The following is a 165,173-nucleotide window of genomic DNA, read 5'->3' as shown; positions in this document are numbered from 1 at the left end:
GCGGAAAAAGCATCGCCTGGTGTTGCAGGTTAGCTTTAAAAATTACAGATAGTGTTTTTCCTTTAGGCATATTATTAAAAACGAAAAACACCCCTGATCGGTTTGACCAACCATAAAAAAGAAGAGGGTGCCTTTTGAGACACCCTCCTCTCCTAACCAAACGAATAAAATCATTTCTATTGTAACGGATCGAAAGTACCGCCCCAGTTATTATTTTGTTGCAGCAGCGGATTCCTGTCTAATACAACTTTAGGAATACCGTAAATGTAGTTCTGATCTTTAATAGCGATGTTAACAGCATCCGTTGTAATAACGGTAGCCGAAAACCGGTTCCACACTGTGCTAATATCCGATAGCGGGCTTACATCCTGCTGACCGGATTTCAACAGCACTGCAATGCCATGGCGTTGAGGCAAGGCGCGTAGGTAGTCAAACATTTTCCAGCGGCGTAAATCGCTCATACGCTTACCTTCAAAACAAAACTCCACAAAACGTTCTCTTTGCAATACACTACGGACATCCGACTGTGTGGCGGCAGTAATACCATAATTCCCGAGGGTTCCTGGCAAAACACCCGCACGGGCTCTGATCTGTTTTAATCCATCCAACGCCACAGCAGTATTACCTACTTCATTGGCGCATTCAGCGTAGTTCATTAATACTTCTGCATAGCGGATTTCAATCCAGTCAACAGCCGCATTATACACTGTTCCTTTATCAATGGTTTTATCAATTGCTTTTATGCGGTAGAAACTGGAATTAGACCATAGTGGATCTTGTGTTACGGAGTTGTGTACGCCTTCCAGTCCTGTTGGACCGCTATAATTGGTGATGCTGGTAAAATAGGTCCACAGATAAGTTTTATCATCACGCATTCCCTTTAAGTATTGGTTAGGGGCGCCATTGTAATAGATATTAGCGTAGAAGCGGTCGTCTCTGTTGAAGAACAGTGTATCATAGCTTCTTGATTGCGATTCCCAGGAAGAACCATCCTTCATAGGGAAGGCATTTACCAGTTCCAAGGAAGGGCGATCGGATCCAACGTCATCTTTAGACCAGTTCAATGGAATCAGTCCTCCTTGGAAATAGGTAGCCTGTGGATAGTTGAAACGGCGCACCATTACCACTTCTTTGTTCAACTCATCATCCCATATTTTGCTATAAGGGCTATACAATCCTTTGCCATGAGCATCTAAAAAATCTTTGGCCGCTTTGTTGGCATCGAAAGCCTTTTGCCAGGAGGCAATGCCGCCTAAACCATTAAATAAAGGGCTGGCATAAAACAATAGTACCCTTCCTTTAAATGCCATAGCAGCCCCTTTGTCTATTCTGCCCATGTCATTATCTGTAAAAGCCTCCGGGAGTAAGGCAATCGCATCATCCAGGTCTTTTAAAATCTGTGTAACGCATTCTGATGTTTTGTTACGGGGCTTCTGCAGCGTTGTTAGATCTGAAGTAGGCGCTTGTGCTTCCAGGATGAGTGGTACGCCACCGTAAGTGCTCACGAGGCTATGATAAGCCCATGCTCTCCAAAACAGTGCCTGTCCTTTGATCTTATTTTTATCGTCCTGGCCGAAAGTAGCCTTATCAATATTGCCCAACAAAATATTGATGGTGCGTATATTGTTATAGGTATCAAAACTATTTTTGGAATCGAATGTGGCAGTACCTCTCAGCAAATCGCTGGTTTGCTTTTGGTAAGGTACCCCTTCATCGGTTTCATTGCCGCCACCATAGGTATTACCGGGCATCAGTTTCGAATAAATCTGATTTAAATAGGCGGTCGACATATTCACATCCGTCCATACCTCATTTGGACCAACAGCAGAAAGGTTCGTTTTATCAAGCACCTTATTGCACCCCATCATGAAGAAAGGAACTAACAAGGCGAATTTGGCTATATTTAACTTAGTCTTCATTTTTCTAATTTTTAATGTAAACACCTATTGCTACAACCGGATGTCAATACCCACTGTAAAAGTTTTCGTAGTAGGATAACTCATGAATCCCGCTATTTCCGGATCATACAGCTTGAACTTGGTAATATTAAACAGGTTGGATCCAGCCACAAATAATCTCACATCATTCATGGAGAGTCTTTTTAACACTGCATCAGGCAATTTGTAGTTGATATTGAGATATTTCATGCGTAAAAATCCGCCGTTATATACGTTAAAGTTGGAAGTCCATGTATAGCCCGCTGAGTGAGGATCTCCCGATGGATAGATCTTTGGCGTAGAGCCGTTCGGGTTATCTGGGGTCCAAGAATCAGCATGATATGCAGGCACTTTTCCGCCGCCGCCAAAATTTCTACCCCATGGATCATTGTAAGAAATCTTATATCCAGTGAGGCCAGAGAACAATGCCTCCACAGCAAAACCTTTATACGACATGGATATATTCAGTCCGTAAGCAATAGGCGCATTGTCTGCACCGAAATATTTGCCCAATACTACCTTGTCATAGCTGTCTACTTTATTATCAGGCTTCCCGTTCGGGCCACTTACATCTGCAAACAACATATCGCCCAGCGCCGGTGCTACGCCATTGATGGTATAACCCGCCGGTAATTTATCCAGGTCCTTTTGGGTACGAATGATACCTAAAGCCTGGTAACCGGTTCCATAGGAAAGCGTTTTCCCGTTTGGATTGGCATAATCCTGGGTATTAGCTGCTACGTCTTTCAGGATCACTTTATTGGTAGCATAGGTGAATACACCCTTTACATTGTAGCTAAAGTTTTTGCCGATGTTATTACTATAACCCAGCTCTAATTCAATACCATTGGAATTCACTTTACCATAGTTCTCAGGTGGTAAAGTAGCGCCAAACTCGTAAGGAACCGCCAACACCCTAGAGCCTAAGATATCATAGGAGCGACGTTTCCAGTAATCAAAACTGAATCGGATATTTTTAAATACCGTTGCATCTACGCCGACACCAGTGGTATTTGATTTTTCCCAAGTCAGATTACTATTAGGAAGACCACCATATCTTAAACCCGGTACGGACCCACCATTCGCTCCAAGGAAATAGGAGCTCCCTGAGATAATATATTGCTCCATCCATCTCCATCTACTGTTGGGGTCATCTTTATCCAGCACATCATTACCAGTGCTTGCATAAGAGCCTCTCAGTTTTAAGAAATCAACCGCTTGGCCAATTTTTGATTCACTGAAAAACGCTTCCTTTGAAATTACCCAACCGCCAGATACCGATGGAAACCAACCCCAGCGCTTATTTGGAGCGAAGTTGGTAGATCCATCTCTACGAGCGGAAGCCGTGAAAAGATACTTGGCGTCGTAGTCATAATTGATCCTTCCAATGTAAGACAACCGTCCACTCTCACTCTCATAACCACCTGTTGACCAATCCGCATTATTGGCACTGGTATAAAGAAACTGATCCTTTGCCATCAGCGGAAAATTATACCTGGTTAAACCAAAGTTGTTGAAATAACCCTCAAATTGCTCATAAACAAACAAGCCACCTATTGTATGTTTGCCAAATGTGCGGTCGTAATTAATCTGTGTATTCAGTTGGTAATTATTAGTCCTTTCATACGAATTCCCTAAATATGGCGTACCCGGATCTCCACTTAACACCTGACCAATCAGTGTATCGGTGTAAATCAGGCCATTAGGACCTGTCTTCTTGAAATTATACAGCGTTTGTTTTTTTGCAAAGGTTTTCACAAAGCTGTTATCAAAGTTTTTGCTGTAAGTAGCTTTAATGCTCAATCCCTTTACAGATGGTATTTTGTACTCGGCAGTAATTAAGGCATCTACTTGTTGATTGTTATTATGCCAATAACCACCATTTCTCATCATCTCTATAGGGTTTCCTAACCAACCAGGGTTATTAGGTTTACCATTTATATATGGGGTCGCAAATACATCCCAGTACAGTAATTTACCCCACAGGTTATTCAGGTCGTCGGAACCCCAATCATATGTAAAATTGAAACGGCTGCGGGTACCATAGCTGGTGCTCAGGTTTAAACCAAGTGTAAGGTTTTTCACCAAGTTGGCTTCTACATTACCACGCAGATTGAACTTCTTATAATTTACCTGCGGTAGAAAACCATTCTCACTCACATAAGAGCCCCCTACATACGCTCTAATTTTTTCATCACCACCAGACACGCTTAATGCATAACGTTGACTATTAGGATTGGTATAAGCAGCTTTGTAATAGTTATCGCCATTAGGGTTATTTTTCAGTACCCAATTAATTTCTTCATCGCTTAGGCCACCGTTCACCGCTTTGGTTAAATTCAAACCGTCTTTCACTGGCATATATTCGGGGAGTGTACCTACACGTTGTGTATTATAAGTAGCATTAAAGTTGATCATTGCCTTGCCACTTTTACCTTTTTTGGTGGTTACCAGGATAGCGCCATTGGAAGAGCGGGAACCATAAATAGCTGCGGAAGACGCATCCTTTAAAATGGTAATATCCGCTACCTCATTCGGGTCCAACGCATCGAAACTAGTCTTATCTCTTACTATTCCATCAATCACATATAAAGGCTCTACTGCACTATTACTGAATGAGGACGCGGAGCGTACTTTCACTTTTGAGCCGATACCTGGAGTACCAGTAGGGGAACTGATAAAAACACCGGACATACGTCCTGCCAGGGCATTCGACAAATTGGTAGTAGGAACCAACTGTATATCCTTAGCATTCATGGAAGAAACGGCCGATGTCATTTTAGCCTTTTTCTGTGTCCCATACCCCACTACCACGAAATCTGATAAATCAGTAATAGCTTGATGTAAGGTGATTGTCAGCAGAGAATTGCTGGCCACCGCAAATGCAGGGCGAAAGCCAGACATCGTAATTTTTAATCGACTGCCGGAAGGCACATTCAACTCAAAGCGGCCTTCTCCATTAGTAATGGTGCCGACTTTAATATTCCCTTCCTGGCTGATGGTGGCGCCGGGCATCGGCGCTCCCGTGGAATCAGTGACAATACCTTTGACATTGACTCTATCTTGTGCATGCAAAAGGGTTGCCTGTAGGACAATGCATAACAATGCGATCGCCCATAGAAACGATTTAGATTGGTTCATAAGGAAAATTATAAATAGCTAATTGGTGGAATTCTGTTTCATTGTCCGGTTGATAATAACGCTACTCATGTCTAATCTAAAGGTCTCATTATCTTGTACAGTATGCCACCCTTTATTTGACTATTACAAATGGTATTTTTGCAACTGCTATCCATTAGCACCAATGCGTGCGCAGCAGCTCCCACGTAAGCTGCCATGGCAAACAGTTATCAGCCAATGAGAAAGGCGAAAAAGAAACCTGGTATACTATAATATTCAGCGTGCGGTAGGATTGGATGAGGCTTTTTTCTGGGTAAGAGAAAAAGAAAAAGCCGTAAGCGTTGTTGATGCTTACGGCTAGTATATTATTGTGAGACACGGTTTATTCGGGTGTTCTTCTCCCCTCTTATTGAACGTTGTGTGCTCACCACAGTTTTAGTTTTTGTTTTCCGGTGGTTGTAATTTCAAATGGACCCGGCGACGGATTGATGGTATTTCTTTTTTTTCCGAAATAATCAGTATCAATCCTTAGCGCAGAACCATCCGGATTTTCAAATGGCAAATCCGGAACAATCGCATGATGCAATGATGTAGTTGTAACCAGTTTCCTTTGGGAACCGGCCAACCAGCTCTTATCCATGCTGAGTTCTAGGTAGATACCATTTTTTTCAGTTATCAATACTCCTGCAGCATCAAAATCATTTTTCACCAATGCATTTTGTTCTGTTGCTGGATGTTCTGTGTATTGCTTCATTTTTTCTATTGCATCACTTCCCATCTCTCCAAATTTCTTTTCATTGTTTGCTGCTACTGCCTGTACAGCACCTTTGGTATATACGTTACCATCGAATCTTACCGGCAATAGGGATTTACTGTATGCGCTGACGTCAGCTCCATTTATAAATAAATTATTGACAAATTGTACATCTCCACCGGGATTGTCGTGCAAACCAGCCATATAGGTAGTATGCGGCAGGTGAAACGGTGTTAGCCTACTATCAAAGTTAATCACGTCTATCTTTCCGCCCAACAGGTTATGTACAACTGCTGCGCCGCTAGAATTCAGGAAAAGACATACTTTGGAAAGGAGTATATTATTGCTCAGGAGCATAGGGCCGTGGTTCACTTCTAAAAATATATCCAGTGAATTATCATGCATCAGGTTACTTTTTATCTGCGCACCTTGCGCCATCCAATCGAGCCATATACCCATGTTGGTACGATAGATATGGTTATTCCGGATTTGCACGTCTATACCACCGTGAAATTTAATACCAGCCATTTCTGCGCCATTAAATAAACGGCGGATATGAATATCGTGAATGGTATTGCCTTCTACAATACTAAAGGCACAGCCCATACTACCCACTATTCCGGTTTGCTCACAATAGGCGATAGTATTATTACGCACAATATGTCCGCCAATAGTACCTTTATTCCAGCCAAAACGCAACGCCCGTTTAATAGTACCCACATATCCCTCCGCAGATTCTGTATCCTTGTTATCAAATGCATCTCCATATTTCCCCAATGCAATACCTACACATTTTGAATATTGAATGGTATTGTTTTCAATGATCCAGCCCCTGCTCCAATGGGTACCAATCAGCCCCATTTGTTCAGCCGTAGGCGGCGCCCAGTTGGTAGCTGCCTGTTCCAGGACAAACCCACGCACCGTAATGAAATTAATAAATGGTTCGTTGGGATAAAACACGGTTTGGCGGACATTAATCTCCACCGTTTGGCTATTAGGATCGGTCTTTTTAAACTGTGCCCATATAGTGGTAGTAGTGGAATCCACGTCTGCCCACCATAGTGGATTTTTTTCATCGGCAACATTCATCACTTCGTCTTTCTTTGCCGCTTCCATCAACCAATCGCCATTAAGATATACGGCACCTCGCAGATACCTGCGTTCTTTGGGCGTGGGCCAAAACCAATCCCCATGAATAATTTCTTTATACGGATTAAAACTTCCAAAAAAACTATTGGGTATTTTCACTACCCAGGTATCCTTATCCAGTTGTTGCCAGCCTTTAATAACTTCAGATCCCTTCACTATAACCTTCTCTCCTTTCGCGGCCTGGTAAGTAATGCGCTCATTATCTGAATTACCACCACGGGGAGGAACAATAGACTCCCGATACACGCCCGCATGTACAGTGATCACATCTCCGGGCATCGCTTTATTGGCAGCCGCCATAATCGTTTTGAAAGGCCTGGATAAGGAGCCCTCATTGGCGTCGTTACCACTCACCGATACATGATATTCGTGGGATCGGAAATGGCCTACTGCAACAGTTGTTTTTTGAGCAAAACTCAAATACCCGCTAAAAATAAATAGGATAAAAAAATATAATTTGCTGTTCATCGACAATCATTCAATCGTTTAAAGAAGATTCCAAGGTTTATTTGCTTTAAGATTTCAGCACCTTAACAGACAGTCCCCATTGGTATATACAACAGATCAGCAAAACCAGTATAGCGCCCCATTGCGCATGAACGGCATCAGAGGAGATTCCCATGAGAAATGGAAAGAAGGCCCCACCGGAAACACCCATGACCAGTAAACCCGAAATCTCGTTGGATCTCCCCGGTTTACGCAGCAGTGCATAGGAAAAGATGACAGAAAAAATATTGGCACAGGCAAAGCCAGCCAACGCAACACCGGCATAAATGATACTACTGTCGTGTGCAAATAATAATGCGACCATCGCTATAACAGCCGCAGTGGCGGAAATAAAGTAGAACCTACTGGCAGACCATTTCGCCAGCAACAATGCACCAATAAAACTACCGGCAGTTTTGAACACAAAATATACACTGGTTACATATCCTGCCTGTTCCAACGGAATACCTGTTCGCTCCATAAGAATTTTTGGTGCCGAAACATTGAGGCCGACATCAATTCCCACCAGGGTAAGAATACCTAGAAAATAAAAGATGATCATGCGATCACCCAATAATGAAAAGCATGCTGAAAAAGAGGACGTCCGTGTCTCTTCCTTATTTTCATGCAAAGGTGTTGCGATTAACCAGATAAAAGAAAGCACCGTTACACCAGCGAATATCGGAAAAAGTAAATGCCAGTTGTGCAATCTGGTACCGGCGAATGCAGCCACGATAGGCCCCATAAACGAGGACAGTGCTTTAATGAACTGACCAACGGAAAGACTGCTTGTTAACCTGTCTCTACTCACTATGTTTGTTAATAGTGGATTCAATGCCACCTGTAACAAAGTATTGCCCACACCAATCATGACAAATGCAAACAATACCATCGGCAACGTGTATGCCAGCATGGGCGTCAGCAATCCGATAAAGGTGACACCCATGCCAAGCAATACGGTACGTTTACGGCCAATCCTGTTCATCAGCATGCCGGTAGGTACCGCAAAAATCAGGAACCATAAGAAAACCGCCATAGGCAGCAGATTCGATAAGGTATCAGACAGCGAGAAATCTTTCTTCACATAGTTGGTAGCAATGCCTACCACATCTACAAAACCCATGATAAAAAATCCAAACAATATGGGCAGTAATTGGACTATTCCCGCTTTCGGTACTGCTGCTATTTCTGTTTTTGTTGTTGAGATCATGATTAACGTGGTTTGGATTTTTATAATTGCTGCTGATTAATACTGTGCTATTGGCTATTTAACGAAGGCTTTTACCACCTTTGCTGTAGTATCCCCTTCATTGATAATTTTATAAGACCTGGCGGCGGCAGGAATCGCAAACGTTTCGGCATAGTTATAACGCTGTCTGAATCCGTTGGCTGTCTCTACTATAACCGACTTCCCTTCTACCAACATCAGCACATGGCATTTTCCGTCGGTAGGTATTGCTATACTATTAGTAAATTCTACGCGGTGTATATCGTAAAAATGTTCGGCATGTGTAGGCGTATGCACCAGTTGCCAATCATCCCCTTTTTCCATTACATACTGTTTGGATATCAGCTCCTCCTGTACGCGGTTTCCTTTACGGCTGAAATCAAGGTTATGGAAGGCATGGTCGATATTGATGGGACGCGGTTTCCCATTAAGATCCAGTCTTACCCAATCATACATTTTAAAAGTAAAAATATAAGGGGTTGCACTGATTTCCAGCACTAAGTTATCCTTTCCAGAGCTGTGCACGGTACCATTGGGAATCAGGAACAGATCATGTTTACGGGCAGGGTGTCGCTGAACATATTGCTCGATATCGATGGCTTCATTTTTTTCGACGCTTTCTTCCAGCACATCTCTGAAAACTTCAGGATCAATATTTTCCTGGAAGCCCAGGTATACGCTGGCATCCTCCTTACAATCGAGGATATAGTAGGTTTCATCCTGCGTGATGGTTTCCCCAAAGTTTTCCCGTATATACTTCACCGTTGGATGGCATTGTATAGAAAGGTTGCCACCATCAAATGTGTCAAGGAAATCAAAGCGGATTGGAAAATCAATACCAAAGCGTTGTTCATCCTCTCCCAATACTTCCTGGGAATGTTCCATCATTAACCAGTCGAATGCAATTTCTAGCAGATTACCATTACTTTCAAAGACCAGCCCATTTTCAGGTACAATCATTTCAAACGACCAGGCATAGTTTACTTCATCCTTATTGAGGCCATTGATCTGATCTTTCATCCAGTTGCCTCCCCAGGCGCCAGCTTCGAACCAGGGCCTTACCCGGAATGCGTTCCTGGAAATATATTGTAATCCTTCACTGATATCCTGGTGCTTAGCCCAGGTGATTTGTTCTTTCCATTGTCCATCTGCGATTACATCAATGGAAGATAGTATCTGTTGTTTGTAGTTATTCAGCAGCACCCAATCCACGAAGTAGAAACGTTTATAGGTTTCCTGGTTATCGTCCCATTGTTGTTTACCAATGTTATTGGCCATGCGGGCACGCATGCGATACTGCAGCTCATTCTTGGGCAGATCTACATATACCACAGGCGCTTTCAGACCACTGAGTGCAGCCCCTAGCCCTATGATGATATTGATGGCATCAACGGATATGGATATATGCTGCAATTTGCCGGTATCAAACAAATCCTTTAAAGAAAGGGTAGTTCTCTTTCCCCATACGGTTCCTGGCTCGCCAATAAAGGGCTTTACCAGTGCGTCGATCTCCGTTTCGGATTTCATGAGAGAGGTGGTGTAGGTAATATTTGCCTTTAAGCCGATGGCAGCAAGTTCTTTTTCAAGCGACGCGCCAATATATTCCCAATCATTTCCTACATAGCCATCAATCAGAATGGTTTTATGATCTTTCATCCAACCGGCAAGCGTATCATACCCATTATGGATCTTACCATCACCCAGTTTAGCATAAGGATACAGGTCATAACTCCCCGACGCTGGTGCTTGATAGGTATCGGTTGTCACGGGCATCAAAGCCTGGCTTGTCTTTCTCCAATTCATCATTGCTTTTGTTTTACTATTTGTAGCGCGATATTTCTGATTAATTAAATGGATTGTTTGCAAATCCAAGCAGCGCCCGTTAACGCAGATTTTTCTCCTTTTGAAGAAATACGCACCGCTGTATTAATATTATTCCTTAGCAGTTGTTGCTGCAATGCCGGCAGGAAAAATGGGTGTGCTTTCCTGATATTACCACCTATCACCAAGCATGCTGCGTGGAAGGCCGCCAGCCATGGGGTTAGTACCTCCCCGATGGCATTGCCCATTGTTTCAAATAGTTCCAGGGCAGTAGCATCCTGTTCTGCCGCCAGTTCACCGATGGTTTTCACTTCATCTATCTGTTTACCGGTACGTATGCTGTATTCTCGGAGGAGCCAGCGGGTAGAAATATAATCTTCTGCTATGCCGTTTTTATACGGGAGATGATAAATATAACCTTCAGGCGGTACTCCCTCTCCTTCATTTTGAATGGTATTATCCAATAGGAATGTACCTCCCAGTCCTGTCCCCAGGGTAATGGCTACAAGTCGCTGTACTCCCGCCCCATCTCCTGCCCAGGCTTCGCCGAGTGCAAAACAGGAAGCATCATTTTCAAAAAATATTTCCCCGGAAAAATTCAGTGCTGTTTTTAAAGCCGTGCGAATATTAATACCATACAGCGATTCGTACTTGGCCACTCCTTTTATCAGTGCAATCCCGTTTGGATAATCAAATGGTCCGGGCATAGCGATACCAATAGCTTTTATATCTGAAGGAGCATTGCTGATTACTTTGCCAATGGCGGAGGCCCAGCGCGAGATAATATCTGCGGCATCTGCAGCCGCATTAACAGCTTCCTTTTGTATGGAGCTTTCTATTACGGCCCCCGTTTGAATATCTATCAAAGCAGCAGTGATATGGGAACCACCTATATCTGCTCCGACTACAAGTTGTTTGTTCATATGTTTAAACATATTAATCAAGCAAAAAAAACCACGGTTTTACCCATGGGACTTAATTTGATGCGGTTTTAGTAGATTTCAGACATTTTTCATCCAGTTCAAACCTGCTATCAAATGTTCAAACATATTATTTTTTCCAGATTTTACAAAATCATAAGAATTTTTGAGGCAAGTATTCGATGCATAGTGTTTTTTGTTACTCCCGCCTGCTTTCAACAGTGTATACAAAGCTATCTGCCCTGTAATAACCCAAGTTATATTCGATGGGTCTTTCTCCCTGGTCGTATACAAAACGTTTCCTGATAAGGACCGCATCTCCTTGTTGCAGGTCCAGCTTAGCAGCCAGAAATTTATCGGCCAGCTTGGCACTGATCTCCTCTTTTGATAAGGTGGCAACGGTCATGTAATCTTTCTCCATTATCTCATACAAAGGCCTGGTAAAATCTTCTTCTCCCGTTAATCCTATCCTTGGATGGAAATAAGAGATAAAATAAACAAAAGGCCCTTCTGCCTTCCCTCTCAATCGCTCCAGCTTGAGTATTTTTCTATCGGGATCTATATCAAAGAAATTAGCAATGGCTTCATTCGGTAACACCCAGGAAATATGTAACTCAAAATTCTTTATGGTAATGCCTCTCGCAGTCATCTCCTGCGTAAAGCTCAACCAGTTCTTTGATTTTGAGCTGATGGCGACTTCCGCCACTTTTGTCCCAACTCCTTTTTTCCGGATAAGTAAACCCTCGTACACCAGTTTATTCAACGCATGACGTAAAGTAGATCTGGAAATGGCCAGCTTTTTCGCCAGCTCGACTTCATTCGGCAAAAATTTTCCACCTACATACTGCGGATCTTTAATCATATCCCGCAACAGGTTCTCCGCCTGTAAGTGAAGGGGTAAAGGATTCTTGTGATCTAATTTTAATTTCATGTCTGCAAAACAACTGGAAATTCATTAGAAAACAAATTCCATCGCATACGTTTTCCGCTTATGCAATAAAATTTGATAGCTTCGGAAAAATAACTATGTTTATACATTCGTACATATAACGAATATAGTAAATCCTCTTTTAGTAAAAAAGAGGGGCAAAGACTTAATCCTTATTTATTGTTGTAAAATGAAAATGAAATCATCATTATGTAGCCTGCTATTCCTTGCTTTTGCAAGTACAGCACAGGTCAAACCTACAGGCGAAAAAGGAATACCGGCGAAAGAATACTTCCCCTTTGTAAAGGCGAAAGCATTGGAAGTGATGAAGACAGGATTTAACGCGGGTGATGGATACCGGGAAGTTTGGATCAGGGACTACAATACATTTATTGAGCTAGCCGCCCAGGTAAACAAACCAGCGGTTTTGAAAGAAAACCTCCTGGTATTTTTCAGAATGCAGGGAGATGATGGAAATATTATCGACGGATTTACACCGATAGAGAAAATTGGTAAAGTAGCATATGACTTTAGCTACTCAAAGCTAGAACCTCGTTACGCAGGTCATAAAAACACCGTTGAAACCGACCAGGAAAGCTCACTAGTACAGGCAGTCTATAAATACATCCAATTAACAGGCGACAGCACTATCCTGACCGAAAAGATTGGTGATAAATCTGTGGCCGACAGAATGGATGACGCCATGGAATTCCTCATGAAGAATAAATACAATCAACAATATGGACTTATCACCGGAGCTACCACCGCCGACTGGGGCGATGTGCAACCGGAGCATGGATGGGGAGTAGATATCGACGCCAATACGCACCCGGCTATCGATATCTATGATAACGCTATGTTCATTATAGCATTGAATAATTTGACAGCCATGTTGCCTTCCAGCAGGCACAAATGGGATAGAATCAAAAATACCGTTGCCAGCAACTGCAGGAAATACCTGTGGGATAAGCACAACCAAAAGTTCATTCCACATATTTACCTGAAGGGATCTCCATTTCCTGCAGATTTTAATGAAAAGGACATTTATTATTTCGGCGGTACAGCAATTGCCATTGAAGCAGGACTGTTAAGCAAACAGGAAGTGAAGGCTTCTCTGAACGAAATGATTAAAAGAGTAAAACAGGCAGGCGCCCCTTCCATCGGACTAACATTGTATCCTCCATACCCGGACGGCTATTTTGCTAATAAGATCATGAACCCCATTTACAGTTATCAGAATGGTGGTGACTGGACATGGTTTGGCGGCAGAATGATCCAACAGTTAATTAAGTACGGGTTTGTTAAAGAGGCCTATGAACAAGTACTACCAATGGTAAAAAGAGTGAAAGATAATAATGGCTTTTATGAGTGGTATTCTGTGGACAACAAGCCAAGAGGGTCCGGCACCTTCAGAGGAGAAGCCGGTGTGTTGTATACCGCCATCACCATGTTTGAAAAATTAAATAAGTAATAGTGTTGTTGGGTTGCTAAGATTAAAAAAGCCTTCCGGGAATTTCCCGAAAGGCTTTTTTAATCTTAGACTCGTAGTACATATTATTGCACCTGCTGCTGTTGTAGCAATGCGTTGCCTGCTTGCCTGTTCTTCAGCAACCGAATATATTTCAGCGCAAGACGGTTATTATATTCTTCGTAAGCTTTCTGGGACCATTTGATCGCAAGTTCCAGCTCCCCGTTAATCTCGCAGATGATGGCCATGTTGTAACATGCCCTGCCAGCCACGCTTTTACTAGCATTCGTGGTCTCTTTCTTCCATAGCTCAGCGGCACCATCCCAGTTGCCGGTTTGCGCTTTACGCCGGGCTGTTCTGAAATTGTCAGTACCTTTCACATAGTAATCTCTGGTTACCCTTGTGCGATAGGGAATAATTCGCATGCCATAGTATTGCGCCGCTTGTGCGCTCGCTTGCTTTACCGCCTCTTTCCGGTTAATCAGTGCACCTGCGGCAGCGGCCGGGTTGATACCCCTTCCAGAGAAAGTAAGATTCCTGCTAACGGGAAATTCATCCAGGATATTCCTACTGGCGGGATCATAAATTCGCCACCCTGTTTTTATATTGGTAAGCATGCTGGCCTGATGTTCTATCCCCGGTACTTTACCCAGTGGTGTATTCAAAGAAACCGGGATAGCGGCATAGCTGATCTTCGAATCGGTATCAAACAGCTCCAGAGAGAAGAGGGCGTCCACATGATTTTCCCGGCATATTTTGTCTACAGTTTCCCAAGAGAGCGGTGCAGAGAAAAGTCCTGGAGCATTGGTGGTCAAATCCAGCTCACCTAGCTCTTTTACATCATTGAAACGGTTGTTCTTCCGCAGTTCGTCGGCAAGTCCGCTTACACTACTTTGTGCTCCTTCCTTGTCAAGCTGTTTCCCTTCCAGACTGAATATCTTGTCAACCACGTCTAGTGCTTTGTTCTGTGAGGTAACGGTGGTCCTGTTTACAACACCAATATTTTTAACATAGGCCGGTATAGTCACGGGCGCCGGTTCCAATACTTTTATGTAAACCAGCTCAGTAGATTTGCAGGAAATGAAGGTGAGTGCTCCTAAAGCAATGAAGAGCAGGTTTTGTACGCATTTTTTTGTAGGCATAGGATAATGATTGATAGGTGTTTGTCTCTCGTTTCGACTTGCATTCGTCCGAAAGTTACATATAATTAAATTCATATACTATTATTACGCACGATTGCCACCTACCAAACTGTTCGATCTCCTCCACCCAGGGCCTACATGGCTCAATCATACAGTAGCAGTGGGCGTAGGAAGGTTTGCAGCACCGGGGAAATTGATTTACCGGATATACGCTATTAAGCAAGTACTAATTATTCGTTCGTTTGAGACAAACTTCACATCGATGTGGAAACAGCCCTATTGATACCGAAGTATTACTCAGTAATTTCGACGGAAAAGGCGGCTGGAGCTTCATCCGGCTGCCGTACTTGCCTAAAAGCCGTGGCTATTTTGGCATGCGTAAAATCCAGGGCTTATTCGTTTGGTGATTTTCAGATTGGCGGCATATTCCATCTCCTACAGGTGGCGTTACAATTTAGCTTTCGCATCTGCAAACTCCTGCATGAAAGCCATCATTATTTCATAAGTAAATCCATCCCTGCCATCTGCGTATGCTTCTCGGCTTCACCTAATTATAAGAACCATTTAATGAAGCCGTCAATATGGTTTTGGCAGCAAGCAAAAATTTGATAAAACGAAAAAAGTCTGTGAATTTATGGCTAGGATCTGCCCGTATCACTGGAGGGAAGGTAGAAAGACTATAGTAATTTCTTTGTTATGGTAACAAGATACCATTTGCATTTATCGTTGACTGATGTCAGTACCAAAAATGGTTGCCCCTCCACTCTATCAAAAGTAAACTGTTGTTGAGCATGGGTCGCGCCCTCAGTTAATACGAGCGAATTACCCCTTATCCTCCAACCACCTGAGGAAGCGATACCACCTATTATTTGACTATAAAAACCTGTATCTAGTCTTTGTTCATAACCAGGGACCTCAAACTCGTAGGTCCTTTGTACTTTTAGATCCCTAGTGGCCGTTATTTCAAATTGTCTAGTCTGAAACGGACAATCTATCTCAATGCAGTACCAGGTACCAATAATACCTTGCGTTGAGCTATTACTTTGGGAGTAGCCAGTCTTTGCAAAAAGAAATAATGCAGATAATAGAAATAATTTGGGGTAGATATTGTGGGGCTTCATTTTTATTCTGTTTATCTGTTTTCTAACATGTACCTTTTAACTAACTTGAAATAACAAAAAAGGTTCAATTTTGTTACAAATTTTGCATTGAGACAAGCAATTCCCATATAGTATTTAATTCCCAATACCTTTAACAAATTATAGAATTTCAGTGAGTTAACCTTATCACCTTTTATGTGTTGGCAATTAGCCACGCCAATTATCGCATTTTTTATCTGTAGGATCACCCCGGTTATAAAAATGAATAGCTTCAAAGCCCATCTAGTAGCCGGCTGCTGATACCAACAGTTTTTCATCACGGATAAGTCGTGCAGCCTCTTTCATGCGCAGGTGCTGATGTAGTCTTGGATGCTACCGCAGCATGGAATCAAGACGGAGATGCTACCTTTCTAAGAGATTTGGATGTCTCAAAATTACTTTTGACACCATCTTTTCAATTTTTTAAAAAAATAGGTGTTTTTATCAAGGTCTTTTTATTAATCAAAATGTGCATTAATCTCCGTATTTGTTTGGTAAATTTAGGAATGGGCAGAGGGTGAGCGAAATGGCTCTTGTATTAGAAATGATTTAAGTCTCCAAATAAAAAAATTACCTGTAAAGTATTATTTATCCATATGACAAATTTCAAAGTAATATTCTTATTGGGCGTTAATTTGTTCTCACTTAAAAGTTTTGCGCAAACCGAAAAGGTAAAGGGAAAAAAGAATTTGACAGAAAACCGAATTGGTATCTCTGAAAAATTATTTAAGTATATGCAGGCCCAAGCAGATGTCAATGGATTTAGTGGTACTGTTCTGGTTACCAAAAAGGATTCCTTACTCTTGCGAGAGGCTTATGGATATGCTAACTACGAATGGGGGATAAAAACAACTATCAATACCAAATACAACCTGGCTTCAGTGAGCAAACAATTTACTGCTGCAGCCATCCTTCAATTGGCAGACCATAAGTTGTTATCATTGGACGATAAACTAAGCCGATATTTCTCCGGATTTCCAAAAGGAGAGCAAATCACGCTCCATATGATGCTTTCCCATATGTCAGGGCTTCCCATGGACTTTGATGAACTCTACCTAAACCAAGTTTCCCTAACCCAGGATATTGTATTAAACCATATTACCCAAAAAGAGCTTTTGTTTACACCAGGAAAGCAAACAGCCTATAGTAATATCGGGTATTATCTGCTGGCGCGTATCATAGAGAAAGTAAGCGGCAAAAGTTATTCAAAGTATTTGAAAGAAAATATCTTTGATAAGTTACAAATGTATGAAACAGGCGTTATGACGAATGAAGATGTGATTCCGTATATGTCAGATAGGTACATCAGGGAAGGTCAGGGGTATAAAAAAAATCCGTTCATCAATTGGTCATTCAACATTGGGCATGATGGCATCTATTCAACTGTTGAGGATCTATTAAAATGGGATAAATCACTGTATGATACTACAATTTTAAGTGATAAAATGAAGCAGGTAATGTTTACTTCCTATAATGAACAAAATTTTGGATATGGTTTTCTAATCAACCCTTTCTACAATCATGGCCACAGATTGATTGGTCATGATGGTGGTTTTTTTGGAGCCATGACGTCCCTCAACCGTTTTACTGATGACGGACTGCTTATTATTGTTCTTTCTAATAATCAGTCCTCTTCTTATTTGCTTGCATACGGATTGGCTGCAATATGCTTTGGTAAAGACGTTGAGCTTCCCTATCATCATCACAGCATTAAAAATGACCTGTCTCTTTACCCATATTTTAAGGGTAATTATGGAGATATTAAAATTCTTGAAAAGAATGGGAAACTCTTTTATAACAGCTTCGATATTGAATTACTGCCCGAATCTGATCATAAATTCTTCAGATCAGATGATGACAACAGAACTGTGGAATTTATCAAAGATTCCTATGGAAATTATACCACTATTAAACTGACCAAGGCCGGTGTGATAGAAGAGCGAAGGAGAATATAGACTTGGTTAATTACCAGTGGTATTTCATCAAGATAAATAGATAGCTCGCCCGGAATGTTTCCTCCTCTCATTAGCAAAAAAGTATCAAATATGAGCCTTATCTGCACCAGCTTACTGAAGAGATAGTTATTGGATAGCTAGGAGATACTTTGAAGATAGTCTTAGAATAGAATACCCCTACAATAATATGTAAATCAATCAGTTGGAAGTAAACAAAACAACTCAGTGCAATAAATCCTAATACTATTTTCACAGTTATGCACGCTTGTATTATACGCATCATCCTTGGGGTCATCCTCTTATATTTTAATATTTTATATAAATAACATATTCCCTTATTAACTTCGCCCGATAATTTATACCCGCCATGAATAAAAAACTATACCTGTCAGGCGCCATCATCTGCTGTATGGTGGCACTGGGAAGCTGTAGCGATGAACCTAGTCAACCCAATAATGAAGACATCACCGATGCCATCGACAAAACAGGTTCAATTGAAACAGTACTCAGTACCAATCACATCAACAAGACTCATGATGAAGTGGTGACTACCCATAAAATCTGGACCAACTCAAACCTGTACAAAACAGTAGTGCACCGCGATACAATTCCTTCCCTGGGGCAAACCACAGAGCAGGGCGAAAACGAGAACGGAGATACTACATCTATTAAACTTCAGAAGGATTACGAGATTTATGTCACCGTTCAATAAGAAGCTTAAAAAATCAGCACACATACAACTGGTGCTGATTACCGCAGTACTAGCCAGTTGTCATAAACCTACCCCCCATCATCAGCGCAGGGTATTCATGCGCAGCGATACCACTGCTCCCTACAACGGTGTAAGAAGTTATTATGGGGATGACAATGGATATAATTCCAATTACAACGGATATCACAGCCATTCGCATCTCTGGTACTATGCCTTCAGGCCTTATGGCCATTATTACAATGGTAGTTATAGGCGTGCTGGTTACTATTCTGGCGGCCTCAGTGAGCATGCCAATACCGGTAGCAATGGTTTCAAGGGAAGTATTAGCCGTGGCGGATTTGGCTCACATGGTTTCAGTGTTTCTTCCTGATTTCAATTAATTTTCAGATGCAGCGAATTACTACTTCCCCCCGCAACAACTGGCAGAGCGCCGTTGAGAAGCTGGGGTTTGGATTTCATACAACAGATATCCCCTACTGGGATGAAAGTGCTTATTACACCTTTACACTCAGCGAAATAAATAACATTGAAAGCGCCACACAGGAGCTGTGGGATATGTGTCTGGGTGCGGTGCAATATGTGATGGACAACAACCTGTATCATCGCTTTGCGATTCCTGACTGGGCTATCCCTTATATAGAAAAAACCTGGCAGGAAGATCATCCTGCTATCTACGGCCGGTTTGATTTCTGCTATAAGAATGGTCAACTTAAACTGCTTGAATTCAATGCAGACACCCCTACTTCCCTCTATGAAGCAGGCATCGTACAATGGTTCTGGCTACAGGATTTTGATAAATCAAAAGACCAGTTCAACTCCGTTCATGAAAAGCTGATTGATGGCTGGAAAATGCTGGCACCTTACCTGCGTCCCGGCAAACTACATTTCAGTTGTCTGAAGCAAACCCTCGAAGATCTTACCAATACCGAGTACCTGCGCGACTGTGCTATGCAGGCAGGTCTGGATACCAAGCTTGTATTTATAGACGATCTGGGCTGGGATAATAGCACGAAAACATTTATGGATATGGAGAATGAGTCTATCAAGAACATCTTCAAGTTATATCCTTGGGAGTGGTTGTTGAGAGAAGATTTCGGAAGAAATATACTAGAAGATACCAACCGGGCTTTCTGGATTGAGCCTGCCTGGAAAATGATACTCTCCAACAAGGCACTACTGCCTATCCTGTGGGAGATGTACCCGAATCATCCCAATCTGCTGCCAGCATGGTTCGACTCACACGGCATGAACCGCTTCGTGAAAAAACCTATTCTCTCCAGAGAAGGAGCCAATATAGAAATGATCGACAACGGACAGTTGTTGCAATTCTCCGACGGTAGCTACGGCCAGGAAGGATATGTATTCCAGGAACTGTTCGAGCTTCCGGCCTATGATGGCAAATATCCGGTGATAGGTAGCTGGGTGATAGCACAGCAGGCCGCAGGTATGGGCATCCGCGAAGCGGACTCGCTTATCACCGATAATAAAAGCCGCTTCGTGCCGCATATGATTGATGGATAATTAATATCAATCCTGGTCCCTGTACCAACTGCCCGGCCGGGGACCAGGAAAATAGGGTAAAGTAGCCGTCCTGTGCAGCATTCGACTTCCCGCATAACACATTATCATAATTTACATATGATATAGTTGAGCATTTCTTGGATAGTATCTCGATTGCTCTATTTTTACCATAGTAAACGCTCGTTAACCTGAATAAAGTACGGGAAAGAAATTGGGGTTATATAAAAGAAACTCGACTAAAAAAGAAAAACCCGCGCTGCGCGCAGGTTTTAGAAGTTGTTTGTGATCCCGCTGGGACTCGAACCCAGGGCCCATACATTAAAAGTGTATTGCTCTACCAACTGAGCTACGGAATCATATCACTGCTTTCACCGTGATACCCTTGTTTGTAACGGGAGTGCAAAGATAGAAAAATTTACATTCACACCAAATTTATTTCATTCATTTTGAATTATTTATCTCGATAGGAATAAAATCATATAACCCAAACTAGCCACCATAGCAGGTTTAAGAGATGAAATATTTTTTCAAATTCCGTAGATCCAATAGCCTACTACATTCGGAGCGACTCGCGTCTCCCTAAAATAATTTTAATATATTTAGCCATGCCTGTTTTAAACCAGCTATCCCATGATGAAAAATTCACTGCCTGTAATTGCCATGGTATCTGTTATTCTCTTCTCTTGCAGTCAGCCACAGACAAGGGTAGCACACGAATTATGGTATAAACAAACCAAAGAAGCCATTCTCCATCAATCGGCATTAGAACCCGATAGCGTATGGTATACTTTTAACCAGGATAGCTCCTACAAGACGATTTGGCAATATCATGAGCATCATCTTATCACTAAAAGAGGATTCAATAAATCCATATTCCGATATGAATCCAACTTTAGTAAAAACGGACTATTTGAACTACGCCGGGAGATGTGTGACAACGGAAAAATTGGATTTGAAGGCATTTTCTATAAAACCAAAGCATACGGCCTTAGTACCTGGTATGATTGCCAAGATCATCCTGTAAGCCAGGGAGTAAGGTTTAACGGCGAAAAAATTGGTAACTGGAAATCTTGGAAATCCCCGAAAGAAGCCCCTACTGAAGAAGAACATGGAAATCAACTCCCACTCGACAGCTTCCCTGTCCTGAAAGGTTATTAAAATAAAAACGCAGACCCGGTAATCGCCTTGGAGGCCCTGAGAAGCCTTGTCAGTACGAAAATGGATCTGCGCGTATCTTCAATATCTCAAATAATTCAAATACGAAGGGAGCGCAAAAATACATATTTACCCCAAATTCTCACAATTATTTCCAAACAATTGCTTGGCTGAGATTGTAAATATTCGGTAACCATTCCTAACACAAAAATCCGGATTATGCAATCCCCTGAAAACTCCGAAAAATTCGTTCCGAAAGGAGCTATCGCCTTTTTCATATTCCTTATTGTATTGGGAATTGTGCTATGGTTCAGTACCTATTTCATCATGCTCTCCAGGATATAACCATCGCTTATGATAGATACGTTCGAAAGAAAAATTATCATTACAGCCATATTGGTAATGGGCGTGTTCGTATTCGCGCTCTTCTATGCAGTGGGTGCACATAAGGCAGATGTAACAGAATGTCTGCCCTACAATAAAACATATGAGACCGCCCGGGTGGAACAACTAGACAAAACCACCTACCAGATCTTCTATGTGGCCAGGATGTGGAGCTTCGAACCATCCGTTGCCTATATTCCCGTTGGTAGCGAGGTAGACCTCTTCCTTACCTCTCATGATGTGGTACATGGATTTAACATCTATGACAAAAATGTGAACATGATGGCTGTGCCGGGAGGCGTTTCCAAAACCACCATCCACTTTGATCATCCAGGCGTTTATAAAATCGTTTGCCATGAATTCTGTGGCACCGGCCACCAGAATATGCAGGCTGAAATTATCGTAAACTATCCGAAAAAATAATCTACTATGCAGGTTAGCAGGTTCCTTCGTAATACGATCCTCATTGAACTGTTCGTCCCGATATTGCTGCTCACCATCGGTATCTATCACGGACTGATGCAGGTAATTTACCGTTCCGGTGTGATCCACAAAGCCGCCGTGGCCAAACTGGACTACTACCAGGGCCTCACCCTTCACGGCGTCATCAATGCCATTGTGCTCACTACCTTTTTCGCAGTAGCCTTCGGACATGCTACCGTGGCCTTCTACCTGAAAAAGGAACCTAATCGCAAAGCCACCGCCCTCTCTATGTGGCTGATGCTGATAGGCACGGTGATGGCTGCTGCTGCTATCCTTTCCGGAAAAGCTTCTGTGCTGTATACTTTCTATCCTCCCCTGAAAGCGCATCCTGCCTTTTATATCGGCACTGCCATGTTATTAGTGGGCTCCTGGGTGGCCTTCTTCGACTGGGTGGTCATTTATGTCCAATGGAAAAAGGACAACAAAACCAACAGCACTCCCCTAGCCATCATCGGCACCCTCGTCAATTTTACTATCTGGTTCGTATGTACGTTGGCGGTAGCCTATGAAGTGTTGATTTTACTTGTACCCTGGAGTATGGGTTGGACAGTAGGTGTTAATGTTCCATTGGCCCGTACCCTCTTCTGGTTTTTTGGGCATGCATTGGTTTATTTCTGGTTGCTGCCTTCCTATATTATGTTTTATACGATGTTACCCAAACTGGCGGGCGGGAAACTCTATTCCGCCACTGCCGGTAGAGTAGCCTTCTTTATCTTCCTGTTGTTGTCTATTCCCATCGGGGTACATCACCAGTTCGGAGACCCGTCTATTGGCAGAGGCATCAAGCTAACACAGGCTATCTTGACCTTCGGAGTGGCCTTGCCTAGCTTTATTACGGCCTTTACCATTGCTGCGTCGTTGGAATATGCGGCCAGACAACGTGGCGCCAAAGGATTATATAGTTGGATATGGAAGCTCCCCTTCTTTCGCAAGGATGTATTTCTATTTGGTTATTTGATCAATGGACTTATCCTGTTTATTTTCGGCGGACTCACAGGCCTCATCAATGCCTCTTATTCCTTGAATAACGTGGTGCACAATACGTCGTTTATTCCTGGGCATTTTCACTTAACTGTGGCCGGACCCGTATTCCTGGCCATTCTGGGTATGTCCATCTTTATGGTTTCGCAGTTGACAGGAAAAAAGATCTTCCTGCCTACTATCAATACGATTGTACCTTATCTGTGGACAGTTGGAGTACTCATATTCTCTGTTGGACTCATGTGGGGCGGCCTGATGGGCGAACCCAGGAGAACCAATATGGGGCTGACTTACTTAAACCCCGCCAGTGAACAGTTCCATCCCTATTGGGTTATATCCAGTATGTTGGGGCTCGCAGGCGGCGGTATTATGTTTGTGGCCGGTCTGCTCTACTTCATTGTATTTTTCGGGACATTCTTCAGTAAACGTACCGCCGCACCCGTGATCGATTTTCCGGTGAGTGAAACGCTACATGAGGAAAAACGCATCCCGATATTTGATACTTTCAAGCCATGGCTAGCCATGATGGGAATCATCTTATTCCTAACATATCTGCCGGCCATCTCGGATGCCTTGAACAATACTGGAAAGAAAGCGCCCCCCTATTTGCCTACTGATCCTACACCAGTAACTACCAAAAAATGATTGCGATCATGAAAATAGAACGGTCATACCTGTTGCATTCTTGGAAATTCTTCCTGGCATTACTGATCGGCCTTCCGCTGATCATTTTCAGCATTGTACATGTGCTGGAAAACAGGTTTGGCAAACCTCCCATTTATGCCAGCGGCACTACAGTTGGCAAGGATCATACTACCAGTGGTCAATTACCCACCTTTGTGTTTACGGATCAATTGGGGCGTACCGTTACCAATTCGGTGATGAACAACCATATCGTGGTAGCCAATTACTTCTTTACTTCTTGTCCACTCATTTGTCCGAAGATGATGGCACAGTTGGAACGTGTACAAGATGCCAATGAAGGCGTCATTATACTTTCTTTTACTGTAGACCCAGCACGAGATACCCCAGCAAAACTGATGTATTATGGTACCCAATATGATGTTCATCCCAATACCTGGAGATTATTGACCGGCGAGAAAAAGGCATTGTATTATTTCGCGAGAAAAGGATTATTCATCACAGCAACAGAAGGTGATGGTGGGGAGACTGATTTTATTCATAGCGACCGGCTAGTGTTGTTAGATACCCACCAGCGGATTCGAGGTTATTATAATGGTACTTCGCCGGAGGAAGTAGATGACTTGCTGACTGACATAAAAAAACTGCAAAATGAATTATAATCGTTTATTCATTACTGTTAGTTGGATGCTGCTCTCATCAAGCGCATTATTGGCTGCAGACCCGAAAGAAGGTCAAGTGCTGTTCCAAGGCCGTTGCGCATCCTGTCATAGCGTTACCAAGAAAATTACGGGTCCTGCCCTGATGGGTGTGGAAGACAGGCATCCGGAAGGCTGGATTATCAGTTTTGTAAAGGGTTCCCAAGCGATGATTAAATCTGGCGACAAAGCCGCATTGGAGGTTTTTAATCAGAATAATCAGATTGTGATGCCCGATCATCCAGATTTGAATGAGGAGCAGATCCGGGACATTCTCGCCTATGTGAAAGTGGAATCGGCCAATGCACCCAAGGAAGATAATGCCCCCTTTTCCAGGCCTGGGGAGAAACAGCCCAATCTCATGCCCTTGACGATTTATAACTTTCCTTTTATGATCGCATATGTTATGCTGATCATCATTATGATTATACTATTGGTCTTTCTTGTCAATATCAAAAGTTATGAAAGGCATATCCATAAAGAAGATTAAAGCACAAGGCCCGGCAATGTGCCGGGCCTTGTTGTTATTATTTTCTTTTTAGCCAGTTGTCGGGTACCGGCATTATTTTACTGCCATTTAGGCTATATTCTAATTTAAGCGTATATCCGCCGCCGCCTTCCACGAAGGACACCAGCAGAGGATGTAATCCTTTCTGAAGGGCAATTTGACCGCTTTTCTGCACAGGTGCATGCCAGCCATCATTATTCACCACTTCGGATCCACCGATATAGAGTATACCGCCATCATCGCAGGTCAAGTAGAAACTATAGATACCCGTTTCCGGTACATCAATGAAGCCATGGAGTTTGGAGCCGAAAGGCTTTCCTTCCTTACCAAGTCCGGCTGGAATCACCACATTATTAACCAGCATGGAGCTATCTACATCCGCTTTGATTTTAGTCACGCTCTTGAAAGAACCTTTGAAGAAATCCAGGTTCAGTCCAGACTGGCCTGCATTTTCAGTAACTGGCGCCAAGTAGTTTACCTGACGGAAACGTAGGTTATAGATATCTCCGCGGTTGCCAAAACGGGAGAAAGCCGCCATTTTGATGGACTCAGATTTGGTGATAGCCAGTGGCTGCGGCAATTCCGGAGAGTTGCCTGTAGGGATACTTCCATCTGTTGTATAGCGAATGGTAAGATCCTTCAGGGGCTTTTTCACCACCAGCTCACCTTTATCGATGAACACATTATCTTCTGTAAAGCCGTCTAGATCTGGTAGGCGATAATGCACGCCCATATCATCCAGTAGTGTATAGTGAGACACGAGTCTCTCCATATAATTTTCGTACCGCTGCTGATGGGTCCAGAGCACCTCTGCCAGGGCAGTCATACGAGGCATTACCATGTAATCTGCTCTTTTTTCAGACGGAATCCATTCTGTCCAAACATTTGCCTGAGCGCCCAGGATATACTTGGCTTCTTCTGCGTTCAACAGTTTCGGTACTGGTTCAAAATGGTAAACGTTGGAGATAGAATTTCTGTCGGGCACCCCATCGAAGTAGAGAGGATTTCCTGGCGTCATGATTACTTTGTTGCCATGTTTGGCAGCTTCCACAGGGGCTTTTGGCACCCAGGAGCGCCAGTACATTAGCACTGCGGTAGGACTGATACCTCCTTCCAAGATTTCATCCCAGCCGATTAGTTTCTTGCCTTTGGAGTTAAAAAATTTCTCCATACGTCTTACGAAATAGCTTTGCAGCTCTTCCACGGACTTCAGGTTGTTCGCTTTCATCACCTCCGCGCATGCTGGAGATTTGGCCCAACTGGATTTCTCCACCTCATCAGCGCCCAGGTGAATGTACTGAGAAGGAAAGAGTGCGGCTATCTCGCTAAACACATCTTCCGCAAATTTGAACGTCTTTTCGTTGCAAGGACAAACAGGCGTACTGAAAGTTACTCCCCAGCCGTTTTCCTCACTGCAAGTCAGGAAAGGATAAGCTTTGATGGCTGCCATCATATGGCCAGGCATATCAATTTCAGGAATAATTTCAATATGACGGGCGGCTGCGTAGGCAATGATATCCTTCATCTGCACCTGCGTATAGAAGCCACCATACATGGTTTTACCGTTACGTACCACAATATGTTGGGTATCGAGTGCCATGTCTGGGTTTTCTTTCGACTTGTTGATGCAGACAGAGTCTTGGTTATTGAAAGTTCTCCAGGCGCCTTGTGAAGTCAGCAGTGGATACTTTTTGATTTCGATTCTCCATCCTTGGTCATCGGTGAGATGCAGGTGGAGTTTATTCATTTTATAGAGAGCCAGGAGGTCGATGTACTTCTTCAGGTAGCTCACGGAGAAGAAGTGTCGGGCTACATCTAAGTGCATACCGCGCCAATCCCAGGTAGGATGGTCTTTGATATCAGCGGCAGGGAGGTAGAAAGATTTCATACGATTATCTTTCACCAGTTCTGCATTTACAGGGAAGAGTTGGTGCATAGATGAGATACCTCTGAAAATACCGGTACCAGTGCGGGCAGAGAGGATTACGCGTTCTGGAGTGATCTGCAGGTGATACTCCTCTTCCCCTTTGATGGTATTGTCTTGCATCAGTACAATGCTGCTTGCTCCTGGTTTTGCGGCTACTGGCAAGGGACCACCGAGATAGACCGTCATCATTTGTTGGAGCTGTTTGAGCTCATTGGCAAAGACTTTCGGAGCAACGATGTTTGTGTGTCTACCGATAATAAATTCTCCTTTCGCAGTCGTGATTTCCTGCGGGTAAGGTATCAGTGGATACCGTCCGGGATCGGCGTCCTGGGCGGATGCGGAGCTGTACAGGATTGCGGCGAGTACAGTCAACTTCAGTGGTTTCAGCATATTCAATCGTTAAGCAAGTTTCCAAACCGGCAAATTATGATAAAAGGATTTAGCAAACTGGTGAGATATTACTAAATCCTGCATCTATCTTGACTTTACGAATATATTTCAGGATTTGTAAAAAATCAGGTTTATTTGCAAATCATGTCACTTTATATCACCTCTCTTAATTCTGGCAGCAACGGCAATTGTTATTACATAGGCAATGAAACGGAAGCGATTCTGATAGATGCGGGTATATCTTGTCGTGAAACGGAGAAGCGAATGGCCAGGCTGGGATTGAGTATGGGTCGGGTTAAAGCGATATTTGTTTCGCACGAGCACACCGATCACATTAAAGGAATTCCTGTTATTAGTCGTAAGCATCAGTTGCCGATATATATTACGCCAGACACGATGGTATCTGGCAGGTTGGATATACAAGAATCGTTGATACGTCGGTTTATTTCTTATGAGCCGGTAGTGATAGGTGGATTGCGTGTTACTGCTTTTCCCAAATTGCATGATGCCGTGGAGCCGCATAGTTTTATGGTAAGTTCTGATGAAGTGAACATTGGCATATTTACCGATATAGGAGCCCCTTGCGAGCAATTGATACATCATTTCAAACAATGCCATGCAGCGTTTCTGGAAGCGAATTATGATGAGACGATGTTAGAAACGGGGCGTTATCCTTACTTCTTGAAGAATAGGATTCGCGGAGGGCATGGCCATCTCTCTAATACACAGGCATTGGAAATATTCCGGGAGCATCGTCCTGCGTACATGACACATCTGCTACTCTCCCATCTTTCCAGGGATAACAATAATCCGGAACTGGTACACCAATTGTTTACGCAGGAGGGCACCGCTACCGAAATCGTAGTAGCTTCCCGCGACCAAGAAACAAGCGTATTCAAGATTTCCGCTAATAACGTTCAGTCGTTTCCGTTAGGATCTCAAAAGAAATTATAAAAAAAATTTGGGAGATATAAATTATTTCCTACTTTTGCGCTCCCTTCACGGGAATGATTCCGTAGCTCAGTTGGTAGAGCAATACACTTTTAATGTATGGGCCCTGGGTTCGAGTCCCAGCGGGATCACAACATAACAATCAAAGGATATTAAAGCCGCTTGAATCGTAGGATTTAAGCGGCTTTTGTGTTTTTACCAATAAAAGGTAAATCATACAAAACGAATCTGAAAGGATACAAAAAAGGATACACAAAACAGTTTTACTTTTAGTGTATCCTTTTTGAGGGCAAATATTTATCAGTAACGATTTTTAGGATTTCTTCCTCCCATACGTAAAGAATGTTCGTATGTCATTGATCCAGGAGGGAATTGAATCCTTACTATGAGCCTTCTTTATCTCTTCAGGTGTATTGTGAGGTAAAGCGAGATATTCAAGGTATTTTTTCGCAAACTCCCATTTATTATTGCCTTTATTAAAGAAGTTGTCCAATTCTACCTTCTCTGTTGGTCTCATATCTAGATAGAAATATGAATTAAGTTCATATTCCTCTTTTAGGTTGTCTGCAACAAATGAGAGTTCGGTGTTTGAGGCTTTAAAATAAAGAAGAGTCTCGTGAAAAAGTCGACCATTTAAGCAATCTTCGATTTCGGTTGGCGGACTTGCAATTACTGAATCGATTTTTTCTAGAACGGTTTTTTTGTTATTCTCATCATTCATAATTCTCTTGCAAAGAAGATTATTTTGATCCTGAGTAGTATATTTTACCAATTGTTTGTCGGTGTCGGATATCATGTAGATTTTACCCTTTACATCATCCTTGAAATCATCATATGCAGTTGATAAGTAATTGTAGATCCTTTTTATTTCCGCTGCTCCTCCAACTGGAATAATACGTAAGTTTTTCTCTTTAACAAGATCATTTAAATAGTAATCTAAATATAACTTCTCTGATGACCCTTCACAAATTATCCAATTGAAAGGATGTTCCGATATGAGGCTGGATATTATTGATTGACTAAAGTCATTTATACTCTTTAGTCTTATGTCATACGGCAGCTTACCTTTACTACTTACCTTTTGTTGTTTTATTTCCTCGCGATAATTATTTAAACTCACTATATCTATAATATGAACTCCCTCCTTGCGGTTTATGACAGATACAAACCCATTGTCAATTGTGGGAAAGAATCCATACCAATGAGTCGAAAATAATAGTTGTTGACAAGACACACTTATTGCAAAAAGGCGAAGAAATTGTTCAAAACATGATGATATATGTAGTGAACTTTCGGGTTCATCGATTGCTATAATTAAATTATCGGAACTTCCTCTGTGATTTGTCAATAAACTAAATGCTAAGTCAATAATTGCTTTTTGTTTTTCACCAGAACTTAAATCTTTAATTTCTATCCAGTGTCCACCTTCTTGCTTATGAAATTTTCGAGCTTCAAAGAAGTGCTCAATAATTAGAGAATTAAAATCTCCTTTTCTTAAACCGGACTGCCGGTCGGTGCGTTTCCTAAATGAATATCCCCGTAGATCTTTTGATAGATTATCCAGAAACTGTAGAAGACCTCTATTTATATTTCTTACGGTTTCTCCTGGCAAATTTTTCTCAATTACTTGGCTCAGTGTTTGGCCCATTAATACTTGAATCTCGTGTTTTTCGAGTTTCATAAAGGTGCTAGGGTCAATATCTTTAGGAATATAAAGGTATTCATAAAGAGAAATAATTACATTCAGCAGGTTATTAGCCCCAAGGTGTGATTTAAGGTCTTCTTGCTTTATTGACATATTTTCGTCGACCTTGTTGTCTATTCCTAGTGCAACAGCAATTTTATATCTATTGAAGATTGAAAAACTAAGGTCACCGTCTATATCTTTGCCAATCGGCAACAAATAATAATCTTTGGGGGTAATGCGCTTTAGGAGTGAATTTCGATGACGATTGAATGTTTCAAAATGGCCTTTGTTATTTGGGCTAACATCTTTTTCCTCAATGTTCCACATTACTTTGCTTATGGCCTCAGCAAGCATTGATTCTTTTGCAGGAATTTTTGACTTTTCAATTAAAAAAATCGGAACAATATAAGGTTTGGCCTGTTGGCCTTGTTTTCTACTTGCCAGATTCCAAATCCAAGGTTTATAGTTGAAGAAAGTATCAAGAGATTCAAGTATTGAGCTTTTTCCTATGCCATTAACACCTACAATGCCGCAGAATGTTTCTCCGGCAGACAAAGGGATATAATTTATATTCTGATATATTTTATAGTTTCTTAATAAGATTCCTATTATCATCTTTTTTTACTAATATATAGTATTTTAAATAATAATCTGTTTTTTCTTCGCTTAATGAAATATTCTTGGTAATGAAGTCCCACTTCTGCCTCAGTTAATCTTAAAGCAACCTGTCCTTCATTTTCATCGCTCCTGGCTTCATTAGTACTTCAGCCTTTGTGCTGATGTAGTTAGGCTTTCCGTTTATTTATAAAGGTTATAAGCTCTTAACAATACGGTACAAAATAAGCTAATCCAGAAGGATACAAATTCGGATACAGTAACTTTCAAATCCGTTAAAAGTGGCGCTAGTAGTGCCTTTGATATAGTCCCAGCGGGATCACAAACAACTTACAAAACCTGCGCTGGTCGCAGGTTTTACTTTTTTAGTCGAGTTCCTTTTATATAACCCCGATTTTTTCTCCATGATTTATACAAATTAAACCCTCGGTTGCAGTTAAAGGGACTTAAAGTGTTGAACTTCCCTTAGAAATCAGGCTACTGGGATAATGCAGTATACAGGCTTATAGAAATAGAGTTTTATTGGAATTCAATAACACATAAGGATAATAGTACTTATAAGCGACACCATGTTGATCCCCGTTCAGGCGAATGGTTTTCTTCCGAATTTGTCAGAACAGTTAAGATATTTATGTAATATTGTTGTAAGTTGTGTGCAATTTTAACTCCGACTACTCATTTGACCCATCTAAGTTAACATATTGACCAGTTTGCAAAAATATCCGAGGAGGAATGGAACTTTTTTGCATCGAAAAAATTAAGCAGACAATATGCAAGAGACAAACGAAAAATTTGAGAGCGCACCCAACGACAAGTTGAGTATAAAGGTTCTTTCAGACAATAATCCATATCCTTCTGCTGATATTCAACAAAAGATGCTACAACCTAGAAGGCTTTCTTCTTATTTTATCGTGTTGATTGACAGCGGCACTCTTACATACAATTTGGATTTACAAGACATCACGATCACTGACGGACATTTGCTTTTTGCAATGCCTAATCAAGTTTTTATTCCTCCACCTAAGACTGCTAATCTTAAATATTTCAAAGTACTTTTTGATGAAAACACATTAGCATTGCTACCACAACGATTTCCTTTTCTAGTTAATCCCTTAGGTTCACAGACTATAATTTTTGACAATACTACAAGGGAGAGAGTAAGAAAAGTTTTTGAAATTTTAAATCAGATATTTCATATAGACGAACATTCGACCGACACAGAAATTATACTATCTTACCTGAACTCACTATTAACAGAATTGAATAGTGCTTATTTCAAAAACACAGCACCACTAAATATTCTAAACACCAATCTATCAAAGTTTATTGAATTCAAATTAATGGTGGAAACCCATCTTACGGAGCAACCTTCTGTAAATACAATAGCCGAAAAATTGGCTTTAACCACCAACAGCTTATATCGGATTGTAAAAGAATATTCGGGCGTTTCGCCAAAAGATTTTTTTACTAATCGTTTAATGATTGAAGCACAGCGAAAATTACAATACTCCCCCCTTTCCGTAAAAGAATTAGCTTATGAACTGGGCTTTAATGACCCTGATTACTTTTCAAGATTTTTCAAAAAATGTACGGGAAAGAGCATAAGTGAGTTTTTAAAAGCTCAGCAAGATTAGTCAAGATAATAAATTGATTTGTCCATCTTCTCTGTTTTTCAGCTATCTACTTTTGCTTGATTAATTTAAAAAAAAAATGAAATCAGCATTAGTAACAGGAGCTAACAAAAGCATTGGCTTTGAAGTTGCACGCCAACTTGCTCAAAATGGGATTTATGTTTACCTCGGCAGTCGCAATTTAGAAAACGGTATAGCAGCCGTCAATAAATTATTGGCAGAGGGACTCAGCAATGTAGAGGCTATTCAGCTTGACATTACAGATGATGAATCTGTAAGAAATGCTTGTACAGAGATAAGCAAGAAAACAAAAACCTTGGACATACTTATCAATAACGCTGGCGTTTATGGTGGCTATCCACAAGCAGCACTTGATTCCACCATAGAGCAATTCAAAACAGCATACGATACAAATGTTTACGGGGTTGTAAGAGTGACACAGGCATTTATTGATTTATTGAAAAAATCTTCTGAACCCCGTATTGTAAATGTAAGTTCAAGTCAGGGTTCCATTACTTTACATAGCGACCCTTCATACAAGTATTACGACTACAAAGGAGCTGTCTATCTTTCTTCAAAAGCAGCAATGAATATGTACACCGTTGTTTTGGCATACGAGCTAAAGGATAGCAACTTCAAAATAAACGCTGTTTGCCCAGGATATACAAAGACGGATTTCAATGGTAATCGTGGGCCAGGAAGTGTTGAAGTTGCCGGAAAGCGAATTATAAAATATGCTTTGATTGACAAAGATGGACCGACCGGAAAATTCTTTAGTGAAGAAAACAATCCTGAAACAGGAGAAGTGCCTTGGTAATAAAGACCGAGGATCACAGCAACCCGTCTCTATGTAGCGACGGGTTTTTCTTTTTCAGCCCTGTGGAATAATTGTGTTAAAGTGGATCTGCCAATGCTTGCTCCTGGCTATATGCGGGTGAATGGAAAATGGGAACGAAATGATAGCACGCTGCCCTACAGGGGCATGGCTGCTGGTGGTCGTTATACCACCGTAGATGACATGCTGAAATTCGTTCATGTGCTTCAATCCGGCAAGCTGATTTCTAAAGCAATGCTTAAAATGGCTATGCAGCCATTCTTTCACGATGCGCCGTCAGGATATGGATATGGATTGGGTTTTGAAATATATGGCGATAAGCAATTAACAAGTTTTGGCCATGAGGGTGGTGCAGACGGCATGAATGGCGAGTTACGCGTTTTCCAGAAGCTTAACAGGGTCATTGTGGTATTAAGCAATTTAGATCCACCTGCCGCACATCGCCTGGTTGATTACTATTCCCTACGCATGCCAGCAGCATAGTATTTATCCCGTTACTTCCCGACAATTCACAAAAAAGGGGACCTAGTCCCCTTTCATTAAACTTTATAGTACTGCTCCCAGCCCTTCCTTGGTGGAGGCCCTATCAGCAATTCATTGGCATGTTTGTTATTAGTAATGATTTTATTTTCTCTATCGAATTGTAATTTCTCACCTGTCCACTGCGCCAGTACACCAAGACAGAACACTTGACTGAGCGGACCCGCAATAGCGAATGGAGATCTTGTTTGCTCCTCTCCTTTACAAGCCAGCAAGAAGTTCTTAAAGTGGTTAGACGGACTTTGCGGCACTACTGGCAGTTTGCCCGCCATTTCTTTTGCTTTCTCCTCCGGAATGATTGTGAGGGTACTACCATGCGAGCCTCCTTTAAATGTAAGCTCCTTACTGTAGATAATCTTACCAGGATTCAGTTTAGCAGGTGCGATAGGGCCATTGCTTGGAGGGGGAATATTCGGATCGAGTCCTGATACACCGTATCCGGCAGGAATTGGTGGCAAGTTATCTACTCCATCGTACCAGGTGATATCCAGTGCTGGCATATTTCCTCTTTTTGGGAATTTGAATGCCAACGTGGAAGACATTGGGTAGAAGAAGTTATTATGCCCTGTGAGCTTAATAGGATCAATTTCATATGGTAAGCCAAGATCGAGGAATTGGTGAGCTGTATCGATGATATGTGCTCCCCAATCTCCCAATGCGCCCATACCGAAATCGAACCAGCAGCGCCACTGGCCGTTCACGAAATCTTTATTATAAGAGTGCCCCTGTGTGGCCATCTGCCAGATATTCCAGTCGAGCGTATCAGGTGCCTTTTCTGCCGGCGGGAACGAAGTTATATTTGGATTCCAGCCATGCCAGCGCCGCGGAGAGTTCATATGGGCCGTAATGGCTGTCACATCTTTAATGATACCTGCCTCTGTCCAGGCTTTAAACTGGAAGTAATTAGCTTCAGAATGGCCCTGGTTGCCCATTTGCGTCACCACTTTTGGATGCTTCCGGGCGGCTTTCATCATCAATTCCACCTCATTGAAGGTGCGTGCCATTGGCTTTTCTACATATACATGTTTTCCCAGGCCTATTGCCATCATTGTGATCGGGAAATGGGAGAAGTCAGGTACCCCGATGGATACCGCATCAATTTGGTTACCCATTTTATCGAACATCTGGCGGAAATCCTGGAAACGTGGTACGTTAGGAAACATTTTCATCACCTCTAGGGTATGTGGTGCCCCCATGTCTACGTCGCAGAGGGCTACAACGTTTGCCAGCCCAGTCTTGTAGAGCGCCTGGGCGATCTCTCCGCCCCTGTTACCTATACCAATGAAGGCAATGTTTACTTTTTCGTTCGGTCCGATTTTGCGGACATATGGCTTCGCTGCGGCCATCAGCAGACTTGGAGTAGCAGTGGCCAGGGTGGCCAGTGCCGCTTGCTTCAGGAAGCTCCTTCTTGAGTTTTTGTAATTCATCGCGTGGTTTGTTGATTGCTTCCCCCAAAATATAAAAATGTCTTTGCAATCGAAAGCATAAATAAAAAAACTTGGAAACTTTACATGAATGGTAGATGAGGGTCTTGCTGTATGATGGCGATTTGTAATGGTTTTGGCAGTCAAATCATAAATTCCTTCCCGTCAAATGCAGTCTCTAGGAGCAGTCCGTCTTTTCCCAAGGAGGTAATTTTCCGTATGCCTTCCGCCGGGTCTTTCAAGAACCAGGTCCCAAAGTGGGTGAAAATGATCCTGTGCGTGTATTTTTCGAAGAAATCAACGAGATCAGGGATCCCTGCATGTCCGAATAGGCGGCCGTCTGCATCTTTCCTGACAATCCCGCCTTTTCTAAAAAAGCTAGCTTCAGTGATGACAGCATCCAGCCCTTTCAGATAGCCGTGATATTCCACTGGGATACTGATCATATCCCCGGTATAGAATATCTTTTTATTCTCTTTACTGATAACATATCCTTGTGATTTTACTTTTGTACTATGGACAGTAGGAATGGGAATAATCGTATATCCGTTCTGGGTAAAAGGTGCTGAGATTATCTTCATGTGAGGCTGCCTGGCGAATGCTTCCGGCGCTACAATTGGGATATCTATATTCGAAACATCCTTTCCCCTTACAAAAAAGGCATGGTCAGGATGCAGATGTGTGATGAGGATACATACAGGATCGTATTGCAGGTATTCCTTTTCTCCAATATCGCAGAGAATGGTGTTGTCGATCAAAAGACCTGAATGCCTCGCGTATAGGTGTTTGCTAAGAAGGATCTCACCCCTTACTCCCAATGTCCTGATCTGCATGACAAAGCTTTTATTTAAGGTACAAAAAATTTCAACTGGTACATTATATGCATTCCCAACTATCATTTATTTACCCTAGAAAACGATAAGCTGGCAGCCTGTTTGATTAGTAGCATCCCAAGGCATATCCATGAATATTGATCGAATGCATTCACAAACACCGCTTCGAAAAATAGAATTAAAACGCAATTAGAAAGTACTTAAAATCAGCTTAAATCAAGACGTAAAATAGTTTAGACTACTGCAATTCCACTACGGAGAAAAATGAGTGTATACAAAATAAAATATTTTTTTTCAATAGTAAGAAAGCTGTAATATTGGTAGACAATTACGGTACAAATCCAAACGTCGAGCCCTAATTTATAAGCAAATCTGAGTAACCCACATTTCAAATCTGACATACTGGAAAGTCCGCCTATTCATCATTCCAACATGCATTCGCAACAATCATGGCAATCTTATTTGCAGGTGAGTAATTGAAGATTTTCCGTCATCTTAAATACGTATATACTTAAACGTTAGTTGTGAAATACAGCTATAGTAAAGGCTTTTTTTCATGCAGCTACAATAGCAATATAAAACCCAAAATCTCAACCGATGAAAAATCAAGCATTTTTATTCCTGCTCTGCTTGTTGGCAGGTGCTTTCATCACTTCCTGCCAGAAAGATAACAAACAAGGCAGTGCTAACAAACCCAATCTCTCTAACGAAGTGTTAGCACAAATCAAAGCAAAAGGCTTTAGTACCAGCAATGTACACGTCGTAAATGGAGGCTATCTCGTAGAAGGAGATATTTTCCTTAGTTCAAAAGATCTTAGTCAGAGAGCCAAAAATAATAAAGTAAGAGTGGCCAAAACAGAACAGTATTCCACCAATAACCTGGTAGGTGGTCTGCCACGGGTGATTACTGTAACTGTATCCAATCTGGGAAGTGCTTTCGTTCAAGGCACCGACCTCGCCATCCAACGTTACAATGCATTGGGCCTGCGCATCCAGTTCCAGCGCATTACCAGCGGTAATGCCGATATCACTATCCAGGGCTTTTATCAAGGGCCTAGTGGTGGCTATATCACCTTGGGATCATCCGGTTTCCCTACCGATTTAGGAGATCCTTATAACCTTATACAGATGAATACCCACCCTGATGCATACGGTAGTAATCCGGATGTATTATATGTAGGTTCAGTTATCCAGCACGAAATAGGCCATTGCATCGGCATGCGTCACACCGACTATATGGACCGTTCCTATAGCTGCGGCGGTGATCCTGTAGATGAAGGTGATGGTGGTGTAGGTGCTGTATATCTGCCTGGTACCCCTAGTGGTCCGGATGCAGACTCTTGGATGCTGGCTTGCTCCAATGGTGGCGACCGTACCTTTAATGCCAATGATATCATTGCATTAAACTATCTCTATCAATAACCCATCGCTAGCTGGAAATGCATGAAAAATAAAAACGGTTACGCCGTGGCTATGGTCCTCGGTGTAACCGTTTTATACCCGATTATCCGTGTCTCTCTAAATGGTAATGCTTATTTGTAATTGAATGATCTTGTGAACAATTGTATCACCTTCGGATAATATAATGCTATATTCAATCCGCAACTTCTCCAGGAAGATTTTGTTATTAATACGTATCACCGTTCTAGTTATTTCACTTCTATCTTCATTAACTCCGCCGCCTCGGTGTCTTCATATTTTACAATTAAGGCAGCAAGTTGCTTTTTCAGTTGAGCAGTGATGGCTTCATATCCTTTTTTCCCATACACGTTATTCATTTCTGACTTATCTTTTTCCAAGTCGAACAACTCCCAACCCTCTACGCGTTCATAAAACCGAATGAGTTTATAGCGTTGGGTTTTGATACCAAACTGCGGAGATACGTGGTGAACCGTATTTTCATAGTAATGATAGTACATGGCATCCCTTCCCTTCTGCTTCGTATGTTTCAGCAGTGGCAGCATTGATTCACCTTGCATATCCGCCGGAATTTTAACGCCTGCCGCATCCAGCACAGTTGGGGCGATATCCAAGTTCATCACAAAATCCTTACTAATAACACCAGGTTTTAAAACACCCGGATAACGCATCAACATCGGTGTTCTGAAAGACTCTTCATACATCCAGCGTTTATCAAACCAACCGTGTTCTCCCAGATAAAAGCCCTGGTCGGATAAGTAAATAACGATGGTATTATCTGTCAACTGGTGCTTATCCAGGTAATCGAGGGTACGGTTAATATTACGGTCTAAGGCTGCCGCAGTACTTAGATAATCATGCATATAGCGCTGATATTTCCACTCTGTAAGGGCATTCCCGGAAAGATTTTTGGCTAACAGGTCTTTATGAATAACTTTATAATAGGCATCAAAACGCGCTCTTTGCGCGGGGTTCATCCGATTAACATTGCCGTCTTTGTTTGCTTCTTCTTCAGAATCAAACATTTTCAAATCAGACTTCATGGTCATGGTTTTGGCAATAGTCATATCCTGTACAGCAGCGGCCTTCCTGGTATTGTAATCATCATAGAAATTGGATGGCAGTGGGAATTTAATATGATCATATCTGCCTAAATCAACGGTATCCGGCAACCACTCGCGGTGCGTTGCCTTATGACCTATTACCAGGCAAAATGGTTTGGTGGTATCTCGGTGATCCAGCCAGTTTTCAGAGAGATCTTCTATGATATTGGTAGCATACCCCTGAATCCTCGTTTTAGAGCTATCCATCTGTATAAAATCAGGATTGTAATATTGCCCTTGCCCTGGTAATATCTCCCAGAAACTAAAACCCTCTGGTTTTGTTTCCAAGTGCCATTTGCCAATCCAAGCCGTTTGATAGCCACTTTTAGTCAGTTCTTTGATGAAAGAGTTTTGAGAGCCATCGAAGCGGGAGTGGTCGTTGTCTTTGAAGCCATTTTTGTGGGAATACTTTCCTGTCAGAATCACTGCTCTGCTCGGGCCACAAATGGAATTGGTGACATAAGCGCGATCAAATCGTACTCCTTCATTCGCTATTCTGTCTATACCAGGCGTTTTTATCAATTTGTTACCATAAGCACTGATGGCTTGATACGCATGATCATCTGATACAATAATAATCACATTGGGTCTTTGCTGTGCCCATGCCGTACAGGAAACCGCTAGGGAGAATAGCACACCCATCCAAGTTCGTAGTCTCATTGTTTACTGTTTAATCGGCCGAAATATAGGGTCTTTTTCATTTATAATGGAATGACTTTACTTAAACTTTGGTTGATAAGGTCAATCCTATTATAAAACTATATCAACTGGAGGCCTTTTTAGATGCTAAAAATCATACTAGAAAGCATCCAGCGCCAGAATACCCACCTATCCCGCATTTGCATTTCACAAATATTAGCACTACTTTTCAATTCCTATATCCTGTCTATGAAAAAAATGCTCACTTTTAAAAGGTATCATACCGCTGAACAAGCTGGCGAAGTTATGTCCCTCCTGCATGAAAACAATATCCCTGTGGAATATGAAGAAGAAGTAGTGCTCACAGATAAATTATATTTAGGCCAAAACTTTGATCAGCGCCACCTTGTGAAGGTTCCTGCAGATTATTTCTCTCAGGCAGATATGGTGCTAAAAAGCCAGATCAACATTGCTGCTGCAGATGTAGAACCAGACTATTACCTGCTGTCTTTTACCACGGAAGAATTAAAGGAGGTCATCAATAAAAAAGATGAATGGGGCGATTTCGATTATGTGCTAGCGTTAAAGCTACTGGAACAGCAAGGCATCTCCTACTCCTCAGAACAATTGGATACCCTTGAAAACAAACGGCTAGCAACACTATCTACCCCACAAGAACTGCCACTCTTTTGGCAGGTAGTAGGATTCCTTTCTCCTTTATTGGTACTCCTGGCGATGTTTCCATATGCAGCGCTTTTCTCTTTCCTTGGCATCTTTATTGGCGCATTTGTACGGCTGACTAAAAAAACACTGCCTGACGGTACTCGAATGTATGCCTTCTCCGAAAAAACACGCGATCAGGGCAAATGGATGATTCTCTCCGGAGCAGTACTGATCCTTTTATGTTTTACGATACTTACTAAGTTCATCCTTACACAATATTAAAAGAAAGCAGGCGACTAATGGTCGCCTGCTTTCTTTTAACGCCTTTTATTTATAATAGTGAACCCAAAGAGAGTCCATTACTCATGCCAAGGTGAATGCAGGATACAATCGCAGAAGTTCTTCCGCTGAAATCCTGGGATCATAAATGCACATACATCGGCTTTTATATTACCGAAAGTGGTATCTGTCTTATGTTCAAAGCCCCCAAAGAAAGTTGGGATAATGCGTTTCTTAAAATCAGTTCTTGGAAAGGCTGCAATGATTTCATTGCGATGAGCTTCGCTCAAATGTTCATACCCCTCTCCCATTACATCCAATCCTACCCCTGAATACATTAAGGATACTTCGGCTTCTTTATGTTCTGCAATACCAATGGAGGTATGCAATGCAATCGTATCCCATACCAATTGTACCGATTCTTTGGATACACCATGACTTTTTAAAAATTCCCTTGCAGCATTGGCGCCATCCACTTCAAAACGCAAATCCGGACTGCTATAATGAGGTACCAACCCTAAATCATGAAAAACAGCGCTGATATATAACAACTCTGCATCATACTTCACTTTGGATCTTTGACCGTTTAAAGAAGAGAACAAAAATACCCTCATGGAATGATTATAGATAAATTCGGTGCCATGCTCCAGCAATAATTCAGTGGCTTCCATCGCCATCTTACTATCAGGAATAGCAATTCCTGCAATTGATTTTATTCTGCTTACTGACATAAGGTATAATTTTATGCAGCAAAGCTAGCAGACAGTCATCGTGTGGAGAATGTCAAAAAGCGTAGATTACCTGCCAATATTTACAAAGGCATCCCGATAATCTGCTGGGGAAGTATGCGTAATTCGCTTAAAAAAATGGCTGAATTGCTCTGGAGTGGCAAATGACAGATCATAGGCGATCTGCTTTATTGGCTTTGTTGAAAATTGAAGGGAGCGCTTGGCTTCTGCAATTAAGTGTCCGTTAATGATTTCCTTTGCGCCATGGCCAGTTTTCCGCTTACATACATCGGCAAGCTTACGGGTCGATACGGCCAGCTCTCTCGCAAAATCCGATACCTCACGGGTGATATGAAAGCGGACACTTACTAATTCAAGGAATCTTTGATATAACTGATTATCAAAATCATTTAGATTACCATCAGCGGATACCCGAATGTTGGCTAGCTTGATCATCATGATTTTCAAATAGGCAGCCATTGCGTCCAACTTATTCGGATAATCTTCCGTTAAATATTCCTGGCATAATAGCTCGCAAACAGGAAGGAGACTTTCCCCATCCTGAACACTCAATGGCAATCGTTGATGCAAGGCAGGATTGTTAAATAATGTAGCCTTACAATTAGATGCACTTGTTGGCGTTTTCTCCCAAAAACAATCGCCAAACATAATTTCATATCCATTCAAAATTGTATCTGGCGTGAAAGCAAATACCTGTCCTTTAGCTACCAACAAGATTTCCTGGCCATCAAGCACAAAATCTTGTTGATCTATTTGGATGCATCCTTTGGCATTAATCAATATGAAAATCCGGTTATACGTTACACTCACAAATACAGACTCCGCATATCCATTATTGGATAACCGGGAAACTTTAAAAGAATCTTTTATCTCCCTATCAACTGCCAGATTTTGCGCCAAATACATACCTAAAGATAGCAATAAAATGGGGATCCCCTTGTACACGCTCCTTTTCAGCCACCATTATCAAAAAATAACTAATAAAGATTTATTATCTTTATTATCAACTGTGCTCCCCCCTGAGCTGGAGAGGTTACTTCATGTCCCGGCTCCGTGTCTCCATAAAAATTTTCAAAAAATCTTATAATACTGGCATCTTATGACACCATCATCTCAAATTACACAGGCCAATAAATTAATTTTCTTAGGCCTTTTGCTGTTCTTTTTTGGGTTAATAATTGGACTATTCGTACATAACATGACTAACGCCAGAATGGCTTTAAGCGCTCACCTCGAAGGTGTGATGAACGGAATATTTCTGATGGTATTAGGCTTGATATGGGACAGAGTGATATTACCCATAAAATGGTTGAAGGTGGCTTTCGGACTAGTACTATTTGGCACCTTTGCAAATCTTGCAGCCGTATTATTGGCTGCCATCACCGGTTTTGGTAAAATGATGCCGTTAGCCGGAGGTACCGCAGGCACGCCATTGATGGATGGTATTATTTCTTGTTTACTGATATCCCTTTCCTTAGCGATGTTGGCTGTTTGTATGATTATCTTGATTGGATTGTATAAACGGTTAAATGCGACAAATAAGCTATAGGGAGACACGATATCATCGGTTTGCAGTAATTACTTAAAAATGCGGCCGAACACTCGTCCGGCCGCCAACAACTTACTTCTCCGTTGGCATACGGTCAGACTGATTCTTCTTCCGATTAAAACGATAGACCACATTCCCTGTATAGATAACCCCCATTTGCTGCATATGCGAATACAAAGAATACTCCGCAATGTTCATTTCCTGGAGATAAATATTGGAATTGAAAATATTATTTACACTAAAAGACACCGACATCCTATCTCCCCATAAATCTTTGGAGAGACCAATATTCGCACGGTATTGATCCGCTACCGTAATCTGTACTTCCTGGCGTTTGCCACGGTATGTAAAGCTCCCATCAATATTGATAATTTTTGGGAAACGCATGCTGGATCGCAGCGTTGTAAACCAAGTGGTATTATCGGCAGCATAGGTAATTCCGGCATATTCACCACGCTGACTAAACTTGTACCAATTCACATCCCATGACAAACGCCACCAGGCATAAGGATTATAGGTAGTGGTCATATCAAACCCATAACGGTTCTCTGTTCCCATATTCGCCCATGTTCTCACAAAATTACCGTTCGCCTGTGGCTCAATCACTGCTCCAAAATAATTGGTGGTATATTGATAGTAAATACCAGGGTTCACACTGATCTTTCCTGCTTTTATTAATAATGCCAACTCCCCTACACTGGTGTACATGGGGTCTATATTGGCATTGCCCCGCTGGAGGAAACGTTGATCAGATAAGCCTTCGAATGTATTCAGTTGCCAGAATTGAGGACGGTTGATCCGCCTGCTATAACTCCCCTGTACACTCCAATCATTTTTAAAACCATATTGCAAGTGCAAAGTGGGAAACAGATCGATGTATTCCTTGCGTTTATCGACGGTCTGTGCACGATCGCGGATATGAATCTGAGATAACTCACTACGCAAGCCTAGTTGTGCATCCAACTGCCGCCACTTTCGGCTATATTGGGTGTATGCAGCATAAATATTTTCATCATAATAAAGCTTATTATTGTTGTCGTCTACCAATTTACCATCCTGGGCAGCCGAATATTCACTCCGTATAGCGCGCCATTGCCCACGCCCCCCCATCTCTAGTTGACCAACTTTTAAGGGTAACTTATAATCACTCTGCAAATAAACATCCTTACTACTTTCCAAATCACGCGTAACCAAATGAACCTGGTTGGAACCAGGCGCCATATTGAATTGACGAATATTTTGATTTTCGTCGTCATGCCAGAAATCATATTGCATATAGGTGCTCCATTTCCGGCCTGGTTGCTTAAATGTGCGGCTATAACTTAATTCCAGTTCGTTGAATAACTGCGGTTCCCGATATTGCTCAAAACGGTTGATAGCACTGTCTTGGGTGCCCTGCGCATTGAAATAATTATAGAGATAGCTATTCCTATCATTGTTCCGCACGTTTGTGCCATAATAACTGGCGGTGATGGTATTTTTTTCGTTGAGATAGATATCCGTTCCCAAGTAGATATTCCTATTATCCGCATGAAGATCGGAGCGATTCGTTTGCTGCAATTGGTTATAAGGCTTTTTATTGACACGCAGAATATCTTCCACAAACAATAAAGTCCTATCCCGGTATCCAATATTCGTAAATACATTAAACAGTTGGGTTTTATAGCTGGCATTAAGATTGACACTGTTGTTTTTCGGGCTGGAAAGGCCAGCCTGTAGCGCGGCATTGAACCCTTGGGAGGCATTCTTCTTCAGTACTATATTGATAATTCCTGCGCTGCCCTGTGCTTCATAGGCAGCAGAAGGGTTTGTAATCACTTCAATTTTTTCAATATTTGCTGCCGGGATCTGCGATAGGCCATTGTTTTGGGTAAGCATGGAAGGTTTGCCATTGATCAATATCCGAACATTTTGGTTGTCGCGCAGAGATACCTTCCCTTGTATATCCACGTTGACCGATGGTACATTATTCAATATATCGTTTGCATTACCACCCTTGGACAATATATCTTTACCCACATGGAATATCTTCTTATCTGTCTTCAATTCGAGCGTCGACTTCTCTCCCTGCACCTGCACAGTCGATAATTGCTTTACATGATCGGTCAAGCTGATGTTGCCAAGATCCAGGTTATTTCGCAGCGCGATAGCGCGTGAGTGGGTATTATAATTGAATCCCCAAGTTTGGAAGGTATAGTTGCCAACTGGGATGGTCAGGGTGAAATCGCCCTCCGAACTGGTGGCCGCATGAAATTGCTTGGTGGAGTCTTTTTGCGATTGTACTAAAATAGTGGCGCCAATGATGGCTTCCTTCGTGGTGGCGGAAATAATCCGTCCTTTGAGTACATAGGTTTGGCTGAATACTGGTATTCCTATCCCCAGGCAACATAGCATCAATAAAAATTGCTTCATTTTTCGTGAGTTTGTGCAAATGTGAAAGTTTGTAGGAGCCAATGCAGCACGCGTCGATGAACAGTAGGTTACAGGATACAGAGAGTACGCTATTGGTACAAAAGAAGGTTTAACTACGCGCAGCTCATTTTCATATGCGGAACGGGCCATTTCGTCTTCGATAGGGTGATCATGCTATAAAGTTTGTTACTTTTACCATTATGCCTTTAGTGGAAAGATTCTTACAATTCACCAGCAAATACAGGTTCCTTACGCATTTCACCTACTGGATAGGGACTTATGTCTTGGCGATGTCGCGATATAATAGTGCTACCGACAATGAATATTCCTTTCAACAGGAAATGGTCAATAGCTTCTTCTTTATTAGTTATGCCGCTATCACATCTTATTTTTTTGCATATTTTGTTTTGCCGCGGGTATTAACGGGGAAGCAATATATAAAGACCTTGTTTTCCTCTCTGGCAGGGCTTTACGTGATTATGGTAATATCCCGGATCATCACGATTTATATCATGGAACCGCTTATTCGCCGGAGGCCATTTGAACAGGAGTCTATACCAGAAATATTGACAGATATGCATTACCTGTTTTGGCATTACTTCATTCATGCGTTTTCTTTTGCATTCGTTTTTATCTTTATCAAACTGCTAAAAGACCAATATGTGGTCAATAAACGGGCATTGGACCTAGAGAAACAGAAGGCAGACATGGAATTAATGGCCTTGAAAGCCCAACTCAATCCTCATTTCCTGTTCAATACCCTAAACAATATCTACTCTTTGTCTATCCTGCAATCACCCCAGACTTCCCCCGCTATCGCGCGGTTATCCGAAATACTGGATACCTTGTTATATCGTTCTGGGAAAATGTTTGTGCCAGTGTCGCAGGAAATCACGCTGTTGCAGAATTACATTGAATTGGAAAAACTCCGGTATGATGAGCGACTGATCATTTCCTTCGAGCATCAGGTACAGCAGGATGTTGCAATTGCCCCGCTGATATTATTATCGCTCACCGAAAATGCCTTCAAGCATGGCGCTGGCGAAGATGCAGGTTCACCGCAAATCCAGATCAAACTAACCCAAAATCAGGATAAGCTTACCTTTGAAATCAGTAACACCTTCCAAATAAAAGTAGACCAGCAACTGGGCATCGGACTAGAGAATATCCGAAAACAACTCCTATTACTTTACTCGGAAACCCATACATTTGAAACCACAGTGGCACAGCGCGTATTTACAGCAAAGCTGGAGCTCTGTTTAAATCAGGAGTTGTGAAGATTAAATGCCTCATTGCGGACGATGAACCATTAGCCATCGCCTTATTAGAAAATCATATCCAACAGTTGAGTACACTGGAAGTGGTAGGTACCTGCGCCAATGCGTTACAGGCCGCGCAAGAGCTGCGCACTAAACAAGTGGACCTGCTTTTCCTGGACATAAAAATGCCGCAGATCACCGGCATCGAGTTCCTCAAAACATTACGCCAACCACCAGCAGTCATATTCACAACTGCCTACCGAGAGTACGCATTGGAAGGTTATGAACTGGACATCGTAGATTATCTTTTGAAGCCGATTACTTTCGAACGCTTCTTCAAATCGGTGGAGCGTTATTATTCGCGCTTCTCTCCCAAAGAAACCCAGGGAAGTACCGTGCGCACTATGCCTCATGAAGGATACATCTTCCTAAAAACTGGTCATAAATTCAATAAAATCCTCACCAACGATATCTGCTATATTGAAAGCGTAAAAGATTATGTAGTCCTGCATCGCATAGATGGTTCCACTTTCACAGCCAAATACAAGATCAGTGATATAGAAGCGGAAATCCAGGATAAACGCTTTTTGCGCATCCACCGTTCATTTATCGTGAACTTGGATAGGATAACAGCATTTACGCTCCAGGATGTAGAAATTGGGCCAATAGAACTGCCAATAGGCAATAGTTATAAGGAGTTTGTTTTCAAAGTACTGAAGGCAGGTTTGTGAAGATGTCGTCTCCCTAAAAAATATATGGAACAAAACGATACCGCACTTTTTGTAAATACGCATCATACCCTGCCAGATCCCTGCTCAATACCATTTCTTCGTTTTTAGCGCGGAGATAAATTAAAATAGCGATGATAAAAGCTGGAATCAAAGCCCAGTAAGAGCCGAGGGCAAATGGCGTAAAAAGAATAATCAGGTAAGCCCCACTGTACATCGGATGACGTACCAAGCCATATAGTCCATCGGATACTACGGTCTGTCCTGGGGATGTACCGATATTACTAGCCAGATAACTGTTCTGTTTAAACACCATAAACACGATTATAAAACCTACTGCTACGAGTATATCCGCAGCAATGGCCATCCACTCCGGCACAACCGACCAATGGTTCCTAAAATCCAATCCAGGGAGTATCAACAGGACAATAAACGAGAGGCCGTTTAATGCCTGTATCAGGATTTGTGCTGCTTCCTTTTCGACTTGCGTTCTTCGCTCAATCAGCGCTGGATTGACTTTCAAAAAATAGAAAGTCAATATGGATGTACCCAACACGAAAGTGATAAAATACATCCATCCATAATGATAATGCCAGGTTTGGGCAGGTAGAAATAATGCCAGGAGTAGAACCAGGTAAAAACTGGTTAGCATCATGGAAACCTTTAGAAATAAGGGTAAGCTGGGTTTCATACTTTGGCGGACTATTAAATGCGCCTTTACAAATTTAACTATAAAAAAGCTGTATCAAAAAAACCAAAAATGACGTCTGCAACGTCATTTTTGGTTTTTGTTTTTTTTCGTTGTCCCTGCCCGCCTGGGCAGGTACAACAAGCAGGAAAGTAGGTACTAGTTGATAACCACCTTAATAGCACCGCCTGAAATAGGCGCATGGAGTTGAAATATATTCAGTCCTGGCTGTACATTAAAAGTAGCATCCGGTATATTCAGATCTGTGTTATAAACCTTGGCCACCGCCCCTCTCGGCATCGTACTGTAGAAAAAAGTAATCGTCACATCCTCCGTCAAGTTCAGTTGCAAAACGCCAGTGGCGCCACCTCCCGGAGCAATATTTGTAAACGTTTTCATCTCCACTTGAGAAGTAAAACTGATATTACTCAATGTGGCCCCCGTGTAATTATCAACTGCCAAGTCTAGTGCCGTTTGCGCATGTGCGCTGAAAGAAAGTCCTATAAATGCTAACAGGATAAAAATGGTTTTACGCATAGGTGTATTTGTTTTATGGTGAAATAATAATAACCATGTGGTAAACATCTACTATTGTAGCACCAGTTTATTTCCTTTCTAAATATGCTATGGGCACAAGATACAGGCTGAGGGAAAACATGGTGCAAATTCATCAGGTCAACTAACCGAATTTACAAAAAGCATTCATAAGTACCAGATGATTTTACACCTTGAAAAGTATACTTAACCAATTTTCACACTGTTACTAATCACCTCTTCTGATGTGAGTCCGAATATAGGCGGGGTAGGCACTCCCAGTATACTTAAGTAAAGATATATCTGACCGCGATGATGTATTTCGTGCTCTATCATGGCGCGCAACCATTTCCATGTGGTAATTTGGATATTTCCAGGAGTAGTACATTCCCGTTGTAAATCTTCATCCTTTAATTGACGGAAGATATCCATGGATTGGCGGTGCATTTCATTGAAATAATGCAGTACATTGTTGTACCCATCTGCCAGATCAGTGCCACAGCCTTGGTAAGCGCTGGGCCTACCAGCCACGGTTTCGCCGTACATATATCGCTCAATGGCTACAATATGCCTTACCTGATCGCCTAAAGTAAATTTTCCAGGCTTATACGTCCATTCTAATTGATCCGGTGGTATTACTTGTACGACTTTTGCGGTTCGTTTCCTGATCTTCTCAAAGTAATCCAGGAAAGAACTTACAGTTGTTATCTCCATAAATAATTATTTTGCTTTCATAAGCGTTACAATTGCAGTAGCCACCTGCCGTTCCCGACCTTCCTCCACCGTAAATAGATCAGATTGCGCCACTGTAAGGGTACTACCACTTTTCAGCAATCTCGCCCTGGTCAGTAATTGTGAGCCTTTAGCCTGATTTAAATAATTGATTTTAAACTCTACTGTGAGGAAACTCGCATCATTCACATATACCGTTCCGGCAGCATATCCTGCCGCCGTATCTGCCATGGCTGCCAATACACCTCCGTGAAAAATACCGGAAGTCCGCAATAAAAAATCCTGCGGTTCCAAACTGATTTCAATATATCCGTGACCGATAGTGCTGATTTTCGCGCCATAGGCGGTCATGAGTTTTTGTCGGGCGAAGCTGTCGTGTATTCTCTTTTCTATTTCCGGAGCTATTTGATTCATAAAATGATGGCATTTGTGATATACGAATATACAGAATGCCCCGAGATAACCATCCCGAAAAATTTCTCCTATATACGTCTCCGTTATAGCATTTAAAAAGGACCACTAACTAACAATGTGCCCTAGCGATATATAAAGTAGTAGTATAGTCAAAGCTAACCTTACCATCTTCCTGATAACGGTCAAAAATATCATCCAGCGTAGCCATCATAGGCATGCAATCCTCTTCGTCTTCCGCTGGCACAAAGGAGGTCGACAACAACCTGCCTTTTAATACTTCATAGCTTAATTCTTCTTTTCTAGAGAATGTTACCTTCTCAAATGCACAAGGATAAAAGAAAGAAGTGGTTTTATGCTCTGAGGCAACATCTCGGCCGTCTGCGGAATAGTCCCTCCCATAGGTAGCTAAGAGGTGTTCATATGCTTTGGCAAAATCTGTATTTAGTTCCCGCACATTCCACATGATGACAATATATGCATCCGGCTTAGCAATACGTTTAAACTCCACTTTTGTGGCCTCCTGATTAAACCAGTGAAACGACTGACCTGCGAGGATAAGGTCCACACTACTATCGGGTAGATGAGTGGCTTCTGCGGTACCCCGAACACTATGAAAATGAGGGTAATGCTGCAAGAACAACTCCGCTTTCTCTCGCATGGCATCATTAGGCTCCACACCATAAACGGTATTTCCTTCTTTCAAAAATAATGCAGAGGAGATACCGGTGCCCGCACCAATATCTGCTACCATTTTACTACTATTTAACTGGATACTATTTTGAAGATAAGGAATAATTCCAGCAGGATATCCCGGCCTGTAGCGGGCATAATTCTCTGCTCTGTTACTGAACCTCTTGGTGTTGTTCATGGGTTAAATCCGGTTTAAAACAGGTGGATGATTTTATAAAATAATGATGATAAAAATAAATCCATCATCACATTTTAAATGTAAAACTTTGATTTCATTCAAGCGAATAAATTTTTTATTATTTTTTTTACGGGAGACACGAGTCTCACCAAACCACCACTGACACTATATTCTACGACATACCATCCAAATATACACTGCAACAAAATTGCAGTTTGCCTTAAAAATCAATGTGCTTTTATTTAATAATACAACGTTAACAGAAAAAAAATTTCATCCGTTTACTTTTTTCACTACATTCGGTCTACTATCGAAAATTAACCCGTAGAGAAAATTGTTGTGACCTGGAAGAATTTCATCTTTCTATCAAAAATTTAAAATCCCGTTTTTCAAGTTAAGAATGACCCTCAATAATTAAACCTGTATTACTTCATCTTCAAAAATGAATTACATGAATCGTTTGTTGAAATTTGACGATAGCAAAGCCCTTGCCTTCCAAAGGCCCTCACTCACATCGGTCAATGAAAAGGACTTGTCTACCATGCCCGTATATGATATCCTATGTGGGAAAAGTGCAGGCCTTCCATTTGAGTATTTGATGACTGATATCTATTCTGGATGTCTGCCCATTAAGAGTATTTGCTATGGCAATTGTTCCGCAGCGGAATATTGGATCAACAAAGGATACAATTTTGGATCACGTCATATCAATAACTTTGATGAAGCCAGCTTCAGGAAATCTATTGAGCAGCTATCACCCGATCAGCGTTGGCTCCGTCAGGGTTGGGTTTCAGACGTTTCCCTCTCCAAAAAATCCTGGGAATTATTGGGCCCCATCTCTGATGTATTGATGGAATACAACATCCACATGGTGATCATCACAAAGATCTTTACCAAACCTTCCGAAGAGGTCATGCGTAAACTGGCGGCCAATAAAACAGAACTGCGTGTATCCATTTCCGCTATAGATACCAAACATGAGATAGAACGAAGATTTGATGGATTAGAAGCTTATAGGCAGGAAGGCGGACTTTCCGTACCCTACCTCATGTCTTTCAAATATGCAGATGAGATACTCAGAAACAACCAGGAACTGATTGTTGAGAAAATTGTGGAAGATGATTATATCGGCGCCGAACACCCCTTGCGCTTAAGCAATGATAACCTCGGCTTGGATAGTGCAGAAACCGAAAGGCACTACCATCCTAAATTTGCAGACCAAACCTGGTTCGGACGCCTATACGAAGAAGTAGGGAATTTCATCCTCCCTCCTCCTACTTTCCTGCCGGCAGATTATACTTTCGATTTCCTCCGATATAGCGATGTACAGAAAGCAGGCGCTCAGTTTAAGTTTAATAATCTTCCTACTTATAAGGACCTGATTGAAAAAAATTTGATTCACAATAATACTTTTGATCATGCAAGCTACGACGTTAAATAAGGACCTGTCTACCTTTGCTGCGGATGAAGCAGAGATCCTCGACGCCATTTCCGAGCCATTAGCGAAACAAGGATATGCGGTGGCTAATATCGGCGATATCTCCGCTGATACGCTCCTTTCCATCGCCTACTATTTCGGGGAAGTAATTCCTATCGGCAGAGGGAATGACCATATAACTGTCATTCACACCAGCTCCAGTGTTGGCTCTAAAAACGTTCCGTTGCATAATGATAAATCCTACTGGCGCATTCCTCCTAAATACCTAATTCTGTATTGCCGTGAATCCAGTGGATTTGAGAACAATCATATGCATGTATCCGATATCCATGGCGCATTTGAACAACTCAGCGAAACAGAAAAACAAAGCCTAATAGATCGTAACTTGGATATCTTCCATCCTTCCAACAGAAGTAGCGGCACCCTCAAAGGCAAGCTGGTAAACTATCTGAACGGAGACGTATTCTACAGATTACGTTCAGACACCATCGAGAAAGACTGGGAAGCATTCAATCACTGGGATCAACTAGTAATTGATAATCTCATCGAAGTACCTTTCAATCCTGGTACATTACTCATTATGGATAACTGGAAATTCGCCCATGGCAGAAGACTCACTTCTGTAGAAACTGGCTATTCCAGAACCATCAACAGGGTATTAATCATGTAACAACATAAAAAATAAAACCGGTGACCCAACTGGTCACCGGTTTTAATATATTTCAACACTATTGCAGCTTATTATAAATGGTTGTCAACAACGATCGACTATCCGTACTGACCACATCCTGCTGTATCTCCCAAATACTAATTCCGCCAGCACCATGACTAGTGGCATAATCCACCTTGCTTTGAATGGTAGGTATGCCATTATAATAGATGATACCTCCTCCCGGAATATTGACCGTATCCCGATTTTCTGCCCCTGGATAAGTAGTCACTATATCACTATAGCTGTAACCTGTTTGCGTCAAACTGGAACCAAATGCATACCCATAAAAAGGTACGCCCATAAATAGTTTTCCGGCAGGCACCCCTCTACTCAGGAAAAACTGAAAATCATTCACCGCAAGGGTATAAGATGAATGCTGGCCAGGAGCACCAGGATTCCAAGGACCAGTAGAGTCATAAGACATAATATTAATCAGGTTGAATTTATTCAACGTCGCAGAAGATATAAAGTAATCCGCCGCTTCCCATTTGGCCAACGCCACATTTACATCCTTATAATTCGCGGTCATGGCAACTTTTAGATCATTGATAAATCCTGCATACCGGGCGGTATCGGCGGTAATCAGATCATTTTCCAAATCTATATCGATGCCGTCAAATCCTAGATAGGTAGTGAAGTATACAATATTACTGATCAGCGTACTACGATTGGCAGCACTTATATAAGTAGCCAATGATGCCGGCGGATTGCCCCCTCCAATAGAGAAATAAACTCTCCTGCTCTGATTATGCAATGTTTGAATCAGGGAACCCAAGGCCGTCCAGTTTTCATTAGCGAAGTTGCCGTTTGCATTGGGATTGATGAATGCAATGTTCACATCTGTGATTTTAGTGAGGTCAATACTGCTCAGATGCGAATTCCAGTCGTGGTCCGATCTGAAGAAATACGCCACCACGCGCCCTTTAGGAAAGCTGGTGATAATCCGGGATTCTGTCACAGGTTTACCATTGGCATTCCCGTTGGTAAGTCCACGAGGAGCCTGGGAAGTTTTAGTACAGGCAATGGTAAATAATACCCCCATACAAATGAGTAGCTGTTTCATATGTATCAATTTTAAATAAGAAGAAAAATGAATCTATGTGCGATGTAGTAGGTCTATTGTTTATCCCACCATACTGGTTTCATCCAATCATTTTGTCCGCCTATACGATTGAGTGCATCCTGATAATTGGTGGTGTTATTATAGGCTTCTGTGCCTGGATAAAATAATCTTTTAAATGGCTTTTTATTGGTTTCTGACTCTCCTCCAACATCCTGTACTGGTTGCAATGCCGGGAAACCGCTCCGCCGCTGATTAGCAAAGGCTTCTGCTCCATTTGGAAACAATGCTACCCATTTCTGCATATTGATCTGTTCTATTGCCTTTCCAGCACTCAGTACATGGGCATTGACAAAATCATCAACCTGTTGCTGGTTAATCGCAGGCATGCCAGGGTACATTTCCAATTGCTTCATGGCTGCTCGGATACCACGTTGATAGTGTACATTGGCATCTTCCGCAATCCAGTTCTTCGCTGCCGCTTCTGCCAATAAGAATTCCGTTTCTGCATAACCCATATGAAGAAAAGACGCACCCAGACTGGAAAACACAGGGTTGATGGTACAAAATTTATTGCCATGAGGAATCACCGTTCCATTTTTGGCCACAAAATCGGCCCACTGGTCCCACCAATACAATCCTGGCTGTATGGAAAAGTAATTGGTAAGGGAAGTAATATCATTTCCATTCGCATCTTTATTGACGAAAAAGGAGGCGATGCGAGGGTCTTGTTCTGCTTTTAGATAGTCGGTAAACGTACTGCAGCCAATCGTGTACTTATAGGTATCGGACTCACTAAGCGATTGACTCAAACCATTCCCACGGAGGTCCGGAAAATTAAACGCTTCGTGCAACATCCGGAAGTTATCGTCGCTGGATTGCATCAACCCTCCTTTATAGGCTGCTGCGGCTTCTTGTGCTGCGGTGGTAGGATCAACATTACTGAGTCTAACGGCAAGGCGCAAACGAAGTGAATTGGCTAATTTCTTCCATTTTTCAATGGCGCCATTATAAACGATATCATTGGCGATCGCCTGTTTGGAAGCATCAAACTGTTTTACGGCTTCATCCAGCTCCTTGAAAAAATCATGGTAAATATCCTGCTGACGATCATACACAGGGGTATACACTTTTTGATAATAGGCTACTCCAGCCTGCGAATAAGGAATATCTCCATAACAATCTGTCAATACCGAAAAGAGGTACACCTTCAGTATCCTGGCCGCCGCTATATAATTTACCAGGTCCTGATCATCTTTACAGCGTGCAATCATATCTGCCAACTGCTTGATACTTTTGCCATAATAAATTTCCCAGATGCGGTCATTATAGAAATCATTACGAATATATTTGGTGCCGGACCGCATGCCCCAGGCGCCGTTTACATATTGTACCCTTGGTAGAAACAAATACAGGTTAGGATAGCCTGTCTCTCTACCGCCAGTCATATAATATGCGGCAGCGGCCAATTGCTGACCAGGAGCAATGGAAGCCCCTTTGGTCGGGTCTGTATTCAGTTGCTCAAAGTCCCTGGTACAACTATGCATGACCAGGCTAATGAAAAATAATACGAGTATATAACAATTACGTTTCATCTTTCCTGATTTAAAATTTTGCATAAACATTAATTCCATATGACCGGCGTGTAGGAAGGGAACCATATTCAAAGCCTTGCCCATTACCATTATTATAGCTGGACTCCGGATCTACATTGGGCACATGTTTACTGAGGGTGAATAGATTTCGAGCCACCAGCGAAACAGATAAGTCGCGGATAATACTATGATGCAGGATGGACGTAGGGAAATGATAATCGATGTTCACCTGTCTGATTTTTACAAAGGAGGCATCATACACAAATGGTTCTGGTATATTATCCGCTACACGTTGCCAATAAGCTTGCGGATTGACGTAGGCACTCACGGCGGTATAAGTGGGCTTTCCACTGGCATCCGTGCCGGTTTGTTGCACACCATTCACAGGAAGCCCTCCGGTGGCGGTCCACTGATCAGGGGTTTTACCTGCTGCCAGTCGGGCTTTTTCAGATGCTGCCCACTCGTCGCGTCCTTGAATGGTGCCCTTCTGTCGACCGTTGGAATAAGCCAGGAGATTGGTCATGGAGTATATATTACCGCCTTGTTTGATATCCAATAATACATTCAGCGAAAAGTGCTTATAGGAAAACCGATTGGTAATGCCGCCAATCCAGTCATATTGTCCATTGCCAAGTCTGGCATCTGTGGCATCATACTGTGGTAGATTGTTGGCATCCAAGATAAGTTGTCCTTGTTGCGTCCGGAGAAACTTTCGTCCTACTATCATTCCATATTCCTGTCCTTCCTGGGCCACGATGGAGGCATTCGCCCAACGGGCAGATGCCAGGGTGTAATAACCAGAAACGAGTGGACTCAATGCCAAAATCTTATTCCTGTTTCGTGCAAAATTGAATCCCAGGTCCCAGTTAAAATTTTTGGACACAATTGGTTTTGACAGCAGGGTCACCTCTATACCTCTGTTACGCACATTCCCAGAATTGATGACCGCAGTGGTATAGCCGCTGGTGGAAGATATAGGGGCATTCAGGATCTGATTACGGGTATTGGACTGGTACCAGGTAACATCCAGGTTAAGACGATTTTGTAGGAAGATGAGATTCGCTCCTGCTTCATAAGCCCTACTGATACTGGGTTTCAGTTCATAAAACGGCACCTTGTCTACCGCTACACCGCCAATAGCATAACCAGCCACGGTAGGCATATCGGGATTACTGCCATACGTTAATTTCAACTGGTAAGGATCTACGGCATCTGTTCCTGTTTGAGCGATGGAGAATCTTAATTTGCCGAATGAAAGCCAGTCCATCTTTGGCAGCAATTCAGAAAACACAAAACTGGTGGATACAGAGGGATAAAAGAAGGAGTTATGTCCTGCGGCCAAGGTAGATGACCAATCATTGCGCCCAGTAATATCTAGGTATAGCAAGCGGTCAAATGCCAAGTTCACTGCACCATAAACGGAATTGATACGTTTCCTGGAAATTACTTCTGTACTGATTTTCGTCTGGAAATTATTAATGCTTTGCACACCTCTTACACTGATATCCCTTCCTGTGGTGATCAATTGATCATCATTATAATCCATGCGGTTGGTTCCCAGGTTAGCGCCTATCCAAAATCGCTTTACCTGCTTGCCAAAATTGAGCATGAGTTCTGTATTGGTTTCCCGCAGCGTCCTATCTTTCAGTACAATCATGCCTGATTCATTGAATGGCGTACTCGCTTCCATAAATTCCCGAAAACTGAACCGGGTAAAATCCGTTCCTATTCTACCTTGCACCGCCAATTCCGGCAGCAACTGATATTTCAATTGTACAAAACCATTTAGTCGGTCCTGTTTACTGGTATTGGGTTGTTCATTGATTGCCCAATAGGGGTTCACTTGGTAGGGATTATTATTCCAATTAATATACTTTCCTGTAACAGGGTCTTTGTAATCTTTCAACCAGTTGATATCAATATTCGGTGCAATACCACTCAATACATACCCGATATTATTTGGATTATCAGACAAAGCGGGCCGGTTGTCTACTTTTTCGTTGAGATAAGAGATCTTCGCATCTAAGCTAAGCTTGGAGGTAAGTTTCGAGGTCCCTCTCAGGGAAAGGTTCTGACGCTGCAGGCCGCTCTGTGGTACAATATCATTATTTCGTAGGTTGGTGTAGGTTAGCCTCAACTGCGTTTGTTCGTTACCGGAGGATACAGATACGGAATTGGTCAATGTCAGTCCCGTCCTGAAAAATTTCCGGATGGAGTTTTTGGCATCTACATAGGGAACTTGGGTACCATTCCATAACCAGACCATACTATCGCTATTCATTTTCGGACCCCAGCTAGACTGGGCGTAGCCCTGGGCAGTGGCGGCATCTTTAGGCAATAGACCGTCTCTCCCACTGCCATAGATTTGCTGAAAATCGTAACTGTTATTGATACTCTCTACCACGGCATTGGAATTCAATTCTACTTCCAATCCTTTACCCGCACCTTTTTTAGTAGTAATAAGGATTACGCCGTTTGCTGCGCGACTGCCATACAACGCGGTAGCAGCGCCCCCTTTCAGCACGGAAATAGTGGCTATTTCATCCGGGTTAATAATAGAGGACCCATCCCCCAGATCATAACCGCCATACTTATCCGCCTGGCCGGCAGAGGAGTTACTGGCAGGAACACCATCTATCACATAGAGTGGCTGATTATCACCACCAATTATCTTCACCCCGCGCAAGGTTACTTTCACAGATCCGCCAACGCCACTGTTAGTGGCATTTACGTCCAATCCAGCTACCCTACCGCTGAGCGCTTCCAAGGGATTATTCTCACGGGCGGTAGTCAATTCGCTCCCTTTTACATTCGTATAGGCATAACCGAGAGATCGCTCCTGGCGGCCTAAGCCCAAAGCAGTGACTACAACGGTGTTCATATCTATGACTTTGGGTGCTGGCAGCGAATCGCTGGCGGTTAAGTGATTACTCACCGACTCCCGGATAATTATCTGCATACCAATAGCCTTGATAGTATATTTTAACGGCGGAAATATTTTTTCCAGTACAACGCCAATGGCTATCTGCTTTTCATGAAAAGATAATTTAGGTAAATTGGTGACTACGGGTTGCGTATAGGCAAAAGATACGCCTGCCTGCTTCTCTATAAGTGCAAGAATATCCTGTACGGCCATATCCTTTACCTCCAGTGATACTTTTATGCGGAGTGGGTCCGTTTTCTCCTGCGCCGACATTGATATACAGCGGCATATTAAGGCAACGGCAACGAGTATACGATAAATGATTCTCATTGATTTTTATTTTTTGAATACGATGTCAAGATCCTGGCATACCTCTTCCATGCTGACATGAAGCAGCCTACAGCTGATAACAGCCGCGCCATTCAACAGGTAGTAATACAATGCTTATCGGGTGATTAAATCCGTGCGTGAAATAACAGTTGTGTTATGTGTGACTTCCTTGATCCTGGTTGTTAAAATACTATGTTAATCGATGCTATTCTATGATATATGCAGTGACAATATGCGTGTCTTGATACTATTATTTTTTGGCCGTCCCTAACTGGTAAGTACTATCAGACAACTGTTTCATGCCTGTACCCAAGGTAAATGAAAGTATCTGGAGTGCCTCATTCGCTGATACATCAGAAACATCAAGGCTTACTGTAAATGCTAACAGCTTGGCATCCATTACAGCTATTTTTATATGATAAATCGTTTCCATCGTGCGCAATACGACTTCCAGATTTTTTTCATGGAAACGAAGATTACGATTACTCCAACTTCCTCGATAGGCATAATGACCTGTAGGCTGACTAACACGCCCTGCTGTATCGATAATGGCGAGACCGCCAGCCGTCAGTAGTATAGGTTGTCCTTTACTACCGGCAACGCTTACACGTCCATCCCAGACCGCCACGTCGCTATAGGTAGGGGTAGCTTTAATATTAAAAGAGGTACCTAGTACGGTGACAGTTCCCGTTGGCAGTTGCACGGTGAATGCACGCTTCGCATCTTTTGCTACCTTCAAGAAGGCTTCTCCCTGCTGCATCCGGACTTCCCGCTGCGATTTCCCCAATCTCCAGGTGATACCCGTACCAGGACGCAGTATGACCTTAGAACCATCCTCCAACGAAACACTGTCGATCCCATTCTTGCTGGCGGTGAAGGTATGCCACTCTGCCCCTGCGGAATGGTAACCATACCATGCCCCTGTCAACACCAGTAAAGGCAATACTACCGCTGCCACGCGCCACCATATACGGTACATCGATTTCACTTTTGCCACTGGTGGTGGAGGCGCTACTATACCCAGTTGCGCAGTCAACGACTCCCAGCCTTCCTGTACGGAAAATTCCTGGGGCAATTGGCCGGCAGACTCCCATACCTGCTGCATCACTGCAAACAACTGACGATTGTCGGCAGATGCATTCAGCCAGGATTCAACGGCTTGTGCCAGCTCCTGGTTGTCGGGATCATTGAGGTATGCTATGATGGTATCGTTTATATGCTTTTCCATATGCGTATACTATAATGACAATCCAGCTATCCTAAACTTTGATACCTTTTAAAAATTTTTTTTCGGAAGGAGGGCTACTCGAAGAGATTTAAGGGCTATGGAGATTTGAAAGTATACGGTATTAAGAGAAATATTAAGCTGGGAGGCGATTTCGGCAGGCTCTAGTCCATGTATACGGCTGAGGAGAAATATTTCCCTGCAACGAGGAGGCAAACCCTGTAAATGCTGCATTAGCTCGCGCTGGAATAGAATATAATCTGAAGTATGATGAAACGACTGTTCATCTGCATGAAACTGTAATAATTCTTCTCCCACATGACGCTGGCGTCTTTTCAATTCATTCAACGCCCTGTTACTTATCGCCCGAAACAAATAATGTTTCACCTGCCCTTCTATAATAATCTGATCCGCCTTTTCCCAGAGGGAAACGAACAAATTATGCACGATATCCTTGGCAAGATCACTGTCTTTCACCCAATGATGCGCCAGCAGATATAGTTCTTCACTATATGCTTTATATAAGTCCTGAAAGATTTGTATGTCCCGATTACGAAATGCTTCCGTAACCTGTGCCGGGGAATAAGGAAAAACGTCTTTCATTTAATTCATCCTAATAGGGACAATGTAATGATACAAAATTTTATTACAGTTCGAAAGTTTTCAGTAGTTATGCTGATTTTATCTTACAATCGCGAATTCCCAATCTGTATCGAAATCCTTCATCGCCTGTACATTCAGGTCTATGTACTTCTTGTCTCCCTTAATTACAAAATGCAAATCACCTGCGGCTGCATAACCGTCAGACCCGCCACTGGAGGAAACGCCACCAAAAGGCACCACAAACACACCCTTGATATTGCCGACTTCCTGTTGTATGGCTTTGTTCTGCTTTATATAAGTAAGCGTTCTGTCACAAATATCTGTATGGGGTATGGCAACAAGGAATATCATCTTAACAAGCAAGATAAACGCGGAAATCCCCAACACAATCATCTCCCATATCGCCTTGGAACCTGGTGGACGGTTTTTAATTCTGGTGGCCATCCATAGGATAATCGACACAAAGAAAAGCGTCCAACCAATCGTCTTGCTCTCCCAGAAGAAATAGATGCTACACCATCTGCACACATATCCATAACATAAAAATACAATGGCGGCAATGGAAGTTCCTTTAAATAAAGAAGATTGGGCGTTGAAAAAATTCATAGTTAAATGGTTTTATAGTCAAGTTAAACATACAATTTTATTACATATATACTCACCCTAAATATTTCATGACAAAAAATTCGGATCTTGCAACAGTAGATTTTAACCATGCAATCCGATTATTTCAAACCACTCCAGGTCGAATTATTACCCATAGCCGGTGACTATAATGCATATGACATCACAAGCCCTATGCCCGCTTGTGCAACGGTTATCCAAGCATTATTAAGCAACGCTTCCTATGCCTGCGTGTATGGGTTAAAGAAAGAAATGCCTTTTTTTCAATCGCATGCCGATATATTGATAGCCGATAAAGGCAAGTACAGGTTTGATCTCACGCAAGACTGTATTAACGGGCATGCCTATCTCTGGCAAGCCCGCGCATGGGAACGTGGTTCCATTGTCCTGGAACTAGCAGAAAATAAGATGGATTTCGCACAAATATTACAGCATACTTATAGGCCCAGTCTCAGTGAAACGCCCAATATGGGCAATTCACCGGCGGCCATTAAGAAATGTAAAGCAATAGCGGCAACAGGAAATATTGCTATTTGTTTCCCTGCCTCCAACGGTATTGAATGGATGAGTATATACGCCAATGGTCCAGCATTTGAGCGGATACTCCAATTAGCAGCAACACATTGCCAACAGCAAGATTATTACAGGTGAAAGCTTACTACAGATCCTTAATCTACTACTACTTCCCATTTCCCCAACAGCGTCAGACCGGCCGCTGTGGCCAATCGTACAGAAGGCAAATTATCTATCTGACAACGATACTGCGGTTCATAACCCTGCGTTATCGCATGTCGGAAAATAGCGCGTACCAGCTTTTTAGCTATTCCCTTTCCGCGGAAATCCTCCAGGGTAAGCACTCCTACATCCATCATCGCGGTGGCATCCCATGGATAAATACTAGCCGCCGCCACTAGCTGATCCTGGAAAAAATATCCGAATACCGCCGAATGATCTAATTCCACAAAAGCCCCATCCAGATCCGCGGTCGTTGCATGCGATCGAAAGATCTCAAAAGCACGTGTATCCGCCTCCGTTAGTAGCCGAATATTCTTAGCTGGCTGCTCTGCCAATACCGCCTGTTTCTCCGCAGCAGTATAATAATAAAGGTAATCCGCTCCATTCAACAGCGTCCCAGCAGCGGCCAACTGCTGGCGAAATACCTGCTCCGTTAATGCCGACTGTCCATACAATCCAGCAGATCGGGCCATATCAGGTGTAACGGCGGCAAGGGTGGCACCTCCTTCAATAGACAATATCATTACCCTGTCTGAGGCTTCCAACGCCGGATTAACAGTAAGCATAAAGACGCCATCTTGCGCGAGTAAGTCTCCGCTTTGCATGGCATCCTGCCAATAAGTAGTGATAACAGGTGAAAACGATATCATGGTTTCTAAAATATAACGGGAAATTCCGGTTTTTTGCTAAAGCGGTATCACCTATCCAGCCACTGTTTAAACCTTGCTGCCTTGTCTTTGCTGATAAGTACCTCCTTATCTGGATGATGTTTCAGCTCCACTTTTAATTTACCGTTAAAGCTATTATGTATTTTTGCGATGGCATTCACATGAATCAAGAATTGCCTGTTTGCTCTGAAAAAATATTCCGGGTCTAAATCTTCTTCTAATTCATCCAAGGAATAAGTAACCGTTTCCTCCTGATCCTTGCCCAACACCAGTTTCGTAGCCTTAAGCTCTGAATACGCGAAACTGATATCTTCCACTTGAATGGTTTTAAATCCATCATATACCGGTAACAAAAAACGCTTGCGATAAGCTTTTGTTTGCGGTTGTATCAATTGCATCAGTTGTTCTATATCCGGCAAGGGTTCCTGGGGTTTATGAACAGGGGTAATCCGATCCAGGGCCTGTTGCAAGTCTTCTTCCTGGATAGGCTTCAGGAGATAGTCTACACTGTTTACTTTAAAGGCACGTATGGCATATTCATCGTATGCAGTAGTGAAAATGACCGGACAAGGGACGGTTGTCTCCTTAAAAATATCAAAACTCAATCCATCTGTCAGTCGTATATCCATCAATGCTACATCAGGCGCTGGATGCGAGGAAAACCAGGCTACTGCATCTTCTACGCTCTCCAAAATACCAAGTACTTCATGATCTGCGGATATATCCCCTATAATGCGCTGCAATCGGGCGGCATTATGCTTTTCGTCTTCTATGATGAGTATCTTCATGACCAATTTCAGTTTAATAAAGGCAAGCTTACCTTAAAAATCTCTTCATCCTGGTAAATTTCCGGTACCCTGTCTGATAATAACCTATAACGGTTACGGATATTCTCTAATCCCAATTTGGAACTCTCCAAAGGATATGGAATGGGTTGTAAATTATTTTCCACCACCACGGATGTACTAGCCGCATCCACTGTAATATTGATCCGTAGTGGCGATGCAGGTGTTGCCCTGTTATGTTTGATGGCATTCTCTACCAATAATTGCAACGATATTGGCGGAATATGCAATGGATGATAGGCTTCTGGAATATCCATCTGTATCTGTACATTCTTGCCATGCCTGATATCTATCAGGTAGGAGAAGGCTGTCAGTAATTGTAATTCATCTTTCAAGGGTACCAAATCTTTTTTCAAATTCAGCACCATATAGCGATACACGCGCGACAAGTTATCCAAGAAAAGAGAAGCCTCTTTCGGGGCCACATGAATAAGATCCGACAGCGTACTGAAGTTATTGAACATGAAATGCGGGTCCAGTTGCAGTTTGAGCGATTGCAGTTCCGCCTGCATGGCTGTCTCCTTTAATTCCATTGCTTCTACTTTCAATTGCGTGGCCTCCAGGATAGATGCCTGCCAATGCCGTAGGAAGCCATACCCTGTGCTAATAGTACTCACAAATATGGATACGAGCAGACTCACTACAAAATACTGCCATAGATGCAAATCCTGCTCTGCGCTCAGTTTCTCATTGCCATACATGATGACATAATAAAAATCTATGGCCAACATGGTAATACCCGCGAAAACAACCACCAATACAATTTGTATCAAATACCGTAAAGTTGGAAACCCCGACCAGCCAATGTACCTGTCCAATACTTTGGCAATCCAGATACTACCTTCTATGATGGCCCAGGATTGGGCAAATCCGGTAGCAACGCGTTCAAAAATATCCCATGCAGGCTGCGTCCAGTAGTCCTTCCAGGCTATACTATTCGGGTTCAGCGCATATGTCAGCAAATCTACCAACACATACACTACGATTATGAAAAACACCTTATAGTATATCTTTGTTCTTTTACTGTCCAACATAGCCTAGAAGTTTCATGACAAATATATTTTATTTCATCCCACCACCAATGGCCTGGAATAACGCAATGCGATTGAGCAACTGTTCATTTCGCAACTGGGCCGCTTCCAGCCCCGCTTGCAGGTAATTACTCTCTGCGGTGATAATATCCAGGTAATTGGCACTCCCGTTTTTAAACAGGATCCCAGCAGCATTGACTGCCTTTTGCAGCTCCTGTTCCCGGTTTTGTGCAAATTGCAGTTGAAGCCCCAGTTCTTGTGCCTTTACATTTGCGTCTGCCACTTCTTTGTAAGCATTCAGTACGGTCTGTCTGAAGCTGATAACAGCCTTATCTCTTTCTATTTTTGCCTGTTCATACTGGAGCTTCAATCTGCCTTGATGAAATATAGGTTGTACCAATCCGCCTGCTACAGTGGAAAACAAAGAGGCGGGAACACTGAACCAATCAGACGCCTTCAGGGCATTCAATCCGCCAGTGGCGGAGAGGGTCAGTGCGGGATATAGATTTGTTAGGGAGACACCTACCCGCGCGTTTGCTGCTCGTACTTCCAGCTCCGAGGCATATACATCGGGTCTTCCAGCCAATATAGCCACTTCATAATGGTCTGCATGTGCTAACAATTCGGCCCCTGCCACGGACGCTCTAACTACCGTATCCGCATACACGCCGCAAAGTAAACTTAATGCATTCTCCTGTAAGCCAATATCCTGGCGAATTTTAGACGACAACTGTTTTACCTGTTCTAACTGCGCTACGGCTTGATGAATCCCCAAGGCATCGGCCTCGCCTACACGAAACTGCACCTGCATGATCTGTAAAGTACTATCCGCCAAGGCACGACTCCTATTCGCAATCTGCAACTGCTGATCCAATAATAGTAGGTTGTAACAGCCACTGGCTACGTCCCCTATCAAGCGCGACTGCACCGCCTTTCGTACTTCTTGCTGTTGAATATAACCTGCCAACGCCTCTTCTTTTTGTCGTTTGATTTTACCCCAGATGTCTATCTCCCAACTCATTCCCAAGGAAGCAGTAAAATCCGTATAAGCCAATGTAGCGCCTGCTCCCTCTGCCATAGCGCCATTGAAGCTATTCTTCGAGGCGGTATTGCGGGTAGCATCCAATTGCCCTTTCAGCTCCGGGAAATAATTCAGCTTCACCTGGCGGAAACCAGCCCTGGCCAGGTCTATATTCTTAATGGCGATCAACAAATCACTGTTTTTAACCAATGCAGTATCGATGAGACGCAGTAAAGTTTCATTCTTGAAAAACTCGCGGTAGCTCACCAGCACCGTGTCTCCCCGTAACAACATATCTGTATGCCGGAACTTTTCCGGTAGGTTGACATCCGGCCGTTGAAAATTCTTGGTCACACTGCATGAAACCATCACACTCCCCAACAAACCGATATATATTAATTTAGTTATGTTCATGTCTCACTTTTTATTGACAGCGAATTTTTCCTGCATCCATTGGAATACCACGTACAGCACAGGAATGATAAATAATCCCAACAATACGCCTGTAATCATGCCTCCGGCGGCACTGATACTGATAGCATGATTACCCGCCGCAGACGGCCCTTGTGCAAACATCAGCGGCACCAAACCCGCTACAAATGCGATGGAGGTCATGAGGATAGGACGCAAACGCTGGCGGGCCCCGGCTATCGCAGAACGCGTCAGACTCATGCCATCTTTCCTCGCCTGTAACGCGAATTCTACTATCAAGATGGCATTCTTAGCCAGCAATCCTACCAGCATAATCAACCCTACCTGTACATAAATACTATTCGTTATGCCAGTGAGGCCAGTAGCCAGGAATACGCCCAGGATACCAGTTGGAATGGAAAATATAACCGCCAGCGGCAATAGGTAACTCTCATATTGGGCAGACAATAACAGGTAAGTAAAGAGCAAACAAAGGCCGAAAATAAAGAGCATCTGCCCGCCTGTTTTCTTTTCTTCTTTACTCAACCCACTCCACTCATAGCCATATCCTGCCGGCAGATCGTACTCCAGCAGCTTTTCCGCTGCGGCCATCGCCTGCGAATTACTGTAACCCTCTTTAGGAAAAATATTGATGGTAACACTATTGAAGAGATTATAGCGCTCCACTACTTCCGGGCCATACACTCTTTCCAAAGTCACCAGTGTATTCAGTGGAATCATGTTCCCGTTTTGAGACCGTACAAACACTTGGCTGAGCGACTGCTCATCTGCGCGATACTCGCCAGCCGCCTGCATGTACACCCGATAAAACTTACCGAACCGGACAAAGTCGCTCGACTGTGAGCCACCATAAAACAACTGCAACGTATAGAGTATATCCTTCACCGTAGTACCCAGTTGTTGTGCCTTATCCTCATCAATCTTCATCTCAAACTGCGGAAAATCGCTACGGAAAGTGGTAAAGGCAAATCCTACCTGCGGAAGGGTATTTAGTTTCGCAATGACCTCTTTCGCAGTAGCGTTAAATTCATTGATGCCATGATCTTGTTTATCCTGTAACACCAGCTCCGCACCATTTACCGCGCCAAATCCATCTACTGGCGGATTGCGGAACATACTCAGTTCTCCTTCCGCGAGCGGCTGCAATCTTTCGTTCATCGCCATCAGGATTGCATCCATATCCTGGATAGCCCCACGATCCTTAGTGGGCTTCAGTTTAATAAACCCAATGGCGTAGGAAGGCCCGGCACTATTACTGATCAGATTGAACCCGGATACACTGGTCACTGTTTTTACTTCCGGCATCTTTTGCAAAGCACTGTCTATACGGGAGATCACCGCGGTGGTATGCTGTAGATTCGTTCCAGGAGCGAGCGACAGCGAGTATAACATAAAGCTGTCGTCTTCTGAGGGAATAAACTCCTTAGGCGCTTTGTTCATCAGCCAGAAAGAGAAAACCCCGATGATAGTGAGTCCGCCTAATGCCAGCCACTTTTTGCTGACCAAGAATTTCACGACGCGGATATATCTGTTGGTCATTTGCTCAAAACCTGTATTGAAAGCGGTAAAGAAACGTTGTTTAAAGGTCTCCGACTTTTTCGTATGCGCTTTCCCGTGATTCTTTAGCAACAATGCGCAGAGCGCAGGACTCAGCGTCAGCGCATTCACTGCGGAAATAAGAATCGCCACAGCCAACGTAAACGCAAACTGTTTGTAGAAGATACCTGCCGGTCCGTCCATAAATCCAATCGGTAGAAATACCGCAGACATCACCAGGGTAATGGATATAATCGCACTGGTGATTTCTCCCATAGTGCTCACCGTAGCTGTTTTTGCATCCTGCCCTGTTTTATCCATCTTCGCATGCACTGCCTCCACCACCACAATAGCATCATCCACCACAATCCCGATAGCCAATACCAGCGCGAAGAGTGTTAATATATTGATGGTAAAGCCCATCAGGGATAGGAAGAAGAAAGTGCCGATGATCGCCACTGGCACGGCAATCGCCGGGATCAGGGTAGATCTGAAATCTTGTAAGAAGAGAAACACGACAATGAACACCAGGATAAAAGCCTCTATCAGCGTACTTTTTACCTGTTTCACAGATTGGTCTAGTCGCTCTTTCACGCTTTGTAACACATGAAACTCCACTCCTTTCGGGAAACGTTTGCTTTCCTGTTCCAACTGTTTACGTACTGCAATTTCAATTTCATTCGCGTTGGACCCAGCCGTTTGCTGAATACCCATCGTCACGGCTTGTTTACCGTCTTCCTTGTTATTACTGTCGTAAAAACTGGCGCCAAATTCTACCCTGGCTACATCTTTGATACGTAGCATAGAGCCGTCGGCATTGGCTTTTAACACAATGCGTTCAAATTCTTCGGGCGTTTTCAGTTTCCCTTTATGCTTCACCACATATTGCATCGGCGCATTGGATTGTTCCCCGAACTTTCCTGGAGAGGCTTCCAGACTGCTATTGGCAATGGCCGCATGTACATCTAGTGGCGTAAGGTTATTCACCGCCATTTTCTGAGGGTCCAGCCAGATGCGCATTGCGTAATCCTTCCCTCCGAAGAGGTTCACGTTTCCTACGCCAGGTATACGTTTCAGCGCGGTGATGAGGTTAATTTTAGCGTAGTTCTGTAGAAACAGTTCATCGTATTTGGTACTATCGTTACTGACCAGGTTAAAATACATGATGGTACTGTTCTGTTGCTTGCTGGTAGTGATACCTGCGCGTACCACCTCTTCCGGCACCAAGCTGTTGACTTGCGCTACGCGGTTTTGCACGTTCACTGCTGCCTGGTCAGGGTTAACGCCCAGGCGGAATACCACGCGCAACGAAAAGGAACCGTCGCTGCCCGCTGTGGAGGTGATATAATCCATATTCTCCACCCCATTGATAGCATCTTCCAGCGGTGTGATAACGGAGCGGGTCACGCTTTCCGCGTTACCGCCGGGATAGGCACCAGACACGTAAACCGTTGGTGGCGCAATATCCGGGAATTGGGTAACGGGTAATTTTTGTAGACTCACCAAACCCAATAGCACCAATATCACAGAGATAACAGTAGCCAATACGGGCCTGGTAATAATATTTTTAAGCATGGAAAATCAATTTTCGTATAGGCTAACTAGTTAGTAAAATTAATATTGGCTACAGGTACGGTTTCGCCTTCCTTCACCAATTGCAGGTCCTTCCCGACGATGCGGTCGCCCGCCTTCAGACCGGCGCTCACGAGGTAGTTATTGCCGCTTTTACCTGCTATGGAGATAGCTATCCTTTCTGCCTTATTATCTTTGGCCAGGCGGTATACAAATATTTTGTGCTGTACATCCAGTGTGGCGAGAACAGGCACTAAGAGCACACCGTTGTGTTTTTCCCCCAGGATGATCTTCCCGGTATTGCCGGAGCGAAGGATGCCTTCTTTATTGTCAAATGCAGCCCGAACGCTGATAGCGCCTGTAGCAGGATCAAACTGGCCGTCTATCATTTGTACTTTACCATTTTGCGTATAGGGTTTACCGTTAGCAAGGAGTAAGGTGACTGGTGGCATGGCAGCTATCTTATCGGTGATGCTACCTTTGTATTGCTCTGTGAGTCGGAGGAAATCCTGCTCTGTCATGGAGAAATAAGCATACATTTCACTGATATCCGAGAGATGTGTCAGTGGTTGCTGGTCCGTTTTGGTAATCAGGTTCCCGATACGCTTCGGAATACGACCGATATACCCGCTCACAGGGGCTTTTATGAGGGAGAAATCCAGGTTTACTTTGGCGGCAGCAACGGTAGCTTCCTGTTGGGCCACCTGTGCTTTAGCATTTGCCTGTGTTGCTTTTGCCGCTTTCAGTTGGTAATCGGATACCACGTGATTTTTATAGAGCTCTTCACTTTTGTAGACTTCTAGGTCTGCCGTAGTGAGGGCTGCGCGTGCGGCCAGCAGTCCAGCCTGGGCGGTATGGAGCTGCTCTTTCAGGGACTGATCATTGATTTTAAACAAGGATTGCCCTTTCTGTACGAAGGCCCCTTCGTCTGTAAAGATTTTCTCTAGGTAACCATCGGCCTGGGAGCGGATGTCCACGTTCACCTTTCCTTCCAGGTGTGCGGGATATTGTAAATCTACCGTAGCATCGGTGGGTTGTACGGTGAGCACAGGGAATGCCCTGGTCACTTGCTCCTGGGGAGCGTTTTCCTGTTGATTACAGCCTGTCGCAGCGAAGAGCAGCAGTAATGATCCTGCTGCCCCGCTAATGAGTGAAATGCCTATTCTCATAAAATGTAATTAATGGGCGTTTATGCGCTGAGTTTAAGTCCGATTACTCCCATCAGGATCAGCATCGCTGAAAAGATTCTCCAGAAGGAAGCGGGGTCATTGAAAAAGAATATTCCGATAAAGAAAGTACCTGCCGCCCCGATGCCTGTCCAGACGGCGTATGCGGTCCCGATAGGAATGGATTTCTGGGCCATCCAAAGGAAAACACCACTGAGTGCCATAGCGCATACAGCCAGTGCAATCCCTGGAAATTTGCTATCGGCAGCCTGGGAAATTTTGAGTCCCAATGGCCAACCCATCTCAAAGAATCCTGCTAAAAGAAGATATATCCAAGCCATAACACTTTATTTTACAGCGCAAATTTCCAATAAGCAGGATGCATAACTATTTACTATCTGACCAACCGGAAGAATCGGGGAATGAAACGGAAATAAAGCGGATGAGTTTCGGGAGATGAGAGTCGCCCTGGCTACAATCAGCTCACATGGAATGGCCACTGCGTTTTAACATATATGGAAATCCAGTATATTCCCATCAGCCACCTATACTACCTGACCATGAAATCTGTTATTCTTTTCCTCTTACTGATAACAACTGCTATGGCAGCGTGCAGCCAGGGAATGTCCGACAAAGAGCGCAAATACATCCCAGCAGATCTGAACGAATGCATGCAGCAACTAGATAAATTTGTATCCGATAGTGATAAGGTCCGGTATAAAGAAATGCCGGTCTATTTTTTCATTGGAGCCATGGAGCAGCGTTATGGCTCCTGGATCAGGCAGCATTGGGGCTTGTGGAAGCAATCAAGGTTAAAAAGCTATTTTGAAACATTTGGAATTTCCGGTCCGCAAGATATCTCCAAGCTCATTTTCCAGCGTTATTACCACCACCTCAAGGGCCAACAGGATGAATTCGGGGAAAGCATGCAGTACTACATGGCCCACTTGGAAGAAGTAAGAGTGCTGGACTCCATCGTCAAAAGGCAACAACTAAATAAATTCCGTATAGGCGATACAGTTATCTTCTCCATAAAGCAGGACACGCGTCTATTCGGTGCCATTGTAGATAGAAAAGATACGGCCAACTGCCAGCTCAAAGTCATCTTGCTGGATAATGGAAAATCAAAATGGGTGGATGTTTGGGATATTAAAAAGTAAGTGTATCCGGGCTCGCTACTTCCGAATGACATCGTTACTTTGTATCGTAAATTTTAAAATACAAAACAAGTCAGCCATGGCACGCATCTCCCGTAACCATCAATCATCACTAACAAATTCCTTTGCGTTCCGCTGCTACGTTGCGTTTCAGCGCGCAAGCATTTTTCGCTGCTGTAAAATCTTCCATAAAAGCCAGCAAGGTTTCTTTCGTATAGCCGTCCCTGCTATCTAGTTCATAATGGACTTCCCCATTTATTTCCAAACTCATGACATAATATTCGGGTAACCGGATATCATCCTGGTAACAGTGGAGTGTAATGATAAGCTGTAATAATGGAATTTCCATGGTGCGTTTGCGGAACCATTTTACATAGTCGATCCGCAACTGCTCTTCTTCTAGCGACATACTTCTCGTGAATGCAGTTCTGATTTTATCAAAAGGGACATAGAAAATTGCAAGAACGAAAGCGCCCCTCATCAAGCTAGGATAACGGGAAAATTCCAGAAAATAATGCAGGTAACTCTGCTTTGTAGAAATGACTTTCATACACAGTATAGGATGTATCCCTCCATATTCAAGAAGTCTGCCAATTCCCTGCTGCTATCCCATTGCATGACAAGTATTTAAAAAATAAAAATTACAGAATCATTTTGAAATACTAAAAATATTAGTATTTTTGCAACAGACATATAAGTAAAGCCCTTCGGCACAAGGCTATTCGTAGACTTACCGGGGGCTTACTTTTTTTAATCACCTACTAATTTTATTAGTATGCTATGCCACTCGAACTGGAGCACATCAAAGATGGCCTGTACTATCGGTACAAGGGCCACATCATTCGCATTGAGGAAGTACACTACCCCTTCCTGCCCACCATGAGGCTGGCTATGGAAGCTATTCCCATAGAGAATAACGAGTTGTTTATGCTGGGATTTGAGACATGGGGAAAATCAGGGGAGTTTATTCGTCATCTTACCGACGGCCGGGAATTCGGATTAAAACGTACACAAAACACTGGCTGGTCTGTTTGGATCAATGGAGTAGATGTAAAAACAGAGCTTCATTTCATTCACGAAATACAGGAAATATGGCTGGTACTCTTCAAAGACGTACTACGACGGCGAGGAGATCATCCCAAACCTACCCTCAAACTGATGTATTACCTCATGCCCAACACTTCTGCCTCTGTTAAAATCGGCGTGTATGACACCGGCAGATACTCCGGTAAAGCCAAGAAATACAATGAAGTGTTACCCTATCAACAACAACTCTACTACCTCACCTGGGATTGCACCTTCCTCTTCCGAAATATCAGCTTCGCCATCTGGCTGATCGTTGAACCCACAACCCCTTCGGAAATACTCTTCGAATTAGATGGCAGAGCCTGGGGCCTTGAACTGGTGGCCGGCCGCGGCACCAAAGATGAAGACACAAGAGCCGCCGCAAAATGGCTGCACCACCACCTGGTTGAAAATGTGTTACGTAAGTTCGAATAACACACGGCCAATGTCCGTTGAAAGTTGACCTCCCTTCAAATGCACACTAACCCAATGTCTTTTTCTGCGCTACTAAAACCATATGCGTTTCCACCTCACCCCCACTCCGCTGAAACGCAATACTGAAATCCTGTAACAACACAAAACCCGCTTGCAACAACATCTCCTGTACTACCTCCAACGGATAATAATGGAAATAAAGCCTGTCGCCACTACTGCCCGTCTGATAACCAGACCGATCCTGCGCTCCAGGTACAAAACTGAGGTACAGCAGACCCGCGTCTTCCAATAATCCAAAACAATCCCGCATCAACTGCCGATTATCCGTTTCCGTGAGATACGGCATGCAAAATCCAATCACAATGCCATTGAAAGTAACAGGCAGGTGCGCTACTTCCCTACAATCCAATACCCTGCATTCCGCACTGGGATTGGCCGCTGCCGCCAGTTCCACCATGGCCGGCGCTACATCGGTTGCCAACACCTGCCAACTAGGCCGCTGCTGCAATAAATAACGAGTAATATTCCCCGGCCCACAGCCCAACTCCAATACCTTAGCAGTTTCCCCTAATTGCCCACAGAAATAATCGTAGGAATGATGGTAAATGTCCAAGTCCATGAACATCGCCTGGTAACGGGCGGCCAACTTGTTCCATATGTTAAACGTTTCCTGGTAATGATCCATGTTCCAAATGTAAGTATCCGTCAGCAGATTTCTTTTAACACAAACGACTATACGTACACAAACTTTTTGGGGATATATAAAAAGCAATTATATTTGTGTAAAAAATACAATAATTGTTGAAAAATCAATTTTTATTCCCAGCCCTGTGCCTATTAGCAGGACTTTCCACCCAAGCGCAGGATACAAGTTCCATCCATTCGGATAGCACCAAGCACCTTCGGGAAATCACCATCTATCAGGCACAAAAAACCACTCCTGTTACCTTCCAGAACCTGGATATTCGTACCCTAAAAGAGAAAAACACAGGACAAGAACCTGCTTTCTTGCTCGCTGAAACGCCATCTATTACTGTTTATTCCGATGCGGGCAATCAACAGGGATACGCCTATTACAGGCTCCGTGGCATCGACCAAACAAGGATCAATACCACCCTCGACGGCATGCCCCTGAATGAACCGGAAGACCAAGGCGCGTATTTCTCCAACTATCCAGACATTCTTTCTTCTGTCAGTAAACTACAAATACAACGCGGCGCAGGCACTTCTAAAAACGGAGCAGCCAGTTATGCCGGGAGCTTGCAGTTATTCTCGCCAGATCTGCAACAGCCCCGCAGCGCCGCCATTACGGCCGGTTATGGCGCCTGGAACAGCTTCCGCGTCTCTGGTGAATACAATAGTGGCGTAAAAAACAGAAAGGCTTTCTACGCCCGCGCATCCCAAGTACACACGGATGGTTATAAAGAACATGCATTCAACAACTCGCAATCGGCTTTTCTCAGTGGCGCCTACTTCGGCGATAAAAGTACCTGGAAACTGAACGGCATGGCGGGCCATCAACAAAACGGCATGGCATGGCTCCCGGTGGCGGACTCGCTAATAAAAATCAACCGTCGGGCCAATGCGAATACCAAAGCGGAAAAAGATGAATTCTTCCAAAGCCTAGTACAACTCCAACATCAACTACGCTTAAGCGAGCATGCAACCATCAATTCCAGCGTGTACTACACCTACCTCAACGGCGGCTACGGCTTTGATGGAAATAATTTTATGGGCCAGCCCTCTAATGGCAACCTGTTTCATTATAACTTCCGTTCTCATTTCACAGGTATATTCAGCAACTATACCCTCACCCGTAATCACCTCAACTGGACAACCGGCATCCACGGCAATATCTACACCCGCAGGCATCTAGGTAAAGATGATACCGCTGGAGAATTGTATCGCAACCGAGGTTATAAAAATGAAATAAGCGCGTTCAGTAAACTAGAATACAACCTCCAACGGTTTACCCTATACGGAGATCTCCAGTACCGCTACACTACTTTTGATTACAAAGGCAGCGTGCCCTTTGAGCAAATGCATTGGTCTTTCCTGAATCCCCGTGCAGGCGTATCTTTCAACGCAGGTAAACATACTAGTCTGTATTACAGCATCGGCAACACCGGTAGGGAACCTACCCGCAACGATATCTTCGGTGGAAATGATGACCTGGCAACGGATGAACAACATCGCCCACTGATCTACAACAGTAAGGCGGAATCGGTAACAGACCAAGAATTGGGCATAAAATGGCAATACCATCAACTGGCAGTACAGTTCAATGGCTATTACATGAAATTCAGAAATGAAATTGTATTGAACGGCCAGATTGGCCCTAATGGCCTGCTACTGACCAATAACGTGAGTAATAGTTTTCGTACAGGATTGGAATTTTCAGCTACCTATAAACCTTGTGCAGGGTTAACACTCACCAACAATGCTTCCTGGAACTATAGCAGGATTAAAGAAGATAAGACAACATTCAGTCCGGTATTAACACCTGCACTAATCATCAACCAAGAAGCTACCTACCGATTTAAACAGGTACTGGTAGGCCTTTCAGCACGTTATCAAGGCAAATCGTATATCGACTTTGCCAATACTGCTAGTATTGATGATTACCTGTTGATGAATGCCAGAATACAGTATATGCTTTCCCGTTATACTTTTTCTTTCCTCCTCAATAACCTGACAAATAAATTGTATTACAACAATGGCGCGGTAGATGAAAACGGTGCTGTAAAATACTTTGTACAGGCTCCCCGGAATATTTATGTAGCTGTAAGATATAGTTTCTAAAATAAGGATGGCCTCCTGCAAACCACTTGCAGGAAGGCCATCTCAAAGCAAAAACAAGCTTAAGCCCCCGCTTTATCTTATATCGCTGCGATTTTAAAAACCCTCATTTCCATGCATGCATCAACCTCCTTATCCACCTGATGCAAATTGCAACCTGCACCCACTTTATCTGCACCTATTTTGCTGATGCCTGTCCCCCCGTCACTGAGGATAATCGCCTCCAGTAAGCCTGTCTAGCTAAGATAATTGCTATCGCTAATCGGGAATGTAATCATGTTTTACACTGTAAAATTACAGCAGCCCTTTGGATCAAAAAGGTACTTACCATGCAAATAATGGTACTTTTCATCACTGTTCCGCGGATGACTTAGGTGTGCGAATAAAAATCCAGGCCATCATACTGGCTAGCAGTCCCAGCAAGGCGCATAGTTTCATGACCTTCCCATATGCATTAATAAAGGCATCACGGTAATTAGCTGCAATGGCTTTTTGATATGCAGCAGGTATTTGCGGCGGCACGGCAGCATCGCCCAGGTTCTTGGCTTGCGACACTACTGCTTCTTTGTCTGCCGGAGATAACGGTAAAGTATACACGCAAGAATGAACAGCATCGGAGAAAAATAATACGGCCAGCGCTCCAAAGATGGCAGTGGCAAATACACTGGCAATCCTCGTCACGGCATTGTTCACGCCGGAAGCAGTCCCGGACTGATGCTGACTAACAGCTCCCATCACCGCAGCCGTCAATGGAGATACCGTGATAGACATCCCCAAACCAAATACTAGTATTCCAGGAAAATAAGTGGTCCAATAATCTGGGAAACCTTTCGTTTGCTGGATGGTCGATAAGAGGAAAAGGCCCGCCCCTGCCACCAGTGGCCCCGTTACCAGGAAAAATCGGGGACCATACTTATCTGCCATAGCCCCCATCCACCTGGACAATGAAATCATCAATAAGGAAAAAGGCAAAAAGTTAAACCCCGATTCCAACTGCGTATAGCCTTGTGCCTGCACCAAATTGAGCCCCAAAAACAACATGCCTCCTCCCAAACCTGCATAGAGAAAGAAACTCAACAGGTTGGCCCCCGCAAAGATCCTGTTCTTGAAAAGTTTCAATGACATCATGGGATTGGGACAAGTGGCTTCCCGGACAATAAATGCGATGAGTAAAATAACACCTACTAACAGTGATCCATATACGGAGACAGCCTTCCATCCCGCCTGCGGCATGCGCAGAAAGCCAAAGGTCAATGCTGCGAGTCCGCAGGCGATAAAGATTGCGCCCGGATAATCAGGTTGACTGTCTACAGCATCTTCATCCCGCGTTTCTGCTACATGCTTATGAAGAAAGTATAATACAGCAAGCCCGATCGGTACATTGATAAAGAATATCCCCCGCCAGAGTCCGGCGTCGGCGAGAGCGCCACCCAATAAGGGGCCGCCCATGGTCACAAATGTGGTAAAGGCTGACCAAGTACCAATGGCCTTCCCCCTTTCATCCTGCTGGATACTGGCACTGATAATGGCCAAACTCCCAGGTATCATGAAAGCGCCGCCTATCCCCTGTATTACCCGACATGCAATCAACATCCCCGCTGAGGAAGCGAGTCCACATGCTGCCGACCCCATAATAAATATGGCAATCCCTAACGTGAATATTTTCTTGCGCCCTACCTTATCTCCCAATGCACCACCAATAAGGATTAAGGAGGCCAACATCAGCATATATCCGTTCAATACCCAGAACAGTTCTGCCGCAGAGGCCTTCAGCCCTTTCTGTAATGCTGGCAGCACAACATTCAGCGCAGTACCATCAATAAAAGCCATGGTGGAGGCTAGAATGGTGGTGACCATAATCCATCTCCCAGGTACACTACGTAAGGCAACAGGTTCCATGAAAAGGCGTTTATGAGTTCAAACATTAAAATAGAAAAATTGTTGCTGCGCGATGGCCATCTCTCGAAAAAATATCCTGTGAAAAAGTAAAGCAGTGTAATGCAGTAATTTATAGCAAAACTAATTGCATATGGCTACAGATTCCATGTCCTTCAACCACGATAATTTTAACCAGTTTCTTCATCAGTCGGATGAAAAAACCGTTATCATCAATAGTATCCTTAAAATTATCAGTCAGGAATCCTGGCAGTCATGCCTGGAAATAGGCGTTGGCACAGACCCCGTTTTCTCCAGGAATCTACGCCACCTCTTTCATGATTATACGATCGTAGAAAAAGATACGGAAGCACTGCAATTACCAGATGATATCACCCTCGTCACTGGTGCCTGGGAGGATGTACAACTAGAGAAAAAATTCGACGTCATCATCGCTTCCCACGTATTTTACTACCTGCAACAAAAACGCAGTGCCATCGACAAAATGCTGGATTCCCTCACAGACAATGGTATCCTCATTATTGTGGTGAATGGCCAGGAGGAAGACTATGGCCCCTTAAAAGAATTTTTCTACCAGAATATCCAACGGGATTATCATCCTACCTATCCGCAGATTGCCAGTGCATTAACCGGCATTCCGCATATTACATTTACGATTCCTGCTGCTATTCACTATGAAGATTATGATACCCTGTATCAATCACTATCCCTGTTTTTCGATCAATACCCAGTGCCTTATAGTCTGCATAAACACAGTATCATCAACTATCTAAAACAAACCTTACAAGATCAACCTTTCAAAGTATACCAGAAAGTAATCGTCTGCCGCAGGAAATTTGCGCCGTGGCGTTACCTCTTGGATCATCCGGATTACGAGATACCGGTGAAGGATATACGATTACACATATTGGATGGCGTATTTTCTCCGGATGAACAACTTACTAGATCCACTCCTTTCCTCATGAATTTCCTGCCAGACATGCAGGAAAAAGCGGTACTGGACATAGGTTGCGGCTCTGGCATACTCAGTATTCTGGCTGGTAAACAAGGCGCATCTAAAGTGGTAGCCGCAGATATCAGCGCCAAAGCGGTTTCCAACACGTTGATGAATATTACGGTTCATCACCTGGAAGATAAAATCACGACGGTGCAGTCTGATCTATTTGATAATATCAGCGGGAAATATGATTATATCTTTGGTAACCTTCCCATCCTGGAAGACATCTGGCAAGGCAACAATTCTACGATAGTGCTGCTACAACGGTTCCTAGCGGAAGCAAAGGATTATCTCCTTCCCTCTGGGCGACTTTATTTCAGTTGGGCTTCCTTTGCGCCTATAGCGCCAGTACTCAGTATGTTACAAACACTCAGCTATCGGTATAGCATGCACGCTTTTCCTGTCAACAATACCATGTGGTACGTTTTTGTAGTGGAACTACCTTAGTTTTTATATTGTCCGTTTTAGTTCCTAAATTGGCAGTGCAATACTTACAGCCCTGCCTGCAATTGCTTTACTTTGCAGCCTTATCTAAACCTCATTCCCATTATGAAAAATGCCATCACGATCATTCGTAATTATCGCACCCAGGCCCTTGAACTGTTTGATACGTTTTCAGCAGAGCAATTAAACCTGATTCCAGAAGGCTTTAACAATAATATCCTCTGGAACCTGGGCCACCTCATTACCTCCGACCAACAAATTTGGTATAGGGCCAGCCATCAACCCTACCGGATTAATAAGGAATTCATTGAAACATTCCGTCGTGGTACCAAACCAGAACAAGCATACGATCAAGCGCAAATTCAACAGGTGAAAGGCTACATGATTCATACCATAGATGATTTTGTGGCGGATTATAATAGTGGTTTATTTAAGGAATATACCAACTGGACACCCTTGGTAGGTGGAGAGGTGACTAGCCTCGATGAAGCCATTGCTTTTTCCGCCTTCCATCACGGTTTGCATGCCAGCGCCATCAATCGCATCAGAAAATTTATCCGTTAATAGAACATATTGCGTAGTTTGAATGTCTGAATATAGATAATCGGACATACTATGGAAGTAGGAATAGATAGTTTCGCTGCCACCAAATCGCAGAGTGGCCAGCATGATCCCGCAGCGGATATGCGGGAAATGGAAAATTTGCTGCGTCGCATTGATCTCGCAGACCAGGCAGGATTGCATGTTTTCGGGATTGGAGAACATCACCGGAAGGAATTCCTGGACTCCGCTCCCACGATGATATTGGCGGCGGCCGCTGCTCGTACCAAAAATATCCGCCTTACCAGTGCAGTAACCGTGCTCAGTGCGGCAGATCCGGTGCGTGTATTCCAGAATTTTGCTACACTCGATATCATTTCCGGAGGGCGCGCTGAAATGGTGGTGGGCCGCGGTTCCTTCGTGGAAGCCTATCCCCTCTTTGGTTTCAACCTCCAAGACTATGATGAGCTTTTCGTAGAGAAACTAAATCTGCTCCTCCAAATCCGGGACCATGAATCCGTGCAATGGAAAGGCAAATTCAGGGCTCCCCTTAACAATATTGCCATCTATCCTCGTCCTGTTCAGGATCCGCTGCCTATCTGGCTGGGAGTAGGCGGTACGCCGCAATCCTTCGCTCGTGCAGGTACTTTAGGCCTTCCACTGATGGTGGCCATCATCGGCGGTGAAACCCATCGTTTCCGGCCCCTGATTGATATCTATCGAGAAGCTGGCAAGAAAGCTGGGCATGCGCCCGAAAAACTGACGGTAGGCCTACATTCGCTGGGCTATATCGCTGAAACCTCACAACAAGCCAGGGATGAGTTTTTCCCAGGCTATGCAGAAACTTTCACCAAAATTGGCAGGGAACGCGGCTGGGGCCCCGTAACACGCGGCCAGTTTGAAGCACAAACCGGTCCTACAGGCGCCTTGCTGGTAGGAAGTCCGCAGGAAGTAGCAGAAAAAATATTGCGGCATAGCGAAGCCCTCGGTGGTATATCCCGACTCACTTTTCAAATGGACAACGCCAACCTGGCCCATGAAAAACTAATGAATTCCATCCGCCTGATCGGAAAAGATATTGTACCACTACTGCGGTAATAACGTGTAGGCACGTACGAAAGACTTAAATTTACGGCCTGTCGCCCCTGCCCACTGGGCAGGGGCGAGAAAAAAACAGTTGCTTGTTTTTTTAATTATTTAGTGAGACACGTAGTCTTCGGCCCTCCAATCTTCCACATTTCATCGCATGAAATTCCCTTAATTTCAACTAAATTTAACGCTGGAAACAACTGTACTAAAGCGATTATCAGCCAATGAGAAAATTGATTACAGGAGCAGCTTTACTGCTAACTACTGCATCCTATGCCCAGGATACTGCATTATGGCTTCGCAATCCAGCCATCTCCCCGGATGGGAAATCCATCGCTTTCGGCTATAAAGGAGATATTTACAAAGTAGATGTTCAAGGCGGAGTAGCCACTCCACTTACCATCCATGAAGCGCATGATATGATGCCTGTATGGAGCCACGACGGCAAATGGATAGCCTTTGCCAGCGATCGGTATGGCAACTTTGATGTTTTTGTAATGCCCTCCACTGGCGGCACTCCTGTCCGACTCACAGAGAACAGTGCAGCAGATTATCCATACGATTTTACACCCGACAACAAACAGGTACTATTCGGCAGTGTCCGCAATCCTCCTGCGGCCAATATCCGGTTTCCATACAGGGCCTTTAAAAACATGTATACAGTACCTGTTTCCGGTGGACGGGCCACGCTACTAAGCGCTGCAGGTGCTGATCGCGCAAAGTATAATAAAACCGGTAACCAACTGGTATTCCAAGATGCAAAAGGGGTAGAAGATCCATTACGTAAACATCACGTCTCCTCTATTACGCGAGACATCTGGATACTGGACCTCCATAAAAATACCTATACTCAAATCTCAGATTACGAAGGCGAGGATCTCAGCCCAGTTTGGGGCGATGATAACCAGGTATTCTACCTGAGCGAACGGAATGGAAAATCCATTAACCTGTTCAAATCTTCCACCAGCACTCCTGCCAAGGTGGAACAGTTGACGAATTTCAATACGCATCCGGTAAGGGATCTGTCCCGCGCAGATAACAACACACTTTGCTTTACCTATAACGGTGAAATATATACGCTGAAAACGGGAGAACAACCGCGCAAACTGACGATCAACATCCACAACGATGAGAGAACGGTCAACTCTAGTAACCTGCCCATCAATGGCAATATTACTTCTTTCGCCATCAGCCCTAATGGCAAAGAAATGGCCTTTGTGGCACGAGGAGAAGTATTTGTTACCAGTGTGGAAGGCAATATGACCAAACGTATTACCAATACGCCTCAACAGGAACGTATGGTCAGTTGGTCTCCGGATGGAAAACACCTGATATATGCTGCGGAGAGAAATGGTAGCTGGGATATCATGCAAACCAGTAAGGTACGCCCAGAAGAGCCCTATTTCTTCAATGCTACGCTGCTGAAGGAAGAACCAGTAATAGCAACGGAAGCGGAAGAATTCCAGCCCCTGTATTCTCCAGATGGTAAGGAAATTGCCTACCTGGAAAACAGAAATATCCTGAAGGTATATAACATCGCATCTGGGAAAAGTCGCACGATCATTCCCGCTGGCAGGAACTATTCCTATGCCGACGGCGATATGAACTTCTCCTGGAGTCCTGATAGCAAATGGCTAGTATCCGATGACCAGAGAGGTTTCACCATTGTTAAAAATGCCGTCATTATCGCTGCAGACGGTCAATCAGCTCCTGTATACCCTATGAGTGGCGCTTTCGGAGAAGATAATATGCAATGGTCTGCCGATGGCCGTATGCTCCTGTTTTTAAGTGTCCGCAATGGTCGCAGACCATTGGCCCTACAGGGCCTCGCGGAATCCGATATATACGCTGTGTTCCTGGACAAAGCAGCCTACGACCGCTTTAAGCTCTCTAAGGATGAATTCAATCTCTTAGCAGGTACGGATGCAGCAAAAGATAAACCCGCCAAAGATGCCGACTCCGCCAAAACCAAAGCACCTTTCCAGCCTGATTTCAGTCACCTAGATCTGCGCCGCGTGAAGCTCACCGTCAACAGTGCCAGTATCAGCGATTTTGCCGTCAATAAAGACGTGAGCAAAGTATACTACATGGCTGCTTTTGAAAGCGGGTATGATCTCTGGGTAACAGAACCTCGTACCGGCGATACGAAAATTCTCGCCAAGCTTGGCGGCACTCCCGGCGATATCGCTATCAGCAAAGATGGAAATACCCTCTTCGTCAGCAATCGGGGCGGCGTGGTGAAAGTAGATGCCAACAGCGGTAAAATTACGCCCGTGAATATTGGTTCTGAAATCGTATTACAATCAGCCAAAGAGCGGGAATACATCTTCCAACACGCCTGGAAACAGGTGACAGCCAAGTTCTATGACCCCACCATTCGGGGCATCGACTGGAAAATGTACCGCGATAATTACGCCCGTTTCCTCCCACATATCAGTAATAACTACGACTTCGCAGAATTATTGAGCGAGTTATTGGGAGAACTAAATTGCTCTCATACAGGGGGGTATTACAAACCAGTGTACAACAATCCGGATATCACCTCCTCACTGGGACTCCTATACGACGAAAGCGATAAAGCTGAAGGCCTGAAAGTCACGGCTATATTGGATGGCGGACCATTCGACAATGCCACCAGCAAACTAAAAACGGGCGATATCATTGAGAAAATTGATGGCATCAACGTCAGTAATCGCCAGGATTGGGCGGCTTTATTGAATCGTAAAACGAATCAAAATATACTCATCAGCTTCCGTAGTGCAGGTAGTAAAGCCCTGACAGAGGAAGTAGTAAAGCCTATATCTCCCCTGGCAGAACGCGAACTGATGTATAACCGCTGGTTGGGTCAAATGCGCCATGTAGTAGATAGTATAGGTAAAGGTCGGGTAGCGTATGTGCATGTACGTGCCATGGACGATGCTAGCTTCCGCACAGTTGTAGAGGAAGCCATGGGTAGGTACCGCGATAGAGATGCATTGATTGTAGACACGCGTTTCAATGGTGGCGGCTGGCTCCACGATGATTTACATACTTTCCTCAGTGCCAAAAAATACCTGGAATTTGCGCCGCAAGGCAATAAAATAAAAGGTGGTGAGCCACTGATGCGCTGGCATGGTATCAGTTGCGTAGTGGTCAATGAAGGCAATTACAGTGACGCCTATACGTTCCCATACGTTTACAAGCAGGATAAATTGGGTAAAGTCATTGGTATGCCTGTTCCCGGCACTGGTACCTCTGTTTGGTGGGAAACACAAATAGATCCGACCATGGTATTTGGCATCCCTATGGTGGGTAATATCGGTCATGAAGGTAAACCAAATGAAAACATACAATTGGAACCGGATATCAAGGTACCACTGCGATATGAAGATTTCCTCAACGGCCGTGATACGCAGATTGAAGCTGCCGTGAAAGAAATGCTGACGGAACTCAAAAAATAATCAATGGGCGCAAGCCCACCCGCGCGAAGCGCGGAACTCAAAAGGGCTGCCGACGGCAGCCCTTTCAATTTTAGCCACTGGTATGGGCCTGATTAAATTCTCTTTTATTCCTATGGCTACTTCTCCAGCTCAGCGCGGGTCTTAGGCAAGCATTCAGGATATTTCTCACTAATAAATTGCAACATTTTTTCTCTAAGCAAACAACGAAGATCAAACGCATTACCGGAACTCGCCGCACTAATCAGGCAACGCACCTCCATCGTTCGTTCAGACGTATTCGTTACCTGCATTACTTTTACCCTTTTATCCCACAAAGGAGAAGTGGTTACCAATCGGTCGAACTCCACGCGCAACTCATCCACTGAGGCCGTATAATCCAAGTATAGAAAAGCAGTTCCCAGAATTTCAGAATTATTCCGCGTCCAGTTCTGGAAAGGCTTTTCAATAAAATAATTGATAGGCAGAATGAGTTTTCGCTGGTCCCAGATGCTTAATACCACATAAGTAAGGGTAATTTCTTCCACACGTCCCCACTCTCCTTCCACAACCAATACATCATCAATACGAATAGGCTGCGTGAAGGCCAACTGAAATCCTGCCAGCAAGTTTCCCAACGATTTCTGCGCAGCAAAACCGATGATAATACCGCCCACGCCCACACCTGTGAGCAAGCCAGCACCCAGTTTGCGCATACTATCAAAGCTGAGGAGAATAATACAAGCCGTTACGATCAAAATCACGCCAATCAATAGTTTGCGTATAAACTGCAACTGTGTCCTGATCTTCCTTTCTTTCAGGTTGTTGGATTTCTTCAGATCGTAGGTATTGTAGAAATAATCTTCCATCACAAGCACCACACCGATGATCATAGCGGCAAACGCAATGGTGAGCGCGATTTCCGCTACCCTGGAAAGGATTTCCTCGTATTTGGGCATTATCCGCATCAAGGGAATGCTCATGTTGAGCAGCAATATGGGCATGAAATAGTTAAAGGCCTTGCCCACACGCAATAATACACTCTTAATGATGGAGAATTCGCTGCTTTTCCGTACAGAACGTCGGATAAAATACGACAGCAACCACTTAATCAGCAGTCCTACTAAAACTGCAACACCTGCCAGTAGAAGATTCCATAGGAAACTGGGCAGGTGGTCCACATTTTCTATAAATTTATTCCACATGAACGCCTGAGGCACAAAGATGGTGCCGTTACACGCCGATGGACCGAATCCTTACCGGATTTTAATAACGAGATAAAATTCCTATAGCGGGAAATTTTTCATATCCCGGGTATTTTCCTGATAAGCTTCATTATAACCTCCTGGTCCCAATGCCCATTCCGCCATAGCATAGAGTACAGGACGCAAGCCCTCACCGGAAACAGAAAGGGAATACGTAACAACAAGCGGGACTACAGGTTTCGCCTCTCTAATAATCAGTTGATCCGCCTCCAACTGCCGCAATTGCTGCAGCAGCACTTTTTCCGAAATACCTGGGAGCGCTCTTTTGATTTCACTGTAACGCTTAGGGCCTGTCAGTAATTTATAAAGGATATTAGCTTTCCAGTAGCCCCCAATTTTTTCCATCACAAATGTAAGCGGGCAACGTGCGAAGGCTAACTGTTTGTTTTCCTGTATGGTGGAGCTTTCTTTTATCGCTGTCATGAGTACCTACTTTAGGGTAAGTTATTGTTCAAAAGTACACCGCAGAATACCTTTGCTTCAACAAAATAACACAAAAAAAGAAACATATGAAAATCATCATCACAGGATCAATAGGAAACGTCAGCAAACCATTAGCAGTATCTTTACTGGCACAAGGCCACGAGGTGCGTATCATCACCAGTAACCCTTCAAAAGCAGCAGCAATTACAGCCTTAGGGGCTACTCCCGCCATAGGTTCCCTGGACGACCAGGCATTCCTTCTCCGTACCTTTTCCGGTGCAGATGCAGCATACCTGATGTGCCCTCCCAAACTGAACACGGACGACTATATCCACTATGTATCTGTCATTGCCCGGAACTATGCAGCAGCATTGCAGCAAGCCGGTGTAAAAAGAGCAGTGGTACTTAGTAGTATGGGCGCTCATCGCAGCGAAGGCCACGGACCTATTGCCGGCATTCACCAAATGGAAAAAATCCTCAGTGAAGTAAAAGGAACCGCGATCACCTTCCTACGCGCCGCTTTCTTTTACAATAACTTCTTTGGTAATATCCCAATGGTGCACCAAGGCGGTATTATTGGTAATAACTATCCGGCTGATAGCAGGCTGATTATGGTACATCCTACTGACATAGCGAAAGCCGTTGCAGAAGAATTGTTGCGCCCATCTACGGGAACGGATATACGATATGCTGCCAGCGACGAACGTACTGCCGGTGAAATCGCTACCATCTTGGGGAAAGCAGTAGGCATAGATGCCCTGCCTTGGGTAAATTTCGAAGATGATGCAGTAAAGAATGTACTGCTAGGAAATGGATTCTCCCTTGAAATGGCCACTCGCTTCGTGGAAATAGGCGTTGCCGTTCGCAGTAAATTCCTCTGGGAAGAATACGATAAAACCAATAAGGTACAAGGTATCCGACTGGAAGATTTCGCGCAGGAATTTGCCGCCAGGTTTCATGCACCAGTGGCTACGCAAGATTAATAACACCCACAATACAAACGCCCTCTCTGCTGCACACAGGAAGAGAGGGCGTTTGCTTTTATATTGGAAGACACCTGTTCTAAGGCCTCCTGGAAGGTCCGGTTGTTTTTGATTGTGCCAGCATCACTTCATCCGGCAATTGCGCCAGGTCCCTATCGAGCGAATACAATGCTTCGGCCGCAGCATCCTTGCCACCTGCCACTTTTATCTTATCCAACAACAGTAGCGCCAGGGCTTCTTCTTCCGTTTGTTCCTGCACAAACCATTGCATGAAATGCCAAGTGGCCCAGTCTTCCTCCTCCATACTCATTTTCACCAGTTTGTAGACGCCTTTTGTATTTCCCACTTCTTGCTGAAAGATACGTTCAAAGCAATCCTGCACATTATCGGGATCCGACTGTGGCTTCGGTACCGCTTCAATAGCGGGTTTGGCGCCACGTTCAATGATGTACTCTATGAATTTCATCATATGATTCCGCTCCTCTCCTGCATGTCGGAAGAGAAATTTGGCAATACCGTTATAGCTCTCATCGGCCGCCCATACGGCAAAGGAAAGGTAAGTCTGTGCTGCCAGCGCTTCCTGCGTCATTTGCTTATTCAGCCCTGTCAGCAATGTTTGGGAAAGTCGGTTTCTATTCATGATGGCTTTTTGTGGGATAACAACCATTTGGTTTTGAGGGTTCATTCAAATGGGGAGATCCAAAAGACATGGACGTTGCAACATTTATAAATTTTTTTTCCTTCCATTAAACATTATCACCCTATCTCTGTTAGTATATCCGACGTAGGCACAACATACCATTTAAAATCATGGAGTTATGAACAAAGCCTGAAGGGCGGAAAACCTTATCTTAAGCAGCAAACAAATCATCATCATCCAATTTATTACTGGTTAGCCACCTCATTTCCGGGAATAACCTGGATACCCAATGTGGTATCTAATCCTGATAGGTGTATATAGGCGCAGGCAATATCTGCACCAGCATCATCTTTTCACTGAAATTATATTTCTCCGGTAACACGCTAGCAACATTTTCTGCGGTTCATTTACGCAGCAGGAACAGTGTACATGAAGTTTTGATGATTGCTAATTTGTTTATGCTTAGGAACGGTAGCGTCTTGTCTAAGACGCTACCTTATTTTTTATTTCACTGCTATTTTCCAGAAAGAGATAGCTCTCCTCACTGCAAAACCTATTCTTTCGTAGATACTAATAGCTGTTTGGTTGTTATGTAACACATGCAGAAAGGGAATATCCCCTGCTTCAAAAATCTCCCTAGCTACATGCCTGGTAAGTATTCCAGCATATCCTTTCCCTCTATGATCTTTATGCGTCACCACGGCGCTGACTTCGGTCAATCCCGGCATACGCATACGTTGCCCCGCGAGGGCCACCAGTTTGCCATGCTTACGAATACCGTAATAATCACCCAGGGATGGCGTCTGCGCTAAAAAATATCCCGGCTGACCTTCATTTACAAAATTCACCATCTCTTCTCTGTCGGCCTCCGTGAGTAGGATAATTTCTTCATTATGTGGTATCTCTTCCGGCTTAGTTTCACATACCATTTGACTGCAAACCAGTTCGTTGATGACGTCCCATTTTTCTGGTAATACGGGCAACTCACCCACTATAAATAAAGCTTCCCCTGCTGGTGAAATCCAGGGTGCTATTTCCTCCAATCCTGTAAACTTTTCGGGATCATAGCCCATAAAAGGCAGTACATCCGCAGCATAACGCTGTACGTTCTCAGTTCCGTGGGCAAAGTAGCGTTGGATGGTTTGGAGAGAATGCCAGACGGGATTATCTAATGGGTTAAAATGTTCATCATGCATAGTCTTCTTCTTTTTAGTCTTAACACCAATTGTTTCTGTTCCTCGAATTTACGATTCCTACTCCAATTGTTCCTCATTATCTACCATACGTTCAAGACTTTCCCGGAAGCTGACGGCAACGGGTATTTGCAGCCGCTTTTGAAAATACACACCCAACTTCGATTTCGAAAAACCCATTATAGTACGAGTATGTATCCATTCTGCAATACGGGAGATCACTGTTCCCGCATCTATACTGATGTTGACATTGGCAGTATTCGGGGGACTTCCCGGTTTCGAAGCGGGCGCCGTAAATACCAGCGGCTTCCAACTATCCAGGAAAAACCCTGTAGTGGCAGCAACTGCCGGATCGGCCGGGGTCGTTATTTTCGTAGTATCATTTCCGTTAGTACCCTCACCGGCAGGGCTGCTTTTCTTCTTCACCACTGCTACTAACGTTGGCGAATACACGTACGGCCCCTCCTGCTGGCGTAAACTTAAAGGCATTGGAGAGCAGGTTAAAAAGAATCCGTTCAATTTTATCGTGGTCAAACTGGGTATAGAGCAAATCTGTATTCGTCTGAAATTGCAGTTGCATTTGCTTGCGCTCCGCCAGATCGGTGAAAGAATACACTACTTCCCGAACGAAATCAATTATATCTCCTGCTGTAAGGTCCAGTTTTAGTTCATGCATCTCCATACGGCGGAAATCCATGAGCTGGTTCACCAGGTTCAGTAACCTTTTCGCATTGCGCCTGATGAGATAAAGTTTATGTCGGAAGGTATGGTCTTTCTCATGTTTAATGACCTCATCCAGGGGTGCAAGGATGAGCGAAACCGGCGTTCTGAACTCATGTCTAAAATTAGTGAACAACTTGATTTTCAACATATCCAACTCATGTAATTGCTGCGCTTCTTTACGTTCCTGCACCAATGCAAACCGGCGATGTGCCCTTTGCAATACCACCCGTCTTAACAGTAATAACAGGCCCACTAACAACAGTACATACGCCAGGTAAGCCCAACCCGTGGCCCAGAATGGAGGCAGTATTCGAATACGGAGCGAAATCCCCTTCCAGCTCGCGCCACCATCATCATTGAGGGCGCGCAGATGCAAGGTGTAGCTGCCTGGATTGATATTCGTATAGGTGATACGTTTAGACCGAGCGTCTGCTTTTAGTCAGCGCCATATCCATTACGCCGGTGTGGCTGTTACCATTACCGTCTATGGCTATAATTTTCCCTTGCGGCGTACGATGAAATATGCGTCCATCCAAGTATGCAAACCAATAGTTATCCTTGCTCGTTTGAATACAACTCAATCCTGTAGCGGGAAGGCCGAGGGCAGATAAGTATTTGTCTGCCTTCAAAAAATTCTCCTGCAATGGATTGTAGAATACGTCTCCATTGCGGGTATGAATAAACAGGAAATTATCTGGTGCGAGATAAATAGCGAGTATATAATTATCACTGAGAGACACGCTGTCGCCGGGATTCGACCGGAACACTTTGCAAGAAGAGCCGTCATAGCGATTCAATATAATATTTATTGATTTATTACCATATTGCCCTATCTACCTTCTTCCGGGATTCGTAGTTTGGCAGGAATGTAGGTCAATAACACCACCCCATTATGAAAAGCTTTGGTTGACAATAATTGAAGAGGGATTTTTCGTTTCAGGCCACGAAACAGCGTATGTCCGTCTCCGATAGCCACAGGATTCACCATTAGTTCGAATTCATCTATGAGATGATGGTCTGCGAATTGGGTGAGGATACTGCCACTACCGAGCAGTGCCAGGTTCTTGCCAGGAGTGTTTTTGAGTCGGCGTATCTCTTCAATAATATCACCGCTCACAATGCGGGTATTCTTCCAATCTGCTTTTTTCAGCGTATTTGAAAAAACGATTTTCTCAGCATTATTCATACCGGCTGCCATTTCTGGATCGGCTTTTTGAGCGGCTTCTGTGGGCCACCAGTTAATCATGTGTTCATAGGTATTTCTGCCGAAAAGTAGGATATTCTCCTGTTCCATTTTGTCCAGTGCGAAATCGCGTTGTTCTTCGCCCTGGCTACTCCAGGAGGTATCGCCGCTGGCGTCTGCGAAGAAGCCATTGAGGGTGAGGAACTGAAAAGAGGTAAGTTTTCTCATAGTGGTTACAGTTTAAATAAAAAGCGGTTCTCCCGATATAAGGAAGAACCGCCGACTACTGATATTGGTTCAAAATGTAAGGATTAATTATTTTTTGAGTATTACAAATTTACTAAGAAACACAACGGTAGCGATGTGCTTTAACATTTCTTTTGTGTTAACGATAATGCATGGCCACTACCCCACTTTTAAAGGGATGAGAGGTAATGAGTTCCAGTTTCCTGTGTGGGGCATGTTTAAAGAGCGGAATACCACTTCCTACCAGTACAGGATTTACCAACAACCAAAATTCATCAATGAGGTTATACTGCATCAGCGAGTGGCCGGCGCCTGGACTTCCAAATAGCAGGATCTCTTTTCCTGGAGTCTGCTTTAATGCATTGATAGCAGGCACTAAGGCGCCGCCGATAACGGTGGCGTTAGGAATCGGCGACATCGTATTGGAGAGTACATACTTTTCGGCCGATTTATACCATGCAGCATGGTCTTTATCATGTTTAGTAGCGCCAGGTTTGTCTGCAGCGGTGGGCCAATAAGACTCCATCAATTCCCAGGTTCTACGACCGTATAATGCAGTGTTTGTTTGTGCAATACGCTGATGGACATAATCAAAAATTTCATCGTCTAAATGAATCCATTTCATCTCTCCATTGGAACTCGCCACATAGCCGTCTAGAGAGACATGCATGAATAAAACAAGGTTTCTCATAACCATAAAATTTGGAAATTTTTCAACAGATATAACGGATTCTAAAGTACGTAGAAATACCCGAAATTAAAATAGTCAGGAATCCTCTTGATAATTTGAAATCTTTAGCAGAGATTTGCACTGTGATGTAACGAGATTTACAAAAATGAGCGTGGAAATCCTGCAATTGACAATTACCCCATTCGCTTTACTATTCTAACTATTTATTTTTTCAATTCCTTTCTAACCTCAAAAACTCACACAAATGGTACAGCCACTTGTAAAAGAAAACCTGACTGTTGATCAAATCCAGGCGTTTCAACAGGTTCGTCAAACATTTCTTCTGGCTAAATTCCAACCAGAAGTTGCAAAAGCAGCAAGCATTACCTATTGGGAACAGCTTACATGTATTGGTTTCAATCCGGACCTGTCCAGACTGGAAGCCGTAGTAAGGGTAAAACAGGCAACCGGTTACAGCGGTAATCTGTGTTCAATTGGTTCCCATGAGTTTGTACGCTTCTTCGTCGATTACCATGATGGTACTGGTTTTCATGATGCCGGACTCGCTAATTTCAAAGTAGCGGATATTCCGGATGCACCATCTCCCAATCACCCGCTGAATTACATGGCTACTATCTACCTCAATGATGAGGCGCACCGTAAGATCACAGCCTGTGATACAGCAGTAATGCCAACTGTAAGAGGCGTGCTACAGTGGAACAGTATTCCATCCAGCAATCCAAACGAGGTTCCTTACTTCGGGAATGTGCTAGACGCGGATATCCAGTTAAAGCGCAAACCGGCCTTTTATCTGAACGACATCTTATCCAATGTTAACCTCGGTAATATTGCACTACCCAATATTGACCCTAAAACTAAAGTGCCCGTAGTGCCTGATCCGCTCCCTCCGGTAGCAGAATTCTATAAAACATATCAGGCAGCCGGCGTACCTGACCATCGTACATTCTATACCAGCATGATTCCACAACTGTCAGGCGTTGCGAAAATAGCGCCTACTGCTCAAACTTTCAATGTAGCGGAAATCAGTAAACTGGGCATTAACCTCGCATCACTGGGTAATATCATCTCCAAACCTGTTATCGTGGATAACAGTAAAGCAGATATTACCTTTGAAGAACTCACCTGCGTAGGTCTCAACACTGCTACAGATACTGTAGGCGCCGTGTTGAAAATTAAAAAATCTGCCGGCTTTAATGGTAACATGTGTACCGCTGGTTCTCACGAGTATGTTGCCTTCTGGGCCGATTGGAACAACGACGGCATATTCGAAGACTACCTGGGTACTGCCAGTGTAAATACGCATGATATCACAGGTATCCCTGCTAATGGATTATTCTACAATGTTGCCATGCAAGTGGATATTGCCAAACATCTGCGTACCTGCGAATCACCAAATGTGGTGAAAATCCGTGGCGTATTGTCTTGGCAAACACTTCCATCAACAACAGATCCAAATGCGCTGAACTTCTATGGTAACCGCGTAGATTCATTTGTACAGATTCGTCCGGGCATTCCTAATACTGGACAACTGGGTTTAAACCTGTTTGATGTAAATGGTGTTGCTATTTCCAATATAGATCAAACAATCTCTCCAACTCAGGGATTGGCTTATCCTGGTGGAATCTATCCAAATGCAGCCATGCCTTTCGGCGGACTGATCAAATTAAGCGGTCTGTTTACAAATAGTGGCGCTTCTGGTACTACATTCTACAAAGTGCAGTTCTCTGATAACAATGGTAGCACTTGGCACGATGTACTGGATAAACAAATCTTCCAGATGATCGAAGGTAGCGTGCAAAGCCTGGTAACAGAGGATCCTACCATCAGTGGTGGCTGGTACACTTACCTGCCTGCAGTTCCTAACAAAGCCGAAAAGCTGTCGCTCCTGGCATTGTGGGATAGCGGCAACCGTAATGGTCTGCATAAAATACGTATCCAGTATACCAAAGATCCGTTACATGCTGCAGCTAATATCACTACTTCCAACCCTGTAACTGTTATGCTGGACAATACAGGTTTCATTTATGACAACACCCCAGGTAATACCCTGGATCCAACCAAAACGCTGGATATTGATATCGTTGGCGGCGATTGTAAGTTCTACAAGAGCGGAGACGTTATCACTGGTCAGTTGACAGTAACCGATAACTATTTCAACAACTGGTACCTGGACATCCAGCCTTCCGGCCACATCATACCTGCCGGTACGCCAGTAAGCACCTTCATTACGCCATCATCACATACCTGCACAGGTTTCGCTGATCATGGAAATGTTGGCTTGAATTTCACCATCAATACCAAGTATCTGCAATCTTGTGGATACACTGTTACTTTAAGAGGTTATGACCGCTCATTGGTTGGTTATAAAATCAATTTCATAGACGGCTCCTACCTTTATAACCTCACCGATCATGGCGGCGCGAAGTCTATCGGCTTTGCAGTATTGCCATAATCCGGTCATCATTCTAAAAATCGACTCACCACGCGGGCGTTTATACGCCTGCGTGGTTTATTTTTGCAATATAATAGCCCGGCACGACATACCACCTAAAGAACAGGATGATTGTATAGAGCATGTCATCTCCCTAATTCTCCACTGTCAGAACTATATTTTATGGAACACACACCTAAACAAATGGTAATCGACCTGTTGAAATCCATCGAAACAGGCGCCACTGCACCCGTCAGCTATATCAATCCTGATAAATATATTCAACATAACCTCGATGCCGCAGACGGACTGGCTGGATTTGGCGCGCTGATGCAAGATCTTCCCAAAGGCAGTGCTAAAGTGAATACCCTACGGGTTTTCCAGGATGGAGACATCGTTTTTGCCCATACCGATTATAATTTTTTCGGACCGAAAATAGGGTTCGATATCTTCCGTTTCGAAGATAATTACATCTGCGAACACTGGGATAATTTGCAAACCACTCCTAAAATTCCTAATCCCAGCGGCCATAGCATGACCGATGGTAGTACCGATCTGCATGACCTCGGTAAAACCAGTGCCAATAAAAAACTCGTCCAGAACTTTGTGGAAGAAGTGCTGATTAATGGACACCTAGAGTATCTTCCCAAATACTTCTACGACGATAAGTATATCCAACACAATCCTGGGATTGGAGACGGGCTATCAGGGTTCAATTCCGCGCTGAAAGACTGGGCCGAACATGGCGTTACAATGAAATACACAAAGGTGCACCAGGTGCTTGGAGAAGGTAATTTCGTGTTGGTAGTGAGTGAAGGTGATATGGATTCCTGCCATTCTGCCTTTTACGACCTCTTCCGAGTAGAGGATGATTTCATTACCGAACATTGGGATACTGTCCAGTGTATACCAGCCAAAAATCAATGGAAGAACAAGAACGGGAAATTCTGACTATCAATTAGATAGAAAGGTTATCACCCTGTGGCGTGATACCTGAATAACATTTGATTAACATGCTTTCGGAATACGGAGGCTGGTATATTTCGTTTATTCTAAGAAACCTCTGGCTGTCATGACCCTACTTAAGCAAAATAACCCAACCCAACCGGCAAGCACAATGATCTGCCCTGATAGTATGAATTCCGTTCAAGTCATCAATACCCTCAGCATCATTTCAGCGGTATTGGTCACCATACAGAGTTGTTTGCTGTTTTCCCATACGCGCGATAGTTTTTTCATAGGCTTGGGAACACTTGCTGGCATTAGCTTCCTGAGTTTATTACTCTTAAATGAATTAGGGATTACCTGCGCAGCCCGCGTGTTATTTCTCGCCATCCATCAAGCGGTGGCGGTATCGCTGGCCATTGGGAAAGGCGCCGTGGTAGGCGAAGCCATACTGGCAGCATTCCTGATCATTGTAACCTTACTGGTATTTACACGCACCTGGGTGATCGTTACCTGTATCAGTTTGATTATCTCGTGTCTGGTTACCATCAAAATAAATTTCCATACTGGCTTCATCAATCCTGTGCCGGAAAGGGGTTTACAATCGATACGCTTTTTCAAAGAGTGCTGTGCAACTTCTCTGTTTATACTGATTACCGTCGGGGTTAGTTTCTTCAAACGGCATGTATTGCGCCTGATTGAAGCGTTGAAAAAATCCAATACAGAACTGCAGCAAGCCTTAAAGGAGAAGTCCATGCTGGCGCAGTTTCTGAGCCATGAAATCCGCAATCCCTTACATTCTATGGCAGGCATCACGGAGGTAATGACACGTGAAATTTCTGGGAAAGATGAATATAATCCCCTCATGGAATACATGCAGGACTTGAATGCAAGCAGTAGCTACGCCATGTCTGTTGTGAATAATGTGCTGGAATTGGAAACTGCGGAAAGGCAAACTTGCGCCCCTGAAGTGTTTGCCCCTACCGATTGGTTACAGGGGATTGTGAAATCATTTCAATACCAAGCTTCGCATAAGCAAGTGGCTTTGGTGTTTGTTTCGGGAGACGATATTCCCTCCTTCATCAGTTCCCCCAAAAACTGTTTGAACAAGATCGTCATTAACCTCATTATCAATGCCATCAAATTTACTAGGGAGAACAGTGTTGTTTCCATTACGCTTTCCCGCGAAAATGAGCGGCTATCCATCCGGGTACAGGACAGAGGCATGGGAATGTCAAAAGAAAAAAAAGAGCGGATTTTTAACCTCTATGAGACAGAAAAAAATGAATTCCTCCAAGGCTCCGGCATAGGACTATATGTAGCCAATAACCTCACCAAGGCGATTGGCGGTAGCTTGTCACTGGAAAGCGAAGAAAATAAAGGCACTACTTTTATCCTGGAGTGGCCGATGCAAGAGGCGGCGGCCCCGACGATGAAGGTCGTTTCTACCCTGACAGGCTTCGACGGACTGAAAGTATTGGCCGTAGATGATGATACTTTTAGCCAGAAATACCTGAAACGCTACTTTGATGATACCGGGATTCATATCCGACAAGCATTTAATGGAGCAGATGGTTTAAAAATCTGTCGGGATTGGCAGCCAGATCTGCTGTTGTTAGATGTATTCCTGGGAGATATGACTGGGCACGAATTCTTGGAACATGTACATGCGCTTTCGCCCGATACCCATGTCATCATTATTAGCGGCACTTCTTCTGATGGGGAAGAACAAAGGTTCCTGGATGCAGGGGCGGATCATTACCTACTGAAACCGCTACCAAAGCGGGCTTTATGTGCTGCCATTGAGAACGTCATGCGTAGTGAGAGTGCTGCTGCTATTTAAAAATTGACGGGATGTCGGAAATACCCCGGTATTTGTCGCTAACCTACAGCATTCGCCCCGTTTCGGCATTGTAAGTTTGTATCAGCAAATAAATCGCTGATATATGGGAACTCAAATTTTTGTGAATCTGCCAGTAAAAGACCTCGATAGATCCATTGCATTCTTTACTAAACTGGGCTATACTTTCAATCCTCAATTTACTGATCACAAGGCTACCTGCATGGTAGTTTCCGACCATATTTACTTTATGCTGATTGTGGAAGATTTTTTCCAGACTTTCACCCGCAAACCCATTGCAGACGCCAATCAGGTAACAGAGGCCATCCTCTGCCTGTCGGCTGAAAGCCGGGAAGCAGTAGATGAAATCACCCGGAAAGCAGTGGAAGCCGGCGGCAGTATTCCCCGCGAAGCAGAGGATCATGGCTGGATGTATACCAAAGGATTCCAAGACCTCGACGGACATCTGTGGGAATATATTTACATGGAAAAAGAAGAAGCTGTACCTACTGCCAATTAACCATGTTCACTTTGATGAACTGATCTATAAACGCCGTTTGAACGGCGTTTTTTTTATTCTGTACAACTGCTTTTGTTAGCGCGGAGATTTTTATATGTTTGTGCGCTATGCACCGATTCCACTATTTTATCCGCGTTTTTACATTGCTGTTATGCCTGGCATACTTACCAGCAACTGCACAACAGTATTACCTTTTTGTGGGCTCTTATAATAAAACCAAAGGCCAGGAAGGTATTTATGTGTACACTTTCAACCCATCTACTGGCGCCACCAAGAAAATTTCTGCTGTAACGGAGGTGGTCAATCCTTCTTATTTGAATTTATCCGCCCGCGGGCAGTTTTTGTATGCTGCTACGGAGTCACGTATTCCTGGCGGAGGTACGGTGAGTAGTTATGCATTCGACAGTCTACACGGCACCCTGCGTTTCCTGAATTGCCAGTCCAGCGGCGGAGAAAACCCCGTATATGTGATCACCGACAGCGCCAATAAATGGTTGGCGAATGCCAACTATACGGCTGGCAGTCTCTCTATACATCCTCTCCTGCCCGATGGCAGCATTGGATTACCTGAACAAACCATTCAGATAACAGCGAAAAGTGTTGGCCCTCGCCAAAACCAATCGCATGTACATTCCGTGGGGTTTAGTCCGGATGAAAAATACCTCTATGCCCCTGATTTAGGTGCAGATAAGATTTGGTGGTATCAACTTGCTTCCGGCGAAAAACCGCTACAGTCGGCCCCTGTACCATTTACAGTTACTATGCCCAATAGTGGCCCGCGACATTTTGCATTTCATCCCAATGGAAAGTTTGGCTATTGTATGGAAGAGATTAGTGGCAATGTGGTAGCCTATCGTTACAGAAATGGGAGACTAGATAGTATGCAAACTATTGCGGCACATTTCATCAAAGACGAGGAAGGCTACGATGGTGCAGACATACACCTCTCTCCAGACGGTCGTTATTTATACACCAGCACCAGAGGCAATGAAAATATAATTGTATGCTATGCCATAGATGCTCGTAGCGGCCGATTGACAAAGCGCAGTATTACACCTAGTGGCGGCAATCATCCCAGAAATTTTGTGATAGATCCTACGGGCAATTACTTATTGGTAGCCCATCAGATGAGTGATGATATTGTCATCTTCAAAAGGAATGCGAAGTCAGGGGCTTTACAGCAGACAGGAAAGCTGGAACATATTACCGCGCCTTCCTGTCTGAAAATTCGGGCATATAACGTGCAGCCCTAAACGAAATTACATCAGGAGAATATCTATACGATGGCCTTGTACTAGTTGCTGGGATGGAGACCAGGAAAAGATGGTAAAATATCCATCCTGGGAAGCCACCAGTGCCAGGCAATTGCGCTGGTCATGTACAAATTGTGCCGCCGAAATATGCCTGGTACCACCGAGTGCAGACGCATGTACCACCTGTGGGCGCAGGTCCTGTACGGGTTCCAGCATAGCCACCTGTTCCACCGCCGTAGAGTTGAAGGAACGGGCAATTTTTGCTCCGAAAGCCAATAGTTCTTGTCGGTCGTTGATGATAGTGGCTCCATCCACTGCCGTAAGGCCGCTGATATTATCAACTTCCCTGCGTAAGGCATTCTGCCAGAATATTTCGCTAACGGTACTATCATCGTGTTTTACCAGGTCCGCAACACCGGAAAAAGCCGGCGATATGGGATATTGCAGGGGATGAATGATGGAGTCCCGCCATTCATCGGAGCCCGAAGGCGTTACCAGCAGGATACCTCCCCTACGGTGCGCCCGCATAGACACGGCAATCTGGATCAATACATTCGTAGGATTATTCCAGACTGGCGAAGATTTATATCCCAGCAAAGAACTGAGGATTTCCGGTGCATCTCTTTTCATACTGCAGCCTTCATCCACAATTTTGATCTGATCTCCTTTCAGCACGGCCACATTATTGAACTTACCGACACCCATGAGTCGGCGGTGTTTCACCACCAGGAGTCCGGGTTCCGCGACGTCCAATACAAAGCAGAGATTGGGCAATTTGATAGTAGTGCCCCAGATGTAGAGGTCATTCCCTTCATACCAGATACCGATATGTATACCCGCACGTTCCACGCCTGGCGCCAGTTTGGTGAGGGCATTCGGTGTAAGCGGAATGGGAGTAGCAAATAGCAAAGGCTTTCCAGCCTGGGCTGGCGACAAAAACGCGAGGGAAATACGGGTAGCATTGCCTTCCTCTCTGCGCAAGCTAGCCCAGAAAGCGATATCGATGATACGCTCAATTATTTTAGCAGAAGGCGCAGTAGCCAGGTCATCTTCTCCGCTTTGCGCGGCGTTTGTCATATGTTCCTGAAAGTGGTTGGCTACGGGGCCAGCTACTTTCACTGCTGCCTGATATGTTGAATCAAATGTGAGGTCCATAGCACGAACTATTATTCATCCATACCAGCATTATCGTCGCCATGCTGCGTTTTGCTGCTATTGGCCACCATATTGCTGATCGTGTTGATTTCATCTTTGGTAAAGTAACGCCATTTGCCTGGGGCCAGGTCTTTCAGACTGATATTCATGATACGGGTTCTTTTGAGGGAGGTAACATGATATCCCAGTTCTTCGCACATGCGGCGAATCTGGCGATTGAGGCCTTGGGTCAGGATAATCCTGAATCGGTTGGTTCCTTCCTGTTTCACAAAGGCTGGCAGCGTAGTAGTACCGAGGATGCGGACACCGCTACGCATAGCTTTGACAAATTCCAGGGTAATAGGTTTATCTACGGTAACGATATATTCTTTCTCATGCTGATTACCGGCACGAAGAATTTTATTAACGATATCACCGTCGTTGGTGAGGAAGATAAGGCCTTCTGAGAGTTTATCCAGTCTACCGATGGGAAAAACGCGGGAGGAATAATTGAGATAGTCGACGATATTGGTTTTATCTTTTCTATCTGTGGTGCAGGTGATTCCTTTGGGTTTGTTCAGGGCGATGTAGACGGTAGCCTTCTTCTTTTTGAGCGGCTCCCCGTCTACTTCTACCACATCGCCTTCCTGGACGCGATCGCCTTTGGAAGCGATATTATCATTGATGGTGACCCGTGCTTGGTCGATGAGTTTATCGGCCTCTCTGCGGCTGCAAAAGCCCGAGTCACTGATGTATTTATTGATACTGATATTCATACTTGCTCTTAAATCAGACAGCAAAAATACTTAAATAACTGCTGCCGACCATCATCAGCGGCTTATTGCGGATTTGCAGTAGCTTTAGTAGAATCTTTTGCTTTTTGAGCAGCTTCTTTCTTAGCAGCTTTATCCTGTCTGCGGAAATAGCCTCTCAGTAAGAAGTTATGTTTCAGCGCCTCCATGTTCTCATCCAGTTTAGAGGTAGAGCTCTGCAAGTTGAGCAGTGTGGATTTCAGCGCTTCTGCACTTTGTTTATCGTTCAGCAATACGCCAGCAGGAGAATTATTGCTGCCCAACTGATGGCCCAGGCCCGAAGTGGTAGCTTTCAGGTCTTCTACCATTTTATTGGCGTTTACTGATACGTCATTGAGTTGCTTCATAGTGCTGCGCAGTTGTGAGAATACCATGGTATCAGAAACCAGGTTATTCGACAATGAGCCAGGAGTCTGCAATTTGGCTGCATAGGAAGCCAGGCCTTCTGTCAGGCGTTGGGTATTGCCAGCAGATTTCTGTAAAGAAGCGAGGGTACCTTGCAGGTCGTTGTATAAAGTTTCGTCGGAGAGGAGTTTACCCACTGTACCTTGACCGTCTGCAATGCGTTTGGTAATTACTTTCAGGTTGCCAGTGATTTCCACCAGGCTTTTATTGTTTACCTGGAGGGTATTCATGATATCGTCTGTACTAACGGTATTGGCTACTTGCAATTGATCGCCATCTTCGATGCCAGGCATTTTATCGGAGCCGCCGGAGAGGGCAACAATTTTATTACCTACAAATCCATCGGAGCTTACTCTTACTTCTACATCTTTATGGATATATTTGGCAGCACTTTTTTCCACGTTGAATTGAACGAGGATTTCATCATGCTTGAGGAATTCGATTTTTTTCACTGTACCCACCTTTACGCCGGAATACCAAACATTGTTCCCTTCTGAGAGGCCGTTCACATCTTTAAATACCGCCTTCACTCGTACAGCCGACACAAAAGTTTTCTTTTGTCCGCCGAGAGTGAGGATGGCTGCAATAAAAATGACCACACCAATGAGGATGAATATACCTACGATGACAGCCCTTCTGTTACTTGTATCTTTCATAAATTACTGAATAAAATTATAGTCATAAAACTCCCGGATCAATTCATCATCGGACTGGAATACTTCATTGAAAGGTCCGCGTTTGATGAATCTACCTTCTTTCATTACCACGATGGTATCACCGACAGCTTTAGCGCAGGCAAGATCGTGGGTAATGATGATGGAAGTGGTATTAAATCTGTGTTGTACTTCGTTGATCAGGTTATTGATTTCAGTACAGGTGATAGGGTCCAATCCCGCTGTAGGTTCATCATACAGCATGATATCGGGTCTGAGGATCAGTGTACGGGCAATACCGATACGTTTACGCTGACCTCCGGAGAGTTCTGATGGCATCTGGTTCACCGTTTTCGAAAGTCCTACTGCGTCCAGTACGGTTTCCACCATTCGTTTTACTTCTGCACGGGTGATGCCCGGCGTATTACGTTTGAGGGGAAACTCCAGGTTTTCGCCTACCGTCATACTATCGTATAATGCACCGTTCTGAAAGCAGAACCCTACTTTCAGGCGCAGTTCCCTCAGTTCAAGATTGGAAAGGGTAGCTACTTCTTGCCCCAGTACATTGACCCCACCGGAGTCCGGCGATAAGAGCCCTACCATTATTTTGATCAATACGGATTTCCCGGTACCAGAACGGCCCAGGACAACGATATTTTCTCCTTTATGTACATCCAGACTAATACCCCGTAGTACATGATTGCTGCCAAAGGATTTAAAGAGATCATGCACTTTGATCACTTTATCCTGCCAGTCGATATTTGGTTTAAAATTCTTCATGCTACTATCTGAAAGAGTTTGCCACCTGTACAATAACTACTTCCTCCAGGAAGATTAGGAACATAGATGCTACAACCGATACGTTTGCAGCCTTACCCACGCCCTGTGTGCCCTGGGAAGCTCTCCAACCCTGGTAACAGCCTACAATACCAATTGTAAAGCCATATATAATACCCTTCATGGTAGTGGTACCGAAATCCAGAAAAGTAATATTCTTAAATGCATTCTGGAAGAAGGTAGTGAAGCTAGTATGCTCATTCATGTAAATATCCAGGAAGGAGCCCAGCATGGCTACCAATCCTGTATAACATACCAGGATAGGGATACAAACGGTGGTGGCCATCACCCGGGTTACCACTAGGTATTTAAAGGGATTGATGGCAGATACTTCCATGGCATCTATCTGTTCAGTAACCTTCATAGACGCTAGCTCGGCACCAATACTGGAGCCCACTTTACCCGCGCAGATCAGCGAAGTAACAAGGGGTGCCAAGGCACGTACCACTGCTATAGCAATCAGGGAAGGAAGCCAAGAAGTAGCCCCGAATTCAGATAGGGAGGGGCGAGATTGTTTTGTAAATACCAGACCAGTAATAAAGCCGGTCATTGTAATCAGGGCCAGGGATTTGTATCCCACCATGTAACACTGCCTGATAAATTCTTTTACCTCCAAGGGAGGGCGTAGCGCTTCCTTAAAAAAGCGCTTGATAAACTGGAAAATGCTGTATAAGTCTAGGAAGAAATTATCAAGCCCCCTGGACACGACTGGTTTCTCCGGTTGTCCGCTGCTGGAATCCATTTGCCGAAATTTTTTAATATCAATTATGCCTATACGTCGTCCGTTTCATGACACAACCATCCCGCTAAATTACAATTTTGGTTCTCAGATTGTTACATGTGGAAAAAGAAAATGAAAAGTTTCGGGTTTTCCAGGGCCGGAAATGAGGCTATAAAAACGAGGCTATTTCCTTCATAGCCAATACAGTAGGGCTATTTCAGAGGCATTTCGGCGGGAGGGGCCGGGTCTCTTGAAATATTTACGATTTTGTGAAAATAACGAAAAAATGATATCGTGACATGTTAACTTGCCTGCGGCTTGTTGATTTTGATAAAAAACGAGGAGTGACGGCTGCGCCGTCACTCCTCGTTTTTTATTTTTTTCGTTGCCCCGGCCCGATGGGCCGGGGCAACAGACAGGAATGAATTCCTCATTTGATATTACTGTCATCCCGGTTTAGGAGGCAACAGGCAGGAGTGAATTCCTCGTTTGATATTTCTGTCATCCTGGTTTAGGAGGCAACAGGCAGGAGTGAATTCCTCGTTTGATATTTCTGTCATCCTGGTTTAGGAGGCGACAGGAAGGAGTGAATTCCTCGTTTGATATTTCTGTCATCCTGGTTTAGGAGGCGACAGGAAGGAAGGATTTCCTCGTTTTGATTTTGCCGTCATCCCGGTTTAAGGGGCGACAGCCTGGAAGGATTTCCTTATTTTTTCTTCAATGCGTAAGAATAGTTACCTGCATTGCTGAGATTTAATGTTACATCGTAAGTGCCTGGATCAGTGATCACGATATTGGCGCCATCCCGGTTTAAGAAGGGATCAGAGGGCTTATTATCACCATAATTAATGTCATAAGCATGATTGGCACGGAACTTAAATGCGCCAGCGCTCATATTTACCGTAGCCGTCCAGACATTTTTGGTGGCGTCAAACGTAAGCTCGGCATCATTGCTCCATCCTCCTACTGCATCGCCGATCATAGACCAGGTAGTGCGGGTAGCGGACCATTTATTGGTACTCAGATCCAGGTTCAGGAAGTAATAACCGGCGCCTGTTACTTGGAGATTATCTCCTGTGGTAGACAGGATACCCGCATTGTTGACGCTAGTACCGCCGTAGTTGGTACCACTCCAACTGGCTTCGGAGGTAAATTTGAAATTGGTGGTAGCACCGGTGAAAGATGCATACCCTTCATAAACCTTATCCGATTTAAGAGAGGCCAATTTGGCAGATGTAGCGGGATTCCAGCCTTGGTAATCGCCTGGCGTCCACATGGAAGGATAATCCACCAGGTCCAGGTAAGAGGAAACTACCAGCACCTTTACATTGGAGTAGGCTGCTGGATAATTATCGCTGATAGTTGCTTTCACACGCACTTCCATTCCACCCAGTACGCCATTGTCCATTTCCAGACCGTTGGCAATGGTATTCAGATCGGCTACAGAGAAGGATTTTGTCATACCGTCTGCCGAAACATTCTTCACTACAGCGAAGTTGGTTCCTTTCTTTGCAAACTGGAGACTGTATTTCACCACTCCACGGAAACCGAAATCTGATTCGTTCCATTGAAATTTAACCAATGTATCATTGGCATGGTCTTTCTGTAAAATGGCGGTATCCACGTTGCTGGCCAATAATGGAGAAGTACCCGTACCGGCAATCGTTCTTACCTCGTCTTTTTTGCAGGACCAGAGTGCCGCAGCAAACAGACCGGCAATAATATATTTAGAAAAAGCTGTTTTCATTTCTGGGAATTTGTGTGATTAATAACCGGTATTCTGTTTGAGCGATGGATTCGCAGTCAGGTCCGTGGCTGGAATTGGATAGATAGTTCGGAAAGACTCCACTCCTCTACCCTCTTTTACCCCACCTTTCCAAGGCCATACATAAGCACCTCCAGTGAATTTCTCGAAACGGATCAGGTCTGAACGACGGAAGGCCTCCCAATACAATTCACGACCTCTCTCCGCCAGGATATAATCCAGATTATAACCTGTAATATCAGCAGATTTATTTCCGTAGGCGCGTTCCAGTAAGGCGTTCAGATAGCCTATTGCTGTATTCTCATCGCCCCCGCTACCACCGCGTTTCACAGCTTCTGCATAAATCAGGTATTGTTCTGCCAGTCGGAATAACGGGAAGTCAACGGAGCTGAAAGCGCCACCAGGAGCCGGCGGCGTTACACCGGCAGCAGTTACGTTTCTGTATTTAGTTACACGAAGACCGTCTGTAAACTGCGCTGGGTCATCGATATCCTCTTTGGTACCGTAGAACATGGCGCGTTTATCGGTGGCACCACTGTGGTCTGCAAAGAGTTCTGGCAGGGCCTTGGTACTTCTGTTACCACCCCAACCACCGCCTGGCATACCGAATGAAGCCGGGTTCATATCGCCATTAATAGCCGCGTTGATAATAAAGCTGGTACCGCCATAATTCTGGGTTTTAACACCATCATAAACAATTGGCAGAATGATTTCCGGATTATTAACGTCATTATCCGCCAGGAACAAGCCTTTGTAGTCTGATTTCAAGGCATATCCTGCATTGATCACCTTAGACGAATAAGTGATTGCTTCGGTATATTTTCCATTGCCTTTACCCAAGTATACTTCTGCGTTGAGGTAGAGTCGCGCGAGGAGGGCCCAAACTGCCGCCTGGTCTACACGAGCATATTCATTATTTCTCGCTTTCACCACCAGTGGCTCAATGGCCAGCAATTCACTTTCTACATATTTGAACAATGCAGTGCGAGTGGTTTGTGGTGGAATGTATTTTCCGATCGGGTCATTTTCTGTTACAAATGGTGGATTCGCAAATAAATCCATCAGCACCCAGTACTCAAAAGCACGCAGGAAGCGGGCTTCCGCACGGAAAGTGCGGATATTATCTGCATCTTTCCCGGAAAATCCACGAGAGGAAATTTTATCATCGGTGGATTCACGGAGGAATTCATTGGCGATGGTAACATGGAAAAGACTACGGTTGTATAATGCCGCCAGCAATACGTTATTGCTGGTCCAGTTCATGTTGTGAAAATCAGGAATACCGGGGTCGTTCCATACGCAGGCTGCTTCTTCTGTTGGCAGCTCCTGGGCATTCCAGAAAAGACGGAGGAAATCCGCCTGACCTGGGTCAATACCAGCCAGGTCAGAAGACCCAGTACCATTGTTTCCAGGCAAGGCAAAACTACCATATACTTTTGCCAGTACTTGTTTGTAACCATCCAGCGTTTTGTAGGCCACTTCAGAAGTGGTCGCATTCGTAGGCATTCTGTCCAGGTCCTTTGTACAGGAGCTTAATCCAGCAACAGCCACGAAGACACATATTTTGAGAAAGTTCTTTTTCATCTTGCTAAATTTTTATATTAAAACTCCAGGTTCGCTCCCAGTACAAATGTTCTGGATCTTGGATATAAGTTATAGTCAATACCGCCGTTTACTTCTGGATCCAGTCCTTTGTATTTAGTAATGACAAATACGTTCTGCACATTCGCGCTCAGACGCAGATGACCTGTATGTTTGAACAGTACACCCATATCATAACCCAGGCCCAGGTTGTCCATACGCAGGAAAGAAGCATTCTGCACGTAGTAATCGGACTGGTATTGGTTGTTGTAGAAATTGGTATTGTAGATATCCGTAGTACTGTTATTGAGGAGACCAAGTGGGTTCAGGATACTTCTTCTCACCCCGAAGTTGGACGCCACGTTGTTGTACATGTAGTTACCCAGACTAGCACGGAGCGAAGTGCTCAGTGTCCAGCGATCATAGGATACCTGTGTGCTGAAGCCCAAGAATACTTTAGGCGCTGGAGATTTATAGCGATACATGTCTTTCTGGTTGATGGTCTTATCACCGTTCAGATCTTCGTATACCCCTTCCAGTGGTTTACCGTTTTTGTCATATACCTGTTTGTAAACATAGAAAGCAAAGGTATTGTAGCCTACAGAGTGAATCTGGATCGACTGACCCGTACCTCCAGTGATACCGCCTGTCAGGTTTCCAACGAAGCTGGAATCCGTTACAGCAGTGAGGTTGGTGATCTTGTTATTATTATAGGTCAGGTTAAAATTCACATCCCAGGTCAGTTTACCTTTCTGGATAGGCGTAGCACCGATGTTCAGCTCCACACCTTTATTCTCGATGTTACCAACGTTGGTGAGGATTTGGTTGCTGAAGTTGGAACCGATAGGAATAGGTACGGTATTCAGCAGGTTTTTAGTTTTCTTGTAATACACGTCCACGCTACCTCTCAGGCGATCCTGAAGTACGGCGAAATCAAGGCCGCCATTCCAGGTGGCTGTTTGCTCCCATTTGATGTTTTTATCATAAGCAGCAGGCGCCTGCATATTATACCAGTTGTTGCCAAATTGGTACATACTAGCGTTGGAGCTGGTAGAATAGATAGCCATGTAAGAATAGTTCGCGATACCATCTTGGTTACCGGTAACACCATAGCTCAGACGCAGTTTCAGGTCGTTCAGTGTTTTGGAATCTTTCAGGAAGTCTTCCCGATTGATTCTCCAGGTAACTGCCGCAGATGGGAAAACGCCCCAGCGATTTTCCTTCGCAAAACGGGAAGAACCATCTGTACGCAGGGAACCTTGTACAATATATTTATCGTCGAAGGTATAGATCAGACGGCCATAGTAAGAGATGAGCGTATTTCTAGGAATGTCGAAAGGAAATTTCGGAGCGCTTCCTACGATAGTATCCCCTTTAGCATTAAAGCTAGCATAGTTGTAGTTGGTAGTGGCATTATCATAGTAGCCATAACCTGCCAATGCGTTGATGTTAGATTTGATACCAGGGAAAGTTTTGTTATAGTTAAGGTAGAACTCACCCACTTTGTTATTGATCTTCTGGAGGAAGTGGTTGTTCTGACCGCCTGTAGTATAAGCCTGTCCTGCGTTTGCTGGAACAAAAGTAGTGCCGCTACCACGGGATACATCATAACCCAGGTTCAGATTGGCGCGCAGTTCTGGCAAGAAATGGAATTTATAATCCAGTTCGATATTACCATAGCTACGTTTCACTTCCGAGTTGTTGTCCTGCATGCGAATGAGGGAAACCGGGTTTCTCGGCGCATTCGGATTGAGGGTAACATTACCAGTGGCATCTTTCGTATACCATTCAAAATATCCGCCGAAAGGACTGCTGGAATCATGTACCGGTTGGGTAGGATCGAATTGTACTGCGTTGATGATCGCCTGTTGGTTCGCGTAATGTGCGTTGGTGATGGCTCCTTTCGCACTGATATTCACTTTCAGGTGTTTATCAAAGAACTGCGGGTTCAGGTTTACACTCACGAAAGAGCGTTTCAGGTTATCGGTGATCAATACGCCAGACTGGTTCATGAAGTTGGCAGACACGCGGTATGGTATATTTTTTACCGCACCACTGATGCTAAGGTTATTATCACTGGTGATACCAGTACGATAGATTTCTTTCTGCCAATCGGTGCTAGCGTTGCCCATCAAGGCTTTTTGTGCCGGTGTACCGAGAGAGTCTACATATTTGCGGAACTCATCTGCAGAGAGCACATCAATTTTCTTACTGATTTTACCTACGGCGAAACTAGTATTGAAATTGATTTTCGCTCTGCCGGAAGTACCTTTCTTAGTTGTAATCAGGATAACGCCGTTTGATGCTCTGGAGCCATAGATTGCGGTTGCAGCCGCATCTTTCATGATGGTCAGACTTTCAATATCATTAGGGTTCATTAGTACCATTGGATTTGGAGCGCCATTGATACCGCCTCCGCTGAAAGGAACGCCATCTACTACGTAGAGAGGATCATTGCTGGCATTCAGTGAAGAACCGCCACGGATGCGAATAGTACTACCTGCGCCTGGTTGTCCGCTGTTGGATGTTATGGAGACGCCAGCTACTTTACCCAAGATCAGTTGTTCAGGAGTTTGTATACTTCCTTTCTGAAAATCTTTGGTAGTAATCGTGGAGATACTTCCCGTCACATCTTTCTTTTTCTGCGTACCGTAGCCGATTACCACCGCTTCTTGCAGGTCGTGTTTATCATCAGAGAGTTTTACGTCGATGGTGGTCTGCCCTCCTACTGTCATTTCTAAAGGCTTTTTACCTAAGAAGGAAAAAACGAGGATGGTGGTCGGGGTGGTCCCTCCAATAGTATATTGGCCCTGACCGTTCGTTTGTGTTCCGCGATTGGTACCCTTGATTTGGATACTCACGCCCGGCAGGGATTCACCGGTGGCGGCATCGGTTACTTTTCCGCTGACCTGCGCCTGCGCCTGTGCGGTGAATGCGCACAGTAGCAGCAACAATACAGGCACGAAAAGCCGATTGTAGAACTTTTTCATAACGTTGTGAGAATTTGGGTGATAAAAAGAATCAATCATAACAAGTGAATCAATAAAACAAGTGAATCAGTAATAACAAGTGGCATTTATATCTACTATTTGCTCAATTCAAAAACCATTTCCTGCATGGCGGGTATATCTATACTGCCATCCAGTTTGATTGTAGTGCCGGTGATGATATTGGTAGCAGCCGAGAATCCATCGGTGCGTTCGCTGAAGTGGGTCAGATCTACTTTTCTTGCTTCCTTCGCGGTATTCATTACACACATGACTGTTTGGTGGTCGGTATAGCGGAAATAAATGTATACGCCTTCGCGGGGCGCAAATTGCATTAACTTTCCGAATTTCAATGCAACAGAATTTTTACGATATGTACCTAGTTTCTTCACAAGCGCTTGCATTTCCATTTCGTTAGGAGTCATGCCTTGTCCTGTGAAGGCACTGCGGGCGTCATCTTTCCAGCCGCCGGGGAAGTCGAGTCGGACCAATCCATCCGGTTTGGTTTCGCCTTTCATCAATACTTCCGATCCGTAGTACAACTGAGGAATTCCTCTAGAAGTCAGCAGCCAGGTATAGGCGATTTTCTGTTTGGCTACATCTTCTTTTACGATAGAGAAAAATCGATTCAGGTCGTGATTATCCAGCAACAGTACATTTTTGGTTGGGTCCTGGTAGAGATAATCGTAGCTGAGTACATTATACAATTGTATCACGCCGGTATTCCAGCCCAGGTCCTGTGTCAGTGCGGGTACGATGCCATTGAAAAGGCATTGGAAATCTACGAGTCCGGGTAGATTGCTTTTGAAAGCAGCATTGATATTGTTTTTGACGAAGTATACCTGGTTAGGCGTATTCTGTACCAGCACTTCGCCGAATATGCTCAATTGCGGGTATTCGTTGAGCAGTGCGGCATTACAGTCGTTCCCAAATTGCAGATCATTGTACATGTACGTATCCACCCGAATCGCGTCTACCCCAAATTCTTCTACATACCAGATCGCATTCTCTATAATAAAGTTGGCTACATAAGGATTACGCTGGTTCCAGTCTGGCATTTCTTTCACAAACCAGCCGTCTGTCATCAGTTTTTTATCGATGGCAGACGCGTGTGGATCGAACAGTGCTTGTTCTCTGGCGCTGGTGCCAGTGAAGGTAGGCCATTGGTTTAACCAATCTTTTGATGGCAGGTCTTGAACTATAAAGTGCCAGGTACCGGTATGGTTGTATACTGCGTCCTGTACCAGTTTCATACCCCGTTGATGCAATGCATCCGATAATTCGCGGTAAGCGGAGTTGCCACCGTAGCGGGCATCTATTTTATAGTGATTGGTGATTGCGTAGCCGTGCTCTGTACGGGAAGGCATATCGTTTTCCATCACAGGCGTCATCCAGAGGGAGGTTACACCTAGTTGCTCCAGGTAATCCAGGTGCTGGATGATACCTTTGAAATCGCCGCCATGGCGGGCGTAGTAATCGGCGCGGTTGAGGGATTGATCCCGCATACCTTTCACGCGATCGTTGGTGGAATCTCCATTACTGAAACGGTCTGGCATCAGCAGGTAAATCATATCAGCAGGAGAAACGCCTTGGGCGAAGTCCTTCCCAGGTATACCTTTCCTGGCTTTCAGCGGCCAAGATATATGTGATTTTTTACCATTCTTAGTATAAATAAAATCTACATTACCAGGATTTGCGGCCGCAGTGATTTCAATATCTGCTGCTAGGTATTTACCATTCTCGAAAGAGTGCACTCCCAGGAGGTTTACACCTGGATAGTTGACTGTTAACTGGCCTTTGCTGAAATCAGCATCCGTATTTTTCAGGAGTAATTGCAGTTTGTTAGTCTTCATCCCTGTCCACCAGTTTACCGGGTAGATTTCTGGAGACGCGGCATAGGTGGCATATGCAGAGCATAACAAGTATAGTCCGACGATCAGCTTCTTCTTCATCATCATAATGTGGAACACAAAAATTCAAAGCGGCAATTTATGTAAACCTGCGTCATCCTTAGCACGACTTATACTGACAACCCTATTGTCGTTACATAAAATTCGGCGGACATATTTTCAGTATTTAGTATAAGAAACGACGTCGTTCGTATAAAAAAATGGTTGTTTAGGGAATATTCTTTAGCTTGACCGGGAATTTTGCAGCCACTTATGATAGATATTCCGCGGTCGAGATGGGGGAAGAAGAGTGTATATGCCATCTATTGGGTCTTTTATGTACTACTTTTCGGGTTTATTCAGGCAGGTCCGTACCATGATTACCGGAATGCATTTGCATCCGAGTTAATCAGTTTACCTATGCGCGTACTCTTCGTCACGATTGTTCTAGAAGTACTGGTAGAGCAGGTTCTCTTTAAAAAGAAAGTCTGGTTATTCATCCTGATTTATGTTCCGTTAATATTAATATTTGCCGTTATTCAAAGGTGGATTGACAATACTTTTATATTGGAGTATTTTTTAACGCATTGGAAAAAAGAGCCCCTACTCAGTATTTCACCGTATATCTATAGCGTCATCAAGTTGCAGTTTGTGGTGACGATTCCTTTTTCCGTGAAGTTATTTTATAACTGGATGACAGAGCAACATCGATCTATGCGGATGGCAGAAGAGAAAACACAGGCCGAACTGGTGATATTGCGCAATCAATTCCATCCTCATTTTATTTTTAATGTACTGAATACGCTTTATGCGAAAACCGTATTCACCTCTCCGGAGTCTGCCGAGATTATCTCCCGGATGTCTTCCCTGTTACGGTTTTCCATCTATGAGATCAACACGCGGCTCATCCCCTTGGAGAAGGAAATTCAGTACCTAGAAGATTATATCTCCCTACAAAAAGCTCGCTTTGATCACCGGCAGCAAATAAGTTTTCATATCGATGGGCCACCCGCCAACAAATACCTGGAACCCTTTATCTTGATGGCTTTCGTGGAAAACTGTTTTAAGCATTGCATGCCGAATGAGCATGGCGATAACTGGATTACCATTTCCATTTCTATACAGCAAGAATGGCTGACCGCGAAGATAGAAAACAGTGCCATCAAGGGTTACAGCGGTCATCAGTTGAGTGGAAGCGGTGGCGTAGGATTGGAAAATGTAAAGCGGCGACTGAACCTAATTTACGGCGAACAACATACCTTAAAAATCACGCAAGACGAGGATAGTTATTTTGTGTATTTGAAATTGAAACTGGAATCACATGACGCATAGTATCAACTGTATTATCATTGAAGATGAGAAACCGGCAGCCGATCTGCTGGCCACCTATATCAGCCGTGTAGAGTTGTTGCACTTGGCGGGTACGTTCACCAGTGGTACGCAGGCCATGCGTTGCCTGACTACGCAGAAGATAGACCTCATCTTTACTGATATCAATCTGCCAGGCATCAGTGGCGTAGATTTCATCCGTTCGCTGACACCTGCGCCCAATGTGATTTTCACAACAGCACATGCACAATACGCTGTAGATGGATTTGACCTTGATGCAGTAGATTTTCTGTTGAAACCTATTCCTTTTGAAAGGTTCCTCAAAGCCATACATCGTTTCATCAAACTAGACAAACAGTTGATGGAAGCGGCCCCCCGACAGGAACAACCAGAAAAAGAGCCTCCATTTATTTTTATCAAATGTGATAAAAAGATGGTGAAAATTTTCCTGGATGATATCCTCTTTTTTGAATCACAGAAGAATTACTTGTTGATCAATACCAGCAAGGAGGTATACAAAACGTACCATTCCATTTCTGAGATGGAGGAAAAGCTGCCTGAGTCTACATTTGTAAGGATTCACCGCTCTTTCATCGTATCTATTCCAAAGATTGAGAAGTTCAACAGCAATGCCATTGAAATCAATAGCATTAGCATTCCTATCGGTAGGCATTATGGATCTACCACCACGCAGGCCTTGAAGAGCTATCAGCAATCGCATCCCTCTTTCCAGATTTGATTATACCAGGGCTGGTTCGGCATCCGCATTGGAAAAGGTAGTAGCCTGTTCCATGAAAATGGCTTCAATCATACCGATTTCTTTGGCGTACATTGTTTTCTTGCGCTTACCGAAGTAGAGGGTATTTTCCATTACCTTTTTGCCATTCCATGCCAGTTTTAGTTTTCCAGCATCCAGCTCTTGGCGACAAAGAAAATCAGGGATGACTGCAAATCCTTTCCCATCGCTCAAACAGCGTACAATGGAGCATTTATTAGGCACGATATAATTCGGGCGAAAATCCGGGTGCTTATTAAAATTCTGGTGCCAGAATTTGCGCATGATTTCCATATCTGCCGCCGTCGTGTACCAGATTTGTTCTTTCAGCCAGTTTTCAATATCCTGCATGTTGCCCGCTTTAATGAGGGCTTTGAGTTCCTTCGTATCCTGCTTCCCTCCTGCCACTAGCACGATCCTCTCTTTGGAGAAGGGCGTGTATTCCAGGTTTGTCTGACTCCCTTTCTGCGGCGTGATAATGAGGTCCAGCACGCCGTTGTCTAGGTCGTGCTGCATATCTGGGTATTCCCCAAATTTTATGTTGATGTTAAAAGGTAGCGTAGAAATATACTGTTCCAACGTAAACTGGAACGTTTCCAGGCACATACCGAGACAGATATTGGCCTTGTTGGCCACGGATGTTTTATGAAAATAGACTTCCGCATCTTCTAGTCGGTTAACCGCTTCCAGTATATAGTTATACAGGACTTTTGCTCTTTCCGTGGGTACCATTTTGCGAGCGGTACGGTCAAACAGTTTATATCCTACATAAGACTCCAGGGAATTGAGGTGTAAACTAACCCCTGGCTGCGAAACATAGAGGGCTTGCGCCGTTGCGGTGAGGGAACCGGTTTCATAGATGGTTTTGAAAGTACGGAACCATTCAAAATTCAATAACATATCCTATCATTTTTCTGATACAAATGTACAATTTATCTAATTATGATAATCCAACAACCTAAAATAGCTTTGCGTCAGCAAAAACGAAAAGCATCATGGAACAGATATTAACGATAGATGAACCCCAGGTAAAGAAGGTTTCCAGCGGCATCCCTGGAGCGCTGTGGGCATTGACCATCAGTGCCTTTGCGATTGGCACTACAGAATTTGTGGCGGTGGGCATATTGCCAACGATTGCCGAGAGTTTGCGGGTACCGGTATCTACTTCCGGGTTGTTGGTGAGCATGTATGCACTGGGAGTAGCCATCGGCGGCCCATTTTTGACTGCCTTGACTACAAAAATTCCTCGCAAGCCGTTATTAGTGTCGCTGATGGGATTGTTTATATTGGGTCATATAGCATCTGCTATGGCGCCGAATTTCAGCCTATTATTGACGGCCAGGTTTATATCCGGATTTGCCCATGCAGTATTTTTCGGTGTGGGGGCTACCATAGCAGCCACGCTCGTGTCTCCCGATAAAAAAGCTACCGCCATTGCAATTATGTTTGCAGGGCTGACGGTAGCCATTATTGTAGGAGTGCCGCTGGGTACTTATATAGGGCAGCATTGGGGCTGGAGGGCCACATTTGGCGGTGTGGCGGTATTAGGGGTAATTGGGCTCATAGCCACAGCCGTATTGCTCCCTACGAATTTAAAGCAGGAAGCTCCTTTGCAATTGAAAGACCAACTGCAAGTACTTAGAAACAAACATATACTGCTGGTATTGGCGATTACAGGATTGGGATATGGCGGCACCTTCGTAGTATTCACGTATCTGGCCACGCTGCTGGAGAAAGTAACTGGTTTTCAGGCTGGATCTGTCGGCATCCTCTTGTTGTTGTATGGTGTAGCCATTGCGTTGGGAAATGTAATTGGTGGTAAAATCAGTAATCGTAATCCGGCGAAAGTGTTAATCCAGTTATTCCTCTATCAGGCTATTATATTGCTCATATTCACCTTTACGGCGCATTATCGTATAGCCGCAGTAGTTACCTTACTATTAATGGGTGGAATGTCTTTTGCCACCGTACCAGGATTGCAACTGTACATTGTGCAATTGGCCAGCAAATACTTACCTGGCACAGAAGACATCTCTTCTTCATTGAATATTTCCGCATTTAATCTGGGGGTGGCCATTGGCTCCTATGTAGGTGGCGCGGTAGTAGCCACGCCTACGTTGGGATTAAACGCGACGCCATGGATAGGAGCGATTATTGTATTGGTGGGCGCAGGTTTGACGGTAATGAGTTATCGCCAACAACGATGATTATTTAGGCAGACACGGATACATGATAAGGCCATGTGCCGTCTCTGCCTCGATTTTACTACAGATCATCAAGGCTATATAATAATGTTTCATGGGAAAATATTATTTTGGGTGGATTAAATCCTAACCTATGATGTCTGATACTGTCCCTGTTTCCCCTAAGTTTCGCCAATTGGTGGTGAAAGCAGTGTTGAGTATTGCACTTTTTATTTTTACTTACCTACTGTTATTTGTATTGTCGCTTGGACTCACGGTGATATGCGTCTGGGCAGGTTATATGATATTAACGCTCAGCATCTCCGCCGTTACTGTTGGTACCGCCATCGGCTTGGGTTTCATGGGGGGTATGATTACTTACTTTCTATTGAAGGTCATTTTCGCTCGGCATACTGTAGACCGCTCCCATTTAACGGAAATTACGGAGGAAGAAGAACCGCAACTGTTTGCACTCATACGAGAGATTGTGCAGGAAGTGCAGACAGATTTTCCAAAGAAGATTTATTTGTCGGTGGATGTAAACGCCGGTGTATTCTATGATTCCAGTTTCTGGAGTATGTTTCTTCCTGTCCAGAAAAACCTACAAATAGGCATGGGCCTGGTGAACAGCGTCACCAAGCAAGAATTGAAAGCCATCCTTGCCCATGAATTTGGTCACTTCTCTCAACGGTCAATGAAGCTGGGGAGTTATGTTTATTATGTAAACCAGGTCATCTACAATATGGTGTATGAAAATGGCGCCTATAAGGAGGAAGTAGGCAACGTCGCCAATGCCAGTCGCTTTATAGCCCTATTCATGTATATCGCAATAGGGATTGTACAGGGTATCCAGTGGATACTACAACAAATCTATAGCATAGTGAATCTTAACTATATGGGATTGTCGAGGGAAATGGAATTTCATGCAGATGCCGTTGCTGCAAATGTAGCTGGGACTGCCCCCTCGATATCCTCCCTGCTGCGGATGGACTTATCGGATCAGTCACTTGCCACTGTGATGAATTTTTATGACGACCGTTATCAACAATCGATTATACCCGCCAATATCTATCAGCAGCATCATTGGATGATGGAATACCTTGCCACCAACCGGGGACTGACCTTCGAAGCAGGATTACCAGTAGTGACCGAAGCATATTACGATCGTTACAACAAATCTAAACTAGTCATTAAAGACCAATGGGCTTCACATCCCACGACAGAAGAACGCATTGCCGCGCTTCATCAGTTAAATAAGCAAAAAGAAGCTGGTCAACCCATTCCAGGAAATGTCATCTTTTCAAATGCGGAACAGCGGCAAAAAGAGCTGACGGCACGCATTTACCGTGATATTACTTTTCCAGCTACGCCAGTATTAGAAGAAGTGGCCGCTTTTAAAGCAGCCTATCAGCAGGAATATCCTTTATACCAGCCACCAGCGATCTTCAATGGTTATTACGATAGATGGGATCCCTCTCTGTTGACGCAAGACGAGGAGACGATCGCCACCAAAACGCCAGCAGTACTTTTTGGTGATGAGATGGTGCAGACAGCCTACTCCATTACCCTTCTCACGAATGATCAGGAATTGTTACATCAACTCACCGTGGTGAATCATCAAATCAAAACATTCGACTATGATGGGGTAAAATACACCATGGACGACATCTATCCGCTTATCAAAAAAATAGAAGATAACATCGCTCATCAATACGCTATCCTGAAAGCCAATGATGCCGCTATATATTCATACTTTCATCAGCTTGATCCTACTCGATGGGAAAAGCTATATGGTATTTATACGGATACCTCGAAACGAGTAGAAGCACGAGAAAAATGCTATACTAGATTAGTGAAGGCCATTAAATTCATGACGGATCATCGGCAGATTACAGAAATTGAGCAATGGATGGTAGGCGTAAAAGAACCAGAGCAAGATTTTAAAGCACAGTTATCAAGTATGCTGAAAGAAGTAGCTTATCAACAAGTGTTACTCCCTGACCAAATAGCATTATTCAGCGAATACATTGCCAATGACAAGCCCTATTTCCAGGACAGCGCATATGATGAAACAGCCGTTGAACTGTTATTTAGGACACTGCAAGCATTTCCAAAAATACTGGAGACGGGATGCAGGAATGCTAAATTGGAGCTGTTAAATATTGGAGCGGAGATGATGGCGGCAAAAGCGGTAATTTCTTAATCAAGATAACGCTCGATGCTGGATCCGACTCGTTTTGGGGCGGCATTGGGAGTTCGGAAAAATTTTTACTACCTTAATGTAGCCCAAATTTTTCCGCCTTATGAAACTCAAAATACTCGTACTGTCATGCCTGTTGCTGCAACAGGCACATGCCCAATTTCGAAATTTTGGAAAGGTGAAATGGACTTATCGCACACAGGATAAGATCTTCACTACTCCTGCCCTCTTCCGGCAATCTATCCTCACTGCCAGTATGGACGGGCATCTCTATTCTTTACAGCGCTCCAATGGCCGATTGAACTGGAAATTCAAAGCAGGTGCAGGTATTGCCACGCATCCGCTGGTAACAGATACCACTGTTTATTTTGGTAGTTATGATGGTCATTATTATGCTGTCAATGCCAACAGTGGCAAGCTGCAATGGCAATTCCAGACGGGTGGCGAACGTAGAATCGGAAGCAAGGGATATTGGTCCATGACACCGGCATCGATGTATATGGAAGACCAATACGACCTCTTTCTCTCCTCTCCCGCCACAGATGCACAACATGTATATTTTGGAAGTAGCGATAGCTGCATTTACGCCGTTAATCGAGAAAACGGGCAACCGGTATGGAAATACAAAACCAATGGCCCTATCCATGGAGGTGTTACCTATAGCAATAATATAGTCCTGGTAGGTAGTTGGGATACTTACGTATATGCGTTGGATGCTGCCAGTGGGAAACTCATTTGGAAGTTTAAAACCAATGCAGATCCAAAGGATCATGTACTGGAAGGTATTCAGTCTACACCAGTGGTAGTAGGGAATACGGTTTACATCGGCACTCGGGATGCCCGTCTCTATGCAATGGATATAATGACAGGACAACGTCAATGGCAATACCTGGAGCCCGGCAAGGCTTGGGTAGTAGGTTCCGCGGTAGTAGAAGGAAACCATGTCTATGTGGGTACCTCTGATAGTTACCTGATGATGGATCTTAACGCCAGTAATGGCGAATTACGCAAACAAGTAAAAGGAGGCGGGTATATTTTCGGAGCGCCGGCAGTATATGGTAATACCCTTTGCTATGGCGATTTTACCGGCAGGTTATTCCTTGTCAATACGCCTAATTGGCAACAGACGGCCGTTTTTGAAACCCCTGGCAGAATTGAAAATGGAGCACAAGTATTAGATAGTGCCGGCAACATCAACTTTATGAAAATAGCCGCTGGTGCTGCAACAGATAAATACAGTACTGCACTGGCAGTAATGGAGAAATTATTTAAGCTGGGACCATTTGTAGCTACACCGGTCATTGCGGAAAGCACGGTATACGCTACCAGTACAGATGGTACGCTCTATGCGATAGAATTGAAATAGATTTTTACTCCTAGATATAACTATAACGTGTATACGAAAAAGACAGCCTTTGTAATTAATGCAAAGGCTGTTGTTTTCTTCTGAAGAATTTTACCACTTCATACCAAAGTACGCTGAGTAAACCAGCACCGGTACATATCAGCAATTGCCGCATGTTCAGCGGATCTATGCTGAATAAGTTGGCCACAGCGGGTACATATAGCATGATGGCCGTTACCAAGAGGGTGAAGGTAATCACGCCGACCATCAGCATATTGCGATTTTTCATACTAGTGATAAAAGAATAATAGGCAGACCTATCAACCATAGTGAGGAAAATATTGGCGATGATGAGCGTTGTGAATACCATACTACGAGTGAGTTGCTCTTTATATCCCTGTGCTACTGCCCACTTGTATACGCCTAGTACGCCGATGGTAATGACTACCCCTTGCAATATGCTTCGGCCCATTTCCTCCCAACTGAGAAAAGTTTCATTCAATGGCCTAGGGGGCACCTTCATAGTGTTTTTCTCCATCGGTTCATTTTCATATACCACCGAGCAAGTAGGACCCATCACCAGTTCCAGGAAAATCACGTGCATAGGCGTGAAAATATTGGGATATAACCATCCTAGGAACAGTGGCAGCGATACCGTGAGAATAATGGGAATATGAATCGCCACGATATATAGTACTGCGCGACGTATATTGTTATAAATTCTTCGGCCCATAGCTACCGCATCCACCATGCCGCTGAGATCATCCGTACTGAGGATAAGCGCTGCCGCCTGCTTGGCGATCTCCGTACCTTTGGCGCCCATCGCAATGCCGATATGGGCCGCTTTCAGCGCAGGACCATCATTTACGCCATCGCCGGTCATCGCTACGATTTCATTATCTGCCTTCAATGCATTGATAGCGGCTAGTTTCGCCTCCGGATACATGCGCGTAAAAATATTGATAGACTCCATTTTCTCCTGACGTTCTTTCTCATCTAATTTCATCAGTTCACTACCGTCGATGGTTTCCGTAGCGTTACGCAACCCTGCTTGCTGGGCAATGGCCCGCGTGGTGGCGCTGTTGTCTCCCGTAATAATCTTTACTACGATGCCTGCATCATAAAATTTATCAAATACCTCTTTGATATTCGCTTTTGGCGGATCATAGAAAGTGATCAATCCCATGAAAGTGAATGGCAATTGTTGCTGTTCTGTGGGATAATCATATCCTTGAAAATCAGAAGTGGCGACTGCCAATACGCGGTATCCTTGACAGGAGAGTTCCAGTTGTTTTTTACTGATGCGCGACTTGATTTCATCCGACAGGCCACATACCGCCAAAATCGCTTCTGGCGCACCTTTCGCGGCAATGATTCGATGGCCAGATTTATCTTCAAATATATGTGTCATCATGGGCGGTGTACCCCCTAACGGATACTCATGTACGATGCTGAAACGAGTACGAAGATCATCCTTATTGAGTTTGCCGTAGATATGATGCAAAGTCTTTTCCATCGGATCAAACGGCACTGGCTCGCTTGCCCACATCGACATATTGATAATCGCTTTGGCAGTATCGTTTTCCCAGTTATTACTGTTGTATAAAGTATCATTATCGGCTGCATATACATCATGCAACTGCATACTGTTTTCGGTGATAGTACCCGTTTTATCTGTACATATCACCGTAGCACTACCTAATGCTTCCACTGTACGCACTTTCTTGACAATGATACCAACCTGCATGAGTCGGCGCGCACCAAGCGCCATAAACGTAGTGAAGGCCACAGGGATTTCCTCCGGAAGGATAGACATCGCCAGGGTAAGGCCTTTGAGCAGACTATCAATCAAACTGCCACTGATATAAAAATTATACCCCCATACCGCCATGAATACCGCCACGCCAATGATCGCCATGCCTTTTACAAAACTGGTAATCTGTTTCTGGAGTAAGGTGGGCTCATCCTTGATGGTAAGGATAGCGGTGCCTAGTTGGCCTATTTTCGTGTGGCTGCCCACCTGCTCTACTTTGGCAAAGGCCAGTCCAGAGGCTACCAGCGTGCCACTCAACACTTGTTTATCACCATCAGCAGATTTAAACACCGTATAGGCTTCACCGGTAAGGGCAGATTCATTGACAGAAAAATCGTTTGCATGGAGCACATATCCATCTGCATTAATGGTGTTGCCTTCTTCCACGACCATCACATCTCCTACCACCATTTCAGCGGTGGGAATACTGATAATTTTACCTTTTCGCACCACCATGCTCAAAGGTTGATTGATTTTCTTCAGGGCTGCCAATGCCTTATTACTACGGCCTTCCTGGTAAAAGGAAATACCCGTCACCAGTACAATGGCTGCCAGCATAAAATAGGCTTCGCTTGTTTCACCGAGAATAAAGTAGATGATGGTCACTGCGATGAGCAGTATCAGCATGGGTTCAGAGAGCAGTTCCAGGAGTATTTCAAGGATTTTGCTTTTACCTTCTGTTGCGTATTCATTGGTGCCATGCTGCTTACGTGATGCCAGTACAGCAGCGTCGTCCAGACCTTTAATGTGGTCTGGTATATTCCTGTGATCCGCCATATTTCCGAGGTTATGATGCTATATAGCATTGAAGGTAAGCATTTTCATTAGTCTGCCGCAATTTTATAACCTCCTCGAACACCGTTTGGAGAAAGGACTACCTGCCATAACTGGCTGTCTCTGGCCCTGAAGGAGCCTGCACAAGACAATAGGTAATAGTTCCACATGCGATGAAATACCACGTCATATGCATTCGCCAGTTCATCCCATTTATCATTGACATTATGGTACCAGGCCATCAGCGTTTTATCGTAATCAGTACTGAAATTCTCCCAGTGTTCCATGATGAAAAAGTCTTCCATCGCTTTCCCTATCTGCGCAATAGACGGGATATTCGCATGTGGGAAGATATATTTATCCAGCCAGGGATCGGCCATAGAGTGAGATTTGTTACCACCGATGGTATGCAATAGAAAAAGGCCGCCGTCCTCCAGGGATTGGCGGGCCACTTGCATATAGGCGTGATAGTTACGATATCCCACGTGTTCGAACATACCCAGGGAAGCAATGGCATCAAACTTTTCGTTTAGGCTGCGATAGTCCATTACACGAATATTTACAGGAAGTCCAACACAACGAGCTTTGGCTAGCTCCGCCTGTTCTCTGGAGACAGTGATGCCCGTCACGTGGGCGCCGTATCTCTCGGCAGCAAACCTGGCAAAACTTCCCCATCCGCATCCGATGTCCAATACCTTCATTCCTGGCTTCAAATGGAGTTTACGGCAGGAAAGATCCAGTTTATTTTCCTGGGCTTCATCCAGACTGGTAGCATTTTCCCAAAAACCGCAGGTATACGTCATGCGTTTGTCTAGCATGATTTCGAAGAGATCGTTTCCTAGATCGTAGTGTTTACGGCCGTTCTTAAAGGACTGTTCCGGATGTTGGAAGTTGAAGATACGCGACAGCAGGATATCTTTTTTCAATTGCCAGCTAGCTCTTATTTTATCTTCCAGTTTCGCGGAGAGGATGCGACAAATCATTTCATCCGGGTTCGGTGAATCCCACCATCCGGCCATATAGGCTTCGCCGAGGGCCAGGGAGCCATGTTTGAGTACTCCAGGATAGAAATGATCGTTATGGACGGTGATATCCCAAGGCTGATTGCCATTGACATGTACTCCTGCGGAGTCCAGGAGCTTGGTCACCATATTTTTGCTGCGTTCCATACTGTGGTGGCGTTACATCAAGTGGTTAACACCTGTCGTTGCCAAAAGTTTATTCCAACTGTATCAAATGTAGGAGAAGCAACTGTCATCAGACTGCCGGGGAAGCACCGACTAGTATCGTATAGGCAAGGTAGTTATGGAGGGGCCGGTAATAAGAATAAAATCCGGCCCGTCTACCTCATAAGCAAAATCTATATTTTCAAAACGTTGTTCCTGTTGTAAAAGAACAACTATAATTTTCAGGGCCCGAAAAATAGTAAAAAAATGAATATCAAGTATTAATTAAGGAGAATTTATTATTATAAATGTACAAAATACTCTTAATTGAAATGTTCTTCCTCTTCTTCGTGAGGGCCGTGTGCAGGCAGGAGAATAGTGAGACTAGTCCCTTTCCCGGGCAGGCTGTCTACCGTAATACTTCCCCCATTCTGCTGGGCAAATTCCCGGCAAAGCACCAGTCCTAAACCAGTACCTCTTTCGCCATTGGTACCATATTCCGGATGTTGATTATAGGAAAACAGCTCATTTACCTGTTTAGGAGTCATACCTGTTCCTTGATCATGAAAGGCGATGGATACTTTATCCTGTACTGCATGGGTTTCGATGGTAACACGGCCACCGGCATAAGAGAATTTCAACGCATTACTGAGGAAATTACGGAGGATCACGGATACCTGATCGCGATCGGCATAGAGTGTCAGGGATTCCGGCACTTGCATGTCGACGGTAATATTTTTCTGGAGTAAGCTGAGTCGGAAAAAGTAAAGCACTTCCGTCATGAGGGGCAGTAGTGGGAAGATTTCGGGCGCTGATTGAATCCCTTTCATACTGCGTGTACTCCATCGCAATATATTGTCCAGAGAGCCTCCTAGTTGGGAGACTTTCTCATGCAATACTTGGGCCGCTTCCTGCATATCTTTTTCTGGGTATTCTCCTTTAAGGAACATATCCAGCAAGACTTCCAGGGTAGCGAGCGGACTTCTGATATCATGCGCCACGATGGAAAACAATTTCTCCTTGTCTTTATTCATGTTTTGGAGAGACTGTTGCTGCGCTTCGATTTCTTTCTGATAATCAGTTTGAATGTATTTGAAGAACGTGAGACCAACCATTGGGAATACCAGCGCGATAACAGCATTTATCCATACTCTTCCTTCAGGAACCGGCGTGAGACCTGGTATATGTTGCGGGAAGTAAACAATCCCCAGGAATGCCGCTATCAGGGCCAAACAGGAGATCGTTATCACCCATTTATTATCATAGACCAATACTATGATGATCATAATATTAAAAAGGAAATATTCGGACCCGTTATGATAAACGAATCCAGTAAATGTAAATACAATGGAACTGGTAACGATGAGTGCTAGTCGCGCCCAGAGATAGCGACGGTAATGATGCAACAGTAGCACCATCGCAGAACCCAGCGTAGTGGTGAGGTTGAGTGCTGAAAGCAGGTATCTTCCTTGGATAAGATTCAATATTGCAAAAAAAGCCATGAAAGGGATACAAGGAAGCGCCAAGAGGTTCAGCAACTTAGTTCTTCTAACTTCAAGAAAAGGCATGCCTGGGAAAACGCCAAAGCCCACAATGGCATTGACATAATACATTATTCTATCGTATATGAATTTCCGCAGTTTCTTCAGCATAGGGCTACAAATATACCCTGATTTTTTTATGCTGCGTTTGTATAACAGTTTATTGTAATGAGAAGTGTAGTATATCGGGAGACAAAAAGCCCGGGAAGAGCCAATTCCCGGGCTATAGAATAAATTGTTAACCTTTTATCAGGTACGGCAAAATCGCTTTTTTCCAGATGTTATATCCTTTACTGTTCATGTGCAACATATCGTTGCGGAACAGCTCTGCGCGGGCATTGCCATTCGCGTCTAGCATGGGTGTGAAGATATCAACAAAGCGCATATTTTGCTGCGTAGCAATATAGCTGCGTATCAATCCATTAGCGGCTTTCACTTTATCCATCCATTTAGCCCGGGAAGGACTTGGCTTGATAGACATATACAAGATGGAGACTTCCGGCATTTTAGCGCGGATACCTTCCAACAGGGCCTTTGTGCGGATCAGTATGGTATCGGCAGTGGCCGTAGCTTCAGGAATATCGTTATCCCCTACATAGATGACGATTTGTTTCGGCTTGTAAGGAAATACCAGATCATTGAGATAAAAAGTAATATCATTGATGATAGCCCCGCCGATACCGCGGTTCATGGCCACATACGGCGCAAATGTACGTTCTACGTCGTGCCATACACGGATAGATGAGCTACCAATAAACAACACCGGATGTTCCGGCGGATAATAAATTTTATCCCAAGCTTTAATGACCTGCACATCGTCCCAAAACCTGGGCTTATCCTGTGCCATTGCGAGCTGCGTGGAAATACCTGCCAACAGCAGTACGAACAACCATTTTTTCATAACATGTCTTCCATTGATTGGCAAACAAAATAAAAAATTCATATGTAATTTTTTACTTAATCTCTACCAACTGTTTTCCGACATTATGACCAAATACTTCTACCACTGTATTTTTCGTCGCTGCTTTTTCGCCACTGATAACAATTTCCTTTTTCTCTCCAGGCAGTACTGTGATATAGTTATCAGAGTAAAACACTGGCAGGATACGCTCTTTGGATTGGGCGTCTAGCAGGGAAATTCTGTTGAAGAAAGCCAATGGACCGCCAGTTGGGTTAGACACGGTTACTACAACTTCACCTGATTTACGTATAGCCGTTATCGTTGGTTTCACGGTGGTCATCTCCTGTAAACCGCTGTAGTTACCATTTTCATCTGGCAGCCAATAACAGTTATCGTCTATAATTTCCTGCTTTAGGTTACGTAGACGAAGCGACAGGAAGATGCCTTTCTTAGCTTTCAGTTTATCGACCAACGTCTTCAATTCTACATGTTTTTGTACAGAGGAAGGCGTAGCTTCCACGAAGAGTTGTCCTAGAGGAGTTTGCTTTCCATCCATATCATAGGCGTTAATTTCCAGCATGAGATCCCGGTGATAAGTGAAGGTATTATTTACGATCATCACTATTTTCTCTACAGGATTATACATCGCATGGAGCGGTTTGCTACCGCTGTGGAGGCCATACAGACAAGCATTTGGGTCCAGGTAGTAATCGTACATCTGTCCGCGTAAGGCCGTCCATGGGTTCTGTGTTTTCCAGATAATAGCACCGGTGTACCAATCCCACATATGTGCGCTGAAACCTTCCATCAAGGCGCGGTATTGATCGTAGTTCACCAGTTGCGCTTTATTGGCCCAGTCTTCCAGGTTTTTGGATTTACCGTATGGATCGATGCTGTTATTATAGCCGATGTATTTATGATAATCCCATACGCTGTCTACGGATTTACTTGCGAAATCAGGCGCCACGAGGTTTTCCTTTGGCAAGAAGCGTTTCAAGGATGTGATATCACCTACACCTACTGATCCTACTTCTGAATTAAAGGGGAAGGTGCGATCTTCCCAGAAATGCGCGATTGTTTGGATGCCGTATGGCCCATCGCCGTTTCCACCGATGAAGTTATAGGACATACTATCGGAGTTGGAATAATCGAAGAAATAGCGGGTACCATCCAGTGTAGGGATAATGCTGTCTTTCATAGCAGCTAAAATATCCTGTGGTGGCGTGATTTCATTTCCTCCGCACCAGAATGCCAATGAAGGATAATTGCGCAACATTTTCACTTGGTCCGCTACGCTTTCGATGAACAGGCCATGGTCATTAGGATATTGGCGGCGTGTCCACTGATCGTCTTTCTTCTTAGGATCTTGCCAGCGGCCATTGCAGTCGCCCGACATCCAGAAATCCTGGAATACCAATAAGCCGTACTTATCGCAGGCTTCAAAGAATTCCGGTCTTTCCGTGAGGCTACCGCCCCAGATGCGGATCAGGTTCAGATTCATATCCCGATGGAAGCGTACTTCCGCGTCGTAGCGTTCTTTAGAGAAGCGGAACATCGCATCAGAGGTGATCCAGTTACCACCTTTGATGAATATACGTTGTCCGTTTACTTGTATTTCTCGGCTGCGCGTGTGATTATTCCAGGTCGTTTGGATTTCGCGGATACCGAATTCCACCTCTTCCCTATCGCTTACTTTTCCGTCGCGGATGAATTCCAAAGGCAACTGGTAGAGGTTTTGAGGGCCGTAACCAGCAGGCCACCAAAGGTTCGGATTTTCCAGGGTCAGATCTGGCAACACCACTTTTGTAACGCCTTTAGGAGCAAGGGTTACATCTTGCTGAATCGATTTACCTGCAAGCTCATATTTAAGTTTACCGGAGATGCTGTTAGTAGTAGGGTTTTGGAGGGTAGCTTCCACGTGAATGATGGCGGGCGCTTGTTTTCCGGCTGGTTGGCGTATGCCTGGCACGGTGGTCACTACATGCGGATCGAGGATACGAACAGCACCTGTTTTTTCGATGGTCACTTTATCCCAGATACCGGTATTTCTATCGCGCATAGGCTGGATCCAGTCCCACCCTGCTGTGTATTGTGGGCCTACATTTGTAGCGATGGTACCATCGCCGCCCTGGCCGCCATTAGGATCGCCGGGAACTGCTGGTGGATATACGATTACTGCCAAGCGGTTATGCCCATCTTTAGCGAGAAATTCCGTGATGTTGTAGGTTTGGCGCAGGTAAGCACCATAGTGCCTGGCTGCATTAACTTTTTTACCGTTGAGGTAGATATCGCATCCATCGTTCACACCCCTGAAATGGAGCCAGACTTGGCCGTCTGTAGCGGGTGGCATCTCCCTAAAATCTCTAACAAACCAACGGGTATAATATTCGGGACCGGTATAAAAGATATCCGGGATCTTTTGGTTATTCATCCCATAGAAAGGATCGGGCACCTGCTTATTATTCAGCATGGTGGTCAGCACCGTACCTGGAACCGTAGCGGGTTCCCAGTTTTTCAGCGTCGTAGCAGGAAGAGAGATGCGGTTTCCATCCATTTTCACCTCCTTCACCGGAAGCGACTTCCATTCACTGTTGAGCTCATACCGTTCTTGGGCAGACAGACTGCCTGCAGTACAAAGCAGCAGTCCTGATAGCAATAATCTTCGCGTCATAAAATTATTTTACCAACAAAAAATACATCACCTTAGCAACAAATATCCATCTGCAAGCTAGCTCCTGCATTTGGTTCGGTTACAAAATACGCGATAAATTTAATCCTCAAACGAATTTCTATGCGCCCCCATCATCTCCTACTGACAATCGCACTATTGCTTCCTCCCCTCTTTGGCCATTCTCAGGCTAATTTCAAACCGTTAGATCAATGGCTGGATCAACATGCTCCCATTATGGGAGGCAGGGCTTATCTGGTCCTTTACAAGGATGGAAAAATCGTTTATTCACACGGTGCAGGTCAACTCAATGGGCGACAGAAGTTCGGATTAAAGATGATGGCACAGATGTTCGGACAGACACCGGATTTGAATCCATTTACCAGTAGCTCTAAAATCCCTATTGCTAGTTGTAGTAAGTGGCTCAGTGCCGCATTGGTCATGACATTTGTAGACGAGGGGAAACTGCGCTTAACCGATACGGTAGGCACTTGGCTACCAGTGCTTACCCAGCATGGCAAAGGTAATATTACCATTAGTCAGTGTTTGTCTCATCTAACAGGTATCAAAGCGCCACCTATAAGGAAGGGTTTTAAAGAAGAAGCCCGTATGAGCAGCATGGATAATGCCATTGCCGGTATTGCTGATATGCCGATGGAGGGTAAACCAGGTACCGTATTTCATTATAGCAACTTAGGATTTCAGATAGCCGGCGCCGTACTGGAGAAAATCAGTGGTAGTGATTTCAGAACCTTGTTTAAACAGCGCATCAGCGATCCGTTAGACATGCCCAATACGGATTTCGGAGATGCAGCGGTACCTGTACCGGCAGGTAGTGGCAACAGTACGCCAGATGATTATATTCACTTTCTGGCGATGATCCTAAACAAGGGCATGTATAATGGCAAACGCATTCTTAGCGAGGAAAGTGTGGCTGCCATGCAGGTCAATCTGCTGACGCCAGATATACGCATTTCCTTTTCTCCGGCCGCTGATGTGTCATTTGGATATGGATTGGGGGAATGGACATTAGGCACACATACCGTAACGAGTCCGGGTATCTTTGGTAGTTTTCCTTGGGTAAATAAGGAAAAACATTATGCCGGCTTTTTACTGGGCTTCTATTTCCAGCAGGATGACCGCAATAAGCGATATATTGAATTGGAAAAGTTGGTGGATCAGACGCTCCCCTAAAAATGTCAACCTTCCAGCGGCCACTGGTGTTATGTAGGAAAGGCAACGGCATGCGGCCGGTTTGTCTTATCTAAACCTGTTAACATTCCAGTCATGCGAAATTATATGATGTTGCTGTTGGTCTGCTGCTTGCTATGTGCATCCACACACGCACAGGACACCCACTGGCCCAAAGAAATACCCCTGGATGGTGGCGGCAAGGTCACCATTTATCAGCCCCAACCAGAGAACCTGCAAGGCAGTAATCTATTTCTTCGTGCACCCGTTTCCGTGAGGGAAAATGCCAAATCAGAACCCATTTTTGGAGTATTCTGGGCGAATGCACAGTTGAATACGGATAAGGGGAGTCGCACTGCTACGTTGCAAACCCTGAACGTTTCCCGCATTAAGATCCCTGATATAAAAGATAACTCCAAGCTGATGCAGTTGTCTTCTTTATTGGAAAAAGAAATTCCGAAATGGGACCTTACCATGTCATTGGATGAATTGTTGACCTCCATTCGTTCGGAGCAACAGATACGGGATGTAAATCTCAACAATAAACCGCCGGAAATCATTTACAGGACCAAACCTTCTATGCTAGTCGTTATGGATGGAGAACCGCGACTACAGGAAGATAAAGACCTGGGTATGCAAAGAGTGGTGAATAGTCCTAATCTGATTGTACAAAATCCGACAGACAAAAGATACTATCTCTACGGTGGCAATTTCTGGTACAGTTCCAACAATGTAAAAGGCGCGTATGTAGTCAATAGGAACCTACCAGCCACGATACAAGCCATAGATGCGGATTTGAAGTCGAAAGAAAAGAATGATTCCCTGCAAAAGGTCACCAATCCAGTGCCGCTGGAAGTGATTGTACGCACAGAACCCGCAGAGTTGCTACAGACCGACGGACCGATTACCTACAAAAACGTGCAGGGAACTTCCCTACTCTATGCCGATAACTCCCTGGAAGATATCTTCAAAAACATCAACGACAACCAGACCTATGTCTTACTCGCAGGCAGATGGTATAAAGCCGCATCATTAAACGGGCCATGGACTTATGTTGCCAGTGATGAGTTGCCAGCGGATTTTGCAAAGATCCCCGATGGTTCTGAAAAAGATGGCGTATTAGCCAGTGTGGCAGGTACTCCTGCCGCAGAGGAAGCCATTACAGATGCAGAGATACCACAGACCGCCAAAGTGGACAGGGCCAGTGCTACCACCACCGTTACATATGATGGTACGCCGAAATTCGAGGCTATTCAAGGCACGAATCTTTCCACTGCCGTGAATAGTAATCTTACCGTATTAATGTCTGGAAATCGTTATTGGGCCGTGGATAATGGCGTTTGGTTTACTAGTACCTCTCCGCAAGGACCTTGGGAAATCAGTACGGACCGTCCTGTGGATGTAGACAATATTCCACCCACTAGTGAGGCATACAACACCAAGTATGTTTACATATATGAAGTTACGCCGGATTATATCTATACCGGGTATACGCCGGGGTATCTGAATTGTTATATCTATGGGCCAACCATTGTTTGGGGAACAGGCTGGAGATATAGGCCTTGGTGGGGACCACGTTATTTCCCTCGTCCGTTGACATGGGGATTTGGCGTGAGTTATAATCCATGGTATGGGTGGAGTCTGGGTTTTGGGTGGACATTTAATTTCGGTTGGATGAACTTCCGGTATTGGAGTGGCGGTTATTTTGGCGGATGGTGGGGACCTCCATTGTATCGTCCTCCGTTTAGGCCTTGGGGTTATAATGGCGGGTATTATGGCCGGCCGCATTGGAGTATCAATCGGCCAAACATCAATTACAATAGACCGATTAATGTAACTCGTCCGGTAAGGCCGGGCAATATAGCGCCGGGTAGGCCAGGCATTAGTAATAACCTGTATCGGGACCGGGTGAATATACAGACGGTAGATCGGCCATCCCGCGTGCCAAATGCCGGTGGCAATCGTTTACCGGGTAATAATATCAATCCGGGTGGCAACAATAGGTTGCCGGGTAATACCACCTTCCCTACTCCTGGGAATAATAATCGTTTACCCGGTAACGTTAGCCCAGGTAACAACAACCGACCTAATCGTATACCCGGCAACGTTAATCCTGGCAACAATATTACTCCTGGCAACCGTTTACCCAATGTGAATCCTGGGGCGCCTTCCAACAATAATCGTTTACCGCAGACAAGGCCAGAGGCAAGGCCTAGTCGCGAGCAAAGCAACAATATCATGTCTGACGGGGACGGTAATATTTACAGGAGACAGAATAATGGCTGGCAGCAAAGGCAGGATAATGGTTGGAGGACTGTGCCATCTCCCCAACAGCAAAACATTAACCGGATGCAGATGCAAAGGGATCGTGGAGGTATGCGTCAGCAGAACTTCAGTACCCCGCCGACGCCAAGGGCGATGCCGAGTGGTGGTGGTGGCCGCGGTGGCGGTGGCGGCGCAAGGCCGAGGAGAGGGTAATATTTTTTGTAATGACTGAAGGATAAATATAGCAAAGGGGCTGTCTCAATAGCAATTTGAGGCAGCTCCTTTCATTTTGAGAAAATGGATGTTTTCCTATCTTGTTTTCAGGATATCATTAAAAAATAGGAGTTGTATGCGCAGGGCATAAGACCAGTAAGTCGCATCATGTTTCCCTGGGCTTTCTGTATACTGATGATTGATGTTATTGTCTGTCATCAATTGATGTAGATGCCTGTTCATTTCCAGCATTTGCGTGTCTTCCGTACCGCAGTCGAGGAAATAAGATTGATGTGCCGACTTCATTTTATCCAGTTGCTTCACCACCATAAATTTCGGATCTAAATCAGCGAACTTCCCCAGGTATTTATCGACATGGTAAAATCCAAAGCCTTCTCCGAAATAGTTGAAATCTACTGCGCCGCAGGTACTTCCAATAATGGAGAAGGTTTCTGGATGGCTTACGCCGATGTGCAGTGCACCATAGCCACCCATTGACCAACCCAGCAATCCGCGGTGTTCACGATCTTTTATAGTAGGATACTGGAGATCAATGGCGGTAACCAGTTCACTAGAAACGAATGTATTGTATTGGGAAGATGCCACCAGCGGGCTGTTTACATACCAGCAGTCATAGCTACCATCTGGCAGTACGTAGATAGTCTGGAACTGATCTGCCAGTTGGGGTAAGGTAGGTAGATCCTGTGTGAGAATGCGATCGGGATTTCCGCTGAAACCGTGCAAAATGTAGACCACTGGATAGCGATGTTGTGGCACGACATCTGGTGTTATAATAATCACAGGAATCTTACGATGCATAGAGGGACTAAACACCGTACTATGGATAATTTCATGTGCATGACTGTACAACTGTCCGAAGAGGAGGAAGAGCAAGATTAAGATACTCTTTTTCATATTGACCTAATTTAAAATTCAGGTCAAAGGTCCGTCGCTCTTATTTGCAAAACATGTACATATGTTGAGGAAATGAAAATATTAATGCTTTCGGATACGGCTTAATTGGGTGGGCGTGATGCCTAGATAAGCCGCTATGTGGTGCTGTTTTAGGCGCTGCAGCAGGCCGGGGTGTTCCGCTTTAAATTGACGGTATCGTTCTTCGGCGGTTTCATATTTGAGGCTTATTTCCATAGGTTCTTTATCCACGATCCAGTTTTTCTCGAGATAGGAGATGTGAAATTTCATTAGCTCTATATTCGTCATCATGAGCGCACGGAAAGGTTTCGCGGGTATCCTGATATAGGTACCTGCTTCCAGGCAGGAGATACCAAAGATACTGGGGGCTTCCTGGATTAGCGCTGCAGTAGAAGCCACAAAGCTGTTCTCCTGGAAGAAACGTTTAATGACTTTATCTCCATTATCGGCGAGATAATAATATTCCCACAATCCTTTTTGAATGAAATAATAATAGTGCGGTATGTTCCCTACAGGGAGGATGATTTCATTTTTTTTGTTGCTCCGATAATCGAACAGCTTTTCCAATTCATTGGAGGTAGCCGCTGACAGTGGGTAATACAAGGAGAACATTGCTAAGATATCCGCATGCTTCGACATGAATCGCTGATTATTATTTTGCAGCAAGTTAAATAATAATCAGCAATGTGCTTAAAAAGTGAGATATCTAAAACCATTTTACTGGCATAAATTTTCAATTTAATACCGGCATTAAAAACTATGTTAGGATTGCTAATTCGATTTATTAAAACATAGTAATGACAGCTATTTCAAAAGAAAAAAATTGAAAAAATTATTAAGTTTTTTTCATGTTTTTAGTAAAAAATACTGTTATTTTACTGCACCAATTTTTATTAAAAACCATTGGTTAACCCGTATGTTACAAGCGTTCTTTAAACGAAATAAGTCTAGGCTTATTGGATATTCTTTCATATTGTTTGGAAGCCTATTTCCAGCAATAGTTCGGTTGATGATAAGTCTTGATCTGAATATTATCAGGTATGATATAAAGGATTATATTTTTGCAGGTTTGGCTATCAATTTGTCCAACTTCAATCTTATAAAGGGCCATAGATTAGAAACTCAGCTTGTTTACACTACACTTTCCGTTTTCTTAATTTTTTTATTGGGATGTATACTAGGCGTTTTTCTAGGGTTCGAGATTATAAAGCCTGCTCCTAATCTTCCGTGGTTAACTTGTTTTGCTATTATTTTATTTCTGGGAAGTGTGTATTTAAGTTATGAAGCAAATAACCTTTTTTTCAATCAAGAAGAACTAAAACTCTAATATATGGATGGTAGAGAATTATTCGGAGTAATATGTGGAATCTTAGGGTCTATCATAGCATTTGGAACAGGAATTCATATGCGGATAGATACCAACAGACGGAGAAAGAAAGCACAGCAACATGCTGAAGAAATGATGGCAAAGCAAGTGACAAAAAATTGATTATTGTTACTAGCTAAACCTTTTAAACCATTCTATTTGGGCAGTATAGGGGTAATCTATGGCAGTATGACCTTATACTGCTCAAGTAGAAACCAATAGCCGTAAAATCAATTTAGAAAAAAATCCATTTTATGAAAATTGTAGACATATTTTTTATAGTATGGTTCCTCATATTGTGCTTTTTTGCAACTAGAGTAGGAATACGAATACGGAAAGAGTCTAAGCGGAAGCAGAAAATGCAGCAATACTCTGAAAAAATGGTGGAGAAGAAAGTAAAAGAAAACTGATGCCTGCTTCGTACCAGTCATTTCAGCATGCAATCGGAACTGTAAAAACGTAATTCTGTACTGGATAGGATCTAATACTGCTCAAATAGATAAACAAATTCTCTCTCCCATTGCAATCAACGTGGCATAGAAAGGGCATCCATAAACTGTTTGAGATAAGCATCCCCGATTGGAATGTGGTGTTCCCCAATGAATATACGTTGTCTCTCTATACTATCAATCTTATTCAGCGCCACAATAAAAGATTTATGAACGCGGATAAAATCCTTTCCCAACATATCTTCGAAGCTGCGCAGGTTTTGCAGAGTGAGAATTTTCTGCTTGGGCGTTTGAATGGCTACATAGTTACGGAGTGCTTCGATAAAGAGGATTTCTGAAATATCCAACCGAACAATGCGTTTATCTGTACGTACGAAGATGAATTTATCAGATGGCGAGATGGCAGGTTTGGTAGGAGATTCCTGGCGGGCTATCACCCGTTGTACGGCGCGTACAAATCGTTCGAAGGATACTGGTTTCAGCAGGTAATCTACCGCTTCCTGATCAAAGCCTTCTACGGCGTAATCGTCGTATGCAGATACGACCACTACATGCGCCCCTTTCTGGAGGAGTTGCATAAATTCAATGCCGCTGAGTTCCGGCATTTGAATGTCCAGGAATACCAGGTCTACCTGGTTCGTTTTCATAAACGTCAGCGCATCCAATGGATTGCTGAAACTACGCAGTAGCTCCAGTTCTGTCGTTTTCTTGATGAATGATACCAGTACCTGTATGGCCAACGGCTCATCATCCACCACTATGCATTTAATCGCCATATTTACCAGTTTATTGTCAGGTTACAGTTATATGTTGTAGCTGTTTCTGTGATGACCAGGTGATGTTGCTCCGGGTAGATCAGTTGTAAGCGTTTCTTTACATTCTCCAATCCTATGCCCCCGGTTTTATCCTTGTTGTATTTCGAACGCATGTTGAATACACTAAATCGGAGGGTATTATTATCGCCTTGTAAATCTATTCGTACCGGGTGTTCTGGCTGATTGGTAATGCCATGTTTAAAGGCATTTTCCACGAAAGCCACCAGTAGCATGGGCGCAATCTGTTTATCCGGGAGGTCTTTGCTGAAGTTCGTGATAATACCTGTTTCACAGCCGGTCCGCAACCTTTGCAATTTAATAAAATCGCAGAGGTAGTTGATTTCATCCTGGATAGGACTGCGATAGTCCACATCGTTGGGTTGGTCCACCATGTACGACAGTAAGTGGGCTAATGTTCTATTGGCGGGCACTACTTCCGGCGATCCTACGAGTGCCAGGGAGTAAATACTGTTCAGACTATTGATCAGAAAATGACTGTTCAACTGCATTTTCAGGAAGCCCGATTCCGCTTGTTGGATTTGCTGTTTTAACTGGGCCCGGCGTTTGTCCTCGCGGAGCCATTGCAGGAATAATTGTAAAGCAATAGCCGCCAGCAGGATGATGAGTCCTGTCCATAGGCCATCACGGAAGTATTGCCAGAAAGAAATATAGAGCTCAATTCTCACCTTGGTGATATTGTCGTATCGATAGCCCTGGTAAAGGGTTATCTGTGGGAATAGTTGCGTTGACAACAAATATTTTAAAAGAATAAATCCACAGAGCGTAGGAATGGCACGGAGTAAAAACAACAACCAGTTTCTCGACTTCAGCAAAGCAGGGACTGCCCAGATAAAGAAAACATAAAACTGTAGGAAATTGATAAATCCAAAGAAGCCCGAGTTTACGTTCAGGTATTGCAGCGTTTTCTTTGTGAACATGGTCAGCGTAAGGAGGTTCATGCCATAAACGATTAGCATGAAGAGCAACATTAGCTGAAAGAATTGCTTCACTTTAGACATGTTCACAATATAATTTTGCTTTATGGAGACGCCGTTCTGGCTTATTGATCGGGTTCACATCTAGTTCGAGGGTGTCTGAAATATTCACGGTTACCCGGATTTCCCCTTCGTATGGTTGTAAATCCCGCAGGCGTTCTTCCGTGCTGGCTTGCAGCAACAACGGTTCCACCTTCCAGCCTTCATCCATTCCATTCACCTGTAGGATGACCTGCTGTTTCGGATATAGGTATTTCCGCAATGATAAATATTGCTGGAAATAATATAATTCTTTTTTAAGGTCCGCTTTTCCTTCTTCTGCTGCTTTATCATAGAGCATATAACGCAGCAAGTCAGAGAGGATCAGGATCGCCTGTACCCCTTCTTCACTGCGGGTGGCTTCTTTTTCCAACACGGGCGTTAATGCCTGGAGGTGCTGTAAGAGTAATCTGGAGCCGGATTGCATGCGTTCATATTTCCGAGTAGCGGCAACTGCATCTGACTGTAGTTGGATATCTGAATCATCCGTTTGACGAGAATGAAGAAAGAGGCGATAGCCCATTGCCAGCAAGGCCACTCCCATACTCGTTTTGAAGGCATTCCTGAAATATTCTGTAAAAGAAAAATATGGAGGAGGTAGTGTACCCGTTTTGCCATTCTTCATGGATTTTACCAGCAGCATTTTCTGGAGGATCACATCCTTGAACCAAAGAAAACCTACTTCGTACTTAAGGACACAAAATAATAATACGGCAGCCATACCGGCTCCAACAGCCAGCAGGTATTTGCGTTGACGTACAGGTTTATCCAAGAGATAAAATACCAATAGGTAAAACAAATTAAAATTAATAAATCCATATAAAACATTCCTTACCAGTGTAAAGCGTAAGGAAAATGCATTATTCATGCTCATGCGCAGGGAAGGATAACAATATAGCATCACCAGCGCCATCCAGATAGCGGCATGAATTAAATAGCGGTATGGTTCACGGTGAGGCTTCATGTTCGACAATGAAATTAGTACAAACCCTTGTGTTTACTGGCTATCTCCCTAAAAATATTTTTCGTACCTGTCAAATACCTGATTGTACATTTTCGTATCCGGTACGTCCTTTTTCTGAGGAATTAATCTAGTGGAGATGTACTTTGGTAGCCTATTCCAGCTAGGGTCATCCATAATAAAAAATCAACCAACTATTGTATGAGAAAGCTAGTCTTATTATCCCTTCTGTGTGCAGGCAGTATGGCTGCTGCGGCACAACAAGTGTTGAAGGGCACTGTTCGGGACTCCATCACCAGGCAGCCGGTACCAGGAGCCACTGTAAAAGTCATGGGTACAGCAAAAGGCGTCACCACGAATGCTAAAGGTGAATTTGAATTGAATGTTCCTGCGAATGCGCAGATACAGATTTCTTCCATTGGTTTTGAAAACATCATCATGCAGGCCAGCCTGGTAAAAGCAGGTCAATCATTTATGATGCGTATCAAAGCAGTTGAACTGAACAGCACAGTAGTTGTGGGATATGGCTCCCAGCAGCGCAAAACTGTCACTAATTCTATTTCTACGGTAAACAGCAATGCGCTGGCGGCGGAAAAGAATATTGTCAGTGATGCAGGAAAAGCCCTACAGGGAAGAGTTGCAGGCGTTTTTGTAGCCAGTACCAGCGGTTCCCCAGGAAATACGCCCAATATTCAGATTCGCGGCGCGCAATCCGTTAGCGGCGTGGCCACCAATCCCCTGTTGGTAGTAGATGGACTGATTGTGGAAGGAAACGCTATCAGCCTGAATACCATCAACCCACAGGATATCGAAAGCATGGAAGTACTGAAAGATGCTGCATCTGCGGCTATTTACGGTGCCCGTGGTTCCAATGGTGTCATCATTATCACCACTAAAAAAGGTAAAATGAACAGTCGTCCGACATTCTCAGTAAACGCTTATACCGGTGGCAACAATGTGCCTACCAGTCGCCGTATGCTGACCACGGACGAATATAAATCCGCCTTCAACGATGCACGCACCAATCGTATCGGCGACATCAACACACAGTTAGCAGATCCTAATAACGGCCTTACACCCGCCCAAATCAGCCAACTGAACAATGAAAAGAAAACGTTACAAAGTCAGATTGACGGGCTCCAAATGGCCAACAGGAGCACCGACTGGCTCGCAAAGATCAAACATAAAAATGCACCTGTAAATAATATCCAGGCTAGCATGAGTGGAGGCGGCGAAAAGAATAATTACTATATGTCGCTAGGCCGTTATTCAGAAGATGCCGCCATGGGCAGTGGCACCTATGAGCGTTATACTGGCCGACTGGATGTGACACAAATAGTGAATTCCTGGTTAAAACTTAACGGAGGCATTAACATCACGCAAGGAGTTACCAAGAATATGTCGAATCCAATGGTAGCCGCCTTCAATGCGCGCCCTGATACACCGGAAGATCCGATCATCAATCCAGATGGTACCCTGGGTTATTATGTTGGCCAGCAGCAACATCCATTGGGTGCGATGATTGGGGCCCTGAACAAGTATAAGACCAATTCTTATATCGGTAAATTGACAGCAGATTTGACACTGACTAAAGATTTACAGTTCAGATCATCTTTCAACGCTACCAAATTCAACACACTGAACCGTGATTTCTATACGCCATTCTCCTACCTGGGAGCGTTTAACAAAGGACAGTTTAAGTTGAGTGGTGTAGACAACTTCACCTATAACTTCGATAACTACTTCACCTATACGAAACGTATCAGCAAGCTGGGTATCAATGCCACTGCGGGTTATACCTTCTATAGCATGGAGCTGAACAGTCTGGGATACGACATCTTAGGATTCCCTAAAATTGACGGCATCACTGGCGCGAGCGCTGGTTCTGCTTATGGCAGCACAGGTTCCATAGGCAACAACAATATCTCCAACAAGGAAATTTCTGATGCCATCTTTGCACGTGCCGGCGTGGACTGGCAAGGGAAATATATGCTGAATGCCTCTCTCCGCCGCGATGGTTCCTCCAAACTGTTATCTAACCATAGGTACAGTTGGTTCCCATCTATCTCTGCGGGTTGGGATCTTTCCAGAGAAAACTTCCTGGCCGATAACCGCTTCATTAATCAGTTGAAACTCCGCACCAGCTATGGTATGAGTGGGAATATGCGTGCGGTAAATTATTGGGATGCACAGAACCTATTGCTGGCTACCTCTTATAACGGCAATTCAGCCTTACAGATGAGTAGCATAATTGGTAACCCAGATATTCGCTGGGAGCGCACCAAACAGTTGGATGCAGGTATCGATGCCGCCTTCTTCGCCAATCGCTTGACCGTAGTATTAGATTACTACAACAAAACCACAGATGGCCTGATGAGCAAAAACGATATATCCTGGATCTATGGCGCAGTCTCTATCCCTGATAATATCGGTAATATCCGCAACAAAGGGATGGACTTGGAACTCGCCGTCAGCAGCAAAGCTAGCAAAGCTTTCAGTTGGAAAGTGGCTACCAACATGAACATCAACCGTAATGAAATTCTCTCCCTGAAAGACTCCCTGACCAACTACGGCACCTTTATTTTCGGTGGTCCGCAATCCAAAGCGAAAGTGGGCCAGTCAGTAGGTTCCGTAATGGTATATGAATCACTGGGCGTAGATCCACAGACGGGTGATATGGTGTATAAAGATCAGAACAAGGATGGAAAAATCGATTCCAAGGACATGATCACCGTACCTATTGCGGTACCTAAGTTTATCGGTGGTACCACGCTGACCTTCGGTTACAAAGGATTTACTGTAGAAGCGCTGTTCAACTATGTAGTAGGCAACAAAGTATATGATTTCTATGAGCAGACACTGAGAAGCTATGATGTAGACTACACCGGTATCATGCCTAATAAATTCGATATCGTTAATAAACGTTGGAGAAAGCCAGGCGATATCACCGATGTGCCACGTGCCATCACGGGTGCGCATGGAGCGGGTAAAACCAACGACTGGAACTATCGTCCGTCTACACAGTTCATTTACGATGCTTCTTACCTCCGTCTACGCAACCTGACAGTAAGTTATACAGTGCCGCAGTCTTTGCTGACAAGGGTAAAAATAAACAGTGCGAGAGTCTATTGTTCTGCACAGAATGTATTTACACTCACGAAGTATATTGGCTTTGATCCGGAAGCTGCCGCCAACTCAGGTATCATCAGCACAAACTTGCCAAATCCACGTGCTACAGTAATCGGTGTTGATCTTTCATTCTAATCTTAGTAAACATGAAAAAATATCTTTCACATATATGCGTTGCCGGTAGTTTACTCACTATGACCGCCTGCAGCAAAAAACTGGACCAGGTAGTTCCTGATACACAGATTACCTACCAACAATTGAACAGTTCCAATTTACCGCTGGTAATAAACGGTGCTAAATTGTCGCTCACCAGTAACAATGCCTTTTATCTCTATTACGATTACCAGGATATTATGACGGATGACATTCAATCCGTTTCACTTCCTACCTGGGAAGCGTGTAATGTATCGCCGTTAGACAATACGCTGACTTTCATGTTCAAGCAGCCATACGCCGCTATTGCCAATGCGAATATGGTATTACGATATGCAGGGGAGCATGCATCGGACACGACTATACGCACCACCGTTGGAGAGGCTTATCTGCTGCGTGCTTATGCTTATATGATGCTGTCTGAGCATTTTGGAGGCGTACCCTTAGTGTATGGCAATGAAGATCCTAAGACCAGGGCTGTAAGGAAAACATTGGCAGAAGTAAACCAACAGATTGAAGCAGACCTGCTGAAGGCAAACGACCTTTCTGCAGACTATACCAATCCTACTACCACTTCCAAACAAGCTGCACAACTGCTGCTAGCAAGACTGTACCTAAATCTAGGGAGAAACGATGAAGCGCTGACCATGGCCAATTCCGTATTGAATTCAGGTAAACTGACGCTGACTTCCAATTTCGGAGACATCTTCAAATCAGCAGTTAACAGCACCGAAGCATTGTATAAGATCAATGAAACTGCAGCTACTGGTACTAATCAATATGGTTTACCACTCGTGTTGGGACCTGGCAAGAATGGAGGTACTGGTGTAGCGGGTAGTGGCAATACCTGGGCAGATTCCAACCTGGTGAAGTCTTACGACCCTACGGATATACGTAAAGCATTCTTCTTACGTACCAAAGGAGCCAGTATCATTGACAGCGTATACTTCGTGATGAAGTTCCCGCAGGAGATCAGCAACTCCTATCCTATCTGTCGGTATAGTGAAGCGTATCTGATAGTTGCTGAAGCGACCGCCCGTAAGGGAACTGTGGATGTTACCAGATATAATCAACTGAGGACAGCTCGTAAGGCAAGTACCCGTAATAACAGCGACTTTGCTTCTCCCGCAGTATTCCTATCAGAACTGGAGCAGGAAAGAAGAAGAGAGTTTATTGGAGAAAGATTACGCTGGCAGGATATGCAGCGTTTCGGTAAGCGGGACGCATGGATTCAATCTTTCGGACAGCCCGTAACACATGCATTGTTACCATTGCCATCCAGAGAATTTTCTATCAATCCTTACCTAGATCAAAATCCCGATTACAGTAAATAAAAATAAATATAAAACATAACATACCACCAATGAAAAAAGCAGTTTTTAAAATGTGGATGCCGCTGGCGTTACTGGCCACACCATTAGCCCTGCTGGCGCAGCAGAACAAAGTGGTAAAATCCATCACCGTAAAAGGTTCCGTAGAATTCACCGATCCTAAACAGCCAGAAAACAAAGTATGGCTGATGAAAGAATCCCTTGGTGGTAAACCTACCGCTGTGGATTCCGTATTGCTTGGTCCGGATAAAAAATTCACTTTCCACCTGAAACAGGATCACCAGGGCGTGTATACCATCAATACCTTTAACTGGGATAGAGTGAGCTTCTGGAGTGATGGCGACGTGAAAGTAGATATGCGTGGATATGATACCGCTTTTTACAAAGTGAAAATTCCGCATTATACGTTTGTTGAAGGTTCTTCCGACAACAACTTCATCAATCAGTATGTACTTAATAGTGAATTTAACTACCGCAGAAGTATTGATGATTACAATGCTGCTTATTTCGCTAAGAAATCCACCGATACCAACTATACCCATTATCTCAATACCAGGAGAGTATATAGCCCTATCAATGAGGACTATGATACCCGTCAGGAAATCCTGATGCGCGTGTACAAAGGTCGCCCGGTGACGATCTATGCTATTCGTGGCATGGCAGGCACCCAAGCGGGTGAGAAATATGATAAAGCAATGGCGCTGTTGGAAGAGCTGATTGTAAAATATCCATGGCTGACAGAAGCGAAAGAATTAAAACAGACCATCATCTACAATACTAATCAAGCAAAAAGACTGAAAAATGGTCAGCCTATGCCATCCGTGAAATATCCTACTCCGGAAGGTCCTTTGGCTAGTCTGGATCAGTATAAAGGCAAATGGCTGCTGGTAGATTTCTGGGCTAGCTGGTGTGGTCCTTGCCGTCAGGCTATTCCGCTGGTGAAAGAGTTGTATGAAAAGTATAAAGATAAAGGCTTCACTGTAGCCAGCATCTCCATTGATACAGATAACAACGCATGGCGCAAGGCAATGAAAGAAGAAAACATGCCATGGTTACAACTGTTGTCTGACAACAAAGACAATACCATGAAAGAATTCCAGTTCTCTGGTATTCCTACTATGTACCTGATTGATCCTGCCGGTAATATTGCAGACAGATATACCGGTTTTAGCGAAGAAACAGCAGCAAAAGTAAAAGCTACCATCGAGAAAGGTGCTGCCCCAAAGAAAGCAACCACGTCGATTCCCATGTCAGGATTCTAAAATCAATCAAACACCAACCATGAAAAAAACAACCATTACCCTGGCCAGCAGTTTACTGCTGGCCTCTTTTTCCTTCGCCCAACAGAAATACAGCATCAAAGCGGATATTAAGGGAGAAGCGGGTTACATGCTGCGCGCCACCCTCGTAACCGATAATCATAAAAAAACGGATACTGCCTCCATGCATGAAGGTGATCATTTTGAATTCTCCGGCGAGCATGCAGGCACCTCCCTTGTTATGATGTCTAGTACGCATCCTTCCGCCAAATATGAATATGTGAAGGGAGGTATGTTTATGCCAGCGCCGAGCCTGGAATTCTTTATAACCGATAAGCCGATCACCATCACCGGCGATGCCAATGAACTGTATATGGCGAAGGTGAGTGGTGGTAAGATCAATGATGAATTCAATACCCTGAAGGAAAAGACCTTGCCTTTAGTGAAGAAAACTTGGGAACTCCGTCAGCAAATGGCGAAGATGAAAGCCCCTGCTGATAGTAACGCCCGCAAAGCCATCCTGGCGGAAGTACAGGCCAACGGCAAAGAGATTGACAATATTCAGAAAGAGTGGATTACTAAACATACCAAATCATTCGTCAGTGTGATCCTGATGATACGTATGTTTGACAGCTACCCTATTGACGAAATAGAAAAGGTGTATAATAAACTCTCTGTTGATCTGAAAGCTACTGCCACTGGTAAAGAGCTGGCGGAGCGTATCAAAGGCGTAAGAACCACAGCGATTGGCTCCAAAGCACCGAATTTCACCAAACCTGACCTGAATGGCAATCCTTTTACACTGAGTTCCCTACAGGGCAAGTATGTGTTGGTAGATTTCTGGGGCAGTTGGTGTGGCCCATGCAGAGCGGGAAACCCTCATCTGAAAGCACTTTTCGAAAAATATAAATCCAAAGGATTTGAAATCATAGGTGTAGCCAATGAGAAATCAGAAAATTTGGAAGATGCGAAGAAAGCGTGGCAAGGAGCTGTTAAGACAGACGGCCTGCCCTGGTTACATGTGCTGAACAACTACGAGAAGAGCCAATCTGACCTGGTGGCCAGTTATGCTGTATCCGGCTTCCCTACCAAATTGCTATTAGACAAAACTGGTAAAATCATTTACAAAGAAGTCGGTACCGGTGGCGATGGCCTGGATAAAGAGCTACAGAAAATCTTTGGTGAATAAATAGTTGGTTTTATCATCATTTTTCCGATGAATGTGATTTATATCGCCCGGATAATTCCTTATCCGGGCTTTTTTTATCGCAGGATGATTTAATACCATCCGAAATAGTTGGTGGTATTGGGCCATTTCTTAATGGAATAACATACTTCACCCTTGCATCTTTGTGGGAAATTTCTTCGTAAATTTGATTTTCGCAAATGATTTTTTATGAACACGACCTCATTGGAGGATTTTTACAGAGAAACATCCGGACTGGTACCAGAAGGGATCAGTAAGGAACTGGGACATTTCAATGTATTCCGGACCGAGGAAGTGTTTGCAGCATCAAAGACAAGTGGGCAAATGCCCTATAACCGCCGCGCCTACTACAAAATCAGTATTATCTCCGGCAGGAACAAAGCCGAGTATGCGGATAAGGTATTTGAAATAGATACGCATGCCCTGCTTTTTGCATCGCCACGCATTCCGTACCACTGGCTTCCACAAGACGATCAGCAGCAAGGGTACTTCTGTATTTTCACAGAAGACTTCTTCGTGTCCACGAAAAGTGGCGTGGTGCTGGATGATCTGCCCATCTTCCGCGCGGGCGGCTATCCGATCTTTCAGGTCTCTGAAGCAGATGCAGCGGAAATTACTTCCATCTTTGCCAAGATGTACCGGGAGATTTCCTCGGATTACATTTATAAGTATGACCTACTGCGGAATTATGTACTGGAGGTAATTCACTTTGGTCAGAAGTTACAACCCGCCACCGCCATGTATCCTATGCATAATGCGGCCGCCAGGATTTCATCTTTGTTTATAGAATTATTAGAAAGACAATTCCCTGTAGAACCGCCACACCAGCGGTTACAACTGCGTACACCAAAGGATTTTGCAGACCGGTTGGCCGTGCATGTCAATCACCTCAATAAAGTGCTGCGGGAAAATACCGGCAAAACCACTACAGAGCTGATTAGCAGCCGAATTACCCAGGAAGCCAAGATTCTCCTCAAACAAACTGATTTGAGCATTTCCGAAATTGCGTATGGTCTTGGATTTGAGGAGGTCGCGCATTTTTCCAACTTCTTCAAGAAACAAACCTCCATCACCCCTGCCAGTTTCAGGTAGGTCCGCCATTATTTGAATTTTACAAATGATAGATTGATCATTGCAATGACAGACAGTTCATTCCTCCTGATCTTTGCATCATCATTACTGTTGAACAAATTGTACTGATAAATCTTTTTATTGTATAAAACATTTGACAAATGGCAAGTAATAAAATCGCACTGATAACAGGAGGAAGCAGAGGCTTGGGCAGAAATATGGCACTAGCCATGGCCCACAAAGGTATTAATGTAGTCATTACCTATCACAGCAAACAGGCAGAAGCAGAGGAAGTAGTTCATGAAATCAAAGCCTTGGGAAATAAAGCGGCCGCCCTTCAACTGGATACCAGCGATACGAAGGCATTCCCTTCTTTTGTAAAACAATTCCAGGACACCTTAACTTCCACTTTTGGCACTTCGCACTTTGACTTCCTGGTGAATAATGCAGGAACAGCCCTGTATGCTCCGTTTGAATCCACCACAGAGGAGCAGTTCGACTATATCATGAACATCCATCTGAAAGGAGTATTCTTTCTCACACAGCAACTGCTCCCCGTTATCAAAAATGGTGGTCGCATTATAAATATCTCCTCCGGCCTTGCGCGTTTTGCCATGCCAGGCAGCAGTGCCTATGGCGCTATGAAAGGGGCGATCGAAGTGTTGACCAGGTACATGGCCAAGGAGCTGGGCCCAAGAGGAATTGCAGCCAATGTGGTAGCTCCCGGCGCTATTGAAACCGACTTCGGTGGCGGCCATGTACGAGACAACAAAGAGATCAACGACCAGATTGCCTCCAATACCGCATTGGGAAGGGTTGGCCTGCCAGATGATATTGGCGGTGTGGTAGCCTTCCTTTGTACCGATGAAGCCCGCTGGATCAATGCACAGCGTATCGAAGCTTCTGGAGGAGTATTCTTGTAATTTTTACACACAATTATCAGCACCCAAAGACGCAACCTGTTTTTAAAAATTTTTATTTTCTTAAAAATTGATCACGTGAAAAAATTCTTTTCTTGCGTCTTTGGGCGCTCTTTGCGCCTCTGTGTGAAACCTCATGCTTAATCGTTTAAGCAAAACGCTTGGTTTGAATTAATTTATTATTAAATTACCGTCGTAATCTACCGGATATTGATTTGTTAATGTCATAAATTACGGCCTTTGCCAATCACAGATTTAGCAAATGAGCAAGCACTGTTACAACAAGTAGCCGCAGGTGACGCCAATGCATACACGGTTATTTTCCATCATTACAGCAAACATGTATATGATGTGGCCATGGTGTACTTGAAGGATGGTCATCACGCTACAGAAACAGTACAGGACATATTCCTACGGATATGGGTAAAACGAGCGCAGGTAACGGAAGTACGTAACTTTCGGGACTATCTCTTTATCCTTACCCGTAATCATATTTATGACGGCTTCCGCAAACAATTGGTGAAAATGAAGGTCTACGATATTCATCAGCAACAGCAGCCCACCATCCAGGAAGATACCGACCACCTCCTACTCCGTAAGGAATACGACAATATCATCAATAAGGCCATTGCTTCGCTGCCTCCAGAACGCCGCAAAGTGTACCAGGCACGGCTCGCAGGGTTCTCCAATGAAGAAATTTCCCATCAGCTCAATATTTCCATCCATACAGTTAAGAAACAAATGAGCCTCGCTTTGCAGTCGCTCCGCTCCTACGTGCAAACACATGTCCCCAATGACGTTCTCCCAATTATCTTATTGGTACTGACTTTCCGCAAATAATTCCCTTTAAAAAAAAATTTCCGCCCGCATACTCCTTTTTTCAAAGTTGTTCGTCTTTACTTTAAATCACCCTTCCAAAATCTAACTAACGGATGCACGATTTAAAGCAATTATTGGAAAAATACCGGCTTGGCAACATCTCGGCCGATGAGCTGCAACGCTTGCAGCAATTGGTGGAAGCGGGTGTGGGTGAAGAAGAGATTTTGGGAGACATCCTGTCCACGCTCCACAACGGCGCCCCCGACTCAGGGTGGCAATCCTCGGAGCATGCCCACCTAGTTGAGCAAATTGTAATGGAAACCCCGATAAGGCCTATACGTAGCAGTCGTACTAAATGGTGGCTGGCAGCAGCCTGTGTGGCAGCCGTATTCAGCGCAGGCGTCTATTGGTGGCCACACCATACCATAACACCGACACATCTTACCCAACATATAGCCATGATGCCAGGCGGCAATAAGGCGATGCTGGTATTGGCAGATGGCCGTACCGTGCCGCTAGACAGTGCCAACCTAGGCAATATCGCGAAACAGGGCGATGCCAACATTAGCAACAATGGCGAAAGCCTTATCTATGACAACCAAGGCCCTTCCACTAAAGTGGTGTACAACTCCATTGTTACACCCCGTGGAGGGCAATATCAACTGGGCCTCCCAGATGGTAGTCGCGTTTGGCTCAATGCCGCCAGCAGTATCCGCTTCCCGACAGCCTTCCCTGGAAAGGAAAGACGCGTAGAAATTACCGGCGAAGCCTATTTCCAAGTGGCGGCAGATCCCAACAAGCCTTTCCTCGTAGACGTAAAAGGAAACGATTCCTTACAAGTACAGGTATTGGGTACCAGTTTTAACGTCATGGCCTACACGGATGAACAGGACATCACCACTACGCTGGAAAACGGGTCGGTACAATTACTACATGGTACCGCACAAACGCTCCTGCGCCCAGGATACGCCGGCACGCTCACGCATCATAGTGGCTTCACGACCGCCCAGGCAGACCTAGAACAAACCCTCGCCTGGAAAGAAGGGAAATTTCGGTTCAGAAACACCAATATAAAAACCATTATGCGACAAATCTCTCGCTGGTACGACGTGGATATCAGTTATGAAGGAGATCTCTCGGATGTGGACCTTACGGGCATTATCTCTAGAAGGGAGAATGCTGCCAGTCTACTGAAAATTTTATCAGCCACCCAACGGGTACAATTTGAAACAACCAATAACAAAATAAGGGTAAAGCCCTACAATCCTGAACAGTAACACATTTTTATCCACTTATGAATTTTAAAAATAGCTTGTTATGAAAACGTGAATGAAAACGAATGCCAATAAAAAACCGGAAGCACGCCAATGCTCCCGGTAAAATATGGCTATCCAACTTCCATTAGCATTTGAAAAATTGAATTACTAAGCCACAAAACAAAAGTATGGAACTCCTTTGTACCTGCAAAGTCCGCAGAAAGGGCGGGCGTTTGCGTAGAAAATTATTGCTTACTATGCGATTAACTGTCATACTAACACTGGTATTTACACTTAATCTGAGCGCTAAAACCTTCTCTCAGTCTGTTACCATCAAGGGCAAACGCCTCGCTCTGTATGATGTGTTCAACAGTATCAGTCGCCAGACAGGTTATGAATTTATCTACGACGAAAAACTGCTGCAAAAGGCAGCCCCGGTAAATCTCAACCTGGAATCGGCGCCGCTCACAGATGTGCTCAATGCCGCCCTGAACAACAAATTATTTTCTTACACCATCGTAGATAAAACGATCGTTGTGTCACCAAAATCCAAACCGATGGAATATACGGCCAGTCCGTATATGACGATCCAGGGTAAAGTAACTGGCCCCGATGGCCAACCCTTACCCGGCGTATCTATCCAGGTTAAAGGATCTACCCGGGGAACCGTTACTAATCCCCAGGGGAGCTTTTCTATTCAGGCCAATCCCGGGGACATACTGGTGGTTAGCTTTATTGGATTTGCCCAGCAGACCATCACGGTAGGCAACGACGCTAATCTCCAGATCCAATTACAACCGCAAGACGCTCAACTGAGTGGCGTAGTGGTAACGGCACTGGGTATACGCAGATCGGAGAAATCCATCACCTACGCTACCCAACAAATCAATGGCCTGGAATTGACCAAAGCCAAAGATGCGAACCTGATCAATACCCTGAATGGTAAAGTTGCCGGTCTGACCATCTCCTCCAGCGCTTCTGGCGTAGGCGGTTCTGCGAAGGTGATCCTCCGCGGTAGCAAATCTGGACTGGGTTCTAACCAAGCCCTGTATGTGATTGATGGGGTGCCGATGAATAATAGTCTGACCAACCAACCTTCTAGTATTTATGGTGGTACTTCTTCCTATGATGGTGGCGATCCTATCTCCAACCTCAATCCGGAAGATATTGAAAGTATTTCCGTGCTGAAAGGTGCTTCTGCAGCAGCTTTGTACGGTAGTCAGGGCGCTAATGGGGTAATCTTGGTAACTACGAAATCCGGGAAATCCGGACACGTGTCGGTGAACCTATATAGTGGCGTTACCCTGTCGCAGGCTGCGTATCTCCCTAAATTTCAAAATAATTACGCGCAAACAAAGGATAGTTCTACGCAAAGCTGGGGCGCTAAAATCAATAACCCTTCTGGCCGCGATATTTTGAAAACGTTCTTCCAAACAGGGCAGCTCTTCACCAATGGCGTAAGCCTTTCCGGCGGAAATGAAATGGCGCAGACTTATTTCAGCTACGCCAACACTTCCGGTAGAGGTATCGAACCAGGAAATAATATCGGTCGTCATAATATTGACTTTAAAGAAACCGGTCATTTCTTTGACAACCGACTCACCGCTACTGCTGACGTGAATTACATGACTCAGCAGATCGATAATACACCGATGTCTGGCTTCTATTTCAACCCACTTACCGGCCTTTATCTGTTTCCCCGTGGCCTCGACATCACGAAATATAAAAACACGTTTGAGATCCCGGATCCTACCCGCAACTACCTGATGGTTCAAAACTGGCCATTAAATGAGGATGTGCAGCAGAATCCTTGGTGGATCACCAACCGTAACCCGAACAAACTGCGTCGTAACCGACTGTTGATGAATGCCAGCCTGAATTACAAGCTGAACTCCTGGCTGAATATCCAGGCCCGCGGTAGCATCGACCGTATCAACGATTTGTACGAACAGAAAATATATGCCGGTTCTCAGCAAGTATTGTCTAGTCCAAATGGCGGTTATTACTACGGTAACAACACTACCACTCAACAGTATGGCGACCTGCTGGCCAATATCAACCTGCCAGGTAAAACCTTCAGCTTAACAGGTGCAGTGGGTACCAGTATCCGCGATATCAAAACGGTGGGCGACTTCCTCAACTCTGGTAAAGATGGATTGTTCATTCCGAATGTATTCACCATTCAGAACATGACTACGCTGAATGCCCTGAAATCCGGTACCAGTCCTGAAATGCACAGTCAATGGCAGTCTGTTTTCGCCAGCGCCAACCTCTCTTACAAAGATTGGTTATACTTGGATCTGACTGCTCGTAACGACTGGTCGTCCAACCTGGCCTTTACGCCACAGATGTCTTACTTCTACCCTTCCGCAGGTCTAGGTGTGGTATTGCATAACATATTACATCTGCCTGCTGCAATCTCCTTCGCCAAAGTACGTGGATCTTATGCTATTGTGGGTAATAGCCCGCTGGCCTATCAGTCCAATACAGCACCTAATCACTTAGGTACCAGCGGCAACCTGACTGTTGCCACCACCGGCCCATTCATTGCTTTGAAACCTGAGAAAACAAAATCCCTGGAGATTGGTACAGAATGGCGCTTCTTAGAGAACCGTCTGAGCTTTGACGTGACTTATTATAAAACCAATACCACCAATCAAACCCTTCAAATTGCAGCACCTACTGCTACTTTGTTCGAATCTAGATTCGTCAATGCGGGTAATATCCAGAACCAAGGTATAGAAGCTGTAGTGAGATACGATGTGTTCAACAAACGTAAGTTCCAATGGAACACCGGTCTGAACTTCGCTACCAATGATAACAAAATCATTTCCCTCTGGTCTACCGTAGACCGTTTCACGCTGAGCGGCGCTTCCGGTGCTTACTATGCGTCTCAGTTTAAAGTGGGTGGTAGCTTCGGCGATATTTATGGTACCGTACTGAGTAAGGATGACCAAGGTCGTATCCTGATCAAAGGTGGCAAGCCTGTTAAACAAGGCGGCGACATGCAGTACCTCGGTAATGCCAATACCAAATGGCAACTGGGCTGGAACAACAACTTTGCTTATGGCAATTTCACATTCTCTTTCCTGATCGATGGTAAGTTTGGCGGCAAGGTAATGTCTATCACCCAAGCGATGATGGATAGTTACGGCGTATCCAAAGCTAGCGGCGATGCCCGCGATGCAGGTGGTGTACAAATCAATGGTGTAGACGAAACCGGTAAAGCGGTAACCAGCATTGATGCCAATACTTGGTATACTACTATTGGTGGTAGAGAAGGTGTTTCGGGAGAATATATCTACAGCGCTACCACGGTTCGTTTGAGGGAAGCTGCCCTCGGCTACATGGTGCCAATGCACAATACGTTCTTCAAAACCCTGAAGTTCTCCTTGAGTGGTCGTAACCTGATCTATTTCACCCGCAAAGCGCCATTTGATCCGGAACAGACTATGTCTACCGCAAACGGCCTGGGTGGTGTGGATGCATTTATGTTGCCTGCTACCCGCAGCTACGGTCTGACCCTGAATGCATCCTTCTAATGGTATCACTGAAAAACTGAAAACGATGAAATTATTACATAAACTGCGTGGATATAAAACGGTGATAGTCGCTGCACTGGCGATTACCGGAATGAGTGCCTGCACCAAGAATTTCGAAAAATTTAATACCGACAATACGGGTATCACTGGCGATCAGTTGGGCCCTGATTTCAACGGACTCGGACTATACTTGAAATCCGCCGAGATGGCGATTTACAATTTCTCTGGCGGTGGAGACCCGAACTCATTTCAGGTACAGCAGAACCTGAATGCTGATTGTTATTCCGGCTATTTCATGTCGGCCACTCCCTTTGCGAGTGGTGTCAATAACCTGAACTACGGCTTGGTTTCTGGATGGAACGGAGAAGCCTATAAGGTAGGTTATCTCAGCGTGATGTCGCCCATTCTGAAACTGCGTACCACGGGTATTGAAAAGAACTACCCTGCCGTATGGGCGGTGGCGCTGATCGTGAAAGTGACCGCTATGAGTAGGGTTACAGATATCTATGGTCCTATTCCGTATAGCCATGTAGGTGAGAATGCGCCTACCATTCCATATGATAGTCAGCAAGACATCTACAAACGTTTCTTCCTGGAGCTGGACACGGCTACACAGTACTTGCAGAAACAGATAGCTACGGGCACCAAGCTGCCGTTCGACTTCAGTCAGTTCGACGTAGTGTACAACGGGAATTTCAACCAATGGCTGAAATTTGCCAACTCCCTTCGTTTGCGATTGGCAACGCACGTCTACTATGCCGATAACAATATGGCGAAAACAGAAGGCGAAAAAGCCCTGAATCCGGCCAATGGCGGCGTGTTGACTGACAATACAGATAACATGAATGTAAAAATAACAGGGAGCTTCACCAATCCGCTGGCATTCATTGCCATTGATTGGGCGGATACCCGCATCAATGCGTCCCTGGCTTGTTACATGAATGGATATAATGATCCACGTATTTCAAAATACATGGATAAATCTACCGATGCTGGTTTCACACCACAATACATCGGTATCCGTATCGGTAGCGTTACCAGTGCGAATTCGAAAGATGACTATGTGAAATATTCCAACCTGAATGTCAGCGATGGAACCACTCCTTCTTTCAGTAAGAAAACGCCGGTGCAGTTGATGACAGCCGCAGAAGTATATTTCCTGCGCGCAGAAGCAGCGATGCACGGCTGGAATAATGCCGGCGATGTACAGCAGAATTACGAACAGGGTATTGCCACGTCCTTTGCACAATGGAATGTAAGTGCGCCAACGTATAAAAATGACGCCACTAGCACCCCTGCTGCTTATGTAGATCCTAAGAATGCAAATAATAACTTGCCTAGTCCGAGCGGTATCACCATCAAATGGGACCCTGCCGCCGGCGACGAAGCGAAGTTAGAGCGTATCATCACCCAAAAATGGCTAGCGATGTTCCCTGAAGGGCAAGAGGCCTGGACGGAATTCCGTCGTACCGGTTACCCTAAACTGTTCCCAGTAGCGGTGAACAATAGCGGTAATACCATTTCCACCACCCTGCAGATTCGCCGTCTGCCATTCCCACAGAATGAATACAGCACCAATCCGGCCACTGTGCAGGATGCCATCAAACTGTTGGGCGACAAAGACAATGGCGGCACCAAACTGTGGTGGGATAAGAAAAGTCACTGATTGATAACAGATAAACGGCAAAATAACGCCAAATGAAACAGCGAGCGGACTCTTTTGGGTCCGCTTTTTTTTATCTATGTTGCGGGGATTTTTTATGGGATAATCGTTGTAAATAGGTAAGTGGCCAATATCACCAACTGCACAATACCTTGCAGCACATTCGTTCTGCCTGCGCTGAAGGATAAGGAAATAGTAAAGAGTGATAATAGCATTAAGAGAGATGATTTGGAATCGATGCCTAATGTTACCTCAAATCCCCCGAAGTAACATACAATAGCCACCGCCGGAATGGTGAGACCAATACTGGCCAGGGCAGAGCCTAATGCCAGGTTCAGACTGGTCTGCAGCCTGTTGCGGGATGCCGCACGGATAGCCGCCATCCCTTCCGGTAAGAGGATCACCGCAGCAATGATAATACCTACCAGACTTTTAGGCGCTCCTAAGTTGATTACAATACCTTCTATGGTGGGTGATAATTTCTTGGACAGCAAAACTACTACCACCAATGAAACCAGCAGCAACAATAAACTACTGATGGCGGTGGACTTGGAGGGAGGCGCTGCGTGAATATCGTCATGATCTCCCAATGCTTCCTGCGGGAGGAAATAATCCCGATGCAAACCTGTTTGCACTGCTACAAATCCGCCATATAATACCAAGGAAATCAGCGCCACAAAAAGCAATTGGCTATTGGAATATACAGGACCGGGTTGGGTAGTGGTATAGTTGGGCAGTACCAGCGTTAGCACGGAGATAGCCGTAAGCGTTACCAAGGCCGCACTGACCCCTTGTTTGATGTATACCTGTTCTCGATATTTCAGGCCGCCTATTAGCAATGCTAGTCCGATAATACCGGTAAGAATAAGCATAATAGCCGCAAATACGGTATCTCTGGCCAGTGTTTCCCCTCCTGCACTTTTAGAGAGCATCATCGAAACAATCAACGACACTTCAATAATCGTAATGGCCAATGCTAGGATTAATGTCCCATAAGGTTCCCCTACCTTATGCGCCACCACTTCCGCATGGTGCACAGCAGATAATACCACCGCAATGAGCGTAACGCCCAAGAGGGCCGCAAACCAACCGCCCTGCATGCTTCCAGCCAATGCCAGCATAATCAATCCAATTATAGGACAGATAATGGTCCATAATGGCAGGGCTATTTTCCAACGTGTATATAAGATGTGATTGAATGACATGGACTTAAATTACTAAAATATAATTACATGTTTCCATTTAACGTATTATCTGTATATTCAGTTCAAAGAAAACCTGCTTATCCCCTGCCGGCCCTCATGTCATTACCATGGATTACTCAGTCATCATTTGTACATACAACCCAGATGAACGCATATTGCAACGTTGCCTGGCCGCTATAACGGCACTGGATACACGTGATTTGAAAGTAGAATACATTTTGGTGGACAATAACAGTCGGATTCCAGTGGCCTCACTGCCAGCCGTGCAAGCTACTGTCCATCAAGTCCCCCTTTTCCAGGTATTGCATGTAGCCCAACAGGGGGTGAAATTTGCCCGTATTGCCGCTATAGAAAAATCTTCTGGTCATCATATCGTATATATCGATTACGATAATGAACCTGCTCCAGATTATCTACAACAGCTAAAACTCTTGAACGGCGCCTATCCGCAAGTGGGCGCATGGGGGCCTGGCCAAGTTTTTGTGGATTTTATTGACGGTGTGAAAGACGATATTGCCGCCTATGCACGTTATATGTTCCAGGAAAGGCATGACAGTGATATCCTATTCGACGACTCGCGGGAATGGCAGGATTGCTATCCATTTGGCACTGGACTTTGTACAGACGCTGCGTTGCTGAAAGAGTACGTGGCATTGGCGACAGCCGGCCATCTCACCCTAACAGGCAGAACAGCAGATAAACTCACTAGCGGGGAAGATACACAGATGATACTACACGCCATCCGGAAAGGGTTCGCGGCAGGTGTTAGTCCGACACTCCGGTTAAACCATATCATTCCAGGCAACCGGGCCAACGACCGCTATCTGCGTAGACTGACCTACGGCACTAGTATCTGTTACGCCACTTGCTTGCTACAGGTTTTTCCGGAGATGAAACAGCAGATGCTAAAACAGCTCATCTCCCCCAGTAGGTTTATACGAAAAACCATTCGGCAGTTTCTATCCAGCCGCTGGCAAGGATCGCCATCCGCAAGGTATCAATTGGTGCAATTTATAGGGCTGAATAGTGGATATTATCAGGCACTGAACAAGGTTATCCCTTTTCCTGTTAAACGTATTGCCAAATTATTACAGGTAGAAGAATAAATATATGAACATCCGTGAAATGAAAAATGCGCCGCATGGAGTTTCCGTTATCATTTGTTGTTATAATAGCAGCGAACGTATCGGCGATACCCTGCGTCACCTGGCCAACCAACAAGTACCACCTGATGTTCCCTGGGAAATTCTCCTCATCAACAATGCTTCCACCGATGATACCATCCTGACAGCCATGGAAACCTGGGCCCAGTGTGCCCCTTCCAACGCTGTTTTCCGGGTGATTACCGAAGTACAACCCGGCCAAATGTATGCCCGTAAACGAGGCGCGCAGGAAGCACTGTTCGAATTTCTACTATTCTGCGATGATGATAACTGGCTCCATAAGGATTATGTCATGCATACCTATCGCGTGATGCAACAGGATGACACCATCGGCGCGGCCGGTGGCAGGAACTACCCCGTTACTAACGCAGACGAATATCCGGAGTGGTTCGAAACCTATAAAGATAAATATGCTATTGGGATACCGGCCAATGCTTCCGGCGATGTGAGCCACAGAGGCTTTGTGCTGGGAGCTGGACTGATTACCCGCAAATCGCTCTTTCTACTCATTAACCAAGATACTTATCCTTCCCTCTTAAACGGCAGGAACGGGAATAGTCTCACTACAGGCGATGATTTTGAATACTGTAAACGACTACTCCTGTGGGATTTCAAGTTGTATTTCGATAAGGAATTAGAAATGCAGCATTTCATTCCGAGAGAACGCCTTACCATCGATTACCGCGACCGACTCATGGCGGGTATTGAGCAAGCAGGAAAAGTACTCTATCAGTATGACCGGGCTATTTACTTACATCGGAAAAACCGGCGCAAGAATCGTTGGCGACTGCTCTTCATGAGTCCTTTCCGACTAATTATTTCTAAAACAGGATTGTCTAGCAGAAAATTTGAAGACGAATGGCTGACCTTTTATTATCTGGCTCCATTCCAGGTAAGAGGTAGTAAGGCCCAGGCTTCTATCAAATCTTTCCTGACAGCAAAAATAAATGGAGATGTTTTATCGTAGGAAAATTGGGCAATCGTCTTTGATGAAAATATTTACCTTCTATAACCATAAGGTGAACCCCGAAGTGCCTCGGTTGCAGAAAGCCGTCTTTGATAAGATGGGAATGAGCATCAACCAGGTATATGATAAATCCTTCAGCCATGGCGGTTTTCTCAATTACATTTGCAGGAATGTCACGGATACAGACTACCTAATTTTCTTTGATGTAGACTGTATCCCCACTACGCAGAATTGGCTCCCCATGCTGCTGGCCGATTTGCAAGCACCTAATACGATTGCTGGCGCTGCCCAAACGGCCAATCATTTAAGAGATGCCAAAAATCTATATGTATCTCCATTTTTCTTTGGAATCAGTACGCGATACCTGCGGGAACTGCAATACCCGGATATGCAAATGACAACAGATATGGATGCCGGCCAACACTTGACAGAAACCATCCGTGTACAGCAGGGTCAAATAAAATTCTGGTGGCCAACGCATATCGAAGAAGAAAAATGGTATTTGCATCATCCAGAGCATAATAAATTCGGGCTCGGCACCACTTACAACGATGCCGTCTATCATGCCTTTTACTCCCGTGATAACCAGTCGGCCGGATTTATGCGCAAATGTCGGGAAGTACTGGCTTCCTGACTATTTGAACCATTGCAGCAGCCAGCGTTTGAGCTTACGTTTGGGCTTGTTGTAGCGCCGCCAGCGGTTTACCAGGTCAAATTCCTTTTGCATGTAGTAATAGTCGGCCTCTTTCTCTGGGAGGAATGTTTTAGGATGAATGATATCCGTGATTTCGCCGGAAGGGACATTGGCATTGAGGCTCTGGAGATCGAAAGTATGGGTAGCATCGGGCCGAAATCCTAGGTTACTGATTAAATTCACATTGGGGGTGACACATAAGCCATTTTCAAAGAAAGTAATAAAGCTCAGTTGATAATCCCAGGTATCAATTTTGCCTTGGTGCAATTCCCTGAAAATACGTAGCCAGTCTTGAATGAGGAATGGATCGGAAAATATTTTGGGGAGATGTAGGGAGACATCATCTTCTGTGTACGCAGTGAGTTCTGCGTCGTATTGCGCCCATACCCTACGCCAGGTGGCCCAGCCCCAAATGTGGCTATACTGAGAAAAGAAATAGGTGGCCTCTCCCCATTTGCGCCCATCCTGCAAATTGGAGCCCGTAATAAGGCGGACCCTGTTATCCTGACGGTAATGTGCTAACATATAATCGCAGAACTGAAAAAAACTGATAGCCGGTAAACAGTCGTCTTCTATAATAATTCCTTCCTCCACCTGGTCAAAAAACCAAGTGATAGCCTCGGACACTGCCCGTTTACAGCCTAGGTTCTCTTCTCTGAAAAGCGTTTTCACTTCACAGGGCCAGTCTATCTCCCTAATAATATTTCTCACCTCCTGGCACAACGCTGCCTCTCCTGGCTTATTTGCACGTGGTCCGTCTGCGCCAACGTATAGGCGTTGAGGTTTTACGGCACGTATCTGCTGAAATACGCGGGACGTGAGATCCGGTCTGTTGAAAATTAAAAATAGTATGGGAGATTGTACATGGTAAGCCGACATCCTAAAAAATTAAATTTTTCTGCGTTGGAAAATGTAACATTCTGCACAAACAAGCGTTACAAGATAATATTATTTCTGTGATAAATCATGCTTAGTTAATTTCGTATTTTATGACAGATGCGGCCATATCATCCCCGGAAAAGCTTGTCAGTATTATCATTGCGACATATAACGCCGAAAAGCACCTGGCATCGTGTTTGCGGTCCATCTCCGACATGCGCCTGCCGCAGTTAGAAGTCCTGATAATAGATGGGAAAAGCACAGATACCACCATTGAAATTGCCCGTACTTATCCTAACCTGGATATACGTTTTATCAGCGAAGCAGATGACGGCATCTATGATGCCCTGAATAAAGGCGTCACGATGGCAAAGGGAAAATGGCTGCACTTCCTCGGTTCGGACGATGAACTACTCCCTGGGTTCCGGGATATTGCGCTGCAATTAGAAGACACCAACACCGTATATTATGGCCACAGTGAAGAATTGTATAGAGATGATTTCCGTCCGCCGTACATATTGTTACGCGGGCCATACAGCAAGTATCGATTGGCAAAATTCCCAATGAATCATCAATCTATCTTCTATCCGGCAGCGGTATTCAAGAAATATAAATACGATGTACGATATAGGGTGTTTGCAGATTATGCACTCAACCTGCAAGTATGGGGCGATGGCGCATTTCGTAGAAAACATTTGGCGGTAGCTGTTACCTTATATAATATGTCGGGGTTCTCCGCCAAGCATGAAGATAAAATATTCAAACAGGAGAAACCGCGTCTCATCAAACAACATCTCGGATGGTACATTTACTGCCGATACCAGTTAAAGCGACTAAAAAATAAGCACAGCGGCGTATAATAGCCTGACAAACAAATACGTTTACTCATCTGTTTAATAAAAAATTATGGTAAGGAAACCTGAGTATCTATCCTACCCATTGCCAATGAAATAAGGAATCAGCTTATCTATCCACCGAAAATGAGAAATATGAATGGATCTTTTTCAACCGCCCTACTAATTAGTACGTATAACTGGCCGCAGGCACTAGAGCGGATTTTCCTCAGTTTACTCAAACAATCCCGTTACCCGGACGAACTTCTAATCGCCGACGATGGCTCCCGAGAAGACACCCGGCAACTGATCGACCAATACCGATCGAAGTTTCCTTTCCCTGTAAAGCACGCCTGGCATGAAGATCAGGGCTTTCGCAAGAGTATTATCTTGAACAAAGCCATCAAACTGGCTGCTGCTGATTATATCATTGAAATTGATGGCGACATAGTAATGCACCCGCATTTTATTGCAGACCATATACGCAGCGCCCAATCCGGCTTCTTCGTGCAAGGTTCCAGGGCCATCTTAAAAGAGACATTAACACATACGGTATTACAACAACCGGAAAAAACGCTGCATTTCCTAGTACCAGGATTAGCCAACCGTTTCAATGCCATCCGCTTGCCCATGCTCTCTTTCCTCATCGGCGCGAAGCCATCCGGCGCTAGTAAAGTGCGCGCCTGCAATCTCGCTTTTTGGCGCAAAGATTTCCTGGCCATAAATGGGTATAATAATTTGTTTGAAGGTTGGGGTTGGGAAGACAACGAGTTCGCGGCACGCCTTATCCATGGCGGTGTAAGGAAGCGGAAATTAAAACTGTCTGCGATCTGCTTTCACCTTCACCATCAATTAAATTCCCGGCAGCAATACCAGGAAAATGAAGCATTCTATCATCAGACTATTCAAGCCCGGATGGTCAGTTGCAGCAATGGATATTGTCAGGTATAACTTTAGAAATAAAACCGGAATGCCAGCCAACAGATGAGCGGGTAGCCCACCCACTTTGTAATTTTATAACTGTTTAAACGATAGAAATTCAGTTTCCGTACTTTTCCATCATCATTAAATCGTTCCCCCATGCCTGTTAGTCGGCCTCGGGAGAGATTCCCCCATAGCAGCCCAGATTGAAAAGACAATCGGAGTAACAGCACATAGAAAAACACCGCAGGACTCACTGGCGCCCGGCGTTTCAATGCCTGGATCATATTGGCCAATAATTCCACGATAAGAATTCCCAGTAGGATAAATAGTAATCCTGGCAATAGTTGTGGTTTCCAAACCGCAGCCGCCATACATCCAAATAATAGGAGCAGTAATAATTCCGGCGTATTCAGCAGATCATAGTACACATATTGAGGATTGAGCTGTGCGAGCCAACTACCGCCAATGCCATACCGGAAAGGACGTTGTATGTTTACTTTTTCTCCGTTCCACCAAGGATGTACTACCGCCGCTTCCGGCAGGGATTTGAAATTACGGAAATCATTATGGGCCCTGACTTTCAGGAAGAAATCGATATCCTCTCCTCCCCCAGCGCGCGGATATAATTCAGAGAAGCGTATGTCTCCCAATGCTGACCTGCTGATCATAATATTGGCAGTTGCTCCCCAGGCGTGGCTTTCCTTTTTCTCTGCTACTGTAAATATATCCATGGAGCCACTTGCCCGGATCGCTTGCGTGAAAGCCGTACCAGGGGCCGGCATTCTAATTAATCCGATAAAACCGATTTCCTCCGGATAGGTGTTGGCAGCATGTATATACGTAAAGATCAAATCATCTGGGACTAAAATATCATCATCTAGGAACAGCAGCCATTCCGCAGTACCTGCGGCTATGCCATCATTGCGGGAAACCGCAGCCCCTTGATTTTGCCTATGATGAACTATTGTCAAGTCTGCTCCTTCTCTTTTCCGGATGCTCTCCGGGATAGTAGCGGTGGGATTATCCACCACTAGGCAATAACGTACACGTATATCCGCAGGCTTTGCCAGGTTCAAGATGGGCAGCAGGTATTCTTCTGCAGGCCGAAAAGAAGGAATGATAATATCCAAGGAGCGCACTGACATGGTGTAAAATTTTTATTCCGTAACAGGCATGGCCATCGTAAATGACTGCATATCAATGAGGCGGCGGTATACCCCGTTCTGTGCCAGCAGTTCCAGGTGGGTGCCCTGTTCTACAATGCAGCCATTGTCCATCACCAGGATGAGATCTGCATTCTGGATCGTACTTAAGCGGTGCGCAATCACCAGGGATGTGCGGAATTGCATGAGATTGTTCAGCGCCTCTTGCACTAGTTTTTCAGACTCCGTATCGAGGGCCGATGTAGCCTCATCTAGCAGCATGAGCGGCGGATTATTCAGCACTGCGCGGGCAATACAGATACGTTGGCGTTGGCCACCAGAGAGCTTGATCCCCTTATCGCCGATATTTGTTTGATAACCATTCATTGTAGCACTGATGAAATCATGCGCATTCGCAATGCGGGCGGCGTGTTCCACTTGTTCCTGTGTGACCCCTTGTTTGCCAAAGGCAATATTGTTAAAGATCGTATCATTGAACAAGACAGAGTCTTGGCCAACAATGCCCATCAAAGCACGGAGGGAGTGTGCTTGCACATCATGGATATCCGTACCATCAATGGTAATTTTCCCTGAACGGGGTTGGATAAATCGAGGTATCAAATCCATGATCGTAGATTTACCAGCGCCAGAAGGCCCTACCAGGGCCACTGTCTGTCCTTTGGGAATAGAGAAGGATACATTCTTCACCACCGCCGTATCATGATAACAAAAAGTGACATTATCAAAACGGATTTCCGCTTCAAAGCCAGTCAGTTCCTTAGCGTTGGGGATATCCTGTAGTTGCGGTTTTTCATCAATGAGCGAGAGTACCCGCTCCCCGGCAGCGAGCCCGTTATGAATATTGCTAAATGCTTCAGAAATGGCTTTCGCCGGGCGCATTACCTGCGAAAAGATCACGATATAGGCAATGAAGTTTTCCGCAGAGAGCTCCCCGCTGTTATTGGTGACGAGGGAACCACCGTACAACACAATACCCGCCACCATCAATACCCCCAAGAACTCCGATACCGGTGATGCCAGTTGTTGCCGGCGACTCATAGACTTCAGGATTTTTGAATAGTGGATATTTTCATCGTTGAAACGTTTTTTGATGAAACCTGCCGCGTTAAAGGCTTTGATCACCCGAATGCCTGATAGCGCTTCTTCTAGGTAGCTAATCATGATGGCATAGGACATATACGATGCCGATGCTTGCTGTTTCAGTTTTTTGACCAGCCGGGAGATGAGGAGTCCTGCCACAGGAATCACTAACATGGTGACCAGTGTCAGTTTATACGAAATTACGAACAGCATGATCAGATAGGCAATCAGCGTCAGTGGCTCTTTGAACAGCACCTGGAGGGTACCGGTTACGGAATACTGGACAGCCTGCACATCGGTGGATATTTTGGTGATGATATCCCCTTTACGTTCATTATTGAAATAGCCGATATGTAGATCCATTACATTGTCGAATACCGCTTTGCGGAGATTGAGCAGCGTATGGATACGGAGGTTTTCCATGGTGCGGTCTGCCAGGTAGCGGAAGATATTGCTGAGGAAAACAGAAGCAATAATCACCAGGCAAACCATTTGTAAGGTTTTGGTTACGCCGTAATGATCGTTGATATACCAGGAATAATATTGAAAATTTTTAAAGATATCGATATAGTGTTCTGGCTTCACAGGAGGGGGCTGTTTGGCGGCCTGCTGAAAAAGGGTAGACAGCAAAGGGGCCAGCAGGGCCAGATTGAGGGTACTGAAAATCACGCCGAGAATGGTAAACAGCAGATACGGCAATGCATATTTTAGAAGTGGCCTGGCAAACGATAATAAACGGAAATATACTTTCATACCTCTACGCCTAAATTATTGATTCAGAATGGGGATTGGATTTTCAACTTAACAAGTTTCTTAAGATAAAGTTGATATGCTGTAAACGGGTTTTATCCGCAAATATTGGGCTGGATTGCTATTTTTTTAATGGCTTTTTCTTTTTAGCTGCCTGCGGCAGGTGCGGTGCGGATGTGGGAAGACGAAGTTTGTTGTTTTGAAAATGACATCGAAGATGTCATTTTGTGGGGTTCCGCGCTGCGCGCGGGGCCTGCGGCTGGCTGAAGTTCAGGGTGATTAATAAATTTTTATGTATCTTCAGCGCCAATCTAATATCGCAATTTCCCTATACTGCAATGTTGCCCTGATGAAAGTATATTTTAAGAACCTGGATGCCATCCGATTTATAGCAGCCCTATTGGTAATGCTGCATCATATTCAATTTTTCAAGCGCATTGATAAAGTGGATTCCTGGCCGATCTTGAATTATTTGTTGGAAGACGGCGGTCGGGCGGGTGTGAACCTGTTTTTTGTGCTCAGTGGATTCCTGATCAGTTATCTCTTGCTGAAGGAGCAACAGGTAACTGGCACTATTAACTTCCGTAACTTCTATATTCGGAGGGTATTGCGCATATGGCCACTATACCTGGCCTACGGCGTTTTGCTGACCCTCGCCTCCCCTTTCGTGTTCCGCATGCTGGGGATGGACGCCAATACAGATATGGCTACCATATTTACCAACCTGATTTTCCTCTTGCTATTTGCGGTAAATATTCAACTGGCCTTTTTCCCTTATAACAGGGGCATCTTGGAAATTACCTGGTCGGTTTGTATTGAGGAGCAGTTTTACTTGGTATGGCCGTTGTTGTTGAAAACATTCCGTAATCGGCTGAAAACCCTGTTCTTCCTCATGTTGGGAACGGGATTTCTTTGTAAAACCTTATGCCTAGTATTACCGATGGTATTGCCAGTGAAGCCCGAGCAGTTATTGAGTGTCAATTATCTCCTGTTATTCGACAAACTGGAATTATTTGGCATGGGGATGTTTGCCGCCTATGTCCTGTTTAACAGGCAGCAATATGAAGGATTCTTACAACGTATACTTCGGCCACAGATCCAGGTGGCGGTACTGCTGCTAGCCATACTGGTCGTCTTCCAAATCATTCATATACCTGCGTTGACCCGTTACTGTTATGACCATTTTATTCATGCCGTATTATTCGGATATATTATGCTGATGGCGGTTGCAGACAATAGCATTTTGCATTTGGAATATCCGATATTGAAAACACTGGGGAAAATTTCCTACGGTTTGTACTTGTTACATCAGCCGGTTGCACAATTGATATTAATATTTTTAATGAAGATACATGGGCCGGAAAAGGCAGTCTGGCTCTATGAAATCTGTTATCCATTGCTCTGTATAACGACTACCTGCGTGGTAGCCTATGCTTCTTATGAATTGTATGAGAAGCGTTTCCTGAAGGTAAAAACCAAATTTGCTAGCGTGGAAACGCGCATGTAGCGCCATCATTACAGGGCCAGAACAGCAAAGTAGCCACTTGGCCCTGTATCTATACCATGGGCTCCTTGTTTCAAGTATTTTGATCTCAACACATAGTTGTTTCCGCGGCCGCCATTTGGCGCCTTATATTCATCAGGGCATAACGTACACGCCCTAACGCTGTATTAATACTAATGCCCACCGTCTGGGCCATTTCACGGTAGTTCAGTCCTGCATAATACCGCAGGATGAGCGCTTCCCGCTGGGCGGCTGGCAGTCGGTCCAGCATATCTTCTATTTCCCGGTAGCGTTCGCCGGTGATCAGCCGATGTTCCGGGCTGAATTCCGTATCATGCATACTATCGCCAATAGCATCATTAAACGCAGTAAAGATGTTGTTGCGTGTTTCAGCCTTTCTAAAATGGCTGATACAAAAGTTATGGGCAATCCGCATGACCCAAGGGCAAAACCGGTTATTATCCGTATACTGTCCTGCTTTCAGGGCATTGACAATTTTTATGAATACCTCCTGAAAGAAATCTTCTGCCAGTGCTTTATCGCGCACGAGCAATACGATAGTGGTAAAGATTCTGTCCTTATGCCGGTACACCAGTGCAGTGAAGGCTGGGTTGTTGCCATCAAGATACAATCGGACTAACTCCTGATCCGAAAGATGATTGAATTTCTGCATACCTTATTTTCATACTTTAATTTCAAAAAAATATGTTGAGGGAATGTTGGTCCCTCTGGACAGAGGGACCGCCGTTTCTAAGATGTTATTTGTTGTTTAGTCCACAATGTTTAACCAGGCTTTCACCTTGTCATAGTTATTCCAGTCAATCGCACCACGGGCATTAACGCCACCTGGAATAAGGATGTAACGCACCTGGTAATATTTATTTCCCTGGTAAGTTACGGTACTGGCTCTTACATCAGAATTCAGCACTATATAGCCTGGTTGTAAATAATAACTTACCTGGAAAGAGCCATAGTAAGGCAATGGCATCACTACAGGATTAGCGGCCGTCTGAAAGTTCATATATACTTTCACATCACATTTGCCAATCATAGCAGCCGTCAGTTTTGCCGCAGGAATACCTGCAAACCAACCCACAGTATCAATCTTTCCGGTAGCAAGGGTATCGGTCTCAGGTTGATAGGCCACATCCAGCCATGCGGAATAGATGACGTTGGCAACACCGGTATCCCCTTTAGGGCCGGCAGGACCAGCAGGACCTTGCGCACCATTTGCGCCCGGATCTCCTTTAGCACCAGCAGCACCA

At 44.3% G+C, this 165,173-nt stretch carries 131 protein-coding genes and 2 tRNA genes (1 of these 133 only partly in view); 60 read left to right on the top strand and 73 right to left on the bottom strand.

Translation table 11 applies throughout. The features are described from left to right. Positions 1-176: 176 nt before the first annotated feature. The 7 genes from JO154_RS11170 to JO154_RS11140 all read right to left on the bottom strand — a co-directional run bounded on the left by JO154_RS11170 (position 177) and on the right by JO154_RS11140 (position 12,346). A complete protein-coding gene (locus JO154_RS11170; RefSeq protein WP_291945259.1) occupies positions 177-1,919 on the bottom strand; it encodes a RagB/SusD family nutrient uptake outer membrane protein in 1,743 nt (580 codons plus the stop codon). Positions 1,920-1,949: 30 nt separating this feature from the next. Then, entirely contained in the window at positions 1,950-5,078 is a 3,129-nt protein-coding gene (locus JO154_RS11165) for a TonB-dependent receptor (protein ID WP_291945256.1), read from the bottom strand. Positions 5,079-5,481: 403 nt separating this feature from the next. Beyond that, positions 5,482-7,380, bottom strand: coding sequence for a right-handed parallel beta-helix repeat-containing protein (locus tag JO154_RS11160; protein WP_291945253.1), 1,899 nt, complete (start codon positions 7,378-7,380; stop codon positions 5,482-5,484). Positions 7,381-7,474: 94 nt separating this feature from the next. Beyond that, entirely contained in the window at positions 7,475-8,656 is a 1,182-nt protein-coding gene (locus JO154_RS11155; RefSeq protein WP_291945250.1) for a sugar MFS transporter, read from the bottom strand. A 54-nt stretch (positions 8,657-8,710) separates the two neighbouring features. Beyond that, a complete protein-coding gene (locus JO154_RS11150) occupies positions 8,711-10,480 on the bottom strand; it encodes a class I mannose-6-phosphate isomerase (protein WP_291945247.1) in 1,770 nt (589 codons plus the stop codon). A gap of 41 nt (positions 10,481-10,521) precedes the next feature. Next, positions 10,522-11,418: an ROK family protein gene (locus tag JO154_RS11145; RefSeq protein ID WP_291945244.1), complete on the bottom strand. Its 897-nt coding sequence runs from the start codon at positions 11,416-11,418 to the stop codon at positions 10,522-10,524. Positions 11,419-11,614: 196 nt separating this feature from the next. Next, the gene (locus JO154_RS11140; protein ID WP_291945242.1) at positions 11,615-12,346 is read right to left on the bottom strand and encodes a GntR family transcriptional regulator; all 732 of its coding nucleotides are present in this window, start codon (positions 12,344-12,346) and stop codon (positions 11,615-11,617) included. 193 nt (positions 12,347-12,539) lie between these two features. On the opposite strand from JO154_RS11140, the gene JO154_RS11135 reads away from it, so the two are divergent. Next, the gene (locus JO154_RS11135) at positions 12,540-13,814 is read left to right on the top strand and encodes a hypothetical protein (protein WP_291945239.1); all 1,275 of its coding nucleotides are present in this window, start codon (positions 12,540-12,542) and stop codon (positions 13,812-13,814) included. An 83-nt stretch (positions 13,815-13,897) separates the two neighbouring features. Here JO154_RS11135 and JO154_RS11130 read toward each other — a convergent pair whose 3' ends face one another. Continuing rightward, complete coding sequence (locus JO154_RS11130; RefSeq protein WP_291945235.1) at positions 13,898-14,953, bottom strand: DUF6340 family protein; 1,056 nt, start codon at positions 14,951-14,953, stop codon at positions 13,898-13,900. A gap of 1,735 nt (positions 14,954-16,688) precedes the next feature. Here JO154_RS11130 and JO154_RS11125 point away from each other — a divergent pair. The 4 genes from JO154_RS11125 (at position 16,689) to JO154_RS11110 (ending at position 20,280) form a co-directional block, all read left to right on the top strand. Beyond that, positions 16,689-18,047, top strand: a complete 1,359-nt coding sequence (locus tag JO154_RS11125) for a serine hydrolase (RefSeq protein ID WP_291945232.1) — start codon at positions 16,689-16,691, stop codon at positions 18,045-18,047. A 367-nt stretch (positions 18,048-18,414) separates the two neighbouring features. Further along, on the top strand, positions 18,415-18,759 hold the full coding sequence (locus JO154_RS11120; RefSeq protein ID WP_291945229.1) for a hypothetical protein: 345 nt from the start codon (positions 18,415-18,417) through the stop codon (positions 18,757-18,759). Beyond that, complete coding sequence (locus tag JO154_RS11115) at positions 18,743-19,129, top strand: hypothetical protein (RefSeq protein ID WP_291945226.1); 387 nt, start codon at positions 18,743-18,745, stop codon at positions 19,127-19,129. The genes JO154_RS11120 and JO154_RS11115 overlap by 17 nt, the downstream gene beginning before the upstream one ends. A gap of 17 nt (positions 19,130-19,146) precedes the next feature. Continuing rightward, a complete protein-coding gene (locus tag JO154_RS11110) occupies positions 19,147-20,280 on the top strand; it encodes a glutathionylspermidine synthase family protein (RefSeq protein ID WP_291945223.1) in 1,134 nt (377 codons plus the stop codon). Between the two features lie 283 nt (positions 20,281-20,563). Here the strand turns inward: JO154_RS11110 and JO154_RS11105 are convergent. Then, positions 20,564-20,636 (bottom strand) — tRNA-Lys (locus tag JO154_RS11105). Between the two features lie 274 nt (positions 20,637-20,910). On the opposite strand from JO154_RS11105, the gene JO154_RS11100 reads away from it, so the two are divergent. The 6 genes from JO154_RS11100 to JO154_RS11075 all read left to right on the top strand — a co-directional run bounded on the left by JO154_RS11100 (position 20,911) and on the right by JO154_RS11075 (position 25,113). Continuing rightward, the gene (locus tag JO154_RS11100; RefSeq protein WP_291945219.1) at positions 20,911-21,438 is read left to right on the top strand and encodes a hypothetical protein; all 528 of its coding nucleotides are present in this window, start codon (positions 20,911-20,913) and stop codon (positions 21,436-21,438) included. A gap of 216 nt (positions 21,439-21,654) precedes the next feature. Then, complete coding sequence (locus tag JO154_RS11095) at positions 21,655-21,780, top strand: hypothetical protein (protein WP_291945216.1); 126 nt, start codon at positions 21,655-21,657, stop codon at positions 21,778-21,780. Between the two features lie 9 nt (positions 21,781-21,789). Then, on the top strand, positions 21,790-22,242 hold the full coding sequence (locus JO154_RS11090) for a hypothetical protein (protein ID WP_291945213.1): 453 nt from the start codon (positions 21,790-21,792) through the stop codon (positions 22,240-22,242). A 6-nt stretch (positions 22,243-22,248) separates the two neighbouring features. Then, positions 22,249-23,928 (top strand): cbb3-type cytochrome c oxidase subunit I, encoded by a 1,680-nt coding sequence (locus JO154_RS11085; RefSeq protein ID WP_291945210.1) that lies wholly within the window; start codon positions 22,249-22,251, stop codon positions 23,926-23,928. An 8-nt stretch (positions 23,929-23,936) separates the two neighbouring features. Next, on the top strand, positions 23,937-24,587 hold the full coding sequence (locus tag JO154_RS11080) for an SCO family protein (RefSeq protein ID WP_291945208.1): 651 nt from the start codon (positions 23,937-23,939) through the stop codon (positions 24,585-24,587). Continuing rightward, entirely contained in the window at positions 24,577-25,113 is a 537-nt protein-coding gene (locus JO154_RS11075; RefSeq protein WP_291945204.1) for a cytochrome c, read from the top strand. Before JO154_RS11080 ends, JO154_RS11075 begins: the two co-directional genes overlap by 11 nt. 37 nt (positions 25,114-25,150) lie before the next feature. On the opposite strand, the gene JO154_RS11070 is transcribed toward JO154_RS11075, so the two are convergent. After that, a complete protein-coding gene (locus JO154_RS11070) occupies positions 25,151-27,448 on the bottom strand; it encodes a family 20 glycosylhydrolase (protein WP_291945200.1) in 2,298 nt (765 codons plus the stop codon). A gap of 144 nt (positions 27,449-27,592) precedes the next feature. On the opposite strand from JO154_RS11070, the gene JO154_RS11065 reads away from it, so the two are divergent. Beyond that, positions 27,593-28,402, top strand: a complete 810-nt coding sequence (locus JO154_RS11065) for an MBL fold metallo-hydrolase (RefSeq protein WP_291945197.1) — start codon at positions 27,593-27,595, stop codon at positions 28,400-28,402. Positions 28,403-28,457: 55 nt separating this feature from the next. Beyond that, positions 28,458-28,530 (top strand) — tRNA-Lys (locus JO154_RS11060). Positions 28,531-28,712: 182 nt separating this feature from the next. Here JO154_RS11060 and JO154_RS11055 read toward each other — a convergent pair. Next, positions 28,713-30,701: an AAA family ATPase gene (locus JO154_RS11055; protein WP_291945194.1), complete on the bottom strand. Its 1,989-nt coding sequence runs from the start codon at positions 30,699-30,701 to the stop codon at positions 28,713-28,715. A 770-nt stretch (positions 30,702-31,471) separates the two neighbouring features. Here JO154_RS11055 and JO154_RS11050 point away from each other — a divergent pair. The 3 genes from JO154_RS11050 (at position 31,472) to JO154_RS11040 (ending at position 33,650) form a co-directional block, all read left to right on the top strand. Continuing rightward, entirely contained in the window at positions 31,472-32,335 is an 864-nt protein-coding gene (locus JO154_RS11050) for an AraC family transcriptional regulator (protein WP_291945192.1), read from the top strand. A gap of 76 nt (positions 32,336-32,411) precedes the next feature. Beyond that, a complete protein-coding gene (locus tag JO154_RS11045) occupies positions 32,412-33,149 on the top strand; it encodes an SDR family oxidoreductase (protein WP_291945189.1) in 738 nt (245 codons plus the stop codon). Between the two features lie 81 nt (positions 33,150-33,230). Then, positions 33,231-33,650: a serine hydrolase gene (locus JO154_RS11040; RefSeq protein ID WP_291945186.1), complete on the top strand. Its 420-nt coding sequence runs from the start codon at positions 33,231-33,233 to the stop codon at positions 33,648-33,650. A gap of 56 nt (positions 33,651-33,706) precedes the next feature. Here the strand turns inward: JO154_RS11040 and JO154_RS11035 are convergent, their stop codons facing one another. Next, the gene (locus tag JO154_RS11035) at positions 33,707-35,134 is read right to left on the bottom strand and encodes a Gfo/Idh/MocA family oxidoreductase (protein WP_291945183.1); all 1,428 of its coding nucleotides are present in this window, start codon (positions 35,132-35,134) and stop codon (positions 33,707-33,709) included. A 140-nt stretch (positions 35,135-35,274) separates the two neighbouring features. Continuing rightward, positions 35,275-35,964: an MBL fold metallo-hydrolase gene (locus JO154_RS11030; RefSeq protein WP_291945180.1), complete on the bottom strand. Its 690-nt coding sequence runs from the start codon at positions 35,962-35,964 to the stop codon at positions 35,275-35,277. Between the two features lie 597 nt (positions 35,965-36,561). Here JO154_RS11030 and JO154_RS11025 point away from each other — a divergent pair. Next, positions 36,562-37,386 (top strand): M57 family metalloprotease, encoded by an 825-nt coding sequence (locus tag JO154_RS11025; protein WP_291945177.1) that lies wholly within the window; start codon positions 36,562-36,564, stop codon positions 37,384-37,386. A 227-nt stretch (positions 37,387-37,613) separates the two neighbouring features. On the opposite strand, the gene JO154_RS11020 is transcribed toward JO154_RS11025, so the two are convergent. Then, positions 37,614-39,146 (bottom strand): sulfatase, encoded by a 1,533-nt coding sequence (locus JO154_RS11020; protein WP_291945174.1) that lies wholly within the window; start codon positions 39,144-39,146, stop codon positions 37,614-37,616. Between the two features lie 228 nt (positions 39,147-39,374). Between JO154_RS11020 and JO154_RS11015 the strand changes: the two genes are divergently transcribed. Then, positions 39,375-40,070, top strand: a complete 696-nt coding sequence (locus JO154_RS11015) for a hypothetical protein (RefSeq protein ID WP_291945171.1) — start codon at positions 39,375-39,377, stop codon at positions 40,068-40,070. A 77-nt stretch (positions 40,071-40,147) separates the two neighbouring features. Here JO154_RS11015 and JO154_RS11010 read toward each other — a convergent pair whose 3' ends face one another. Further along, positions 40,148-40,798 (bottom strand): HD domain-containing protein, encoded by a 651-nt coding sequence (locus tag JO154_RS11010; protein WP_291945168.1) that lies wholly within the window; start codon positions 40,796-40,798, stop codon positions 40,148-40,150. Between the two features lie 66 nt (positions 40,799-40,864). After that, positions 40,865-41,722: a helix-turn-helix domain-containing protein gene (locus tag JO154_RS11005; RefSeq protein ID WP_291945165.1), complete on the bottom strand. Its 858-nt coding sequence runs from the start codon at positions 41,720-41,722 to the stop codon at positions 40,865-40,867. A 292-nt stretch (positions 41,723-42,014) separates the two neighbouring features. On the opposite strand from JO154_RS11005, the gene JO154_RS11000 reads away from it, so the two are divergent. Next, complete coding sequence (locus tag JO154_RS11000; RefSeq protein ID WP_291945162.1) at positions 42,015-42,365, top strand: hypothetical protein; 351 nt, start codon at positions 42,015-42,017, stop codon at positions 42,363-42,365. A 72-nt stretch (positions 42,366-42,437) separates the two neighbouring features. Here JO154_RS11000 and JO154_RS10995 read toward each other — a convergent pair whose 3' ends face one another. Then, complete coding sequence (locus JO154_RS10995) at positions 42,438-44,777, bottom strand: outer membrane beta-barrel family protein (RefSeq protein WP_291945159.1); 2,340 nt, start codon at positions 44,775-44,777, stop codon at positions 42,438-42,440. Positions 44,778-44,977: 200 nt separating this feature from the next. On the opposite strand from JO154_RS10995, the gene JO154_RS10990 reads away from it, so the two are divergent. Next, a complete protein-coding gene (locus JO154_RS10990) occupies positions 44,978-46,054 on the top strand; it encodes a sensor histidine kinase (RefSeq protein ID WP_291945156.1) in 1,077 nt (358 codons plus the stop codon). After that, positions 46,051-46,767: a LytTR family DNA-binding domain-containing protein gene (locus JO154_RS10985; protein ID WP_291945151.1), complete on the top strand. Its 717-nt coding sequence runs from the start codon at positions 46,051-46,053 to the stop codon at positions 46,765-46,767. The genes JO154_RS10990 and JO154_RS10985 overlap by 4 nt, the downstream gene beginning before the upstream one ends. 13 nt (positions 46,768-46,780) lie before the next feature. Here JO154_RS10985 and JO154_RS10980 read toward each other — a convergent pair whose 3' ends face one another. The 5 genes from JO154_RS10980 to JO154_RS10960 form a co-directional block, all read right to left on the bottom strand. Next, the gene (locus JO154_RS10980; RefSeq protein ID WP_291945148.1) at positions 46,781-47,455 is read right to left on the bottom strand and encodes an isoprenylcysteine carboxylmethyltransferase family protein; all 675 of its coding nucleotides are present in this window, start codon (positions 47,453-47,455) and stop codon (positions 46,781-46,783) included. A gap of 156 nt (positions 47,456-47,611) precedes the next feature. Continuing rightward, positions 47,612-47,989, bottom strand: coding sequence for a hypothetical protein (locus tag JO154_RS10975; protein WP_291945145.1), 378 nt, complete (start codon positions 47,987-47,989; stop codon positions 47,612-47,614). A 204-nt stretch (positions 47,990-48,193) separates the two neighbouring features. After that, positions 48,194-48,700 carry a DinB family protein gene (locus JO154_RS10970; protein WP_291945142.1) on the bottom strand — a complete coding sequence of 169 codons (507 nt, stop codon included), beginning with the start codon at positions 48,698-48,700 and terminating at the stop codon, positions 48,194-48,196. A gap of 6 nt (positions 48,701-48,706) precedes the next feature. After that, entirely contained in the window at positions 48,707-49,132 is a 426-nt protein-coding gene (locus tag JO154_RS10965; RefSeq protein ID WP_291945139.1) for a PaaI family thioesterase, read from the bottom strand. Between the two features lie 109 nt (positions 49,133-49,241). Beyond that, positions 49,242-50,000 (bottom strand): class I SAM-dependent methyltransferase, encoded by a 759-nt coding sequence (locus tag JO154_RS10960; RefSeq protein ID WP_291945136.1) that lies wholly within the window; start codon positions 49,998-50,000, stop codon positions 49,242-49,244. Between the two features lie 451 nt (positions 50,001-50,451). Here JO154_RS10960 and JO154_RS10955 point away from each other — a divergent pair, with 451 nt between their 5' ends. Both JO154_RS10955 and JO154_RS10950 read left to right on the top strand, forming a co-directional pair. Then, positions 50,452-51,441 (top strand): hypothetical protein, encoded by a 990-nt coding sequence (locus JO154_RS10955; protein ID WP_291945133.1) that lies wholly within the window; start codon positions 50,452-50,454, stop codon positions 51,439-51,441. After that, on the top strand, positions 51,419-52,108 hold the full coding sequence (locus tag JO154_RS10950) for a TauD/TfdA family dioxygenase (protein WP_291945130.1): 690 nt from the start codon (positions 51,419-51,421) through the stop codon (positions 52,106-52,108). Before JO154_RS10955 ends, JO154_RS10950 begins: the two co-directional genes overlap by 23 nt. A 58-nt stretch (positions 52,109-52,166) precedes the next feature. Here JO154_RS10950 and JO154_RS10945 read toward each other — a convergent pair whose 3' ends face one another. The 6 genes from JO154_RS10945 to JO154_RS10920 form a co-directional block, all read right to left on the bottom strand. Further along, positions 52,167-53,213: a glycosyl hydrolase family 18 protein gene (locus JO154_RS10945; protein WP_291945127.1), complete on the bottom strand. Its 1,047-nt coding sequence runs from the start codon at positions 53,211-53,213 to the stop codon at positions 52,167-52,169. A 53-nt stretch (positions 53,214-53,266) separates the two neighbouring features. Next, complete coding sequence (locus JO154_RS10940; RefSeq protein ID WP_291945124.1) at positions 53,267-54,805, bottom strand: SusD/RagB family nutrient-binding outer membrane lipoprotein; 1,539 nt, start codon at positions 54,803-54,805, stop codon at positions 53,267-53,269. Positions 54,806-54,815: 10 nt separating this feature from the next. Further along, on the bottom strand, positions 54,816-58,058 hold the full coding sequence (locus JO154_RS10935; RefSeq protein WP_291945122.1) for a SusC/RagA family TonB-linked outer membrane protein: 3,243 nt from the start codon (positions 58,056-58,058) through the stop codon (positions 54,816-54,818). A 250-nt stretch (positions 58,059-58,308) separates the two neighbouring features. Beyond that, positions 58,309-59,286 carry a FecR family protein gene (locus JO154_RS10930; RefSeq protein WP_291945120.1) on the bottom strand — a complete coding sequence of 326 codons (978 nt, stop codon included), beginning with the start codon at positions 59,284-59,286 and terminating at the stop codon, positions 58,309-58,311. Between the two features lie 48 nt (positions 59,287-59,334). Next, on the bottom strand, positions 59,335-59,886 hold the full coding sequence (locus tag JO154_RS10925) for an RNA polymerase sigma-70 factor (RefSeq protein ID WP_291945118.1): 552 nt from the start codon (positions 59,884-59,886) through the stop codon (positions 59,335-59,337). A 78-nt stretch (positions 59,887-59,964) separates the two neighbouring features. Next, positions 59,965-60,492 (bottom strand): hypothetical protein, encoded by a 528-nt coding sequence (locus tag JO154_RS10920; protein WP_291945115.1) that lies wholly within the window; start codon positions 60,490-60,492, stop codon positions 59,965-59,967. A gap of 108 nt (positions 60,493-60,600) precedes the next feature. Here JO154_RS10920 and JO154_RS10915 point away from each other — a divergent pair, with 108 nt between their 5' ends. Next, complete coding sequence (locus JO154_RS10915) at positions 60,601-61,161, top strand: hypothetical protein (protein ID WP_291945112.1); 561 nt, start codon at positions 60,601-60,603, stop codon at positions 61,159-61,161. A gap of 17 nt (positions 61,162-61,178) precedes the next feature. On the opposite strand, the gene JO154_RS10910 is transcribed toward JO154_RS10915, so the two are convergent. The 7 genes from JO154_RS10910 to JO154_RS10880 are packed head-to-tail and all read right to left on the bottom strand — an operon-like array spanning position 61,179 to position 69,857. Next, on the bottom strand, positions 61,179-61,895 hold the full coding sequence (locus tag JO154_RS10910) for a GNAT family N-acetyltransferase (protein WP_291945109.1): 717 nt from the start codon (positions 61,893-61,895) through the stop codon (positions 61,179-61,181). A 47-nt stretch (positions 61,896-61,942) separates the two neighbouring features. After that, entirely contained in the window at positions 61,943-62,701 is a 759-nt protein-coding gene (locus tag JO154_RS10905; RefSeq protein ID WP_291945106.1) for a LytTR family DNA-binding domain-containing protein, read from the bottom strand. A gap of 8 nt (positions 62,702-62,709) precedes the next feature. Continuing rightward, complete coding sequence (locus tag JO154_RS10900) at positions 62,710-63,792, bottom strand: histidine kinase (RefSeq protein ID WP_291945104.1); 1,083 nt, start codon at positions 63,790-63,792, stop codon at positions 62,710-62,712. Between the two features lie 28 nt (positions 63,793-63,820). Further along, positions 63,821-65,224, bottom strand: coding sequence for an efflux transporter outer membrane subunit (locus tag JO154_RS10895; RefSeq protein WP_291945102.1), 1,404 nt, complete (start codon positions 65,222-65,224; stop codon positions 63,821-63,823). A 3-nt stretch (positions 65,225-65,227) separates the two neighbouring features. Further along, positions 65,228-68,353, bottom strand: coding sequence for an efflux RND transporter permease subunit (locus tag JO154_RS10890; RefSeq protein WP_291945100.1), 3,126 nt, complete (start codon positions 68,351-68,353; stop codon positions 65,228-65,230). 26 nt (positions 68,354-68,379) lie between these two features. Then, positions 68,380-69,519: an efflux RND transporter periplasmic adaptor subunit gene (locus JO154_RS10885; protein ID WP_291945095.1), complete on the bottom strand. Its 1,140-nt coding sequence runs from the start codon at positions 69,517-69,519 to the stop codon at positions 68,380-68,382. Between the two features lie 20 nt (positions 69,520-69,539). After that, complete coding sequence (locus JO154_RS10880) at positions 69,540-69,857, bottom strand: multidrug efflux SMR transporter (RefSeq protein ID WP_291945092.1); 318 nt, start codon at positions 69,855-69,857, stop codon at positions 69,540-69,542. 174 nt (positions 69,858-70,031) lie between these two features. Between JO154_RS10880 and JO154_RS10875 the strand changes: the two genes are divergently transcribed. Next, positions 70,032-70,676 (top strand): DUF6794 domain-containing protein, encoded by a 645-nt coding sequence (locus tag JO154_RS10875; RefSeq protein ID WP_291945088.1) that lies wholly within the window; start codon positions 70,032-70,034, stop codon positions 70,674-70,676. Between the two features lie 109 nt (positions 70,677-70,785). On the opposite strand, the gene JO154_RS10870 is transcribed toward JO154_RS10875, so the two are convergent. Further along, complete coding sequence (locus tag JO154_RS10870; RefSeq protein ID WP_291945086.1) at positions 70,786-71,223, bottom strand: hypothetical protein; 438 nt, start codon at positions 71,221-71,223, stop codon at positions 70,786-70,788. A gap of 230 nt (positions 71,224-71,453) precedes the next feature. Here JO154_RS10870 and JO154_RS10865 point away from each other — a divergent pair, with 230 nt between their 5' ends. Beyond that, on the top strand, positions 71,454-72,173 hold the full coding sequence (locus tag JO154_RS10865) for a hypothetical protein (protein ID WP_291945083.1): 720 nt from the start codon (positions 71,454-71,456) through the stop codon (positions 72,171-72,173). 46 nt (positions 72,174-72,219) lie between these two features. Here JO154_RS10865 and JO154_RS10860 read toward each other — a convergent pair whose 3' ends face one another. Continuing rightward, a complete protein-coding gene (locus JO154_RS10860; RefSeq protein WP_291945080.1) occupies positions 72,220-72,858 on the bottom strand; it encodes a class I SAM-dependent methyltransferase in 639 nt (212 codons plus the stop codon). Positions 72,859-72,974: 116 nt separating this feature from the next. Between JO154_RS10860 and JO154_RS10855 the strand changes: the two genes are divergently transcribed. Beyond that, positions 72,975-74,975, top strand: a complete 2,001-nt coding sequence (locus JO154_RS10855; protein ID WP_291945077.1) for a TonB-dependent receptor — start codon at positions 72,975-72,977, stop codon at positions 74,973-74,975. 348 nt (positions 74,976-75,323) lie between these two features. On the opposite strand, the gene JO154_RS10850 is transcribed toward JO154_RS10855, so the two are convergent. After that, complete coding sequence (locus tag JO154_RS10850) at positions 75,324-76,871, bottom strand: MFS transporter (RefSeq protein ID WP_291945074.1); 1,548 nt, start codon at positions 76,869-76,871, stop codon at positions 75,324-75,326. Positions 76,872-77,001: 130 nt separating this feature from the next. Between JO154_RS10850 and JO154_RS10845 the strand changes: the two genes are divergently transcribed. From JO154_RS10845 to JO154_RS10830, 4 genes are all read left to right on the top strand, one after another. Further along, positions 77,002-78,312 (top strand): methyltransferase, encoded by a 1,311-nt coding sequence (locus tag JO154_RS10845; RefSeq protein WP_291945072.1) that lies wholly within the window; start codon positions 77,002-77,004, stop codon positions 78,310-78,312. 102 nt (positions 78,313-78,414) lie between these two features. Then, on the top strand, positions 78,415-78,873 hold the full coding sequence (locus tag JO154_RS10840; protein ID WP_291945069.1) for a DinB family protein: 459 nt from the start codon (positions 78,415-78,417) through the stop codon (positions 78,871-78,873). Positions 78,874-78,924: 51 nt separating this feature from the next. Further along, positions 78,925-79,947 carry an LLM class flavin-dependent oxidoreductase gene (locus tag JO154_RS10835; protein ID WP_291945066.1) on the top strand — a complete coding sequence of 341 codons (1,023 nt, stop codon included), beginning with the start codon at positions 78,925-78,927 and terminating at the stop codon, positions 79,945-79,947. Positions 79,948-80,162: 215 nt separating this feature from the next. Then, positions 80,163-83,378, top strand: coding sequence for a S41 family peptidase (locus tag JO154_RS10830; protein ID WP_291945063.1), 3,216 nt, complete (start codon positions 80,163-80,165; stop codon positions 83,376-83,378). A gap of 116 nt (positions 83,379-83,494) precedes the next feature. On the opposite strand, the gene JO154_RS10825 is transcribed toward JO154_RS10830, so the two are convergent. Then, entirely contained in the window at positions 83,495-84,535 is a 1,041-nt protein-coding gene (locus tag JO154_RS10825) for a mechanosensitive ion channel domain-containing protein (protein ID WP_291945059.1), read from the bottom strand. Positions 84,536-84,640: 105 nt separating this feature from the next. Further along, complete coding sequence (locus tag JO154_RS10820) at positions 84,641-85,042, bottom strand: helix-turn-helix domain-containing protein (protein WP_291945056.1); 402 nt, start codon at positions 85,040-85,042, stop codon at positions 84,641-84,643. 86 nt (positions 85,043-85,128) lie between these two features. Between JO154_RS10820 and JO154_RS10815 the strand changes: the two genes are divergently transcribed. Then, the gene (locus tag JO154_RS10815; protein ID WP_291945054.1) at positions 85,129-86,025 is read left to right on the top strand and encodes an NmrA family NAD(P)-binding protein; all 897 of its coding nucleotides are present in this window, start codon (positions 85,129-85,131) and stop codon (positions 86,023-86,025) included. Positions 86,026-86,104: 79 nt separating this feature from the next. On the opposite strand, the gene JO154_RS10810 is transcribed toward JO154_RS10815, so the two are convergent. The 7 genes from JO154_RS10810 to JO154_RS10780 form a co-directional block, all read right to left on the bottom strand. Beyond that, positions 86,105-86,665, bottom strand: coding sequence for a ferritin (locus JO154_RS10810; RefSeq protein ID WP_291945052.1), 561 nt, complete (start codon positions 86,663-86,665; stop codon positions 86,105-86,107). 503 nt (positions 86,666-87,168) lie between these two features. Continuing rightward, complete coding sequence (locus tag JO154_RS10805; RefSeq protein WP_291945049.1) at positions 87,169-87,861, bottom strand: GNAT family N-acetyltransferase; 693 nt, start codon at positions 87,859-87,861, stop codon at positions 87,169-87,171. 57 nt (positions 87,862-87,918) lie between these two features. Beyond that, the gene (locus JO154_RS10800; RefSeq protein ID WP_291945046.1) at positions 87,919-88,287 is read right to left on the bottom strand and encodes a hypothetical protein; all 369 of its coding nucleotides are present in this window, start codon (positions 88,285-88,287) and stop codon (positions 87,919-87,921) included. Next, positions 88,256-88,957 (bottom strand): sensor histidine kinase, encoded by a 702-nt coding sequence (locus JO154_RS10795; protein ID WP_291945043.1) that lies wholly within the window; start codon positions 88,955-88,957, stop codon positions 88,256-88,258. Before JO154_RS10795 ends, JO154_RS10800 begins: the two co-directional genes overlap by 32 nt. 40 nt (positions 88,958-88,997) lie before the next feature. Continuing rightward, a complete protein-coding gene (locus JO154_RS10790; protein ID WP_291945040.1) occupies positions 88,998-89,378 on the bottom strand; it encodes a hypothetical protein in 381 nt (126 codons plus the stop codon). A gap of 32 nt (positions 89,379-89,410) precedes the next feature. Then, positions 89,411-89,992 (bottom strand): dihydrofolate reductase family protein, encoded by a 582-nt coding sequence (locus tag JO154_RS10785; protein ID WP_291945037.1) that lies wholly within the window; start codon positions 89,990-89,992, stop codon positions 89,411-89,413. Between the two features lie 157 nt (positions 89,993-90,149). After that, on the bottom strand, positions 90,150-90,701 hold the full coding sequence (locus tag JO154_RS10780; RefSeq protein WP_291945034.1) for a dihydrofolate reductase family protein: 552 nt from the start codon (positions 90,699-90,701) through the stop codon (positions 90,150-90,152). Between the two features lie 244 nt (positions 90,702-90,945). Between JO154_RS10780 and JO154_RS10775 the strand changes: the two genes are divergently transcribed. The 5 genes from JO154_RS10775 to JO154_RS10755 all read left to right on the top strand — a co-directional run bounded on the left by JO154_RS10775 (position 90,946) and on the right by JO154_RS10755 (position 97,690). Continuing rightward, on the top strand, positions 90,946-93,153 hold the full coding sequence (locus JO154_RS10775; protein WP_291945031.1) for a hypothetical protein: 2,208 nt from the start codon (positions 90,946-90,948) through the stop codon (positions 93,151-93,153). A gap of 162 nt (positions 93,154-93,315) precedes the next feature. Further along, positions 93,316-94,083 (top strand): hypothetical protein, encoded by a 768-nt coding sequence (locus JO154_RS10770; protein WP_291945029.1) that lies wholly within the window; start codon positions 93,316-93,318, stop codon positions 94,081-94,083. A 184-nt stretch (positions 94,084-94,267) separates the two neighbouring features. Beyond that, entirely contained in the window at positions 94,268-95,920 is a 1,653-nt protein-coding gene (locus JO154_RS10765) for an ATP-binding protein (protein ID WP_291945027.1), read from the top strand. 103 nt (positions 95,921-96,023) lie between these two features. Then, the gene (locus JO154_RS10760; RefSeq protein WP_291945025.1) at positions 96,024-96,437 is read left to right on the top strand and encodes a VOC family protein; all 414 of its coding nucleotides are present in this window, start codon (positions 96,024-96,026) and stop codon (positions 96,435-96,437) included. 107 nt (positions 96,438-96,544) lie between these two features. Then, the gene (locus JO154_RS10755; protein WP_291945020.1) at positions 96,545-97,690 is read left to right on the top strand and encodes a lactonase family protein; all 1,146 of its coding nucleotides are present in this window, start codon (positions 96,545-96,547) and stop codon (positions 97,688-97,690) included. A 6-nt stretch (positions 97,691-97,696) separates the two neighbouring features. Here the strand turns inward: JO154_RS10755 and JO154_RS10750 are convergent, their stop codons facing one another. The 9 genes from JO154_RS10750 to JO154_RS10710 all read right to left on the bottom strand — a co-directional run bounded on the left by JO154_RS10750 (position 97,697) and on the right by JO154_RS10710 (position 110,537). Then, the gene (locus JO154_RS10750; RefSeq protein ID WP_291945017.1) at positions 97,697-98,845 is read right to left on the bottom strand and encodes a putative sensor domain DACNV-containing protein; all 1,149 of its coding nucleotides are present in this window, start codon (positions 98,843-98,845) and stop codon (positions 97,697-97,699) included. 11 nt (positions 98,846-98,856) lie between these two features. Continuing rightward, complete coding sequence (gene rluF, locus JO154_RS10745; RefSeq protein ID WP_291945015.1) at positions 98,857-99,600, bottom strand: 23S rRNA pseudouridine(2604) synthase RluF; 744 nt, start codon at positions 99,598-99,600, stop codon at positions 98,857-98,859. A 62-nt stretch (positions 99,601-99,662) separates the two neighbouring features. Continuing rightward, positions 99,663-100,697, bottom strand: coding sequence for an MlaD family protein (locus JO154_RS10740; protein WP_291945012.1), 1,035 nt, complete (start codon positions 100,695-100,697; stop codon positions 99,663-99,665). A 3-nt stretch (positions 100,698-100,700) separates the two neighbouring features. Next, positions 100,701-101,474, bottom strand: coding sequence for an ATP-binding cassette domain-containing protein (locus tag JO154_RS10735; RefSeq protein ID WP_291945009.1), 774 nt, complete (start codon positions 101,472-101,474; stop codon positions 100,701-100,703). Between the two features lie 4 nt (positions 101,475-101,478). Continuing rightward, positions 101,479-102,273, bottom strand: coding sequence for an ABC transporter permease (locus tag JO154_RS10730; protein WP_291945006.1), 795 nt, complete (start codon positions 102,271-102,273; stop codon positions 101,479-101,481). A gap of 685 nt (positions 102,274-102,958) precedes the next feature. Then, on the bottom strand, positions 102,959-103,999 hold the full coding sequence (locus JO154_RS10725; protein ID WP_291945003.1) for a SusE domain-containing protein: 1,041 nt from the start codon (positions 103,997-103,999) through the stop codon (positions 102,959-102,961). A gap of 18 nt (positions 104,000-104,017) precedes the next feature. Beyond that, a complete protein-coding gene (locus JO154_RS10720) occupies positions 104,018-105,601 on the bottom strand; it encodes a RagB/SusD family nutrient uptake outer membrane protein (RefSeq protein ID WP_291945000.1) in 1,584 nt (527 codons plus the stop codon). A gap of 17 nt (positions 105,602-105,618) precedes the next feature. Beyond that, positions 105,619-108,588: a TonB-dependent receptor gene (locus tag JO154_RS10715; protein ID WP_291944997.1), complete on the bottom strand. Its 2,970-nt coding sequence runs from the start codon at positions 108,586-108,588 to the stop codon at positions 105,619-105,621. A gap of 95 nt (positions 108,589-108,683) precedes the next feature. Continuing rightward, positions 108,684-110,537 carry an alpha-amylase family glycosyl hydrolase gene (locus JO154_RS10710; RefSeq protein ID WP_291944994.1) on the bottom strand — a complete coding sequence of 618 codons (1,854 nt, stop codon included), beginning with the start codon at positions 110,535-110,537 and terminating at the stop codon, positions 108,684-108,686. Positions 110,538-110,747: 210 nt separating this feature from the next. Here JO154_RS10710 and JO154_RS10705 point away from each other — a divergent pair, with 210 nt between their 5' ends. Together JO154_RS10705 and JO154_RS10700 are read left to right on the top strand one after the other, a co-directional pair. Then, complete coding sequence (locus JO154_RS10705) at positions 110,748-111,806, top strand: histidine kinase (protein WP_291944971.1); 1,059 nt, start codon at positions 110,748-110,750, stop codon at positions 111,804-111,806. Next, positions 111,796-112,542: a LytTR family DNA-binding domain-containing protein gene (locus JO154_RS10700; RefSeq protein WP_291944968.1), complete on the top strand. Its 747-nt coding sequence runs from the start codon at positions 111,796-111,798 to the stop codon at positions 112,540-112,542. The genes JO154_RS10705 and JO154_RS10700 overlap by 11 nt, the downstream gene beginning before the upstream one ends. Here JO154_RS10700 and JO154_RS10695 read toward each other — a convergent pair whose 3' ends face one another. Further along, complete coding sequence (locus tag JO154_RS10695) at positions 112,543-113,478, bottom strand: LysR family transcriptional regulator (RefSeq protein ID WP_291944965.1); 936 nt, start codon at positions 113,476-113,478, stop codon at positions 112,543-112,545. 149 nt (positions 113,479-113,627) lie between these two features. Between JO154_RS10695 and JO154_RS10690 the strand changes: the two genes are divergently transcribed. From JO154_RS10690 to JO154_RS10680, 3 genes are all read left to right on the top strand, one after another. After that, entirely contained in the window at positions 113,628-114,785 is a 1,158-nt protein-coding gene (locus JO154_RS10690) for an MFS transporter (RefSeq protein WP_366935583.1), read from the top strand. Between the two features lie 130 nt (positions 114,786-114,915). Beyond that, positions 114,916-116,964 (top strand): M48 family metalloprotease, encoded by a 2,049-nt coding sequence (locus tag JO154_RS10685; protein WP_291944960.1) that lies wholly within the window; start codon positions 114,916-114,918, stop codon positions 116,962-116,964. 100 nt (positions 116,965-117,064) lie between these two features. Next, a complete protein-coding gene (locus JO154_RS10680; RefSeq protein WP_291944957.1) occupies positions 117,065-118,327 on the top strand; it encodes a PQQ-binding-like beta-propeller repeat protein in 1,263 nt (420 codons plus the stop codon). Positions 118,328-118,382: 55 nt separating this feature from the next. Here JO154_RS10680 and JO154_RS10675 read toward each other — a convergent pair whose 3' ends face one another. The 5 genes from JO154_RS10675 to JO154_RS10655 all read right to left on the bottom strand — a co-directional run bounded on the left by JO154_RS10675 (position 118,383) and on the right by JO154_RS10655 (position 127,172). Beyond that, a complete protein-coding gene (locus tag JO154_RS10675) occupies positions 118,383-120,896 on the bottom strand; it encodes a cation-translocating P-type ATPase (protein ID WP_291944954.1) in 2,514 nt (837 codons plus the stop codon). 47 nt (positions 120,897-120,943) lie between these two features. Then, entirely contained in the window at positions 120,944-122,062 is a 1,119-nt protein-coding gene (gene cfa, locus JO154_RS10670) for a cyclopropane fatty acyl phospholipid synthase (RefSeq protein WP_291944951.1), read from the bottom strand. 320 nt (positions 122,063-122,382) lie between these two features. Beyond that, positions 122,383-123,711, bottom strand: a complete 1,329-nt coding sequence (locus tag JO154_RS10665) for a HAMP domain-containing sensor histidine kinase (RefSeq protein WP_291944948.1) — start codon at positions 123,709-123,711, stop codon at positions 122,383-122,385. Positions 123,712-123,838: 127 nt separating this feature from the next. Next, positions 123,839-124,501, bottom strand: coding sequence for a GDSL-type esterase/lipase family protein (locus JO154_RS10660; RefSeq protein WP_291944944.1), 663 nt, complete (start codon positions 124,499-124,501; stop codon positions 123,839-123,841). A 52-nt stretch (positions 124,502-124,553) separates the two neighbouring features. After that, entirely contained in the window at positions 124,554-127,172 is a 2,619-nt protein-coding gene (locus JO154_RS10655) for a glycoside hydrolase family 2 TIM barrel-domain containing protein (RefSeq protein ID WP_291944941.1), read from the bottom strand. Positions 127,173-127,292: 120 nt separating this feature from the next. Here JO154_RS10655 and JO154_RS10650 point away from each other — a divergent pair, with 120 nt between their 5' ends. Then, positions 127,293-128,363: a serine hydrolase gene (locus tag JO154_RS10650; protein ID WP_291944937.1), complete on the top strand. Its 1,071-nt coding sequence runs from the start codon at positions 127,293-127,295 to the stop codon at positions 128,361-128,363. A 93-nt stretch (positions 128,364-128,456) separates the two neighbouring features. Continuing rightward, complete coding sequence (locus JO154_RS10645) at positions 128,457-130,838, top strand: hypothetical protein (protein WP_291944935.1); 2,382 nt, start codon at positions 128,457-128,459, stop codon at positions 130,836-130,838. Positions 130,839-130,934: 96 nt separating this feature from the next. On the opposite strand, the gene JO154_RS10640 is transcribed toward JO154_RS10645, so the two are convergent. The 5 genes from JO154_RS10640 to JO154_RS10620 form a co-directional block, all read right to left on the bottom strand. Next, positions 130,935-131,753 carry an alpha/beta hydrolase-fold protein gene (locus tag JO154_RS10640; RefSeq protein WP_291944932.1) on the bottom strand — a complete coding sequence of 273 codons (819 nt, stop codon included), beginning with the start codon at positions 131,751-131,753 and terminating at the stop codon, positions 130,935-130,937. 81 nt (positions 131,754-131,834) lie between these two features. Beyond that, positions 131,835-132,410, bottom strand: a complete 576-nt coding sequence (locus JO154_RS10635; RefSeq protein WP_291944930.1) for a Crp/Fnr family transcriptional regulator — start codon at positions 132,408-132,410, stop codon at positions 131,835-131,837. Positions 132,411-133,663: 1,253 nt separating this feature from the next. After that, a complete protein-coding gene (locus tag JO154_RS10630; RefSeq protein ID WP_291944928.1) occupies positions 133,664-134,362 on the bottom strand; it encodes a LytTR family DNA-binding domain-containing protein in 699 nt (232 codons plus the stop codon). 2 nt (positions 134,363-134,364) lie between these two features. After that, positions 134,365-135,420, bottom strand: coding sequence for a histidine kinase (locus JO154_RS10625; protein WP_291944925.1), 1,056 nt, complete (start codon positions 135,418-135,420; stop codon positions 134,365-134,367). Then, complete coding sequence (locus JO154_RS10620; RefSeq protein WP_291944922.1) at positions 135,413-136,399, bottom strand: hypothetical protein; 987 nt, start codon at positions 136,397-136,399, stop codon at positions 135,413-135,415. Before JO154_RS10620 ends, JO154_RS10625 begins: the two co-directional genes overlap by 8 nt. A 198-nt stretch (positions 136,400-136,597) precedes the next feature. Between JO154_RS10620 and JO154_RS10615 the strand changes: the two genes are divergently transcribed. The 10 genes from JO154_RS10615 to JO154_RS10570 all read left to right on the top strand — a co-directional run bounded on the left by JO154_RS10615 (position 136,598) and on the right by JO154_RS10570 (position 152,749). After that, positions 136,598-139,660 carry a TonB-dependent receptor gene (locus tag JO154_RS10615; RefSeq protein WP_291944920.1) on the top strand — a complete coding sequence of 1,021 codons (3,063 nt, stop codon included), beginning with the start codon at positions 136,598-136,600 and terminating at the stop codon, positions 139,658-139,660. Positions 139,661-139,671: 11 nt separating this feature from the next. After that, positions 139,672-141,012: a RagB/SusD family nutrient uptake outer membrane protein gene (locus tag JO154_RS10610; RefSeq protein WP_291944917.1), complete on the top strand. Its 1,341-nt coding sequence runs from the start codon at positions 139,672-139,674 to the stop codon at positions 141,010-141,012. Positions 141,013-141,041: 29 nt separating this feature from the next. Then, complete coding sequence (locus JO154_RS10605) at positions 141,042-142,271, top strand: TlpA disulfide reductase family protein (RefSeq protein WP_291944914.1); 1,230 nt, start codon at positions 141,042-141,044, stop codon at positions 142,269-142,271. Positions 142,272-142,290: 19 nt separating this feature from the next. After that, complete coding sequence (locus tag JO154_RS10600) at positions 142,291-143,457, top strand: TlpA disulfide reductase family protein (RefSeq protein WP_291944912.1); 1,167 nt, start codon at positions 142,291-142,293, stop codon at positions 143,455-143,457. Between the two features lie 207 nt (positions 143,458-143,664). Further along, positions 143,665-144,567: an AraC family transcriptional regulator gene (locus tag JO154_RS10595; protein ID WP_291944909.1), complete on the top strand. Its 903-nt coding sequence runs from the start codon at positions 143,665-143,667 to the stop codon at positions 144,565-144,567. Positions 144,568-144,707: 140 nt separating this feature from the next. Continuing rightward, positions 144,708-145,469, top strand: a complete 762-nt coding sequence (locus tag JO154_RS10590) for an SDR family oxidoreductase (protein WP_291944906.1) — start codon at positions 144,708-144,710, stop codon at positions 145,467-145,469. A 237-nt stretch (positions 145,470-145,706) separates the two neighbouring features. Further along, positions 145,707-146,306, top strand: a complete 600-nt coding sequence (locus JO154_RS10585) for a sigma-70 family RNA polymerase sigma factor (protein WP_291944903.1) — start codon at positions 145,707-145,709, stop codon at positions 146,304-146,306. Positions 146,307-146,398: 92 nt separating this feature from the next. Next, on the top strand, positions 146,399-147,562 hold the full coding sequence (locus JO154_RS10580; protein WP_291944900.1) for a FecR family protein: 1,164 nt from the start codon (positions 146,399-146,401) through the stop codon (positions 147,560-147,562). Positions 147,563-147,798: 236 nt separating this feature from the next. Continuing rightward, positions 147,799-151,083 carry a SusC/RagA family TonB-linked outer membrane protein gene (locus JO154_RS10575; protein WP_291944898.1) on the top strand — a complete coding sequence of 1,095 codons (3,285 nt, stop codon included), beginning with the start codon at positions 147,799-147,801 and terminating at the stop codon, positions 151,081-151,083. Between the two features lie 25 nt (positions 151,084-151,108). Further along, positions 151,109-152,749, top strand: coding sequence for a RagB/SusD family nutrient uptake outer membrane protein (locus tag JO154_RS10570; RefSeq protein WP_291944896.1), 1,641 nt, complete (start codon positions 151,109-151,111; stop codon positions 152,747-152,749). Between the two features lie 92 nt (positions 152,750-152,841). Here JO154_RS10570 and JO154_RS10565 read toward each other — a convergent pair whose 3' ends face one another. Further along, positions 152,842-153,951, bottom strand: a complete 1,110-nt coding sequence (locus JO154_RS10565) for an ionic transporter y4hA (protein WP_291944893.1) — start codon at positions 153,949-153,951, stop codon at positions 152,842-152,844. Between the two features lie 107 nt (positions 153,952-154,058). Here JO154_RS10565 and JO154_RS10560 point away from each other — a divergent pair, with 107 nt between their 5' ends. From JO154_RS10560 to JO154_RS10550, 3 genes are read left to right on the top strand one after another with little or no spacing between them, the layout of a single operon-like run. Beyond that, entirely contained in the window at positions 154,059-155,057 is a 999-nt protein-coding gene (locus tag JO154_RS10560; RefSeq protein ID WP_291944890.1) for a glycosyltransferase, read from the top strand. Positions 155,058-155,061: 4 nt separating this feature from the next. Next, complete coding sequence (locus tag JO154_RS10555) at positions 155,062-156,081, top strand: glycosyltransferase (RefSeq protein WP_291944887.1); 1,020 nt, start codon at positions 155,062-155,064, stop codon at positions 156,079-156,081. Positions 156,082-156,103: 22 nt separating this feature from the next. After that, positions 156,104-156,715, top strand: coding sequence for a hypothetical protein (locus JO154_RS10550; protein ID WP_291944886.1), 612 nt, complete (start codon positions 156,104-156,106; stop codon positions 156,713-156,715). On the opposite strand, the gene JO154_RS10545 is transcribed toward JO154_RS10550, so the two are convergent. After that, positions 156,716-157,654, bottom strand: coding sequence for a hypothetical protein (locus tag JO154_RS10545; RefSeq protein ID WP_291944884.1), 939 nt, complete (start codon positions 157,652-157,654; stop codon positions 156,716-156,718). It abuts the gene before it with no gap. 110 nt (positions 157,655-157,764) lie between these two features. On the opposite strand from JO154_RS10545, the gene JO154_RS10540 reads away from it, so the two are divergent. Continuing rightward, the gene (locus tag JO154_RS10540) at positions 157,765-158,514 is read left to right on the top strand and encodes a glycosyltransferase family 2 protein (RefSeq protein ID WP_291944882.1); all 750 of its coding nucleotides are present in this window, start codon (positions 157,765-157,767) and stop codon (positions 158,512-158,514) included. A 129-nt stretch (positions 158,515-158,643) separates the two neighbouring features. Further along, entirely contained in the window at positions 158,644-159,438 is a 795-nt protein-coding gene (locus JO154_RS10535; protein ID WP_291944879.1) for a glycosyltransferase family 2 protein, read from the top strand. Between the two features lie 2 nt (positions 159,439-159,440). Here the strand turns inward: JO154_RS10535 and JO154_RS10530 are convergent, their stop codons facing one another. Continuing rightward, positions 159,441-160,556, bottom strand: coding sequence for a glycosyltransferase (locus JO154_RS10530; RefSeq protein ID WP_291944877.1), 1,116 nt, complete (start codon positions 160,554-160,556; stop codon positions 159,441-159,443). A gap of 12 nt (positions 160,557-160,568) precedes the next feature. Beyond that, entirely contained in the window at positions 160,569-162,407 is a 1,839-nt protein-coding gene (locus JO154_RS10525; protein WP_291944874.1) for an ABC transporter ATP-binding protein, read from the bottom strand. Positions 162,408-162,753: 346 nt separating this feature from the next. Here JO154_RS10525 and JO154_RS10520 point away from each other — a divergent pair, with 346 nt between their 5' ends. Beyond that, positions 162,754-163,911 (top strand): acyltransferase, encoded by a 1,158-nt coding sequence (locus JO154_RS10520; protein WP_291944872.1) that lies wholly within the window; start codon positions 162,754-162,756, stop codon positions 163,909-163,911. Between the two features lie 85 nt (positions 163,912-163,996). On the opposite strand, the gene JO154_RS10515 is transcribed toward JO154_RS10520, so the two are convergent. Beyond that, a complete protein-coding gene (locus tag JO154_RS10515) occupies positions 163,997-164,581 on the bottom strand; it encodes a sigma-70 family RNA polymerase sigma factor (protein ID WP_291944869.1) in 585 nt (194 codons plus the stop codon). Positions 164,582-164,677: 96 nt separating this feature from the next. After that, positions 164,678-165,173, bottom strand: the 3' portion of a protein-coding gene (locus tag JO154_RS10510; RefSeq protein WP_291944866.1) for a hypothetical protein. It continues 98 nt past the right edge of the window; the window shows 496 of its 594 coding nt (coding positions 99-594); its start codon lies beyond the right edge, outside the window; the stop codon is at positions 164,678-164,680.

The organism is Chitinophaga sp. (genome assembly GCF_019236475.1).
Lineage (GTDB): Bacteria > Bacteroidota > Bacteroidia > Chitinophagales > Chitinophagaceae > Chitinophaga.
Note: the sequence above shows the minus strand (reverse complement) of the source record. Positions and strands in the feature narration are given on the sequence as shown.

What these genes read in the sequence shown, in the direction of transcription:
- JO154_RS11170 (WP_291945259.1), bottom strand. Translation starts at nt 1,919, where the DNA reads ATGAAGACTAAGTTAAATATAGCCAAATTCGCCTTGTTAGTTCCTTTC.
- JO154_RS11165 (WP_291945256.1), bottom strand. Translation starts at nt 5,078, where the DNA reads ATGAACCAATCTAAATCGTTTCTATGGGCGATCGCATTGTTATGCATT.
- JO154_RS11155 (WP_291945250.1), bottom strand. Translation starts at nt 8,656, where the DNA reads ATGATCTCAACAACAAAAACAGAAATAGCAGCAGTACCGAAAGCGGGA.
- JO154_RS11150 (WP_291945247.1), bottom strand. Translation starts at nt 10,480, where the DNA reads ATGATGAATTGGAGAAAGACAAGCCAGGCTTTGATGCCCGTGACAACC.
- JO154_RS11145 (WP_291945244.1), bottom strand. Translation starts at nt 11,418, where the DNA reads ATGAACAAACAACTTGTAGTCGGAGCAGATATAGGTGGTTCCCATATC.
- JO154_RS11140 (WP_291945242.1), bottom strand. Translation starts at nt 12,346, where the DNA reads ATGAAATTAAAATTAGATCACAAGAATCCTTTACCCCTTCACTTACAG.
- JO154_RS11135 (WP_291945239.1), top strand. Translation starts at nt 12,540, where the DNA reads ATGAAATCATCATTATGTAGCCTGCTATTCCTTGCTTTTGCAAGTACA.
- JO154_RS11130 (WP_291945235.1), bottom strand. Translation starts at nt 14,953, where the DNA reads ATGCCTACAAAAAAATGCGTACAAAACCTGCTCTTCATTGCTTTAGGA.
- JO154_RS11125 (WP_291945232.1), top strand. Translation starts at nt 16,689, where the DNA reads ATGACAAATTTCAAAGTAATATTCTTATTGGGCGTTAATTTGTTCTCA.
- JO154_RS11120 (WP_291945229.1), top strand. Translation starts at nt 18,415, where the DNA reads ATGAATAAAAAACTATACCTGTCAGGCGCCATCATCTGCTGTATGGTG.
- JO154_RS11115 (WP_291945226.1), top strand. Translation starts at nt 18,743, where the DNA reads ATGTCACCGTTCAATAAGAAGCTTAAAAAATCAGCACACATACAACTG.
- JO154_RS11110 (WP_291945223.1), top strand. Translation starts at nt 19,147, where the DNA reads ATGCAGCGAATTACTACTTCCCCCCGCAACAACTGGCAGAGCGCCGTT.
- JO154_RS11100 (WP_291945219.1), top strand. Translation starts at nt 20,911, where the DNA reads ATGATGAAAAATTCACTGCCTGTAATTGCCATGGTATCTGTTATTCTC.
- JO154_RS11095 (WP_291945216.1), top strand. Translation starts at nt 21,655, where the DNA reads ATGCAATCCCCTGAAAACTCCGAAAAATTCGTTCCGAAAGGAGCTATC.
- JO154_RS11090 (WP_291945213.1), top strand. Translation starts at nt 21,790, where the DNA reads ATGATAGATACGTTCGAAAGAAAAATTATCATTACAGCCATATTGGTA.
- JO154_RS11085 (WP_291945210.1), top strand. Translation starts at nt 22,249, where the DNA reads ATGCAGGTTAGCAGGTTCCTTCGTAATACGATCCTCATTGAACTGTTC.
- JO154_RS11080 (WP_291945208.1), top strand. Translation starts at nt 23,937, where the DNA reads ATGAAAATAGAACGGTCATACCTGTTGCATTCTTGGAAATTCTTCCTG.
- JO154_RS11075 (WP_291945204.1), top strand. Translation starts at nt 24,577, where the DNA reads ATGAATTATAATCGTTTATTCATTACTGTTAGTTGGATGCTGCTCTCA.
- JO154_RS11070 (WP_291945200.1), bottom strand. Translation starts at nt 27,448, where the DNA reads ATGCTGAAACCACTGAAGTTGACTGTACTCGCCGCAATCCTGTACAGC.
- JO154_RS11065 (WP_291945197.1), top strand. Translation starts at nt 27,593, where the DNA reads ATGTCACTTTATATCACCTCTCTTAATTCTGGCAGCAACGGCAATTGT.
- JO154_RS11055 (WP_291945194.1), bottom strand. Translation starts at nt 30,701, where the DNA reads ATGATAATAGGAATCTTATTAAGAAACTATAAAATATATCAGAATATA.
- JO154_RS11050 (WP_291945192.1), top strand. Translation starts at nt 31,472, where the DNA reads ATGCAAGAGACAAACGAAAAATTTGAGAGCGCACCCAACGACAAGTTG.
- JO154_RS11045 (WP_291945189.1), top strand. Translation starts at nt 32,412, where the DNA reads ATGAAATCAGCATTAGTAACAGGAGCTAACAAAAGCATTGGCTTTGAA.
- JO154_RS11035 (WP_291945183.1), bottom strand. Translation starts at nt 35,134, where the DNA reads ATGAATTACAAAAACTCAAGAAGGAGCTTCCTGAAGCAAGCGGCACTG.
- JO154_RS11030 (WP_291945180.1), bottom strand. Translation starts at nt 35,964, where the DNA reads ATGCAGATCAGGACATTGGGAGTAAGGGGTGAGATCCTTCTTAGCAAA.
- JO154_RS11025 (WP_291945177.1), top strand. Translation starts at nt 36,562, where the DNA reads ATGAAAAATCAAGCATTTTTATTCCTGCTCTGCTTGTTGGCAGGTGCT.
- JO154_RS11020 (WP_291945174.1), bottom strand. Translation starts at nt 39,146, where the DNA reads ATGAGACTACGAACTTGGATGGGTGTGCTATTCTCCCTAGCGGTTTCC.
- JO154_RS11015 (WP_291945171.1), top strand. Translation starts at nt 39,375, where the DNA reads ATGAAAAAAATGCTCACTTTTAAAAGGTATCATACCGCTGAACAAGCT.
- JO154_RS11010 (WP_291945168.1), bottom strand. Translation starts at nt 40,798, where the DNA reads ATGTCAGTAAGCAGAATAAAATCAATTGCAGGAATTGCTATTCCTGAT.
- JO154_RS11005 (WP_291945165.1), bottom strand. Translation starts at nt 41,722, where the DNA reads ATGTATTTGGCGCAAAATCTGGCAGTTGATAGGGAGATAAAAGATTCT.
- JO154_RS11000 (WP_291945162.1), top strand. Translation starts at nt 42,015, where the DNA reads ATGACTAACGCCAGAATGGCTTTAAGCGCTCACCTCGAAGGTGTGATG.
- JO154_RS10995 (WP_291945159.1), bottom strand. Translation starts at nt 44,777, where the DNA reads ATGAAGCAATTTTTATTGATGCTATGTTGCCTGGGGATAGGAATACCA.
- JO154_RS10990 (WP_291945156.1), top strand. Translation starts at nt 44,978, where the DNA reads ATGCCTTTAGTGGAAAGATTCTTACAATTCACCAGCAAATACAGGTTC.
- JO154_RS10980 (WP_291945148.1), bottom strand. Translation starts at nt 47,455, where the DNA reads ATGAAACCCAGCTTACCCTTATTTCTAAAGGTTTCCATGATGCTAACC.
- JO154_RS10975 (WP_291945145.1), bottom strand. Translation starts at nt 47,989, where the DNA reads ATGCGTAAAACCATTTTTATCCTGTTAGCATTTATAGGACTTTCTTTC.
- JO154_RS10970 (WP_291945142.1), bottom strand. Translation starts at nt 48,700, where the DNA reads ATGGAGATAACAACTGTAAGTTCTTTCCTGGATTACTTTGAGAAGATC.
- JO154_RS10965 (WP_291945139.1), bottom strand. Translation starts at nt 49,132, where the DNA reads ATGAATCAAATAGCTCCGGAAATAGAAAAGAGAATACACGACAGCTTC.
- JO154_RS10960 (WP_291945136.1), bottom strand. Translation starts at nt 50,000, where the DNA reads ATGAACAACACCAAGAGGTTCAGTAACAGAGCAGAGAATTATGCCCGC.
- JO154_RS10955 (WP_291945133.1), top strand. Translation starts at nt 50,452, where the DNA reads ATGAATCGTTTGTTGAAATTTGACGATAGCAAAGCCCTTGCCTTCCAA.
- JO154_RS10950 (WP_291945130.1), top strand. Translation starts at nt 51,419, where the DNA reads ATGCAAGCTACGACGTTAAATAAGGACCTGTCTACCTTTGCTGCGGAT.
- JO154_RS10945 (WP_291945127.1), bottom strand. Translation starts at nt 53,213, where the DNA reads ATGAAACAGCTACTCATTTGTATGGGGGTATTATTTACCATTGCCTGT.
- JO154_RS10940 (WP_291945124.1), bottom strand. Translation starts at nt 54,805, where the DNA reads ATGAAACGTAATTGTTATATACTCGTATTATTTTTCATTAGCCTGGTC.
- JO154_RS10935 (WP_291945122.1), bottom strand. Translation starts at nt 58,058, where the DNA reads ATGAGAATCATTTATCGTATACTCGTTGCCGTTGCCTTAATATGCCGC.
- JO154_RS10930 (WP_291945120.1), bottom strand. Translation starts at nt 59,286, where the DNA reads ATGGAAAAGCATATAAACGATACCATCATAGCATACCTCAATGATCCC.
- JO154_RS10925 (WP_291945118.1), bottom strand. Translation starts at nt 59,886, where the DNA reads ATGAAAGACGTTTTTCCTTATTCCCCGGCACAGGTTACGGAAGCATTT.
- JO154_RS10920 (WP_291945115.1), bottom strand. Translation starts at nt 60,492, where the DNA reads ATGAATTTTTTCAACGCCCAATCTTCTTTATTTAAAGGAACTTCCATT.
- JO154_RS10915 (WP_291945112.1), top strand. Translation starts at nt 60,601, where the DNA reads ATGCAATCCGATTATTTCAAACCACTCCAGGTCGAATTATTACCCATA.
- JO154_RS10910 (WP_291945109.1), bottom strand. Translation starts at nt 61,895, where the DNA reads ATGATATCGTTTTCACCTGTTATCACTACTTATTGGCAGGATGCCATG.
- JO154_RS10905 (WP_291945106.1), bottom strand. Translation starts at nt 62,701, where the DNA reads ATGAAGATACTCATCATAGAAGACGAAAAGCATAATGCCGCCCGATTG.
- JO154_RS10900 (WP_291945104.1), bottom strand. Translation starts at nt 63,792, where the DNA reads ATGTTGGACAGTAAAAGAACAAAGATATACTATAAGGTGTTTTTCATA.
- JO154_RS10895 (WP_291945102.1), bottom strand. Translation starts at nt 65,224, where the DNA reads ATGAACATAACTAAATTAATATATATCGGTTTGTTGGGGAGTGTGATG.
- JO154_RS10890 (WP_291945100.1), bottom strand. Translation starts at nt 68,353, where the DNA reads ATGCTTAAAAATATTATTACCAGGCCCGTATTGGCTACTGTTATCTCT.
- JO154_RS10885 (WP_291945095.1), bottom strand. Translation starts at nt 69,519, where the DNA reads ATGAGAATAGGCATTTCACTCATTAGCGGGGCAGCAGGATCATTACTG.
- JO154_RS10880 (WP_291945092.1), bottom strand. Translation starts at nt 69,857, where the DNA reads ATGGCTTGGATATATCTTCTTTTAGCAGGATTCTTTGAGATGGGTTGG.
- JO154_RS10875 (WP_291945088.1), top strand. Translation starts at nt 70,032, where the DNA reads ATGGAAATCCAGTATATTCCCATCAGCCACCTATACTACCTGACCATG.
- JO154_RS10870 (WP_291945086.1), bottom strand. Translation starts at nt 71,223, where the DNA reads ATGAAAGTCATTTCTACAAAGCAGAGTTACCTGCATTATTTTCTGGAA.
- JO154_RS10865 (WP_291945083.1), top strand. Translation starts at nt 71,454, where the DNA reads ATGCCACTCGAACTGGAGCACATCAAAGATGGCCTGTACTATCGGTAC.
- JO154_RS10860 (WP_291945080.1), bottom strand. Translation starts at nt 72,858, where the DNA reads ATGGATCATTACCAGGAAACGTTTAACATATGGAACAAGTTGGCCGCC.
- JO154_RS10850 (WP_291945074.1), bottom strand. Translation starts at nt 76,871, where the DNA reads ATGGAACCTGTTGCCTTACGTAGTGTACCTGGGAGATGGATTATGGTC.
- JO154_RS10845 (WP_291945072.1), top strand. Translation starts at nt 77,002, where the DNA reads ATGGCTACAGATTCCATGTCCTTCAACCACGATAATTTTAACCAGTTT.
- JO154_RS10840 (WP_291945069.1), top strand. Translation starts at nt 78,415, where the DNA reads ATGAAAAATGCCATCACGATCATTCGTAATTATCGCACCCAGGCCCTT.
- JO154_RS10835 (WP_291945066.1), top strand. Translation starts at nt 78,925, where the DNA reads ATGGAAGTAGGAATAGATAGTTTCGCTGCCACCAAATCGCAGAGTGGC.
- JO154_RS10830 (WP_291945063.1), top strand. Translation starts at nt 80,163, where the DNA reads ATGAGAAAATTGATTACAGGAGCAGCTTTACTGCTAACTACTGCATCC.
- JO154_RS10820 (WP_291945056.1), bottom strand. Translation starts at nt 85,042, where the DNA reads ATGACAGCGATAAAAGAAAGCTCCACCATACAGGAAAACAAACAGTTA.
- JO154_RS10815 (WP_291945054.1), top strand. Translation starts at nt 85,129, where the DNA reads ATGAAAATCATCATCACAGGATCAATAGGAAACGTCAGCAAACCATTA.
- JO154_RS10810 (WP_291945052.1), bottom strand. Translation starts at nt 86,665, where the DNA reads ATGAATAGAAACCGACTTTCCCAAACATTGCTGACAGGGCTGAATAAG.
- JO154_RS10805 (WP_291945049.1), bottom strand. Translation starts at nt 87,861, where the DNA reads ATGCATGATGAACATTTTAACCCATTAGATAATCCCGTCTGGCATTCT.
- JO154_RS10785 (WP_291945037.1), bottom strand. Translation starts at nt 89,992, where the DNA reads ATGAGAAAACTTACCTCTTTTCAGTTCCTCACCCTCAATGGCTTCTTC.
- JO154_RS10780 (WP_291945034.1), bottom strand. Translation starts at nt 90,701, where the DNA reads ATGAGAAACCTTGTTTTATTCATGCATGTCTCTCTAGACGGCTATGTG.
- JO154_RS10775 (WP_291945031.1), top strand. Translation starts at nt 90,946, where the DNA reads ATGGTACAGCCACTTGTAAAAGAAAACCTGACTGTTGATCAAATCCAG.
- JO154_RS10770 (WP_291945029.1), top strand. Translation starts at nt 93,316, where the DNA reads ATGGAACACACACCTAAACAAATGGTAATCGACCTGTTGAAATCCATC.
- JO154_RS10765 (WP_291945027.1), top strand. Translation starts at nt 94,268, where the DNA reads ATGAATTCCGTTCAAGTCATCAATACCCTCAGCATCATTTCAGCGGTA.
- JO154_RS10760 (WP_291945025.1), top strand. Translation starts at nt 96,024, where the DNA reads ATGGGAACTCAAATTTTTGTGAATCTGCCAGTAAAAGACCTCGATAGA.
- JO154_RS10755 (WP_291945020.1), top strand. Translation starts at nt 96,545, where the DNA reads ATGCACCGATTCCACTATTTTATCCGCGTTTTTACATTGCTGTTATGC.
- JO154_RS10750 (WP_291945017.1), bottom strand. Translation starts at nt 98,845, where the DNA reads ATGGACCTCACATTTGATTCAACATATCAGGCAGCAGTGAAAGTAGCT.
- rluF (WP_291945015.1), bottom strand. Translation starts at nt 99,600, where the DNA reads ATGAATATCAGTATCAATAAATACATCAGTGACTCGGGCTTTTGCAGC.
- JO154_RS10740 (WP_291945012.1), bottom strand. Translation starts at nt 100,697, where the DNA reads ATGAAAGATACAAGTAACAGAAGGGCTGTCATCGTAGGTATATTCATC.
- JO154_RS10735 (WP_291945009.1), bottom strand. Translation starts at nt 101,474, where the DNA reads ATGAAGAATTTTAAACCAAATATCGACTGGCAGGATAAAGTGATCAAA.
- JO154_RS10730 (WP_291945006.1), bottom strand. Translation starts at nt 102,273, where the DNA reads ATGGATTCCAGCAGCGGACAACCGGAGAAACCAGTCGTGTCCAGGGGG.
- JO154_RS10725 (WP_291945003.1), bottom strand. Translation starts at nt 103,999, where the DNA reads ATGAAAACAGCTTTTTCTAAATATATTATTGCCGGTCTGTTTGCTGCG.
- JO154_RS10720 (WP_291945000.1), bottom strand. Translation starts at nt 105,601, where the DNA reads ATGAAAAAGAACTTTCTCAAAATATGTGTCTTCGTGGCTGTTGCTGGA.
- JO154_RS10715 (WP_291944997.1), bottom strand. Translation starts at nt 108,588, where the DNA reads ATGAAAAAGTTCTACAATCGGCTTTTCGTGCCTGTATTGTTGCTGCTA.
- JO154_RS10710 (WP_291944994.1), bottom strand. Translation starts at nt 110,537, where the DNA reads ATGAAGAAGAAGCTGATCGTCGGACTATACTTGTTATGCTCTGCATAT.
- JO154_RS10705 (WP_291944971.1), top strand. Translation starts at nt 110,748, where the DNA reads ATGATAGATATTCCGCGGTCGAGATGGGGGAAGAAGAGTGTATATGCC.
- JO154_RS10700 (WP_291944968.1), top strand. Translation starts at nt 111,796, where the DNA reads ATGACGCATAGTATCAACTGTATTATCATTGAAGATGAGAAACCGGCA.
- JO154_RS10695 (WP_291944965.1), bottom strand. Translation starts at nt 113,478, where the DNA reads ATGTTATTGAATTTTGAATGGTTCCGTACTTTCAAAACCATCTATGAA.
- JO154_RS10685 (WP_291944960.1), top strand. Translation starts at nt 114,916, where the DNA reads ATGATGTCTGATACTGTCCCTGTTTCCCCTAAGTTTCGCCAATTGGTG.
- JO154_RS10680 (WP_291944957.1), top strand. Translation starts at nt 117,065, where the DNA reads ATGAAACTCAAAATACTCGTACTGTCATGCCTGTTGCTGCAACAGGCA.
- JO154_RS10675 (WP_291944954.1), bottom strand. Translation starts at nt 120,896, where the DNA reads ATGGCGGATCACAGGAATATACCAGACCACATTAAAGGTCTGGACGAC.
- cfa (WP_291944951.1), bottom strand. Translation starts at nt 122,062, where the DNA reads ATGGAACGCAGCAAAAATATGGTGACCAAGCTCCTGGACTCCGCAGGA.
- JO154_RS10665 (WP_291944948.1), bottom strand. Translation starts at nt 123,711, where the DNA reads ATGCTGAAGAAACTGCGGAAATTCATATACGATAGAATAATGTATTAT.
- JO154_RS10660 (WP_291944944.1), bottom strand. Translation starts at nt 124,501, where the DNA reads ATGAAAAAATGGTTGTTCGTACTGCTGTTGGCAGGTATTTCCACGCAG.
- JO154_RS10655 (WP_291944941.1), bottom strand. Translation starts at nt 127,172, where the DNA reads ATGACGCGAAGATTATTGCTATCAGGACTGCTGCTTTGTACTGCAGGC.
- JO154_RS10650 (WP_291944937.1), top strand. Translation starts at nt 127,293, where the DNA reads ATGCGCCCCCATCATCTCCTACTGACAATCGCACTATTGCTTCCTCCC.
- JO154_RS10645 (WP_291944935.1), top strand. Translation starts at nt 128,457, where the DNA reads ATGCGAAATTATATGATGTTGCTGTTGGTCTGCTGCTTGCTATGTGCA.
- JO154_RS10640 (WP_291944932.1), bottom strand. Translation starts at nt 131,753, where the DNA reads ATGAAAAAGAGTATCTTAATCTTGCTCTTCCTCCTCTTCGGACAGTTG.
- JO154_RS10635 (WP_291944930.1), bottom strand. Translation starts at nt 132,410, where the DNA reads ATGTCGAAGCATGCGGATATCTTAGCAATGTTCTCCTTGTATTACCCA.
- JO154_RS10630 (WP_291944928.1), bottom strand. Translation starts at nt 134,362, where the DNA reads ATGGCGATTAAATGCATAGTGGTGGATGATGAGCCGTTGGCCATACAG.
- JO154_RS10625 (WP_291944925.1), bottom strand. Translation starts at nt 135,420, where the DNA reads ATGTCTAAAGTGAAGCAATTCTTTCAGCTAATGTTGCTCTTCATGCTA.
- JO154_RS10620 (WP_291944922.1), bottom strand. Translation starts at nt 136,399, where the DNA reads ATGAAGCCTCACCGTGAACCATACCGCTATTTAATTCATGCCGCTATC.
- JO154_RS10615 (WP_291944920.1), top strand. Translation starts at nt 136,598, where the DNA reads ATGAGAAAGCTAGTCTTATTATCCCTTCTGTGTGCAGGCAGTATGGCT.
- JO154_RS10610 (WP_291944917.1), top strand. Translation starts at nt 139,672, where the DNA reads ATGAAAAAATATCTTTCACATATATGCGTTGCCGGTAGTTTACTCACT.
- JO154_RS10605 (WP_291944914.1), top strand. Translation starts at nt 141,042, where the DNA reads ATGAAAAAAGCAGTTTTTAAAATGTGGATGCCGCTGGCGTTACTGGCC.
- JO154_RS10600 (WP_291944912.1), top strand. Translation starts at nt 142,291, where the DNA reads ATGAAAAAAACAACCATTACCCTGGCCAGCAGTTTACTGCTGGCCTCT.
- JO154_RS10595 (WP_291944909.1), top strand. Translation starts at nt 143,665, where the DNA reads ATGAACACGACCTCATTGGAGGATTTTTACAGAGAAACATCCGGACTG.
- JO154_RS10590 (WP_291944906.1), top strand. Translation starts at nt 144,708, where the DNA reads ATGGCAAGTAATAAAATCGCACTGATAACAGGAGGAAGCAGAGGCTTG.
- JO154_RS10580 (WP_291944900.1), top strand. Translation starts at nt 146,399, where the DNA reads ATGCACGATTTAAAGCAATTATTGGAAAAATACCGGCTTGGCAACATC.
- JO154_RS10575 (WP_291944898.1), top strand. Translation starts at nt 147,799, where the DNA reads ATGCGATTAACTGTCATACTAACACTGGTATTTACACTTAATCTGAGC.
- JO154_RS10570 (WP_291944896.1), top strand. Translation starts at nt 151,109, where the DNA reads ATGAAATTATTACATAAACTGCGTGGATATAAAACGGTGATAGTCGCT.
- JO154_RS10565 (WP_291944893.1), bottom strand. Translation starts at nt 153,951, where the DNA reads ATGTCATTCAATCACATCTTATATACACGTTGGAAAATAGCCCTGCCA.
- JO154_RS10560 (WP_291944890.1), top strand. Translation starts at nt 154,059, where the DNA reads ATGGATTACTCAGTCATCATTTGTACATACAACCCAGATGAACGCATA.
- JO154_RS10555 (WP_291944887.1), top strand. Translation starts at nt 155,062, where the DNA reads ATGAACATCCGTGAAATGAAAAATGCGCCGCATGGAGTTTCCGTTATC.
- JO154_RS10550 (WP_291944886.1), top strand. Translation starts at nt 156,104, where the DNA reads ATGAAAATATTTACCTTCTATAACCATAAGGTGAACCCCGAAGTGCCT.
- JO154_RS10545 (WP_291944884.1), bottom strand. Translation starts at nt 157,654, where the DNA reads ATGTCGGCTTACCATGTACAATCTCCCATACTATTTTTAATTTTCAAC.
- JO154_RS10540 (WP_291944882.1), top strand. Translation starts at nt 157,765, where the DNA reads ATGACAGATGCGGCCATATCATCCCCGGAAAAGCTTGTCAGTATTATC.
- JO154_RS10535 (WP_291944879.1), top strand. Translation starts at nt 158,644, where the DNA reads ATGAATGGATCTTTTTCAACCGCCCTACTAATTAGTACGTATAACTGG.
- JO154_RS10530 (WP_291944877.1), bottom strand. Translation starts at nt 160,556, where the DNA reads ATGTCAGTGCGCTCCTTGGATATTATCATTCCTTCTTTTCGGCCTGCA.
- JO154_RS10525 (WP_291944874.1), bottom strand. Translation starts at nt 162,407, where the DNA reads ATGAAAGTATATTTCCGTTTATTATCGTTTGCCAGGCCACTTCTAAAA.
- JO154_RS10520 (WP_291944872.1), top strand. Translation starts at nt 162,754, where the DNA reads ATGAAAGTATATTTTAAGAACCTGGATGCCATCCGATTTATAGCAGCC.
- JO154_RS10515 (WP_291944869.1), bottom strand. Translation starts at nt 164,581, where the DNA reads ATGCAGAAATTCAATCATCTTTCGGATCAGGAGTTAGTCCGATTGTAT.